This window comes from Micromonospora sp. NPDC003816, from assembly GCF_042874705.1.
Classification (GTDB): domain Bacteria; phylum Actinomycetota; class Actinomycetes; order Mycobacteriales; family Micromonosporaceae; genus Micromonospora.
The window spans coordinates 57,672-285,983 of sequence record NZ_JBIANP010000001.1 but is presented as its reverse complement, the minus strand read 5'-3'; the positions used below and the strand labels follow the sequence as shown (position 1 = coordinate 285,983).

Here is a 228,312-nt window from a genome sequence, read left to right as displayed (position 1 = left end):
AGGAGGGTGCCGGGGCCGACCGCGCCGCCGCTGCCGACACCACCGGTACCACCGCCCAGCCCGTCGAGGCCGACATTGCCGCTGGATCCGCCGCCGCCAAGTCCGGACGGGTCGAATCCACCGGCGGACGGCCCGCCGGTGGACCCCCCACTCGCGCCACCGTCGCCGAACGCTCCGCCCGAACCGCCGCCGGATCCCCCCGCACCGAGGCCGGACGGGTCGAAGGATCCGCTGGAACCGGAACCTCCCGGACCGCCGCCGATGTTCGCGCCGCCGAAGCCCTCACCACCCGGACCACCGCCGAAGTCGGCGCCGCCCGAGCCACCGCCACCGAACTCCGCACCGCCCGAGCCGCCGCCACCGCCCCCGAAATCCGCCCCACCGGAGCCGCCGTCGTTCCCGCCACCGCCGATGTTCGCGCCGCCGAACTCGTCACCGCCAGGACCACCGCCGAAGTCGGAGCCGCCGGAGCCGCCCCCGCCCGGCCCGTTGCCGAACGGGTTGTTCGGACCGTTGCCGAACGGGTTGTCGTCCTGCGGCGAGTAGTAGACGCCCCGGTACAGCGGGAAGACCCCGCGCCGCATCGCCTGGATCGTCAGGTTGAAGCTGGTGATGAGCGCCTGGGTGGCGTTGACCGAGGCGAGGTTCAACGCCTCCAGGTTGCTGACCCAGGTCGACTTCATCGCATCGTTCAGTTGGTTCCAGCCGTCGTTGCTCATCAGGTCGTACGTGCCGAGGCCCTGGTCCGGGAACGAGAACGTCCACGGCTGTTCGGGCCCAGCCGTCCAGGTCCCGCTACTCGTCCGCGCGTCGTGCTCGTCGACCTGGCGCTCCATGGCGCGCAGCACCTCCCACACCAGCCAGTTCGGGTCGTGGTAGCGGTAGGCGACGAACGCGTTCCAGGCGTTCTCCATCGCGGTCTTGAAGGTGCCGATCGCGGTGCTGTTGTCGTTGAGCAGTTGGACCCAGTCGCCCTGTTCGGTGATGTTCTCCTTGAGATAGAGCATGGTCCGGGCCATGTCGGCCATGGCGAAGACGAACGCGTCGGCGGCCGTGCCGTCGAAGCCGGCCCGGTCCTGGTCGATCCGGTCGACCACGGCCCGGACGGCCGGTTGGCCGCCGTTCATCAGCCAGTCCGTCACCTGCCAGTAGAGGTGGGCGGCGTCGGAGAAGGTCTGGGCGTCCAGGAACTGGTTGGCGCGGATGCCGGAGACGATCGGACCGCTGGCGTTCACCGTCCGCTGCGAATGGCTGGCCGGGGAGTCGTCGCCGCCCTCGAAGAAGGTGACCCAGCCCCGGATGAGCTGGAAGTACATCCGGGAGTCCCGGCCGCCGTGCCGGCGTTTGCGATAGAGGGTGATCCGGTTCCAGCCCTCCTGGTCACCGGGCATCCAGTGGTTCCACGGGCTCTGGTTGCCGTTCTCGGTCACCTGCCAGAACGAGGTGTCGAGCTGGATCCAGGTGTTGCGGGCCGCGACCCCCGGGTCCGCCTGTTCCTCGGACCCGAGCACGTCCCGCAACGCCGGCATCCACTCCATGGACCGGCTGCCGGTGAACGCGTCACCAGGCTGGGTCATGTTGCTCCTTCCGTTGGCGCAGGTCGTGCCCGGGCCCGAGGGTGGTCAGAAGGCCGGCAGTCGGCTGCCGAACTCGGCGGCCGACATCTCGTTGAGCGTCTCGGCACCGTCGGTGAGCGCCATGAACGCCCGCAACTGCTGCCCTCGGGTGGCGGACAGCGTGCCGATCTCGTCCAGCCGGGCCTGGATCGCGGAGCCGTTGGTGCGGATCAGGTTGGCGAGGGTCTGCCCGACCACGAAGTTCTCGTGTCCGGGACGGATGACCAGGTTGTTGATCGGGCCCTGGGCAGCACCGGGCGCCTGCGTGGCCAGGGTCATGTTGACGGCGACGAAGTCGTTGAGCATCCCGTCGTCGACGTGGATCGGCATTCTCGTACCCCGTTCAGAGGTTGCCCTGGAACAGGGCCGCGCCCTGTGCGTCCGCGACCTGGTACGTCTCGCGGATCCGGTCGATGGCGGCGGCACCGGAGCCGAGCGAGTTGTTCATCGTCGTCATCCCGCCCTCCCAGACGGTCTGCGCCGCCCGGTACGACTCGGCGGCACCGCCGAGGTTCATCGTGATGAACCGGTTGACGACGGCGTTCAGCTCGTCGAGGGCGTTGTCGATCGACCGGGTGACGCCGCGCAACTCCTCGCCGCTGCCGAGCAGTCCGTCGGGGTTGAGTCCGTAGGTGGCCATCGGGGATTCCTTTCGTCGTGGGGGGCGATCAGTCGCCCTGGTACCAGCGGGAGTGCGAGGAGGTCTCCAGCTCGGCGTTGCTGGTCGCCTGGAGGTACTGGCCCATCGCGGTCCGCAGCATCTCCAGGCCGTTGCGGACCTGGTTGAGGCCGCCACGCCAGTTGGACAGCTCCTGTCCGTAGAGGGTGCGGGCCTCGCCGTGCCACTGCATCGACGAGTTGACCGCGTCGACGCTGGCGTCGGCGGCGTTGCAGTTGGCCATCGCCACCTCGAACGCCGACAGCAGTTGGCGGATGGTCTGTTCGTCTACTTCGTTCTGTGCGGGCATCTCGCTCTCCTTCGTGTCGGGTGTCCGGTCCGTCCGGCCGTCGCGGTCGCGGCGCCGGTCATCTGCGGGCCAGCTCGGGGGCGAGCAGCGGTCCGGTCGGCAGCAGGTCCAACAGGGGTCTGGTCACCGTCGCCGCGCCGTCCGGGCGGTAGCCGAGGACCTCGGCGACGGACGGGTCGGCGAGCGGGTACTTGATCCCGGCATCGGTGACCAGGAAGTAGCCGGTGCCGGGAAGCTGACCGGGGCGACCGAGCCGGACCAGACCGCCGACCCCGGGGGCGATCGACACCGCACCGGCCGTCTGGGCGGTGCGGGTGACCCCGGTGCCGTCGACGGTGCGGGCGGCCGGTGCGGTCAGGGGTGGTCGTGACGTCACCCCGATGCCGCCGCCGTCGGTGTGCTGCACGCACCAGACCCGGCCCGGCCCGGCATCGGCCCGGGTCGGCGGGGTGGGTGGCAGGTCGGCGGGGACGGTCGGCTGGGCGGAGACCGGCAACCGGGCCAGCGCGGCGGGGCTCATCGCGGTCGGTGCCACCGGCGCGGGCCGGTACGCCCGGGCCGTGTCCGGGTCGCTCTCCACCAGGCCGTGGGCCAGTGGGCCGAGTTGGCTGAGCCCGTCGCGGTGCAGCAGGTAGTGACGTTCGGGCAGGCCGGCGACGCGGACCACGAAGAGTTGACCGATGCGGGTGGGACGGCCGTCCACCTCCGGTCCCGGTCGGCCCCGGTCGGGTACGGGCACCGGCGCGAGGTCCGGGCCGACCGGCAGTTGCTCCAGCCAGCCGGGCTCGACCAGGACGGGTACGCCGTCGTAGCCGAAGGCCCGGCTCAGCCAGTCGCGGGTCAACGCGAAGCGGCGCCCCTGCCAGACCAGGAACGTCGGACCGGCCGCGACGCGGGCGACCATCGCCTGGTCCGCGGGGAGCAGGGTGTCGCTCGTCGACCGGTCGACCGCCAGGGTGGTCGTGGTGGCCTGGGTGCCCGCGCCGTCCCGGGTGGCCGGTGCACAGACGTGCCAGGCGGTGCCCTTGAGCGCTCCGGGTGCGGGCAGGGCGTCGGGGGCGCCGACGATGCCGAGCGGGCGGCCTCGTGGCACGTCGGCCAGTGAGCGGCCGGAGACCGAGACGACCTTGGGAGCGGCACCGAAGATCAGCCGGGCTGAGGTGTAGTTGAGCACCGGGCGCAGCGTGCCGTCGACGAGGACGTACCGGCTGCCGGTCTCCTTCTCGACGACGAGTTGTCGTGGTTGTCGCCAACTGTCGGCGCCACCGGGGCGCAGGAATCCGTAGACCGCGAAGCCGGCGACGACCAGGGCGGCGACCAGCAGTCCGGCGAGGCTGCCGACCAGGATGCGACGGTGCGGGTTCTCCGGTGTCTCCGGCTCCCCCGCCACCAGCGCACCGGTGAGTCGACCCAGCACGTACGACTGGGCCTGCACCTGGTCCCGACGTGACTGCACGGCCCTCAGCCGCCCAACGCCCGGGCGAAGGCGTAGACGTCCAGGACGGCGAGCAGGACCGGGAAGACCGCGACCATCGCCAGGGTGTGGGTCAGGTCGCCGATGCGTCCCCAGTACGGCATGAGCCGTCGACCGGGCAGGGTTCGGGCGGTGGTGACCAGCAGTGCCGCGCCGATCGGCACCAGGACGGCCGGCACCAGCAGGCGCGGCCAGCCGGTGCCGGTGGTGCTCACGTGCAGCAGGACCGTGGCCAGTCCCACCACGGCTGGTCCGCACAGTGCGAGCCGGTGCCACGCGCTGGTCATCGGGCGGGCGGCGAGCAGCCGTACGGCGGCGACGAGGACGACCAGGGTCGGTGCCGCCCAGCCGTCGGCGGCGCCGACCAGCGTCAGGGCGCCGAGCGTGACGGCGGCCAGGCCGGTGTGCAGCGCGGTCATGTAGCGGTCGGCGGTGACGGTGCGGGCCAGCAACGGTTCGCTCGGCTCCGGGTCGATGCCGTCCTGCAGGTGCTCGGGCTGCACGGGCAGCGGTTCGAGGTGCAGTCCGGCCAGACGGAACGCGAGAAGCGGGACGGCCGTACCGGCGATGGTGGCGGCGACCGCGACGACGGCGGCGGCCCGGACGGTGTTCATCGGGACGAACGCGGCGAGTGCGGCGCCGGCGGCGGTGAACAGGGCTGCGGTGAGGACAGCGGCGAAGAGTGGACCGGCCCGGCCGAGCAGGATCCGGCCGAGGGCGGCGGTGGTGAACACGGCGGTCGCCGCGACGACGAGCCGGGGGCCGTCCACCGTCAGGGTGGCGTCGGGGCGGCCGACCTCCGGCACCAGCAGTCCGGCGAGGCCGGCGTGTGCGACGGCGGCGACCAGGAACACCGTGCCGGCGGCCCGGTCACCGACGGCGCGGGTGAGCGCGAACGCGGCAGCCAGGCAGCCCAGGGCGAGCCCGGCCGCGCAGAGCAGGCGGGATACGGGTGGGCCGGGTGCCGCCAGCACGGCGACGCCGGTGCCGAGCAGCACCCCGAGTACGCCGAGCGCCGCCCAGCGCACCATCTGCGGTTGCCACAGGCCGGACCGGGCGCGGGCGCCGGTGGCCACGCCGTCGATCAGGTCGTCGAAGTCGACCGGCGGGATCTGTTCGGCGCGCGGGCGCAGGTGCACTGTATCGCCGTCGCGGAGGCCGAGGGAGGCGACGGTGCCGTCCTCGTCGAACGGTGGTGCGCCGAGGCGCTGCAGCACCCAGCCGCCGTGCAGCAGACCGGTGTTTGCCAGGTCCTCGCCGAGGTGGTGCAGCAGCGCCGGCAGCAGGTCGGCGACCAGCACCTGGGCGGGTACGGCCAGCTCGATCTGCCGGTCCGGTCCGCAGACGACCAGTCGGCACATCTGCTCACCAACGGCGATGGTCATGCCCTCTCTACGGGCCGTCTTCGAGGCGGTTCAACGCGGGTGCGGAATTTTTTTCTGACCCGTCGCCCGGATCGGTGCGTAGTAGGAGCGCGCGGACGGTCGGTCGGGCGGTCCGCAGCAGGGACGGGAGGGCGGACCGTGACCACAGTGGTGTTCCGGCGACCGGCGCGGCGTAACGGCCCGGAGATGCCGGCGGGCGAGATCAGTCTCCAGGAGCCGCCCGAACTGCCCGAGACGCAGTCCGGTGGGCTGCGTCAGGTCATGACGATCATGCCGATGATGGTGATGTCCGGCGTCATGATGCTGATGTTCGTCGGTGGCGGCCGGGGCGCGATGACCTGGGTGATGATCGGTCTGATGGTGGTCGCGATGGGCGGGATGCTGATCGGCCTGATGATGAGTTCCGGCGGTGAGCGCAAACGTCGGCTCGGCGGCGACCGCCGCGACTATCTGCGGTACCTGGCCCAGAACCGCCGCCGGGTGCGACGCACCGTGGCGCAGCAGCGCGACGCGGGTGCCTGGCGGCATCCCGACCCGGGTGCGCTGTGGTCGGTGGCGATGACGTCGCGGCGGTGGGAGCGGCGGGCCAGCCATCCGGACTTCCTGGAGGTGCGGTTGGGCACCGGCCGAGCGCGGTTGGCCACCCCGATCGTGCCGTTGCAGACCAAGCCGATCGAGGATCTGGAGCCGTTGTCGGCGAAGTCGCTGCGCCGCTTCATCAAGGCGTACAGCACGCTTGAGGGCCAGCCGGTCGCGGTGTTCCTGCGTGGTTTCGCGCTGATCCGGTTCACCGGTGACGCCGACGGTGTCCGTGCGGTGCTGCGCGCGATGATCACTCAGTTGGTGACACTGCACGCGCCCGAGGAGGTGGTGCTCGCGTTGTGTCTGGGTGGTGAGGGTGCCGCCGACTGGGAGTGGGCGAAGTGGCTGCCGCACGTCCAGCATCCGGTCGAGCAGGACGCGGCCGGGCCCACGCGGCTGGTCGCGGAGAGCATCGAGGGGGTGGAGCGGCTGCTCGGTGAGGGTTTCCTCGCCCGGCCGCGCTACGAGCAGGGTGCCACGCCGAGTCGCGACGAGCCGTACGTGCTGGTCGTGTGTGACGGTGGGCGGATCCCGACCGGGGCCCGGATGGCCTCCGGCGGGTACCGCAACGCGGTGCTGGTCGACATCGGCACCGCGCCGGCCAGTACGCCCCGGCATCTGCTCTGGCTCGACCTGGTCGAGGACCGGCTGGAGATGGTGCGGCACGACGCGGTCGGTCGGGAGAAGCGGTCGCCGTTGGCCCGCGCCGACCGGCTCAGTGTCGCCCGGGCCCGGGCGGTGGCGCGGATCCTGTCGCCGTACCGGCTCGGTGTCGCCGCCGAGCCCGCCGCCGAGGCGCTCGACTCCGACTTCGACCTGGGGGCGCTGCTCGGGGTCGCCGACCTGAGCCGGCTGGACCTGGACGCCGCCTGGGCACCCCGGTCGGCGGCGGACCGGCTGCGGGTGCCGATCGGCGTCGACTCCGACGGCGCGCCGGTGGAGTTGGACCTCAAGGAGTCGGCGCTGGGCGGGATGGGCCCGCACGGCATGTTGATCGGGGCGACCGGCTCGGGCAAGAGCGAGCTGCTGCGTACTCTCGTGCTGGCACTCGCGGCGACGCACTCCAGTGAGACGTTGAACCTGATCCTGGTGGACTTCAAGGGCGGTGCCACGTTCCTGGGGCTGGACCGGTTGCCGCACACCTCGGCGGTGATCACCAACCTGGCCGACGAGGCGGCGCTGGTGAGCCGGATGCGTGACGCCCTGCACGGGGAGCTGGTCCGCCGGCAGGAGCTGCTGCGGCAGGCCGGTGGCTACAGTTCGGCGCTGGACTACGAACGTGCCCGCGCCCAGGGAGCTCCGCTGGATCCGTTGCCCACGTTGTTCGTCGTGGTCGACGAGTTCAGCGAACTGCTCGCCGCACACCGTGACTTCATCGACCTGTTCGTCATGATCGGCCGGTTGGGGCGGTCACTCGCGGTGCATCTGCTGTTGGCCAGTCAGCGCCTCGACGACGGTCGGATCGCGCAGTTGGAGTCGCACCTGTCGTACCGGATCGGACTGCGGACGTTCTCGTCGATGGAGTCGCGGTCGGTGATCGGTGTGCCGGACGCGCACGAGTTGCCCAGTCAGCCCGGCAACGGTTACCTGCGGACCGACGTGTCGACGCTGATCCGGTTCAAGGCCGCGTACGTCTCCGGCGCGCACCGGCCCAGGGCCGTGCGGTCCCGGCAGGACGTGGTGCAGCGGCAGTTGGTGCCGTATCTGTTGGAGCACGTGCCGTACCGCACTCCGGTGGAGGTGCCCTCGGCGGCGGAGGTCACGCCGGACGTGGCGGACGTGGCGGCGCCGAGCGTGTTGTCGGTCGTGGTCTCCCAGCTCACCGATCAGGGGCCGCCGGCACATCAGGTGTGGCTGCCACCGCTCGCCGCCGCCCCGACCCTGGATCAGTTGCTGCCGGCGCTGGCCCCGGATCCGCAGGCCGGGTTGCGGGCCGCGGACTGGCCCGGTGCCGGGCGTCTGGCGGTGCCGGTGGGGTTCGTGGACAAACCGTTCGAGCAGGTCCGTGAGCTGATGGTGGTGGACCTGGCCGGCATCGGTGGGCACGTGGGCATCGCCGGTGGTCCGCAGAGCGGCAAGAGCACGTTGCTGCGTACGGTGATCTGCGCGTTGGCGTTGACCCACAGTCCGGCGCAGGTGCAGTTCTACTGTCTGGACTTCGGTGGGGGCACGCTGTCGACGATCGCCGACCTGCCGCACGTGGGCAGTGTCGCCGGCCGGTTGGAGATCGACCGGGTGAGCCGGATCGTCGCGGAGATCGGCGCCCTGGTCACCGAGCGGGAGCGGCGTTTCGGCAGTCTCGGCGTCGACTCGATGGCGACCTACCGGCGGGCGCGGGCCGAGGGCACGATCACCGACGACCCGTACGGTGACGTGTTCCTGGTGGTCGACGGCTGGTTCACGTTGCGGCAGGAGTTCGAGGCCGCGGACACCGCGATCCGGCAGATCGTCGCGCGGGGGCTCAACTTCGGGGTGCACGTGCTGCTCACCGCCGCCCGCTGGTCCGAGGTGCACCACGGCATGCGGGACCAGCTCGGCACCCGGTTGGAGCTGCGTCTCGGTGATGCCGTCGACTCCGCCATCGACCTGCGGTTGGCGGCCACGGTGCCGCACCTGCCCGGTCGGGGGCTGACCGCGCAGAAGATGCACTTCCTCGGCGGGCTCCCGCGCATCGACGGTTGCGGTGACGCGGACAGCGTGGCCGAGGGGGCCCGCGATCTGACCGCGTCGGTGCGGGACTTCTGGGCCGGGCCGCCCGCGCCGCCGGTGCGTACGCTGCCGGCCCTGCTGCCGGCCACCGAGCTGCCGCCGCCGGACGGCGACCTGCGGGTGGCCCTCGGCATCGACGAGGAGCGGATGCAGCCGGTCTGGCACAACTTCGAGGAGGTGCCGCACCTGACCGCCCTGGGCGACACGGAGAGCGGCAAGACCAGTCTGCTGCGCCTGCTGGTCGACGGGGTGACCCGGCGGTTCACCCCGAAGGAGGCCCGGATCATGGTGGTGGACTACCGTCGTCGGCTGTTCGACTCCGTGCCCGCCCCCTACCGGCTCGGGTACTCGGTGTCGCCGGGAGCCACGAAGGAGACGGTGGCCAGTGCGGTCGAGGGGCTGCGCAGCCGAATGCCGGGCACCGACGTCACGCCGGAGCAACTGCGTCGCCGGGACTGGTGGACCGGGCCTCGACTGTTCGTCCTGGTCGACGACTACGACCTGCTCGCCGGGCACGACAGCCCGCTCGCACCACTGATCCCGTTCCTGCCGCAGGGCACCGACATCGGCTTCCACCTGGTCCTGACCCGAGGTGCGGCCGGGGTGATGCGGATGTCGATGGATCCGCTGATCCGCCGTCTGCAGGAGACGAACAGCCCTGACCTGGCGCTGTCCTGTCCGCCGTCGGAGGGGCCGCTGCTCGGCAACACCAAGCCGCGCATCCTGCCGCCGGGGCGGGCGCTGCTCTGCACCCGCCGGGGGCATCGACTGATCCAGACCGCGTGGACGCCGCCGCCGGAGCTGTCGCCGCCGGCCGGGGCGGTGGCCGCTGCCGCCGGATGATCCGTGGTCAGCGCGGGTCCCACCGGCGGCGTCGGCCGCGCCGCAGGACCGCGACCGAGGCCAGTGCCACGGCGGTCGACAGGAGCAGGGCGACTGTCGCCACGGCGGCGCGACGGACCGCCGGATCGGGCGCCGGGACCGAGGCCAGGACGGCGGGTGGTACCGGTTCGCGGGTCGGGGTGTCGGCCAGTGTCGGGTCGATCGTGGTGACCGCCGCGTACGGGTCGACGGTGCCGGCGCCCAGCCGGGGGTCGCCCGGTGCCGACGGTGGTTCGGCGGTCAGTCGCAGCCGGTCGCGGACCTGCGCCTGGGTCAGCTCCGGCCGGTACGACCGCACCAGCGCGGCGGCCCCGGCGACGTACGCGGCGGCGACGGCGGGTCCGCCCACCCGGTAGTGGCCGGGGCCGGCGGGTGCGACGCTGACCGCGCCGGTGGCGGGTGCCACCAGGTCGACGCTGGCGGACGGCGGGCTGTCCTCGGTCGGTACGCCGTCCGGGTCGATCCCGCCGACGGCCAGGACCTGCGGGAACGCGGCCGGATACCAGGGCGGTGCGGCGGTGGCCGACGGCGGCGCGCTCCGGTCGTCGACGGCGGCGACCACCACGATGTCGCGGGCGACGGCCTCGGCGACCGCCGAGGCGAGCCGGTCGTCGGTGCCGGGCCGGCCGGTGCCGACCAGGATCACGTCGGCGCCGAGGGTGGTCGCGGCCCGGATCCCGTCGGCGAGCCCGGTCGGCGGCACCCGCCCGTCGCGACCGGTGATCCGGATCGGCAGCACCGTCGCCGCCGGGGCGATCCCGACCACTGCGGTGCCGCTGACCGGGCGGGCGGCGACGATGCCGGCCAACGTGGTGCCCCGGCCGAGGCAGTCCCGGTCGGCCCGACCGGCGTCGGTCACGTCCCGGCCGGCCGTCACCGCTCCCCGCAGGGCCGGCGCGGTGGCGCTGACCCCGCTGTCGACCACGGCCACGGTCGCCCCGGCGCCGCGGGTCAGCGGCCAGGCCGCCGACGGACCCAGTCGGGCCACCGCCCACGGCATCCCGGTGGCGGTGACCGGCGACGCACCGACGCAGCCGTCGGTCACCGTCGGCAGGGCCGGCGGCTCGTTCTGGCGGGACTGGGCGGGAGCCGCCGGTACGGCCAGCGCCGTGACCACGACACACGTGCCGAGCGCAGCTCGGGAGACCGTTCGTCCGACGGGCACCGCCGTCTCCTCTCAGCCGGTCCGGTCGGCCGGCGACCTCGGCGGTCGGGCCCTCGGGTCGTCGTCGTGCCGGTGCGGGTCATCGTGGCCGGGCCCGGCACCCGGGGGCGGGTCGGCAGACCGGTTGCGGGCCCGCCGTGACCACCAGGCCAGACCTCCGGCTGCTGCGGCCAGCAGGAGCACCACCAGCGCGGCGACCGCTGCCGGGCCGGGGGTCGCGTCGTCGGCGAGGGTGGCGAGCCCTTCGTGCCGTTCCTCCTCGGGAAGGGTCGCGGTCACGGCGGCGCCGGCGTCGACCATGCCGAAGCCGGTCAGCGGGTCCGGGACGCGCGAGGCGGCCGGGTTCGCGGTGACCCGCAGCCGGTGGGTCACCGCCGCCGCGTCGAGGTTGGGCAGTGCCGCCCGGACCAGCGCCGCGGCCCCGGCCACGAACGCGACCGCGTACTGGGTGCCGCTGCTGGCCCGCGTCCCGTCCCTACCGGCGACCAGGGTGGCGATGTCGATACCGGGGGCGACCAGGTCGACCCCACCGCTGCGGTAGTCGGCGGCCAACTGGCCGTCGGCCCCGACGCCGGCCACCCGCAGCAGCCCGTCCGCGTCGTCGGGGACGGTCGCGGCGCCGGTGTCGGTCGACGCGCCGGCCACGACCACCACGTCGTGCGCGAGCGCGGTACGGATCGCCTCGGCCACCTCCGGGGCGGCCGGGTCGACGTAGCCGCCGAGGGCGATCACGGTGCTGCCGGCGGAGACGGCGACCTCGATGCCGGTGGCGACGTCGGCGGCCCGTGCCTGCGGGGTCGTCGTCACCACCCGCACCGGCAGCACGGCCGAGGCCGGGGCGACGCCGCCGCCGGAGCCGTCTGCGTCGTCGCGGGCCGCGATGATGCCGGCCATCGCGGTGCCCGATCCGAGACAGTCGACGTCGCCACGCTCGTCACCGGCGACGATGTCGACCCCGGTGGTGACCCGCCCGCCGAGCGGGGCACGGCTGCCGTCCACCCCGGAGTCGATCACCGCGACCAGGACACCGCCGCCCTCGGTGAGTTTCCACGCCTGCTCGGCCGCCAACTCCTGCTGTGCCCAGTCCGAGCCGGTCTGGGGGCCGGCGGTGACCGCGCAGCGGCCGGTGCCGGGCGCCGGGGAGCGTGCCGGGCTCGGGGTGGTCGCCGGTCGGCTGCCCGGGGTCGGTGTGGTGGGGGCGCCGACCGAGGAGAGCATGCCGTAGCGGACTCCCTCGCCGTAGGCGTCCCACGGCAGCACGATGATCCAGCCCGCCCGCAGCTTGTCCGGGTCGGTGAGCCGACCGCCGTCGGGTTGTACCCGGCCGGCGTTGAGGTGCAGGACGTCGGTGGTCCGTGCGGTGGTGCCCAGGAACCGCTGTGTGATCACCGACAGTCGTTCCGGTTCGCCCTGGTAGGACGAGGTCACGACGTAGTACTTGGCATAGGTCTCCACCGGGGCGGCGACCGCCCGATGCGGTGCGACCAGCGACGCGACGACAGCCAGCACGAGCAGCCGGCACCACCATCGAGTCCACGAACGCCGCTGTGCCGTCACCGACCGCCTCCTCCACTCGGGTGCGTCCACCTCACGTCGACGCCTGCACTACGCACGCCGGGCCGGGCCGGTTCACCACACGTGTGGTCGGTGATCCACAGGGTTCGTTCGACGGTGCTATAGATGGACGATATGCGGCCCATCGCGCGCGCGGCGTCCGGCGGTCCCCCTCAGATCCGTCGCCTCGACGCGACCCGGCACCGCCGAGTGGAGGGCCTGTTCGACGTCTGGTTGGAGCCGCGACCGGACGGCGCGTTGGCGGCCGTGGGGGCGGACGGTCCGGCGCTGACCGCGAAGGACATCGCCGACCTGGTACGCCGGTCGGGGGCTGCCGGTGACGACGTGCGGATGCTGACCGCCGACGGGGAGCGGCGGGCGAGCCTGTTCCGCGAGGTCGCCGCCATGCTCGGTCAGGACGTGCTGATCACTCCGGCGGGTGCCGACGTCCACCATCGGTGGCTGCCCGACGAGCCGGAGGCGCCCCGGGACGCGGTCGCCGTGGGGCGGGCCAGCGGCGACCCCGTCGACTGGACGGTGCTTCAGCCGCCCGGCCTGGAGTCGTCGCTGCCGGGCTGGTTCGATCTGGTCGACGGGACCGTGCAGGCCCGGACGGGGACCGTCGTGCTGGCGCTGCCCGGGGGGCTGGCGCTGGCGACCCGGGCCGATTTCACCGCCCGGCGGGCGGCGGTGGCCCGGCTCGCCCCGGGTGACCCCGATCTGGTCACCGTGGCCGTCACGGTCCGGTCCGCCGGGTTCCTGGTCGGCGACTACCGGGGCACCCAGGAGATCCTGACCGGCCCGGCGCTGGCGGCGGCCCTGTCCAGCCTGCCGTTGTACGGCGGGGACCTGCGGCTGTGGCTGACCTGGCCGGCTGATCCCGCCGAACGGGTGCGGTTGGCCGCCGAAGTCGCCGCGCTCGCCGAGGCCAGTGGTGCGACGGTGTGGACGCCGCCGGTCGGTGGCACCGCCGAGATCCTTGCCGAGTCCGGTGACCTGCGGGCGCTGGACGCCGGCGGCGCACCGGGGCGTTGGCACGACCATCAGCCGGACGACGGGTCCGGCGGGCCGCCGCGCTACCTGAGCACCGCCGACGGTCGACTGCTGCCCACCACCGAGGTCATCATGGCCGGTCTGGCGGCGGCCCCTCGCACCAGCGTGACGCCGGCCGACGTGCCGACCGACGCAGGACCGGGTCGTCGGCCGGTGCTGGCCGCCGATCCGCAACGCCCCGCCGGGTACGGCGTGAGCTGGTTGACGGACGGGCTGCCGGTGAACACCGCCCCGGTCGAGTTGTACGTGACGACACCGGTGTCGCCTGCCGAGGTGCTGGCCGACGGCGTACCGGCTGCGGAGCTGTTCCTGATCGGTCGTCCCGATCTGGCGCAGGCCGCCGCCGGCCGCCGGGGCGGGTACCTGTTCCGGGCCCGGGTGGCACCCGGCGGGGCGGTCCGGGTCACCTCTCTCGACCTGCACGTGCCCGCCGACCTGCAGCACCTGCTGGCGCAGGCCGACGCGTACCTGCTGCCGGCCGGTCGGCTCGACCGGGTCCGGATGCTCGCCGCGTACTCCCTGGACCGGGCCTCGGTGTCCACGCTGGAGCGGGAGTTCGACGAGCCGGTTCCGGTCCGGTTGCGGTGTGCCGGGGCCCGGCACGGGGTGGTCGGCCTGCCCAACGACGCGGACCGCTGGCCGCGGGCCCGCTTCGGCCGCTGCTACGCGCTGGTGCCCGTCACGGCTCGGGCGCTACCCGGCGGTTGGCTGCCCCTGCACCGCGAGCAGCCCGGTGTCCGGGACGGCCACTGGCTCGTCGAGCTGCGGGTGCCCGCGCGGCGGGCGATCGACGTCGCGGCCACCGCGGATCGGCTGGACAGCCTGCCGCTGGTGCGCTCGCGGGCCCCGCGCCTGCGGGCCGCCGGGATCGCTCTGGTGCTGCCGACCCGGGCCTACCCCCGGGTGACGGTGACCCGCAGGTTCCGGCCGACGGCTCAGGGCTGGATGGTCGTCCCCGGGTCGTCGGGCGCCGTGTCGTTGGCGGCGATGCTGTCGGCCGTGCCGCCGTCCGCCTGAGTCGGGGCGACCGGTTCGGTCGGGGTCGGCACCTCGACCACGATCGACCATCGGGCGCGGAGTACCTCCCCAGTGAGCACCGGCACCACTGCGCCACCGCTGTCCGCCGCCATCCGCCGCGCAGCCCGCAACCGTGCGCCGCGCAGCCCGCCGCTGAACACGACGGCCGCTGTGCTGCCAGGGTCGGGCATGTCCAGGGGGAACTCGTCCAACCATCGGGCGCCGGGCGGCGGGTCGGCACCGAGCGCGTCGCCGACGACCATCACGTCCACGTCCGCCGCCAGCAGTTGCCGGGCCAGTGACGCGGCCCGTTGCCGGCAGGCGACCGGGTCACCCGTCACGGTCAGAACGTCCGGGGTCCGGGCCAGGTCGACCCAGAGGCCCCACCCGTCGCGGTGGCCCAGCCGGACCGGAACCCGGGCACCGGTGAGTTGCTCGTCGTCGGCCAACCAGGCGTACGCGGGCGGGGCGGAGGGGCCGGCCGCACCGACGAGCTGGACCCGCAGTGCGGTGGAGGCGTCGTCGAGGTCGGTGCGCAGTTTGGTGTATCCACTGGTCCCGCTCTCGGGCCGGGGGCGCACGGCGGATTCCGGCGGGCCCGAGGCGAGCCGCTGGTCGCCCCCGTCGCGTGAGCTCGACGCGACGATCGGACCGGGTGCCGTGGAGGCCGGGCCGCCCGACGTGACAGCCGGGCCGCTCGGACGGCCCGGCGCGTCGGTGGTGTCCGGGCCGTCGGTGAGGTCCGGGGCGCTCGTCGAGTCCGGTCCGAGAATGGTGCGCCCGGGGCTCGGCCCGACTTCGGTGGTCAGGCCGACGGAGGCGGGCACCGGTGGCGGGACGGCGGTTCTCCTGTCGGGGGCGGATGCCGAGACGGTGACCGGCGCTGCGGTGTCAGCCGGAACGACGACGGCGGCCGTCGGCGGACCGGATGCCCCGGTGGCCTGCGGTCGGGGCACCGGGCTGCGCTCCGGTCGGACCCGTGGTGCGGGTGGTTCCCCGATCGGAGCGGTGTCGGCCTGGCTCGTTCCCGGCCGCCCGCGTCGCAGCATCCACAGCACGATCGCGAGCAGCATCACCATGACGCCGAACGCCGCCAACCGGAACAGGAAGCCGCCGAGGCCGTCCGGGTCGGGGGCGTTCGGCGGCGGTCCGGCGGCCGGCGCCTCGCCGACGGACCCGGCCGGCTCCGTCACCTCCGGCAGTGGTCCCACCGTCACCCCGGGGCCGTCGGCGTCGGCCGGCAGCTCCAGCAGCCAGCCCTCGCGCAGCACCAGCGGATCGGTGAGCCGCGCACCGTCCGGCTGCAGGCGGTCCCGATTGAGGTCGAAGATCTCCCGGAACCGGTTGCCGTCGCCGAGGGTGCGTGCCGCGATCTGGTACAGGAACTCCGGTGCGCCCTGATCGGTCGCGCCGACGACGTAGTAGCGGGTCGTGGCGGACCCCGTGGTCGCCGGTGTCGGCGTGTCCGCAGGTGCGGCGGCGCGGGCCGGGCCGGCAGTCGCGAGCGCCACCAGGGCGGACACCAGCACCACGGCAGCCAGGCCACCGGTACGGCGTCGACTGACGCGAAGCCCCATCGTCGACCGTCCCTTCCCGACTGGAATCCACTCCGGACCACCGGCCCGCTGCGCCCGGGTTGCCGCACCCACTACGCGCGCCGCCACCGTCTGGTTCACACGGTGGTGGGAGCGCGGTGATCGGTCAACGGCCGCGACGGACCCGGGTATCTTGCAAGACGGCGGGGCAGTCGTGACGGGGCCGGCTGGGGTGACCTGGAGGTGTGATCGTTGGGAGCACCACGACGGTTCGTCGCACCGTTGGTCGCCGCCCTGCTGTGTCTCGGCGCCCCGGTCCCGGCCCGGGCCGAACCGGTGCCGAATCCGGCCGGTTCCCACGTCAAGTACTACGTCGTGCGGGGCACCGGCAGCGGCGCGCCGGAGTCGCTGTGGGACATCTCGACCCGGCTGCTGGGCAGTGGCGACCGCTACCTGTCGATCGTCGCGCTGAACGAGGGACGGATCCAGCCGGACGGTGGCGTGCTCACCGACCCGACGGCGCTCCGGGTCGGCTGGTTGCTCGTCCTGCCCTGGGACGCGTACGGCGACGGGGTCCTGCACGGACTCCTGCCGACCCGCGTACCGACCCCGCCCACGCCACCGCCGCCGAGAGCGGACGGCCGCTCCTCCGGCGACGGTTGCGGTTCGGCGGCCACCACCAGCGACATGGCGGTGCCGTGGGCGCAGCTGCGGCTCGCGCCGAGCGTCGCCTGGCAGCGGAGCACCGGCAACGGGGTGACCGTGGCCGTGGTCGACTCCGGCGTCGACGCCACCGTGCCGGCGCTCGCCGGGCGGGTCCGCCCCGGTGCCGACGTGAACGTCGTCGACGGCCGGGGCGACACCGACTGCCTCGGGCGGGGCACGGCCCTGGCCGGCATCGTCGCGGCACAGGCACGCCCGGGAAGTCACTTCACCGGGATGGCGCCCGGGGCCGTGATCCTCCCGGTCCGGATCCCGTTGCGTGACGGGAAGGCTGCCGGCGACGACGTGGTAGACGCCGTCGGGCTGGCGGTCGACGCAGGTGCCGACGTGGTGATGGTGCCGGCCGAGGTGACTCTGACCGAGGCGCACCGCGCCGCCCTGCTCGGCTTCGCGGCCGACGCCGACGTGGTGCTCGTGGTCGCCGCCCCGCCGGCCGGCTCCGCGCTCGGCGACGGCCCGTACGACGGTCTGCTGCGCGTCGGGGCGGTCGGCACGGACGACGAACCGGCGTACCCGTACCCGAAACGGGCCGTGGACGTGCTCGCGCCCGGCGTCGCGGTGGCCAGTGTCGGGCTGGGCGGCACCGGGGAGGTCGAGGCCAGCGGCACCGATTTCGCCGTGCCGTTCGTGGCCGGCCTGGTCGCGCTGGTCCGCTCCGCCCACCCGGACCTGGACGCCGCCGCCGTGGTCGCCCGCGTCGTCGACGGCGCCGAACTGGGTCAGGAACGGGCGCCGGATCCCCGGTACGGCTGGGGTGTCATCGACCCCGCCGCCACCGTCGGTGCCGCCGCGCAGGCGGAGACCACAGGCGGGCGGACCGGCACGTTCACCGTCGACCGGGGTCCGGGCCTCGCCGTCGTGGTGGTGGTCCTGCTGGGGATGATCGGGTTGCTGGTGGTCGGTGTCCGACAGGGGCGACGGCGACAGTGACCGGTGTGCGGGTCCCGCTGCCTTCCTGAGGAGCCCGGCCTCCACGGTCCAGGCGACAGCGCGGACACCGACGAGACGTCAGGCGATGCGGTCGTCGGCGCGCTTCGAGGCGGCCCGCTTGTCGACTCCCGGCAGCATCTTCGCCGGGTCCCGGGTCACCACCACGTCGACGACGCTCGGGCCGGGCGTGGTCACCGCCTCGGTGAGAGCCGGCGCCAACGCGTCCGGATCCTCGATCCGGACGCCGTGGCAGCCGAGTGCCGACGCCACGGCGCCGTAGTCGATCTCGGACAGGTCGGAGGACTGGTAGCCGCCGTCGAAGAGCACGTGCTGCAGGGCCTTCACGTATCCGGAGGCCGCGTTGTTCACCACCACGATGGTGGCGTTGACGTCCGCTCGACGCAGCGTCTCGAGGTCACCGAGGGACATGTTGAGACCGCCGTCGCCGGAGAGCGCCACCACCGGGCGGTCGGGCACGGCCAGCGCCGCGCCGAGCGCACCGGGTACGCCGTAGCCGATCGAGGCGAGGCCGCGGTCCGCCACGTACCCGCGCCCGGCCTGTTTGGTGTCGTAGAGCAGCCCGGTCCAGTGGGCGGCGAACCCGCCGTCGGCGATCAGCACGGCGTCGGCGGGCAGCATGCCGTTGAGTTCGTGCACCAGGCGGGCGACGTTGATCGGACGCTCGTCAGTGGTCAGTCTGGGCCGGGTCCGCTCCTGCCAGGTCCGGCGCCGCCCGTCGATCTCCTCAAGGTAGCCGGTCCGGGTGGTGGTGGAGGAGGCAGCGGCGAGATCGGTCAGGGTGCTGGCCGCGTCGCCCCACAGCGCGACGGTGGGTCGGGCGGTTCGTCCGAAGTCCTCGCTGAGGACGTCGATGTGGATCATCGGGGTGGCCGGCGGCAGCAGGTCGTACCGCTCGGTGGCTATCTCGCCCAGCTTGCACCCCGCCACCACGACGAGGTCGGCGGTTTTGATCAGGTCGTTGGCGTAGCGCGAGTAGCGCCCGAACAGACCGATCGACAGCGGGTCGAGACAGGACACCGAGCCCTTACCGCTCATCGTGTGCGCCACCGGGACTCCCCAGGCGCGGACGAACGCAGCCAGCGCCTCATGTGCACCGGAGAGATGGATGCCGCCACCGGCCAGCAGGACGGGACGTTCGGCGGTGGCCAGCAGCGCCACCGCGCGGTCCAGCGTGTGCTGGTCGGGCCGGGTGCGTCGGGCCGGTACGCGGTGCGTCTCGGAGTCGGTCCAGAAGGCGTCGTCGGGCATCGTCACCTGGGCGTGGCAGACGTCCTCGGGCACGTCCAGGACCACCGCGCCGGGTCGACCGGAGGTGGCGATCGTGTAGGCCCGTCTGACCAGTTCCGGGATCCGTTCGGGCTGTTCCACCCGCAGCAGTGCCTTGGCCGCCGGGCGCAGGATCTCGACCTGCTGGGTCTCCTGAGTCATGTGCCGGCCGCTGTATCCGCGGTGGGTGTCCCCGGTGACGGCGATCAGCGGTACTCCCGCGTTGGTCGACTCCGCCAGTGCGGTGACGAGGTTGGTCGCGCCCGGGCCGAGGGTGGCGTCACACACGCCCGGACGGCCGGTCATCCGGGCGTAGGCGTCGGCAGCGAACGCGCCCGTGCGTTCGTCGTTGATCAGGTGGTGGCGCATGCCGAGCGTGCGGACGGCGGCATAGAACGGCAGCAGTTGGAAGCCGCCCATGCCGAACATGTCGCCGGACTCGTGCGCGGCGAAGGACCGGGCGAGCGCTTCGCCCCCGGACATCGTGCTGGTCATGACGCCTCTTTCGGGGTGTGGCGGCGAACGCGGGAGACGACCTGTGGAACGGTCATGCCGGGCCGTATCCCGGCGGCTGCGGCGGGTTCGTTGACGACGGTGACGATGCCGTCGGCGTAGGTCGAGCGGGCGTCACCGATGCGGGCGGTGTCGGCGCCGACCGTGACGGCCGGGATGCCGCGGGCGGCGAGCGCCGGTAACCGGGTGGTGCCACGCCCGTCCGGTCCGCCGCCCGCGTCGTTGAAGACGGCGGCGCGGACGTCCACCTTCACGGCGGAGGCCGGTACGCCGCCGAGCAGTGCACCGTGTGACCCGGTCACCACCACCAGGTCGCGGTCGGCGGGGGTGACCAGGGAGACGGAGTCGAGACCCACCACGCCGGGGGCGAGGGTGTGCCGGGCCTCCTCGACGTCGTCGGCGAAGTCCAGGTCGGACGGGGCGGCGAACTCCATGGACACGGCGACGCGGGCGGGCTGTCCGGGCCGGCATCCGTGGGCGGCGGCCGTCTCGTTGACCACGGAGACCACGCCGGTGTCCAGGACCGCCTGTCCGTCCCCGATCGGCGCGCTCAGGTGCGAGACGGCGATCCCGGGTACGGCGTACCGGTCCAGCCAGGCCAGGCCGGACACGCCGGCGCGGTCCCGGCCGAGCCCGGCGTCGTTGAACACGGCTGCGGCCACCCGGTGCCGGGCTGCGGTGACGGCGGCGAACAGTCCGCCGTGCGAGCCGGTCACCGCGATCACCCCGGCGGCGGGCGCTTCGAGGCGGGTCACCGAGTGCACCACGACGACGGTCGTCACATCAGGTCCCGGACGGCGTCGGCGATGCGCTGCGCGGAGGGGACCGCTGCCTGCTCCAACGGTCTGGTGTACGGGATCGGCACCGGCGCCGCGCAGACCCGTCGTGGCGGTGTCCGCAGCGCCGACAGTGCCGCCGGGTTCTCGCAGACCGACGTGACGATCTCGGATGCGATCGAGCACGCGGCGGGTGCCTCGTCCACCACGACGAGTCGACCGGTGCGCCGCACCGAGGCGGTGACCGTCGCGGTGTCCAGCGGCGCGAGGGTACGGGGGTCGATCACCTCGGCGTCGATTCCCGCGGCGGCGAGGTCGGCGGCGGCGGCCAGCGCCTCGTGCACCTGATGGCCGATGGCCACGATGGTCACGTCGTCGCCGGCCCGGGCGGTGCGGGCGACGCCGAACGGGATGGGTTCGCCGAGCGTGTCGGGGACGTCGGCGGCCTGCGGGGACAGCCGGACGCCTTCGAAGAACACCACCGGGTTGTCGTCGAGCAGGGCGGTGCGCATCAAGCCGTACGCGTCCTCGCCGGTGGACGGCGCGACCACCTTGAGGCCCGGCATGGCGGCGAACATGGCGTACGGCGACTGCATGTGCTGTGCGGCCAGGCCGGTGCCGGCGCCGTAGCTGACCCGGATCACCAGGGGGATGCGCACCTGCCCGCCGAGCATGAAGCGCAGCTTCGCCGCCTGGTTGAAGACCGGGTCGAGCGCGCCGAAACCGAAGGTGACGTTGCGCCACAGGAAGATCGGGCGGAGCCCGCACATGGCGGCGCCGACGCACATGCCGGTCAACGACGGCTCGGAGATCGGTGTCTGGCGCACGCGCTGCGGGCCGAAGTGCGCGGCCAGCCCGTCCGGTGGGTCGGTGGCGAGGAAGAAGATCCGAGGGTCGCGTTCCATCTCGTGCCGGACCGCGAGGTCGACGGCCTCGTCGTAGGTGGTGGCCGCACTCATCGGGTGACCTCCGCGAAGACGTCCTCGGTCAGGGTGGACGGGTCGGGGTACGGGCTGGCGTCGGCGAAGGACACCGCCGCTTCGATCCGGTTCCGGACCTCGGACTCGACGGCCGTCAGGTCGTGTCCGTCGGCGCGTAGCCGGTTGCCGAGCAGGACGATCGGGTCTCGGGTCGCCCAGTCGTCCCGCTGCTCCTGAGGGCGGCGGTCGGGCTGGTTGGCGTACCGGAAGCTGTGCCAGGTGGTGCGGAAGGTGACCGCCTCGATGAAGGTCGGTCCGTGGCCGGACCGGGCCCGGTCGACCGCCTCGGCCGCCGTGGCGTGCACGGCTTCCACGTCGTTGCCGTCGACCCGCACCGACGGCATGGTGGCGGGCGGGACGAGTTCATGGATCCGCTCGGTGGGCAGCGCGTCGGCGGCCGGGGTGTGTACGGCGTACTGGTTGTTCTCGCACACCCAGACGGTGGGGAGCTTCCAGGTCGCCGAGAGGTGCAGCGACTCCCACAACGCGCCCTGCCCGGTCGCGCCGTCGCCGAAGAACGCCACCGACACCCGTGGCTCGCCGAGGTAGGTGGCGGCGAAGGCGGACCCGAGGATGAGTGGGACGCCGGCCGCGACGATGCCGTTCGCGCCGAGAATGCCGAGGTCGACGTCGGCGACGTGCATGGATCCGCCGCGACCTCGGCAGTAGCCGCCCACCCGGCCGAACAGTTCGGCCATGGTGCGGTCCGGGTCGCCGCCCTTGGCCAGCAGGTGGCCGTGTCCGCGGTGGGTGGAGGCGATCCGGTCGTCGGTGCCGAGTGCCGCGCACACTCCCGTGGCGACCGCCTCCTGTCCGATGTACGGGTGCACCGTCCCGTGGATGCGGCCCTCGCGGCGCAGCTCCACCGCGCGCTCCTCGAAGACGCGGATGAGCACCATCCGCCGGTAGAGGTCGATGAGGTCAGGGCTGTCCGGCATGGGTGTCTCCTTCCCGGCTGCGGCGCAGGGCCTCGCCCGGGTCGCCACCGACGTAGACCGACATGACGATGTCCTCGGTGAGGTCCGCGCTGGGTGCGTCGAGCACGGCCTGACCGCCGCGCAACAGGACGCAGCGGTCCGCGACGCCGAGGGCCAACTGGACGTTCTGCTCGATCAGCAGGATGGTCACGCCCTCGGCGCGCAGTCGCCGGATCACGTCCGCGACCACCTCGACCTGGGCCGGTGAGAGTCCGAGCAGCGGTTCGTCGAGCAACAGGACCCGGGGTCGGGCCATCAGACCCCGGGCGATCGCCAGCATCTGTTGTTCGCCACCGGAGAGCTGGTGCGCCAGTTGCTTGCCGCGTTCGGCCAGGATCGGGAAGAGCGAGTACGCGTGCTCCTCGGACGCCACGCGGTGTTTGCGCGCCTGCTTGAGGGTGGCGCCGAGGAGCAGGTTCTCGCGTACCGAGAGATAGCCGAAGAGCCGTCGGCGTTCGAGCACGTGGCAGATGCCGAGCGGAACCCGCTGGTGTGCGGGCAGGTGTTGCACCGGTTCGCCGGCGAGCAGGACCTCGCCGCCCCAGGAGCGGTGCACCCCGGACAGCGCGGCCATCATGGTGGATTTTCCGGAGCCGTTCGGGCCGAGAATGGCGGTGATGCCGTGTTCCTCGAGGGTGAGGTCGACACCCCAGAGCACCTGGTAGTCACCGAAACCGGAGGTGATGTCGCGGGCTTCCAGCAGGGGCGTGGTCATGCCTGCCCTCCCAGATATGCCTGGCGGACGCGCTCGTCCGCGATCACGTCGGCGGGTGGGCCGAGGGTGAGTACGCGTCCGAGGTGCAGGGCCAGCACCCGGTGGGCCAGTGACTCCATCACCCGCATGTCGTGCTCGATCAGCACGATGCTCACCCCCTCGGCGTTGAGTCCACGGACCAGGTCGACGAGTTGTTGGCGGGCGCCGGGGTCAACCCCGCCGGTGACCTCGTCGAGCAGCAGCAGCCGGGCGCCGGTGGCCAGGGCGCGCGCCACCTCCAGTCGCTTGCGCTGTCCGGTGGAGAGCCCACGGGCGTGCACGTCGCGGCGGTGTTCCAGGCCGACCCGGTGCAGTGCCGCGTCGGCCGTCTGTCGGGCCCTGGACGTTCGCCGCTCGCCGACCAGCGCACCGATCATCACGTTCTCGAGGCAGGTCAGGTCGGGGAAGGGCCGCAGCTTCTGGAAGGTTCGGACCACGCCCCGGCGGGACACCGCGGACGGGGACAGGCGGTGGATCGGTCGGCCGGCGTGCAGGATCTCGCCGGAGTCCGGGTTGACGAAGCCGGAGACGAGTTCGAACAGGGTGGACTTGCCGGCGCCGTTCGGACCGATCACGCCGAGGATCTCGCCCTCGTCGACGGTGAAGCTGACGTCGCGGGTGGCGTGTACGCCACCGAAGCGTTTGTCCACGTGGCGGAGTTCGAGCAGGGCGGTCACGAGCGCACCTCCTCGGGCGCGGTGGTGGCCGGGGCCGGTGGTGGGGGCATGGCCGGTGGTGTCGGACCGGGTCGGATCCGTCGGTACGCGCGGGTGGCCAGGTCGACCACGCCGCCGGGGGCGTACCGCAGCACGATGACCAGCAGGAGGCCGTACACGGCGAGGTAGAGGGCGCCGAACCGGCCGCCCAGTTCGGCGCGCAGCAGGAACTGCAGCGGGATGATGCCGATCGCGCCGATCAGCGGGCCGGCGGGGCTGCCCATGCCGCCGATCGCGGCGATGAGGGCGACCTGGATGGACAGTTGCAGGGTCATGGTGCCGGTCGGGTCGACGTAGCCGATACGTGCGGCGTTGAGTGCGCCCATGGCGGCGGCGATGGCGGCCGAGACCGCGAAGACGGCGAGTTTGAGCGCGGTGACCCGGACGCCGAGCGAGGCGGCGGCGACCGGGTCGTCGCGGATCGCGCGCAGGAAGAGGCCGGTGCGTGAGGGGGCCATCCAGGCGGTCGCGGCGGCGATCAGGACCGCGCAGAGCAGGAAGATGATGGCGTAGGTCGCGGGTGATTCGAACATGAGGTTGGTGGGCCCGGGTTCGAACGGCAGGAAGATCCCCTCTGCCCCACCGGTGACGTCTTTCCAGTTCAGTGCGGTGATCGAGGCGACCTGGGCGAAGGCGATGGTGGCGATGGAGAAGTACGGTCCGCGCAGGCGCAGCGTCAGCAGTCCGACGATGGCCGCGATGGCCGCGGCCAGGACCACGCCGAGGAGCAGGCCGACGAGCGCGTTGCTGGTCAGTTTGGTGGCGGCCAGCGCGGTCGAGTACGCCCCGATCCCGCTGAACGCGGCGTGACCGAGCGAGACCTGGCCGGTGTATCCGGCGAGCAGGTTCCACGAACCGGCCAGTGCCGCCCAGAATCCGAGCAGTGCCAGCATGTCCAGCCAGTACGGCTCGTTGGTCAGCGCCAGTGGGAGGGCTATCGCGACCAGGGCCGCGGCGAGGTAGGGGATCGCTCGTCGCATCAGGCCACCCGGAACTCTTCGGCGCCACGGGTGCCGAAGAGGCCGGCCGGACGCAGGAGCAGGACGATGATCAGGGCGATGAAGTAGCACGCCTGTTTGACGGCTTCGCCGATGAAGTAGCCGCTGACGGTCTCGATGACACCGATCAGCAGACCGCCGGCGAGCGCGCCGCCGAACGAGCCGAGCCCGCCCAGCACCACCACGACGAATCCGACGAGCACGAGTTGCTCGCCGACCCCCGGATAGATCGGAATGATCGGTACCAAAAGGCTGCCCGCGACGGCGGCGATGGCGGCGCTGACCGCGACGGTGAGCAGGTAGATGCGGTCGACGCTGATGCCGAGCGTGGACGCGGCGGCCGGGTCCTGGGCGGTCGCCCGGATGGCCCGGCCCCACGTCGTGTGGTGCAGGTAGGCCCAGAGCGCCAGCGCGACGACGACCGCCACCCCGAACGCCGCCAGCCGGGTCGTGGACACGACCGTACCGAAGATGCGGACGGTGTTGTCGGTGTAGCTGGTCGTCACTGTGCGATAGGTGCCGCTGACCAGGTAGAGCATGCCGTTGAGCAGCAGGAGTGACAGGCCCAGCGTGGCGAAGACCTGGACGAAGAAGCCCTTGCCCATGATCGGGCGAAGGACGACCACGTACACCAGGGCACCGAGCAGGAATCCGGCCGGAGCGGTGATCAGCACCGACAGGAACGGGTCGATGTTCCACCACTGGTGCAGGAAGTAGGCGGCGAACATCGAGAGCATGACGAGCTCACCGTGCGCGAAGTTCACCACCCGCAGTACTCCGAAGACCAGGTTGAGGCCGACGGCGATCAGCGAGTAGAGGGCGCCGATCAGTACGCCGGAGACGACCAGCTGGGCCAGGGGCATGGCTATCCCGCCGTCCGCGAGGGTGTGGACTCGGACGGGATGGTGATGCCGAGGATGCGGGCCAGGTTGCCGCCGAGGATCGCGGGCATGTCCTCCTCGGCGACACCGGACCATTTGGTGATCTTGTCGAGTTCCTGGCCGTAGGGGAGGTACGGGATGTCCGATCCCCACAGGACCTTGTGCGCGCCGACGATTCGGACCGCTTCGGAGATCCACCACGCCGGGTAGAACTCGGTGGTGTCCAGGTAGAGGTTGTCCAGCCGCTTGCCGAACGCGAACGCCTCGTGGTGGAACCCGTAGAGGCCCATGTGGCCGACGATGAAGTTGATGGTCGGGAAGTCCATCGCCAGGTCGGCCATCAGCGCCGGGGTGGCGGTCCAGACCTCGCCGCAGTGCGCGATGACCGCGAGTTCCCGCTCGGCGATCGTGTCCATCAGTGGCTTGACCAGCCGGGCGTCGTTGATGGGGTAGGCGCCGTCGAGCAGCGGGTGGAACTTCAGTCCTTTGACACCGGCGTCGGCCAGGTCGTTGATCAGGGCTATGTTGTGTTCCACGCCGTAGTTCGGGTTGATCCGGCCGAAGGCGATGATCCGGTCCGGGTGCTGCCGGCCCGCCTCGGCCAGCACCATGCTGGCCTTGGAGTAGTCCGAGATCGGGTTGGACGTCGGGAAGAAGCAGGCCATGTCGACGCCGGCTTCGTCCATGAACTCGATCGCCAGGTCGGGTCCGAACACCCCGGATCGGACGTCGGAGGTCTTGGCGACCAGCTGGCTCTCACCCACGTGGGCGTGCACGTCGACGATGAATGCGTCGGTGCCGTTCGGCAACGTGATCATGGGTTCGCGTCTCCTAAAGTCAGTTGCCCCAGGCAGGCAGTGGCAGGTCGATGGGCTGGGCGGTGGTGAACTCCTTGGGGTAGACCGTCACGAGCTTGCCGTCCTGCCACTGCGTGACAGTGGTCAGCGCCCGGGTGTTCAGGCCGGCGTTCGCCTCGTCGGTCGAGTACTTGATGCCGTAGCCCAGCAGGGTCGAGCCGAGCGGAAGGTCGAGGCTCTGCGCGGCGGCCCGGATGTCGTCGGTGGAGAGTGAGGCAGCCTTCGGCAGGACCTCGTTGAGCAGTACCCAGGTGCCGGAGAAGCCGAGGTCGGAGTTGGTGGAGAGCTTCTCCTCGCCGTACGCCTCGATGTAGCGCTTGCGGTATTCGTCGCGGACGGCCACCGCGTCCGGGGTCAGTGCGGAGTCCGGCAGCGAGGCCGACGCGGGGGTGTCGCCGACCAGGATCCCGTTGGTCTTCTCCTTGAAGGTGTTGAGGAAGGCGGGGTTGGAGACGCCACCGGTGACCAGGACGGCCTTGGGGGCGAAACCGGTCTGTGCGGCCTGCCGGAAGAACAGCACCGTGTCGTCGACCAGCAGGGCGCCGATCATCACGTCGACCCGCTGCTGGTTGAGCTTGAGCACCAGCGACGAGAAGTCCCGGGTCTGTGCCGCGTTGTAGCTCTCGTTGGCCACCACGTTCAGGCCGAGTTCCTCTGCCTTGGCGAGCGCGGCCGCTCCGATCGTCGCGCCGTACGCGCTGTCCTCGGCGACCACCGCGACCCGCAGCGCGCCGGGTGTGGTGTTCAGCGCCGGTGCCAGGAACTCGGCGACCGCGCTGGCCTGCATGGTGCCGATCGCGGTGCCGGTGGCGTTGTACTGGAAGACGTTCTTGAACCCGCGTTTGGTGATCTGGTCGGAGGTGGCGACGGTCTCCCAGTAGATCTTCCCGGCGCGCTCGGCGACCTGAGTGGCGGGCAGGCTCAGCGCGCTCGACTGGGTGCCGATGATGATCGGCACCCGCTGTTGGTTGATCAGGCGGGTCGCCTCGCTGGTGGCGGCGTTCGCGTCGGGCGCATCGGCCTGGGCGAACTCGATCTGGCGGCCGTCGAGACCGCCGCGCTCGTTGAACATCTGTCGGGCGATCTCGGCGCCCTGGAAGGTCTCCGTGCCCAGCACCGCGTTGGGGCCGGTGAGCGGGAACAGCGCGCCCAGCCGGACCGGGCCGCTGTCACCGCCGTCGGCGGAGGAGTCGTTGCCGCACGCGGAGGTCGCGACGAGCCCGAGAATCACGAGGGGAATGAGGAATCTATTGCGGAAAGCCATTGCCGTTCTCCTTGTTCGACGGCGGGAACACCTCGAGGTAGATCGCATCGGCCTGGCCGACACCGCCGCAGATCGAGGCGATGGCCAGGCCACCGCCCCGTCGCCGCATCTCATGAATGAGGTGGACCACGATCCGGGCGCCGGACGCGCCCACCGGATGACCGATCGCCACCGCTCCCCCGTCCACGTTGGTCCGGGCACGCAGCCCGGCCACGTCCATCCCGTAGGTCTCCCCCAACTTGTGGGTGGTGACCAGCGCCGTGGCCGCGAACGCCTCGTTGACCTCCAGGAGGTCGACGTCGGCGAGCGTCGCTCCGGCGTTCTTCAGCACCAGCTCGATCGCATCGGCGGGCAGTGCCGCGGCGTACCGCGGATTGCCGGAGACCGAGGCGAAGCCGAGGATCCGCGCCAGCGGGCGCAGCTCCCGTTCGGCGGCCGTCCGTGGTGTCGCGAGCAGCACGGCCGCGGCGCCGTCGTTGAGGCCGGGCGCGTTGCCCGCGGTGACGGTCGGGCTGCCGTAGACCGTCTTGAGCTTGGCCAGCTGCTCGGGGGTCACGGCGGGGCGCGGCGGCTCGTCCCGGTCGACGACGCTGCCGTCCGGCCGGGTCACCGGCAGCAGTTCCGCGTCGAAGCGGCCGGCCTCGTGGGCGGCGCCCCACCGTCGCTGGCTCGTCAGCGCCCATTCGTCCTGGGCTTCGCGGCCGTATCCGAACTCCAGGCCGACCTCGCCGGTGTAACGGGCCACCGGGGCGCCGAGCACCGGGTTGCGGATGATCAACGGATCCTCGGCCACCACGTCGGCGGGGCGGTTGCCCCAGCGTCGGGGCAACTGGTGGGGCGTCGCGCTCATGTTCTCCATGCCGCCGGCCACGATCAGGTCGGTGAGGCCGGTCCGCAGTTGGGCGTCGGCGACGCCGATGGCGGTCATCGCCGAGCAGCAGGCCCGGTCGACGGTCAGCGACAGTGTCGATTCGGGAAGGCCGGCGAGCATGGCGGCGACCCGGGCGGCGGTCATCGGCGGGCCGGGTAGGCAGGTGCCGAGAACCACCGAGCCCACCTCGTCGGGGGCCACTGCGGCCCGTTCGGCGGCCGCCCCGACCACGAGCGCGCCGAGGTCGACCGTCGGCACGTCGCGGAGGCTGCCGCCGTACCGGCCGACCGGGGTACGGACGGCGGAGACCACCAGGGTCGCGTCCTCGGATGTCATCCCACTACCCCCTGCTCGCGGAGTTCGGCGATGGTGCCGGTGTCGAGGCCGAGCAGCCCGGACAGGACGACGTCGGTGTCCTGTCCGAGCGTCGGTGCGGCCCGGTCGAATCCGGCCGGGGTGGCGGAGAAGGCCATCGGCAGCTCCGGCGCCGCGATCCCGTCGACGGGCCCGGCGAGCGGATGCTCGACCGGCCGCAGCACGCCACGGAAACGCACATGGGCGTCGTCGACGATCTGCAGGACCTCGAGCACCGGTGCGCACGGCACGCCGTGCTCCCGCAGTGTCTCGATCACGGTGTGTTGGGAGCGGGCGGATGTCCACTGCTCGACGAACGCGTCGACCTCCGCCGCCTCGGCCATCCGTTGTTCCTGTGCGGCGAAGAAACCGGAGGTGACCAGGTCGGCGCGGCCCATCGCGGTGAGCAGCGACCGCCAGTGTCCGTCGTTGCCGCAGGTGATGACGAGCCAGCCGTCGGCGGCCCGGTAACTGTTGAACGGGGTGAGGCGGGTGCGTTGGTTACCGGTGCGCACCGGGATCCCGCGTCGGGTGTAGAGGTCGGGCGCTTCGTCGAACACCGATGCCAGGAGTGCGTCCTGCATCGAGATGTCGAGCAGTTGTCCCTCTCCGGTGCGGTCCCGGTGCCGCAGCGCGGCGAGGATCGCGATGGTGGCGGTCAGTCCGGCGATCACGTCGCCGGAGGCGATTCCGGTGCGTAACGGCGGATCATCCGCTCTGCCGGTCAGCGACATCATCCCGGACAGCGCCTGCGCGACCAGGTCCATCGCGGGCAGGGCCGCGTTCGGGCCGGTCTGACCGAATCCGGAGATCGAGCAGACCACCGCGCGGGGGTTGGCCGCCAACAGGGTTGCCGGCGCCAGCCCGAGGGCAGCCATCGTGCCCGGACGGAAGTTCTCCACCACGACGTCGGAGACCGCGAGGAGGTCGAGGAAGGTCTGCCGACCGCGATCCTGCTTGAGGTCGATCGCGAGGCTGCGTTTGCCTCGGCCGCGTTTGAGCATGGACAGTGACATCTGGTCGCCGTCCGGGCGGCCGAAGCTGATCCCGTCGCTGCCGAGGTACGGCGGATTGCCGCGTGCCGGGTCGCCGGCACCGGGACGCTCGATCTTCACCACCTCTGCGCCGAGCCCGGCGAGATACATCGTGGACAGTGGGCCGGACAGGAAGATGGTGAGGTCGAGGACGCGGACCCCGTCCAGTGGGCGGGCCGTCATCGGCCGCCGCCCAGCGCTGCGGCGCAGGCCTGCGCGGTCCGGACGACGGCCTTGGCCAGTGCGGAGGTCTGCGCGGCGCGGATGCGTTCGGCCGGGCCGTAGACCGAGACGCACAAGGGCGGGCGGCCGGGCACCGCGATCGGTGCCGCGATGCCGATCGCGCCGGTCACCCGCTCACCGTGGCTGAACGCGTACCCGTCGGTGCGGGTACGGGCGATGCCGTCGAGCAGTTCGTCCTTGCCGACGATGGTGCGCCCGGTGACGGGCTTGAGGTCGACGTCGTCCAGGTACTGCTCGATCTCGCCGTCGGGGAACAGGGAGAGCAGCGCGCGTCCGGCCGCACCGGCGTAGAGCGGATACAGCTCCCCGATCGAGGTGGCGAACCGGAGGTCGTGCGGCGACTCGTACTGGAAGATCGTCATGCGTTGCCAGCCGACTGCCATGTGCAGGCAGACCGTCTCGCCGACCTCGGACCAGAGGTCGCTGAGCATCGGACGGGATTCGCCGACCAGGTCACTGCGTCGCGGATAGGTGGCGGCGAGTTCGAGGATCCCCTCGCCGATGGAGTAGCGGCCGGACGGCGAGTCGTAGTGCAGGAAACCGACGTGTTCGAGGGAGACCAGCAGCCGGTGCACCGCGCTCTTGCTGAGGGTGAGATCGGCGGCCAGGTCACGGACGCTCTTGCCGCCCTGATGGGCGGCGCAGGCCCGTAGCACTGCGGCGACCCGGTCCACCGAGTCGAGCGTCTCGTCACCACGAACCATGATCGCTCCTGTCCCGCTGAACGGCCATCTGTCCCGTTGGGCGACACCATAGGCATCGGCTTTCGTACAAGTCAAGACACTGACCGTTAAAGATTCTCCGATGAAACAGCAGGTCACAGCGCTGTCGACAAACTCTTGACCCGCCTGTGCAACATGGCGTACGAAAGGCCCATGCCGTTGCTCGAATCCGCAGTGGATCTGCTCGACCTACACCGGGGACTGGACGACGAGGCCGTCGCGATCCGCGACACCACGCGCCGGTTCGTCGACCGCGAGCTGCGCCCGCACCTCGCCGACTGGTACGAAGCCGGGGCGCTACCGGTCCGCGAGATCGCCCGGACTCTCGGAGGTCTCGGACTGCTCGGGATGCACCTGGAGGGCTACGGCTGCGCGGGGGCGACCGCCACCGCATACGGCCTGGCCTGCCTCGAACTCGAGGCCGGCGACTCCGGCCTCCGCAGCCTCGTCTCGGTGCAGGGCTCGCTGGCGATGTACGCGATCCATCGCTACGGCGGCGAGGAGCAGAAGCAACGCTGGCTCCCGGCGATGGCGACCGGCGAGGCGATCGGTTGCTTCGGGCTGACCGAGCCCGACTTCGGCTCCAACCCCGCAGGCATGCGAACCCACGCCCGGCGCGACGGCGGTGACTGGGTCCTCGCCGGCACAAAGATGTGGATCACCAACGGTTCGGTGGCCGACGTAGCCGTGGTCTGGGCCCGCACCGACGACGGCATCCGGGGCTTCCTCGTGCCGGTCGGTACACCCGGCTTCACCGCACCGGAGATCACCCGCAAGCTCTCGCTGCGCGCCTCGGTCACCAGCGAGCTGATCCTGGACGACGTCCGGCTGCCCGCCGACGCGATGCTGCCGGACGCGGCGGGGCTGTCCGCGCCGCTCTCCTGCCTCAACGAGGCCCGGTTCGGCATCGTCTTCGGTGCCGTCGGCGCGGCCCGCGACTGTCTGGACACCGCGATCGCGTACGCCCGGGAGCGGGAGATCTTCGACCGCAAGCTCGCGGCCTTCCAAGCCACGCAGCTCAAGCTCGCCGACATGGGCGTGGAACTGGGCAAGGCGATGCTGCTGGCGCTGCACCTCGCCACGCTCAAGACGCAGGGGTTGCTGCAACCGCACCAGATCAGCGCCGGCAAGCTCAACAACGTCCGCGAGGCGATCCGGATCGCCCGCGAGTCCCGGACGGTGCTCGGCGCGAACGGGATCAGCCTGGAGTATCCGGTGCTGCGGCACGCCAACAACCTGGAGTCGGTGCTCACCTACGAGGGCACGTCGGAGGTGCACCAACTGGTCATCGGTCAGGCGCTCACCGGCACCGCCGCGTTCCGTTGACCAACCCCACCCTCCGGCACGGTCGACACCGGACGCGGCGTCGACCGTGCGGGTAGGGCACGCCCCGTTCGACGGTGGACTCAAGTCCACTTCGCCCGCGCCGGGACGGACGAATAATCAACCCCATGACGACTCATCCGGTGTATTCGTTCGCTGCCCGTCGGCGACTGCTGGGCTGGGCGTGCGTCCTGATCGGACTGGCGTTCGCCGAGGTGCTGGTGCTGGCCTGGGTGCTGACCACCCTGACGCTCGCCGCACTGTGGGTCACTCTGCCGCTGTTCACCGGCGCGGTCCTCGCCGCTCGGGCGATGGCCGACAGCCGGCGCCTCCTCGTGCATCGGGAGCTGGGAATCACCGTCGGGCGGCAGTACCGTCCGCTGCCCTCCGCCGGGTGGTGGGCCCGATTCAGCACGGTGTTACGCGATCCAGCGACCTGGCGCGACACCCGCTGGCTGTTCGTGGACACGACCGCCGGGGTGGCGTTGTTGACGGTGCCGGTCGCGGCCTTCCTCGCCGGGGTGCTCGGTCTGCTCCTACCGCTGGTGTGGAGCACGCTGCCCGCCGGTGCGAGTCTCGACTTTCCGTTCGGCACGACGATCCACGACACTCGCAGTGCCGCCGCCAATGGCATCCCGTGGGGGATCTTCTATCTGTGGTTCTGCTGGCTGATCACCCCGGTGATCATGCGGTGGTACGGCGAACTGACAGCCGTCATGTTGCGCCCCGGCCCACGGGCACTGCTCGCCGAGCGCGTCGACCAGCTCACCACGACCCGCACCCAGACCGTCGACGCCCAGGCGCAGGAACTGCGGCGGATCGAACGCGACCTGCACGACGGCACGCAGGCACACCTGGTCGCACTCGGCATGAGCCTCGGCATGGTGGAGAACCTGATCGGCGACGATCCGACCGTACGGCCGCTGCTGGCCGAGGCCCGGACGCACAACGCGCAGGCGATCGCGGAGCTCCGCGCGCTGATCAAGGGCATCCGCCCGCCGGTGCTCAGCGACCGGGGCCTGGTCGGTGCCGTGGAGTCTTTGGCGATCCGGATGCCCCTGCAGATCGACGTCGACATCGACCATGCGGGCCGGCTCAGCGACTCGGTCGAGGCGGCGGCCTACTTCACGATCTCCGAGGCGCTGGCCAACACGGTGAAGCACAGCGGCGCACGCCGGGCATGGGTGCGTGGCCGCCGGGAGCACGACCGGCTGCTCCTGGAGGTCGGTGACGACGGCCGGGGCGGCGCGGTGTTCGTGCCGGGGGGCGGTCTGGAGGGCGTACGGCAGCGTCTGGCCGCGTTCGACGGCACGCTGGAGATCGGCGGACCGGCCACCGGTGGGACCATGCTGACGATCGCGCTGCCCACCGCCGGCGCGTCCGTCGTCGCGGATCCGCTACCGGGCGGAGCCGATGCCGAGGTCTCGACGCCGCCGGGCCCCGGCAGCCCGGTGGGCGGCGCGGAGCGGTAACTCCGGGTCCGGCCCGCACGTCGACCACCCCGGGCCGGCGCTCCGGGTGGTCCGGGTGCCGCTCCGTCAGCTGTCGAGGTAGGCGAGCACGGCGAGCACCCGTCGGTTGTCGCTGGTCGATAGGTACAACCCCAGTTTGGTGAAGATGCTGCTGACGTGCTTGACCACTGCCTTCTCGGAGACGAACATCCGGGCGGCGATGGCACCGTTGGACCGTCCTTCGGCCATCAGCGCGAGAACGTCCCGCTCCCGTGGGCTCAACGACTCGAGGGACCGTCCCCGTGCCCGGCCGGCGAGTAGCTCGGCGATGACCTCCGGATCCATCACGGTGCCACCTGCGGCCACCCGCCGGACGGACTCGATGAACTGAGCGACGTCGAGTACCCGGTCCTTGAGCAGATAGCCGACCGCGCCCGCGCCGTCGACGAGCAGCTCACGCGCGTAGAGCGGCTCGACGAACTGCGAGAGGACGAGCACCGGCAGCCGAGGCACCACCGCACGGGCCTCGATGGCCGCCCGCAACCCGTCGTCGGTGTGGTGCGGTGGCATCCGGACGTCGACGACGGCGACGTCGGGCCGCTGCTCGATCAGTGCCGTTCTCAGATCGGGCCCGTTGTTCACGGCGGCGACAACGTCGAAGCCGGAGGCCGTCAGCAACCGGTGGAGACCGTCCCGCAGCAGGGCAAGGTCCTCCGCCAGTACGACCCGCACGCCTGCACCCCGTCATCGGTGGAAATCGGTCGGCGCATCTTCGCACACATCGGGTCGCTCGTGGATGTGTCTACAGTGGTAACGCCGGCCCGACTCGTTCCGGGAGTCACGTGACGGCGTACGGGAGCGGGCATGTGGCATCGCATACGTGAACTGTCGCTGCGTGAATGGGCCTTTCTGGTCGGGTACGGGATCGTGCCCGTCCTCGCCGGGATCGTCGTGGCCGGGCTGGCGGTCGATTCCTTCCGCGCGGAACGTGTCGGTGTCCCGGGAGTCGTCGTCGTGGAGGACTGCCACGAGCAGGAGGACGGCGGGGGCCGGGGATGGCGGTGCTCGGGACCGTTCGTCTCCGACGACGGCACGATCCGTCTCGACGCGGTCTCGCTCACCTCGCTGTTCGCGGAGCCACCCGCCTACGGAGACGCGGTGCCGGCTGTGGTCACCGGCCCGTCGGCACGGCGTGCCCATCAGCCGGACACGACCGGCGGGATCTGGGGGGCACTCGTCGCGGTCCTCCTCCTCGGTGGTGGCGGTCGGGTCCTCGTGGTGCAGCTGAGGACGACCGCTGTCACGCCCCAGGGGGTGTCGTCAGCCGATCCCGACACGGTGGCGCGGCTGCGACAGTTCGCCCGGGAGTGGGACCTCCTGCCGGCACCTACCGACGGTACGGCGGTGGCGCCGCCGGTGGCCGCCGAGCGGACGCGGGCCAACGTCGCGATCTGGCGGGTGGTGGCGAGTTGGCTGCTGCTCGCACTGTCCACCGGCGGTGTGCTGTGGCAGCTGGCGGCCTGGAACCGCGATCTGGACGCGGTCATGAGCGCAGTCGCGGTGGGCACGGTCACCGCCGACCGTCTCGGCGCGGACGACCGGATCGAGGTGGCCTACCGCGACGGCGACGGCACCGACCGGCGGGTGCGGTTGACTCCCCTGGACGCTGGACGGCTGCCGGTGGGCAGTCGGGTCCCACTGCGGTACGACCCGTCGCATCCGGAGCAGGTGACACCGGTGCAGCCCGAACTCTTCGCACTCGGGTCCCGCGATCGGAACGTCATGGCCGGCCTGGCCCTGGCACCGGGCTTCCTGCTGATCGGTGCGTGGGCCTGGCGACTCGGCCGGTGGGCCCTCGGCACGGTGCGACGGCCTGCGTCGGGCATCGCGCGCGTCCATGCCGCACACCTGCTCTGGGGCACCGAACCGACCGCCTTCTGGCTCGAACTGCACAGCGGGGGACGGATCTGGTATCAGCGCGTCATCTGGGACCGTCGACTGGTGCGCTGGCTGGACGGCTACCAGTGGGGAGCCGACCATGTCCCGGTGTCGCAGGCCCGCCGACCGTTGCCGGTCCACCTTCGCCGATGCCCCGGCCTACGGCGCATGTACCTGGTCGACGTCGCCGGAGTGGGGCGGCTCTGGCCGGCGAGCACCGCCCGGGGTCGCCCGCCCGGCAACTATCAGCTCGACCCGGTCATGCCGGGTGCCTTCGGCCATCCCGAATCGGCGGCACGGCACCTCGGGGTCGTGGTGGCGCTGGCCGTACTGGCGGGGATCGCCTGGTTCCTGACCGGACCGACCAGCAGTGTGTACGCCCTGACGCTGGTCGGTGCCTCGGCTCTGTGGAGCGGCGGTGCACCGTGGCGCGGCCTCTACGCGGTACGACCGCGAAGCGGTCCCGGCCACCGGTGACCGCCCCGCAGTCGCTGCTGTGCGTCGCCGACCTCCCCGGCGGCCAGATCGAGGCGGTCGACTCAACCGCCGGACCAGGGGTGGCGGGTCACGGGGTCCAGACCACGTGCGGGTTGACGCGTCCGCTCCAGTCGAAGACGGCCATGTTGTCCCAGCCGTTGCCGCTGCCGTTGATGTCCGCCGGGTCCCAGCCGTTGCCCCGGATCGCGTACCAGGTCGGCTCCCAGTAGAAGACGCCGACGCCGCCGGCGTTGCGCACGGTGTTCTGGACCCAGCTGAACTGTTGTGCCTGCCCGGCCCAGGTGGCCGGGATGTTGTCGCACAGCACGGTGCCGGGGATCGCGTTCCCCTGGTGGTCGGCGTTCGCCGTGGTGAACTGGTACGCGGTCTCGGCGAGCACCACCGGCTTGCCGTAGCGGGACTTCACGTCGGCGATCACGTTGTACAGGTTCGCCAGCGAACCGTGCCACATGCAGTAGTAGGACAGTGCGGTGACGTCCCAGGTGACGCCCTGGGACCGGATGCCGTCGTAGAACCAGCGGGCGTTGGCGAGGCTGTCGGCGTTGGCGGTGTGGATCCACACCTGGGTGCCGCCGTTGCACGCCTTGGTGGCGCGGTGGCCCTGCTTGAGCAGGCTGGCCAGCGGGGCGAAGTCGTCGTTGACGACCCGACCGGTCGGCCACAGCATGCCCACGTTGATCTCGTTGCCGATCTGCACCGCGTCCGGGGTGGTGCCCTGTGCCTTCAGGGCGCTGCACACGTCGTGGGTGTAGGTGTAGACGTCGTTCTGCAACTGGCTCAGGGAGTGGGTGGCCCAGGCCGCGGGCGGATACTGCTTGCCCGGGTCGGCCCAGGTGTCCGAGTAGTGAAAGTCGATCAGGAGTTTGAAGCCCTTCGCCTTGATCGTCCTGGCCTGCTGGAGCACCTTCGCCTTGTTGTTGTAGCCGCTGACCGGGTTGTTCCAGACGCGTAGCCGCAGGTAGTTGACGCCTTTGGCGGCGAGGATGTCGTAGGGGTCGGCCTGGGCGCCGGAGGCGTTGTAGTAGCGCGCCCCGAGGTCGAGGCTGCGTTGCAGGGACGAGACGTCGGCGCCGCGCATGGTGAGGGTGGTGGCCGCCTGCGCGGGGGCGGTCAGGGCCAGCGGGGCGGCGAGGACGACCACCGCCAGGGCGGCCCGGAGGGACCGTTTCATGGCGCTCCTTCACGGGGAGGATGCGATGCCCGCCGGGGAGCGGGCACGTCCGGCGGGGCTGCCGGACGGTTCGGGGACCAGGTGAGGTGGTGGGTACGCCGACCGTGGTCAGAGGCGCATCCAGTGTGGCAGCCAGCCCGCCGGGTGTCGACGCACATCGATGAGTTGGTGGTGGGCGGCACGGGTCAGTGCTCGTGCTCCGCGGCGAGGTCCGCATTCGCGGCCGCACCTCGAAGGGTGACGAGGGACCAGATCGCGGCGAGGACCATGATCCCTGCGCCGATCGTGCCGGTGACGGCGATCGCGTCGGTGAACGCGGTCGTCGCGACATCGAGGATCGAGGCTCCGGTGCCGCTGTCGACCTCGTCGGCGACCAGCAGGGCCTCGGCCATCGTCGAGGATGCCCGTTCGGCCAGGGACTCCGGCAGGTGCAGCGTCTCGGTTCCGGCGGTGAAGGCCCTGGTGTACCAGGCGACAAGCATCCCGCCCAGGACGGCGGTGCCCAGCGTCGTGCCGATCTCGTAGGCGGTCTCCGAGGTCGCGGCGGCCTGACCGGCTCGTTCGGGCTTGACGGAGCTCATGATGATGTCGTTGCTCAGGGTCAGGCCGATGCCCGCGCCGAGCGAGACCAGCGCGAGGGCGGTCGCGACCAGGGCCGGGCTCGACGTCGGCGCCAGGAACGTGGTCAACCCGAAGCCGGCGGCGGCGACCAGGAGGCCGGCCGCGATGACGTACGCGGGCAGGACGCGCTTGACCAGGGTCGCCGCGACGAATCCGGCGGTGCCGGCGAGAACCGCCTGAGGTATGAGCCAGACGGAGGCCTGGAGCGGGTTGAGGCCGAGCACGAGTTGGAGGTGCTGGATGAGGGCGACCAGCGCGCCGACCATCGCGAAAATCGACAGCAGGTCTCCGATCACGGCGCCCCGGAAGTGCCGCACCGTGAACAGCCGGACCTCCATGAGCGGCGTCGGCAGGGTGAGTTGCCTGCGGACGAAGTGGGCGACCGCGATCAGGCCGACGACGAGGGCCGTCACCGCGAGACCGGTGTCCTTGCCACCGGCCAGGGTCTTGAGGGCGTAGACCACACCGATCATGCCCACCAGGGAGAGCACGACACTGAGCAGGTCGATCCGGTGCAGCTCGGGGTTGCGGCTCTCGGGCAGCAGCAGCGGACCGACGATCACGAGAAGCAGCATCACGGGGATGTTCATCAGGAACGCGGCCTGCCAGCTGAATGCCTCGATGACCCAGCCACCGAGGATCGGCCCGACCGCCGCGCCCACCGACGCCATCGCGCCCCACACGGCCATCGCGTAGCGGCGCTGCTGCCGGTCGAGGAACATGTTGCGCACCAGGGACAGCGTCGAGGGCATCATGATCGCTCCGCCGACGCCCAGGAGGGCCCGGGCGCCGATCAGCATCCACGGCGAGGTGGCCAGCGCGCCGGCCACGGAGGCGATCGCGAAGACGACTGCGCCGATGAGCAGGTTACGTCGTCGACCGAAGCGGTCGCCCACGGTGCTCATCGCCACGAGCAGGCCGGCGAGAACGAGCGAGTAGATGTCGATCATCCACAGCTGCTCGATGCCGGTGGGGCTCAGCTCGGCGGAGATCGCCGGTAGGCCCAGGATCAGGACGGTGCCGTCGATCGTGATCAGCAGCAGGGGCAGGACGAGGACGGCGAGACCGATCCAGGTTCTGGCGGTGGCCTTGGGAGGGGCGTCATTCATCGAGACTCCTGTCGGCAGTCGGCGGGGCGGTGACGTCGCCAAGCTACCGTCCAGATGGCCGGTTAGACAACACAGGTGGTTTGTTGTGGCGGACGAGCGTGCGGCCACGCTCCTTCGGACGGGCCCTACCAGGACCCCGGCACGCAAAAGGGCCTGCTGTGCCGTTCGGCACCGCAGGCCCCAAAGGCCGCGGGAGAGGTCAGATGGGCGCGGGGAAGGTGCCGTCCGTAGCGAGGTCGAGCAGGAGCCGGCGCGCGGTCGCGATGCTCGCCTCGTCCTCCTCCCCGTGCAGGACCGCGATGGCGACCCCCTCGGCGGCGCGACGCACGAGCTGGACGCGCTCGGCACTCAGCCCGTCGGCGGCGAGCTGCTCGCTCCACCACTCACTGCGCTCCCGCACCACAGCGGCAATCCCGGGGACCGCGTACAGGCCGCTCCAGATCGGCACCGACGCGGCGTCGCGCGCCGCCACGACGTCGGTGCTTCCCGCGCAGAGGGCGCGAACGTAGGCGCGGAGCATCTTGCCGGGGTAGTTCTCCGACAGGTCGAGATGGCTGAGGACCGCCTCCTGGAAGCGTTCGTACGCATCCTCCACCACGGCCATCACGAGCTGCTCCCGGCTGCCGAAGTGGTGGATCAAGCCGCTCTTCGACACCCCGGCGGCGGTGGCGACCTGGGCCAGGGTGATGCCGTCGCCTCTCTCCAGGATCATCGGGGTGGCCGCATCGAGCACGGCACGCCGAGTGCGCTCCGCGTTGCGCGTCTGCCGCCCCTCAGTCACCGGCGCACCCACCCTCGACTCCGCTACGGACCATTTGGTCGACACTACAACGCAAGCGGACAGATGAGGGCGTCGGCGTGAACGTGCTCAGAGCTCCCGGTTCCGCGCATCCCAGGCGCGGATGCCGTCCAAGCGCTGCCCCGGCCGGAGTGCCTGCGGAGGGAACCAGAAGATCACCACATCGGTGTCCGCACTCCAACGAGCCAACCGCGCCGTGACCGTCTGGCCGCCGACCGTGCCGACGATCCCTGCGGCGGGCCCGACGAAGTATCCGAAGGTGGGCACTGGGTCGTCCGGCAGCACCTCACCCGACGGCTCGTACCCGATCTGGTGGAAACCGGGCCGGCGGTCGGCACCCTCGACGTCGTTGACCAGGAAGTCCAAGGTCAATTGCTGGGTGGGGGTACGCCGGCCGGCGGCCAACCCGATCGTCACCCCGGGCGCGCGGGGCACGCTGACCGGGACGACGTAGAACACCCGCTCCTCGTCGCCATACCAGATGCCGGTCCGCACGACGTCGCCGATCACCGGTGGGGGTGTCGCGACGCCGGTGGGTGTCTGCTCAGTCGATGCGGTGGCGGTCGCGGTGGGTGCCGGGTCCGGTGGCGCGGCCGGTTCCGGGGGGCGAGGTCGGTCCCACGCGACCACGACGCCGACGACCAGCACGATCGCGAGCACGATGGTGCCACCCTGGACCGCCCAGCGGCGACGGCGCAGCCGACGGCCGTCGCGCATGATGGTCTCGACGTCGAACCGGCCCCACTCGGCGTGTTCCGTCGCCTGCATCGCCGCACGGAGGCGGTCTGCCTCGGTCATCGATCCCCTCCCCGCGTGTCCGGAAACTCGACAAGGGTCTGACGCAGCTTCTCCAGCGCACGGGAACTCGTGCTCTTCACCGTGCCCACCGAGACCTCCAGCTCACGGGCCACCTGCAGTTCCGGCAGGTCGAAGAAGTAGCGCAACACCACGATCGCCCGTTCACGAGCAGTGAGAGTGCCGAGAGCGTGCTGCAACGTCCGCCTGGCGGCGACCTCGTCCGCGACGTCATCCCGATGCCGGTGCGGCACCTCGTCGGTGGGATGCTCCCGGATCGGACGCCGCCAACCGTCCACGATGTAGTTGGTCATCACCCGTCGGGTGTAGGCGTAGGGGTCGTCGCGTCTGACGCTCGACCAGGAGGCGTACGTCCGGACCAGAGCGGCCTGCGCGGCGTCCTCGGCCTGGTGATGGTCGCCGGTCATCAGGTACGCGGCGTGTGCCAGCCGTCCCGATGCCGCCCGGACGAACTCGACGAACTCCGCGTCACCCCTGGCCATGCTGCCTCACGACGTCTCTGACGGGCAGCACCGCGAAAAGGTTGAGCCGCCAACGGATCAACTTTCCGGAATCGTCGGCCGTCCTTCTCCCACCTGCCACGACCAGCGGCAGGCCCCATGGACGGAGGACCATGAGCTCGTTCGACACCGGGATGCGGACCGCCCGGAATGCGTTTCCGCCGTTGGTCGTACCGCTGATCGCCGTGCTGCTGGCCGGATGTGCCCCGACCGCCGACGCGGACGCGCGGGCCGCCGAACCCCCCGGACCGACGGTGACCGCCGCACCGACGGTGACCGCCGATCCCCTCGCGCAACCGCCTCCGCCGCCGGTCGGCTATCCGGCGACGGGCGACAACACGTGGGACATCGCGCCCGGCGAGCCGGGTTCGGGGCGGCGGGGCGCCGGGCAGTTACTGCGCTACCAGGTCGCGATGGAGCGCGGCATCCGGGGCATTCCGCTTGTTGAGTTCGCCGACCAGGTCACCGAGGCCCTCGCCCACCCGCAGGGCTGGACCGCCGGCGGACAGTGGCAACTGCGCCGGGTCGGCCCCGGCCGCCGGCCCGACTTCACCGTCTACCTGGCCACCCCGGTCACCCGGGACGTGCTGTGCCAGGACACGCCGGACGGCTACACCTCCTGCCGCAACGGCGATCGGGTCGTCCTCAACGTCGCCCGGTGGGTCAAAGGAGCACCCGGCTTCGGCAAGGACATCGACCGCTACCGCCAGTACGTGGTCAACCACGAGGTCGGTCACCGCCTCGGCATGGGCCACGAACTGTGCCCGGGACGCGGCCGACCGGCTCCGGTGATGCAGCAGCAGACACTGGGGTTGCACGGCTGCACCGCCAACGGCCTGCCGTACGTCGACGGCAGGCGTCACTCCGGCCCGCCCGGGGCCTACGACGATCGGATCCCGCCCCGCGACCGGGGCATGCCGAGCGACTGAGGCACACCGCTACCGTCAGACCCATCCGTCCCACCTCGGAACGGACTGCGGCAAGCCTGATCGACCGACCACGGTCGCGGCAGGACCGTCACACCGGTGCAGCCCGTCCGGAGGCTGTTGGTGGGTCGGGATGTGATTCGGCGGCACGTGCTCACGCTGTCGACGGCGTGGACACGTGCCGGCCTCTTCACCGTCGGGCTCGTCAGGGCGGGGTCAGTGTGGTTGTCGGCGGGCGGCCCAGGCCCGGACTTTGGCGCGGTTGCCGCAGGTAGCCATGCTGCACCAGCGGCGTCGGCCCCGGGGGTCGAGGAAGAGCCATCCGCAGTCGTCGGCGGGGCAGGCGCGTACCTCGGTGCGGGCGGGGGTGGTGAGCAGGTCGGCGGCGGCGCGGGCACCGGCCAGGAGCGGGAGTCGCAGGCCGAGGTCGTCGGGGAGTGACCAGTGGGCGAGCCCGGTGCGGTCGGTCTCCAGGGTCGCGGCGGCGGCGGCGCGTCGTGCCTCTTCGGCGACGTGCCGGAACGCGTCGGTGTCGTGCGGGTCGAGCAGGACGTCGTGCAGCGCGGTACGCAGTTGGCGAGTCGCCGCGAGCACCTCGTGGGCGGCGGTGGGGTCGCGGCGGCCCTGCTCGCGGAGTCGGGCGACGCTGGTCGGGGTGAGGAGCCTGACGTGCCCGGTCCATACCGCGAGGCGGTCGAAGTCGCGCAGCCATTCGCGTTCCGGGCTGGGTGGAGCGGCCCAGCCGGCCCAGGTGTTGCAGAGTTCGAGGGCGGGATGCCCGCCGATCGGGATGGGCATCGGATAGCCCTCGACGTTCACCCAGTGCATCCCGACAGTGTGCCTTGACTCCGCCCACCTAACCAGTAGTCTCATCAACACCGGTTAATACTTGAGAACTGGTTAGGTGGATGACATGCACCTGGCAAGGACAGTGCTCGCCGCCCTCACGGCCACGGCCCTGCTGCTCGCTCCCGCCGGCCCGGTGGCCGCTCGGGGCACCGGCACACCGCCGACGGCATCGGATCGTCAGGCCGGACGCGGCCCCCACCCCGAGCCCTGGCGCCCCTACGTCCAGCAGGAATGGACCGGCCCGGCCGGCCGTTACTGCTCGTTCCCGCTCGGCGTCCGCGTCGTCTCGCAGGACATCCGGGTCCGGGTGCTCGCCCGGTATCCCGACGGCACCGTCAAACATGAGGAGTTCGCGGGACCGCTGACCGTGGACTTCGTCAACACCGACACCGGGCAGGCCGTACGCCGGGACGCGGGTGGCTCCGGGCTGCTGGAGTACCGGCCGGACGGCGGCTGGCTGCGTTACACCATCGTCGGGCCGGCCGGGTTCGGGTTCCGGCCGGGCGATCTCCACCCGCGTGGCTACTACATCCTCGACGGCCTGCACGTCATCTCGATCGACGCGACCGGCACCCGTGGACTGGCACTCGCCGTCGGCCGGCAGGAGAACGTCTGCGTCGCCCTCGGCGACGCGGCGAACTGAGCGTGCGACGCGGCCCGGCCGCGCGTCCGACGCAGAGGCGGGTGGCGGAGGTCAGCCGGCGGCCGGGTCACGCGTGTCGGCGGGTACGAACAGCGGCGCAGCACGGTGAGCACGTCGATCTGGTGGGCCACGGACAGACGGCCCGGCTACGCCGTTTGCGCCGCTCGCGACGACCAGCCAGCGCATCATGAAGACCTCGGCACCGGCGGCGACGGCGATCCACCCCGTCGGTGCAGGACGGGGCGACGGTGAGGAGGCGGGGTGCTGGCGGCGGACCGCAGACTGGCTGCGCTGCTGCTGCTCACCTCGGTGTCCCCGACCATCGAGGCCGCCGTCGTGGTCTCACTGGGATTCGTCGCGGCGCAGGGTCTGGCGCCGCAGACGGCGGCGGTGTGGCCGTACGACACCTACCACGACCTGCGATGGCTGTACGTCTACCACGACTCCTGGCCCTCGTTCGCGCTCTGGCTCGGCATGCTGGTGGTGGCTCGGGGCCTGTTCCACACGCTGCTGGTGGTGTTGGCGTGGCCGGGCGAGGTGCCACGACCGCCGGTGCGGTGGCTGCTGCGACGCAATCTCGGGCTCGCCGCGCTGGTGGCGGTCTTCGTCGCGCCGTGGGCGCTGATCTCGGTGGCCGCGTCGGTGGTGGCGCTGTCCTGGGTGTTGCTGGCCTCGGTGGTGCCGATGTTCCTGCTGGCGCCGTTCCTGCAACGGGCTGCGGTGCTGGCGCCGTGGTGGCGGGGGCTGCCGTCGATCTCGCTGGTGGGCTGGTCACTGCTGAACTTCGTGGTGCTGACCATGGCCGGCGCGTTGTGTTGGAGTCTGCCGGGATGGTGGACGGTGCCGGTGGCCACCGTGGCAGGGGTGGTCAACGGGCTGTTGTGGAACCGGATCATCCGTACCGCGCTGATCAATCCGTCAACGCGGTGGGCGTGGATGCCGGCGACACCCGTCGCGGTGGTGCTGGCCCTCGCGGTGCCGTTGCTCATCCCGGTGCTGGTCGACGCCGTACCGGGCAAGGACCTGCGGGCCGAGGCGGTGGTCCTGGACCACCCGCTGCCACCCGACGTGCCGCAGGCGGTCATCGTCCTGGCCGGTTACGGCTCGTCCTACGGGGGCGAGCAACCTCCCGACGAGCGGGTCGAACGCTTCTCCTACCGGGGGCTGAGCTCGCACGGCGCTCCCCTGCCCTACGGATCGCGCGACACCGCGATCTCGGTGGCCGACAGTGTCCGACTGCTCGACGAGCAGGTGCGACGGCTGCACCAGCGCACCGGACGACCGATCGCCCTCATCGGCGAGAGCGAGGGCGCCATGGTCGCCCGCAGCTACCTGCAGCAGGGGGCGCATCCCGCCGTCGACACCCTGGCCATGTTCAGCCCCCTGATCAACGCGGGACGCGCCTACTACCCCCCGCCCCACGAGAACCGGGGCTTCGGCGTGGCCACCGGGTGGCAACTGCGGCTGGCGTTCGGCGCGATGCGTCTGGTCGGTGGCCCGCACACCGGTCCCGACGAACCGTTCATCCGGTCCCTGGTCGACGACGCGCCGTTCTATCGCAACCAACTCATGTGCCCCGTGCCCGGGATCCGGATGGTGGCCTTCATCCCCACCACCACCGCCGCCGAGGCGCCACCGGGCGAGTACAGCCGCATCCCCGTCTTCGAGATGCCGGGCGTGCACGGTGGCCTCCTCAACCGAAGCCTGGTCGCTGACCGGCTGCTCGCCTTCCTCTCCGGCGAACCGATCCGGCACGAACGCGACGAGTACCCCCTGCTGCAGCGCCTCGGTGCGGCCTGGCAGGCGCCTCCGCTGCCGATCGCTGCGAATCCCGCCTGGTCCCGCTTCCAGCAACCCGACCCCGCCTTCACCGGGAAGGTGTGCCAGCCGACCGGCTGATCCGCCCACCTGCCGTCCCGGCTCCGGCACCGCCGGTCGAGCGGCGGTGGCCAGCGCTCGGACGGTGCCGTGGGCGGCGCGTGAATTCCCCGTTGTGGCCGCCGCGCCCCGGCCCGATCGGCACAGTAGGGGCATGAGGGACGGGGGCTCGACACCGGCCGCGCTCCGGCGTCGGTTCCTCGTCCTTCGCACCGAGGGGTCCACCGGCGAGGTGAGCTGGATGGAACTCTTCATCGACCTGTTCTTCGTGTTCGCGTTCCTGCGGGTCACCAACCTGATGGCCAGCCACCTCGAATGGTTGGGGGTCGCCGAGGGCACCATCGTGGTGCTTATGCTGTGGCACTGCTGGAACTCCTGCGCCTGGCTCGGCAACGTCGTGTACCTGGACAAGGGCCTGTTGCCCCTGGTCGTCTTCGGCATCGCCACGACGCTGCTGATCATGGGCGTCGCCATTCCGGGCACCTTCACCGCCGAGTCCGGCGGCGTCTTCGAACCGCTGCTCGTCGCGTCCGGCTACCTGTTGATCATCTATGCCGTGCTGGCGGTGCTCAGTTATCTGCACTGGTCGCAGGGCCCGGCCGGGCGACGTCCGGTGATCGCGTCCTGGCTGACCTACCTGCCGGCCGGGGTGATCCTGGCCTGCGCGATCTGGCTGCCGCCCCGGCTCGACCTGCCGATCGACGACCGGCACCTGCGGACCGTGTTGTTCGCCCTGGTCATCGTGATCAACTTCAGTGCGCTGCGGGTGGTCAGCAGCGGCAACGCGCAGGTGGTGTCCAGCAGACACCTCGCCGAGCGGCATGGCCTGATCATCCTCGTCGCACTCGGCGAGACGGTCATCTCGGTCGGGGTCAGCCAGGGTCTGGGCGGCGACGAGCCCGTCACCTGGCAGCTTCTGGCCGGAGCCGCACTCAGCATCGCCGTGATCTCCGTGCTCTGGTGGACCTACTTCGACGTCGCGAAGGTCGTCGCGGAACACGCGATGCAGGCTCTCCCCCGCGCCGAGCAGTCCCGGATCGCCCGGGACGCCTACAGCGGCCTGCACCTGCCGATGATCTGCGGACTCATCGTGCTCGCGCTCGGCCTGAAGCACGCCGTCTCCTCCGCCACCGGCACCGCCGACCATCCCTGGCACGCCGCGAGCGCCGTTCTGTTGTTCGGGGGCGTCATCGTCTATCTCGGCGGACTGATCGCCTTTCAGCGTCGCGCCCTCGACATGCTCGGGCGCAGCCCGGTGGTGGGCAGCGTAACGTTGCTGGCGCTGTTGCCGCTGGCGGCCCGAACCCCACCTCTGGGTGCGCTCGCGTTGCTCCTGCTCGGGGTCACGGCGATGGTCGTCGCCGACCGCACCGTGTTCCGGCGACGCCACCGGCAACTACACGCGCGGGTCGATCCCGAAGTCGCCAAGATCCCGGGAGCCACACCGAAGGAACTCCTCGTCGACCTCGTCTTCGTGTTCGCGTTCATCCAGGTCACTGTCCTCATGGTGCGGGAGAACTCGGTCTTCGGGGTGGTGCAGGGGCTGATCCTGCTGGCACTGCTGTGGTGGGCGTGGGCGAGCTTCTCCTGGGTGACCAACGCGATCCGGCACGAGACCGTCCCGGTGCGTCTGGCGATGATCGGCGTCATGGCGTTGACGCTGATTCTGGGCATCGCGCTGCCACACACCTTCGAGTCGACTCCCGGTGGACTCCCCGGTGCCAGCGTCGTGGTGGCCGCGTACCTCGCCGGTTGGATCGTCCAGGCCGCGTTGGTCTGGTATGCCGCGCGGGACCAACCGGACCTGCCGGCCGTGGTCCGGCAGTCGGCGTGGCCCAGTGCGGTGGCGCTGGCGCTGCTGACCGGCAGCATCGTGGTGGAGGTGACCTTCGGCGACGCGCCACGGATCGACCTGATCATCACGATGATGTGGCTGGTCGCGGTGGTGACCGAGATCCTCGGGAGCTACCGGAGCGGGCTGCGCAGGTGGCGGATCCGCACCGTGCGGCACTGGACCGACCGCTACGCGTTGATCATGCTGATCGCGTTCGGTGAGACCATCATCGCCCTCGGGTTCTCCGGCGCGCAGGAAGCGACGTCGCTGCTGCTGGTCCTGCTCCTGGTCGCCGCCTCGATCGCCATCTGCACCATCTGGTGGTCCTACTTCCACACCGACGCCGGGCTCGCGCACGACGCCCTGCAGGCCGCCCGGGGCGAGGAGCGGGTCCACCTGGCCCGGGACGCCTACACGTACCTGCATCTGCCGATGGTCGCCGGGTTGATCCTGTTCGCGTTCGGCCTGCGCGAGACCCTGATCCTGCACGGCAGCCCCCTGGGCGCCCACACGCACGCTCTGGGTCACTACGCGCTCTATCTCGGTGCGGTCGCCTACATCGCGGCGAACCAGGCGTTCTGGTGGCGGGTGTGGAGGCGGGTCAGCGGCTCCAGGATCGGCGGTGCGGTGCTGCTCACCGTGCTCGCGCCCCTGACCGCGCCGCTGTCCGTGCTGTGGAACCTGGTGCTGCTGGCCGGCCTCGGGATCGTGTTCGCGGCGATCGAGATGCTCGCCAGCCGACGGGGGCGCACCGGCGTCGATCCACAGCCGGCCTGACGTCGCCGCCGGCCATTCCGTGTCGGGCGGAATGGTGGCGCGGGGACGGCCCCCACTCGGACGGACCGCCGAGGCGTTCCACTACCTCGCCGACGAACACGCGCGCGGCAAGGTGGTCATCACCCTGTGAGGCGTCGCCCGGTGCCCGCCTTCGCGCGTGGTGCTGGTCGGCGGGGTGACTCCGTAGACTCCGGGGGTGGAAAGCAGTCAAGGGCGTGTGCTGGCCGGCCTGTTGGACGCGGCGGAGGACGCCTCACCGGTCGAGGCGGTCACCCGTGAGGTCGGTGCCGCGCTCGGCGCGTCGGACGTCTCGTTCCTGATCGTCGATCTTAGTGGTCGGGCATTGGTGCGGTTGGCGCACGTGCCGTTCGACGATGCGGGTGGCACCCGCCGCCACGGTGACGAGGTCGCCACCGTGCAGCCGTTCGATCAGGGTCCCGCAGAGCAGGCGTTGCGGACCCAGACGGTGCAGGTGACCAAGCAGGCCCACGGCTGGACGGTGTTGGCGCCGGTCACCGACCGTGGTGAGGCGATCGGTCTGCTGGAGATGACGCTACCCACCGAGCCGACCGCGCAGGCGCTGGGGGAGATCTCCCACACGGCGCACGCGTTGGCCTTCGTGGTGATCGCCAACCGGAGACACACCGACCTGTTCGAGTGGGGTCAACGCACCACCCCGTTCACGCTGTCCGCGGAGATCCAACGTCGCCTGCTGCCGGGGTCGTTCACCTGTGAGGCGAGCGCGTTCACGCTCTCCGGCTGGCTGGAGCCGGCTGCCAGCATCGGCGGCGACACCTTCGACTACAGCCTGGGCCGCGACGTCCTGCACTTCAGCGTCACCGACGCGATGGGTCACGGCGTGTCCAGCGCGCTGACGGCCACCCTGGGAGTCGGGAGCCTGCGCAACACCCGCCGCCTCCCCGCCGGCCTGGTCGAGCAGGCCGACGTCGCGAACGCCGCGGTGGCCGAACACGCCGTCGTGCGCGGCAGCTACGTCACCGCGGTCCTGGGTCGCCTCGACCTCCGCAGCGGGGTCTGCGCGCTGCTCAACGCCGGGCACGTGCCGCCGCTACTGGTGCGCGGCGGGAAGACGCAGCCGGTACGGCTGCCGGGGAACCTCCCGCTGGGCATGTTCGCCGAAGCCGAGTACCAGCACGAGGAGGTCACGCTGCAGCCCGGCGATCGCCTGGTCGTGGTCACCGACGGCGTGTTGGAACGCAACGCCGCCGGCCTGGACCTTCCGGCGGTGTTGCCGACGCTCGGTGACCTGCACCCGCGCGAGGCCGTCCGGGCGTTGGCCGACGCCGTGCTCGAGGTGGCCGGACCCACCCTGGCCGACGACGCGACGCTACTGATCCTCGACTGGTACGGAGGGCACCAGCGCGGCCGGCTCGCCAACGCCGGCGCCGATGCGGAACGCGCCAGCGCGGCGCTGCCCGACTGACCGCCTCCTGCCGGTCACACCGCCGAAGGGCGATATGTTGCTTCGGCTCCCGGGACGTCGTCGTAGATGTCGATCACCCGATCCACCGAGGTGATGTTCAGCACGCGGCGCACCGCGGGCTGCACGCCGGCCAGGCTGAGCCGTCCGCCGGCCTCGCGCGACGACTTGAACATCACCACCAGCGCACCCAGTGCGCTGGAGTCCATGAACGCCACCCCGGCCAGGTCCACCACCACCTGTCGGTCACCGGCGTCGACGAGCTTCTGCAGGGTGTCCCGCAACCGCGGGGAGGTGGCCATGTCGAGGTCACCCTGCACCTCCACCACCGCGCACCCCCGGCCGGGCCGGGCCGACACCTGCAGATCCACAACAGCCTCCTCACGCGTTCCGCACACCAGCCTATGCGCCCGGCGGCGAAACCACCGCGAACGGGCACACCGCACGGCGGCAGCGTGGCCGTTTCAGCGGATCAAGCCCGGGTACGGTGGATCACAGTCGGTACGGCACCGGGACACCGACGCGGCCACGATACGGCCGAGAGGGAGCTGCGGGAATGCGCGTGACCATGACACTGTCACTGCCACGACAGCCCTCTTCGGTGACCCGCGCCCGCCACGTCCTGACCACTCTGCTCAGCCTCACCGACGTCGGTGAGGAAGCCCGGGATCACCTCGCGGTGATGATGTCCGAGGCCTGCGCGAACGCGGTGCTGCACGCCGACAGTGGCAGCATCGTCGACGTGACGATCCTCATCGACGGTCACGACTGCCTGATCGAGGTCGGCAATCGCGGCGACACCCCCGACGACGCGAAGCTCACCGCCGAGTTGCCGGATCCGCTGACCGTCGGTGGTCGTGGACTGCCTCTGATCGGCGCCCTCGCCGACACCGCCGCCTTCCTCGACGCGGAACCCGGCCATGTGCTGCTCCGCCTCACCAAATGCCTGAGCACGGTGGCGGCGCCGTCCACCTCCTGAGGATCCGGGCTCGTCGACTGACTCCCCTGCCGATCGCCCGGGCGGTCGGGTCGGCTCGCAGCGTCGCGCACACGCGCAGGGTGCCGACCAGGATCACCGTGGCCTCGTCCGAGTGCGCGTGCGGCCGTACTCGGCCAGTGCGTGGAACGCGGCCTTCGGCGTCCACGAGCCGTCCGGCAACACCCGCACGATCCCTCGCGCGGCCAGGTCGTAGTCGTGCGCCGGGTCACCGGTGGTCGGTAGGTGCCGGTTCGCGAAGGTGTACACGAACGCCGCCTCCACCCCGCCGGCTTCGTAGTCGCGCAGCAGATCCAGCACGTAGCGAGCCTGGCCCTCCTCGTCACGCTCCAACTCCGCGGTCAGTTTCGCCGCACGGCCGTGCTCGTCGTACGTCACGGGTTCCGTTCCTCCCGCGACATCGGCCGCGCCGCGATACGTGCAGCAGCCGAACTCGGTCACGGCGTACGGCTTGCCCTGGCCCACCGCCGCCGCCAGGGTCTGCGGGAACGCTGCGGCATTGGTCGCGTCGCGGTAACCGGCGTCGCTGGCAATGATGTCGAACCAGGCCCAGTCGACGTCCTCGAACGGGATCGAGGCGTAGCCGAGGGCACCGCCGAACCGGTCCCGCACCGCGGGCACCGCCTCGGCGAGGAAGTCGCGCACGGCGGCGCGCGCGGCAGGAATCGCTTCCCGCATCCTCATCGGTTCGGTCAACAGCGCCATGCGTTCGGCAAGGTCACGGCCGGGTAGAAAGCCGTTGGTGACCAACGAGATCTCGGAGCCGGCAAGGTACACCACCGAGGCGCCGCTGCGCCTCAGCCGCTCGGCCCGCTCGGCGCCGTCGAGCACGAACGCCATGAGCTCCTTGCGGTCGAGACCGTTGGTGAACGGGCAGTACCAGACCTCGAGTCCCGCCTCGGCGGCGATGTGCGCGGTCAGGTCCAGCCGCTCCTGGACACCGCCGGTGATGCGAACCGCGTCGCAGTGCAGTTCCTGACGGATGACGCGGAGGTCGCGCCGCACGGTCTCGGGGGCGAACGGTTCGTGGGTGGTGGATCCGGCACTGACGAAGCCGGTGTCGTAGTTCATGCCGAAGACGCGCATCGGGGACCCCTTCACATCTAAGGTACGCCGAGTACCCTATAAGGTACTTCCAGTACCCTGCAAGACATGGGCACCAGGCGCCGGGGCGCGGAGCTGGAACAGGCCATCCTTCACGCGGCGGCGGAGGAACTGCGCGAGTCCGGCTACGCAGGGCTGACCATGGACCGCGTCGCCGCCCGGGCCGGGACCAACAAGAACGCCATCTACCGCCGGTGGCCACATCGGGCAGCACTGGGGATCGCGGCATACCGCTACCTCTCCGACGCCGTGATGCCGAACCCCGACACCGGCAGCCTGCGGGGCGACGCACTCGACATGCTGCGGCGGGCGAACGAGACGTGGTCCTCGCCGCACGGAACGGTCCTCCGCGCCCTGCTGGCGGCGGCGGCGGACGACCCGGCGCTGCTCGACCTCATGCGCGAACGCTCGGGCGCGGACACCATGGACCGCGTCTGGCTGAGCATGCTCGAACGTGCCGTGGCACGCGGCGAGGCACCGCCGAGGGCCGCCCATCCGCGCGTCGCGACAACGCCCATGATGCTGCTACGAGCCGAGTACGCGATGCGCGGCGTCCCCTCGGTCCCCGACGAGGTGCTCCTCGACATCGTCGACGAGGTCTTCCTGCCACTCGTACGTGGCCGCGCCTGAACACCGACGGACCGAGCAGCATCGTCCATGCGCCGGGATTCGGTATCGGCACCCGGGGCATGGCGCCGGCTCGCGTGGCGGGTCCACCTGTCGGGGGACGCGGACGGTCGGACTCACCCGCCTGGCGTACGCGACGGGTCAGGTCGTGGGCCGACGACCCGAGCCCGTTCTCCGCGCAGCATGTAACGCATCGATCGTCGACGGACGCCCTGGGCCGGACATCCGGCCCGGGGCGCGTGGGAGGAGAACCCGATGCGCAAACAGTCATTGCGGCAGAGACTGGCTACGACGACCCTGGTGGTCACCCTGGTCGCCACCGGCCTGGGAACGACGGCCGGGGCCGCCCAGGCCGCTCCCGTCACCGCTGTCACCGCGGCGGTGAGTGCCGCGCCGGTCACGCAGGCCGCGGCGGGCGCCTGGTTGCTCCAGGGTGTCTTCCCCGACCCGATCACCTGCCACATCGCCGGAATCGCCTCCGGGCGGGAGTACGTCTGCGTCTGGTACGTCCTCGCCTGGGCCCTCAACGTCTGGCAGGACTAGCAAACCCGGCGTCGTCGCTCCCCTCGCACACCGTCGAGGAACACCGCACGGATGACAGCGTCGCCCGGTCCGCGATGACGGACCGGGCGACACCTGTCGCTCAGGCGGCGAACTCGCCGACGACGGTGTAGCGGCCGGGGCGATCGCGGCGGTCCACCTGGCGCCTCATGGCGCTGGTCCCCGGCGGACCGGGACTGCTGATCGGCACCGCTCGCGACCGCCGTCATGCCGGCTCGGGTACGCCTCCCGGCTCACCGTCGTCGGGCGACGGCTCGACCGGCGCCTCCGGTAGCTCGCCGGGCGTGTCGGGAAGAAGCTCACCGACGTCGTCCGGCACGGGCTCACGAGGGTCGAGGGGCGGATAGACGTCCGGATCGAGGTCAGGATTTGTCATCGGGCAATTATCCGCCACGACCGGCTCCGCCGCCTCTCACACGGCAGGCCAGGGGGCGGCCGACCCCGGGCCGACCGCCCCACGCGGTCAGGCGGCGCTCACCCGGTCGAGGCCCAGCCGCCGGGCGTACCTGCCGTAGGCCACCGGGCCCAGGCGGGAGAGCACGAACCAGACCGGGCCCGGGATCACCGCTCTGAGGCTCTCGGTGTGCTCGGGCCTGGCGTCGTGCAGCAGCATGCCGAAGATCATCGGCAGCTGGCTCTTCCGCGCCGAGGCCAGCCCGTGTTTCCCGGCTTCGGCCCACTCCTCGTCGGTCAGGTGTTTGTCGATCAGCGTCAGCACGTGGGCCTCCTCGGCGTCCAGGTGTGCCGACATCGGTGGGATCAACGCGTCGAGGGCTGCGGCCAGCGCTTCCCGGTCAGCCTCAGTCGCGGTCCGGCGCCACACGGTCGCCCGCTCCTCCACGTCGGCCAGTGCCGCGTGCAGGCTCTCGTGCTGGCTCTCCATGGTCTGGACCAGCGGCGCGATCTCGTCCGGACCGCGTTGCAGCAGCTTCGGCCAGACATGCGTGTCCTCACCGGTGTGATGCGTGTGCAACGCGCCGGTGAGCAGCAGCACGTGGTCGGCGACACGGGCGGTGGTCGGCGCGTCATCCGCAGCCACTGTCCGGACCAGGGCCGCAGCGGCCGGGAACTCGCGCCTGAAGAGGCTGTGCACGACGTACATGTCACGGCTGTCGGCCATGGTCCTTCTTTCCGCTCGATTCGAGGAAGGGCGGCTCCCACCTGTGTGGACCCACCTTCCGCTGAAACCCGTACGTGACAGGACATCTCGTCCGGCCGCGTACGGGCCCGATGTACCCACCGACGACGCTCACCACGCCGGCCGAGCTCGTTGGTTCTGTCGCCGCGCCGACGACGGTGACCGGTTGTTCGTCGCGCACCAGGCTGAACGGAGGCGCTGACTCCGGCGAACAGGGAAAGCAGCGGCCGGGGTGTGCTCCGGCTCGCCTATCGCACCTTGAGCACGGTGTGTCGCGCGGCGTGGGTCACCGCCCGTTCGACCGCCGCCACCGCGTCGGGTTTGGCGTAGAGCCGGTCGCCGAGGACGAGGACGTCCAGTCTCGACGAGTCGAAGGTGCGGTACGCCTCCGCGCCCGCCCGGGCGGTGGGCTGGCCCTTCACGTTCAGCGACGTGTTCATCAGCACCGGTGTCCCGGTCAGCCGCTCGAACTCGTCCAGGATCCGCCAGAACCGTGGGTTGTCCGTCTGATGGACGGCCTGCACCCGAGCGGTGCCGTCGTCGTGCACGACCGCCGCGATCCGCTGCGCCATCGGTGGTCGTACCGGCACGGCCACCGTCATGTGCCGCATGTTCGTCCCCGGCGGTATGACGAACCAGTCGTCGGCTCGCTCCGCCTTGACCGCCGGGGCGAGCGGGCGGAACTCCTCGCGGAACTTCACCGCGGCGTTGACCCGCTCCCGCGCGCCACGGTCCCTCGGGTCGGCCAGGATGCTGCGGTTGCCCAGTGCTCTCGGGCCGAACTCCAGCCGGCCCTGGGCCCAGCCGACGATCCGGCCCTCCGTCAGCAGCCGTGCGACCGCCGCCTCGGCGACGCCCTCACCCACCGGCACGGACCAGTACGGTTGGTCGGCCGGCGGTCCGTCCTCGGTGACGTCCGGGCCGAGGTAGGTCATCGACGGGTAGTGGGCGCCGGAGACGGCCGGACCGGCCAGGGCGAGTGCGGCGCCGACCGCCGTTCCCTCGTCGCCGGCGGCCGGTTGCACGTACACGGAGTCGACCAGGCCGGAGGCGGCCAGTTTGCCGATCGCGACGCAGTTCAGCGCGACGCCGCCGGCGAACGCCACCCGCCGCAGCCCGGTCCGCCGTACCCAGTACGACAGCAGGTGGGTCAGGGCCTGTTCCACGCGTTCCTGGGCGGCGCTGGCGAGGTCGATGTGCTCCCGGGTGAGTTCCTCGCCGGCGCGTCGTTGCGGGCAGGCCCGCTCGGTGAGCCAGTCCCGCGAGGTCGCGAAGGTCTCCCGGGCCCACGGCTCCCGGTTGAGCCGCAGCAGCGGCACGTCCAGCCGTCCGTCCGGTTGGCAGTGCACCGCGTCGGCCAGCACGTCGCGGTACCGCGCCGGGTCGCCCATCGCGGCGAGTGCCATCACCTTGTACTCGTCGCTGTTGGGCCAGTAACCCAGGTGCATGGTGAGGATCGCGTAGAGGAGGCCGAGGCTGGCGCGGTAGTCCAGTGCGGCCAGGCGGGTCAGCTGCCCGTGCCGCCACGCGTAGACGCTGATGGCGTACAACTCCCCCATGCCGTCGACGACCACGACCAGTGCGTCGTCGTAGCCGGAGGGGACGGCGGCGGTGAGGGCGTGCGCGTGGTGGTGGGACACCGGTGTCACCCGGTGCCGGGCCAGGGCGGGCATGAACCGGTGCAGCAGCTCGGTCTGTCGGGCCGGGTCGAGGATCTCGCGGTAGCGGCGTCGCGCGTACTCCTCGCCCTCGGCGAAGACCCGCATGTGGGAGTGGTCGAAGTTGTGGGCCACCGCGTCGACGTCGGTGGCGTCCAGACCGGCGATCGTCAGGCAGCTCGCCATCGCGTCGGCCGGGAACGCGTGGTCGAACTTGATCCCGGAGTACCGCTCCTGCTGCACCGCGGCGACCAGTTCGCCGTCGACGACGAGGGCGGCGGCGGAGTCCAGTCCCTGGAACAGGCGCGCCTCCCGCTCGTCGAGGCCCGGGAAGCAGGACTGTTTGAGTTCCGCCGATCCGTGCAGCCCGCTGTAGCCGAGCACGACCGCCCGCCGCTGACCCGTCATCTCTTCTCCTCAGGGGTGCAGTTCATGGTCAGCCGTCGGCGCGGTTGCGCCAGCGGAAGGTGCGTACCGCCACCACGAGTCCGATCAGGCACCAGGCGCCGAGCACCAGCGCGATCCGCCCGTGTTCCCAGTCGCCGGCCACCTCGTGCGCGGCGAAGGAGTCGGGCAGGAAGACCGATCTCATCCCTTGTGTCATCCACTTGAGCGGGAAGATCGTGCCGATGCTCTGCATCCAGGTCGGGAGGGAGGCGAAGACGAAGAACACCCCGGAGACGAACTGGAGGACGGTCGCCAGGGGCGACACGATCGCCGGAGCGGTCCGGCCGTTCTTCACGATTCCGGCCACGCCGATGCCGAGCAGGGTGCAGGCGATCGTGCCGAGTGCGGCCACCCAGAGGAAGGTGAGCCAGGGGCCGACGGTGGTGGGCAGGGTCAGGTCGTAGAAGATCACGCCGATCCCGATCAGCAGCACGCTCTGCACCAGCGCGGTGAACGCCACTATCACGATCTTGCCGGCGAAGTAGGCGGACTTCGGCATGGGTGTGCCGGCCAGTCGTTTCAGGCCGCCGATGTCCCGTTCCAGGGGGATGACGATGGCGAGGTTCTGGAAGCTGCATCCGAACAGTCCGGCGGCGATCATGCCGGCGACGAAGTACTGCTCGTAGACGACCCCGGCGGCGATCGGTTGGCCGTGCAGCGCCGAGCCGAAGATGACCAGCAGGGTGAGCGGGAAGGCAAAGGTGAAGACCATCGCCGAGCGTTCGCGGACGAGGGAGAGGAACTCGACGCGGGTGCGGGCGGCCACCACCCGGAGCAGTCTCGGCATGCGGGGGGCCGGTGCACGGTGTCCGCCGGTCGGCGCGGTCATGGCCGGGTGTTCGGGTGTCGGGCGGGCGCCCTCGCTGACGGTGGTCATGCCGGTCCTCCGGTCACCGGTTGGCGGGTGTCCGCGCGCGTCGGCGACTGCCCGATCATCTCCAGGTACACGTCCTCGAGGCTGGGGCGCTGGACGACCAGATCGGGGACGGCGCCGCCGAAGCGCTGGCCGAGTTCCCGCACGACCGCGGTCGGATCACCGGTACGCCGGCTCTGTGTTCCGTCGGGTCCGGTCCACCGCACCGTGGCGGTGGCACTGGCCCGTCCGCCGAGGGTCTGTGGCGTGGCGATCGCGACGATGCGTCCTGCGGCCACCACCGCGACCCGGTCCGCGAGGCGTTCGGCTTCCTCCAGGTAGTGGGTGGTGAGCAGGATCGTGGTGCCGTCGTGGGCGAGCTGGGTCAGCAGTGACCAGAAGCGGACCCGGGCCTCCGGGTCGAATCCGGTGGTGGGTTCGTCCAGGAAGAGCAGTTCGGGTCGGCCGACGATGCCGAGGGCCACGTCGAGCCGGCGACGTTGACCGCCGGAGAGCGCGGAGGCGCGTACCCGCGCTTGGCGGGAGAGCCCGACCAGCTCGATCACCTCGTCCGGGGGGCGGGGCGTCGGGTAGTAGGCGGCGACCGATCGGACCCAGTCGCGTACCGAGAGGACGCTGGAGTAGGTGAGGTCGTCGGCGCGTTGCAGGACGACGCCGATCCGGGCCTTCCACTCCGGTCTGCCGTCGGCGGGGTCGGCGCCGAGTACCCGGACCTCACCGCCGTCGCGGCGGCGGTGCCCGGCCAGGATCTCCACGGTGGTGGTCTTGCCGGCGCCGTTCGGTCCGAGCAGGGCGAAGACCTCGCCTCGACGGACGGTGAAGTCGATCCCGTCGACCGCCGGTCGTCCGTGGTAGGACTTGCGCAGCCCGGACAGCACGATCGCGTCCCCGTCGTGGGAGGTGGTCACTGTGGCGTACCTTCCCGCCCGTCTCCGGTGTGCCGCACCGGCATGCGTCGCCACTGCGACAGGTCGGCCGGATCGTGCGGCGCGCGGGCGCAGACGACGTACCGTCGCGGGGCCATCGCGGTGTCCCGGCCGGGTAGCCGTTCGAGGCAGGCCCGGTGGGCTCGGCCCGGCGTGGTCGCGTCGCCGTTGGCCAGGTACGCCACCAGTTCCGGACGGCCGTGGTCGTCGGGTACGGCGAAGACCCGGGCGCCGGCGGTGGGCAGCGCGTCGTCGAGCAGGTGCTGGGTCTGGGAGAGTTGGATCCAGTTGGAGTCGACGAAGCGCCAGTCGGCATCCCGGGTCAGGGGTGCCACTGCGGTCACCTCGCCGAGCCGGTCCAGGTCGACGTCACCCGCCGCCGCTTCGACGAGCAGCCGTTCGACGGCCGTCAGCAGCAGTGCGCTCTCGGCGTCGGTGATGCGGTGGCGGTCGGCGGTCAGCACGCCGAGGATCATCTGCCCCTCTTTGTCCAGCAGGCGGAAGGCGAGCAGCGCGCGGATCTCCCCCCACGACCGTGGCACCACGGTCGACTCGGTCAGTGCCCGGCGCGCCTCGGTCGGGTCCGTCGCCGTCGCGTCGGTCGCGGCCGGTGTCGGGGGTCCGGACCCCATGGCGGCGCTGGAGTCGTTGAAGGTGCAGCGGCGGGCGACGTGGATGCCGCGCTCGTCGGTGATCCGGGCCAGCCGGTCCATCTCCTGGGGTTGGCCCGCCGGATACCGGTTGGCGCGCAGGACGGCGGTGCCGGCCCGGTGGATGAGTTCGTCGAAGCCGGCGCAGGTGACCTCCACCGACACCAGGCTGTCGGTGGCCAGCGGGCCGATGTAGTCGTGCAGCCGGCGCTCGTAACGGTTGCTGCACAGGGTCGGCATCGCGATCTGGCGGTGGCCGGTGCGGTGGCTCAGGACCGCGCAGACGGCGGCCAGCACCGCCATCGACGTGCTGGCGCCGGTGCGGGCGGCGATGTGCGGCAGGGCCAGGGCGGCGGCGCGTGACCAGAGCCAGGAGGATGAGGATCCGCCCGGCCCGTCGGGTGCCGGTGGCACCGCGTAGAGGTTCTGCGGGATGGTGGTGAAGATCCGTTCCCAGTAGCGGAGCGCCTCCTCGGACCGGCGTCGTCCCCGCTCGGAGCGCTCGGCTGCGGCCTGGTCGAGGGGTTGGTGCCCGTGCGGGCCGACCTGTCGGCGGGTGGGCTCGGCGGCGAGTTCGGTGAACTGTCGGGCCAGCATCACCATGCTGGGCAGGTCGACCACGACATGCGAGTAGACCACGGCCGCGGCGGTGGGTACGCCGTCCACGGCGGTCACCGCGACCCGGATCGGCAGCTCCTGGGACAGGTCGAACTCCTCGCTGCGCAGGATGCGGATCAGTTCGTTCACGAGCACCTGCGTGTCGGCTTCCTCGTCGGCGGTGAACACGTCGACGGCCAGTTCGCCGGAGCGCAGCACCTGCTGGGTCCGCCCGTCGGCGGGGAAGAGGGTGCGCAGTGCCTCGTGCCGGGCCATCAGCACCTCGACGGCGGCCGTGACGTCGACCATCGAGGCACCGGGTGGCAGTTCCAGGGGGCCGGCGGCGAACCGCCCGTACGGCTTCTCCTTGGCGATCCAGCTGAGCATGTTCGCCTGTCCGAGGGTGATCGGTCCTTCGCCGTCCCGCTCACCGGTGAACCGGACGCGCAGCTGGTCCACGTGCGTCAGCCTCACCGCAGGCGGCGCGTCCTCGGGTGGGGGCACCAGGTCGATAGGTCGGATTCCCATCGTTTCTCTCCTTTGGACCGGCCGCCACCCCATTCCCGGCCCGGTCGACGAAATGGCAGGTCACCGCCATAAGCCAATATCCGGATGGCACCTAACGGCCAACGCTAGATCCGCCCGGACCCTGGAGTCACTTCGGGAAATCCCCACCTTCGGCATTGACGTTTATCAGATCATTACAGGGGTTTCCCCAATTCACCGAAGCATCTGGATCTGCCTATCGTCTGCCGTGTGGCCGGGCGGCCGGCGCTGCCGACCGGCGGGCCGGACCCTCCAGCGAGTCGCCTCGGTCCAGGCATCCGCGCCGACATCGCGCGCCAACGGTGCACCGCCTCGTCGACGCCGCCCGGGCGGGCCGCCCCGCGAATCCGGAGGAACGAGTGGCCGACACCTTCTCCCGTACGCACCGGCCGGACCTGGTCCGGTCGGGTCCCGTCACGACACGTGCCGTCGGGGCACCTGGGGTGCCCCCGACCCCGCAGGCGACGGTCCTGCGGGGCGACACCGTCGATCGGGCGCGGGACGAGGGCCGGCGTGGCGCGATCGCACCGCCGTCCGACCTCGTGCGGGCGGCCACCGTCCTGCACCGGGTCGAGGCGTTCACGCCCGCCCGGTCGTGGACGGTCGAGGAGATCGGGGCGGCCTGCGGGCTCAACCGCTACCAGACGAAGGTGCTACGTCGGATCCGAGGCATGGCGGAGGTCCGGGCGGACCCCGACGGTGACCTGTTCGACCTGCTCGTACCGGCAGCCGGCGCGGCGCTGCGCGGGCTGCCCGATCCCACCGTCGTCCGTTACCTGCTCTACGCGCACACCCTGCCCGATCCCGCTCCGTCGCACGTCCTCGCCGCCGACGAGCTCCGGAAACGGCTCGGCCTGTCCGGAACCGACGCGTTCGCGGTGACCCAGCAGTTCTGTGCCAGTGGACTCGCCGCCGTCGACATCGCCGGTGAGCTGCTGCGTGCCGACGGCGATCCGATGGCCAAGGCCCTCGTGGTCACCGGCGAGAAGGCGTTCAACAGTGTGCTGCGGTACGTCCTGCACGTATCGATCACCGGCGAGGCGTCGACGGCCCTGCTGGTCGGCCTGGACACGCCGGACGGGTACCGCTCCGGTGGGCTCGCCGCCGGTCCCGGCCGGTCACCCGACGGCGCGGGCAGCCGGGTGCTCTCCTACGCGGCCCGCACCGAGGGCGAGTTCGCCGACGGGTTCCGGATGTCCGCCGAGCAACTCCGTCGTTTCGGTGACACCTACAACACCCACCTCTGGACCGCGATGTCGGACGCGCTCGCGCAGGCCGGAAAGGAGCTGTCGGACATCGCCATGGTGATCCCGCACAACGTCAACGCCTCGCTCTGGCTGCGACTCTGCGCCCAGGTGGGCCTGGACCGGCGGCGGGTGTTCCTGGACAACATCCCCCGCTACGGCCACTGCAACTGCTCCGACCCCTTCCTGAACCTGGTCTCGATGCGCGAGCGCGGCCTGCTCCGCGAGGGCGAGTCGTACCTGCTCACCTCGGTCGGGATCGGCTCCAGCTACGCCGCCATGGTCATCGAGTACTGAGAGGACGACGTGGACACGGGCTACCTTCGCTCGCTGAAACAGCGCCTGCTCGGCGATCCCGCCGGCCGGCTGGTCCTGATCTGCAACTTCGAGGCCGAGCACCGCTGGGCCCGCCAGCACGTCGGGCTGCCGAACCCGGGATTCGCCACCGGCACGAACGTGGTGCGGCGGATGGAGGAACTGGGCGTCCTGCTCGCCGGCGCCGACGACGTGCTCGTCTGCAAGTACCCGCTGGATCCGCAGTATCGCGCCTACCTCGACCGGACCGGTCTGCCGGTGCCCGAGATCGTCGTGCCGGAGAACGTCTCCGCCGACCGTTCCACCACTGAGGACGTTCTCGACTCGCCGGTGCTGCTGGCCCGGCTCGCTGCGCTCGGTGCCGCCGGCGCGCGGCTGCTTCCGATGGCCACCACGGACCTGGAACAGAAGCTGGCCGAGAGCTGCGGTGTGCCGCTGGCGGTGCCGGACGCGGCGACCTTCGAACGGGTCAACGGCAAGATCTACGGGCGCCGGCTGACCGCCGCCGCCGGGCTGCGCGTCGTGCCGGGCGACGAGTGCGAGACCTGCGACGAGTTGGCCACGGTCCTGGAGCGGTACCGTCCCGCCCTCGCGGCGGGCCGGCGGATCGTCGTGAAGGACTCCTACGGGGTGTCCGGCAAGGGACTGCTGGTCCTGGACTCGCCCCGCAAGGCGGACCGGATCCTGCGGATGGTGCGCCGGCGGGCCGAACGCAGCGGAGACGACCGGCTGCACGTCGTGGTCGAGGAATGGTTGCCGAAACGGTACGACCTCAACTACCAGGTGACCGTGGCCCGGGACGGCGGGATCCGGCTCGACTTCGTCAAGCAGGCGCTCACCGACGGTGGCGTCCACCAGGGACACATCATGCCCGCCGTGCTGACCGACGCCCAGCATGCCGAGATCGACCGCGCCGCCCGGCTGGTCGGTGCCCGGCTCCGCGACGACGGTTACACCGGAGTGGTCGGGGTGGACGCCATCGTCGACCTCGACGGCGTGGTGTACCCGGTGCTGGAGATCAACGCCCGGCTCAACATGTCGACCTACCAGGGCAGCCTGGCCGAGCTGTGCCAGGCACCCGGGCAGGTCGCGCTGGCCCGGCAGTACCCGCTGACGCTCACCGCGCCGGTGTCGTTCGCCGACGTCGACCGGACGCTCGCCACGCTGGTCGACCCGGCCGGTCCCGACCGGGTCGTCGTCACCTGCTTCGGCACCGTCAACGCCGACGCCGACCGGCCGCCACCGTTCCACGGCCGGATGTACGCCCTGCTCGTCGCCACGGACGCCGATCGTCTGAGGGCCCTGGACGATGCCCTGCGCGGGGCACTCGCCACCCGACTCACCGCCACCCGCCCCAGCCAGGAGGTCTCCCCGTGAGCAGCGGAGCAGAACCGGCCGACGCCACCGGCGAGATCGTCACCGATCCCGCCCTGATCGCCGAGTTGGCGCAGCGGTACGGCACACCACTCTACGTCTACGACGGCGATCACCTGCGGCGCCGCTACGAGCGGCTGCGTGCCGACCTGGATCCGCGCATCGACATCTTCTACTCCATGAAGGCCAACCCCAACATCAGCCTGTGTGCCCTGTTGCGGTCGCTCGGCGCGGGGCTGGAGGTCTCCTCCCTGGCCGAGTTGACCACCGCCCGGCGGGCCGGGGTCGGCGCGGACGACCTCATCTTCCTCGGACCGGGCAAGTCCGACGACGAGTTGCGGGCCTGCTGCGCCGAGGGCGGGACACACGCGGTGGTCGTGGAGTCCCTCGCCGAACTGGCCGCGTTGGATGCCCTGCCGGAGGCGGCCGGGACGCGGGTGATCCTGCGGGTCAACCCGGAGTTCGAGACGCACGGCTCGCGGCTGGCGATGGGCGGCAAGCCCCGCCAGTTCGGCATCGACGAGGAGATCCTGCGGGGTGCGAAGGCCGCCGTGACCGCACTGAACCGGGTACGCGTCATCGGGGTACACGCCTATCTGGGAACCCGGATCCTGGACGTGGAGACCGTCGTGCACAACACCCGGGGCGTCCTGGGCGTGGCCGAGTCCCTCGCCGGGGAACTCGGCGTACCGCTGGAGACGGTGGACATCGGCGGCGGCTGGGGCGTTCCGTACTTCGACAACGAGAGCGACCTCGACGCGACCGCCGCCGCCGAGGGGGTGAACCGGGCGGTGGACGAGTTCCTGGCGCGGTACCCGGACACCCGGATCATCACCGAACTCGGGCGTTACCTGGTCGGCTGGTCCGGGACGTACGTGCTGCGGGCCCGCTACGTCAAGCAGTCCCGTGGTGAGTGGTTCGTGGTCGCCGACGGCGGCACCAACCACCACATGGCGGCGGTCGGCATCGGCAGCTTCGTCAAACGGAACTTCCCCGTGCGGTCGTTGACCCGGCAGAACACCTCCGCGAGCGAGGTGTACACCGTCACCGGGCCGCTCTGCACCCCCAACGACGTGATCGCCAAGCGGGTCCGGCTGCCCGAGGTACGCCCCGGTGACCTGCTCGGGGTCAGCCGCTCCGGCGCGTACGGTCCCAGCGCCTCACCGGTGCTGTTCCTCAGTCACGGGCACCCGGCCGAGGTGCTCGTGGTGGACGGGGTCGGTCACCTGGTGCGTAGCCGCGACACCGTCGACGATCTGCTGCGATCGCAGCGTCTGGTGTCCTTCCCCGCCTCCTGATCCGCCCGTTGCCGCCATCCCCGGTCGGCCTACCCGAAAGGACCCGTCATGGACCGCAGCAAGATCGTCTCGCAGATCGAGCAGTCTCTCAGTGACGTGCTGCAACGCCCGATCTCCGGGCTGCCCGAGGAGACGAGGCTCTTCGAGGACCTGCACGTCGACTCGACCTCCGTGCTCGAACTGCTGATGGCGTTGGAGGACGGCGTCGGCATCGACGTCGACCCGGAGCGGCTGGAGATCGCCGACTTCAAGACCATCGGCACGGTGGCCGACTACGTGGTCGCGAACCTGGACGATCACGCCTGAGTGGGAGTGAGCATGCCGCTGTCCCTGACCTCGGCCACCGCGTTGGTGCGCCGCGACCGGCTGCCGCCGGCCACCGACGACGACCGTGACGCCATCCAGCGGGACATCCTGCGCCCGTTCGGGGTACGGCCGGATCCGGGGCGGTTGGCGCAGGCGGCCAACGTCGGGTTCACCGAGTTGGCCGAGGACCTGCTGCGGGAGCTGCCGATCGACAGCCCCGACCTGTTGATCTTCGCCTACGGCATCCCGGATCCGTCGTCGCTCAAGCACGTGACCCCGTACGTGAACCACCTGCTCGGCGATCGCAGCCACAGCTTCGCCATCTCCGAGCAGGGGTTACGTGCCCCGTACACGGCGTTGAAGGTGGCGGACGCGTACGCCCGGTCGGGGCGGTGCGCCAGCCTCGCGCTCTTCGTCTGCGAGCAGAACAGCCTGCCGTACCACGATCCCTTCGTGACGGACCACGAGCTGACCAACTCCGGTGCCCTGCTCGTCTTCGGCGGTGGTGGCGGATGGGAGTTCGTGGGTACCGCGCCGGTGTCGAGCACGTCCGGGCTGGGACGCCTGATCGGGGCGATGACCACCGGGTCGGGCGTGGACTCGACGCTGGTGGTGGCGGGCCCGTGGGTCGACGCGGGCACACTGGCCGCCCTCGGGCTGCCGGTCCACCGGGTCGACGCCGGCAGTTACTGCACCGGCGTCTGGCGGGAGTTGGCCCGGTCGCATCGCGCCTGGGCCGACGAGTACCGCACGCTCGTGCTCTGCGACACCGACCCGCGTACCGGGCGTAGCCAGGCCGGTCTGCTGCGCCGACGAGCGAGCACCGCGCCGGAGTACGCGACCGCCGCACCCGTTTCCGCATCGACCCGAGAGCAGGCACCATGACACCGCCCCGGGCACCCGCCGATGTCGGGTCCATGGTGCCGGACACCACGCTGCCCCCTGCCCCCGCACGGTGGTACGCCGACGCGCTGGACGAGTTGCACCACCGGCTCTCCCCGACCGGCCCGGTGCCCTCCCCCACCGGGCACGTGGTGGCCTCCCCGGCGGCGCTACCCGCCGCTGCGCCCGGTGCACTGGCCCGGTTCGGTGTCGTGGTGTCCCGCGCCGCTTCCGGTGCTGCCACACCGTCGGCGCACCCCACGGTCCCCGACCCCGTCGGCGACGGTCGGTCGACGACGATCGTCCCGGTGCCGCAGGCGGTCGCCGAGGCGTTCGCCACCGGCCTACTCGACCTGCACCGACGGCTGCTGCACGAGGTGCTCCGGCACACCCTGCGTCATCTGGGTGCCCGCACCTCCGCCGGCACCACCCTGCTGGCCAGACAACTCGTGCAGGCCCAACTCGCCGAGGTGGCGATCCGGCTCGCCGAGGTGGACGCGACGCCGCAGGCGCGTCGGGACCAGAACGTGGCGGCCCGGTGGCGTACCCACCGCCGTCTGGTCGGCGTCGGTCGTGACCTGCTTCGGCTGCTCGGCGCCAGTGGCTTCCTGGTCGACGGGCCGGCCGGGGACCTGCATCTGGCCGAGGTCGCCGGCAACGTCTACCTGCACCCGGGAAGGAGACAGGGCGATGGCTGAGGTGAACCGCGGCGGCCCGCTGGTCGGATCGGATCTGCTCGACGACCGGATGCGGGCGCTCGACCGCCACTGCTGGTCGGTGTCGGGCGAGTTCCGCAAGCTCGGCGAACTGCTCGACCAGGATCCGGACGCCATCGACGACCACCTCGATCTGCCCGGTGTCCTGCTCTACCGGTTCTTCTCCATTCCCCGCCGGTACTGGCCCGCACTGGACGTGCCGCCGCAGGTCGCGGCGGTGTGCGGTACGTCGCTGGCGCAGGCCGTCGTCTGGGAACGGTTCTCCTACGCCGACCCGAACGTGCTGCTCGCCGGTCCCGGACCGGCGCTGTCCAGCGACGCCATCCACGCGCTCGCCGACGAGGAACAGACCGACCGCTGGTTCCGTCGGTTCGCCGCACGGCCGGACCACACCTTCTTCGCGGTCACCGAGCCGGCCAAGGGTTCGGCCGCCACGGAGTTGACGACGACGCTGCGGCCGGCGCCGGACGGCGACGGCTGGGTGCTCAACGGGGAGAAGACCTACGTGGGCAACGGCGCACGGGGTCAGGTGGGGCTGGTGTTCTGCCGGCGCGCGCCCGGTCCGTGGGGCATCGAGGCGGTGCTGGTGGAGGCCTCGTCCCCCGGTTTCAGCGCCGAGCTTCTGCCGTCGGTCGGCCTGCGTGGTGCCCGGATCAGTCGGATGCGTTTCGAGGACGTCCGGATTCCCGACCGCAACCTGCTGGGTCAGCATCGGCGGCCCACCCAGCGTGGCCTGCACGGCGCCCGACAGGTGTTCTACCGCGCCCGTCCCGGGATCGCCGCGATGGCGGTGGGCTGCGCCCAGGCGGTCTGCGACCACGTACGCGGGCAGGGGGTACGCGACGGTGGGGCCGGTGGGGACCGGTTGGCGGCCGTCGAGGACCGGATCGCGGCGATCCGTCGACTCATCCACCGGATCGCCGCCGACATCGACGGTGGCCTGATCGATCCCCATCGGATCGCCGCGGCGAAGGCCGGGGCCGCCCGGGCCGCCGAGGACGCCACGGTGCTCGCCGCCGAACTGCTGGGACCGGCGTCGTTGCTCGACGATCCCTGGCTGGAGAAGGTCTATCGGGATGTGCGTGCCTTCGAGTTCATGGAGGGCGCCGGCAACGTACACCTGTTGTCGGTCTTTCAGGGACTGCTGAAGGGGAGCGTCGCCGGTGCCGTCGGGCCGGAGGGTGTGCGCTGATGCGCCTCGGCATCGACCTGTTGCCGCTCGGTGCGCTGGATCGTCTCTGCGAGCGGGCCTGGTTCACCCGGTACGCCTTCGCCGCCACCGAGATCGAGTACGCCACGACGTTGGCTCCCGGGCGGCGGCGCGAGTTCCTCGCGGGTCGGTTCGCGGCCAAGGAAGCGGTGTTCAAGGTGCTCGGGACGGGCCTGTTCGAAGGAGTGGCACCGTCCGAGATCGTGGTGGCCCGGGCGCCCGGTGGCGCACCCCAGGTCACCCTGGCCGGGGCCGCCGCCCGGATGGCGGCGCAGGCGGGTGTCTCCGGCCTGACCGTCTCGATCACGCACTCCGACGACATGGTGGCGGCGGTGGCCGCCGGTTGGTGAGCGGGGCGGCTCAGTCCTCGCCCGTGGGGTGTGGCGGGTCCGGTAGCGCATCGGCGGAGGGCAGGCCGCTCGACGCCATCGCGTCCAGGCGTCGGGCGAGCCGCACCCGGTTGCGGACACCGAGTTTGACGAACACGTGGGACAGGTGCATCTCGACCGTCTTCTCAGTGACCACCAGCACGGCGGCGATCTCCCGGTTCGTCAGGCCCTCGCGGACCAGTTCGGCGACCTGCCGCTCCCGGCGCGTCATACCGGCCAGTGCCGCACGGCCGTTCCGGTGCCGGGTCTCCGACGCACCGCCGCGCCGGCTGCCCTGCCGGTCGGCGGGACGGGCGAGGGTGCGGGCCCGATTCGCCGCCGGGGTCAGGCCGGCGGCGGCCAGTTCGGCAGCGGCGGCAGCGGCCATCTCGGCAGCGGCGGTCGGCTCCTCGGTGACGAGCAGCTGTGCGCGGGCGAGGAGAGCGAGACCGACCGCCCCGTGGGGTCGCGTCGCCGTGGTCGGGCCGCTCAACGGCTCGGCGGGGACGTGCTGGCGGGTGGTTCCCGTGGCCGGGGCGACCTCGTCGACGGCCGCCGCGGTGACTGCGGTGACGTCACCGGCGGCGACCGCCGCCCGCACCACCAGCTCCTGGTGGACCATCCGGGTTCCCGGGTCGACTCCGCGCAGCGAGGTCAGCGCGGGCACGGTCGTCAGCAGGTCCAGGCAGCCCCGGGGATCGCCCCCGGCGAGTCGCAGTTCGGCGAGCATCAGGCGGGTCAGCATGGCCGACCAGCCACCGGAGTCGGCGGCCGACGGGGAGCAGGAGAGGTCCGTGCAGCCGCCGATCGCGTCCCCGGGGCGGCCCGACGTGCCGGCCGCACAGCCCCCGGCACACCATCGGGTCGAGCGACCGGGGGCCGAGTCCGCCGGGCCGGGGCCGCGTGGGCCGGGACGGTTGCCGGCCCGCTCCGCCGCCACCCAGCGGCGCAGGATCGCCGCCCGTTGCCGCAGATGCGGGCTGCCGGAGCGGTAGGCGACGTCGGCGGCCATGGCCGCGGTACCGACGGCCACGGTGTGGCGGCCGGTGATGGCGAGGATCCAGGTACGCGCCAGCAGCGCGTCGCAGAGCGTCACCACATCGGGTGCCGGCCGGGCTGCCCGGGCCGGGCGGTCGGTCGGACTCGCCCTGACCCGCTCCAGGTGCCGCAGCGCGTCGGGGTAGCGCTCCAGCGCGAACTCGCTCCAGCCGATCCAGTAGATCGCGTCGGGGTGGGCGGCCAGTTCTGCGTCGCCCGTGGCGTCCAGCAGGGGCACCACGTCGGTCAGCGTCGCCGCCGCCGACACGAAGGCGCCGGTCAGCCCGTCGGCGGCGGCGAGCACCGCCTTGACGCGGATGTGCTCCGTCGTCCTCGGCCGGTCGTCCTGTGCCAGCCGCAGTGCCGTGATGGCGGCTGCCCGAGCCGCCACGGCCGATCCGTCGGCCAGTTCCAGGAACGCCTGCTCCAGCAGCAGGTTCACCCGGCTGGACCGGCAGGACGGATCCGGCGGGGTGACCTCTTCCGCGAGCAGGTCGCGGGCGGGCGCGGGCTCGCCGAGCGACAGGCACAGCCGTACGCATCGGATGACCAGATCGGCCCGTTCGGCGGGCGGTGTCGCGACCGGCTGCCGTAACGCGGCCAGCAGCATGTCCCGGGCGTGCCGGGGCCGTCCGGCGGCGGCGTAGGCCGTGGCGACCTGGCGCAGGAGGAGGTGCCGGTCGGCCGGTGGGCTGCCGGCGACCGACGTCAGCCGCAGCGCTGCCTGACGCCACCGGGCGGCCGTCTCCGGGGAGTCGCGCTCGACGGCTGCGGCGGCGCGGCGGAGCGTGCCGGGTGCGGTGGCGTCGTCGGGGGTGGCCACCAGTGCCAGGTGCGGCGCCCGGGCGACCTCCTCGTCCGGGGTACCGGCCAGCGCGGCGGCGGCCCGGGCATGGGCGCCGAGCCGCCATCCGGGTTGGCTGCCGTGGTACACCACGTGGCGGACGAGAGGATGGCGGAACCTGAACCGGGTCGTGTCCGGCACGTGCCGGACGATGTCGGCGCCGGCCAACTCGTCGATCGTGCGACGGACGGTCTCCTCGACGAGTTCGGCGACCACCCCGACGGCCGGCAGGTCGAAGACCTCACCGACCACCGCTGCTCCCGCTGCGGCGAGCCGACTCTGGCTGGAGAGTTCGTCCAGCTCGGCGGCGATCGCGGTCTCCGCTGCCGAGTAGGTCCGGCCGGGCTGCGCGGTGGCGGGTTCCGGTGCCGTCCCCGTGACGGGGAAAGCGGTCCCCCGCGCGGGCGTCAGGTCGTGCGTCGAGGCGCGCGCGCCGTCGAGCAGTGCCCACAGGTAGCGGGGATTGCCGCCGCTGCATCGGTACAGTTCGTCACTCTCGGCGTCCGAGACACAGTCGGCGAGCAGGGTGCGTACGGCGGTCGGCGACAGGGGTGTGAGCGGTAGCCGCACCAGCGAGGTGCCCGTTCTGGCCGCCGCGCCGCGCAGTCTCGGTGGTGCCTGACGGGTGCGGTAGCCGAACGCCAGCAGCGTCGCCGCCTGCGGCGGGGACTGCACCAGGTAGCAGAGTGCGTCGATGGTGTCGTCGTCGGCGCGGTGCAGGTCGTCGAGGATCACCACCAGAGGTCCCGTCGATGCCAGGACCTCCAGCATGGACCGGATGGCGCGCAGACGTCGGAAGTGCGGCACCGTCGGCGGCGCGGGTCCGTTCTCGGTGCGATACGGGAAACTCGGGAAGATGTCGGCCAGTACCCGGGCGTCGTGGGTCGGCAGGGCGCCCCAGGCGTCTGCCCGCACCGTACGGAGCCGGTCGTCCAGGGCGTCGATGAGGGCGCCGAACGGGAAGACCGCTCCGCCCGGTGGGACCCGGCCGGTGAGCACCGGAAGGCTGCGACGCTGGCACCGGTGCGTCAGCTCCGCGAGCAGGTGGGACTTGCCGATGCCGGGGTCGCCGCTGATCTCTATCAGTTGGGCCCCGTCGGTGAGGCGCCCGATCGCCTGGTCCAGGCGGTGGAGTTCGCCGTCCCGGCCGACCAGGGGGTCGCTCGCTCGACCTGGTTGCCTCCCGATCGTCGTCCGACCGTGTGACGCGTTGGACACGCCGTCGGCTTCCCCACCCACCACAGAAATAGATTGTAATCGATGATCTACGCTGGGTGAGCGATTCAACGCTCTGAGTACACAACTTCCCGAGGTGCGGTCAGGGGTGTACGGGCACCTGGTCGCCTCCGACGACGGTAACGTCCACCCGACCTTCCGACCGACATCGACATCGAGGTGTGAGATGGCGTACCTGAGCCCGGTCGTCGTGCAGCGTGTCGAGGCCGCTGCCGTGGCGGCCCTCGCCGTCGTGGTGACCGTCGCCGTGGGGTACCCGTGGTGGTCACTGCTCGCGCTCTTCCTCGTCTTCGACCTGTCCATGCTCGGCTACCTGCGCGGCCCGCGTCTCGGCGCCGCCTGCTACAACCTGGCGCACTCCTATCTGGTGCCCGCCGCGCTGGGCGTGGTGGCCGTGGTCGCGGCCGGGTTCGGTGACCGGATCGACTGGATCGGCATCCTGGCCGTGGCGTGGGCGTTCCACATCGCCGTCGACCGCGCCGTCGGCTACGGACTCAAGACGGCAGAGGGCTTCGAACACACCCATCTCGGTCTGATCGGGAAAGCTCGACAGGCCGCGCTGACCCGCCGACAGGAACGGGATAACACAAGATAATGAGACCCGTCGATACGATGGCACCGTCCACGTAGTACGGACACGGGGGTCGGGGTGCGGGTGGGCGAGGACACCAGTCTGGGGCGGCTGTTGCGGCACCATCGGGTGGCGGCCGGGCTGACGATCGAGGAACTCGCCGACCGATCGGGCGTGAGCACCCGGGCGCTGAGCAACCTGGAGCGTGACCTGGTCCGCCGGCCGCAGCGCCGGACCCTGACCGCAGTCCTCGACGTGTTGGCGCCGCCCTCCGCCGACCGCGCCCTGATCGAGCAGACCGCCGACGCCGGCCGCCTGTCGCCCGGACCGTGCCCGATGCCGGCACCGCCCGCAGACTTCACCGGTCGGGCGGAGGCACTCGGCAGGCTCGGTGACCTCGCCGAGTCGGCACAGCCCTCGGCCGTCGTCGCGGTGCTGACCGGCCAGCCCGGCGTGGGCAAGACGGCGCTGGCGCTGCGCGCGGCCCACGACCTCGCCGACCGGTACCCGGACGGGCGGTTCTTCGTCGACCTGCGCGGCACCCATCAGCACCCGGCGACCGCCGGTGAGGTGTTGCAACGGCTGCTGCTGGCGCTCGGCTTGAGCGAGTCGCGGATACCGACCGACGTCGACGACCGGGCCCGGATCTACCGTGGGCTGCTGCGACACCGGCGAGCGCTGCTGGTGCTGGACAATGCGGCCTCCGAGGAGCAGGTACGGCCGTTGTTGCCCGGCGACGGCCCGGCCCTGGTGCTGCTCACCTGTCGGCGGTGGCTCAGCGGGTTGGAGGCGGTGCACTGGCTGCCGCAGGAGCCGCTGTCTCCGGCCGAGTCGACGGTGCTGCTGCGGACCATCGGCCGGGTCGAGGGCGTCGCGCCGGAGCGGATCACCGCACTGGCCGGGCACTGTGGGCACCTGCCGCTCGCGATGCGGATCGCCGGGCAGCGGCTACGCGACGACCCGACGCTCACCGTCTCCGACCTGAACGCTCGGCTCGCACAGGCCCGGGACCGCGTCGCCGTCATCGAGGGTGACGACTCCGGCCTGTCTGCGGCGCTCGCGTTGTCGTACCGCTGGCTCCCGGTGACCGGGCGCGCGACGCTGCGGCGACTGGCGCTGATCCCGGGTCCGGACTTCACGGCGGACGCCGCCGCCGCCGTGTGTGGGGTCGAGTTGGCCGAGGCCGAGGATCGGCTCGACGGGCTGGTCGAGTCCGGGCTGCTCGGGCTCCGACCACCGGACCGTTACGGCCTGCACGACCTGGTCCGTGACTTCGCCGCGACCTGTCTGGAGCGGGACGAACCGTCGGGCGTGCCGGCGCTGCGGGAGAGACTGGTGACCTGGCTGTTGGAGGCGACCGTGCGAGCCGGGCGGCACTTCGAGCCCGGTGGGCCGGCGGCGGATGACGACTCGGACGCGGACCGGGCCCGTGACTGGCTCGACGCCGAGCGGGCGAACTGGCTCCCGGCGCTGCGGATCGCGGCCGAGAGCGGGCAGGACGATCTCGTCGTGGCGGTCTCCGACGCGTTGCACTGGTTCTCCGACCAGCGGATCTATCTGGACATCTGGCCGGAGGTCTTCCGGCTGGCCGCCGAGGCGGCGACCCGCACCGGCGACCTGGCCCGGCAGGCCACGCACCTGAACTATCTCTCCTGGGCGCAGACGCTCTGTCTGAACGACGCCTCCGCCGGCCTGGCCACCGCCCAGGCGGCGCTGCGGTCGGCAAGGCGCGCCGGTGACCGTGCCCAGCAGGGCTGGGCGCTGCTGTACGCCGCCTCGGCGCAACTACGGCTGCGCGACTTCGACGCGGCCCAGCGGCTGCTACGGCGGGGAGGCGGCGTGCTGCGCGCGGCCGGGGACCACGAGGGCACGGCGCAGGCCATGTCGATGCTCGGCATCGCACTGCGGGCGCTCGGCCGCACGCCGGACGCGCTGCGGGTGCACCGGCGGACGCTACGGCTCCTGCGCGACGCGAGTTTTCCGATCGCTGCGGTGCCGCGCGCCTACTCGGACGCGATCACCTGCCGGTGGATCGGGTTGAACCTGGCGGATCTGGGGCGCTGGGGTGAGGCGGTCGGCATCCTCGGCGAGGCGGTGGCGGGCGCGCGCGCCTGCGGGCTACGGACCCAGGAGCTGGGGGCGCTGATCGAGCTGGCCGAGGCGCTGCGCCGGACCGGCCGCAGCGCGGAGGCGGGTGAGCACCTGGCGGTGGCGATCGAGCTGGCCGGGGTCCTCGGTGATGCCGAGAGCGTCGCTCGCGCCCGTGCGGCGCAGGCCGAACTGAACGCCGGTGCGGCGCAGGCCGAACTGAAGGCCGGTGCGGAAAGGGGTTGAGCTACGGCGGCCCGGTGTGGCGCAGGTGTGCAGAGCCGCAGGGTGCGTGCGGACCGGTGGGCCGCAGCCGGGTCAGGCTGCGGTGGACGGCACCGCCGGACGAACGTCCCGGGTGCGGGCGACCGCGAACGCGTGCAGGATCGGATTGACCTCGTGGTGGGGAGCGATCCATCCGCAGCCGGCCAGGTCGGCGAGCGCTGCCGCCGGTGGCGTCGGCGCGGCCAGCGCGCGGACCGCCGCGCGCAGCGACTCCGGCATCTGCCGGTAACCGCGGTCGAGGGCCGCGCCCACCGACAGGTCTCCGGCGGTGAGGGCCTCCAGGTGCCGTCCCGGCCGGGCGAGTTGCGCGGTGAGGCGCGCGATCGACCATCCGTGCCGGGTACGGACCCGGTTCGCCACGATGCGCAGCGCCAGCGGAAGGCCGTGGCAGTGCCGCGCCAGCTCGGCTATGCCGGCGTCCGGGACCGCCGGTCCGATCATCCGGTGCAGCGCCAGTTCGGCGTCCGGCACGGGCAACGGTGTGAGGACCCGCCGGGCGCGCCTCGGTGGCAGGCTCAGCGGCCCGGACGTGGTCACGACCGCCACCGACTCCCCCCGGTGCGGCAGCAGCGGTGCCAGCCGGACCGCGTCGGTCGCATCGTCGAGGATCAGGAGCACGCGCCGCTCGTCGAGCAGCCGCCGCCACGCCACGACCGCACCAGCGTCGTCGTCGGGCAGGTCAGCGCCGAGCGAGCGGGCCAGGTCCCGGGCCAGCGCGGCGGGGTGCGGGGCGGACGAGCCGCGCAGCGCAACGAAGCGCACCCCGTCGGGGAAGTCGCCGCTCAGTCTGGTGGCGGCCTGTGCCGCCAGGGCGCTCTTGCCAATGCCCGGTAGCCCGGCCAGTTCGATCACCCGGTGTCGGGACACGGCGCCGGTCAGCCGGTCGAGGTCGTCGTCGCGCCCGGTGAAGCAGGGTGTCAGCCTGGGTAGGCCGATCACCGCCGGCTCGATTCGAACCGCGGCGCGCAGCCGATCGCCGTCGTCCGGCCCGAGGCGCAGGGCCTCGGCCAGCGCCGTGAGGGTGCCCTCGTGCGGGCGACGGATGCGTCCCCGCTCGATGCCGCCGATGGTGCGCAGGCTGACGCCCGATCGTGCGGCCAGGTCGTCGATGGTCAGTCCGGCGGCGGTACGCAGCGCCCTCAGCGCGGAACCGCCGGCGAGTCGTCCGTCGTCACTCACAGCCCCGTCCCCGGTGTGTGTTCGGCCGTCCCCAGCGACGCTAGTGATTACGCTCCGGTAGGAGCAGCGCTGGCGTTGTGTTACTGGACACATGCTCACGGTGAAGTTGCCGGTCTTTCTGCATGGTTCTGCGTCGTCACTCTCGGTTGACTCTGGGCCATGCAGACCTTCCGAACCGCCCTGCGAGTGGCCGCTGCCACCACGCTCGCGCTGTCCACTGTCGGCCTGACCACGGGCGGTGTCGCCGCCGCCCCGCCGGCCGCGCCATCCGGCGTACCCGCCGCGAATCTGTTCGAGAGACTGTCACCCGCCGTACAGGAGCGGATGGCCGGGCAGGTGGCGCTCGTCGACGCCGCCAGCGTCATCCGATCCGCCGTGGAGGCGGGTGCCCCGCGTGGTTACGCCGGCCTCGGCCTGGTCGACGGCCACGTCACGCTCTGGTGGAAGGGAGCCGTACCGGCCGACATCGCCACCGCCGTCAGAAGCGTCGAGAAGCTCGCCGAGGTACGGGTGGAGCCGGCCCGGTACAGCGGCAGAGAGTTACAGGCCGCGGCGGCGAAGCTGCGCCCGGTCGTGGCGAAGGATCGTGCGGATGCCGCGCACGCCGTGCGGATCAAGACCGACGGCAGCGGGCTGGAGGTCGCCGTCGACACCACCGGCGGTGCGAAGGTCCCGGCGCTGCCCGCCACCGGCGTCAAGACCAGCACCGTCGCGGCGGAGAAGCTGGAGCAGCACGCCACCCGCTTCGACGACGCGGCCCCGTGGAAGGGTGGCGCGCGCATCTGGAACGGCGGCGGCGCCCTCTGCACGTCCGGCTTCGGGGTGCGCGATCTCGCCGACGACACCCCGTACGTGCTGACCGCCGCGCACTGCGGGCCGCTCGGCGGTGAGTGGTTCGACGGCGTCGGCGACCCGATCGGGTTCATCGTCGAGCGCCACGAGCCGCACGACATCGCCCTGCTCAGCGCGGCGTCGGCCGGCAGTGACGTGTACGTCGGCGGCCTGCACGAGTCGACGACGGTGCCGGTGGCGGGCTGGACCCAGGTCTTCCCCGGCCAGATCCTCTGCCAGTCCGGGCAGACCACCGCCGAGATCCACGGCGCCCCGATCTGCAACCTCGAGGTGCAGTTCCACTACACCGACGAGCAGGACCTGGTCGAGGCCACCCAGTTGGACGGCGGGGAGACCGGTTACGGCGGCGACAGCGGCGGCCCGCTCTACCAGGTGAACCCGAACGGCTCCGTGTTGGCCGCCGGCACCCACACCAGCGGCGCCGGCACCGGCATCGGTTTCCAGGACTTCGCCACCGTCCGCGACGACTTCGGCGACATCGTCCCGGTGACCGCCACCGCCGGTCCGGCCACCTGCCAGGTGTCCTACCAGGTCACCACCTGGTCGGGCGGGTACACCGCGAACGTGACCGTCTACAACTCGGCCGCCGCCGTCAACGGCTGGCAGCTGACCTGGAACCTGCCGGCCGGCAGCACCGTCACCACCCCGTGGAACGCCGCAGTCACCCACAACGGCACCGCGGTCACGGCGTCGAACCTGGCCTACAACGCCAGCATCCCGAACGGCGGGGCCGTCACCTTCGGCTTCAACGCCACCGGCACGCCGAACACGCCGGCACCGTTCACCCTCAACGGCAACACCTGCGCCTGACCGATCACGCACCAGGGGCCTGGCAGCGCACGCTGCCGGGCCCCTGTTCGCGCGCCGCCCCTTCCCGGGGACCGCCGTCTCCCCTACTGGCCAGCCCTCTCCTGGGACCGATCACCCAGCCGAACGCTCGCGTCCCCACGCTGCCAGCGGCTCGAGTGCGTCGTTGAGGCGCGCGCCGCTCTCGGTCAGCGAGTACTCGACGCGAGGCGGCACCTCGTCGAAGGAGACACGACGTACGACACCGTCCGCCTCCATCTCCCTCAGGTGTGAGGCCAGGACCTTCTCGGTGATCCCCGGAAGCAGTCGACGCAGTTCGCCGAACCGCCGGCAGGGGTGCTCGTCAAGAGCCCAGAGGATCAGCACCTTCCACTTGCCGCCGATCACCTCCATCGCGGCATCGATCCCGCACACATGTCCGTCCGGTGCGCCCGGCCGGTTCAGCGTCGTCATGCCCCCACCTTCTGACCTGCTCGCGCACCCCGGGGTAACCACCCACTCCGAAGTGCGTACTTGTTCATCATCGGGTCCCTGGCCAGGCTCACCCGTATGGCACCGCACACTGCTGGAACCTCCGTCACGATGCTGGGCCTCGGCGCGATGGGCACCGCTCTGGCCCGTGCCTGGATGGCCGCCGGCCACCCCCTGACCGTCTGGAACCGCACCCCAGCCCGTGCCGCGGCGTTGGATGCCGAGGGCGTACGGGTCACGGACAGCGCGGCCAAGGCGGTCGCCGCGAACACCCTGGTCGTCGTCTGCCTGCTGGACGACGCCGCTGTCGAGGAGGTGCTGGCCGGCACCGACCTTACCGGCAAGGACCTGGTCAACCTCACCACCAGCACCCCGGTGCAGGCCCGTGCCCGCGCCGAGTGGACCCGCGAGCGCGGTGCTCGCTACCTGGACGGCGGCATCATGGCCGTCCCTCCGATGATCGGCGTTCCGGAGGCCGGCGGGTACGCCTTCTACAGCGGCTCACGGCAGCTGTTCGAGCGGCATCAGGAGACCCTGAGCGTTCCGGCGGGCACCACCTATGTCGGCGAGGACGCAGGCTTCGCGGCCCTGCACGACGTGGCCCTGCTCAGCGCGATGTACGGGATGTTCGCGGGAGCCGCGCACGCCTTCGCGCTGATCCGCAGGGAGGACATCGATCCCACGTCGCTGGCCCCGTTGCTCGCCGACTGGCTCGTGGCGATGGCCCCGGCGGTTCACCAGACCGCCGATCAGCTGCGCAGCGGCGACTACACCACGGGTGTCGTCTCGACCCTCGCCATGCAGGTGGCCGGCATGCCGACCTTCCTGCGCACCGCTGAGCAGCAGGGCGTCAGCCCGGAACTGCTCAGCCCCTACTTCGCGCTGATGCGTCGCCGCCTCGCCGAGGGCAGCGGCGAAGAGGACCTGACGGGCACGATCGACCTGCTGCTGCGGTGACCGGCGCACGCATACCAGGCCGACGGCGGATTCTGCGATCTGGCACCTGGGCAGCCACGCCGCGGTCGGTGCCGGTGCGGCTTCACGCCGCAGGTAGGCCAGCACCGCGAGTACCGCCGGTGGCCGTCCGTCGTGGCTGGCAGGTCGAGTTTGCCGAAGATGTTGCCGATGTGCTTGCGAGGAGGCAGCCGACGCCGACCGGCAGGGCACGGTCGCGGGCCACGTCGCCGCTCTGCAAGAAGCCGCTGTTCGGAGCGTTCGGTCCGGCTACTGCGGGTCGGTCGGGAACCAGCCGGCCCGACCGAGGGCGCCGGGTAGCCGGTCCTTGCCGAGCTGGTCGCCGATCCACGCCGCCGTCTCGATGACCTTCGTCGGGTCGAGGCCGGTGGGGTGGCCGGAGCGGTGCAGCGCGTACGTGAGGTCCTCGGTGGCCACGTTGCCGGTGGCGGCCGGGGCGAAGGGGCATCCGCCGATCCCACCGACGCTCGCGTCGAGCACGGTCACGCCGGCCTCGACCGCCGCCAAGGCGTTGGCGATGGCGGTGTTGCGGGTGTCGTGGAAGTGGGCGCGCAGCGGCACGCCCGGCGCCGCCGCCGTCACGGCGGAGACCAGGGCCCGCACCTGGGCGGGTACGCCCACACCGATGGTGTCGGCGAGGGCGATCTCGTCGGGTTCGCCCTCGACCAGGCGGCGCGCCAGTTCACCCACGGTCGCGGCGGAGACGTCGCCTTCGAAGGGGCAGCCGAACGCGGCGGCCACGGTCACGCTGGCCCGGACTCCGGCGGCGTGGGCGGCCTCGGCGATGTCGGTCCAGGCGCCGAGCATGGCGTCGACGGAGGCGCCCTGGTTGCGCTGGCTGAAGGTTTCGGTGGCGACCACGACGCAGTTCACCTCGTCCACTCCTGCCGCCAGCGCACGGTCCAGCCCGCGTCGGTTGAGCACCAGGCCGATGTACGATACGTCGCTGCGTCGTGGCACTGCGGCCATCACCGCTTCGGCGTCGGCCATCTGCGGCACCCGGTCGGCGCGGACAAAGGAGACCGCCTCGACCCGTCGGGCTCCTGCCTCGACACAGCGCCGGATCAACTCGATCTTGCTTGCTGTCGACAGGATCTCGGGCTCGTTCTGCAGACCGTCCCGTGGAGACACCTCCACCACCTGAACCACCATATGTATACAATCTCAGACTGTCAGAGCGGCGGCAAGGGTGCCGACGACATGCGGCTCACACGACGGAGGCACGGGTGACGAATGCCGCGGAGGACGCGTACGAGGCGCTGCGGAGCGCGATCCTGAACGGCTCGATCGGCCCGCGCGCCCGCCTGGGCGAGATGGAGTTGTCCCGGCAGTTCGGCGTCAGCCGGACGCCGATCCGGGAGGCACTGCGCAGGCTCACCGCGGAGGGCCTCGTCGTCTTCCAGCCCAACCGTGGGGCGCGGGTCGCCGAATGGTCGCTCGGCGATCTGCAGGACATCTACGAGATCCGCGCCCGGCTGGAGAGCTACGGCGCGGCCCTGGCCGCCAAGCGCATCGACGCCGAGGTCCTGGACCGGCTGGACGCGCTCTGCGACCAGATGGAGGAGTTGGCCCGGCGGATGGGTCCGCAGGACCTGGACCGGATCGCCACCCTCAACGCCGAGTTGCACAACTCGGTCCTGAAGGCCGCCGCCAGCCCTCGGCTCACCTCGCTGCTGTCCGCGGTCGTGGAGGTGCCGCTGGTCGTGCGGGCGTTCCGCCTCTACACGCCGGACGCCCTGGCCCGCAGCATGGCGCACCACCGGGACCTGGTGGCGGCGCTGCGGGCCAGGGACGCAGAGTGGGCGTCGAGCACGATGCGGGCCCACGTGCTGGCCGCCCGGACGGTGCTGTTGGACGGCATGGTGGACCGCCCCGACCTGTGACCGGTCCGCCGGGCCCGCACCCGCCTCCCGCCGTCGTGGGCGTCAGCTCCCGGGCGCTCCGGGTTTGATGCAGGCCACCTCCCGGTCGGCGCCGATCGGCGTCAGCCGCACCTCGGTCTGTACACATCGGTCCTCACCGACCGGGCAGCGTCCGTGCAGGACACATCCCGGTACGAGCTGGGTCGGACTCAGCGGGTCACCGACCAGCCGGGCCGGGGCCAGTTCCTGGTCGGGATCGACGGGCAGGGCCGCCGCCAGCAGGGCGCGGGTGTACGGGTGCTGTGGATCGGAGAACACCAGCTCGGACGGGCCGGTCTCGACGACCCGCCCCCGGTACATGACGGCGATGCGGTCGCTGACGTACCGGACCGTGTGGATGTCGTGGGAGATGAACAGGTAGCCCATGCCGAGTTCGGCCTGCAGGTCGGCGAGCAGGCGCAGGATCTGGGCGCGGACCGACAGGTCGAGGGAGGACGTGGGTTCGTCCAGCACGACCAGGGACGGCTCGGTCACCACGGCTCGGGCGATGCCGACTCGCTGCTGCTGCCCGCCGCTGAGTTCGCCGGGATACCGTCGTGCCATGTCGGGGGCGAGTCCGACCTGTTCGATCATCTGCGCGACCCGGTCACGGCGCTGTGGTGTGGTCATCGCAGGCCGGTGGATGGCCAGTGGTTCGCCGATGATGTCGGCCACCCGCATCCGGGGGTTCAGCGACTCGAACGGCTCCTGGAAGATGATCTGTATCTTCGCGCGGAGCTTGCGCATCTCGGCGGCGGGCAGCGCGAGCATGTCGGTGCCGTCGAAGCGTACCGAGCCCCGGGTCGGTTCGATCAGGCGCAGTGCCAGCCGCCCCAGCGTCGACTTGCCGGATCCGCTCTCGCCGATGACCGCCACGGTCTCTCCGGCGTCCACCGAGAGCGACACGTCGTCCAGCGCGTAGACCCGCGTGCTGCCGCCGACGTGGAACTCCTTGCTGACGTTGGTCAGCTCCAGCAGACTCACTGCGCTGCCTCCTTCTCCTGGGGCAGGTGACACCAGTACGTCCGGCCGGAGGTCTGGGTCACCGCGGCCGGGACCACCTGGGCGCACGGTTCGAAGGCGTGCGGGCAGCGGTCCCGGAAGGGGCATCCGGACGGGTAGTCGATCAGGTCGGGCAGTCGACCGGTGAGGTGCACCAGCGGCTGACCGGGCCGGGGAATGGCGCGGATGAGCGCCTGGGTGTACGGGTGGCGGGGGTCCTTGAGGACCTCCCGGACGGTGCCGTGTTCGATGACCTTGCCGGCGTACATGACGACGACCCGGTCGCAGTACTGCGCGACGACACCGAGATCGTGGGTGACCAGGAGCATCGAGCGGTCGTGTTCGCGGACCAGGCGGCGGATGAGGTCCAGGATCTGCCGTTGCACGGTCAGGTCCAGGCCGGTGGTCGGTTCGTCGGCGATCACGAAGGTCGGGTTGAGCAGCATGGCCATGGCGATCACCACGCGTTGGGCCATGCCGCCGCTCAACTGGTGGGCGTAGCCGTCGAGGACCCGGTCCGGTCCGGCGATGCCGACGTCGGTGAGGGCGGTGCGGGCCCGGTCCCGGACCTCGCCGTCGGCCTTGACCCCGTGCGCGGCCATGATGGTGGCGAACTGCCGGTGGATGCGCATCACCGGGTTCAGGGCGCTGAACGGGTTCTGGGCGATGAAGCCGATCTCCTTGCCGCGTAGTCGGCGCAGCTCGGTGCGGCGCAGGCCGAGCAGGTCGACCCCGTCGAAGCGGGCGGTGCCCTCGACCACCCGACCGGGGGGCCGGACCAGGCCGAGGATGGACCGGATGGTCACCGACTTGCCGCATCCGCTCTCGCCGACGACGCCGACGATCTCGGCCCGGTCGACGTGGAAGTCGACGCCGTTGACCGCGTGGACCAGGCCGTCGGGTGTGTCGAACCGGGTGGTCAGGCCGTTGACCTCCAGCAGGCGTCCGGCGGAGCCGTCGGACGGCGGCGGGGTGGGTCGACTGTCGGGTCGTCGTCGCGCGTTGAGCAGGCTCATCGTTGCCTCGCCCGGCCGAAGGTGTCCTGCAGTTCGTCGCTGATGGCGTTGAAGCAGAGCACGGTGAGGAAGATGGCGAGTCCGGGGAAGACCGAGACCCACCACTGGCCGGTCGTCATGTTCTGCGCTCCTGTCTGGATCATCGCGCCCCAGCTCGCGTCGGCGGCGTTGATGCCGATGCCGAGGAAGGAGAGGGAGGCGATCACGACGATCGAGTGCGCGACCGCCAGTGACGCCTGGGCCAGGATGATGCCGGTCATGTTCGGCAGGACGTGCCGGAACATCACGCGCGGCCCGGTCGCGCCGATGGCGTGGGCCGCCTCGATGTAGCGGCTCTCCCGGATGGTCAGTCCCTCGCTGCGGACCAGTCGGACGAAGCGGGGGACGTTGATGATGGCGATGGCGACGACGACGTTCTCGATGTTGTTGCCCATCAGCGCGACCAGGGCGATGGCCAGGATCAGCAGCGGGAACGCCTGGAAGACGTCGAGGGCCCGGACGACCCGTTCGCCCCACGGTCCGCGGTGCAGGGCGGCGAGCCCGAGCAGCACGCCGATCACGAGTGAGATCAGCATGCCGGCGAGGGCCAACGGGATGTCCACCCCGGCGGAGGCCACCAGGCGGCTGAACACGTCGAGGCCGAACTTGTCGGTGCCCATCCAGTGCTCGCCGTCGGGGGCGGTGAGGGTGTTGGTGGAGGGTTCCGCCGGGTCGTGCGGCAGTGGAGCGAGATAGGCCGCGGCGAGCATGCTGGTCAGGATGGTGCCGGGCACCCACAGTCGCCACCGTCGGTGGCCCCGGGGTCGTTTCTTGGTCGTCGGGGCGGTGACCGTGGTGGGGTCGGCGGCCAGGGTCTCAGTCATAGCGCACCCTCGGGTCGAGCGCCGCGACCAGGATGTCCAGCGCGGTGAAGGCCAACAGGGTCCCGAGTCCGGCGGCCAGGATGAAGCCCTGCACGGCCGGGATGTCGAGCTGGAGGATCGAGTCGATCGCCCACTCGCCGAAGCCACCCCAGGAGAAGATGGTCTCGATGATGGCCGCGCCGCCGAGCAGCGCGGCGAGGAGGATGCCGCCGTAGGTCAGGATCGGGGTCCGGGCCTGGCGGAAGGCGTACGCGAGGACGGTGCGCTCGCGCAGGCCGCTGGCGCGGGCGAATTCGACCTGTTTGGACTCCAGGGCCGGCACCAGGGAGGCGTACGTGCTGCGGGCGAAGTACGCGGAGTAGTAGATGCCGAGCGTGAGGACGGGCAGCACGGAGTGCGCCACCGCCGATCGGAAGGTGCCCATGTCACCGGCGAGCAGGGAGTCCAGCAGCAGCGCCCCGGTCACGGTCGGCGGTGGTTCGTCCATCAGACCGAGTCGTCCGACCGGTGCCGGCGCCCACCCGGCGAGATAGAAGAGCAGGTAGATCAGGAGCAGCGCCAGGAAGAAGTCGGGGATGGACTGGAAGGTGGTGACGATGAAGCGGGAGGTGCGGTCGGCGACCGTGCCCTTGCGGTAGGCGCCCAGTGTGCCGAGGCCGATGCCGAGGAGTGCGGCGAGGGTCAGCGAGAGGAACACCAGTTCCAGGGTCGCCGGGGCGAACCGCAGGATCTCGTCGAGGATGGGCCGGTCGGTGTAGTAGGACGAGCCGAGGTCGCCTTGGACCAGGTTGCCGAGGTAGGTGACGAAGCGTTCCCACAGGGGCTGGTCCAGGCCGAGTCGGCGTTCGATCTCGGCCAGTTCCGTCGGGGAGGCGGCCGGCCCGGCGATGACGCCGGCCGGGTTGCCGGGCAGCGCGTTGACCAGCAGGAATGCCAGCACGATGACGGAGAGCAGGCCGACCGGGAGGAAGAGGATCCGTCGGCGGGCGTATCTGAGGACCCGCATCACGCACCTCCCGGTTCGAGCAGGGTGGTCGCCTCGTCCAGGGTCAGGACCTGTGCGTACTTGGCGCCGAGGTCGAACAGGGCGGCCTCGTGCGGGCGTGGGTCCCGGTCGAGGCAGGCGTCGGCGACGACGAGTGGCACGTAGCCGTGTTGCAGCGCGTCCACGGCGCTCGCCCGGACGCAGCCGCTGGTCGAGGCGCCCGCGATGAGCAGGGCGTCCACTCCCATGACGCGCAGGGTGCTGGCGAGGCTGGTGCCGAAGAAGGCGCTGGCGTACTGCTTGGTCACGACCGCCTCGCCGGCGGCGGGTGCCAGGGCCGGCGGCGCGGCGGCGAGTTCGCTGCCGCGTTCGAAGACCCGCAGGGCGGGCACCTTGCGGGCGAACAGGCCGCCGTCGATCCCGCCGGGGGCGAGCTCGACCCGGGTGTGGATCACCGGGACGCCGTGGCGTCGGGCGGCGTCGAGCAGGACCGTGCAGGCCCGCAGGGCCGGCGGGTTCTCGTCGCCGGCATAGAGGGGGGAGGCCGGGTCGAGGTAGGCGCGCACCAGGTCGACGATGAGGAGCGCGCGGCGGGTGCCGTGGCCCAGGTCGCCGCCGAAGCCGGCGTCGCGGTAGTCCGCGTGGAGGTCATTCACCGTGTCCGCCTCTAGATGACGCCGCTGGCACGCAGTTCGTTGATCTCGGCCTTGGCCAGGCCGACGATGTCGGTCAGCACCTGGTCGGTGTGTTCGCCGAGGCGGGGGCCGGTCCATTTGACCCGGCCGGGTGTCCTCGACAGTCGCGGCACGACGTTCTGCATCGGGAACTCGCCGAATTCGGGGTGGTCGACTCGGACGATGGCTTCGCGGGCGGCGAAGTGCTCGTCGTCGAGCATCTCCGGGGCGCGGTAGACGCGGCCGACCGGGACGTCGTGTTTGATCATGACGGCCATCAGGTGTTCGGTGTCGTGCCGGCCCGACCACTCGGCGATGATCGCGTCGAGTTCGCCCTGGTGGTGGCCTCGGGCGGCGTGGGTGGCGAAGCGGGGGTCGGTGCTCAGTTCGGGCATGTCCATGGCCGCGGCCAGGCGCCGGAAGACGGTGTCCTGGTTGGCGGCGATGAGCAGCAGGCCGTCGTCGCGGGTGGGATAGACGTTGGAGGGTGCGATGTTCGGCAGGATCGCGCCGGTGCGTTCGCGGACGTGGCCGCCGAGCGTGTACTCGGGCAGCAGCGACTCCATCATCGCCAGGACCGCCTCGTAGATCGCCGAGTCGACGATCTGGCCGCGACCGCTCTGGTCGCGTACCCGCAGGGCCATCACCGCGCCCAGGGCGGCGAAGGTGCCGGCGAGGGAGTCGCCGAGGCTGACGCCCACCCGGCTGGGCGGGGTCTGCGGGTCGCCGACGACGTAGCGCAGGCCGCCCATCGCCTCGCCGACCGAGCCGTAGCCGGGTCGGCTGGAGTACGGTCCGGTCTGGCCGAAGCCGGAGACGCGCACCATGACCAGGCCGGGGTTGTCGGCGGACAGGTCCTCGTAGCCGAGGCCCCAGCGTTCCATCGTCCCGGGTCGGAAGTTCTCGACCACCACGTCGCTCTGCGCGATCAGCTGTCGGGCGACCGCCTGCCCCTCGGGTGTGCGCAGGTCGACGGTGATCGACTTCTTGTTGCGGGCGACGATCGGCCACCACAGTGACTTGCCGTGTGGCTTCTCCTGGCCCCACTCGCGCATCGGGTCGCCCTGGCGCGGCGGCTCGCACTTGATGACGTCGGCGCCGAAGTCGGCCAGCAGTTGGCTGCAGAAGGGGCCCGCGAGCAGGGACCCGAACTCGATCACGCGCACGCCGTGGAGCGGTCCTTCGTGGTGCGTATCGCTAGACATGGACACCTCTCATAGCAGCCACCCGACTGGGTGTTTGTATACAATAGTTCTGCGTCACCCGCTGTCAACAGCGGCTTTTACCGGCCAGAGCCAAAGCTGATTCCCGTGATGAACCTCCGTGCATACAGGACGGTCAGTGCGGTGCCATGCGGGTCACCCGCCGAGCCGGCGGCCGAGCAGTCGCCCGAACGCCAACGCCGGGGTCACCGCCATTCCCCCGCAGAACGCGGCGCCGCTGGTGGCTCCCATGCCGATGGCCTCACCGACGGCGTAGAGACCGGCGACGACCCCGCCGTCGTCGCGCCGTACCCGGAAGGTGGGGTCGACGTCCAGGCCGCCGAAGCTGCAGAGCAGCGCGGCGGCCGACCGCACCGCGTAGAAGGGCGGCCGGGCCACCCGGTGGTCCAGGGCGCGTCGGCCCAGCGGGTCGACGCCCCGGTCGACCGCCAGGTGGTACGCCCGCACGGTGCGCCGCAGGCCGTCCGGATCGATTCCCGCCCGCACGGCCAGGTCGGTGAGGTCGTCGGCGACCCAGGCGACGTCCCCCTGCCGCGCCTGGGCGCGGAGCCCGTCCGGCCCCCACGCGGGCACCAGGGGTGACCCGGCGTCGACGGCCGCGTCGTCGCAGACGATCCAGAACGCGGCGCCCGGCTGGCTCTGCACGGCCCGCTCGTGACGCGTGACGTCGCCGAGATCCTCGGCCACGAACCGGTCGCCGTCGGCGTTGACCCAGATCTCCCGGGGTGCGCGTTCGGCGGGCGCCAGATGCGCCACCTCGGACCAGAAGTCCACCCGGCCCGGCGTCGAGCGACGTTCGAGCAGGCCGAGGCGCGGGGTGTGCAGGTCGGCGAAGCGGACGGTGGCACCCAGCGGCGTCGCCATCTCGACCGCGTCGCCGGTGGAGGTGGGCTCGGCGTTGGTCACCAGGCGGGGTGCGCCCGGGGTCACCGCGGAGAACATCTGCGGGTTGGCCCCGTACCCGCCCGACGCCAGCACCGTGACGCCGGCGCGCAGCTCGCGGTCACCCTCGGGGGTGCGTACGACGGCGCCGGTGACGGCACCGCCCTCGGTGGTCAGTCGCAGGGCGCGCGAGCGCAGCCGCAGGGTGACCCGGCCGGCGTCCACCTGCGCGGCGAGCAGTGGTCGTAGCGTCTCGCGGATCGAGCGGCCCCGGTCGACGCCCCAGTAGGTGCGGGGCCGGGAGTACGGCGAGTGCCCGTGGTAGAGCACCGGCATACCGGGTGCGAACGGGAAGCCGTTCTCGTCGAGCCAGTCGACGACGCCGGGTGCCTCGTCGACGGCCAGGCGGATCAGGGCGGGGTCGCCGTGGCCGTGCCCGATGCGCTGCACGTCGGCGAAGTGCCGGTCCGGGTCGTCGTCGATGCCGGCGGCGCGTTGCCGACGGGTGCCGGCGGCGCTCATGTGCCCGGCGGAGACCCGCAGGGTGCCGCCGATGTCGGTGCCGGTGTCGACCAGGTCGACCCGGAGCCCGGCCCGGGCCGCCTCGATCGCGCAGGGCAGACCTGCGGTGCCGGCACCGATCACCAAAACGTCGGCGTGGCCGGTCACGGTGTCCGCCCGGATCCGGTGACGAAGGAGACCACTGCGGCGGCGAACTCCTCCGGCACCCGCCACGGCAGTTGCCCGGTGGTGTCGGTCAGTTGGATCGACGTCGCGTCCGGACGGATCAGCCGGGCGATGTCGTCGCAGTGGGCGAGCATGTCGCGTGCCGCGGTGAGCAGCAGGACCGGGCAGGGTGCGGTGCGCAGCGGCTCGGTCGGGTCGTAGCGGAAGGCGGCGCGGTAGGCCCAGTTGTACCGGTCGAACACCGAGGCGATGTTGGCCACCGCGAGGTTGACCAGCTCCGGTGGCTGTTCCCAGATGTCCAGGTAGCGCGCCCAGAGGTCGCGAAGATGCTGGCCGGACGGGTCGATCGGCTTGTCCGGCGCCCAGGTGGCACCCAACTGTTCGCGTTCGGCCCGGTCGAGCACGAGGCCGGACAGGATCGCGTGGGTGACCCGGCCGGGCGTGGCCAGGTCGGTGACCGCCAGCGCCAGGGAGGCGCCGGTGTGCTGTCCGGCGACGGCGAACTCGTCGATGCCCAGCGCGTCGACGGCGTCGAGCAGAAGGCGCGCGTAGCCGGGGATGTCCGGGGGCTCGGGCGGCGGGTCGGACTGCCCGTACCCGGGGGTGTCGAAGGCGTACGCGCGCAGTGATCGGCCGAGCGCGGGCATGGCCGGCGCGAAGACGTTGGAGGCCTGCGGCGACTCGTGCAACAGCACGAGGGCCGGTCCCCGGGTGCCGCTGCTGCGGTAGTGGATCTGGGCCCCCTGCGGGCCCACGTATCCGCGCATGTCACTCCCCTCGCTCGATCGGTGGGGTGGGCGGCGGGGGCCGCCGCTTCGGGGCCGTCGACCGCGCGGAGCGTCGTTTCGGGCTCCCGCCGGGTGCGGGCGACGCGGGGCGGTCGCCCTCGACGGTGCTCTCCCCGACCGGGTCCGGCCGGTCCTCCACCCGGGTGGCCTCGGGTTCCGGTCCGGCGTCGTCGGGTCCTTCGGCCGCGCGGGGGTGCCGGCCGGTCGGTGGGGTGTCCCGGACGAGGTGGGCCGGCACGGCGGGACGACCCACGACGGTCGCGGCGATCGTGCCGCCGGTCGCCGCGACCGCCCGTCGGGCGCTGTCCACCGCCGCCGTCACCGAGGCCATGTCGCCGATGAAGGAGACCGTGACGAGACCGTCGCCGATGCGGCTGACGCCGATCACCGTCACCTCGGCTGCCTTGGTCATCACGTCGACGGCGACGATCGAGGCAGCCAGTCCGCGCGTCTCGACCATGCCGAGCGCACCCGCATTCCACAGGTCCACGTCAGTCCTTCACATAGTTGACCCACGCCTCGGTCTCCAACCGGTCGACGATCGCGACGATGGTGGAGTCCACGGGCGCCTGGCTGGATTGCCGTTCCGCCAGTCGTGCGGCACTGCCGCAGGCGACCAGGACGACCTCGCCCCGGCCCGCGCCGACGGTGTCGACGGCGACGTACGGCTCCACGGCGTGTCCCTCACCCAGGGGCGTGACGACGAGCAGCTTGGCGCCGGTCAGCGTGTCGGCCTTGATGGTGCTGACCACCGACCCGATCACCCGGGCGATACGCATACCGGATCACCTCGTTCCTCTATCGCCGGGACCAGGGCGTCTTCTCGAAGGCCTGCCGGACGGCCTGCCGGGCCGACTCGATCTCCGCGTGCAGCCCGGAGACCCACAACCGACCGAACTGGCCGACGCCGCGCACGTCCACGATCTTGACGTCGGCGGACTTCTCCACCTCGTTGCCGACGGCGGAGATGTAGGCGGCCGGCTGGCACTCCACCACCAGCATCGACTCGCCGGCCACCAGCAGGGAGCCCTTCTTCGACCGGTTGACCAACTGCGCCTGATAGGCGTCGATGTTGGAGACGACCTTCGCCGAGACCAGTTCCGCGGGCTGTGCGTCGGCCTCGGTCATCCCGAGCAGGTCGAGGATGGTGCGACCGGCCTGGCGTACGGCGTCCTGCGACATCGAGTGCAGTTCCGTCATGCCGTACTGGCGCTCGACGACCTGGGAGCCGGGCCGGACCCCGGCGCCCTTGACGGCCGCGTCGACCAGGGCGTAGACGTCGCTGCCGGGCGAGATCTCCAGGAAGAGCTGGGACATCCCCTCGACGACCGGGTCACCGGACATCACGCTGCCGAGCAGTGCGGCCATCTGTGGCTGGAGTCGGTCGACGAAGGCGTACGTGCGCAGCTCGACCTCGCTGCCGGCCATGTCAGCGCCGACCCACGAGCAGCGAGAGGGTGCCGCTGCGCCGACGTTCGCCGCTCTGCAGGACGCGACCGGTCGGCGTGCTGACCTCCTCGACGCACTCGCGTTTGCAGGACAGCTCCGAGCAGTCGCCGGTGAATCCGGCGTCCCGGGCGGCCTGGAGGAGGTCCATGTCCCGCATCGGGCCCCAGAACGGCTCGTTGTTGTTCCAGGTGTCCCAGTCGATGAGGAACTGCACCAGCGGGTCGAGTCCGGCGTAGCCGGGGAAGTCCGCGTGGATCATCATGCCGCCGGGGGCGAGTAGCCGGTGGCACTCGCGCAGGATGGCGCGTACCGCGTCCGGCGGCACCTCGTGCAGCACGATGTGCGAGACGATCAGGTCGAAGTGCCCGTCCGGGAACGAGGTCGCCTCGGCGTTCTGCTGCGAGAAGTGCACCTTGCGGCCGAGTGACTCGGCGCGGGCGTGGCCGTAGCGCAGCAGGGCCGCGCCGACGTCGATGCCGTGCACCTCGGCGTTCGGGTAGGCGTCGACGTAGGGCAACGTCGAGTTGCCCACCCCGCAGCCGATCTCCAGGATCCGCTTCGGGCGGAAGTCCCGGTGGGACTGCTTGAGGTAGTTGTTGACCACGGACTGGCCGTAGTCGTCGTTGAGGGCACCCATCTGGCCCATGGCGTAGACGTAGACGCCCCGGTCGTAGAGGGCCCCGGCGGTGAGGTCGTCCGCCACGTACTCACCCCGGTAGCCGCCGGGCATGGCGTGGATGTCGATGCCCCAGAAGTACCAGGGCAGTTCGAAGGCGGGATCCAGGTCGAGGGAGCCGAGCCCCCGTTCCGCCCGCTGCGCGCGGGCGGCCAGGTCGTCCCACTGCCGGGCGATGCTGTCGGCCACCACGTTCCAGAGCAGGTCCTGGCTCGCCCGGCGCACGGAACTCCAGAGCTGGTAGTACGGCTCCGGTTCCATGGCGCGGCGGACCGCCTCCCGGTCCCGGGGTGCGACGCCCATCTCCTGTTGGTAGCGGGGGGCGACGCGGTGGGCGTACAGCTCCCGGACCCCGGGGGTCACCTCGGTGGAGATGTGCGACTTCAGTGCCCGGACGAAGTTCTCGCGTGCGAGTTCGTCGTGGTTCTCGCGGGGCAGGACACCGTGCTCCTGCTGCGTCATTTCCCCTCCCCCACCTGTGCGAAGGCCTGCCGGATGACCTCCCGGTAGGACTCCGGGGTCTCCTCCCGCACGATCTCCTCGCGCCACTCGTAGAAGACCCGCAGCACCCGGGCGACGAACGCCGCCGCCTCGGTGTCGCGGGCCTGCGCGTCGGCGTCGGAGACCGGGTAGGCGTCCACGGCGCCGCGCTCGACCACCCGCCGGTCGGCGAGGATCTGTTCCAGGGTCGTCAACCGTTCCCGCAGCACCCACACCTCGGAGGAGAGGGTGACCACGGTCGAGACGAGGGCCTCCATGCCCGGTTCGGCGAAGAACTGCGGGCGGGCGCCCTTCGCCTTCTTGGGCAGCGACTGCCCGGGCAGCGGTTGTGCCTGGTCGGGGCGGCCCACTCCCGGTCCGCCGAACGCACCCAGCGCCTTGAGCGTCTCGTTGGCCACCGTCGAGGCGTCGGCGTCCGGGTTCGCCGACAGCACGGCGGCGGCGACGGTACGGATGGTCCGTTCCGCCTCTTCCTCGGCGCTGGTGCAGCCGCACGAGCAGTCGTCGGCGTCGCCGCACCCGGCGCCCGTGCCGCCGGAACCGGTCGGTGCCGGTGGCGCGGGCGTCGGCGGTGGCGCGTCCTGTCCTGCTCTGCGGACGTCGATGCCCAGGTTGCGGGCGAGGTCCTCCGCGTGCGGCGAGATCAGGTCACGCGCGCCCAGAAGGATTTCGCGCGGCCCGGTCGACCGGGCGACGTCTTCGATATCGACCGCAGTCCATACCCGACTCATGTATCAACTCCTTCGACGAGCACGCGACGCCCTGTTCAGGCCTTGGTTCCGCCCCGGGTGGCCCCGGTCGGCAGGATCGCCTCGACCTCGCCGTGCGGGCGCGGGATGACGTGCACGGAGACGACCTCACCGAGCCGGGAGGCGCTGGCCGCCCCGGCGTCCGTGGCGGCCTTGACCGCGCCGACGTCACCGCGCACGACCACGGTGACCAGGCCACCGCCGACGTACTCGGTGCCCACCAGCACGACGGTGGCGGCCTTGACCATCGCGTCGGCAGCCTCGATCGCCGCGACCAGGCCGCGGGTCTCGATCATTCCGAGCGCGGACATCTGCAGGTCAGCCATGACAGTTCTCCTCCGGTAGTTCGTCGGCGGACGGGTGTCCGCCGCTGTTCAGGGCCTTGCGGGTGTGGCGGGGGTGCTCGTTCATCGCCCGGTCACCTGCCGGGCGATGCGGTGCACGAGCACCTCCAGCGGGGTGCGGGGGGTCGTCTGCGGACGCGTTCCGGTGGACCGTGCGCCGCCCGGTGCCGCCGACGGCGTGCCGCCGGGCCCGGTGCCGCCGGTGGGCTGCGCGGATGCGCGGCTGGGTGCCGGTTCGCGGGGCGGTTCCAGGCCGGTCTCGGTCCGGCAGCGGGCCCGCAGTTCCTCGACCGTGCCGCCGCGGTGGAAGCGGGGCAGCTCCGCACGGTTCGCGGCGATCTCGGCGCGGAGTCTGCGGGTCTGCTCCTCGTCGACGCGGTCGCCGACCAGGACCACCCCGTAGCGGCGGGCGCCCTCGACGGTGACCAGTCCCCGTTCGACGTCGTGGCGCACCTGGTCCGGGTCGCGTTCCAGCGGGTCGCCCCAGCCGCCGCCACCCCACGTGACGAAGTGCAGCAGGTCGCCGGGGCGTACGCCGACGTGGTCGCACTTGGCCGGCACGGTCTGCTGCGATCCGTCGGCCCGTTCCAGGATCTTCGTGCCGCGCTGGCCCGGCTCACCGCCCAGCACACCCCAGGGTTTGGTGAACCACCGGTCGTCGTGGATGGAGACCTCGCCCGGTTCGAGGAACCGGTAGCCCACCCGGATGCCGTTGCCGCCGCGGTGGCGGCCGGCGCCGCCGGAGTCCGGGATCGACTCGTAGGACTCGATGCGCAGCGGGTAGTACGCCTCCAGGTACTCGTTCGGCACGTTGGTGAACGAGGGCCACATCGAGTGGCCGTCGAAGCCGTCGCCGATCGGTCGGGCGGGTACCCCGCCGAAGCCGATCTGGTAGAGCTGGAACCAGGTGCCGGAGCGGTCCAGGCCGGAGTACATCAGGTGCGGGCTGGACGAGAAGCCGGCCGCGCAGAGGAAGTCCGGCTGGCACTGGCCGAGCAGCCCGGCCAGGACGTCGAAGAGGCGGCCCAGGGCGTGCGTCCGGCAGGACAGTGCCGCCGGTCGTCGGGGCTTGAGCAGGCTGCCCTCGGGGATGCGGACGTCGACCAGTGGATAGAACCCGTCGTTGAACATGATCAACGGGTCGACGGCCATGATGGTGTACACGCCGAAGAACATCCGCAGCACGTTCTCGTTCAACAGGAAGTTGATCGAGCCCTCGGCCTGGTCGCTGGTGCCGGTGAAGTCGAGTACCACCCGGTCGCCGTCGCGCCAGAGGGTGCACCGGATGCGGAACGGCCCGCTGCCGCGCCCGTCGTCGTCGATGTAGTCCTCGAAGGTGACCGGCTGCTCGGGCACGACCTGCCGGAACAGCTTCGCCATGGCCTGCCGGTTGCGTTCCAGCAACAGGTCCAGCGTCGAGAGGTAGGTGTCCAGGCCGAAGCGCTCGCACAGTTCCCGGACCCGGGTCTCGGCGGTCCGGCAGGACGCCAGCACCGCGTTGAGGTCGGCCCGGTTCCAGTTCGGCAGGCGCACCTGGTTCAGGACGGTGTCCAGCAGCTGCTGGTCGAGCGTTCCGCCCCGGACCAGTTTCACCGGCGGGACGATGACGCCCTCTTCGAAGATCGACACCGCGTCGGTCGGGAGGCTTCCCGGCACCTTGCCGCCGACGTCGCTCATGTGGCCGAACATCGCCGCCCAGCCGACCAACGTCCCGTCGGCATAGATCGGCAGCAGCACCAGCCAGTCGTTGGCGTGGCTGATCGCGCCGTCACAGGCGTACGGGTCGGAGGTGAAGAAGACGTCGCCCTCCTCCACCGTGCCGTCGTAGCCGGAGAGGAAGCCGTCGATGAAGGAGCCGAACTGTCCGGCGACCATCCGACCCTTGCGGTCGGCGATCAGCGGGAAGGCGTCGTTCTGTTCGCGGATGCCCGGGGACATCGCGGTGCGCAGGACGACCGCGTCCATCTCGAAACGGGCGTTACGCAGGGCGTTCTCGACGATGTCGAGCACGGCGGTCTCGACCTCGACCGGACGCTGGGGCCGGGTCGTCTCGACGATGACGGCACTCATCGGAGCCCTTTCTCCTCGGCGGGCAGGATGAGCAGGTTGCCCAGCCTGTCGACGCGCGCGACGCAGCCCGGCAGGACCAGGCTGGTGGAATCCATCTCGACCACGATCGCGGGCCCGCGCAGTTCGTCGCCGGCACGCAGGGCGGTGCGGTCGTAGAGGGCCGCGTCCTGCCAGCCGCCGTCGACGTACACGCGTTGGCGGCCGATGACCGCGCGGGAGGCGTCGTGGTCGCCCGACTCGATCTCGACGGGTCTGATCCGTTCGGCGTCGGATACCCCCACCGCGCGGATGTTGACGATCTCGTGCTGCTCGTCGAGGGCGAAGCCGAACAGGCGTCGGTGGGCCTCGTCGAAACCGTCGCGCAGCGTGGGGATCAGCGGCTCCTGGCCGGACGCCGGGACGCCGACGGGGACCTCGAAGCCCTGCCCGTGGTAGCGCACGTCGGCCTCGAAGCGGACCGTCCGGGCCTCGGCGGGCACCTCGGCCCGGTCGAACTCGGTGTCGATCTGGGCGGCCAGGTCGGTGAACTCGCGCCGCAGGTGCGGCTCGTCGAGGTCGTCGAGGGGGCGGACCAGTGACTTGTTCGCCTCGGCGCGCACACCGGTGGAGGCGTCTCCGTAGGCGCAGAGCACCCCTGGGGACTGCGGGATCACCACCGGCCACGAGCCGAGGAGTTTGGCCAGGGCATTGGCGTGCAGGGGGCCCGCACCGCCGAAGCCGAACAGGGCGAAGCGTCTCGGGTCGTAGCCGCGCTGCACCGAGACCAGTCGCAGGGCGCCGAGCATGTTCTCGTTGACGATGTCGATGATCGCGGCGGCGGCGGCCTCCACCGTCACGCCGAGCCTGGTCGCCACGGTGCCGACGGCGGTGCGGGCCTTCTCCACGTCGAGGGGCATCGCGCCGCCGAGCAGCGCGTGCGGCAGGTAGCCCAGCACGACGTTGGCGTCGGTGACCGTGGGCAGGACGCCGCCGCGACCGTAGGTGGCCGGTCCGGGCAGGGCGCCGGCGCTGGCCGGGCCGACCCGGAGCGCGCCGGTCAGTTCCGGCACGTGGGCGATGGAGCCGCCGCCGGCGCCGACGGTCTGCACGTCGATCGAGGGTGATCGGACGGCGAGGTCCGCCACGGTCGTCTCGCGGCGGATGACCGGGGTGCCGTCCTCGATCAGGGCGACGTCGGTGGAGGTGCCGCCCATGTCGAGGGTGAGCAGGTCCCGGAAACCGGCGGCCGGTCCGAGGGCCACCGCTGCGGCGACGCCGCCGGCCGGTCCGCTCATCAACAGGCTGACCGGGATGTCCTCGGCCCGTTCGAAGGTCATCAGTCCGCCGTCGGAGCGCAGCACCCGGCGGTCGCCGACCAGTCCTTCGGCGACCAGTTTGCTGCTGAGGTTGCGCAGGTAGGCGCCGACGCCGGGCCGCACGTAGGCGTTGGCGACGGTGGTCAGGGTCCGCTCGTACTCGCCCAGCTCGGGCAGGACGCCGGCGGAGGTGGAGACGGGTACGTCGGGTGCCTCGGAGGCGGCGATCTCGGCGGCCCGCTGTTCGTGGGCGGGGTTGGCGTAGGAGTTGACGAAGCCGATGGCCAGGGCGTCCACACCCCGGTCGACAAGGTCGCGGACGGCGGCCCGCACGGCCGACTCGTCCAGCGGGTCGATCTCGGTGCCCCGGGCGTCCAGGCGGCCCCGGACCTCGCGGACGTCCTCCAGTGCGACCAGTTCGGCGGGTCGGTCCCAGACGATCCAGCCGCCGAGTCCGCCGGGCACGAACGACCGGGCGATGTGCAGGACCTGCCGGTAGCCGACGGTCACGATCAGGCCGACCCGGGCGCCCCGGCGTTCCAGGACGGCGTTGGTGGCCACGGTCGTGCCGTGCAGGAACTGACGGATGTCGGCCGCGCGGGCGGTGGCGTCGGCGAGGACCCGGGTCACGCCCTCGACGACGCCGACGGACTGGTCCTGCGGCGTGGAGGGCACCTTCGTGCGGCGGGTCCTGCCGGTCGCCTCTTCGATCAGAAGGACGTCCGTGAACGTGCCACCGACGTCGACTCCAAGTCGGTACATCAACGACCTGCTTTCTCGGGAACGTCAGCTGTCTCGGAACGTCGTCGTCGGCCCGACGGGGACCGGGTGTGGGCCCCGCCGGTCGGCGTCCCCGGCGTGTGCACCGGGGACGCCGGCCGGGTCAGGAGACGGAGATGTCGTAGTAGTTGACGTGGCCCTGGGAGTAGCTGACGAAGCCCGTCACACCGTCGCGGAAGGCGTAGAACTTCTGGGAGTCGACCAGCGGGATGGCCGGCATGTCCCCCACCATGAAGTCGTTGACCTGCTTGACCAACGCCTCCCGCTCGGGGCCGGGCTGGGTCTCGAGGATCTGCCGGGACAGCCCGTCGACGGTCGTGGAGCTGTAATTCTGCAGGTTGGTCAGGCCGCCGGTGGAGTAGAAGACCTGCAGGTAGTAGGCGGGGTCGGGCACCAGCGGGGTGCTCGTGGCCAACCAGCTCTGCAGCTTGCCCTCGCGCTTGGCGGCGTCGAAGTCGGCGCCGGAGGCGACGTTGTTCAGTTTGACCTCGATGCCGACCTTGGCCAGTTGCGACCGCAGCAGGACGGCCACCTGTTCGCTGTGTGCGCCGACGTTGGCCGCGTTGTAGGCCAGCTCCATCGGGAAGCCGTTGGGCAGGCCGGCCTCGGCCAGCAGTTGCTTGGCCCGGTCGATGTTGTGGGTGAAGGGCTGCGCCGCCGCCGGGGCGCCGAAGTCGTCGTGGATGAAGTCGCTCGACGCCGTGGAGTACCCCTGGTACGCGGAGTCGACGATCGCCGTGCGGTCGACGGCGTAGGAGATGGCCTCGCGGACCCGCTTGTCGTCGAAGGGCTCGGCCTTGAGGTTCGGCACCAGCACGTCGATGTTGGGGTAGAGCACCCGTTCGAGCCGGACGCCGTCGCTGTTCTCCAGCGAGGAGAGCTGGTCGAAGGTGAGCGCGCTGGCGACGTCGACCTGCCCGCTCTGAGCCAGCTGGAGCCGGTTGGAGGTGTCGGCGACGGCACGCACCACCACGTCGGTCACCGTGGGCGTACCCCGGAAGTAGTTCTTGTTGGCGGTGAGCCGGACTTCCTTGCCCGGGTCGAACGAGCGCACCTCGTACGGGCCGAAGGTGGCGGTGTTCTCGCCCAGCCACTTGTAGGCGTACGGGTCGTCGCCGGTGGCGTGCTTCTTGGCCTCGACCGAGTCGTAGATCGTCATGAAGAAGGTGCTCAGGATGGAGACGCTGACCGCGTTCGGCTGGGCGACGTTGATCGTGACGGTCCGGTCGTCGGTGACGGTGACCGGGTTCTCGATGTCCCATCCGCCGATGCCCATGAGGATCTTGGCGATCGGTACGCCCTCGCTGTTGACCATGCGGTCCACGGACCACTTCACGTCCTCGGCGGTGAGGGCGTTGCCGAACTGGCTCTTGGCGTCGCGGAGGGTGAAGGTCATCTGCTTGCGGTCGTCGCTGAGCTCCCAGGATTCGGCGAGCTCGGGCTCGATCTGGTCCGGAGTCTGGAGGGTCGTCGCGCCGGCCTCGGGCTTGGTGAAGCGCACGAGCGTTCCGGAGATGTTGGGTAGCAGGTCGATCGAGATGAAGCCCTGGTAGCGCTCGGAGTCGAGGCTGGAGACCACGCCGGGCGCGGCGACGGTCAACGCCTGGCTGCTGCCGGCGTCCGTGTCGTCGCCGTCGTTTCCACTACAGCCCGCGACTACCAGGCTCGTCACGGCGAGCGCCGCCACGGCGCGCATCCGAACGGAAGTCGTTCCCATGCCGACACCTCCACATTGTGTGCAAGGTTGCTTTATCAGGCGTACTTGACTTGGTGAAGCGGATCACAGGATGCGATGTTTGTATACAGGTTGCCGGCTGTCAAGGCCTCGTTCAGCCAGATCGGGGCCACCCCGATCAGTCAGGAGCGGGCACCCGACGGTCAGCACGGCAGACGCCCGCACGCACCGGAGCACGTGCACCCCTGCCAGGCTTTGCATACATGGACTTTGCGACACCCTAGCGCCGCACTGAGCCCAGAGCTACTAGCTGCGAAGCCAGCGCGAGTGCCACTCGCGGACCTAGACGCCCTCCCACGGATTACATACAATTCGCCTCAACGTGAAGGAGGTCACCGTGACTCATGCCGGTAAGCGACGGGTCATCATCGATCAGGTGCCGCACCGCGTGTGGCGGGCAGCGGGTCTGCCCTTCGGACTTCTCACCCGCGAGATCAACGCCGACCCGGAGACCGGAGCGCAGACGCTGGTCGTCGACGTCCCGCCCGGCTGGCACATGCCGGCGCACTGGAACGGCGCCGACCTCGAACTGCTGGTCCGCGACGGCGACCTGACCATCGCCGGGCGCCAGTGCCGCCCCGGGCACTACCTCTTCCTGCCCTCGGGCACCGAACTCGGCCCGATCTCGTCGGAGCACGGCGCCACGTTGATCTTCTGGACCGACTCCCCCTTCGAGGTCCGCACGGACGCACCACCGGCACCGTCGACACCGCTGGGCGAGACCGTCGACATCTTCGACCAGGCCAACTGGCAGCCGGTGCGGGAGGCGTTCGCGGGGGTCACCGACACCAGCAGCCACGGCGACCTCGAGGTCCCCACCCAGTGCATCCGGCTGCGCAAGGTCGAGGAGAGCGGCAAGGACACCATCCTGTTCGTCCTGCCCCGGAGGTTCGCCAAGACCGCCCTGGAGTTCCACCACAGCACCGAGGAGATCTTCTTCCTCGGCGGCTGGTGCGCCACCGACCCGGAGCACGTGTACCACGCCGGTGAGTACCTGTGCTGGGCGCCGGGCGTCATCCACGGCGTGGTCACCGGCTGGGAGGCCATCTGCCTCTCCAAGCACCACGGACCACTCACCAGCCCGCAGATCCCTCTCGGCGCCACCAGCGTGGACGCCGAACGGTGACCCGGTTACCCCACGAGGGCCACCGCCGCAGCGCACCGGGGACGCCGCGCCCGCCGTTCGTCGTGCGCCGCGACGAGCTGGAGTACGAACTGATCTCCGCCCTCAACCACAACCCGGACGACGAGGGATTGGTGCACCGTCTCGTCGACCGGGACACCACCGGCGATCCGGAGTGCGAGTTCCTCACCGGCGTCTACCGCATGGAACCCGGGATGGCCCACCCGCTGCACCTGCACGCCGACTCCGCCGAGTTCTACTACGTGCTCTCCGGGACGGCCCGGTTCACGCTGGCCGACGAGGAGTTCGAGGCGGGACCGGGCACCGCGATGTACATCCCCGCCGGCGTCGCCCACGCCATCGAGACCGGCAGTGCCGACGGCATGGAGCTCGTGTACTCCTTCAGCACCCCCGACCTGCGGGGAATCGGCACCAGGTGGCTCTAGCCGGACCCACCGCACATCGACGCAACCGTGGATCGACGAAGGAGACGAGGGTGCGCAGCATCGAACATTGGATCGCTGGGGCGTCCGTCGCCGGCAGCGGGTACGCGACCGTGTACCAGCCCGCGACCGGCGAGCCCCAGGCACAGGTCGCGATCGGCGCCCAGCCCGAGATCGACCAGGCCGTCGCGGCGGCCACCCGGGCCTTCGAGTCGTGGGGCGACGTGTCCCTGTCCCAGCGCGCGAAGGTCCTCTTCCGCTTCCGTGACCTGGTCGAACGGCACGAGGACGAGTTGGCGAGGCTGGTCACCGCCGAACACGGCAAGACCGTCGAGGACGCCCGCGGCGAGGTGATCCGGGGCCGGGAGGTCGTCGAGTTCGCCTGCGGCATCCCGCAGCTGCTCAAGGGCGCCTACTCCGACCAGGTCTCCACCGGTGTCGACTCGTACTCCCTGCGCGCGCCGCTCGGGGTCTGCGCCGGCATCACCCCGTTCAACTTCCCGGTGATGGTGCCGATGTGGATGCATCCCATCGCCATCGCCTGCGGCAACACCTTCGTCCTCAAGCCCAGCGAACGCGACCCGTCCGCGTCGAACCTCGTCGCGCAGCTCTACGCCGACGCGGGCCTGCCCGACGGCGTGTTCAACGTGGTGCACGGCGGCAAGGAGGCGGTCGACGCGCTGCTCGACCACCCGGACGTCGCGGCGGTGTCGTTCGTCGGCTCCACCCCGGTCGCCCGGCACGTGCACCAACGCGCCGCCGCCTCCGGCAAACGGGTGCAGGCGCTGGGCGGAGCGAAGAACCACGCCGTGGTGCTGCCCGACGCCGACCTGGCCGAGGCGGCACGGCAGATCACCTCGGCGGCGTACGGGTCGGCCGGGCAACGGTGCATGGCGATCTCGGCCGTGGTCGCGGTCGGCGCCGCCGGTGACGAACTGGTCGACCTGCTCAGGCGGGAGGCCACGGACATCGTGGTGGGCCCCGGCGACCAGGTGTCGTCCCAGATGGGTCCGGTGGTCACCGACGAGGCGCGCGACCGCGTCATCACCTCCGTCGACGGTGCGCAGAAGGCCGGGGCCACAGTGGTCGTCGACGGCCGGGCCCTGCGGGTGGACGGCCACGACAACGGATACTTCGTCGGCCCGTGCCTGCTGGACCGGGTGACCCCCGACATGGAGGCGTACCAGCAGGAGATCTTCGGACCGGTGCTGGTGGTGTTGCGGGCCGAGAGCCTGGACGAGGCGATCAGGATCATCAACGCCAACCCGTACGGCAACGGCACCGCCCTGTTCACCTCCGCCGGAGCGGCGGCCCGCCGTTTCGTGCGTACCGTCTCGGTCGGCATGGTCGGGGTGAACGTGCCGCTGCCGGTGCCGATGGCCTACCACTCCTTCGGCGGCTGGAAGGCGTCACTCTTCGGCGACACCCACATCCACGGCCAGGAGGGCGTGGCGTTCTACACCCGTGGCAAGGTCGTCACCTCCAGGTGGCCGGGCACCACCCCGACGGCCCGCCCGGACTTCCACTTCCCCACCGCCACCTGACCGGTCGGCGCTGACCGGCGCGGACCTCTCTACGCCGGTCAGCGCATCCGGCCCCTCGCGGCTATGGCGCGGATGTCCCGGACGGGGCAGTGGCGCGGTTGATGGCGGCCTCGACCGCAGTCCCGATGCGGCTCAAGGCCGCCAGGTCGCAGGGTTCGAGCTGGTCGATCAGGTACTCGCGGACCGCCGTGACATGTCCCGGCGCCGCGGCCACGACAACCTGGTGGCCGGCCTCGGTGAGGGTCGCGTTGGTGGCTCTGCCCGCGCCGGGGATCCGTGAGCGCGTTATCAGTCCGCGTTTCTCCAGCCGACCGACGACGTGCGACAGGCGGGACAGCGATGCCGCTGCCCGCGCTGCCAGACGACTCATCCGCATCGTGCGCTCCGGCTCCTCGGACAGCACCGAGAGCACGATGTACTCGAAGAACGTCAGCTCAGACTCGCGTTGCATCCGCGCGTCCAGGGCAGCCGGCAGGCTGATCATGATCGCCGAGTTGGCCAGCCATGCCGCCCGCTCGTCGTCACTCAGCCACCGGGTTCCGGTGGACCTCGCCGCTGCCCCTTCCCTGGTCATGAGGGCACCCTACGCGTCAGTTGTTGACGCTTCAAGTTCAGGCAGGTAGAACTTGAAGCGTCAAGTCAGCCGGGTGGCGCCGGTGGATCGACCGGGAAGGACCACGGAATGCACACCACCTCACTGGGCGGACTCGACGTCTCGCGCATCGGCCTCGGGGCCATGGGAATGTCGGCCTACTACACCGGAGCCGGCCGCGACGAAGCCGAGTCGATCCGTACGATCCGGCGTGCTCTGGACCTCGGCGCCACCCACCTGGACACCGCCGAGGTGTACGGGCCGTACACCAACGAGGAACTGGTGGGTCGCGCGATCAGGGGCCGCCGCGACGAGGTCGTCCTGGCCACCAAGTTCGGCCTCGTCTCGCACACCGGCAGACCGGGAACGGACAGCACTCCCGCCAACATCCGCATGGCCGTGGAGGGCTCCCTACGACGACTCGGCACCGATCACATCGACCTCTATTACCAGCACCGGGTCGACCGCGGCACCCCCATCGAAGACACGGTAGGAGCGTTGCGCGAACTGGTGGTCGCGGGCAAGGTGCGCCACATCGGCCTGTCCGAGGTGTCGGCGACGACGATCCGCCGGGCCCACACGGTGCATCCGGTGGCCGCCGTCCAGACGGAGTACTCGCTGTGGACCCGCGACCCCGACGGCGCCGTACTGAGCACGCTGCGGGAACTCGGCATCGGCCTCGTGCCCTACTCGCCGCTCGGACACGGCTTCCTGACCGGCGACATCCGCTCCCTCGACGGCCTGGACGCCACCGACTGGCGGCGCACCAACCCCCGGTTCACCGGCGACAACCTCACCCGCAACCTGCGTATCGTCGAGGAGGTCCGCGACGTCGCCGGCGAGGTGGGTGCCACGCCCGCGCAGATCGCGCTGGCCTGGCTACTCGCGCAGGGTGAGGGCATCGCGCCCATTCCGGGCACCAGGCGCGTCGACCGACTTGAGGAGAACTGCGCCGCCGACGGCATCCGCCTCACCGCCGGCCAGATCGCCCGCCTGAACAACCTGACCCCGGCCTCCGGCGATCGACACGCCGCGGCCGACATGGCCGGCATCGAAGGGTGAGGACAGTGGACGCACGCAGCGGCTGCACAACGGATCGCCGGGCGGTCTGTCCGAGGTCAGCAGCGTCGTCACGTCCGCCGTCAGCAGATGGTCAGATCGTGGAGCCGCCCGGCACGCCGCCGATCCGGTGCCCGCCCGACCCCGCCTGGACGGCACGTCGTCTGCCCCGACCAGACAGACATCGACCCGATCTGGAGACCTTCATTTCGGCCATCGGCTCCCGAGCGACGAGCCTCGCCGTCGGCGACGCCGTCTTCGGCCGCACCAACAAGGCACGCCTCGGTGCACTGGCAGAGAAGGTCGCCATCGAAGCAGACCTGGTCGCACCGATGCCGCGCACACTCGACTTCACCGCCGCTGCGGCCGTCCCGCTGGCCGGCACCACCGCCCTCCAGGCCATCCGCGACGCCCTCGTGGTCCAGGCCGACGACAGGCTGCTCATCACCGGTGGCTCCACCATGGTGGGCATGTTCGCGACCACCCTCGCCGCCCGGACCGGCGCCCACGTGGTGACCACCGCCTCCGCCGCGTCCGAGCCGCTCCTGCGTAACCTCGGCGCCGCCGAGGTCATCGACTACCGATCCCGACGCGTCGGCGCCGCCCATGCGCGGTTCAGCAGGATCTTCGACCTCGTCGGCGGTCCTCAGGTGACCGCATTGCTGGAGTTGGTGTCCCCTGGCGGCCGGTTCGTGACGATCACCCCGATCCCGACGCCCGGATCGATCCGGTACGACTACCCGATGCCCGCCTGGCGTGCCGCAGCCCTCGAGACGGCCCTGTGGCTCGCCACACTCGGGCCCCGGCGGCGCGCACGCGCCGGAGACTTCACCTACCGGTTCCTGTCCATGCGTCCCAGCGGACAGGACCTGCGTGATCTGGACAGGCTCGTCGACAGCGGCACCCTACCGGTGAAGATCGACAGCACCTACCGAGCCAGGGGTACGGCGCCGGCCGCCCCTGCGGCCGGTCCGTGGATGCGGTCCGGCCTACAGGAAGCGCTCGGGATCGAAGCTTTCGAGGTCGATGATGCGCACCCGCGGAAGCACGTTCGTGAAGCAGCCCGCGTCCTCTTCGATGTCGAATATCTGCAGGCCCGGCAGGTCGGCGAAGCCGGCGTTGAGGAACTCCTTGAATCCGACGATCGCGACCTGATGATCACGTTGCAGGAGTTCGCCGACCTGCGGTAGGAAGTCGCCGTCATGGCTTGCCAGCATGACATTGCCCGAGCGCCGGGCGATGGCCTCCAACGTCCGCTGGATGCCGATATCCACCACCTTCTGATCCGGCGACCCCGCGAGCGGGATGGGCCGGTACTCCATGCTCAGGAGAGCCCGGACGAAGGGCATCGGCAGACCGCCACCCGAGGCGTTGAGGAAGAACAGTCCCTTCACCGGCCGCTGCCACGTGTCCCGCGCGAACTCCCGCAGACGCTCCCACCGGGGTCGCTCGGCGGGGGCCGGCCGGCGTTCCAGAACACTGTTGCCGAGCGTGGCATCGATGTTCTCCCCGTCCACGATGAGATATGTGACGGGTTCCGGTGTTTCGGGCATAGACGTGCCTCTCAAGTCGAACAGCGAGCGCGGACCGGTCGAGCCCGCGCGGTGACGCGCCGGAGAACACTGTGCTCATGGTCAGGGTATTGCCTACCAGCCCGGGCGGTCCGGCCGAGGCCGGACCGCCCGGGGATCGGTCAGGCGCGGGTGCGCTGCCGCAACCTGGTCGACACGACCGCGCCGATCGCCATGAGGACCGCGACGACCAGGGACGGCAGGGCGTCCGGCCGGTACAGGAGTTCCCCCGACGGCCCGGCGTTGCCCAGTTGGTGGAGCGTGCCCAGCAGGAGGGTGGGAGCGGCGGCGATCAACAGGCGCTGGTCGGCCGTCGCCACCCACAGGAAGGCGGCCGCACCGGCTATCACCATGCCGGCGGCAACGATCTGTGCGCTCGTGTCGACCCTGCGCAAGCCTCCGGCGGAGATCAGGTGCAGGGCGAGGATCCCGGCGGTGACCAGAACGGCGTTGACCCGGGGTGCTGGCGGCACGTCCGCCGGACGCCGCAGGCCCACCACGATCAGAGGCGTGGCGAGAACCGGCGCCCACCACTGTGGCAGGGAGTTGAGGAACAGGTACTGGGAGATCGCGGTCGGCACCACCGCCGCAGCCACCACCAGGACGGCAGCGGTGCGGGTACGTCCCGCGACGAGCGCCACCAGGGCCGCGCCCACCATGATCGTGTGGATGCCCTGATTCCGCAGGACGGCCAGAGGGTCCGAGAGTCCGCCGAACTGGAACGCCTCGACGATGTCGTCCAGGCCGATGAGCACACCCAGCGCCAGCAGCGCCATCGCGGCCAGATGGATGCCCTGCCAGAGCAGGACGGCGGTGGGTCGCGCCGCGGTGCTGCCGCCGTGTACCCGGAGGGCGCCCCGGATCAGCGAGGCCGCCTCCCGGACGCTGGGCCAGCGGCGGGTGGTCGGTTCGTCACCGATCAACGTGTCGATCAGCTCGTCGGCACGTTCGCGGCGGTAGCTGGCCGGGTACGCCCGCAGCAGCACGCGGTAGCGCTTCTCCAGAACATCAGAACTCATGCTGGTCTGATCCTCCCGATAGAAGGTCGGGCGCTCCCCTGGGGGGAACCCCCTTGCGGCAGGCGGTCCATGACCACCTGGGCGGCGCGGGCGAGCCGGTCGGCTTCCTCGGCGAGTACGTGGTAACCCTCGTCGGTGAGCCGGTAGTAGCGACGGGCACGCCCGTTGACGATCTCTTCACCATCGGCGGTGATGAGTCCCTCGCCGAGCAGCCGGTCGATCACCGAATACAGCGAGCCGGCAGCGAGTGTCACCCGCTCGTCGGACAGCTCGGTCACCCGCTTGATCACGGCATAACCGTGGAGCGGGCCACCGAGCAGGGCAGCAAGGACGAAATACGACGGTTCTCGGAGCGCGGGACGCGAAGTAGATCGCATGACGCTCAATATACAAGCTAGATGAGTATCCAGCTAGGGTGACCATACCGTCCACTGGAGCTGGATCGAGCTGTGCGTCGCCACGCCCGCCGGTCGAGCGTCACCGTCGGACAATCACGGGATGACGATGTCGACCGCCACCACACCCCATCGCCACCAGCTGACCCGATGACCTCACCGTCGGCCGCACGGACGGCAGGTCCGCAGCTATGCTGATTCTTGCCATGCGTCTGCAACGAATCGGCTTGGTCGCAGCAGCCAGCTTCCTGGCGGCGACAGCCGGGTGCGCCGGATCCGAAGCCAACGATCTTGGACAGCCGGCGGGGCCAAACCCGGCCCAAACCCGGGAACTCCTGACGACGCCCTCCACGGCTTCTGGTGACACACCGCGAGATCTGCTGAGCCGGGACGCCGAACGCACCTATCTCACCAACTCGTACTCAGGAATGAGCGCCGATGGAGCGGCGCTGGTGATCCACCGCGTGCCAGTGCCACGAGTGGACGAACTCGACACCGGTCTGCGCCTTCGACACCCGGAAATCCAGTTGGCCTTCGCCGACGCGCAGCATCCACGCACCGTGCTCAACGAGGTGTCGGACAGCATCAAGAAGGACATCCCGTACTGGCAAACCGAAGGAGTGGCCGTCGCGTCCGTGGCACCCCGCGCCGACGGATCCGGCGTCATGGTCATGGTCGACCAACCGACCGCGGACCTGGCCGCCGCCATGCGGGAACGATACGAGTTCCCGAACCTCAAGCTGACCCAAGGCGAGGTCGCCCCCGCCTGACGCCCCTTCCTCCTCATGCAGATCAACCTGGCACCAATCCGTACCGGCAGCAGATCAACGTCCAGCCGAGCCGCTGCCGCCACACCCATCGGCCAGACTGCGCGCCATGCCCGATCTCGGCATCGCCATTGCCTACAGGACTCGCCAGCGTGCGGCTGCTGCTGCTGCCAGAATCCCGGTGCACACCGCGGTCATCGTGGTTGCGCCATTGCCGTCTCCGGGCGGCGTCAGGCAGGCTGTCGATTCATCGCCGCCAGTCAACGCACGGTCCGGCTGGGCTATCGGGACGCGCCGACCCGCAGCCTGACCGGCATGCGGAGCCAGGGGCTGTTTCGCAGGCGGTGACCCGGTTACGGCATGTCGTGGCGCAGTGCCACTGCCGGGACCGCCGGAGCAGTCCGCCGCCGCGACCGTGTTGTACAGGACGAGGGGCACCGACACTGCCGGCAGCGCTTCGTCACGGTCGCTACACGTCAGGTCGAGCAGCCATTGAGGGTTGTTCTGGTGCGCCACCGTGGTGGGGTGACCGGCTTGGCGCCGGTCACCCGTCCTCGCTCACCCGGTGGGCCGCCGCGACGGCATCACCCAGGGGGCCGGGCCAGCGGTGTCACGGACTGCGTAGTTTCGCCAGCGCGTCCAGGGCGATTCCCCGGGCCGTCTTCGCCTCGGTCGCCGCGATCAGGTTCTGACCGTCGATGTTGCTGTAGTCCGGATGCGAGGAGGCGCATCGGCAGTTCTGGTCGAGGTAGACGTGGATCTGCCACCAGGCGTATCCCCACCAGCTGACACCGGCGTAGGGGATCTGGAAAAAGCCGGCGGAAGTGCATGTATAAACGGTCGAGATGTAGATCGGGTAGGTCGGCCACTGTTCGTCGCTGTAGTTGAAGCCTTCTGGCACGATCCCGCAGCTCACGGGGAAGGTGGCGGCCACCCGTTGGAACGCCTGCACGAGGAGGTCGGTCAGGCCGGCGGTGCCGAAGCCTGCCCGCGTCCGGGCGATGAGGGCGATCGGTCCGACCACACCCAACGCGGCACCGAGGTCGTTCCATGCGGCGTAGCTGTTGGCCGGCAGGGAGGTGTAGAGGGTGGAGATGCGGGTGACGCATGAGGTGGCGTCCTGCGCCCACTGCTGCAGGATCTGGTCGTTGAACCTCTCGATGTCGGCGAACTCGATGACGTGATGGACGGCGCAGGCCCGCACGTCTGCCGTCGCGATAGAGGTCATGTGGGAGACGATCTCGTTGCGGGACGTCTGGATCTCGCTGATGATCGCCTGGGTCGCCTGCTCCAGCGACAGGCCACTGCTGCCGCCGCTGTTGAGGAATCCTTGCAGGGACTTCCAGTACCCGTACGCCTTCTGCACGTACCCGTAGACCTTGATGATGGTCGCCAAGTCGACGGCAGCGCTGGCTGGTTTCGCCGGTACCGCTACCACGCCACCGGCGAGCGCCAGCGCGGTGAACACACTCAGCAGCTTGCGTCGCATCGTCACTCCGTACCGGTCGGCGAGTGGGTGGAGGTCACGGTCACGCTCCTTCTGCTCGGGGTTCGGTCATGCACAGGTTGCTGACCGTTTCCGTCCCGGGCAACGCCCTTCCTGTCATCCATGCAGATCGATTGAGAAGGGACTTGTTGGTCTTGTTGCCCCCCGGGCGACGGCCCAGAGGTCGCGCTGGACTGATCGAATGCGACCGCAGAGGATCGTCGTTGTCGCGGCAGCGCGTCAGTGAGGGTCGCCCGTGCTCGGGCGGGTTCCGGATGCCTGTCGCACTGCTTCCCCGACGCGTGTGCTCGGCTGTCCGTTACCGATCAATCTCGGCCGGTAGACCGTTGCGTTCGAGGAGCAACAACAGCACCCACAGGTTCGGCACCCGGCGGACCTGGACCGAAACTGGCTTCTCGGCGCCGCGGATCCAGATCTTGAGCCGAACCCGACGCAGTCGTACCACGGCGATGTCGGAGAAGGACGCATACCCGCCGGCCGAGGCGATCCCGTCCGGGGTCACCGTGAGCGGCCCGAACGCCACACGTCCAGCCGACTCCAGTTCGGCGAGCACCTGCGGGAGGCGGGCCGAGGCCGAACGCCGCTCCACCTGCTCGCCAAGGTCCTCACCGTCGACCAGCGGCGGCTTCTCCAGGTTGATCCTGGTGCCGTCGGCGAGCCGCAACCGACAGCGGTGCATCGTCGTCGCGCCGCTCTCGCTGTACATGCGAAGGTGGTAACGCCAGACCTCGGCGATGTCGGTCCAGGCGATCACGTGGGTGAGTCGGGTGTGGTCCTCGGCGGCCAGCAGGCCGCCGTCGCACAGGTAGAACCGGCGCCTGATCAGCCGCCGGGTGTCCACCGCGCCCCACCCGGCGAGCAGCACGGCCGCACCGGTCAGACCACCCATGACCACGATCCCGACCGTGGCGGTGACTGCGGTCGTGGCGAAGCCGAAGATCACTGCGAACCCGAGGAAGATCAAGGTGGAGGTGACGCTGAGCGAGTAGGTCGGCCGGAAGGCCCGCTCCACCCGACCGAATCCGTTCTCCCGCGCGGCGTCCTCTATCGAGTCTGGTAAGCCGGACATGCTTTCAGGCTAGAGCGCCCAGGCCACGTCGAGGTTCTGGAGACGCCGAAGCCGCCTGGCAGGTCGTTGGAGAGGCCGAGGAGTACCGGTCCCGGAGACTGACCAACAGCGACGCTGGCCGGAGAGACTCCGGCGGTGGACAGACCGCTTTCGCTGACATCGCGCCCTGCCACGGCAGGAACGGGCACGGCCGGGAGGTAATCACAGTGGAGTCTGCGGGTTCGAGGGCCATCGTGGGGGTGGATCCCCCGCCGTGCTCCCGTCACGGCAGGTCCAGGGTGTCAGGACTGACCGAGCCGCTCGGCCAGGGAAACGATGATCCCTTCCGGCCCTCGGACGTAGGCCATCCGCCACGCTTCCTCGTACTCACCGATGCCGCCGACCAGTCCGTAACCCTCATTCGCCGCCCACTCGACAACGGCCTGCACGTCATCGACCTCGAAGGCCACGTTGCGCAGTCCCAGCTCGTTGGCCATGGCGGTCGGCGAGCCCGTTACAGGCTCGGGCCGCACGAACCTTGAGAGCTCCACGCGGGCGCCGCCGTCGGGCGACGTCAGCATGACGATCTCGGTACGGGAGTCGGGAATGCCGCAGACCGTGTCCAAGAATTCGCCCTCCACGAACGTCCTACCCTCGACCTGCAGGCCGAGCGCCACGAAGAAGGCGCACGCCACATCGAGATCCGCGACGGTGATGCCGACGTGGTCGAAGCGCCGCACAAATGACATGAGCTGATCTCCAATCGCCCTGCCGACCGCGCCTCTGCCCCGGTCGGCGTTCTCGGCACCCGAGCCGATTCACCGGGCCTGTCGCCACCTTATGCATCCATGACTCGGGGAGGCCGAAGTCCAGGACCGTGTCGGTCTTCGGATCACGGCATTGCATTCCGGGAGCAGCCCGCACCGTTTCGTTCGCTCTGACCGCCCGACGCCGAGCCGGGGGCTGGCAGGCTAGGTTGCTCGGATGAGTCTCCTCGATGACGTCGCGAGGCGTGACAACTGGCGATGCTGGGTCTGCGACGAGGTGGTCGACGCCCACATGTCGGTGAACGACCCGCGCGGTCCCAGCGTCGACAGCCGTACCGCCGACAAGAAGGCCAAGGTCACCGAGCGGCTCGCGCATCGTGCCTGTAACACCCGCAAGGGCGCGGTCAAGGTGGTCATCGCCTGGCCGGACCGTCTGCACGTGGTGGAGCCCGCACCGCTCATCGCCGTCGCCGAGCGACTCGAACGCAAGGGGGGCCGCGAGTTGGTCGCCCGCTGTCCGAGCCGGAAAGATGCCCAGGAGGCGGCGGACTGGCTGGTCGACCGGTTCTCCCGGCTGGTGCCCGGGTTGCCGGTGACCGCGAGTGTCGACGCGGGCGGCGGGCAATACCTCGTCGCCTTGGCCACCGGTCGCCGCTGACCGGCTGCCGGGTCGATCAGGTCGTCGCCGACCCGGGCAGCCCGCAGGATGATCAGCGACGACGGTCCGCACATCCTTCATGCGACCTGAAGCAGCGGATCTGCTGCGAAAGCGCTAGGGCCTGTGTCGAAGTCCCTGGCCGGCCTGCGGCGGTCCCAGGCGACGACCGGCCGCGTTGGGAATTGGTCCGGATACAACACCGGTATCCGGACCAATTCCCGCCTTGCCGGACCGCAGCCTGGACTCCGCCTCGGCTCGACCGAGGACTTCGACACAGGCCCTAGGCGGGATCCCGCTGGTCCAGCCACGCGAGGATCACCTGGTTTGTCTCGTCCGGCCTCTCCTGTTGGATCCAGTGACCGCAATCGAGGCTGACCACGTCGGCGTTCGGCACGAAATCTGTCAGTCTCTGCGACCTCGCGACCGTGTCGCGGTCGCCGTAGACCATGAGGGTGGGTTGTCGGATGATCGGGTCCACGTCCGCCAGCAGATGCCAGTTGCGGTCCAGGTTTCGATACCAGTTGACGCTGCCGGTGAATCCGGTTGCTTCGAAGGCGGAGACGAAGACGGCCAGTTCGCTGTCGCTCATGATGGGCTCGCCGGGTGGAGTTTTCCTCCTGGCGAGGTTGATCATCGCGTTGCCCGGCTGCGGCGCCGTGAGGGGCACGTCCCTGCGGTACAGGTTCCGCAGGAACTGGAACGTGTTCTCCTCGAAGACGGCGTCCGCGACGCCCGGCTGCCGGTTGAAGTGGACGAAGTAGAAGTCGCCTCCGAGCATCTCCTCCATGGCCTCGATCCAGGGCCTGTCCCCTCGCTCGAGGTACGGCAGGCTCAGGTTGATCACCGTGTTGACCCGCTTCGGATGCAACAGGGTCAGGCCCCAGACGACGGCGGCACCCCAGTCGTGGCCGACGAAGGTGGCGTCGGCGTATCCGTAGTGATCGAGCAGTGCGACGAGGTCACCCGACAGGTGGGTGATGTCGTAGTCGGTGACGTCGGTCGGGCGGGACGAGTTTCCGTAGCCTCGTTGGTTCGGGACGATGACGTGGTAGCCCGCTGCCGCCAGGGCGGGCATCTGATGGCGCCAGGAGAAGGCGTGCTCCGGCCAGCCGTGACAGAGCACGACGGGGTTCCCCGCGTGCTGCCGGCCGACTTCGAAGACTTCGAGTTCCACCCCGTTGACGGCGATGCGGGTGGGCTCGGGAAAACCGTTTGTCATGCCGGCATCCTGCCGACCGATACCGGTCACCTCCTGACCGGTTTTCGTGAAAGTGTCGGCGGGGTGCGAGCCGACCGGTTGATGGCCATCCTCCTGCTGCTGCAACGGCGCGAGCAGGTGACAGCAGCGGAGGTAGCCCGGGAGTTGGAGGTATCCGAGCGCACTGCCCGCCGCGACCTCGACGCCCTGGGTGTGGCCGGGGTTCCGGTGTACTCCGTGCAGGGCCGGGGCGGCGGCTGGCGCCTCGTGGGCGGTGCCCGCACCGACCTGTCCGGGTTGACCGCGGGTGAGGCCCGCGCCCTCTTCCTGGTCGCCGGCCCGGCTTCGTCCGCGACGCCGGCCGTGAAGGCGGCGCTGCGCAAACTCGTCCGAGCTCTGCCGGAACCCTTCCGGGTGCAGGCCGAGGCGGCAGCGTCGTCGCTCGTCACGGACCCGCAGCGATGGGGGTGGAGCCGGGTCGAGCCCCGACCGCCTCGCTTCCTCGACGCGCTCCAGGACGCGGTGATCCGTGGCGTCCAGGTCCGGCTCGGCTACGTCGACCGCGACGGCACTGCAACCGAGCGCACCGTGCACCCGCTGGGCATCGTGGCCAAAGGCCCCTCCTGGTATCTCGTCGCCAACACCGACGCCGGTCGGCGGACCTTCCGCATCGACCGTGTGTCCACCGCCGTTGCGACCAGCGACCCGGTGCACCGGCCCGACGACTTCGACCTCGCCGAGAGTTGGCGCGCGATCGCCGACGAGGTCGATCGCAGGCGGACACCTCTCGAAGTGCAGGCAGTGTGTACGCCGCAAGGGATAGGCGTGCTCCGGATCGGATTCGGCAGTCGGCTCGAGGTGGGAGGTTCCAGGCCCGACGGCCGCATCGAGGTCGTGATCCGCGGCAACGACGAACACACCCTCGCTGGCGAGTTGGCCGGGCTGGTCGAATGGATCGAGGTGACCGGCCCTCCGGGCGTACGAGGCCACCTGGCCTCGATCGGCAACGCGCTCGTCGGACGATACGGGTAGGCGTGGCGTGCCCTGGCTGGCGCCCGCGCGTACTCGGTCTCAGATGTGATCCGGACACGGCGCCGACGCGAGTGTCGGCGCCGTGTCCGGTGGGGCTGCCTCTGCCGGGTGGTGATCAGTGGGAGCGTGAGAGCAATCGGTCGGCGGCGCGTTGGATGCTCTGGCTGAAGTAGGCGACGTCGGTGTAGTTGGGGGTCGGCTCTTCTCCGTTGTCCCAGTCACAGTCCGAACCGGCGCTCACGATGCCGACCTGCTCCCAGGTGCCGTTGGGGAGACGGTGCAGGGCGGGCCCACCGGAGTCACCGGCGCAGTGACTCTTCTGTTTCACCGACTTCGCGCAGATCGTCGACCTCGGGTACTCGGGGTGCTCATCCCACCAGGGATCGTCGAAGCACTGCTCGTCCGGCAGGAACGGCAGCTTCACCTTGTGGAGAAAACGTTCCTGAGGGTCGCCTGACTTCTTCGTGCCCCAGCCTGCCACGGTCAGCGTCCGCACCTGTCGGGGCTCGGTGGCCAGCCGCAGGACGGGCAGGTCCAGTGGCCGCTCCAGCTTGACCACCGCCCAGTCCGGTCCATTCCACCACTCGGTTCCGCCGATGTGGGCGGTGGATCGGGTCACCGTCCGGCGCGGGTGCTTGAGGTCAACGGCGCCCGAGACGACGGTGAAACTGTCGCCGGGCTGTTCATCGACGCAGTGCTGGGCGGTGAGCACCAGTTGCGGGTGGATGAGGGTTCCGCCGCAACCCACCGGCAGGAGCCGGACCATCCACGGGAACTCACCGGGCGCGGCCCGTTCACCGCCGCTGATGGCGGCGGCCGGGGCGGCCGACACCAGCACGGCGGCCACCGCCACCACGGCGACCAGGAGTCGTTTCACACGCATCTGACACCCTTCGAAGATCTACCGGTACGGAGGTAGAACGGAACTCGACGGCATCTTCGTTGCATTCCGGAGGCAATCGGCGCGCCGGATCGGACAGCGCACTGCGCAACGCCCGAGCGGCACGTCCACTGAGCTGGCATTCCACATCGCGCCACGGCTGTCGGGGTGGAGCCATCCTGGTGACCTCGGCGCACCGGTGGGCACCCGACACAAGAGGTACGGAAAGTGTCGGGTGATCGGGGCCGGCGCCGTCGCACGATGGGGGTATGGATGACACGACCCTGGTATCCCGTTTTCTTCGGGACGGCTTCGTCAAGCTGGAGGGCGCCGTCGCGCCGCGCGTCGCGGCGGATTGCGCGCGGCTGCTCTGGCGGGAGACGGGTTGCGACCCGGACGATTCAGCGACGTGGACGCAGCCCGTGCACTGGGTGCCCGGCTTGGCGCAGGGGCCGTTCGCCGCCGCTCCGAACTCCCCGTTCCTCCATCACGCGTACGACCTGCTCGTCGGTGCGGGACGCTGGGAGCCGCGTTACTCGCTGGGCGCGTTCCCGCTGCGCTTCCCGCACGAGGAGGAGCCGGACGACGCGGGCTGGCACATCGAGGGCAGTTATCTGCCGGAGGGCGAGAGCTGGTACTTCACCAATCTGCGCTCCCAAGGGCGGGCACTGCTGATGCTGTTCCTGTTCAGTGAGGTCGGTGAGGCGGACGCCCCGACCCGGATCCGGGTCGGCTCCCACCTCGACGTGCCGAAGGTGCTGGAGAAGTACGGGGAGGACGGAGCGAGCGGACTGGCTCTTGCGCCTGACCTGGTGGCGGCGTCCGAGCACCGGCCACTCGCCCTCGCGACCGGATCTCCAGGCGATGTCTTCCTGTGCCACCCGTTCCTGGTGCACGCGGCGCAGCCGCACCACGGAACACGGCCCCGCTTCATGGCGCAACCGCCGCTGATGCCAGCCGCGCCGTACGAGCTGGAGCGGGCCGATGGCGCATACTCACCCGTAGAGATCGCGATCCGTCGGGGTCTCGGACAGGATGCCCTCGGTCCGAACGGGGACGGCACCGACCGCAGCGCCGTGGCGACTCGCTCCGTGCGTTCCTGAGCGTCTGGCCGAAGGTCTTGTCGGCAACCCCGGGAAGCCGGGGGCCGGCGACGGGTGGCAGGCAGGGCATGGGCGAGTACGGAGACGGGGTTGGCAGTGGTTCTGCGAGTGAGTGGCCGCAACGCGCGGTTCCAGCAGTGGGAAGCTCTCCTCGGTAATCGGACCAAGCGGCAGCGGCGTGGCGAGTTCCTCGTGCAGGGCGTACGCCCGATCACCATGGCCGTCGAACACGGCTGGCAGATCCGGGAGCTGCTCTACGACAGCAGTGCTCAGCTGTCCGGCTGGGCCCGCGAGACCCTGGACGCGGTCCGGGCCGAGACGTTCGCCGTCTCCCCGGACCTGATGCACGAGCTGGGAGGCAAGGCAGACACGGTTCCCGAGCTGCTGGCCGTGGTCGCGTTGCCGGAGGACGCCCTGCGTCGTGTCCCGGTCGGTCCGACCATGCTCACCGTCGTGTTCGACCGGCCCACCAGCCCCGGCAACATCGGGACCCTCGTGCGGTCGGCGGATGCCTTCGGCGCCGGTGGTGTCATCGTCACCGGCCACGCCGCCGACGTGTACGACCCGAAGGCGGTCCGGGCGAGCACCGGCTCGCTGTTCGCCGTGCCCGTGGTCCGGGTGCCCTCCCACCAGGCCGTTCTCTCCTGGGTAGCGGACCTCCGCGCCCAAGGCATCGGCATGAGCATCGTCGGCACCGATGAGCGCGGCAGTCTGGACGCCGCCGAGTACGACTTCACGCAACCCACCCTGGCGTTGATCGGCAACGAGACCACCGGCCTCAGTTCCGGCTGGCGCGAGGCATGCGACCAACTCGTCCGGATCCCCATGGTCGGATCCGCCAGCTCCCTGAACGCGGCGACCGCCGCGACTGTCGTGCTGTACGAATCGGCACGTCAGCGGGCCGCCGTGGCCCGGCGGTAGGGTCCTCCGGCCTCAACGTCTGGCCACGATGGCATCGGGGTCGATCCGACCGGAACCACAGCGGCGAACGACGCGGTTACCAAAAGGTGCCCTGGGCTCGGCAAAGTGCTCTCTTCCGGGCCTGGCTCCTTGCCCATACGGTCGGTTCATGGCTGTTCACTTGATCGATCCACCCGGGTTGCCCGAGATCCCGATCTACAAGCAGGTGTCGGTGGCGACGGGTTCGAAACTTGTCCACGTCGCCGGTCAGGTCGCGTGGGGAGGCGGCGATCTGGCCACGCAGGTCGAAGAGAGCTACCTCAATGTGGGCACGGCGCTGGCCGGCGTCGGGGCTACGTTCGCTGACGTGGTCAAGCTGACGATGCACGTGAGAGACCACTTGTTGGCGATGTCCGAGAAGATCTCCCGCGCCAGCGAATCGGCCCGAGCCAGGTCGGCCTCGGGCGGCAACGCGCCGACCTCCTGTCTGTTCCCCATCCGGCCCACCCTAGTTCACCACTGAGAAAGGGCGCCCGGATCTGACTCCTGGGCGCCCATGTCGACCTGTCGGCCGCCACGACTGGTTCCACCGCCGCAGGTGCTCCAGGGCTGCCCAGAACCGCATGAACGCGCACTCGTGGTGGAAGTCCTGGCGATGCTGTCCAGCCATGGCGACGGTACGTGCATGTGCCTCAGTAGCCGAGCAGGGCGATGATCAGGGAGGAGACGGCGGCCGTGAGGAGCACACCGCCGGTGCCGAGCCCGGTGACCGCGCTGACCGGCAGGGCACGGTTGCGGGCCACCGGCACGGCTGCGAGCGAGACCAGCGTGATCAACGCCGCCACCACGTGGATCAGCGGGTAGCCGATCAGGGCGGCGACAGGGAACAGGTGCACGCCGACGACGAACGCGATCCAGGCCGGGATGATGTCGCGGCGGCGTACGGCGGCAAGGATGCCGGCACCGAGCGCGGCGAGCCCGAATTCGATGCCGACCACGATGCCGAAGGTGCGGCTGGTCTCCGCGGTGAACGACGTGCCATCCGACCAGTGCCGCCAGGCCACGAGTGCTCCGAGTACCAGCACGAGCACGGCCGCGATCGAGGCGGCGACGAGTGGCTTGCGCCAGCGCGGTGGAGGTGCTTCCTGTGCCCAGCCGAACCAACTCATGGCGAAGAATCCGAAGACGACAGCGGTGGCTGCCGCATCGCGGACGTGTTCGGCGATCATCGATCTCCCACGGTGGCGGCGGCTCTGCGGTAGGAAGCTACCAGGTGGGCGGTCGCCGACCGAGCGGCCCACCTGGGCAGTTGTTCACGTACCGACTCGTAGCTGCCGTGTCCGGAGCTTTCTGATCCGTGCCGCTCTCCGCGTGCGGATCGGTGACCTCGTGGGGAGGCGCACCGTGAAGCGGGCGCCTCGGGCCGGATGGCCCTCGGCCTCGATGGTGCCGTGGTGGCTCGTGACGACTTCCTGGAGCAGCGCCAGTCCGAGGCCGAATCGGCGGTCTCCGGAGCCTGGGCCGCGGTGGAATCGGTCGAAGATCCGTCTGGCGTCCGCCTGGTCGAACCCTTTTCCGGTGTCGGCGATGACGAGTTCGGCGCAGTTGTCGACGGTCCGCAGCGTGACGGTGATCCGGCCTCCTGCGGGGGTGTGGGTCAGCGCGTTCGCCAGAAGTTCGCCGACGACGCGGCGCAGGGCCGACTCGACACCGGGCACCGGCAGCGGGTCGGCGGGGATGTCCAGGGCGAGGGTGATCTGACGTTCGGCGGCGCGTTCGGTCTCGGCGGCGACCGTCGTCGCGATCAGTGCGGTGAGGTCGACCGGCGGGTCTGGTGGCCGGTCGGCGGGGGCGGCGGCGAGGCGCGCGGAGAGCAGCAGGTCGTCGACGACTTCGCCGAGTCGGCGGGTGGTGCCGATCAGCCGCTCCAGGTCGTCGAGGTTCGTGGGGGTGCCGTCGTTGCGGGCTCGTCGGGCCATCAGTTGGGCTCGGGTGTGCACCTGGGCGATCGGGGTGCGCAGTTCGTGGCTGGCGTCGGCGACGAAACGGCGTTGTCGGGTCAGGGCTTCGGCGAGTGGTGCGACGGCGCGGCGGCCGACGATGACACCGGTCAGCATGGCGGCGAGTACGCCGACCGCTGCGGCGAGGCTGAGGGCGAGCAGAAGGTGCCGGCGGTCGGACAGTTGGAAGCGGGCGTCGAACACCGCTTGGATCACGCGGTCGCCGCGGGCTTCGGTGCGGATGTGGTAGGTGGTGCCGTTGCGCGTGAGCGTGGTGGTCTCGGTGGTCCGGGTGGTCGCCACGGCGTCCAGTGCGCCGGTCAGCGGGAAGCCCGGTGGCGGTGGGTTGAGGCCGGTGTGCACGGTGGTGCCGTCGTAGTGGAAGATCCAGCTGCAGGCGGGTGGGCCGGCGATCGAGCCGTGTGCGGTGCCCCACGCCAACTCGCGTTGGATCTGCGCTTCCTGGCTGTGGACCAGGATCGCGTAGGAGATGCCGCCGGCCAGGAGTAGTAGGGCGCCGATGGTCAGGCCGACGAACAGGCCGATGCGGAGTCGGGTCCGTCGGAGGATCGCGTGGTCGGTCGCCTGCATCAGAGGGTGCCGAGCCGGTAGCCGAGGCCGTGCACGGTGCGTATGACCGTGCGGCCGAGTTTGCGGCGGAGGTAGTAGACGTAGGTGTCGACGATGGATGCGGCGGCGGCCTCCTCGAAGACCCTGCGGCGCAGGGTGGTTCGTGGGTGGACGGTGGTGGGTTGGGCTGCCAGGACCCGCAGGAGTTCGAATTCGCGGGTGGACAGCGCTATTCGGGTGCCGTCGGGGAGGACCGCGTCGCGGGGTGCGAGGTCGAGGAGTCCGGCGCCGATACGGAGTACGTGGGTCGGCTCGGTGGTGCGTCGGCACAGGGCCCGGACGCGGGCGCTGAGTTCGTCGAGGTCGAAGGGTTTGATCAGGTAGTCGTCGGCGCCTGCGTCGAGTCCGGCGATCCGGTCGCCGACGGTGCCCAGCGCGGTGAGCATGAGGGTCCGGGCGGGGATCGCGCGGGCGCGTAGCCGGGTGACGAGGTCGAGGCCGTCGAGGGCGGGCAGCTTTCGGTCGATGACCATGACGTCGTAGGGTCGGGTGAGCCCGAGATGCAGTCCGCGTTGGCCGTCGGAGGCGCGGTCGACGAGGTAGCCGTCGTGGCTGAGCGTCTCGGTGAGTAACTCGGTCAGGTCGTCGTCGTCCTCGACCAGCAGTAGCCGGTTCGATCTTTCCCCCCGCATGTGTCCACGATCCCATAGATCCATGCCGATGCAATAACCAATAGTTGTCTCTTCAACTATGTGAAACCGCCATCGCGGGTGGGTGTGTGGTGTCGGAGTGTCGGGCTTCCCGACGCGCGATCCAGCTCAGCATCGGCGTGGTCATCAGGGTGGTGACCAGCGCGACCAGGACCAGCACGGTGAACAGGGCGGGGTTCACGATGCCCGCCTCCAACCCGACGTTGAGCGCGATGAGCTGCATGAGGCCGCGGGCGTTCATCAGTGCGCCGACGCGCAACGCGACACCCGACGGCTCCCCTCGAAGCCTGGCCGCAGCCCAGCAGGCGCCGAACTTGCCGACGATCGCCGCGGTCACGCAGGCCAGGGCGAAGAGCAGCACCGGCGGTGAGCCGAGCAGTCCGAATTCCGTGCGCAGACCCGAGTAGGTGAAGAACAACGGCAGGAAGAGCGTCGCCGCGACGGGCGTGAGGGTGTCCACCACCCGGTCGGTGTTGTCGGTGCGCGGCATCACCACGCCGACGGCGAACGCGCCGAAGACCGCGTACAGCCCGATCTCGTCGGTGTACCAGGCGACCAGGAAGAGCAGCGCGACGGTGCCGAGCAGCCGGGCGCGGTCGTTGAGAGCGCGGTGGGTCATCAGCGCGGTGGTGATCGGACGTCCGCCGAACCAGAGCAGAAGTCCGAACAGGAGCGTGCCGCCGGCGGTGACGATCGCGGGACCGGCGCGGCCGGAGGCGACAGCGAGGACGGCGGCGAGCATGATCCAGGCGGCCAGGTCGTCGATCGCGCCGCTGGCCAGGGAGAGTGTGCCGTGCCGGGTGCCGGCGTGGCCGCGTTCGGTGATGATGCGGGCCAGCATCGGGAACGCGGTGATGGCCAGGGCGACGCCGACGAACGCGGCGGAGACCCCGAGTGAGGTGCCGTCGGCTCTGACCGGGACGGCGTCGGCGGTCACCAGGACCAGCAGCACTCCCAGCAGGAGCGGCGCGAGGACCCCGGCCAGGGAGACCACTCCGGCGGTGCCGGCGAGGCCGGCGACCCGGTGGGCGCTGAACGCGTACCCGGCCTGGAACATGAACAGCACCAGACCGACCTGGCCCACGACGTAGAGGATCGGCAGCAGGGGTGCGGGGAACAAGGCGTTCTGCACGTCGGGCAGGAAGAGTCCGAGCAGCGACGGACCGAGCAGTACGCCGGCGAGCATCTCGCTGACCACGGCGGGCTGGCCGGCTTTGCCGAGGAGCCAGGCGACTCCTTTGCAGAAGATCAGGATCACCGTGACGGCGATGAAGAACCGTGGTGCCAGCTCTGTGGGGGTCATCGGACCGCCTTCTCGAAGTAGGTGGTGCACAACCGTTTCCGGCGGGCGTCGACGACCATGAAGGTGCCGAAGACCAGTTGTCGGACGCTGCGGCCCACATCGGCCCACCGGTCCCGCAGCCGCATGGCGGCCAGCCGCAGCCGTCCCGGGCCGGGGTGCCCGGGCGGGGTCAGGTAGGCGGGGCCTCGGCTCGGCAGCGACCGGGTGTGGGAGGCCGAGGAGGTCAGGGCGTACCGGCGCAGGACCTCGCGGGTCGCCGCGCGCAGCATGATCGGCGCGGTGCCGCGGGCCGGGCAGGCCCGGTTGGCGGGTACGCCGAACGGGATGAAGTGTGCGTCGCCGCGCGCGAGCGTGCGCCAGCGGTCCGGGGCGAACCGGCCATCGGCGGCGGCTCCCCCTCGGTGGAAGGCCGGGTAGTTGAACAGCAGCACCGACCCGGTGGGCAGGGACAGCCCCGTGGGCAGCGTGATCGGTGCCGAGGTGATCCGGTGGGCGACGCCGAAGAGCGGGTACACCCGCAGTGTCTCGTCGATGACCCGGTCGAGCGCGTCGTCGTCGGCATCGTGTTGGAGCTCGGGATGTGTGGCCAGCGCCAGCAGCACGTGCGCCATCGCCTCGGACATCTGCACGATCGCGGTGTTGAAGAAGGCGCCCTGTAGGTACCAGGCGGTGTCCTGGGTGGAGAACGGGGGTGGCAGTGTCACCGGACACGTGCCTGCCTCGATCCGGTCGCGCAGGTGTCGGGTCAACCGGTCGCGTCGGTGCATGTGGCGCGGCCCGAGGCACTTGAGCGCGGTGACGACGTCGTCGGCGTTGGCGACGATGAGGGCCCGGGCGGCGGGTGTGGCCACCTCGTCGAAGACCAACTCGTGGTAGACCTCGGCCCAGACCGGCATCATCAGGTCACGCAGCCGCACGTGGCTGGTTCGGTCAGCGGGTAGTTCGTCGAGCACCCGGCGGGTGGCGGCGGTGGCGAGGGCGTCGGCGCGTTCCCGGCGGATGGCCAGGACCCGTCTGGTGGTGGCGGCGACCGTCCGGTAGCGCTCGCCCGGCTCCAGGTGTTCCTGGTGCATCTGCGGCCCGGGTGCCAGCCAGTACCAGAACAGGTCCGACAGTCCGGCTCCCCGGCTGCGGCCGTCGGCGGCCGGGTCCGCGTACACCCGCTCGAAGTGGTCCATGCCGACGGTGGGGCCCGGGACCGGAATGCCCTCACTGCCGTTAACTCTGGCGAAGACCCATTCCCGGAGCCGGACGACGGCCGGTGGCAGCCAGTACGGGACGGTCCAGGCGGCGCCGCACAGAATCAGGACGGTCAGGACGGTCGTGGTGCTCATCCGGGTGCCGCCGTGGTGACCAGGTCGCCGGTCAGGTCGCCGGGTACGGCGGCGCCGGCCAGCGCCATCGCCCGGTCGAGGTCGGCGTGCAGCAGGTCGAGGACGTGCCGCACGCCGTCGGTGCCGCCCACGGCGAGGCCCCAGAGCACCGGGCGTCCGATCAGCACTGCGGTCGCGCCGAGTGCGAGCGCCACCAGGATGTCGGTTCCCCGGCGGATGCCGCCGTCGAGCAGCACCGGTAGTCGACCCTCGACGGCGGCGACGATGCCGGGCAACGCGTCGAGGGTGGCGACCGCTGCGTCGAGTTGTCGGCCGCCGTGGTTGGAGACCAGCACACCGTCGATGCCGTGTGCGACGGCCAGCCGGGCGTCGGCGGGGTGCAGGATCCCCTTGAGCAGGATCGGCAGCGTCGTCAGTTCCCGCAGCCGGCCGACGCGTCCCCAGTCGAGCCCGGCGTCCATCTCGATGTCGCGGATCCGGCCGCTCGGGTCGCGCATGTTCTCGCAGACCAGGCCGGGTGGCAGGTCGACGAAGCGGTGCCGCAGGTCGCGTTCGCGTCGGCCGAACACGGGCGAGTCGACCGTGACGACCAGGGCGCGGCAACCGGCGGCCTCGGCGCGCCGGACCAGGGCGGCGGTGAACGCGAGATCCGACTGTGGATAGAGCTGGAACCACAGCGGCCCGCCGACGGCGGCGATCTCCTCGACCGGCCGGGTCGCGGCCATGCTGACCACCATGATCGTGTCGACGTCGGCGGCGGCGCGCGCGGTGGCCACCTCTCCCTCGGGGTGGGCCAGCCGGTGGAAGGCGGTCGGTGCGATCAGCACCGGCATCGAGACTCGACTGCCCAGAAGTGAGATCCGCAGGTCGCGGTCGCGCGTGCCGCGCAGGATCCGGGGCAGGATCCAGCGTCGGGTGAAGGCGTCCTCGTTGGCGCGCAGCGTGCGTTCGTCGCCGGCCCCGCCGGCGAAGAAGTCCCAGTGCACGGGGTCCAGGCGACGCCGTGCACCGTCGGCCACGTCGGCCAGGTTGAGCTGCGTTCCGTCCAGGGTGAGCATGTCAGCCCTGTGCGCTGCTCAGGCAGCGGTCGAGGAACGCGGTCAGCGGCGCGACGTGGACATCGGGTCGGTCCCACTGGTTCTCCAGGTTCTCCGCCAGGTGGTGGGTGTCCACGACCTGCCCGTCCCGGTGGTAGCGGACGACGGGGTGCAGGTAGGCGGCGGCGTGGGCCTGGCCGACGACGTTCTGGGCGACCCGGCCGACCGTGATGTCGAACGGATCCACCTGGTCGTGCTCGGGGCCGTACTCCAGGGTCACGACGAAGGCGTGCCGGTGGTCGTGGTCGGCGGTGCGCAGGCCGGTCTCGGTGAAGTAGTCGACGGGTACCTCGTCGTGGTAGCGCGCGTGTGGTCCGGCGACGGTGACCACGTCGGCGAGGAAGCCGAACTGCTGCCACAGGGCGGAGGTGCGGTTGACGCGGGCGATGATGGCATCGGTGATCGACTCCGCGGTGGCGTCCAGCGCCGCCGACGGCCAGGGCGTGTCGTCGTACCGTCGTTCGAGGATCTTGTGCAGGGCCCGCACGGCGTACCGGAAGCCGTGGATGAAGCCGCTGGTGGAGCGTTTGAAGTCGCGTTGCTGGCTGAGGGTGCCGGCGAAGTAGAGGTCGGGGACGTTCACCGACTCCCAGGCGGGGGTCTGGGCCGGGAAGCGGTCCTTGATCGTCAGTTCCGGGCGGCAGGTGTCGTCGAAGATCGACGGGTCGAAGGCGAATCCGGTGCAGGCGAGCACCCGGTCGTACCAGAGTTCCTTGGTCACCTCGTCGGCGCGGGAGAACGCGAACGTGACCCGGAAGCCGGTGCCGTCGCGCTCGATGCGTCGGACGTCGCCGTCCAGGATCGCGTTCGCGGACTTCAGCTGGTAGGTGTCGAGGAAGTTGTTGTTGACCGCGCGCAGGTGCCCCACGTAGTGGGTCCGCCAGGCCATCCGGACCGAACTCGGCCCGGCGAGATGGATCAGGGTGGTGGTCTCCATCAGGTTGTCCGCGGTCTCGAAGGCGGAGTTTCCCTTACCGATGATCAGGACCTTCTGGTCGAGGTAGTCGCGCGGGTCGACGGACATGTCCGCGTACTGTTCGGCGAGTTCCAGGCCCGGGATCTGCGGGAGGTACGGCCGGGAGACACCGGTGGCGACGATGAGGCGCCGCGCCCGGTAGGTCTGTCCGGCCTGGACCTCGAAGATCCCGTCGACCTTGCCGACCGACGTCACCCGGGAGTCGTAGCGGACCTTCGCGCCCGTCTTCGCGGCGAAGTCCGCCAGGTAGCGCAGCATCACGTCGGCGTGCGGGAAGTACCGCTCGGTGTAGCCGGTGAACCGCAGTGCGGGATCGTCGCTGAGCAGCGAGTTCCAGTCCAGCCGCAGATTCGCCTCGGGATCGTCGGAGCCGGTGTGCGGCTTGTTGATGGAGATCAGTTGCCGGTGGCGGGGATAGCGGGCGAAGAACGCCCCCGGGATGTCCGCGCCCTCCAGCACCAGATAGTCGTGCTTACCGTCGGCCTCCAGCAGAGCGGCGAGCTGCAGGCCGGCCGGCCCGGCCCCGATGATCAGATAGTCGAGCGTCACAGCAGCCACCTCAGGTCAGAGAGTTCGGAGAATCGTCGACAGTCGCGATGACGTCGGCGGCGCGCCGTACGTCACCGTCCAACGGCCGGTCCGGGTCGATCGGCGGTACGACCGCGACCAGCGCGGCCAGCACCTCGGCGCAGCCGGGCGCGGTGGGTGTGCGCGCACCGACGTACGCGGCCTGGCGCAGCCCCACCGCGAGCGACCCGACGATCAGGTGCAGCAGCCGGGCCTGGTCCAGCGCCCGCAGCGCGGCCTGGGTGCCCAGCGGGATGACGTCCTGGTTGTGCAGGTTGGTCGGCAGGCTCTGCATGCTCGCCGGTACGGCGTCGCGGCGGATCTCGGCGACCAGCGCGGTCGCGGCCAGTTGCACGCCCTGTAGGCCGTGCTGCTGTCCCGGTCCAGCGGCCAGCATCGGTGGCAGACCGCCGTTACGGTGCGGGTCGACGAGCAGGTCGAGTTGACGTTCGGCGAGGTTGCCGACCTGCGCCACGACCATCGACAGCAGGTCGGCGGCGAACGCGGCCGGTTGGCCGAAGAAGTTGCCGCCGTGCACGACGAGGTCCTCGTCGGGAAAGAACAACGGGTTGTCGCTGACGCCGTCGAGGTCGGCGGTGACGACGGAGTCGACGTAGCGCAGGGCGTCCTGCGCCGCGCCGAGCAGTTGTGGTGTGCAGCGGATGCTGTAGGGCTCCTGCAGTGGGCGTGTGCCGGACGGCACGAGCCCGGCGGCGACCCGGCGCATGTACGCGCCCACGTCGGTGGCACCCGGGTGGCCGTAGGCGCGCAGGAGCCGGGCGTCGAGGAACTGCGGGTCGCTACCGAGCAGGTCGGCGAGCAGGCAGGTGAGCATCTGGACCGCCCGGTGCGAGGCGCGCACCGAGTCCAGGGCGAGGGCCGCCGCCGCGGTGGTCAGCGACGTGCCGTTGACCAGGGCCAGGGCGTCGCGGCCGTCCAGTGGCAGGGGTGTCAGACCCGCCTTCTCCAGCGCCTCGGCGGCGGGCAGTCGTACGCCGTCGAGGTAGGCGTACCCGCGTCCTCGCAGGGCCTGGGCGGCCGCGCCGAGTGGGATCAGGTCGCCGCTGGCGCCGACCGATCCCAGTCGGGGCACCGCAGGGACGAAGGTGGTCGCGAGCATCGCGGTGAGGGCCTCGATGACGTGCGGGGAGACTCCCGATGCGCCTCGGGCCAGTGACCGGGCCCGGATCAGCAGGGTCGCGCGGACGACCTCCGGTCCGAGGTCCGGGCCCTGCCCCGCACCGAGGTGCGCGAGTGTGTTGTCGGCCTGGTCGCGCAGCTCGGCCCGGCCCGCGTACCCCACCAGGGCACCGAAGCCGGTGGTGGCGCCGTACACCGCGCGGTCGTCGTCGAGCACGTCGGACAGGAACGCGCGGGCGGTCGCGACCCGGTGCCGGACCTGCGGCCCGACCACGACCGTCACCGGGTCGCGAGCGGCGCTCAGGTCGGCGATCCGCAGCGGGGCCGCGAGATCTACCTTTCTCGTCATGCGACCGGACCCTAGAGGCGGAATCTCAGAACGCTCTGAGATCAGCTCGTTACGTTGCGCTGCATGCCGCTCGATTACCTGATCATCGGAGCCGGACCGGCTGGACTCCAGCTCGCCGCACTGTTGCAGCGCGACGGTCGTGACTATCTGGTGCTGGAAGCCGGTCCCACACCGGGCACCTTCTTCACCACCTATCCCCGGCACCGGCAACTCATCTCGATCAACAAGATCTGGACCGGTTCCGAGGATCCGGAGTTCAACCTGCGGGCGGACTGGAACTCGCTGCTCACCGACGATCCGGCGCTGCTGTTCAAGAACTACAGCCGGCGCTACTTCCCCCACGCGGACGACCTGCTGCGGTACCTCGCCGACTTCGCCCACGGCCTACAGGTCAGATACGACACCCGGGTCACCCGGGTCGCACGGGACGGCGACGTGTTCACCGTCTGCACCGGCGAGGACACCCTGACCGCCCACCGTGTCGTGGTCGCCACCGGGGTCTCCCAGCTCTACGTCCCGCCGATAGAGGGCGTCGCACTCGCCGAGCGGTACGACACCGTCAGCGTCGACCCGGACGACTTCACCAACCAGCGGGTGCTCATCATCGGCAAGGGCAACTCGGCCTTCGAGACCGCCGACGCGCTCGTCGAGACCGCCGCGGTCATCCACGTCGCCGGCCCGCACTCGATCACACTGGCGTGGCAGTCCCACTACGTCGGGCACCTGCGCGCGGTGAACAACAACTTCCTCGACACCTACCAGCTCAAGTCACAGAACGCCGTCCTCGACGGCACCGTCGAACGGATCACCCGACGCGACGACGGCGGCTACCGCATCGACTTCCGCTACGCGCGCACCGTCGAGTCGACCCGGCACCTCGACTACGACCGGATCATCCTCTGCACCGGGTTCCGATTCGACGCGAGCATCTTCGACCCCTCCGCCCGACCGCGACTCGTACACAACGATCGCTTCCCCGAGCAGAACTCTGCCTACGAGTCGGTGAACGTCCCGGGCCTGCACTTCGCCGGCACCCTCACCCAACAACGCGACTTCAAACGCTCCACCAGCGGATTCATCCACGGCTTCCGGTACGGCGTGCGCGCCCTGCACCGCATCCTGACCGCCCGCCACCACGACTCACCCTGGCCGTCCACACCACTGGAGAACACTCCGGAGGCGATCGCCGACGCCCTCATCGCCCGCCTCAACCGCACCTCGGCACTGTGGCAGCAGTTCGCCGTCCTCGGCGACGTCGTCACCGTCTCCGGTGACACCGCGCGCTACCACGAGGAGGTACCGGTCGACTACCTGCACGACGGCGGCCTGGGACCCGCACCGCTCGCCGTCGTGGCCACGTTGGAGTACGGACCGGACCACGACCAGGTCGACCCCTTCGACATCACGATCCCCCGGATCTCCGAGAACGACGCCGAACACGCCCACGACGCCAGCTACCTGCATCCGGTCATCCGGGTGCACCGCGGCGGGCGGCTCGTCGCCGAGCACCACCTCGCCGAGAACCTTGAGAACCACTGGGACCTTCCCGCCGTGCACCACCAGCCACTCGTGCTCTTCCTCAAAGGCGTGCTGTCCGATGCCGACTGAGATCTGGCCACAGCCCGTGCTGGACCTGCTCGCCACCGGCGGCGACCGACCGGTCTTCCGCGACGGCGACCGGACGGTCACCGCCGCGCAGATGTCCGGACTGGTCCGCCGGATCGCCGCCGGACTACGCGCCGCCGGAGCCGGGCCCGGTGTCGGAGTGGCCCTGCAACTCGGGGTCACCGCCGAGGCGTTCGCGACGATCATCGCGGCCTTCGCCGTCGGCGCCCGGGTCTCCGGCATCCGTCCCGACCTGCCCTCGGCGCAGCTCACCCACCAACTCGACGACAACCCCCTGCACGTCACCGACGCGCACGTCACCGACCTGGCGGCCACCCCCGACCCCGGGACCACGCTGGTCGCGGCCGGACGCCTGGGCGACATCGCCCGGATCACCTGGACCAGCGGCAGCACCGGCACCCCGAAGGGCTGCGCCCAGACCTACGCGGCGATGAGTGCGGCCTGGGCCCCGTACCCGGACCGCTGGCCCCCGGCGGTCGCCGACCTCGCCCCCCGCCTCCAGCGCTACCTCGTCTTCGGCTCGCTGAGCAGCCAGGTGATGCTGGAGTACGCCGTCCTCGCCCTGACCGCAGGTGGCACCCTGATCGCCGACCGGTCCCCCGGCTTCCCGGGGATGATCAGCCGGAACCGGGCGACCGCCAGCGTGATCACCGTCGGTAAACTGCACCAACTCGTCCAGGACCACCGCACCGCACCCACCGACCTGAGCAGCCTGCAGGCACTGCTGGTCTCCGGCTCCCCCCTCGCGCCGGCTCGGCTCGCCGAAGCACTCGACGTCCTCGGCCCCGTGATCTTCCACGGTTACGGCCAGACCGAGACCGGCATGATCACCATGGTGACGCCGGCCGAGATGCTGGTCTCCCCGAGGGTGCTCGCCTCGGTCGGCCGAGCACCCTCGGTGACCGAGCTGTCCATCCGTGACGCCGACGGCCGCCCCGCCACCGAGGGTGAACTCTTCGTGCGGACACCGGCGCAGGCCACCGCCTACCAGGGCGACCCCGTCGAGACCGCCGAGGTCTTCGTCGACGGTTGGGTCCGCACCCGTGACCTCGCCCGCCTGGACAGCGACGGCTACCTGCACCTGCTCGGCCGGATCCGGGACGTCATCATCGTGCACGCCACCCTCGTGTACGCCGGGCCGATCGAGCGGGTCCTCGTCGCCGACCCCACCGTGGCCGAGGCCTACGTCGTCGGCCGACCCGACGACCTCACCGGGGAGGCGGTGCACGCCTACGTGGTGCCGGCCGACGGCCACACACCCGACGCGGCACGACTGCGTGCCCTGGTGGCGGAGACCCTCGGAGGGGCGTCGGCGCCGCAGACGATCCAGTCGATCGAGCGGGTGCCGGTGGGGCCGAGCGGTAAGCCGGACAAGCACACCCTGGCACGCATGAGCTACTAGCAGCACTACGATGCCCCGCATGTGGTGGGATCGCGGCAGTGGCGGGGCCGGCCGGCCGTGTCCCGGTCGAGACGGGCTGGCCTGATGAGCCCCGGTGGCACCGACGTGAGCCTGCTGGAGCTGGTGGCGGGTTTCCTCGTCGCGATCACGCTCATCACGGTGATCACGATCGTCCTGCGCCGCCGCAGTGGCCGCCAGGACCTGCTGGGCACCCAGGTACGCGAGATGCAGACGCGGGCGGCGGCGTCCCCGGACGCGGACACCCGCCTGCGGGACGCGACCACCCGGATCGCCGACGCCCGCATGCGCGAGGCGGCCTCCCGTGATCCCGTCCCCGCTGAAGCCCCTTCTGACGCGTCGACGTCCGACGTGTCCGACGCGGATGCGGCGGCACCCGGCGTCAGTTACCCGGATGCCACGGCGCAAGACCGATCAGCTCAGGACGCCACTGCTCCGCCGGCCGGGTGGCCGTCGGCGCCCGGCGGGAAGAACGACGCGATGGCCGACACGTTCGCCTGGCTCCGGATCGCGGCACTGGTGGAGGCCGGGCAGCGCGAACAGGCGATCGAGCTGCTCAGCACCACGATGGCCATCTCGACAGACGAGGCGGAGATCCTCGTCGACGGCCTGAACGACACGGGCCGCGAGCAGCGCCCCGACTGACCGCCGGTGGCGCAGACATAGGCTGGCTCGGCGTCGGCACCACCCGGACGGAGGAAGCAATGTCCCGCACACCGCTGTCCCTGCCGCAGCCACCCGCGCGGGCACCCGAGTTCGGTCGGGACGCGCTCATCGTCTGCGAGAACCTGGTGCGGATCTACCAGACCGGTGCGATCGAGGTGCAGGCACTGCAGGGACTGGACCTGACCGTGGACAGCGGGGAACTGGTCGCCGTCGTCGGTGCCTCCGGGTCGGGCAAGTCGACGCTGCTGTCCATTCTGGCCGGCATCGACGCCCCGACCGCCGGACGGGTCCGGGTCGACCGGTGGAACCTGCTGGGGATGTCCCGCACCGACCGGGTGCACTACCGGCGGCACACCGTCGGGTTCGTCCGGCAGCAGACCGCCAGCAACCTGATCCCGTACCTGACCGCACGGGAGATGGTGGACCTGCCGATGACGGCGGCCCGCACCGCGAAGGCCGAGCGCCGGGACCGCGCGGCCGAGCTGCTGGACAGCCTCGGTGTCGCCGACTGCGCCGATCGGCGCCCCGGTCAACTCTCCGGCGGGCAGCAGATGCGGGTCGCGATCGCGGTGGCGCTGGCCAACCGACCACGGGTGCTGCTCGCCGACGAGCCGACCGGCGAACTGGACGCCGCCACGTCGGCGGAGGTCTTCGGCGTACTGCGGGACGTCAACCGGCGCTACGGCGTCACCGTTGTCGTGGTGACACACGACCCGCAGGTCAGCGGTCAGGTCGAACGGACCGTCGCGATCCGGGACGGGCGCACCAGCAGCGAGGTGCTGCGCCGCACCACCACCGACGCGGTGGGCGACACGCACATGGTCGCCGAGGAGTACGCCGTGATGGACCGCGCCGGGCGGGTGCAGGTGCCCCGCGACTTCCGCCAGGCGCTGGCGCTGACCCGACGGGTCCGGCTGGCCCTGGAACCCGACCACATCACGATCCGGCCCTCGGGAGACGGCGAATGAACAGTGAGCCGCTGTTGCGCGTGCGCGACGTGCACCGACGCTTCCGCACCGGGCCGAGCGTCGTGCACGCCCTGCGTGGTGTGTCGTTCGACGTGGCTCCCGGTGCCATGGTGGCACTCGTCGGCCGGTCCGGGTCGGGCAAGACCACCCTGCTCAACACCATCGGCGGCCTGGATCGCCCGGACTCCGGCACCGTGCACGTCGACGGCACCGACGTCACCGCGCTCGACGAGGACGGTCTGTCCCGGCTGCGGCGCGAGAAGGTGTCGTACATCTTCCAGAGTTTCGGATTGATCCCGGTGCTCTCGGCCGCGGAGAACGTCGCCGCCCCGCTGCGGCTGGCCCGCATGGCCCCGACCGAGCGCGAGCGGCGGGTCGCGTTGCTGCTGGATCTGGTCGGTCTGGCCGACCACGCCCGGCAGCGACCGGCCGAGCTGTCCGGCGGCCAGCAGCAGCGGGTGGCGATCGCCCGTGCGCTGGCCGCCTCGCCCCGGCTCCTGGTCGCCGACGAACCCACCGGGCAACTGGACGCGGAGACCGGCCTGTCGGTGATGGCCCTGCTGCGTGGGGTGGTCGAGTCCGAGGGCGTCACCGCCCTGGTGTCCACCCACGATCCGGTGATGATGGCGTTGGCCGACCGGGTGCTCCGGATCCACGACGGGCAGCTTCACGACGAGGCGGCCGGACGGACGGACGAGCCCGTGCCAGGCGCGGAGTGACGTGCCGATGCTGAGGCTGGTCAGCCGGCGTGCCCGCGCGCAGTGGCCGTTGCTGGCGGCTCTGATCGGGGTGGTCACGGTCGGCGCGACCCTGCTGGGCACCTGCACCCTGCTGAACACCCGCACCGCCGAGCGGGCGCTGGAGGTCGCCATGGGTCGCGCCGCTCCCGCCGACGTCGACGTGACCGTCTACACCGGCAGCGTCGAGGGTCCGGACGCGCGGTCCGTCGCCGCCGACACCCGCACCGTGCTGGCCGCCGCGCTCGCCCCGTTCCCGGTGACCACCACCGCGCGGGCCTCGACCGTGCTGCGGGCGCTGCCGCCCGGGCTCGCTGCGGGCACCACCGTGCCGGCCCAGGCGTACCTGTCGGGGCTCGACGACCTGCCGACCCGAGCCGAGCTGATCGCCGGGGGCTGGCCGCGCGGGCGTGGTGACGCGGTGGTGCTGGAGTCCACCGCCCGGTTGCTCGGCCTCACCCCCGGCGACCGGGTACGCCTCGGCGCCGAGCTGGCCCACGATCCCGTCCCGGCCGTCGACGTGACCGTCGTCGGTGTGGTGCGCCCGATGCCGGGTCGCGGCTGGGACCGCGACCCGTTGGCCGCGGCAGGCGTCGCCACCGGCCACCAGGACGGCCGTTTCCGGCAGCCGGTCAACGCCTACGGACCGTTCCTCGTCGACCTCACCGACCTGCTCACCACCGGCGCCACCGTCGACCGGATGGAGGTCACGGCCCATCCGGACCTGTCCCAGGTCACCCGCCGCGACCTGGAGACGGTGGCCGGGGCCGTCCGTAACGCCGACAGTCTGTTGGCCGGGACCCTCGGCGAGCGCGTCCGGCTCGCTCGGGTCGCCTCCGACCTGCCGCTGACCCTGCGTACCGCCGACGAGCAACGGCACGCCACCGCCACCCTCGTGCTCGCCATCGCCGTCCTCGGCGGTGTCCTGACCGCGACGGCACTCGTCCTCGCCGGCCGGCTGACCGCCGGCATACGCGCCGACGAGACCGCCCTGCGGACCGCCCTCGGCACCAGCCGCCGTCAACTCGCCGCCACCGCGACACTCGACGCCGGGTTCGTCGCCGCCGTCGCCGCCGCGCTCGCGATCCCGGCGTCGTCGGCCCTGCACGCCGGCCTGACCCACCTGTCTCCCCTGGCCGACGCCGGCCTGGGCGCCCGGCCGGGCATCACCGGTGCGCAGGTCCTCGCCGTCGCCGGCGGTGCGCTGGCGCTCGCCGCTGTCCTGACCGTCCTGGCGATCCGGCCGGGCCCGGCACCCGGCGACCGACGCACCCGCCGCGAACTGCTGGCCCGCTCCGGCGCCGACCTGATGCTCGCGGCTCTCGCCACGACCGCGTGGTGGCAGCTGTACGCGCAGCCCACCATCGCCAGCCCGCGCGCCGACACGGTCCGGGTGCTCGCACCGGCGCTGCTGCTCGCCACCGGTGCCGCCCTGGCGCTGCGGGTGGTACTGCCCGCCCTGCGTGGCGCCGACCGGCTGGCGTACCGCGCGCGTGGGCTGGCCGTGGTGCTGGCGGTCGCCGAAGCCGCCCGCCGGCCCCAGGCGGTCGCCGCCGGTCTCCTCGTCGGGCTGGCCTGCGCGGCGGCGACCTTCGGCCTCGCCTTCGACACCACGTGGCACCAGTCGCAGCGCGACCAGGCGGCGCTCTCCGTCGGCACCGACCTGGCGTTGTCCCTCAGCGCGACGCCGTCGTCCGGAGACGGCGTAGACGTCGCCGCGGCGACCTCGGGGGCGGTGAGTCCCGTTCTCCGCCGGGGTACCGCCGTCGGTCAGTGGCTCGGCACCGCCGGCGACGCGCCGCGCCTGGTCGCCGTCGACACCACCCGCGCCGACACGCTGCTCCGCGGACGACTCGACCACGACCGCACCTGGACCGATGTCGGTGCGCGACTCGCCCCACCGACCCGCGCCACCGGCCTCCCGCTCGCCGCCGGTGCGCCTCTGCTGCTCAGCGGCACCGCGACCGGCGACACTCCACTCGCCGTGACCCCCCAGCTGCTGCTGCAGGACGCCGCCGGTCTACGCCTGCCCTGCACCGGTCCCCCCGTGCCGCTCGACGGCCGGGAGCACCGGCTGCCCGCGTGCGCGACCGCCGACGGACTGCACCTGGTCGCGGTGTCCCTGCCGATCACGGCCGATCCCGATGCCGCCGTCGGCAGCCGCGTCGCCGTCGCCGTCACCCTCACCGTGCCGCCCAGCGGATCGGCTGCCGCAGCGGGGTGGACCGCCACGTCCGCGCCGCCGATCCCGACCAGGCTGCGCGACCCCACCGTCGTACTCGCCGCCACGCCGACGCAGACCGCGCTGCGGATGGCGGCAACCGTCGACCTGGGTGGCGCGGACGGCGCCCGCACCCTCGTCGCCACCGCCTTCCCCGACCCCGGCCCGGTGCCCGTCGCCGTCTCCGCCCGCTTCGCCGACGCGGTCGGCGGCATCGGCACCACGCTCAGCGTCACGGTCGGCACCACGCCCGTCCCGATCGTCGTCACCGAGGTCGTGCCGACCGTACCGTCGGCCCCCGGTGCCGTCGCCGTCCTGGCCGACCTGGACATGCTGTCGCGCGCCCGCGCCGTCACCGGCGACCTGACGTTCCCGGTCGACGCCTGGTGGGTCGGCCACCCCACCGGGCCCGACGTCGCCGAGCGGGCCACCGCTCTGCACCTGGGCACCGTCACGACCCTCGAGGCGGAGACCGCCCGTCTCACCGGCGGCCCGTTGCACGCCGCGCTGCCCGCCGTACAGCGGCTTCTCGTCGCGGCCTCGGCCCTGCTGCTGCTCGCCGGCGTCGTCCTGCACGTGACCTGCGATCTGCAGGCCCGCGCCGTGGAGGTGGCGCGGCTGCGCGGCCTGGGGATGACCCGGCGCGGTATCCGGGCCGTGCTCCTCGGTCAGCACACCGTCATCCTGCTGCCCCTGCTCGCGGCGGGCGCGGCCGTCGGCGCGCTCGCCACCGGCCTCGTCGCTCCCCTGCTGGTCCGCTCCGACACCGGCGCCGCGCCCATCCCGGCCGTCCAGCCGCACTGGCCGTGGCCGGCCGAGGCCGCGCTGCTCGCCGTCCTGCTGGCCGCCTGCCTGCTCGCAGTCGCCGCGGTGGTCACCGTCCAGGTCCGCCGGGCCGACGCCGCGCATCTGCGGGTGGCTCCGTGACGCGGCGGCCGGCCCTGCGGCGGCCGGCGCCGCACTGGCCCAGCGTCCGCGGCCGGGGCCGGGCCGACGCCGGGGCGTTGCTGCTCACCGCCGCCGTCATCACGGCCGTCGCGCTGCTCGCCGGGGCCGTACCGGCGCTGCTCCGTGCCGCCGCCGACGACGCCGTCCAGGACACGGTCCGCCGCGCGGGCACCGACGCGAACGTTCTCGTGCACGCCGACTGGGAACGCGACGACGGGCCGACCGGCGGCCGGTTCCGGATGTCCCGCCTCGCCGAGGACGTCGAGGACTTCCGCGAACGGGCGGCCTTCGCGCTCGGACCCGACCTGGACGCCGCGTTGTTGCCGCCGACCGCCGTGGTCAACACCCCGGTCCTCACCATCACCGGCGGCAACCTGCCGCGTACCTTCCAGCTCACCTACCTGGCCGATGACCTCGGCGGCCCGGACGTGACCTGGATCGCCGGCAGCGCACCCGGCCCCACGGTCCCCGAGCGGTCCGTCGAGGTCCCCTATAACGGACCGCCCTGGCCGGTGCAGGTCGGCCTCTCCGAGGCCGACGCCGCCGCCCTCCGCCTGGGCCCCGGCGATCGCCTCGCGGTCCAGGACGGCCAGGGCAACGGCAAGGACGTCCGGATCAGCGGGATCTATCGTCCCGCCGACAGCGCCGACCCTGCCTGGCGACTCGCCCCGGCGCTGCTGCGTCCCGTGCCCGGTGCCGACGGGGTGGGCACCACCCGGTTCGCCGGTCTGCTGTCACGCGAGTCGCTGCCGGACGCCCGGCTCGCCTTCGACCAGGACCAACTGCGGCGCACCGTCCACTTCGCCCCTGAACCCGGCGCGTTGACCTGGGGTGCCACCGCGACGCTCGCCGGCCAGGTGGTCAAGCTCAAGGCAGCCTCCGGCTCGTCGGCGGTCCGCGACGACTCCCTGAAGTGGGAATCGTCGCTCGACAGCGTCCTACGCGACTCCCGTACCCAGATCAGCGCCGCGTCCGTGCAGGCCGCCGTCCTGCTCGCCGGAGTGCTGACCGCCACGGTACTGGTCCTGCTGCTCGCCGCCGACCTGCTGGTCCGTCGCCGTACTCCGGCACTGGCCGCTGCCCGGCAGCGCGGTGCGGCGCTCCCCGACCTCGGTGCGGAACTGCTCGTCGAGTCCACGATGGTGGCGCTGTCGGCCGCCGCGGTCGGGCTCGTACTCGCCCGCGCGGCCGCACCGGGCGTCTCCTGGACCTGGGCCGTCCCCGTGGTCCTGGCCGGTGCCGTGGCCGGGCCGACGTTCGGGATCCTCGCTGCGGCCCGCGCCAGCCGCGACCGGCGCCAACCGGCCAATCCGGCCGCGCGGCGGTGGATCCTGGCCACCGGCCGGCTGCGTCGTGCCGCGGTGGAGGCGACTCTGCTGATCGCGGCGCTCGCCGCCGTCGTGACGCTGCACCAGCGCGGGCTCCTGCCCGTCGCCTCCGACGACGATGCCGGCGAGCTGACCGGCGACCTGGTCCTCCCGATCAGTGCCGTCGCGCTGGGCGCGCTCGCCGGCGCGCTCGTCGTGCTGCGGCTGCTGCCCGTCGGAGCGCGGTTCGCGCTGCGCCAGTCCCTGCGCTCGCGCCGTCCGCTGGCCGTGTTCGGCGCCGCGCGGGCAGCCACCACGGCCGCACGGGCGCTGCCGCTGCTGGTGCTGATCAGTGCCACGGCGCTCGCGTCGTTCGCGCTCGTCGTCGGCGCCACCATCACCCGGGGTCTGACCGATGGCGCGTGGAGCACCGTCGGTGCCGACGCCCGTCTCGACGTCGGTGCCGACGCCGCGAGCGCGACGCCCGCGCTCGCCGAGCGCATCGCTGCCGCACCCGGGGTCGAGCAGGTCGTCGTCGCGCAGGTGACCGACTCGGCGCGCGTCTTCACCGAGTCGACGCCGCTCACCCCACGCCTGGTCGTCGTGGACGCCGCCGCGTTCGCGCGCCTGTTGGCCACCACCCCGCTGCCCGACGCGCCCGCGCTGGCGCGGCTCGCGACGCCCGGCCCCGGCTCCGCGGACGTCCCCGCGCTGGTCCGATCGGGCGCCGGCGACGTGCCGACGGGCACCCGGCTGCAGCTGTCACGGGACGGCGGCCCGGCGATCCGTCTCATCTCGGTCGGTACCGCTCCCTCCGTCGGCGGCGCCGGCGACGTCGTCATCGTGGACGCCACGGCCCTCGCCGAGGCGGGGCTGCCCGCCGTTCCGAACACCGTCTGGGTGACCGGCTCCGGTGCGGCGCAGGCCGTGTCGGCAACCGGCGTCGCCGCCGATGTCGTCCTGCGCACGGACGTGCAGCGGGTGCAACGAGCGGCTCCGCTGACCGCAGGGACACTCCGACTGGCGTGGACGGCCGCGATCGTGGTGTTGGCGCTGGGACTGCTCGGCCTCACCCTCGCCGCCGCCGCGGGTGCCTCGGAACGGTGGCAGACCCTGAGTCGGCTGCGGACCCTCGGCCTGCGGCCCCGCGACGCCCGCTGGGTCGCCGCCGGAGAGCTGCTGCCGCCGGTCGTGGTCGCCGCGGTGTGCGGCCCGCTGCTCGGGGCCCTGCTCGCGCACCTGACGCTCGGCCCGCTCGAACTGCGGCTGCTCACCGGTCAGGCCGCCGATCCGGCGACGGTTCTGCCGTGGTGGCTGCTCGGCCTGTTCGGTGCGACGTTGGTGGCGACGGCCGCCGCAGTCGTACCTGTCGAGGCGGCGCTGCGGCGACGCGACCGGCTGAGCGAGGTCCTCCGCGCCGGCGAGTGACCGGCATCCTGGTCGACCGCGGTGCCGTGGTTCATTGTCGAGTGGTGGAACACGAACCCACCCCATTGAACGATAGACTTCGATATTTACCGCAAGTAACATCACCTTCACCCACGGTGTGGCCACGGGTGCGACACCGGCCTCGCGGCACACCACAGCCGGATGCGGAGGTCGGAGATGCAGGACGAACAGCACCGTCGTCGGTCGGTGAGTCGCCGGGACGTGATGCGGGGCGCGGCCGTGCTCGGCGGTGCCGCCGCAACGGTCGGGTTGGCCGCACCGGGCAGCGCGACGGCGGCTCCCGGCCCCGCAGCGGTGCAGCCGGCACGGGCCAGCCTGGCCGGGCTCGACGACTGGCTGGGCTCCCTGGTGCAGGTGGCGAGCGTGGCGGCGAACGTCCTGCCGATGCTCGTGCTGGCGCAGCGGGGGCAGACCTCCGACCCGTACCAGACCGGGGGCGTGCAGTTCGAGGTGATCAACATCGATGGTGAACCGAACCTGTACGCGCACAACGTCTCCGGTGACGACGTGGGACTCTCCTACACGTTGACCCAGTCGGAGCCGGCGACGAACACCAGCGTGTACCAGCCGCTGCCCAAGGGTGGCGCGTACAAGTGCGAGTCCGACCTGCACGCATTCACCGACGGCCAGGTCTTCGTGGCCCCCAACCCGGCCTCCACCGGGTTCACCGGTGGGCTGGCCCGCACGCTGAGTTTCGCGGTGCGCGGCCTGACGATCGGGGCCGTGGTGCAGGTCGTCGGTGGCGTCAAGCTCTCGGTGACCAAGGATCCCGCGACCGGATCGTTCACCGCGGTCATCGAGGCCACCGGCACCCCGAAGACGCTGCGGGCCCAGGTCGAGGCGACCGGCCCGGACGGCAACGTGGTCCGCGCGGTGTGGGACGCCGCCAGCTCACCGAACCGGCCGAACAACGACACCATCAACCTTCCGCTCCCGGCCGGGGTCAACCTCGACCCGGTGGTGCAACTGCTCCAGCTCTACGTGGACCTCGACGCGCCCGGACTCGACGCGGTCACCGCCGACCGCCGCAGTCGGGTGGTCTACCTCTGATCGATTCGCTGCGCCGACCTCGTCCCGCCAGGCGGGCTCGGTCGCTCAGGAACGGGCAGACGGTACGGCGCCGGCGCCTCAACAACTCGCGAGCGTCTCGGTCAGCACCTCCAACAGTTGCCCATGTGCCGGCGCCGGACCGTCGATCCACCCAGGAATACCGATCACCGAGACCAGGTCACGCAACTCGTCCATCCGGGGAATCCAGTACATCCGGTGTTCCGGGTTCGCCTCGCAGCAGGCCACATCCTCCAACGCCTTCCCCCAGGCACCCACGGGCCTCGGCTTGGCGGCCTGCTCCACGGCCTGTTCCACGGTCATTCCCAGCGCCGTGGTCACCCCACCGAACACGGTCGCGTTCCACCTGCCGTCATCGACTCGCCCCCGCTGCTCACCGAGCACCCCCGCAGCGAGAAGCCCTGCCCGATCACGAGCTCGCGGGTCCAGATACATCAGCCGCAGCAACCGGTCATCCCAGGGCTTGCGGTGCGCCGGATCGGGCTTCGGCTCCAGATAATCAAGGGCGAAGGTCACCGACAACGGCCCCCGCACCCCGTCGAACGGCTCCACCACGGACGGTCCTGGAGCGCGATACCGGGAGTCAGCCGGATCGACCGCGCGACCGTTCTCCCCCACCAGGTCAAGAATGGTCGTGAAGACCGGCAGCAACCGGTTGGCCGGATCCTGTTCACTCAACTGCACCAACTCCTGCCGGACCCGCGGATGCAGCAGATCGCCGGTGTTCTCCCGGAGGAAACTCTCCGCCGCCGGCCAGTCGGGCTGCGCCAACCACTGCGTCAGCACCTCGGAATCGGCACGCTGCACCGCATTCGGCGACACCTCACCGGCGACTGCGAACGAGGCCATGCTGAACGCCCGGGCCGACCAGTGCACCACACCATCCGGACCGACAACCTGCCACCTCGCATCGGGACCCGCACCATCCGGACCGATCACCGGCAACCCGTAACGACCGGCCACCGTCGTCACCTCGGAGACCAGCCCCGTCGCCACCACCAGCGGCTGCTGTCGACGGCGGCCGAACTGCAACAACACCATGCCGAGGGCAGACAGCACCGCACTGCGTGGCCCCAGGCCCTCGCCCGCATCGACCACCACCACCGGACGAACCGTCGACCGCGCCGCCGCCACCACCGCCGAAGCCTGCGACCACTCCCGCCACCGAGCCATCTCACCCACCACCACCACACCCCGGTCGTCGGCTACCCCACGGCGGCCGTAGACGACCGACGGCACGGCGACAGCGGCACTCTCGTGAATGGCTGCCGCCGACTGAGCGCTCACGGGCGGGCCGAGCGAGACTGGCTCCTCACGAGGATCTACTCGGCCGCCATCGTGCTCAGGCCAGTCGTCGGAGACCATCAGGTAGTTGGGATCACGCCACCCATCCACCACCACGGGGCCTACGGCAGCCGGGGTAAGAGCCGGATAGGGGTACGCGACCATGGCCTTTCGACCATCACGCCACCGCACCCACACCGTCGTCGCGTCGAACCGGTAGGCCACCACAGCCCGTGGCGACTTTCCACCGATCCGCTGCCCGAAATACACTATGAGCTTGTCGACTGACATCTGACCTGCGGCACTGATCGTGCCGAGCCGGGCCGTCGTCGCCTGCTCACTCGGCTCCTGCGGCCAGCCCTCCACGACCACCGGCTTCCGTTCCGTCGGATCGAAGACCGGGTACGGGAACGTGACCGTGGCCTTTCGACCATCGGGCCACCGCACCCACACCGTCGTCGCGTCCACCGTGTAGTCGACCGTGGCATCGGGATAGCGCTCCCCGATACGCACGAACCGGTTGTTCGCCTTCAGAGTCTTCTGCTTCAGGGCGGCGCGGACGAACCGCGCCGACGGATCCGGTTGGCGTGACCAGCCGTCCTCCACCACTGGACCGGCAGCAGCCGGATCGAAGAGCGGGAACGAATAGGAAACAGTGACCTCTGTGCCACCACCAGGTGAACGCGCCCACACCGTCGTCGCGTCGTACCGGTACTCGACCTCACCCCCGGCCGCGAAGTGTGCGCCCAGCGACACGTGGCGGCCGTCGAGACGCAGCTGGCCATCGCTGTCCGGCCTGCCGGACCGAGTTGCCGCCGCCAGGTCACCCGGCTGCTGCGGCCAGCCCTGCACCCAGGGTCGGCACGGCACCACCCGTGCCGAAAGTCGCGGTCGGGTAAACGACCATGGCCTCGTCGCCATCCGGCAGCCGTACCCATACCGTCTTGTCGTCAGTCCAGTACTCGACGGTGCCGCTGCCGTGCCTCGGCCCCAACTGCACGACGCGACCCTGGATGGTCAATTTTCCGTTGCGGAGATCGCCGGTGGACGCTGTCTCCTCCGGAGGCGGCCAGCTCACCCAATTTACCGCCGGCCGGACGGTCGCGTTCAGCGGCTCGTCCAGATCCATCAGAACGGGCAGCGATGTCGCCGGACCATCGTCCTCTTCGGGCGAGAGGTCCGAGTCCATCAGATAGTTGGGATCACGCCAACCATCCACCAGCACCGGGCCCGCAGCAGCGGGATCGAGCACCGGGTGCGGGAACGTGACCATGGCCCTCCGACCATCACGCCACCGCACCCACACCGTCGTCGCATCGAATCGCAAGCCGACCAGGCCCTCGGTCGACGTCCCATCGATTGTCTCTCCCAGCGCAATCGTGCGCCCGTCCACAGACAGATGACCGCCGTGCGTCACGGTGACGCGCCGGGCCGTCGCTGCCCCTGGGCCCGGTTCCCGCGGCCAGCCCTGCACCACCACCGGCTCCGCACCGAATGGATAGAAGGCCGGGTACGGAAAGGTGGCCATCGCCTGTCTGCCATCCGGCAGAGTCAGCCACACCGTCGTCGCGTCGAACGCGTACAGGACCTGCGCATCGGGGTACTTCTCATCCCCGAACTTGACCCGCCGGTCGTTGACCCACAGTTCTCCTCGTGACAGCTCACGGTCTTGGGCTGCTCGACCTGCCAAGGTTGGGGACCGTTTCACACGTGCCGCTGATGTGGCAGACCGAACAGTGGCTTCAGGCGGACGGCTCCTGCCAGGGATCGACGACGCCGATCCCCGTGCCGGTGAAGTCCTTGGTGTTACGGGTGGCGAGGGTGGCAGCTTGGGCGCGGCAGATGGCGGCGATCTGGGCGTCGAACCCGTCGATCGGGTGGCCGAGCCTGTCCCGCCCGGCGACGACGTCGGCATAGGCGCTGGCTGCGCCGAGGTCGAAGGGCAGCACTTGGCGGGGAAAGGCGGCAAAGATCTCGTTGGTGGCCTGGTGCAGTGACTCCCGGCGCTGCCCTGCCGGCAGCCGCGCAATGCCGTAGCGGATCTCAGCGACAGTGATCGCCGTGGTGTACAGGCCGGCACGCGAGTTCCGCTGGATCCACGCGAGAACCACCGGTGCGGGCTCGGCCCGCATGAGTTCGGAAACGACGTTGGTGTCCAGAACGATCATCATTCGGGCAGGCTCGCTGCGCGGGGTGATGTCGACCGAGACGGCAGCTCCAGTTCGACGCCCCCGAGTCTGGCGAATCGATCAGTGAGTGCGCCGAATAGGTCATTCACCGGCGCATCCTCGGCGACTGCCCTGGTGAGGATGTCGCGGATCTCGGCCTCCATCGATCGGCCATGCTGCGCAGCGCGACGGCGCAACTTCTCCCGCACCGCGTCGTCGAGATCTCTGATGCTGAGCGCTGCCATCACCATGTCCTCACCTGAGACAATGAGAGCAATGCTAGCACGCAGGTCAGGCGGCCGCCTCGATGCACTCAGAGGGCACGTGGTGTATCGCTGACCGGTATCGCTGCCGCGCCCTGCCGGTCAGTCGGTGACTCTGCTGCGGGACTGGTACACCAGGTCCTGGTACTCGGGGTGCCGGGCGATCCACCCCGCGATGAACGGGCAGGTCGGCAACACCAACAGACCAGCGGCGCGGGCCTCGTCCAGGCCGGCACGTGCCAGGGCCGCCCCCACCCCCCTGCCCTCGTACTGACGCGACACCTCCGTGTGCACGAACGCGACCAACTCCGCGGTACGGATGTACTGCGCGAAACCCGCAACAGCGGACTCACCCTCCACCCGAGCCTCGTACCGGTTAGCTTCGGGGACATCCTTCACGTTCACTGCCATACGTCCTCCAGTACTCGGTGCGGGCCGGCTACGAACAGTGACACCACGTCACCAGCGTTCGTGACACCGCGTCACTGACGCCTCGGACGTGTCCGCGCTGTCATGGGTGACGCGCCCGACGCGGTCGAGCGCGAGCGGACCGATCCGCCGGGAGAAGCAGCGGTCCGGCCTGAAAAGGGTCACGGATCGAGTGTGCCGCAGTGTGGCCGACGCGGATCGGTCGGTCGATCGGTCGTCCGCGATGGGGCAGACCGGGCTATAGCCTTGAAAACGGCGGTGCCATCACGACCAGGCGCGACATTCTGGGGTGGGACATGGAGCTGTTCGGACGGCGCGCCGAGACCGCGGTGCTGGACCGGCTGCTGGATCGGGCGGCGGATCGCGCGGGTTCCGGGCTCGTGCTGTGGGGTGAGCCGGGCATCGGCAAGACCGCTCTGCTGGAGTACGCCGTCGAGGCGGCGTCCGACGCGACGGTGTTGCGGTGTCGGGGCACCCGGATGGAGGCAGGGCTCGCGTTCGCGGCGCTGCACGAACTGCTGTGGCCGGTGTTGGATCGGCTGGAGACGCTCGCGGTCCCGCAGGCTGCGGCGTTGCGGGGTGCGTTGGGCATGAGCCGGGACCCGGCCAACCGTTTCCTCATCGGCGCCGCCGTGCTGTCGTTGCTGTCCGGTCTTGCACGGGAGCGACCGGTGCTGGTCGTGGTGGACGACGCGCAGTGGGTCGACGAGGCGAGCGCGCACTGCCTGGGGTTCGTCGCTCGTCGAGTGGCGACGGAGCCGGTCGCGGTGCTGCTGACCGGACACGAGGACCCTGCCTCGGGGCCGTGGGAGGGGCTGCCGACGTTGGAGATCAGCGGTCTGGCCGACGAGGACGCCCGCCGGCTCGTGAGCGCCGTCGTGCCGGGGGCCGACGCGACGCTCGTCGATCGGATCGTGCAGGCGGCGGGAGGCAACCCGTTGGCGCTGCACGAGCTGCCCGCCCTCGATCACGAGACCGACGGCGAGGCGACGCTGTCGCCGTCCGGGAACGCGGTGTCGGTGGGGCCACGGTTGCGGCGGGCATTCCGCGCACGGTTCGAGGCCCTGAAGCCGTCGACCCGGGCGTTGCTGCTGCTGGCTGCCGCCCAGGGTCGGGGCGACCGGCACGTGGTGCACCGGGCGGGAGCCGGTTGGGGCATCGACACCGCCACCTGGGACGCGGCCCTGCGCTCGGGTCTGCTCCGTGCCTCGGGCGCCCGCCTGGAGTTCCGGCATCCGCTGATCCCGGCAGCCGTCTACGACGGTTCCCCCTTCTCGGAACGGCAGGCGGCGCATCGGGCGCTGGCCGAGGCTCTGCCGCGGGACGCCACCATGGAGCGGGCCTGGCACCTGGCGGCCGCTGCGGACGGGCCGGACGAGGACGTCGCCACGCTGCTGCAACACGCGGCCGAGGAATGTCTGCGACGCAGTGCGGGTTCGATGGCGGCGCGGACTCTGTGTCGGGCCGCCGAGCTGTCGCCGGAGCCGGGGGACGCCGCACGCCGGCTGGCGGCGGCCGCCCGCGCCGCGTGGCATGCCGGCCAGGCCGACACGGCGCGGCAGGTGCTCGAAGAGGCCGAACGCCTGGGCGGTGTGCAGCCCGTCGTCCGGCTGAGCGGGGGGTTGCGCGGGATCCTGGAGTTCGCGTACGGCATGCCTGAGCGTGCCCACCACTACCTGGCGGGCGACATGGCCGTGGTCACCGAGGCCCGACGCGCGGTGGAGCTGGGTACGGTTGCGGTCCGCGCCGCCTGGACTGCTGGTCGCTCCGACCTGCAGCAGGAGTCGCTGCACCGGCTGCGGGCCGTGGACACCGACGGTGACGCGACGGTGTCGGGGCTGATGCCCGCGCTGCGGAACTGGTGGTCCTGCTACGACCTGAGCGGCGAGTTTCCCCCGCCGTCCCCGGACCTGGCCAGCGATGCCGTCGGTCGGCTCGGTACGGTCGCGTGGGAGTTGCTTCCGCCCGTGCCGTTGGCCCAGGTCTGGGGCGTCGAGGCGCGACTCCTCGACGTGCTGCGGGTGCAGGCCGCACAGCTGCGACGTCGACACGAGCTCACCGCGTTGGCGCTGGTGTTGGCGCAGATCGCGGTCCTCGACACGGCGGCGGGCCGGTGGGGTGCTGCCGAGGTGGCGGCGGCCGAGGGCCTGCGGTTGGCCGAGGAGGTCGGGGCGGCGCACCTCGCCACGCAGAGCCGCAGTTGCCTGGGCATACTGGCTGCGGCCCGGGGCGACCATCGCGCCGTCGACGAGCACACCAGGGGGATCCTGCGGGTCTCGGTGCCGCGTGGGGTGCGGGCGCTCACCGCGTCGGCGTACTGGCTTCGCGGCCGGGCGGCGCTGTTCGACGGTCGTCCGCAGGAGGCGCTGAGCGACCTGCTGTGCCTCGTCGAGTCGGGCCACGAGGCGTCCCATGCCACCTTCGCGTTGCTCGCCGCCGTGGACACGGTCGAAGCGGCGGTGCAGGTCGGTGACGGCGACGTCGCCGAGTCTCAGGTCGCCATGGTGCAGGGGTGGGCGCAGCGGTCGGGGGCGACCTGGGCACGCGCGGCCGGTCATCGTCTCCGGGCCCTCGTCCAGGGCGGCTCGGCGGCCGAGGTCTCGTTCCGAGCCGCCCTGGACGTCGCGGGAGCGGGGGCGCAGCCGTTCGAGTACGCCCGCACTCGGCTGCTGTACGGCGAGTGGCTGCGGCGCGCACGTCGCCGGGCCGACGCCCGTACTCAGCTGGTCGCCGCAGCCGAGACCTTCGACCGCTTGGACGCGGGCCCCCTGCGGGGGCGGGCGCTACGCGAGCTGGCGCTGACCGACCGGCGCGGGGCCGATCCTTCGACCGCTGCGGGGTTGACCGTGCAGGAGTTGCGGGTGGCGCAGTTGGCTGCGGACCGTCTGACCAACCGGGAGATCGCGGCGCAGCTGTTGATCAGTCCCCGTACGGTCGGCCACCACCTGGCCAACGTCTATCCCAAGTTGGGCATCACCTCGCGTGCCGAACTGGCCAGGATCGACTTCGACGGGGACCTGCGGCTCAGCTAGACCGCCGTGCGGGCGGTGCCGTGGACCGTTCGAGCCGCCGGTGGGTGCCGACACCGGTGGCGGCCGTCAGGGTGCGTCGGTGCGCTGCCAGCGCAGTGGGTCGTCCTCCAACGCGGCGCGGTCCCAGTGGCCGAGGTTCGCGGCAGCCTCGTAGCTGGTGCGCAGGAACTCGGCGACCGCACGGTCAGGATCCGGTGCGGCACGCGCCACCTCATACGGCAGCAGGAACTGCTGGAACTCGGTGCTGAAGAACGCGCCATCGGGGCCGACCGGCTGCTCGGCGAAGCCGTCCGGTGTGGGATAGGCATACGAGTAGAAGGCGCCTTCGGCACCACCGCCGGGCCAGAACCCGCAACTCGACAGCTCGCGGGAGTAGCCCTCGACCATGACCCAGTCCCCACAGTTGGGCATCCCACCCGGATGCGGCGGAGCCGACCGGCCGGAGAAGCGGGTGCAGGCCAGATCCATCCCGCCCCAGAAGAAATGCACCGGACTGACCTTGCCCACGAAATGCGACCGGAACTCACCCACCACCCGGTTCGCCTGCACCAACTGCCGCCAGAACAGCGCCGCCGCCGCACCGTCGTAGGAGGCGTGCTCATGATCCTCGGCGAACGGGATCGCCGGGTCGACCTCGTTGGGGCGCGGTCGGATCGGTGCGGCGATCCCGAGTTCGTCGAGCATCGCCATCACCCGCGAGTAGAACTCGGCGACCGCCATCGGCCGCAGCGGAAGGCTCCGCACCCCACCGTCGCTGCTACGCACGTCGAGCCGGTGGCCGATGAAGTCGAACTCGATCTCGAAAGCTCCCGTCCCGTACGGGATGGCGGACGTCGTCAACCCGCGTGGGCTCACGTACAACGTCACCTGCCACCAGTGATTGACCATCGGGGCGTGCGCCATACGGATCTTGCCCACGATCTGGGTCCACATGTGCAGGGTGTCGCGGGTGTCGGTCCAGTCCGACACGCGCAGGCTCGGCCAACTCATCGATACCGGATCTGTCATGATTACTCACATCCTTGGCGCTGTCACCATCAGGTGACGGTCGTCGGGGTCGGGTCCTCGGGTTCGGCCGGCCGCACCCGTCGAGCGCCTTCCGAGCGTAGGCGCGTCCGGTGGGTTCCACGTGGCGAACGCTGCGGCCTGCTTGCGGATGCACGGTCGACCAGGGGGCACGACGGGTCAGCGTGGCAGGTCGAGCAGGACGACCGCGTCGATCTCGACGACCTGGCCCGGGAGCGCCAGTTCCACGGCCCCGAAGGTGGTGCTCGTCGGTCCTCATCCTGTTCGTGGTGTGGCGGTGGCGAGAGCCCGGTCCTGTCCGGGGTTCGGCCGTGGCGTCAGCGGTATTCGGGATTGGCGGCGTCCGGATGCACTCCCGCGTCCCAGGCGGTGCGCTGGTTGCCGTATGCCGGAAACCCACCGGCCTGGCGGATCATCGACGCCAGGTGCAGCAGGTTGTACGTCATGAACGCCGTGTTGCGGTTCGTGAAGTCGTTCTCCGGCCCACCAGAACCCTCGTCGAGGTAGGACGGCCCGGGGCCGACCTCGCCGAGCCACCCCGCATCGGCCTGCGGCGGCACCGTGAAACCGATGTGCTGCAAGCTGTACAGGATGCTCATCGCACAGTGCTTCAGGCCGTCCTCGTTGCCGGTGAGCAGACAGCCACCGACCCGCCCGTAATACGCGTACTGGCCCTGCTCGTTGAGGACACCCGAATAGCCGTACAGCCGCTCGATCACCCGACGCGTCACCGAACTGTTGTCACCCAGCCAGATCGGACCCGCGATGACCAGGATGTCGGCCGCCAACACCCGCCCCAGCAACGCCGGCCACTCGTCGCCGTCCCACCCGTGCTCGGTCATGTCGGGTCGTACGCCGGTGGCGATGTCGTGGTCGACCGCGCGGATCTGGTCCGCGCTGACCCCGCTCGCCTCCATGATCGCCACACTGCGGTCGACCACCCCCTGGGTGTGGCTACGGCCGGGAGACCGGTTGAGGGTGCAGTTGATGTACATCGCACGCAGCCCGGTGAAGTCGGGCTTCTCGATCGCCGTCGCGGTCATGGGGTCCTTCCGTGTGGTCGGTCGTACCGGCGGACCGTCGCTCGGGTAGGCCCACGTCACGAGTGTCGGAGGCGGCGGGTCGCGCCGGATCGGCCGGTCAATCGGTCGGTCCTGCGCGCGACTCGCCTCATGTGCGTCGCCGGACCGGAGTTCCCCGGGTGGGGCGATGTCCGGAGTTAGACTCGCCGGTCATGGGACTGCTCACCTTCGGCCTCAACCTCACCGTGGACGGCTGCGTCGATCACCAGGAGGGGATCGCCGACGACGAGACGCACGCCTTCTTCACTCGTCTCATGGACGAGGCCGGGGCCATGCTGTGGGGCCGCGTCACCTACGAGATGATGGAGAGCGCCTGGCCGGCCGTCGCTCGCGGCGACGAACAGGCGCCGCCGGCCCTGCGTGAGTGGGCGGTCAAGCTGGAGGCCAAACCCAAGTACGTGGTGTCGTCGACGCGCCACCACTTCCCGTGGGCCAACAGCCACCACATCGACGGTGACCTGCGTGAGGGTGTGCAAAAGCTCAAGGACGAGACACCGGCCGGGGTCCTGCTCGGAAGCGGCACGCTGGCGACCGAGCTCGACCGGCTGGACCTGATCGACGAGTACGAGTTGCTCATCCACCCCAGGATCGCCGGCCACGGTCCGACGCTGCACCAGGGCGGGCTGCCCGGCACGCGCCGGCTCGAACTGGTCTCGGCGGAGCCGTTCCGCAACGGTGTGGTGGCCGTGCACTACCGTCGCGCGCGTTGAGTCACCGCGGTCCGTCGCCCCGTTCGCGGCCGTCGACGCGGTCGAGTAGTTCCTGGATCCGTCCGGCCTCGGCGCCCGTTGCGAGGGCGAGCGCGAGCAGGATCCGGCACTTGCCGGGGTTGAGGCCCTGACCGGCGACGATGCCGGCTCGGCGCAGTCGGGGGCTGGGTCGCACCCGGCCCGCAGCGCTGCGGTACGACTGGCACACCACCACCCCAGCCGCTACCGCGCGGACCAGGGCGGCGTGTTCGGCGGGAGTGGGGAATCCGGCACCGGTGCCGGCGCTGACCAGACCGGCCGCGCCGGCGGCGACCGCCGCGTCGATCAGCACCCCGTCGGCGCCGGGATAGGAGACGACCAGATCCACCCGTGGCACGGCGGCGCCCATGACGTCCAGCACCGGCGGGGTGTGCTGCTCCCGGTGATGGAAGATCACGGTGCCATCGGGGTCGACGAAGCCGAGCGGTCCCAGTTCAGCGCTGCGGAAGGCGTCGGATCCGGCGGTGTTGGCCTTGGTCACCCGACGGGGTGCCCAGATCGCCCCGTTCATCGCCACCACCGGTCCCCGCCCCGCCGCCTGCGGGCTGGCTGCCACCCGTACCGCGTCGACGAGGTTGAGCGGGCCGTCCCCGCTCAGCGCCGAGAGCGGGCGCATCGCGGCGGTGAGGACCACCGGCTTGCCGGGTGCGAGCACCAACTCCAGCAGGAATGCCAGTTCCTCAAGAGTGTTGGTGCCGTGGGTGATCACGACCCCTGTCACCTCGTCGTCGGCCAGGGCGGTGCGCACGTGTCGGGCGATGCCGAGCATGTCCGGCAGGTCGAGGGCGTGGCTCGGGGCTGCGGGGAGGCTGATCTGCCGTATCTCGGCGATGTCGGCGACCTCCGGCACCGCGGCCACCACCTCGGCCAGCGACAGCCGCTGCGACTCCGTTTCCGCGTAACCGGTCAGGTCCAGACTGCTCGGCGACCAGCCCGTGATCGTGCCACCGGTGCCGACCAGGGCGACGACCTTCGCTGCGTTCACGTCCGCGCCGGTCGTCTGCGCGCCGACGCGGTGGCTCTCCCGAGCATCGTCGGGGCCACCTCTCCTGGTGATCGGAACTCCGAGCCTGACATTACCCGTATCGTACGTCGTACGATACGGGTAATCAAGAACGGTTGGCGGCGGACCGAGGCGCGGGGCGGAAGGTGTTTCCGCTGGTCAGTTCGCCTGAATCCGACGCAGGAGCCCGTCGAGCAGGCAGTCCAATCCGAACTGGAACTGCTCGTCGCTCGGCAGCGTCGTCACGTCGCCGGCGAGCGACACCAGATTCGGGAACTCCGCCAGGGGCAACGCGGAGTAGAAATGGGTCCGCTGGCGGCACAACTCCTCGACGTCGGGCAGGTCGGGCTTGCCCCACGGTCGGGGTGCCTGGTAGCTGGCGAAGCCGAGGGTGTAGTGGACGATCAGACCGTACGCCTGGACCGCCTCACGGCCCTCGAACCCGACCTCGCGCAGCCTGCCCACCACCGCCTCCATCGCCCCACGCAGCGAATCCGGGCTGGTGGTCACGCGGGTGGTGAAGAGCCGCACGATGCTGGGATGCTCCCGCATCATCCGGAGGAACGCCGAGGCCAGGCTCTGCACCACCGCCCGCGGTTCCGTCTCCTCCGCCGGCGGCAGGGTGAAGCCACCGAGCACGTGGTCGGCGATGGCGTCGAGGATCTCTTCCTTGTTGCGGAAGTAGCTGTAGAGCGTCATCGCACCGCTGCCGACGTCGGCGGCGAGCCGGCGGATGGTGAGGGCCTCGATGCTCTCCTCGTCCGCGATCCGCGTCGCCGCCTCGATGATGTGCTCGCGGGTGACCGTGCTGCGGGGCAGCGACGTTCTGCTCGTGCGGGAAGCCGGCATCGTCGATCCTCCAAGTGGCCGTGAAGCACTCACCACCGATCCTCGTTGGTGCACCATACCGTACAGCGTTCCTGCGATCGGCCGCGAGGCTGAGGGCGCCTCATCCGATCGTCGTCGGCGTCACCGTCGCAAGAAGCACCGCACGCAGCCGGGCCGCCGACGGCAGCTCGTCCAGGCCGGCACACAGCCCGATCAACTCCGTCGCGGGGCCCGGCATCGCCGCTCCCACGTTCCGGTGGTACTTCTCGACGATCTCCCGCTCGTCGTCCAGGCTGGGCGCATCGCCCACGTACGCCCGGACGGGCGCCGCGTCGGGCAGACACACCTCCACCCGAGCGCTCCAGCGCGCCGGCAGATCCGCCGTCAGGTCCTCGGCGGGCACCAGCTCGACCGGGGGCGCCGCCGGAGACAGCGCCGCGCGGATGAAGGTGACGTCGCGGGTGCGGCCGGCCACATGGGCCGCGACCGCGACCGTGGCGCTCGCTGCCGCCTCGGCCGGTCCCTGCGGCGACCGGGTGTCGGTGACGAAGCGGCACAACGGGGCCGGCAGGTGCACCTCCACCCGCCGCGCCCTCGCCACCGGCGTGCCTTCGGCCGACAGTCGGTCCAGCGCGGCGAGCGCGGCATGCAACGGCCGGGCGAAGGGGTAGCGCTTGACGGCACAGCCGAGCAGGTGCGGCATGCTGCTCCCGGTCGGCGGCGTCGGTGGCACCGCCGCTCCCGGCAGCCCCCCGTCCAGCAACGCGACGTCCCCGCGCAGACCGGCCGCCGCCTGGTAGCCGGCCTCCACGCCGCAGGCCGCCGCCCGACCGCCCGCCAGGTAGTGCCCCTCCCCCAGCGCCCCGCCGCCGATCGGGCCACCGCTGGCGTGTGCGGCCAGTGCCACCGCCTGCCGCCGGCCCGCCTCGTCCAGACCCAGCAACCGGGCGGTGGCCCAGGCCGCCCCGAGCGCGCCGAGCGCGGCGGTGGGCCACCAGCGGTACGCGTACAGTCCCGGGCCGCCGAGCCGCAGCCCCGCCTCGACGACCACCTCGTAGCCGCCGAGCAGCGCATCGGCGAGGTCCCGGCCGGAGCTGCCGACCCGGGCGGCGACGGCCAGCGCCGCCGGTACGACGACCGCCGGTGGCACCACGGCACCGGCGGAGTGGATCGCGTCGAACTCGTCCAGGTGCAGGTAGGTCGACTCCAGCAGGACCGCCGTCCGCAGCGAACGGGGCGAGGCGTCGCCCAGCACGGGCACCGGCCCCGCCTCGTCGACGAGGTCGGCGAAGCGGCGCAGCGGGGCGACGCTGGGATGCGTCACGCCCGCGACCAGACAGCCCAGCGCGTCCAGCAGGTGCAGGCCGACGCGCGTGCGCACGCTCGGGTCGACGGCGTCGACCACCGCGTCGGCGCGGGCGACGAGTGCGGGGACGAGCGAGCCGCTCATGCCGACCGTTCTCTGGCGGACAGGTTGTCCGCGAAGGACTCCATCAGCTCGTACGGCAGGTCGTAGGAGCCGACGTGCTGGAGGAAGACGTTCGTCGCTCCCGCCGCCGCGACCTCGTCGATCCGGGCGGCGATCTGTGCGGTGGTGCCGAAGAGGCAGAACGCCCGGGCGAAACGCACCGCCATCTCGTCGGTGATCCACTGACCGCAGACCCGGACCGCCTCGGCCCAGTCCTCGGCGTGCACGGTGTCCGGGTAGAGCCCCGGCACGACCGGCGGCACCTGCACGTCGATCCCGGCCAGGGCCAGCGCGGCGGCGCCGCCCTTCTGCGCGATCCCCGCGCAGATCGGCTTGAGCATCCGGGCGTCGGCCTCGACGTCGTCGGTGACGTGGCAGTACGCCGACACCACGATCTCCAGGTCCGCCAGGGACCTGCCGCTGGCCTCTGCGCCCTCCCGGACCCGGCCGAGACCTGCGGTGAGGGTCGCCGGGGAGACCCCGGAGAGCAGGATCACCCCGTCGGCGATCTCACCGGCCAGCCGCAGGTTCTTCGGTCCGCTCGCCGCGACGAAGACCGGCAGCTCGGCGTCCGGGTCGCGCAGCCGCGAGCGCACCGGGCCGAAGTCGACCTCCGCGCCGCCGAGCAGGTCGCGGACCTGCCCCAGCCGCTCCCGCAGGTTGGCCTGGGTGGTGGAGCGCAGCCCGACCGGCTCCACCGCGCTGTTGCCCACTCCGACGCCGAGCACGAAGCGGCCCGGCGCCGCCTCGGCCACGGTCCGTGCCCCTGAGGCGACCACCGACGGATGCCGGGTCTCCACGTTGGTCACCGCCGTGCCGAGGCGCAGCCGCTCGGTGCGCAGCGCCATCGCGGTCAGGGTGGCGAAGACGTCTCGCCAGAGCAGTTGGGAGTCCGGCACCCAGACCTCGTCGAAGCCGAGTTCCTCGGCGCGCTGTGCCGCCCGGGCGAGTTGGTCGACCGGGCGGCAGGCCGGCAGCCGGATGCCGATCCGGACGCTCACGCCGCTCTCGAAAGGTGCGCGATGTTCAGCTCGTCGAAGCGTTCGCTGTGCTCGTGCTGCGGCCAGTGGCCGCACTTCGGGAAGATCTCCAGTGTGGAGCCGGGGATGCTCCTGTGCATGCGGTTGGCCTCGGGGATCTCACCGAACGGGTTCTCCGCGCCCCAGACGATCAGGGTGGGCGCCTGGATCCGGCCCATCTGCTCCTCGGTGAGCAGGTCCGGCTGGCGGTTCTCGATCTCCTGCAACGCCAGCAGGTTGTCGATCGCCGCGACGAACTCGGGACGGTGGTAGATCGCGTGGCGGATCTCCACCAGTTCCTCGCTGACGTCCTTGGCGGGCTCGTGCATCAGCAGGTGCAGGCGCTTCCTGGTCAGGTCGATGTCGTCGCTGGTGACCGCGGCGCGGGTGCTGGTCTTGATCCGCTCCATCACGGTCGGGTTGGCGACGGTGCCGCCGGGGGCGACCAGCGTCAGGTGACGAACCCGGTCGGGGTGGTCGGCCGCGAGCCGTCCGCCGACCCAGCCGCCCAGCGACTCGCCGACGATGTGGAAGCGGTCCAGACCCTCGGCATCCGCGTAGTCCAGCACGTGCCGGACGTACCGCTCGATGCGGTAGGGCTCCGCCACGGTGTCGGTGTAGCCGTGGCCCAGCATGTCGATCGCGTGGCAGGCGAAGCGTGCGGCGTGCGCCGGCAGGTTGCGGACGAACGCTTCAAGGTGCCCGCTGGTGCCGTGCAGGAAGATCACGGGGTCGCCCGAACCCGCCTGTAGCGTCCGGGTGCGGACCCCGTTCGCGTCGACGAAGCGGAGCTGGAACTCCAGCTCGGTCAGGTCGGTCCAGATGCTCATGGATACCTCGATTCGGGAGTCTGTCTACGGTCAGGAGGCGGGACGCAGCGAGGCGACGGCCATGCCGGTCAGCCACTGCGCGATCGGCGCGTACGCGTGGGTGGTGCTCTGGGCCGGGCCGACCGCGGCGGCCATGGCCACCCACGAACGGATCTCCTGGGCGCCGTTGCCGGCCTCCTCGTCGACCTGCTCGGCGGAGAGCCCGACGAACTCGCTGAGGTCGCCGGTTTCCAACGCCGCCAGGAACCGCCTGTCGAATTCGGGGTTGATGTCCGCCTCGGCGGCCCGGATGATCTGGCGCCGGCGGACCTCGTACTCCTGCCAGGAGTTGCGGCCCTCCAGCCACGCCTCGACCAGGAAGCGGTCGTCGTCGGAGAGCGTCTCGTACCACTTGGGCCAGGGCAGCCGGTGGGACAGGCCACCCGAGGCGATGACCGCCACCCGTTTGTCCCGCCCGTCCGCGCGGATCGCCCGCCCGATCGCCGCGCCGAGCGCATGGCAGCGGCGCAACGACGGCAGCGGCGGGGCGAACATGTTCACCACCACCGGCACGATGGGTACGTCCAACGACGGCACCAGGTGCTGGTAGCTGTGGGTGATCCCGTGGTCGACCTGCATGCGCAGCGAGAAGGCGGGATCGAAGTCCTCGCTCAGGGTGTCGACCAGGTGCCGGGCCAGCTCGGGGTCGGCGGGCAGCCGCCCCTCGGGGGTCTTCGCCTCTCCGGCGCCGAGCACCTCCCCCACCCCGACCGTGATCGCCGGCATCAGGTCCAGGAACATGCCCCGGAAGTGGTTCGAGCCGATGATGACCACGGTGTCCGGGCGGGCCTGTGCGAGTTCGTCGCGGGCTGCCGCGAGGCCCGCCCGGAAGTCGATCGCGCCGGGTTCGTCCGCGACCTCGTCCCAGTGGGTGTTCATCAGGGTGCTGTGCGAGGCGCCGACACCGAGGACGATCGAGCTCATGGCAGCTTCTCCAGCTCTGCGCGGTCGCGGGTGCAGGTGGTCACGATCGCGTGGATCAGGGTGCGGGTGAGTCGCTCCATCTCCCGTACGTCCACGACGTTCATGCCCATCGGGAAGTCGACCGGCAGCGGGGCGCCCGCGCCGGCCCGGTTCATGCCGATCCGCGCGGTCGGTAGCCCCCGGGCGCGCAGGATGTTCGCGTCGGTCGCGCCGCTGCTGGCCAGGATCGGCTCGTGCGGCCGGCCCTCGCTCTCCGCCCAAGCGGCCTTTGCCGCCCGGACGATCCAGTTCTCCTCGGGGGTCGCCGTGGCCGGGATCGACAACGTCATCTCCGAGCTGGCGTCGAGTCCGGGGTTGGCCGCGACGATCCCGGCGAGCGCCGCCTCGAACTCCCGCTTGACGGACATCGGGTCCTGGTCCGGGCCGAGCCGCAGGTCGACCCGGAGTCGACACTGGGCGGGCGAGATGGCGGCGGTGCGTGGCCAGCCGCCCTCGATGGAGCCGATGTGGCCCTGCGGCGCGACCAGACCCCGGGTGTGCGACTCGGCGTACGCCACGAAGAAGCGCTCCAGGCCCTGGGCCACGATGCCGGCGTCGACGATGGCGTTGCGGTACGGCACCCGGTGCCGGCTACCGACATAGCCGTACGTGCCGCGCACCGTGACCTCGAACCAGCAGAGCCCGACCTCCTCCCAGTGCACGGCCCAGCCGGGCTTGGCGATCAGGGCGTAGTCCGCCCAGACGCCCTGCTCCAGCAGGAACGAGCAGCCGTTGCCCTGACCGGCGTTGTAGCGCGTCGCCCCGGGGCGACGGTTGGTGGGCATGCCGCCCGCGCCGAGGCCGACGATCGCGTCACCGCGCAGCGGCACCCCGGCCCTGCGGACGGCGTCGACCGCGGCGATCAGGCACGCGCCGTGTCCCTTGGGGTTGCTCGCGCCCAGGCCGAGCACGTAGTCGCCCTCGATCGACGCCTCGGCCCGCATGTCGCGCCGCAGCTCGTCGCCGATCCAGGGAAGGTCCTCCTGCTCGGTGCCGACGGTGAGGGTGTCGATCGGGGCGTACAGCAGCAGGTCGGCGCCGGTCCCGTCGCCGCGCAGGCGGCCTACGGCGTTGCCCTGCTCCTCGTCGATCGGCTGGTATCGGCCGTCCAGACCGCGGGTGGTCAACTCCTGGGCGAGCCACCGTGCCAGCGGTGCCTCCTGCCCGGTGGGGCTCGGGATGCTCGTCATCCCGGCGATCAGGTCGCGCAGCTCGGCCCGGTCGATCTGGTCCCGGGCGGCGGTGATCCACTCCCGCTCCTGGGGGGTCGTGCTCACGTCGGTGCTCCTCGCGGTCGCGGACACCTCACACCCTCCGGTTCGTCCGGACGGTCGTGCCCGTGGTGCGGATCAGCACGGTGTCCAGCCACCGGCGTACCGGCGGGATGGTCAGGGCCGCGACGGCCAGCACCGGAACGGACAGCAACACTTTGCGCATGGGTCCTCCTCCACTGGGTGTACTGCGGGATGTCCGCTGGTTCGCCGGTCGGCGACGCGGGTCAGTCGGCGAGGCGGGTCAGTCGGCGTCCAGGAAGGCGCGGGCCACGGCCGTGTAGGCCGCCGGCCGCTCCTGCTGCGGGTGGTGTCGGCTGCGACCGAGCACGTGGACATCGGCGCGGGGCAGCGCCGACGCGAGGCGCAGCGCGTACGCCGGGTCGGCGAAGGGGTCGTGCGAGCCCCAGAGCAGCAGCACCGGCGCCGCCACCTGTGGGAGGTGTCGGGTGAGGTCCTCGGGGGCGCCGCGTCGGCTGGCGTCGGTGGCGATGGCCCGGCACTCCGGCCGGATGCTCGCCGCGTACCGGTCGCGCACGGTCTGCGCCGGCGCTCCCGCGCGGTCGAACCACTCGTACCTGCCGATCAGGTCCGCCATCTTCGCCAACGACGGTCCGTCGCCGCCGAAGTAGGTGTCCCGGATCGCCGGTCCGGAGACACCGGTGCCGGTCGGGTTCGGGATCGGCACGCTGCCGGTGAGTACGATCCGCCCCACCCGCTCGGGTGCCAGGGCGGCCAGCCGCAACGCGACCGAGCCGCCGAAGGACTGGCAGACCAGATCCACGGTGGGCAGTTCGAGCGCGTCGAGGGCCGCGAGCAGATGCCGGGCGTGCCAACTGAAGACCGGATCGGTCACCACGGGCACGTCAGAGGCCCCGAACTGCGGCAGGTCGAGCATGATCAGTCGGCGCCCGGCGGCGAGCCGATCCGCGACCGGGCCGAAGTCGTTCCACGCCGAGCATCCGGGACCGCCGCCGTGCAGCACCACGGTGGGTCGGCCGGTGCCCAGTTCGCGGTAGTGCAACGCCACTCCGGCGGCGTCGACCCGCAGTGCCTCAGCAGCCATTCGGCGGTGCCTTGTGCGGCTGCGGCGTGGGCGCCGCCTTCTCGATCATTCGCCGCCAGCCGGTGATGGACAGGTCGGGCCGGTAGAGCTTCTCCGGCGGGGCGTCCATGACGTCGACCATCCACGCGTCCTGCGCGGTGAACTGCCCGTGGAACAGCCATCGGATCGCGGCCAGGTACTTCGCCTTGAAGAGCAGGCCCTTGGGTCCGTCCTCGAACCGCACCATGATCTGCACGTAGCGGACCCGGTCGGCGTCCACCGGCACGTACCACTCGTAGTGGATGAAGTCCGGGTACGCCACCCGCAGCAGCCCGGGCAGCCGGATCGAGACGAAGCCGGGGAGGTTCAGGCCGGCGATCACGGGGTTGACGTTCTTGCCCTTGCCCGGGGCGTCGGGCAGCGGCATCCGCTTCCACCAGCGCTTGTTGGTGAAGGTGCCCAGGCCCGGGAAGTGCGCGTCCCAGTGCACCTCGTCCTGCACCCGGATCAGCCAGGGGCCGTGCTCCTCCACCCGGGTCTTGTTCCAGGCCGGCATCACCTTGAACAGCCGCCAGAGCGCGGTGTTGTGCAGGTACTTCGCGTGCCCCTCGTCGAAGCCATTCTCGGCGGCGAAGCGCCAGTTGCCCTCGCGGATGTCGTACTTGCCGCCCAGCACGTGGTCGTTGTCGAGCAGCTCCGCCGGGATGTCCTGCTCGATCGGGTGCGGCTCGTCGTCGCCGACGAAGACCCAGACCAGTCCGAGGCGTTGTGCCGTCGGGTAGGTCTTGACCGACACCCGGCCGCAGATCGGCGACTCCGGGCCGTCGGTGAGGACGGCGGCGAGCTTGCCGTTGGTGACGTCGAAGGTCCAGCCGTGGTAGGGGCAGCTGACCGTGCCGGGGAACTGACGCCGGCCGAGGGAGAGCGGCACGCCGCGGTGCGGGCACCGGTCGTGCAGGGCGTGCACGACGTCGCCCTTGCGGACCAGCACGATCTTCTCGCCCAGCAGCGTCACCGCGTGCGGCTTGTCGCCGATCTCGCGCTCCCACACCACGGGGTACCAGTAGTTGCGGAAGCCCAGCGTGGCCGCGTCGTAGGTGGGCCACTGCGACCAGTCCTGGCCGGGCTGGGGTCGGTTCGCGCGACCGGCGGTGGGGCGGGACGGCGCGCTCTCGTCCTTGGGCTGAACAGTCATGACCCGTCCTCTCGGCTGGCGTTTCGCCGGACTACGCATGTCCGGTACATAGTACGGTCTAGTGCACGGGAGTCAAGAGATCCCCAGGTCACGCGTCCACGACCAGACGTTCACCGGAAGCCCGGGAGACGCAGAGCATGATGGTGCGGCCCGCCACCCGCTCCTCGTCGGTGAGCAGAGAGTCGCGGTGGTCCGGGACGCCGTCGAGGACCTTCACCTCGCAGGTGCCGCAGATGCCCTCCCGGCACGCGCTGGGAATGGAGACCTGCACCGCGTCCAGCGCATCCACCGCGCTCTCGTCGGCCCCCACCGTCACGGTGACGCCGGAGGCCGCGCAGACCAGCTCGAAGGGGCGGTCCTCCCCCTCGACGACGACCTCCCGGGCCCGGAACCGCTCCAGGTGCAGCGTCCCGCCGGGCCATCCGGCGCAACGCTCCTCGACGGCGTCGAGCAACCTCTCGGGCCCGCAGCAGTAGACGACGGTGCCCGGCCGGAGGTCGCCGAGCAGCTCGGCGAGGTTCAACAGGCCCGCCTCGTCCTCGGGCACCACATGGACGCGGTCGCCGTGGTGGTCCAGTTCGTCGAGGAAGGCCAGGGTGCGTCGCGACCGGCCGCCGTAGACGAGCCGCCAGTCGGCGCCGTCGGCCTGCGCCTGCGCCACCATCGGCAGCAGCGGCGTCACGCCGATGCCGCCCGCGATGAAGAGGTACCGCTGCGCCGGTTCCAGCGCGAACCGGTTGCGGGGGCCACGCACCCGGACCAGGTCGCCGGGGCGCAGCGACTCGTGGACATACCGCGAGCCGCCCCGACTGGCCGGCTCGTTCAGCACGGCCACCCGGTAGCGGCGCCGGTCCGCCGGGTCGCCACAGAGGGAGTACTGCCGCGTCGCGGCGGGCAGCAGCAGGTCGATGTGGGCGCCCGGCGCCCAGGCCGGCAGCTCGCCGCCGTCGGAGTCCTCGAGGACCACCGAGATCACGCAGTCGGACTCCCACCGCATGGTCCGGACCAACAGCTCCCACTCCGGTTCCGACACCGTCATGGCTGCTCTCCCTCCGCATCGCCGGTGCCGGAGGCGGCGGTCGACGCCGCTGCCAGGTCCAGCGCGACGTCCACGATCATGTCTTCCTGCCCGCCGACCAGCCCTCGTCGGCCGACCTCGACGAGGATGGACCGGGTGTCCAGCCCGTAGCGCTCGGCCGCCGCCTCCGCGTGCCGCAGGAAGCTGGAGTACACCCCGGCGTAGCCGAGCGTCAGGGTCTCGCGGTCCACCCGCACCGGTCGCTCCTGCGTGGGCCGGACCAGGTCGTCCGCCGCGTCCATCAGCGGGAAGAGCTGACAGTCGTGCTGCCAGCCGAGCAGATCGGCGACGGCGATGAACGCCTCCAGCGGGCAGTTGCCGGCGCCGGCGCCCTGGCCGGCCAACGAGGCGTCCACCCGCGACGCGCCGTTCTCCACCGCGACGACCGAGTTCGCCACCCCCAGCCCGAGGTTGTGGTGCGCGTGGATGCCGATCTCCGTCTCGGGGCGCAGCGCGTCGCGGTAGGCCCGGACCCGGTCGCGGACGCCGTCCATGGTCAGCCGGCCGCCGGAGTCGGTCACGTAGACGCAGTGCGCTCCGTACGACTCCATCAGCGTGGCCTGTCGGGCCAGTTCCGCCGGCTCGGCCAGATGCGACATCATCAGGAAGCCGGAGACGTCCATCCCCAGTTCACGGGCGTGCGTGATGTGCTGTGCGGAGATGTCGGCCTCGGTGCAGTGGGTGGCGACTCGCACGGAGGTCACGCCGAGGTCGTGGGCGCGGCGCAGATCGTGCAGCGTGCCGATGCCCGGCAGCAGCAACGCGGTGAGCTTCGCGTCGCGCACCACCGTGGCGGCCTGGCTGATCCACTCCCAGTCGGTGTGGGCGCCGAGTCCGTAGGTGAGGCTGCTGCCCGCCAGCCCGTCGCCGTGGGTGACCTCGATGGCGGCGACGCCGGCCGCGTCGAGGGCGGCCGCGATCGAGGTCACCTGGGCGATCGAGTAACGGTGCCGAACGGCGTGCATGCCGTCGCGCAGCGTCACGTCCTGGACGTAGACCCGGGGCCCGCTCATGCCTGTGCCTCCCGTCGCGCCATCCGCTCGGCGACGCGCAGCGCGGCGGACGTCATGATGTCCAGGTTCCCGGCGTACGCGGGCAGATAGTGGGCGGCCCCCTCCACCTCGAGGAAGACCTGCACCACCCAGCAGTCGTGCCCGCCGGGGGCGTCGGTGAGCGCGTCGACCGGTTCCCCCTGCGCCACCCGCCGGAACTGGACCTGCTGTTTGAGCCGGTATCCCGGCACGTACTCCTGGACCCGGGCGACCATCTCGGCGATCGAGGCGGCCACCTCGGCCTGGTCGCAGTCGTCGACCAGGCACAGCACGGTGTCGCGCATGATCAGCGGCGGCTCGGCCGGGTTCAGGACGATGATCGCCTTGCCCCGGGTGGCCCCACCGACCACCTCCAGGCCCCGGGCGGTCGTCTCGGTGAACTCGTCGATGTTGGCCCGGGTGCCCGGCCCCGCCGACCGGGAGGCGATCGAGGCCACGATCTCGGCGTAGCGGACCGGTGTCACCGCGGAGATCGCGGCGACGATGGGAATGGTCGCCTGGCCACCGCAGGTCACCATGTTCACGTTCGGCGACTGCAGATGCTCGTCGAGGTTGACCGTCGGCACCACGTAGGGCCCGATCGCCGCCGGCGTCAGGTCGACGACCTGCTTGCCGTGGCGGCGAAGTACCGCGTCGTGGTGGGCGTGCGCGCCCGCCGAGGTCGCGTCGAAGACGATCTCGATGTCGGCGAAGCCCGGCATCGCGACGAGCCCCTCGACGCCCTGCGCGGTGGTCGGCACGCCGAGCCGCCCGGCGCGGGCCAACCCGTCGGAGGCGGGGTCGATGCCGACCATGGCGCCCATCTCCAGCGTCTCGGAGAGCCGGAGCACCTTGATCATCAGGTCGGTGCCGATGTTTCCGGAGCCGATCACGGCCACCTTCGTCGTGCTGCTCACTGGCCCTCCTCGCCGAACGTCGCGCGCACCGTGCCGAGGCCGCCGATCGTGGCCGCGTACCGCGCCCCCGGGGTCACCGGGACCATCGGGCCGAGCGCCCCGCTGAGCACCAGCTCGCCGCCGCGCAGCGGATCACCCAGGCGCTGGGCGGTGTTGGCGAGCCAGACCACCGCGTTGACCGGATCGCCCAGACAGGCCGCGCCGGCGCCGGCGGAGACCTCCACGCCGTCGCGGTCGAGCCGCATCGGCGCCGCCGGCAGGTCGATCGCGCCCGGCGACACCGGCCTGGTGCCGAGCACGAACAGGCCGCTGGAGGCGTTGTCGGCGACGGTGTCCACGATGGTGATGTCCCAGGCCGCCACCCGGCTGTCCACCACCTCCAGGGCCGGGAGTACGAATTCCGTGGCCCGCAGCACGTCCAGCGCGGTGACGGGACGGTCCGGCAGGTCCACCGCGAGGACGAACGCCACCTCGGCCTCGATCTTCGGCTGGAGCAGCCGCGTCGCCGCGATCGGCTCGTCCTGACCCACCGCCATGCTGTCGAACAACGTGCCGACGTCGGGCTGGTCGACGCCGAGCTGCCGCTGCACCGCGACCGAGGTCAGGCCGATCTTTCGGCCGACCCGTCGCGCGCCGGCGGCCTGGGCACGTGCGACGTTGAGCCGCTGCACCGCGTAGGCGCCGTCGACGTCACCCGGGGCGAACAGATCCCGCACGGGCGCGCACGGCCGGCCGGTGCGCACCGCCTCGTGCAGGCGCTCAGCGGCCTCCGTGAGCTGCTGCTCGGTCACGTCATGCTCCTGCCGATCGGGGGGCGTTGGCCTGTGTCGACCATGTCAAAGCTTTGTACCGTACATAGTACGACGGGTCAAGGGTTCACCGTTCGGCACCGTCGAGGAACGCGAGCACCTCTCGGGCGAAAGCCTCGGGACGCTGCTCGGGCAGGGCGACCCCGCCATCGGCCAGCACCACGCTGCGGCAGGCGAGCAGCCGGGACAGGATCGGCACGTCCGGCAGCGAGTAGTGGTCGTCCGCACCGCAGAGCACGAGCGTGCGCGCGCGGACGAGCGGCAGCCGGTCCTCCATCCGGTACTCGTTCACCCGCACGTGCCCCTCCTCGACCCGGTCGGCGACCTCCAACGCGTCGGCCACGAACCGGGTCAGGAAGCGCTCCTCGCCGGGTGAGTAGAAGCCCCGGCGGCGGGACCACAGCTCGGTCAGGTGGGTGCCGTCGGCACGCGGCTCGACGTGGTCGATCGGCGGCTGGGCCTGGACCCGGCGGCGACGTGCCTCGTCGACGTAGGGCATGCCGCAGAGCACCAGCGCGGAAACCCGCTCGGCGGCCCGCGCGGCGACCTCGACCGCCACCACCGCGCCGGTGTGGTTGCCGACGAGGGCCACGGACGGCAGGTCGAGTGCGTCGAGGAGGGCCTCGACCCCGTCGGCGAAGAGCCCGATCGACCACGGGTCGGTCACCCGCGCCGACTGGCCGAACCCGATGGTGTCCATCGCCATCGCGCGGGTGCGTTGACCCACCAGGGGCAGCACCCCGGCGTACTCGTGCCAGGATCGCGGGGTCTGGTGCAGGAAGAGGACCGGCGGGCCCGCGCCACACTCGACCAGGTGCACCTGCCCGAGAGCGGTGTCGACATACCGACGGCGGGCGCTCAATCGAACTCACCCGCCAACAGCGCGCCGTATCCCTGTGGCCGCTCGGCCACGCCGCAGATCCGTAGGCAGTGCCAGAGCAGTGCCTGGTTGCTGGCGACCACCGGTCGGCCGAAGTCCTCCTCGATCGCGGCCAGCACCGGCGCCAGCCGGATTCCGGCGCAGCTGATCAACAGCCCGTCCGCGGCACTGCCGCCCAGACCGGCGGCGAGGTCCCGCCAGACCTGCGGGTCGTGCGTGGCCTGCTCCACCGGGGTCGCACAGGGCAGGCTCGCGACGGAGACGACCTCGAGACCGCGGGCGGTGAGCAGCTCGACCTCGGCCGAGGTCACCTCCTCGACGTACGGGGTGAGCAACGCGATCCGGCCGATCCCGGCGCGTTCGAGCGCGTCCAGCACCGCCTCGATGGTCGTGGTCGAGGGCAGACCGGTGCTCGCGTGGATGCGGGCGTTCACCGACTCCGGGCCGGCGAGCAGCGTGGCCGCGGTGCAGTTCATCGCGATGAGGTCGACCTCGGCGTCGGCCAGCAGCCGGCTGTGCGCCTCCAGGTCGGCCAGGAGCGCATGATCGTCGGCCAGGCTCGAACGACGGAACGGCATCCGCGTGGTCACCAGTTGCACCCCGTCGGGGGCCATCAACTGCAACTCGTAGTCGCAGAGGCCACCGGACGGATAGAGATGTCCGATCCGCGCCGCCGTGCCGAATCCCAGACTCATCCCACCACCTCCGTGTCTCGCCGAAGGCCGTCACCGAACCGGTGTCGACTCGTACAACGTACGGTAGGCTGTCCGGAACAACCAGGGATTGCCGCCCGCAGTTACTTCGCGTGAGCACCTTCATCTTCAGAAAAGGGTGCACGCCCGGCGAAAGGCCAACGAGAGGACGACCCGACCTCTCGATCGAGCTGGTGGGAGACCCTGGAAGTCACGATCACGTATCCACCCCTTGACCGGGTGACATCGAACGGTACATAGTACGGCAAGCGTGTGGCCCGCACGGAGCGTGATGTCCTCAGTGATGCAGGCCGCCGAAGTTCCCCGTAGTTGCCGAACCCCGTATCACCGATCCGTCCCGCGGTGTCTCGACCATTTGGGAGTGCCAGATGAAGTGGAAAACCTCTGCCGTGACGGCGACGGTGGCAGTTCTTCTCCTACCTTCCGTGGCGGCCTGCGGGAGCGATGACTCCGCCGCCGCGAACGGCTCCTACCGGGTGGGCCTGTCGGACCCGGTGTCGTCACAACCGCTCGACCGCGCCTGGGGGCAGGCCACGATCGCGGCGGGCAAGCACGCCGGCATCGACGTGACCGTGCTCGACGCCGCCCTCGACGCCAACAAGCAGGTCTCCGACATCGACCAGTTCGTCGCCCAGCAGATGGACGGCGTGATCGTCTTCCCGCTCGCCCCGAACGCGGTCGACCCCGCCCTCGAACGTGCCCGCACCGCCGGGATCAAGGTGCTGGGCGCCTCCGCGATCATCTCCGAGAACGAGCCGACCGAACCGGTCGCGCCCTACGACGCCGCCTTCAACCAGAACTCCGACGTCGGCGGCGCCCGGCTGCTCGCCGATCATGTGGCCGAGCGGCTCGACGGCAAGGGCCGCGTGCTCGGTATCGGCATCGGCGCTCCCGTTCCCTCGATCAAGTTCATGGTCGAGAACTACGAGAAGTACGTGACCGAGGACCGGCCGGGCATCGAGTGGCTCGGCACCGTCGACAATGCCACCGACGACCAGGCCGGCGGGGAGCGGGCCGCCACCGAGGCGATCGCCCGGTTCCGGGGCGAGATCGACGCGGTGATGGCCTACAACACGGCGAGCGCGATCGGCGCCGCGGTGGCGCTCAAGCGGGCCGGCATCAACGGTGTCGTGATCGTCGGGCAGAACGGCGACCCGGAAGGTGCCCGCGCGGTGCAGCAGGGGCAGATCGACGCGATCGTCGACCTCGTTCCCTGGCGTCAGGGCCTCGTCGGGGTCGAGATCATGCGGCGGCTCCTCGCGGGCGAGACGGTCAAGCCGGTCACCTACCTGCAGCCGGAGCTCTACACCCAGGAGACCATCGGCGAGCGCCTGGACTGGGACGAGGCGATCAGGCAGATCGAAAGTGGCGAGCTGACCTGCGCCAACGGGGGATGCCCGGACCACCTGCGCTGACCGGCCGGCACCGAGCAGGGAGAGCGATGACTACTACCGAGGAGTTGACCTGGCTGGACGCCCACAGCCAGGCGGCCCTGGTCCACGCGGGCCGGCTCACGCCCGGTGACCTGGTGCGGGCGGCGGTCGCGCGGATCGAACGGATGGATCCGACGGTCAACGCCGTGATCCACCGCCGCTTCGCCGCCGCGGTCGCCGAGGCCGACGCCCTGGCCGGGCGCTCGGACCTGCCCTTCCCCGGAGTGCCCATGCTGCTCAAGGACCTCGGCTGCGCGATGGCCGGCGAGCCGGACCAGCAGGGTTCGGTGGTCCTGCGCGACGCCGACCACCGGGCCGCCCGGGACGCCCACGCCACCCGCCGGTTGCGGGCCGCCGGTTTCGTCGTACTCGGCCGGACCGCCGTCCCCGAGTTCGGCCTGGCGGGCAGCACGGAGAGTGCCGCGCACGGCGCGACCCGCAACCCGTGGGCCCTCGACCGGGTCGCCGGGGGCTCCTCCGGTGGCGCCGCCGCGGCGGTGGCGGCGGGCATGGTCCCCCTCGCCCAGGGCAGCGACGGCGGCGGGTCGATCCGCAACCCGGCGGCCTACTGCGGGCTGGTCGGGCTCAAGCCCAGCCGGGGCCGGGTCAGTTCCGGCCCGGACACCCCGGACGCCCTGGTCGGTCACGCGACGTTCGGGGTGCTCACCCGGTCGGTGCGCGACACGGCCGCGCTGCTCGACCTGCTCCAGGGCTACGAGCCGGGCGATCCGGCGGTCGCGCCTGCACCGTCGAGCAGCTACACCGAGGCGATCACCCGTCCCGCCGCCGGGCTCACCATCGGGCTCCTCGACGCCGACCGGCTGCCGCCGGAGTTCGTCGAGCCCGCCAACCGCGACGCCGTACGGGAGTGCGGCGAGTTGCTCGGCCAGCTCGGGCACACCGTGCGGACCTCACACCCCGAGGCGCTGTTCGACCCGGACTACCACGAACGGTTCGTGGACGCGTTGAGCCCTGCGGTCAGCCTCCTCGCCGAGCTGATCCCGACGATGGTCGGTCGCCCGGTCGACGAGAGCGAGCACGGCCTGATCTCGCGTTTCTGGATCGAGCGGGGGCGGGCCCTCGACGCCACCAGTCACCGGCGGGTGATGGCCTGGATGGACCGGTACCGCGAGCGGATGCTGGCCTGGTGGCGGGAACACGACGTGCTGGTCACGCCGGTGTCGCCGTGGCCGCCACCGCCGCTGGGCTGGTTCGACGGGCCGGCCGGGGTCCGGCGGTCCATCGAGTTCCTCCGGTTCGTTCCCCAGTTCAACAGCACCGGCCAGCCCGCCGTGGCGGTGCCGCTGTTCGAACGCGACGGCCTGCCACTCGGCGTGCAACTCGTCGCCGACTACGGCCGCGAGGACCTGCTGCTCCAGCTCGCCGCGCAGCTGGAGGACGCCCGCCCGTGGGCCGGTCGGCATCCGGTCGGGCTGGCTAGCACGGCGGCCCGGCCCGGAGCGGGGGTACGGGAATGAGCGCTCCGCTGCTGCAACTGACCGGAATCCACAAGAGGTTCGGCCCGGTGGCCGCGCTCTCCGGGGTGGATTTCGAGGTGCGCCCGGGTGAGGTGCACGGGCTGGTCGGGGAGAACGGCTCGGGCAAGTCGACCCTGATGAAGATCGCCTACGGTGAGCTGCAACCCTCCGCCGGGGAGATCCGCGTCGACGGTGAGACGGTCACCCTGCGTACCCCGCAGGACGCCGCCCGGCACGGCGTCGTGGCGGTCGCGCAGGAGGTTCCGCTGGTCGACAGCCTCAGCGTCGGCGAGAACATCGTCCTCGGACGGTGGCCCCGGGCCGGCACGGTCGTCAGCCGGCGACGGATGCGGGAACAGGCCGCACAGGTCCTCGACCAGCTCCAGTCGACCCTCGATCCCGAGACACCGGTGTCGGCGCTGGCCCCCAACGACCGTCAGGTGGTGGCCATCGCCCGCGCGTTGGCCACCCAGGCCAGGGTGATCGTGCTGGACGAACCGACCAGCTCGCTGACCGAGGACCGGGCCCAGGCCCTGTTCGACATCGTGCGACGCCTGCGGGACCAGGGCCTGGGGCTGATCTTCATCTCGCAGCGGCTCCCCGACCTGAGTCAGGTCGCGGACCGGATCACCGCGCTGCGCGACGGACAGGTGGTCGGCACGCTGCCCGTGGCGGAGGCGACCGAGGACCGGATCACCCGACTGATCGTCGGGCGTTCCCTGGACGACTACTTCCACCGTTCCCGTCGGCGCAGTCCGGGGGAACCGGTCCTGGAGGTCTCCGGGCTCGCGGCGGGTGGCCGGGCCGAGATCGTGTCCTTCACCGTCCGGGCCGGCGAGGTGCTCGGGCTGGCCGGGCTGGTGGGTTCCGGGCGTACGGAGGTGTTGCGCGCGGTGTTCGGTGCCGACCGGCCCACCGAGGGCCGGATCCAGGTCAACGGCCGGCAACTGCGCGCCGGTTCGCCCAGAGCGGCGATCCGTTCCGGCGTCGCCTTCGTCACCGGCGACCGCAAGGGCGAGGGCCTGGTGTTGAGCCGCAGCGTGGCGCAGAACATCACCCTCGCCCGGGGGCGGCTCTCGCTGCGGCCGATCTCCGGGCGCGGCGAGGCCGCCACGGTCACGAAGCTGATCGAGCGGATGCGGATCCGGCCACCGGACCCCGACCGGTTGGCCGGCGAGCTCTCCGGCGGCAACCAGCAGAAGGTGGTGTTCGCCAAGTGGATCGCGCTGGGCCCCCGGCTTCTGCTGCTGGACGAGCCCACGCGGGGCATCGACGTGGGTGCCAAGTCGGAAATCTACGGCCTGATCGACGAATTGGCCGCCGCCGGGGTGGCGGTGGTGCTCAGCAGTTCTGAGAACTCCGAACTGATCGGTGTCTGCGACCGGGTGCTGGTGCTTTTCGACGGGCGCGTCGTGGCCGAGCGCGAGTGCGACGGACTGGAAGAGGTGGAGGTGGCCCACTATGCGGCCGGTGGACATGAGCAGTGACACTGCGATCGCGGCACAACCGGCCGGCCGGGCCGTCGTGGGCCACGTCTACCAGAGCGTCAAGGGGTACGGGGGCGCCCTCGGTGGCCTGCTGATCCTGCTCGTCTATCTGATCAGCACCCAACCGTTCTTCCTGACGAAGGCGAACATCCTCAACGTCCTGGCGACCAACAGTCCCTTGATGCTGGTGGCGGTCGGGCTCACCTTCGTCATCCTCAGCGCGGGCTTCGATCTGTCGGTCGGCTCGGTGATGGCCGCGACCGGGGTCACGGTCTACTTCGTGTTGGATGCCGGGGCACCGGCGCCGGTGGCGCTCGTCGCCGGGCTCGCGACCGGGGCGCTGCTCGGCGCCGGGCTCAACGGCCTGCTCATCGGGGGTTTCCGCCTCAACTTCTTCGTGGTGACCCTCGGCACGATGACGTTGATCAGCGGGCTCGTCCAGGTCTCCACCAACGGCAGTACGTACTCGATCGACTCCCCCGGCATCTTCTACGCCATCGGCAACGGAAGTGTCCTCGGCGTACCGGCGCCGATCTGGATCGCCCTGGGCGCGGTGCTGCTGGCCGGCGCCGTGCTGCGCTTCACCCCGTTCGGCCGGGCCGTCTACGCCGTCGGCGGTAACCGCGAGGCCGCCAGACTCGCCGGCATCAACGTCACGGCGGTGCTGATCTCCGTCTACACCATCGCGTCACTGACCGCGGCGCTGGCCGGCCTGGTGATGGCGAGCCGCCTCTCGGCTGCCTCACCTACCGCGGGTTCCACCATCGCCCTGACCGCCGGCGCGGCCGTCCTGCTCGGCGGAACGAGCTTCTTCGGCGGTATCGGCGGTATCAGCGGCACGGTGGTCGGGGTGCTGCTGATCGCGGTCCTGCAGAACGGACTCGGTCTCATGGGAGTCTCCTCGTTCTGGCAGGGCGTGGTGACCGGCACGGTCCTCATCGCAGCCGTGGCACTCGACCGGCTGCAGAGCCGGGGGCGAGCCTGACACCGCCGCACGCCCTGGCACCGTAGCCCGCACCACCGGTTCTCCACACCAGCGGCGCTGGCGGGTGACTTCCCACCCGCCAGCCCAGCACCAGAAGAGCTGTCCGCCCGTGCGCGTCATCGGGTCGGCGCACGGGCGCGGGATGCGTCGGAGGCCGTGCGGTGCGTACAGTTCCTGGTCGGACGTGGGGGTGGGCCGGATAGCTCCGGCGCAGGGAACGGGACGAGACAGCGAGAGCATGACAGCGGACAAAAATACGGAGAACGGTCATTACCGCATTGACCCGACCCGGCTGGAGACCTGTCTCAGCGTCTTCGAGGCGTTGGAGGACCTGCCTCCCGACCACCCCGACGTGGTGCGGGTGCAGCGGGCCACCGCGAAGCTCTACAAAACGATCAAGCAGCGGCGACGCGAGGAACGGCGGGATGCCATCGCGGCGGCCGACCGCGCGGTGACGGCGGCCACCGCCACCGGTGCCCCGGGCCGGATCGACGACGAGACCCAGGGCAACCTGCTCGCCTCCCCCACCGTGGGCGCCACGGCCGGCGTCCTGCACAAGCCGCGCGGCTGCTACATCTGCAAGCAGCGCTACCGCGACGTGGACGCCTTCTACCATCAGCTCTGCCCGCCCTGCGCCACCCTGAACCGGGAGCGCCGGGACGCCCGCGCCGACCTGACCGGCCGGCGTGCGCTGCTCACCGGCGGCCGGGCGAAGATCGGCATGTACATTGCGCTGCGGCTGCTGCGCGACGGCGCGCACACCACGGTGACCACACGGTTTCCCCACGACGCGGTCCGCCGATTCGCCGTGATGCCCGACAGCGCGGAGTGGCTTCACCGCCTGCGGATCGTCGGGATCGATCTGCGCGACCCCGCCCAGGTGATCGCCCTCGCCGACTCGGTCAGCGATCAGGGACCACTCGACATTCTGATCAACAATGCGGCGCAGACCGTCCGCCGCACGCCTGCCGCGTACGCGCACCTGGTCGCCGCAGAGGCGGCGGCCCTGCCGGACGGCCCGCTACCGGAAATGATCACGTTCGCCAAGCCGGCCGGCCGAGGCGACCCGGCGGGCAGCCTGGTCGCCGCACCGCACTCGCCCACCATCACCCCGCACGCGCTCACCGCGCTGGCGCTGACCAGCGGTTCCGCCTCGCCGGACCGGATCGCGACAGCCAGCGCCATCGACGCCGGCGGTCTGGTGCCGGACCTCGACCCGGTCAACAGTTGGGTGCAGCGGGTGCACGAGGTGAACCCGGTCGAGTTGCTCGAAGTGCAGCTGTGCAACGTGACCGCACCGTTCGTGCTGGTCAGCCGTCTGCGACCGGCGATGGCCGCAGCGGCCGCCCGCCGCAAGTACGTGGTGAACGTGTCGGCGATGGAGGGCCAGTTCGGCCGTGGCTACAAGGGGCCGGGGCACCCGCACACCAACATGGCCAAGGCTGCGCTGAACATGCTGACCCGCACCAGCGCCCAGGAGATGCTGACCGACGGCATCCTCATGACCAGCGTCGACACCGGCTGGATCACCGACGAGCGGCCGCACCCGACGAAGATGCGGCTGGCGGAGGACGGCTTCCACGCCCCGCTGGACCTGGTCGACGGCGCGGCCCGGGTCTACGACCCGATCGTCCGCGGCGAACAGGGCGAAGACCTGTACGGCTGCTTCCTCAAGGACTACGCACCCTGCGCCTGGTGATCGGCTGCCACCGGAGGTCGGCTCACGGGCCCTGTCACCCGCCGCCGGCAGCGGTGTTCCACGGTGTCGGTCAGCGGGTCTTCTTCGTTGCGCGTTTGCGGGGTGGGGTCAACAGGTCGGCGACCGCAGCGATGGCGGACGGCACCAGGCGGTAGTACGCCCAGACGCCGCGCTTGTCCCGTTCGAGCAGGCCGGCCTCGGTGAGGATCCGCAGGTGGTGGCTGACGGTCGGCTGGGAGAGCCCGAGAGGCTCGGTGAGGTCACTGACCGACGCCTCTCCCTCCGGAGCCGACTGGATCAGGCTGAGCAGTCGCAGCCGGGCCGGGTCGGCGAACGCCTTCAGCACCCCCGCGAGCCGTTCGGCATCGGCACGCTCGATCGGCTCGCCGGCGAGGGGCGAGATGGCAGGCGTCGTAGTCTTCACAGTTCCCACGTCTTGCATCGTTGCAGCAAAACCCATCAATCCGCTGGTGAACGAGGGCAGGATCACCCGGAGATCGGGCGAGCCCACGCCCGGAGCCGTCGGATCGGGCAGGCGGCGCGGGCCGCGCCGGACAGGTGCCCGACGCGGCCCGGAGATCGATGTCGACCACTGCCGGTCGACGCCGGGGGTCAGCAGGCCAGGGTGGAGATCGGAACGCCCGTCAGGCCGTCACCGCGGACGAAGCCGGTGACGCCGGTGCTGTTGTTCCTGACGTAGTACCAGCCCCACCCGTCGTCGCCCACCGCGCCGCAGCGCAGGGTCGCGCTCTGGCCCGCGTAGCCCAGGCCCAGCACGGTGCAGGTCGTCGACGGACCGGTCCGCAGGCGGATACCGGCACCCGAGAAGCCGACGCTGTACGGTTCGTTGGCGCCGGGCAGCCAACCACAACGTGGCGCCATCGCCGTGGTCGATTCGGTCGAGGTCTGCGGGGCGGTTTGCGCGATCGCCGGGCCGGCGGCCACGACCGGCAGGCCGAGGGCCACGGCGCACGCGGTCAGGCGTGCGACGGTGGTGAGTTTCATCTGCCACTCCCTGTCTCGTAGTCGTCCCCGCCCATGCGGCATTGCCCGGAGCAGCGAGAACGGTGGCAAAATATCGAGCTACTTCACTCTAGAACGCGCATCGAAGTCGATCACAGTCATTTGTTGGCGGCGGCCTCAGCCCGTACTCGGAGTTCTCGGTCACCAGCGGCGGACATGGCACGATGGCCGTGTCCTGCGCCGCCGGTGGCCGGGCATGACGCTGATGGAGTCGGGATGTCAGAACTGACCGGCACGCCGGTGCCAGGATTGACGAAACTGTGGACGCACGATCCGGTCACCGCCGGCGGGTACCGGCTGGTCGGCCGGCTGGGCGCGGGTGGGCAGGGGGTCGTCTTTCTCGGTGAGGACCACGACGGCGACCGGGTCGCGGTCAAGATGATCAACGCCGATCTGAGTGATCCACGGGCCCGCTCGCAGTTTGTGAAGGAGATCGCCGCCGCCCGCCGGGTCGCTCCGTTCTGCACCGCGCAGGTGCTCTTCGCCGAGGTGGACGGCGAGCAGCCCTATGTGGTCAGCGAGTTCATCGAGGGTCCGACCCTGCACCGACAGGTCCGCGAGCACGGCCCGGTGACCGGCAACGCCCTCCACCGGCTCGCGGTCGGCACTGTCACCGCGCTCGCCGCGATCCATGGCGCCGGCGTGGTGCACTGCGATCTGAAGCCGGACAATGTCGTACTCGGCAAGGACGGCCCTCGGGTGATCGACTTCGGCATCGCACGCGCGTTGGGAGTCACCGAGACGGCGTCCAGCCGGGTCATGGGGACCACCGCCTACATGGCGCCGGAGCGGTTCCGCAACGACGCGGTCGGTCCGCCCTGCGACGTCTTCGCCTGGGCGGCCACGATCGCCTTCGCTGCCGGCGGTCAGCCGCCTTTCGGCAATGACTCGCTCTTCGCCGTGATGCACCGGGTGCTGCACGATCCGCCCGAGCTGCCCGCGTTGCCTGCCGCACTGGACGAGCTGATCCGGGAGTGCCTGGCCAAGGATCCGGCGGATCGCCCGGGTGCCGAAGGTGTACTGGTACGGCTGCTCCGACAGGACGCCACGCTCACCACGCCGCTACGTCGGGAGAATCTGCTCGAAGTCGGCAACGAGACAGCGGGTGCGCCGACACCGAACCACCCGCTCCCCCAGATCACGCCGACGGCACCGCAGCCGCACCCGATGCTGCCGCAGACTCCGGCCCAGCCGACGGTGCCGACCCAGGCCCGGCCGACCAGGGTGGAACACGTGCCCGTGACGGAGCCCGCCGTCGATGCCGGTCATGACGGCGCGCTGCGGCGACTGCGTCGAGAGTCCGTGGACGCCTGGGGCATCTCGACCGCACTCTTCCTCGGTTTCGCAGGCGCCGCCGCCGGCTACATCGCGTCGAGCGCGATCGGCCCGGCCGCCGCCGTCGGAGCGGTCACCTTCGTCGTGGTCTACCTGGTTCGGCTACTCGTCGCGACGGCGTTCGGAGGAGGGTCCGACCACGGATGACTCGGTACGGTGGAGGGCTGAGGCGCCGGCTGGCGCCGGATCGATAGGTTGACTGCCACCAGCCGCCCGCCGAGGAGGACCTCCCGATGACCCCATCCGCTCCGCGTACCCGGCAGTGGTTGCCCTACACCGCCGCCGTCACCGCCGGGCTGGTGGTCATCGTCGGGGCGTTCGCCTTCGTCCAACAGCGCGAAGCGGGCAGCGAGGGGCCCCGCACCGACTGCGCCATCGCCCTCCAGGTCAACTCCTCCACGGAGAAGGCGGAGCTGCTGGTCGAACTGGCCGAGCGCTACAACCGCAGCACCCGGTCGATCGACGGCGGCGGCTGCGCCCAGGTGCACGTCAGCGCGTTGAACTCCGGCAAGGCCACCGAGGCGCTGGCCACCGGATGGACTGACACCGGCCTGCCGCGACCACAGGTCTGGCTACCGACGTCGAGCCTGTGGACGGGTCAGCTACGGCTGCTCGACATGGCCGCTGGGCGGGCGCCGCAGACGCCGGACCGGTACTCGTCGATCGCCAACAGCCCGCTGGTGATCGCGATGCCGCAGCCGAAGGCCGAGCTGGTACGCCAGCGCGGGCCGCTGGGTTGGGGGGAGATCCTGGGCCTGTCCGGGCGGGATGGGTGGGCGGGCTTCGGCAAGCCGGAATGGGGCCGGTTCACGTTCGGCAAGGACAATCCGAACCTGTCCACCTCCGGGCTGGCGGCGACCATCGCCACCTACTACGCGGCGGTGCAACGGGCCAGTGACCTGACCCGGTCCGACCTGGCCAAACCTGCGGTCACCCAGTTCGTGCGCCGGATCGAGGCCAACGTGGCGCACTACAGCGACGACTCGGTGGACCTGCTGCGCAGCCTCGCCGAGGCGGACCTGGCGGGCCGTACGGACGACATGAGTGCCATCGTCCTGCAGGAGGAACTGGTGGACCTCTACAACACGGGTGCGTTGAGCCCCCGGCAGGAGGGGCAGGAGCGGGGCCGCCGGCCGAACGTCCCCCTGGTCGCCGTCCACCCCAAGGAGGGCACGTTCAACCTGGACCACCCGTTCGTGGTGCTGCCCTCCGCCGATGAGCGGCAGCGCGCGGCAGCGGCCGACTTCCAGGCATTCCTGACCGAGGACGCCCAGCAGGAGAGCTTCACCCGCCTGGGTTTCCGGGACCACGAACGCCGCGCGTCGGCGGAGCTGCTGGCCAGCGTCGGTGACGAGCCCGCCGGCGGGCTGACCTACTTCGAGCCCCCGGACCCGCAGGTGGTCGCTGCGATGTTGGACGGTTGGCGCACCCTCCGTAAGAAGGCCAACATCCTGATCGCCCTGGACACGTCAGGGTCGATGCAGGCGATGATCGGCACCCGTACCCGTTTCCAGGTCGCCTCGACGGCGGCGGGCAAGGGCCTCGCGTTGCTCAACTCCGAGGACCGGGTGGGGCTCTGGTCCTTCTCCTCGGAGACCTCGAAGCGACCGAAGAGTCCCTACCGTGAGGAGGTTCCTCTCGACGCGTTCGACCAGAAGCGGATCACTCGCAAGATCGAGGGCCTGCACGTCGAGGGTGGCACCGCGCTCTACGCGACGGTCCGGGCCGCACATCGGGAGCTACTCGACCGGTACGACCCGCAGCGGATCAACGCGATCGTCGTGCTGACCGACGGCAAGAACGAGTACACCAAGGACAACGACCTGGCCCGCCTGCTGGACGAGGTCGCCCTGGACCCGCAGCGTCCGGTGAAGGTGTTCTGCATCGCCTTCGACCGGGAGTCGGACTTCGCCACCCTGGACAAGATCGCCAAAGCGTCGTCGGGTAAGGCCTACGACGCCACCGATCCCGCCATGATCGACGAGGCGTTCGTGAAGCTGGTCAGCAGCTTCTGACGTACTCCCCTGGCCGGCATGGGCCGGAACCGCTGTTACGAGATGCGAGGGGGAAGCGCAACGGTTTCGCCCGCCACATCGATCGTGACCTTGCCGCGGAGCGCGTACGACCGCCTGTTCTCCAGTAGTTCATGAGCCTCGCCCATGCGAGCGAGCGGAAGAGTCGCGCCGATGACCGGCTTGACGAGACTGCGTTCGACCAGCGTGGTGAGCGCGTCCAGCTTGCCTCGGTTCTGTTGTGCGAAGACGAAGTGATAGGCGGCGTTCTTGCCCCACGCCTCGATGAGGTTCTGCGGCTGCGCGATGTCGACGATGCTGACGACGCGCCCGAAGTCGGCAAGCGTCAGCGGGCTTCGTGTGAGCGTGTCGCCGCCGATCGTGTCGAAGACGACGTTGACGCCCTCGCCTCGCGTCAACTCGGCTACGGCGTCGACGTAGTCCGTCGACGTGTAGTCGATCGCCGCATCGGCTCCGAGAGAGCGGACGAACTCGTGGTCGCTGTCTTTCGCGGTGGTGATCACTCGTGCGCCGATCGCCTTCGCGACCTGGATCGCGATCGTGCCGACGCCACCCGCACCCGCATGGATGAGGATAGTCTCTCCCACGGTGAGCTGAGCTCGCGTCACCAGGGCCTCCCAGACCGTGCCGCCGACGAGGGTCAGACTCGCCGCCTCCAGGTGTGTGAGGTTTTCCGGCTTCCGGCCGACGAGGTCGACGTCGGTGACGTGCTGCTCGGCGTAGGAGCCGGGGCCGCCGAAGATCTGGGGGGTGTAGTACACCGCATCGCCGACGCGGAACTCGGTCACGTGGGACCCGACCTCCTCGACCACGCCGGAGATGTCGTGCCCGATGATCGCCGGCAACGGCACGTGATCCGCGTAGTCGCCACGACGGATCTGATAGTCGAGTGGGTTGACGGCGGTCGCATGGACGCGTACCCGCACCTGGCGGGATTCGACTCGCGGCATGGAGACGTCGCGCAATTCGAAAGCATCGGCCCCTCCGAAACGGGCGAGCACGACGGCCTTCATCAGGTCGGTCATATCGACGCTCCTCCTGGTGGTTCTGGGCGTGCGATGCGCCGGGACGGGCGGTTCTTCCTCAGTGTCGCGCGCACGATCCGCACGCTCCAGTGGCGATAGGGCAAGCATCCGCGAGGGCGGTGACAGGCCTGTCGCACGGCGCACGGGCAAGCTCCTTTCGCGGGCAAGTCGATCGCCGCCCGCGAACCGATCGTCGCGTTCCGGCTCACCGCATCAGGTCGAAGAGGGTGCCGGTGGCGCGGGTGCGTCGGATCTGCGGCAGCCGGCCAGGAGGCGGGCGACCATCTGCTTGGCGTCACCCCTGTCGTAGTCCGGCCCGAGGATGCACAGGTTGCCGATGCCTCGCAGCAGCGTGTACGCGGTGATCTGCCGGTCGATCTCCCCGGCCTCCTGGCTCGCCGCCAGCAGCGTCTCGCACGCGGGCACAAGCTCGTCGAGCACCAGCGCGTGGAGCTTGGCCAGGCTCGGGTCGTTCGAGCCCAGGGCAACGCTGAGACCATGCTTGGTCACCAGAAAATCGACGAAGGCCGTGATCCACCGATCCAGAGCGTCCACGGCCGGGATCGGCTGCTGCCGCAGGTGCGCGGCCAGGGCGGTGCAGTCGTCGACCTGGTGGCGATAGACGGCACTCACCAGATCCGCCCTCGTCGGAAAGTGCCGGTACACCGTTCCCACTCCCACACCTGCGCGACCGGCGATGTCGCGGACGGGGGCCTGCACACCCTGCTCGACGAACGCTGCGGCCGCCGCCGTCAGCACCGCCTCGCGGCTGCGACGTGCACCTGCCTGGCGCACACCGATTGTGTCGGACACCGCACCCCCCTTGTTGGCGGAACAATGTTCCGCTAACTTTGCGGAACGACGTTCCGTCAAACCTAGCAAACCCACGACCCGCACTGGAGGCACTCATGCCTGCTATGCCGCTTAACCGCCAGATCGTCTCGGTCAAGCCACTCACCGTGCCCACCACCGGCCGCAGCATCCCGCTTCAGGTCAAGGTCACCGCGCCCATCGAGGGCGACACGTTGCCCGTCATCGTCTTCTCCCACGGCAATGCCTGGTCGATGGACGGGTACGAGCCACTCATCGAACGGTGGTCGGCCGCCGGGTTCATCGTCGTGCAGCCCACCCACCTGGACTCCCGCCGCAACCGCATCGGCTTCGACGACCCCCGCTTCGCCGGCATCTGGCGCGTGCGAATCGCGGACCTGCACGCCATCCTGAACCACCTCGGCGACATCTTCGACCAGGTTGGCGGCCTGCCCGCCCGAGCGGACCACACGCGCATCGCGATCGTCGGGCACTCCTGGGGCGCACAGACCACCGGAGCGCTGCTAGGTGCCCGCGTCCTGGACGCCGCCGGCACGCCGGGTGAGGACTACTCCCACCCTGCGGTCAAGGCCGGCGCGCTCATCGCCGCGACCGGCACCGGCGACAGCCTGACCCCGTTCGCCGTGGAGCACCTACCGTTCATGCGCCCCGGCTACGCCACGATGACGACCCCAGCCCTTGTGGTCGCCGGGGGCAAGGACCAGTCCGCCATGTCCACCCGCGGCCCCGACTGGTTCGCCGACGCCTACCACCTGAGCCCGGCACCGAAGCGGCTGCTCAGTATCTCCGACGGCGAGCACACCCTGGGCGGGGTCGCCGGAGAGGCCGTCAAGGAGACCACCGACGAAGACCCCGCCCGTGTCGCACTCGTCGCGGACGCCGTCTCCGCCTACCTACTCGACGTCCTCGGTCTGGACTCGACGCCCTGGGAGGCATGGGAGAAGCAGGCCGCTGACAGTTCCGGCACGTTCACCATCGACACCAAGTAGGTACGCCCTCATGTGAACGAACGCTCGCGGCCTCGAGGATCCGCCACAACACCGCCCCGTGGCGTGCAGTGCCGACGCCCTGCCGCCGCCTCTCAGGGCGACAGCGGTGGACGGAGGCCGTCGAAAGTCACCGCCAGTACGCGGCTCTCTACTGCGGAATCCTGGCTGACGTACCCGATCGCGTGGGCGGCACCGGCTATCAGCGCGATGAGCGTTCGCACGTCGACGTCGACGCGGACCCTGGCAGCCTGCTGGGCACGACCGAGCAGTTCACCGATCGACCGCTGGAGGTCTCGGGTGGCCTCGGCCACGGCGCCCTCGTCGGCGTGCAGGTCCACGCCTGCGTCCGCCAGGGCGTCAGCGAACGTGTGTTTGATGGTCGACTGGCGTACCGCCTCGGTGAGGAACGCGAAGAACGCCGCACCGGGGTCGTCCGCCCCGGCCAACGACCGGGCCTGCTCGGCGAGCGCATCCAGGCGGCCGACGAACACCGCCTCGACCAGAGCCTCCTTGGTCGGAAAGTGCCGGAAGACCGTGCCGATCGCCACCTCGGCCCGCTGGGCGATCTCCTCGGTCGACGCGGTCGGTCCCTTCACGGCGAAGACCGCGTCGGCGGCGTCGAGGATCCGGGTCCGGTTGCGCCGCGCGTCGGCGCGTAACGGCCGGCCGCCCTGCGTGTCTCTGCCGCTGGCCGCAGGGGCAGCTGGGCTCACGACGGTCGCTCCTTCCCGCATCCGGCTTGCTGTGTCGGCCTCAGGATACTGCCGCCGACGGACGACTCCGTTGACAAGGTGAGTGGCGACTCATAATATCCGAAACGGAGTCAGGGCTCACTTTATTTGCCTCGTCTCGCAAGCTCCCCGCCCGTCCGACCACCCGACTGGAGCAGCACCATGAAGATCATTCTGATGACCGGAGGCACGTCCGGCCTCGGTGCGTACGCCCTGGGGCAGCTGACGAAGTCCACCGGCACCAGGCTGTTGCTCGGCGCGCGGGGCGCCGGGCCGGCGGGCGTCGAGACGTACCCGCTGGACCTGGCCCGGCTCGACAGCGTCCGCTCCTTCGTCGCCGCGGTGCGGGACCGGCTCGGGTCGACGGAAGTCGACGCGCTCGTGCTCAACGCGGGTGTCAGCCTGACCTCCGGCGACGAGCGCACGGTAGACGGCTTCGAGACGACCTTCGCCGTCAACCACCTCGCCCACTACCTCCTGCTACGGCTACTGCTGCCCCAGCTCGCATCTGGTGCCGTTGTCGCGCTGACCACCAGCGGCACGCACGACCCGGCTGTCAGGACCATGCTGAGCAGCACCCCGCCCCACCACGCCGACGCACGGCTGCTGGCCAACCCGGAACGGGATCCACAACGCGACGAGCAGGCCCGCGCGGCGGGCGGCCGGGCCTACGCCTCGTCCAAGCTCTGCAACATCCTCACCGTCCGGGGCCTCGCCGCCCAGCCGGAGGCGTCACGGCTGCGGATCGTCGCGTTCGACCCGGGCCCGACGCCGGGTACGGGCCTCCTGCGCAACACCCCGCCCCCGGTCCGCCTCATCTGGCGCTTCGGCACCCCGTTGCGGGCCCTGATGCCCCGATTCAACACCGTCGCGGCGGCCGGCGGCGCGCTGGCCGACATCGCCTCGGGCCGCACGGTGCCGCCCGTCGGCGCCTACTATGCACGGCTCGTGCGAGGGCAGCTCACCTGGACCTCCCCATCCGAGCTGGCCCGCCGCGACGACGTACGGGATCGCCTGTGGCGAGACAGCGCCGAACTGGTCGGGCTGCCGGTCACCTTGTAGAGCAGGCCAACCGGCCCCCTCGTCACCGCCGAATGCGAGACAGAGCCGTGGGCGAGACAAGCCCGCCCGACATAATGGCCGGGTGCAGCATGTGCACCTGCGGGTCGAGGTCGCCGCCCGCAGGTGAACTGGCGGGCCGCGTCCTGTCGACGGGCGTGCGCGGGCGAGTGACGTTCGCCGCGATGCCGACTGACCGTTGGTGCGCGGGGTGCCGAGTGGATAGCTTCGAGCCCTCAGGGTGGGCGACGGGCGGAGGCTGGATGACGCATGGCAACGCTGAGTATCGCTACGCGAACACGGCGATACTGTCGGTTACGGCTTTGGAGGCGCCGGTCATCGTCACCTCTGATCAGTTCGACGAGCAGCTGAGCGAGACCTTCCGGCGGCTGAGACTGCGCCCAGGGATGCTTCAGCGGATCGCCGGAGTTCAGGAACGACGGTGGTGGCCGGAGGGCTTCGGATTCGCCGAGGCGGCGGCGACGGCCGGCGCCAAGGCACTGTCGGAAGCCGGTGTCGACGCGCGTGACGTCGGCCTGTTGATCAACACGTCGGTGTCCCGCGCGCATCTGGAGCCCTCGACCGCGGTCGCGATCCACCACGCTCTGGACCTGCCGCCGTCGGCCTTGAACTTCGACATCGCCAACGCCTGCCTCGGATTCGTCAACGGGATCCAGGTCGCGGCCAACATGATCGACGCCGGGCAGATCCGGTACGCGCTGATCGTGGCGGGCGAAAGCTCCCGCGAGGCCCAGCAGGTGACCATCGAGCGGTTACGTCGATCCGACTCCACCCGCGACGACGTCCGGGAGCAGTTCGCCACGTTGACCCTCGGCTCCGGCGCGGCCGCGATGGTGTTGGGCGCCGCCGGCAGCCATCACCAGGAGCATCGGCTGATCGGCGGTGTGAGCAGGGCGGCCACCCAGCATCACGAGCTGTGCGTCGGGGACAACACGCGGATGCGTACCGATGCGAAGGGTCTCCTCGACGCGGGTGTGGAGCTCGCGGAGGCAACCTGGGCGGATGCGCGGTCGTGGGGTTGGCAGGACATGGACCTCTACGTCATGCATCAGGTCTCGGCGGCCCACACGCGTGGCGTCGTCAGGCGGCTCGGCCTCGACCCTCGGCGGGTCCCGGCGACGTTCCCGCTGTGGGGCAACGTCGGCCCGGCATCGCTACCGATGACCTTGGCCCACCACGCGGGATCACTCCACTCCGGTGACCGGGTGCTGTGCATGGGGGTCGGCTCGGGCCTGAACACGTGCGCCCTGGAGATCGTGTGGTGAGCAACCGGCAGGAAGGGCCGCCGCTCGGTTTGCCCGGTCTGGACAGTGCCTGGTCCCGGTGGGTCACGGCAACGGACAGTCAGGGCGTGCAGCGCACCTGGCATGTCCTGGACACCGCCGCTGCCGACTCGGACAGCGCGATCCAACCCGTGGGAACGCTGCTGTGCGTGCACGGCAATCCCACCTGGTCGTACCTGTGGCGGCACCTGCTGGCCCGGTTCCAACGGGCTGACGCTCCGCGCTGGCGGGTGGTCGCCGTGGACCACCTGGACATGGGGTTCTCGGAGCGGACTGGCACCGTACGCGGGCTGGCGCAGCGGATCGACGACCTCACCACGGTCACCGACGCGCTCGGTATCACCGGGCCGGTCGTCACCGTCGGGCACGACTGGGGTGGGTCCATCTCGTTGGGTTGGGCGCTGCGTCACCGGGATCAGCTACGTGGTGTCGTGCTGACCAACACCGCGGTGCACCAGCCGAGTGGGTCGCCGGCGCCCGCCCTGATCCGCCTGGCCCGCCTGCCCGGCGTGTTGCCGGCGGTGACCGTGCGGACGCAGACGTTCCTGCAGGCCACCCTCGCATTGGCGAACCCGTGGCTGCCGGAGCCTGTCCGAGCGGGCTATCTCGCTCCGTACCGCGGTGTGGAGCGACGGGCGGCGATCGGCGGCTTCGTCGCGGACATCCCGCTCGGGCCTGAACATCCGAGCTGGCGGGCGCTGCAAGAGGTCGCGCAGCGTCTGGACACGCTGGCGGGGATACCGGCACTGCTGCTGTGGGGGCCGCGCGACCCGGTCTTCGGCGAGGTGCACCTGCGTGACCTGCGAAGCCGGCTGCCGCATGCCCAGTTGCACCGGTTCGAAGGCGCGGGTCACCTGCTCGCCGAGGACGCTGACGTCGCCGGTGCGGTCGCCCAGTGGCTGGTCGACCTGGACCACCGGCCCGCCGAGCCGAACGCGTCGCCGGAACCGGCGGTGCCGTGGCGTCCACTGTGGGCGGCGTTGGCGGAGCGTGCCGAGGACCGGTCGGTCGCTCTGGTGGAGCTGGCGAAGAACGGTCGGCAGATCAGCTGGTCGTTGTTGTGGCGACGCATTCGGGAGATCGGGGCCGGGTTGTCGGCCTCCGGCGTGCGTCGCGGCGATCGGGTGGCACTGCTCGTACCGCCCGGCGCCGATCTGACCGCCGCCGTCTACGCGTGCCTTCGCATCGGTGCGGTGATCGTGGTAGCCGATCCCGGGCTGGGACTGGGCGGCATGAGCCGGGCGCTGCGCAGCGCCGACCCCGCGCACCTCGTCGCCGTCGGCCCCGGGCTCGCCCTCGCCCGCGCCCTGCGGTGGCCCGGAAGGCCTCTCGGGGCCGGACCTGGCGCCGCCGTGATGGGCGCGCTCACCCTGGGCAAGCTCGCCCGTCTCGGTGCCGACGTCCGGGACCTTCCGGCCGCGCCAGAGCCGGACGACGACGCGGCCGTGCTGTTCACGTCCGGTTCGACCGGGCCGGCGAAGGGTGTGGTCTACACCCATCGCCAACTCGCCGCGATGCGTGACGCGCTGTTCGGCCTCGGAGTGACCGCCGACGACGGAATCGTGGCGGCCTTCGCGCCGTTCGCACTCTTCGGACCGGCTCTCGGCACCCCGTCGGCGATCCCGGACATGAAGGTCACCGCCCCACGGACGTTGACCGCCGCCGCTCTCGCCGAGGCGGTGGCCGCAGTCGACGCCTCGGCGGTGTTCGCGTCACCGGCCGCGCTGCGCAACGTGGTCGACACCGGCGACGGGGTGGACGATCGCCAGCGCACCGCGTTGGAGAACGTGACGTTGCTGCTGAGCGCGGGCGCGCCGGTGCCCGCCGCGCTGCTGACCCAGACGCGGGCCTTGATGCCCAAGGCGCAGCCGCACACCCCCTACGGGATGACCGAGGTCCTCCCGGTCACCGACATCACCCTCGACGAGATCGTCGAGGCCGAGCCGGGTGACGGTGTGTGCGTCGGCCGGCCGCTGCCGGGCGTCGAGGTGGCGATCGCTGCGCTGGACTCGACCGGTACGCCGTCCGAGCACCCTGGTGGTGCTCCTGGGCTGACGGGCGAGATCCTGGTCAGGGCCGGGCATGTGAAGGATCGGTACGACGGGCTCTGGCTGACCGAACGGGACAGTTCCCGCAATCCCGGGTGGCACCGCACCGGCGACGTGGGCTACCTGGATCCCGAAGGCCGGCTGTGGGTGCAGGGTCGGCTGGCCCACATCCTGCTCACCTCCGACGGCGTGCTCGCCCCGGTCGGGATCGAGCAGCAGGTCGAATCGGTGCCGCAGATCGCGCGCGCCGCAGTGGTCGGTGTGGGGCCGCCCGGAGTGGCGAAGGTCGTGGTCGTCGCCGAGACTTTGCCCGCAACCCGCCATGCGCGGCTGGCGAGCCGGGAACTGACCGACGCGGTACGCGCCGCGGCCGTGCCGCCGGTCGCGGCCGTGTTGGTGGTCCCGTCCCTGCCCACCGACATCCGCCACAACTCGAAGATCGACCGCACGCGGCTACGGGACTGGGCGGAACGAGTGCTCGCCGGCGGGAGGGTGAGCGGACTGTGAGAGTCCTGGTCACCGGTGCCAGTGGCATGCTCGGCGGCGCCACTGCCACCGCGTTGCGGATGCGGGGCGACGAGGTCCGCGTCCTGCAACGTCGACCCAGCGGCCTGGTCGGGGTCGACGAGCGCCACGGCGACATCACCGATCCGGAAGCCGTACGGGCGGCTGCGGAGGGGGTCGACGCCGTCGTCCACCTGGCCGCGAAGGTGTCGATGACCGGCCCGTGGCGACAGTTCGAGCACATCAACATCGGCGGTACGGCCACCGTGCTCGCCGCCGCCCGGGCAGCCGGGGTGACCCGATTCGTGCACGTGTCCTCGCCGTCGGTCGCTCACCATGGCACCGGTCTGGTCGGCGTCGACGCCGGCGCCGCCGACCCCGAGCGGGCCCGGGGACACTACGCCCGCAGCAAGGCCTCGGCGGAGTTGCTCGCGCTGGCCGCCGACTCGCCCGACTTCGCCGTGGTGGCGATCCGCCCCCACCTGGTCTGGGGACCGGGTGACACCCAGTTGGTGGGGCGCATCGTCGCGCGGGCCCAGGCCGGCCGGTTGGCACTGGTCGGCCAGGGAACCGCGATGATCGACACCACGTACGTGGACAACGCCGTCGACGCCCTCGTCGCCGCGCTCGACCGGGTGCCCGAGGCGGACGTACACGGGAAGGCCTTTGTCGTCACCAACGGCGAGCCACGGACGGTGTGCGAACTCGTCGAGCGGATCTGCGTCGCCGCCGGGGCGGCGCCACCGAGACTCCGGGTGCCGGTGGCGGCAGCGAAGGCCGGCGGCTCCGCAGTGGAGTGGCTGTGGTCGACGCTGGGGCGCACCGACGAGCCGCCCATGACCCGGTTCCTGGCCGAGCAGTTGTCCACCGCGCACTGGTTCGACCAGAGCCGGACCCGAGAGGCGCTGCGCTGGTCACCACAGGTGACGCTGGATGAGGGCTTCGTTCGGCTGGCTGCGGCGTACCGGTAGGTTCCCGCGCTCGTGGCCACCGACGGGCCCTGGGTGCATCACTGTGGCCGGGTCGACAACGGCGGCTGACGACGAGGCAGTTCCCTACCGGTGGACTGTGCGCGCCGGTGGATGTCCATGCCCTGCCTCCCTGGGCCGTAGCGGGCGTGTCCCGCGCCGCCGGAGCGACACGGGACACGCCACCGGGAGCAGGTGGTATCGCAGCCGGGGTCAGGGAGTGACCGACTCGATTCGGATCGGCACGGAGTCCACCCCGACCAGACCGGAGGAGTCGAACACCTCCAGCCACACCACCCAGGTGGTGACCGTGGTCCCGCTGTCCAACAGGCCCAGCGGGGCGGTGAGACCGGAGCAGCTCTTCGGCAGCACCACGTCGTCGACCGGGCCGCCGGTGGGCACGGCGCTGCCCTGGCAGAGCACCTTCTTGACTCCCCCGTCGCCGTACGCGGTCCACCGCAGACGCATCCCGCTGATCGCCCCGTCCTCGGCGTCGGTGCCGGTACCGGCGAAGGCGACCGTCCGGGGAGTGCCGTCGTCAGTGGTCAGCGTCAGGGCCTGTGCCGGGGCGGTGATCGTGGCCGTCGGCGTGGTCTTCCCGGCCGGTGCCGCCACGACTGCGAAGGCGCGGTGGGCGCTGACGCCGTCCGCCGTGAAGGTCGCCGTGTACGAGCCCGGTGTGACCGTGGCCGCCGGCAGGAGTGCCTGGTGGCCGTTCTTCTGGAACACCACGGTGTTGCCGCGCCGCACCGTCCACGACACCTGCGAGTCGGGTACCGACCCGGGCTCGTCGGGGTCGTGAGAGGTGCCGACCAGACCGACCGACTGCCCGGCGGGCAGGGTCGATCCCACCGGCGGCGAGATGACCGCCACCGTCGTCGGGCTGTCCACCACCGTGACGGTCACCGCGGCGGAGCCGGTGCGGCCCAGGCTGTCGGTGGCGGTGGCGGTGACGACGTGGGTACCGGTCGACAGCGTCGCGAAGGTCTGCGACCCCTGGGCCAGCAGGCCGTCGATGCTGCTGGTCCAGGTCAGCGGGATCTCCTTGCCGAGGAAGTCGGTTGCCGAGCCCCACAGGTCCACCGTCTGCCCCACCCCGAACTGCTGACCCGTCTTCGGGGTGCTGATGGTCACCGTCGGCTTGCCGACCTTCACTCCCAGCGCTTCGGCGACCGCGCCCAGAGCGTCGATCCGGCGTTGGCTGCCGGTCACCTTGGCGCCCAGTCCACCGACGTGCGCGGTGTCGTTGAGAATGTCCCGGACCTCGGTGGCGGTGAGGGTGGGATCGGCGGCCAGCACCAGGGCGGCGACCCCACCCACGAACGGTGCGGCGACGCTGGTGCCACAGGCGTTCGCGCGGGTCGTGTTGTCCCCCGGCATCCCGGGGTCGGCGAGACCCCTGACGCACATCGGACCGTAGATCTCGACCGAGCGGGTGTGGTCGCTGGTGCCGTAGTTCGACCCGCCCGCCACCGCTGCGGTGTCCCGCATACCGCCCACACACATCACGTGGGTGCTCTCGCAGGGTACGTAGAGGGTGTCGCCGTCGACGTCCACACCGTTGTTCCCGGCGGCGGCGACGATCAACGCGCCGGTGTCCCGCACGTTCTTCATCCGCCGGTCGGTCCAGGTACGCGCGTGGGACTTGCCGAGGTCGACGTCGCGGGTGAAGCTGAGATTGACCACGTCCGGGTGGGTCGCCTCGGCGACCTTCTCCAGCCGGCGCAGCACCGTCCAGTAGTCGATGCCGTTGCGAACCGCGACGAGTTCCTTGACCACGGGTCCGGCCGGTCCGGCGGTGCCGTAGTCGTTGTCGACCCGGCCCATGCCGGCGAGGACGACGTCGGTGCCGTGCCACGGGCAGGGCGTACCGCCGGTGCAGTCGTTGGTGTTGGCCTTGCCCCACTCCACCGTGTGCAGCGACACCTTGTCCGGGAAGTCGGGGTTGTGGGTGAACCCACCGTCGAGCACCAGGTACTTCACCTGCTTGGTCAGCCGACCTTTGGACTGGAGGAGCTGCCAGGCGGGCGCGACGCCGGTGTCCATCGCACCCCCGGCCCGCATGAACGACCAGTCGAAGACGTTGTGCGCGAAGTCGGGCGCCTCGAAGACCTCGCCGTCGGTGATGCCGGTCGGCTCCACCAGCCAGTCGAGGACGAGTTCGGTGCCGACTCGCCACTCGGCTGCGGCCAGGGCGAGCAGCCGCAGTGCCCGCTCGTCACCGACCCGGTACTCGCCGGACTGTCGGGGCTCGGCGGCGAGCAGGTCACCGACCAGCCCGGCCGGGTCGGCCCGGTCGGCGTCCACCCGGACCAGGTGGTCCTGCCCCTGGTCGTCCGGGGCGAACGAGTCGAGGACCTGTCCGCCCCAGCGCGTCAGGAAGGCGTCCAACTCGGCCTGGTCGGCGACCCGCACCATCACCTCGTCGAGGACCAGCCCGGCGGGGGACCCGCTCGGCCCCGCCACCACCCCGAGCTCCCGGTCGGCTCCGAGCCGACCCACCGGGTCGATCGGTAGGCGGGGTGCGGACAGTGCCGGGTCGACCCGGAAGGCCAGCGGCGGCGCCACGGTGGGGCCGGAGGCCGTGGCCGGGCCGCCGGGGGTGGGCGCGGCGACGGCGTCCAGCGGGGTGGACGTGACGAGCCCACCGGCGAGTGTGGCCACCACGGCGGCGGTCAGCAGGCGGCGGACGGGTGCCCGCCGGTGGACGGAACGTGTCGGTGTCATCGGTGTCTCCTCGATGTCGGTGATGCGGTGACACCGGTGGGAGCAGCCGAGGGTCGGGATGCCAACAGAAAAGTCCAGAAGTTTTTCCGCTTCGCTCTAATGGAACCGTCGACGGGGGGCGGGAGCAGGGATGGATACGGCGGCTCAGGACGACAGGAGCCTGGTCGAGGCGGTACGCCGGGGTGACCCGGCCGGGCTGGAGGGCGTGTACCGGCGCTACGCCGACCGGCTGCACACGTACGCCCGGGCGATGGTGCACGAGCCGGAGGCCGCCGCCGACGCCCTTCATGACGCGTTCCTCGTCGCCGGCCGGCGCATGGATCAACTGCGCGATCCTGACCGGCTCCGCCCCTGGCTGTACGCGATCGTGCGTAACGAGTGCCTGCGGTACCTTCGCGAGGGGGCCCGTTCCAGGCCGTGGGGAGAGACCGACGACCCGGTCGCTGACCTGCCGGACCCGGGGGTGGGTGTCAATGCCGACCAGGTGCGCGCTCTCGTCCACGCCGCTGCGGCGTCCCTCAGCCCCGGTGACCGCGAGGTGGTCCACCTGGCGATCCGCCACGATCTGTCGTCCGCCGACATCGGCGCGGCCCTCGGTTTGCCCGCCAACCACGCCCACGCCCGTCTGTCTCGGGCCCGCTCTCAGTTGGAGCGGGCGCTCGGCGCTCTGCTCGTGGCGCGCGGCGGTGCCCGGGACTGTCCGGCGCTGGCGGACCTGGTGGCGGGTTGGCAGGGCCGATTCACCCCGACCCTGCGGAAACGGGTCGCCCGGCATGTCGACGACTGTGGGCGGTGCGGACTGCTCCGGCGGGACCAGCTGAGTCCGGCGGCATTGCTGTCGGCCTACACGGCACCGGCGTTCCTCGTCGCCGCTGACGCGTCGTGGCCGGACCCGACCACCTCCGAGACGGCCGAGACCGCCACCGATGCGGTCTCGGCCGGGGACACGGTGCAGGACGTCTCGCCGGGCGATCCGGTGAGCGCCGGTTCGTCCGGCAAGCCGTCGGAGAGTGTCTCCCCGGAGGGTCCGTCGGGGGACGGCTCCGGTGACGCGGCGGAGGGCTCCTCGTCGGGGAAGGTGGCGGTGCGGACCGGGGAATCTGCCGGTGGGGCGGGGCAGGGCGTGGAGGCGGGCGACGACACCGCTGCCGAGGCGGACCAGCCGACGGCCCGTCGCGGCGGGCCGACCCGAGGCGGGGGTGCGCGTACCGCAGGGTCTTCCGGTCGTCAAACGTCCGCGAGGTCGCGTCGGCGACGTCGGGTGGCCGCGACCGCCCTCCTGGGGGCGCTCCTGGTCGGCACCGGTGTCTGGGCGCTCACGCCCGGGCCGCTCATCGGCGACCGGGTGACTGTCGCCGGCGTACCGGCCGACGGGCCGACGGGGCCTGCCGGGGCGGCGGACCCGGCGGGCCGGCGAGGGGACGACACCGACGGCGTCTCCGGTGGGGCACCTGCGCCCCGGCAGGACGGTGGGACCGCCGGTGCGGAACCACCGCCCACACCGACCACGGCAGGCCCGACGGCGCTCCGGCCGACCACAGTACGGCCGACCACGGCGCGGCCGAGTCCGGTCCGGCCGAGCACCCCACGCCCGGCGGCGCCCCGACCCTCGGCCACGGCGCGGTTGGTCGCGCCGTTCACTGTCTCGGCCGACGCGCATGTGCGTTGCGGCGCGGACAGCTACAGCCTGGTCGTCCAGGCCACCGGCAGCACCACAGTCGAGGCGGCGCAGGTGTACTGGAGACCGGCGGGTGGCCGTACGGCGAGTCGGGCCATGACCGGACAGGGAAGCTCGGCGCGGGCCACAGTGCAGCGGCTCCGGACCGCGACGGTGACGTGGTGGGTACAAGCAACCGGTGTGGACGGCCAGGCCGCGCAGACCTCGGCCACCACGGTCGCCGATCCCTGTGTCCGGCCGGGCTGACCGGACGCGCCCGGCACCGGTCGCCCGAAGGGTGGCCTCCGGCCGCTCCCCTACCGATCCTGGGGGCACCCACCTGGCGGCGGGTGCCCCTAATTACCAGCGACCTATGATCGCGGTGAGGACGAAGCGCCAGGCCGAGATTCCGGCACCGGCGTGAGAGAGGTGTCAGGATGTTCGGTTGGAAGAACAAGCTCAACGACCTGGTGGCGCAGCTCAGGCCCGACCTGAGTCGGGAATCGCTCGGCGTCGGACCCGACTTCCCGGGCGTCGTGCCGAACCCGCTCCTCAGCAGAGATGCACAGAAGCGCAATGCGGAACTGCGTACGGGGACGCTTGCGCTCGGCGTTCTCGTCGATTGGCGAGAGGTAAGCAACGATGGCAGTCCACGCGTGGTCCTGATGTTCGACGTGGAGACCGCCGACGGCACCTCGTTTCGCGGCATCGCAGACGAAGACCTCACGATCACCGAGCTCACCCGACTCTCCCCAGGACAGACGTTGCCCGTGCGCTACCGGCCGGCCGTCATGGACCACTACGTCGCCCTTGCCAGGGACGCGGACCCCGCCCGCGTGCAGCAGCTCGCTGACGAGATCGCGAGCCGCAAGCGGACCTGACCCGACGCCTTTGTCCGGGTGCGGCTAGTAGTGCTGTGACCAGGGTGGTTCACCATGGTCGGAAGGCGGCCAGGGACAAGCGCACGTGAAACGGCCGGTATTACTGGGGCATGCAGGAAGAGAGTGCCCGCTCCCCGATCGACACGTTCATCTTCGCGTTCAATTCCTCGGACGTCAGCTATGTGGCGGCTGCCCGCCTCTCGCAGTCGCTGACCTCAAGCGTGGGCCGTATTACCCTGGCGCGCACCATAGTGGGGTGCTACTTGAAGCCGCGGAAGATGCCGTCGCCGTCGACGTTCTCGGCGAAATCCTCCCAGTCCATGTTCGCGATCGTGAGATTGTTCTGCACCGACCACATCTCTGACGGCACGACTCGGAACGTGGCAGAGTACTGAGGCCCCTGGCCCTGTTCGTCGTCGTCCTCGTCGTCTTCGTCCTCGTCGTCTTCGTCCTCGTCGTCTTCGTCCTCGTCGTCTTCGTCATCTTCGTCGTCGAGGTTCACCACCAGGATCGGGCGGTCCGGGTGGGTGAGCGTCTCTTCGTCGACGAGGAAAGCGACGGCGTGATCGCTGTCTGCGGGCACCATCTCCACCAGTTGCGGCGGCGTGATGTTCTCGAAGGCGCGGTCATCGACGAATGCAACGAACGCCGTGAACCCTTCCTTCGTCTGCGGTTCAGCGATCGCTACCTGAATCTCTTCCCATTCCTGCGAACGGGAGAAGTCGGTACGGATAACCAGGGAAGCGTCGGAGTCCTGGTCCCAGATGCCATCATCCACGCGGGCGAGGATAGCCCAACCCGACGACATCCGACGCACCCGCATCGGGAGGATCCGTGCCCGGCAGGGACGGGATCTTCTCCCGCGAACGCGAGGGAGGCCGTCGCGATCTGCGCGGCGCGGACCACCAGCGTGGTTCCGGCTTCGAGGGTGGTGAAGGCTCCCGGTCAGGGCAGCAGCGGCAGGGGGAAGGTGGCCGACAGCGCGTAGCTGATCGCTCCATGCAGCACCGCCTGGTCGCCGAGGGTGGCTCGGCGTACCTGGGTGGGAGCCGGAGTCCCGGCGCAGACGAGGCTCTGTATCTGGGCGAGGCGCGCGTCGTCAAGCTCGGCGGCGGCGCCGCTGAGCAGCACCAGTCCCGGATCGACCACACAGGCGCAGGAGAGGATGAGCCTGGCCCAGGCGTCGAGGACCTCGTCGAGATAGTCGCGGGCCGGTGCGGACGCGGCGGCCAGCTGGATCAGTTCCCGTACCGGCGACTCGGGTCGGCGTCCCGGATGCAGGGCGACCACCCGTTCCGCGATGGCGTTCGCCGACCACCGGGCCTCGAACTCGCCGACACCGCGGTTGCTGCGTCTCGGTGCGCTGTCCAGGGGTAGGAAGCCGACCTCGCCCGCCGCGCCGCTGGCGCCCCGGCGGACCTTGCCGTCGAGGACGAGTCCCGCGCCGATGCCGTCGGCCACGTGGATCAGGAGCAGGTCCGTGACGTCCGCCCCGGCGCCGGCGACGCACTCGCCGGCAGCCATGAGGTTGACGTCGTTGTCGACGACGACGGGTACGCCGAGCCGCCGCTGCACCGACTCGCCGATCGGCCACGCATCGACCAGTCCCACCGACGGTGCGAGTCGTACCGCACCGTTCGTGGAGACCCCGGGCACGGCGATCGCGACCCCACGCAGCGCCGGCAGGTTGCTGCCGACCAGTTCGAGGACGAACGTGCAGATGGTGTCGACCACGTCGTCACCGAGCCGCGCGGTGCGGTGCGCGATGAGGACGCCTTCGCTGTCGGCGATCTCGCAGCTGATCCGCGGAGGCTCGAGTGAGACCGCGGCGACGAGTTCGGCGCGTGGGTTGAACTCGAGCATCTCCCGGGGTCGCCCGGTGGTGGCAGCACCCGGTCCCCGTTCGATGAGGTAGCCCTCGGCGATGAGTTCCCGCACGAGTGCGGTCACGGTGGCTGCGGGGAGGCCGGTCGTCTCGGTCAGGTCCACTCGGGACAGCAGCCGCGCCTGCCGGGCGGCCACGATCACCGAGAGGCGTTTGATCTCCCGGGAGCGTTCGCGACTGACCGGACTGGTCGGCGCTTGCTTGGACACGCTTCCTTCCTACTGAGAAGAAAAGACGGCGTCAAGTAACGGAATTATCTCGACGCACGTCAGTCCGGCCGGCGCATCGGACATCGACCCCAGCTACCAAAAGGCTCCAAGCCGGGCAAACCTTTCTTATCGATTCGGGTGGCGGGACCGCCGCAGGTGCCGTCCTCAGCGCAATCGTTTCTTCAGAGAAGGAAGAAAGTCGTCGGAAACTCTTGACTATGTATCTGACGCATCCCTAGCGTTACCGCCCGAAGGCCTTCCGGTTGATCACCTCTACGTTGACCAGCCGCTATCCCCCATCGCGCGTACCGCCCAGTCTGCGACGGCACGCGCACCACCACCGTCTAGCAACCACGACGCACGGAGACCGTTCCCGGTCTCCAGCGGACACCTGTCCGCGATCGATGCCCGGCGCGAGTCACGCGTCTGTCGACCTTCGGCCCGCCGGTAGCCGCCCTAGACGCAGCACTCGTCCCCACGAGAGGTATGCCCATGAGATGGCGCACCACAGCGACGATCGCCATGTGCGGTCTGCTGTCGCTGGGCCTGGCCAGTCCGGTTCAGGCCCACCCCGAGGGCTCATCGCCCAAGTCCACTTCGAAGAGCCCGTCCAAGAAGTCCGACAAGCCGGTCGACCTGGACATCATGTTCATCGGCGCGCACCCCGACGACGAGGCCAGCCAACTCGGCATGCTCGGGTACTGGAACGAGTACCAGGGAATGAAGGCCGGCGTCATCACCACCACCCGCGGTGAGGGCGGCGGGAATGCCGTCGGCCTCGAGGAAGGCCCTGCACTCGGCATCCTCCGGGAGGCCGAGGAGCGGCGGGCGGTGGCCTGGTCCGGTATCGACCACATCTACAACCTGGACGCGCTCGACTTCTGGTACACCGCCAGCGCTCCCCTGACCGAGGAGGTCTGGGGCTACGAGGAGACCCTGTCCCGGATCGTGCGGGTCCTGCGCACCACCAAGCCCGAGGTCATCCTCACGATGAACCCCTCCGCGACCCAGGGCAACCACGGCAACCACCAGAAGGCCGCCATGCTGGCCGTGGAGGCCTTCTACGCCGCGGCCGACCCGAAGGCCTTCCCGGAACAGATCACCAAGGAAGGGCTCAAGCCCTGGCGGGTCTCCCGGATCTTCCAGACCGGCGGCAGCGGCTCCGGCAGCAGCGGCCCCGCGTGCGAGACCACCTTCACGCCGACCGAGTCCAGTGACGTCATCTTCGGCACCTGGCAGGGCTACGAGTCGGCGCGTCACGACGGCCAGCGGTGGAACACGGTCCAGACCTTCGCCCGCCGGGAGTACGTGTCGCAGGGCTGGGGCAACAGCGCCTTCCCGACGACCGACCCGGCCAGCATCGGCTGCAACCGGCTGAACCTGATCGACAGCCGCACCCCGTATCCGGACCCCAACGTGGGCGCCGGCACCGGGGCGCTCCAGGGCGCCACCCTGCGCGCTCCCGGTGGACTGCCGCTCGGCACCGAGATCCACGTACGACCGCAGAACTGGGAGGTCCTCGCCGGACAGCCCATCCGCGTGGACACGGTCCTGTACGCCGAGCGGGCCGTCCCGGGTGCCAAGGTCGCCCTGAAGGTTCCGGCCGGCTGGAAGGTGAGCGGCAAGGGCGACGTCGGTACGCTCACCCCGCGCAAGCAGGTCGTGAAGAGCTTCACGGTCACCCCGCCCGCGCAGCTCGAGGTGGGTACGCGGTTCCGCATCGAGGCCACGATGACCAGCCGCAAGGACGGCAGTGGCACCAGCAGTGCGCGGGTGCAGGCGACCGCTCCGGTCCGGGGCACCCTTGAGCCGCTGCCGGAGATCGCCGATTTCCGTGAGTGGACTTTGCGCAACAAGAACCAGCAGCTCAACGCGCTCATCGAGTCCCTGCTGAGCATCCCCAGTGGTGCCACCCGCAGCGTCCGGGTCGACCTGACCAACCACAGCACCCAGGTCCAGTCCGGAACCGTCAAGCTGCACGTGCCGGCCGGATTCTCGGTGGCGGAGCAGCAACTGCCGTACACCGGGCTGCAGCCGGGTGCCCGCGGTTCGGTGACCTTCACGGTCACCAACACCGACGCCTCACTGCCGACCGCCAACCGGGCGCCGGACAACGGCGCGTACCGGGTGCGGATCGAGACCAGCTACCACGGTGGCAGCGCCACCGAGCCGGGGGCGTTCAACCTGGTGCCGGTCACCACGATCCCGAGGGCCACCACCGCGCCGTCCGTCGACGGCACGGCCGCACCGGGTGAGTACACCGGCGAGGTCATCGACATCTCCACCCGCTGGGAGGGCACCGACGCACCGCCGCAGGACATCTCCGGCACCGCGCAGCTCACCTACACCGCCGATGCCCTGTACGCCATCTTCACCATCACCGACGACGTACTCGGCACCGTCCTGCCTCCCGAGGACTGCAAGCGTCCGCGCCGCAACGACAACATCGAGTTCGGTATCGACCCGCGAGGCAACTCGGCGAACACCTCCACGGTGTTCAACGTGGCGCTCTTCCCGACGACCGACGACCCGGCCAACGGCAACCCGCCGTGCTTCGCCCGGGAGCGGGACAACCACCAGGGTGGCCCGGAGACCGCACCGGGTCTCGAGATCGCCTCTGTCGTCACCAGCAACCCGTACACCGGTTACCGGATCGAGGTCAAGGTGCCGTTCGACGTGCTGCCGGACGCCGTCGACCCGGCACGGATGGGCCTGAACATCCTGGTGAACGACTCGGACACGCAGGACCTGACCGCGCAGACCCGGGTCGGCTGGTCGACCTGGAGCGGTGTGCGGGCCGACCCGTGGCGGTGGGGCATCACGACCCTGCCGGGTCTGCCGGCGCTGCCGTCGGCGCCGAAGGCGCCGGTCATGCCCGACACCGCGGCGCTGAGCGTCGAATCACCGCAGACGATCCTGCAGTCCGTCTCGGACGGAGTGGCGCCGGGTGGTTACGCGGCACTACCGGGCAACACGGTCAAGATCAAGAAGGTCGTCCGGACCTCCTCGAAGGTCTCGGTGGACCTCCAGGTGAAGCAGCGCGGCACCGCCCGGGTCTTCATCTGGGACGGGGAGCGGGTGCTGGCACAGACCACGGCCACGCTGAGCAAGAGCCACACCCTTGTCCTGCCGCTGAGCGGGCGCCTGCCGGCCGGTACGTCGCTGCTCGTCTCGTACGAGCACGGCGCCGCCACCACCGGTCTCGCTCACCGGCTGAGCTGACCGGACAGGTCAGCGCGTCGATCTGACGCGCGGCCCCGATGGGCCGGGCCTTGCGGCCCGGCCCATCGGCGTCCCCGCCCGGAACTGACAGCCGCCTACCGCATAGTTCGGAATCGGCCTGGACGGAGTCTGGATCACCTGCCTGTCGTGCGTAGCGGCTCCCGCTGGGCGCGGGCGATGCCCTCGTGTGCATGTTCCTGTTCGTCGTGGTCGCCGGTCGCGGTGGCGATCGACAGCGCGGCGGCGTGCCGGGCCACGGCCTCGGTGGTACGGCCCACGGCCGTCAGTACTTCACCGAGGATGTTGAGTGCGCTCGCCTCCCCGTAGCGATGCCCGATCGAACGCAGGATGCGGATCGCCACGGTCAGGTCGCCGACGGCCCGCGCGTGGTCGCCGCGAATGCCGTGCACCCGGCCCAGGTTCGTGAGCGCGACGGCTTCGCCGTAGGCGTGTCCGGCCGCGCGGAAGATGTCGCGTGCCGCCGACAGATGCCCGGCCGCCTCGTCGTGCCGCCCGAGGCTGATGCACACGTCGCCGAGGTTCGTCAGGGCGCTGGCCGCTCCGACCGCGGCACCGGCCTCGCGGAACAGGGCAGTGGCGCGAAGCAGTTGGTCGTACGCCTCGCCGAGATGGCCCGGGCGGGTATTGGCGTTGCCGAGGTTTACCAGCGTAGATGCTTCGCCGTACCGGTCGCCGGCCTGACGGTAGGCGGCGAGCGCGGCCCGTTGGTGCGCGGCGGCGTCGTCGCGTCCGAGACGTTCGTAGACGATGCCGAGGTTGGACAGGGCCCGGGCGGCGCCGAGTTGGTCGCCGCACCGGTTCAGGATCGCGACGGCCTCGGACAGGTGCGTCTCGGCGAGTTCGTAGCGGCCGAGCAGCCGGTGTACGGCACCGATGTTGGTCAGCGCCACGCCGTGTCGGGCCGGGTCGCCGCTGTACTGTGCCGCTTCGAGCGCGTAGCCGTGCAACGCCTCGGCGTGGGTGTAGCCGCCGCCCTCGAGGTGACGGTAGAGCGTGGCGGCGAGGTCGGTCGTGAACTGGGGCCGGTCGTGTTCTAGCCCGGCGGCGTGCCGAGTTGTAGACAGGACACGTCACCTGGATCGGATCGGCGGACATGCCGCTGCGGGTGTCGGGTACCGTCTTGGTCGTCGCCTTACCTGCGGTTCCTTCGATGACAGTGGCCGTCTTGATCTCCGTCTTGCCAGCGGTCACCTTCGTCGGCTCCGACGCCGGCGCTGGTGCGGCGACGCCCGGCGAGGCGAAGCCCACCGCCACGGTGACCATGGTCGCCAGCAGCACGGTCGTGCGCCGGGACAGATGCTGGACATCGACGATCAGCCCCCTGCACCGGTGGACGCGGCCGTTCACCAGGGTCGTCGTCGCCGCGACGACGGTCGGGTTGGATCTGACGAGCCCCCGGGGGCACGGGTTGCGGGAGCCGCCGATCCGACTGTGGGATCACCCATAGTCGTCGGACCTTCACAGCCGGTCTCGACTCCCCGATCCTTCATGCGTGACAATCGATCGCACCACGCTCGCCGCGGTCCTGACCGTCGCGATGCTCGTACCGCCGTGGGTGGCAACCCCGGCTTCCGCCGCCGGGGCCCGCCCCCCGGCCCGGACGTTGCCCTCGGCCGCGATGGCCGACCCACCCGGCCAGCCGGATCTGGGGGTGGCCAACCGGTTCGTCGCCGGGGAGGGGCTGCCCGACTGGTCCCGAGCCGGATACCTGGGCGGCCAGGTCCCGTCCGCCGGATACGTCACCGGGGCGGCCCCCTGCCGCATCGAACCGTCCCGACTGGCCAGCCAGTTCGGGGTGGTCCCCGACGACGGGGTGGACGACAGCGCCGGCCTGCAACAGGCCATCGACACGATCCGCTCGGACTGCTCCCCCACCGCCAGCCACTACCGGCTCTCTCTGATCGAGCTACCCGCCGGCCGGCTCGACGTCTCCCGGCAGATCTCCGTTGACGCGAGCTTCCTGCTGCTGAAGGGGCAGGGCTCCGGCACCGGAGGCACCCGGGTGGTGTTCCGCCCGGACACCAACACCCGGTACGACACCCTCAGCTCCGACGGCAGCCGCTGGGAACCGACCACCATGACCTGGGGCAGCGGCAACGACACCGGTCGGGGCGGCTGGATCTGGCCGGGCCGGGCCCTGTTCAAGGTGCAGAACCGGGAGGTGGCCACCCGGTACGCCGACGAGTGGCAGTCCGCCCCGGCCAACCGCAAGGACCTCTTCGAGGGTTCGGTCAACCAGCACTGGGTCTCCGGGATCCGGGTCGCCGCCCGCTCCGCCGACCCCGGGTTCTCCGCCCGGGCCGGGCAGAGCGTGATCCAGTTGGTGAGCAACGCCGACATGGGCAAGTTCAGCCTGGGCGGGCACGTCTGGGTGGGAGCGGCCAACAGCATCAAGTTCTACGAGGAGCAGGGGCTCAGCTACGCCGAGCACGGCAGCATGTTCGAGAACCTGCACATGCGCCAGCAGATGTTCCGGGTCGTCGGTGTCTCCGGCAGTGCGAAGACCATCACCCTGGACCGGCCCCTGGAGTTCGACCTGCCGGTGGACTCGGTCTCCGACGGCTCCGCCCCGCTGCTGACCGAGACCCCCTTCCAGAGCAAGGTGACCCCTCTGAAGGTGGTCGAGGGGGTCGGGTTCGAGGATTTCGCCTTCACCCAGGACATGACCGGGCTGCCCAAGGTCGGCGGCGGCAGCTACGCCCTCTCCCCCGCCGACGCGGTGCACAACTACGGCAACCTGGCACCGGAGTACGCCATGCACGGCGTCCTGTTCAAGTGGGCGGCCAACAGTTGGGCCCGGGGCCTCAACGGCACCATGACCGGCTCCCACCCCCTGGTCACCGAGGTCGCCCGGAACCTGCACATCGAGGGGAACACCTTCGACGGGGCCTGGAACAAGGGCAAGGGCGGCAACGGGTACCTGCGCGGCAGCCGGGTCTGGGACTCCCTGTACGCGTACAACACCAGCCGCAACCTGCGGCACTTCACCTTCCAGTGGTCGGCCAGCCGGAACGTCGCCTTCCGCAACGACCTGGACTCCGACCTCAACCTGCACGGCGGCTGGGAACGGTACAACCTCTTCGAGGGCAACACCGTGCGGGTGCCCTACGAACACCGCTCCGGCAGTTGCACCGCCAACTGCGGCGGGGAAGGGGGTGAACTCGACGACGGCACCTGGTACCCGATCTGGTGGGGGGCCGGACCGAAGGCGATCAAGTGGTCGGGCTCCACCGGGCCGCAGAACGTCTTCCACGGCAACATCCTGACCAAGCAGGCCACCCCCGGGGGTCCCTTCGCGCCCTACACCCCCTACTCGGCGGCGAGCCCCGGGGTGCCCGCCGACGCGGTGCACCAGTTCGGCTCGGACCCGGCCCACCCCGCCCGGTTCCGGCACCTGACCCAGTCCGGCGCGGTCATCCCCGACTGGTCCGGCCGGGAGACCCTGGACTACTCCGGCGGCCAGGGGGTGGTCCAGCTGGCCGACCGACGCCGCCCCTCCCTGTTCCTGCACGACGCCGGGCAGCTCGACCCTCGGCAGGACGAGGCCCACAAGGCAGCCACCTGGAACATGCAGGGCGCGGGGTCGCGCGCCGACGGCTCCTATGACAACAAGTACACCAGCGGACTGCTGCGGTTGTTGCGCGACGCGGAGGTGGTGGCGTTGCAGGAGGCCGGCAGCCCTCCGGGGGGCGCCCACCACCTCGCCGACCACCCGCAACTCGACTTCGTGCGCCAGGACCCGCAACACGGCCTCTTCACCCCCGACGTCGAGGAGTACCGGTACGGCGGCACGAACAGTCGCCCCGGGGGATACCTCTACTGGCTGTGGACCGACACCAACCCAGAACCCGCGGGCCGGGTGAACCTGGCGATCGCCACCCGGGAGCGGGTCGACCCGGCCGGGATCGTCGTGGTGGCCAGCCCGTTGGGAGGTCGCCCCGCCCTGGGGGTCACCGTCGGCGGGACGGTCTTCTTCAGCCTGCACGGCTGGTCCCCCGGGGGCAACGACCTGCCGGGGTTGCTGGAGGCAATCCGGGTCCGGATGCTCACCGCCGGGCCGAACAACACCCCCCGGGACTGGGTGGCGATGGGGGACTTCAACCGACACCCGGACAACCTCGCCGCCGTGCTGGACGCCGCCCACTTCGCGGTGCACACCCCCGCAGCCGCGACCCACCCCTCCACGAACCCGACCGCACTGCTGGACTACGCGGTGGTACCCCGTGGGGTGGCGGCGCCCCGGGTCACGGGCAGCACGGTGCGCACCGACGTCGTTCTCTCCGACCACCTGCCGGTGCAGTTCGACCTGGTGCTGCAGGCCGCCGCCGAGCCCCGGCCCCCGGTGGCCGAGCCACCCTCAGGGCAGGGGATCCTGCTGCGCAGCGCGGACACCACCAACGTCGTCGACATCGTCCACAACGGCACCAGCCACTTCCTGGTGGACTCCCCGTACCACAGCGGCTTCCAGCAGAAGTGGTCCCTGATCCGCAGCGGAGAGCACCCCGGGTATTACCAGATCATGAACCTGCTGACCGGCAGCCTGATGGGGCAGGCAGAGGGAGCCCGGGACGGCTGGGTGGTCCAGTGGCACCAGGAGGCCCTGGACCAACTATGGTGGCCCGATCCGCAGGAGGACGGCACCTGGACCCTGCGTAACCGGGTCACCGACCAACTGCTGACCGTCGTGCCGGAGCTGGGGCTGCTCGCCGGCCGGGATCCCGACGGGTCGGCCCGGCAACGCTTCTTCCTCCAGTCTGAGGCCGAGATGACCGACCTGCAGGAGATCACCCACTACCCGCTGGAGGGCACCCACGACCTGGTCGCCGACGTCTCCGGGGAGAGCACCAGCGTCAACACCCCGATCATTCTGTATCAGGAGACCGACGGCACCAACCAGCGGTTCATCCGAATCCCCGCCGGGTCCACCGGGGACACCCCTTGTTACTACCTGGTCAACGGGGGCCGGTACCTCAGCTCCTCGGCGACCGGGAACGCCACCTTCGGGGCGGGGGTGACCCTGCAGGACTTCCGCCCGGACACCGACGAGTACCTGTGGTGCGTGCGGCAGGAGGGGGCCTCCTTCACCCTGGCCAACCGGACCGAGGTCAACGGGGTGCCGACCGACCTGTACCTCACCGAGCACGGGTACGGTCAGCAGCTCACCGTCGACCCCTCCGGCCCGGGGCCGATCCAGACCTGGGTCTGGGAGGCGGCCACCAGCTGATCCCATCCCGGCCGGGGCCCCCACGACAGGGACCCGGCCGGGGTGGGCTCGTCCGGCCCGCACTCCACGGTGCGCAGCCGGCCGTAGGTTCCGGTCAGCGGGATGTTCCACAGCCGGGTACCCCCGCAGGGCGGCCACGGAAAGCCGGTAGAGCGTGGCTGCGGGTCATCGGCTGGTTGGCGTGGCTATGCGGGCTGGGCGTGTGTGAGTGTGGCGTAGACGATGATGTTGTCGCGGTAGCTGTCGCGTGCGGTGTCGAATGGGCCGCCGCAGGTGATCAGCCGCAGTGCGGCGTGGTCCACGGGGCCGTAGACGGCGTCGGTGGGGAAAGTGTCCTTGGGGTGCCGTTCGGTTTTGGTGACGGTGAACGTGGCCCGGCTGCCGTCTTCGCGGTCGACGGTAAGGGTGGCGCCCGGCGCGAGTGCGGCGAGGTCGTGGAAGCTGCCGTCGTGGCCCTTCCAGTTGACGTGGCCGGCGAGGACGGCGGGCCCGAGGGCGCCGGGTGTGGGTGCCTTGGTGTACCAGCCGACGTCGGTGGCGGTGTCGGGCACCTGCATGGTGCCGTCGGGTTGCAGTCCGAGCGGCACGGTCGGGGCGCTGATCTTCAGCGACGGGATGGATACCCGGGTTGGCGGTGAGCTGGGCATCAGTGGACCGGTGGTGAGTTCGTCGCGTTGGCCGCCGGATGAGGCGGCGGCGTCGGCCTTCGGCGGCGGCGGGGCGCCGGTGGGTACGTCGCCGGACGAGCAAGCCCCGGCGCCGATGGTGGCTATCGCGGTGAGGATGGCGGTGACCGCCGGGAGCGTACGCCTCCGGCGGTCACCGCCACGCGTGGCGAGCCGGGTGATGGTCATCGTGCGTTCCGGTCAGTTCTGCCGCGCCAGGCGGCGACGCGTCACGGCCAGGCCGGCCACACCGAGCAGCGCCAGACCGCCGATCGCATACAGGCTGAGGGCTCCGGAGCTGATGCCGGTGCTGCCGTCGCCGGTGGCGACACCTCCGGCGGGGACGGAACCGGCGGCGGCGCCGCTGACCATGCCGCAGGTGGCCGGGTCGGTGGCTTCGGCCGGGATGCCGTTGACTCCGACCGATTTGGCGAAGGTCGATTCGCCGAGGGCTTCCACGTCGTACTTGCCGTTGCCGTTGGCGTCGATGCCGTGCTGCACGATGTGCAGGTCCTTGAGGTGCTCGATGGTGCCGGCGGGCAGTTCCGCCGCCGGGATGGTGCGTTCGTAGGTCAGGTTGCCGTCGGCGTCGGCGGTGGGCATGCGGTCCACGGCCAGGCCGCTGGCCTTGGTCGTGTCTCCGGTGGTGGTGAGGGAGATGAAGATGTCGCCGTACATCTTCAGGCCCTCCTCGGTGCTGACGTATCCGTTGCCGTCGGCGTCGGCGGACTTGTCGGGGCAGTGGAAGTCCATGCCGTTGGCCGCGCCGTGGATGTGCTGCGCGTGCGGCGAGTTCGGTGTCATGCCCTGCGATCTGATCTGCACCTTCAGGTCGCCGCCGCTGGTGGCGGTCAGCGTGGCGGTGCCGGTGGCGCCGGTCTCGTTGAGGTCCAGCAGCTTGACCTGGACGCTCTCGTCGGCATACGCCGTCCCGGGGAAGGCGAGGACCAGCGCCACTGCGGGCAGGGCGAGCAGGCTACGGGTCAGTCTCACGAAAGGTCTCTCCTATCAGGTGGACCCGGCTGCGGCGCCCGGGTGTCGTCGTCGGGTGTTCGGTGCGGCGGACGAGCCGGATGGGTCCGGCACGCACAGATCGCTCACGCGCTGCGACGGAAGCTGCCGGACAGGACGCGGTAGACGGATTCGCTGTCGGTCCAGGTGGCGTCTGGGGTCACCCAGGTCAGTGCGTACGCCATCCCTGGGCTGGTGCCGTTGACCAGCAGTCGACGGGCGTGCCGCCGTTCGCCGTCCGGCCCGTCCCAGGCGTACTCCCACTCGGCGGCGCCGCCGGGCCGGATCAGCGGGCCGATGCTGATCCTCGTGTAGCCGGGCAGCGCGCCGGCCTCGGTAAGGCGGTCGGCCTCAGCGCTCCAGTGGTCGCTCGGGATCGTCCGTCTCTGCACCGTGAGATCCACGGCCAGCAGTCGATCCTGGTGTGGATCCTGGAGGCAGACGACGTCACCATCGGTGAAGCGGAGCCACCCCGGGGGTACCGCGATGCCGAAGCCCTCATCGTCGGCGTGCCACGACCAGTCCGGCGGCACGGCACGGTCGCCGCGTGCGGACGCATCCTCGGACACCATGCGAGGTGGTTCCTGAGCTGGGGCCAGACACGGTGCCGCGGGTATCGTGCTCGCCGTGGCGCCGACCGGGGCCTGCCCGCCGTCGTCGGCGGGTGTGCCGCCGCCGGTTCCGGTGACGGCACTGTGAAGGCCGTCGAGGGTGCGCTGCGCGCCGACCACGGCCAGGCCGCCACCCGCTGCCAGGGCGGCGACCGCGACCACGAGGGTCAGCGCGCTGCGCAGGCCCGTCCGGCCGTCGGCCGTGGCGAGTGCCCGCAGCCGCGCCGTCGGTGTGTTCCGGTCGGCCGGAGTGCCGCTGTCGGGTAGCACCTGCGTCGTGTCGCCGGACCTGGTGGCGGGAAGCACCCGGGTGCGGGCGTCCGGCCACGTGGTGGGCAGTGCGCGGGTCGTGTCGTGGGCGGCGTCCGGCAGTCCCGGCTGAGGGCTGGGGTCATCGGCGGGTGCGACGCGTCGCTCGTGCAGGTACGACGACGCCAGCACCGGCCCGGTGATCTTCCGCAACCTGCGGGTCACCTCGGCGGCACCCATCCGCTGGCGTACGTCCCGTTCGAGCAGTCCCTCGATGATCCGTGCGAGCGGGCCGGCGCGCTGCATCCGGTCCGGCGGGTCGGTGGCCAGCGCCATCAACGTCTGCACCAGCCCGGGTCGGCTGTAGGGCGGACGGCCCTCCACGGCGGCGTACAGGGTCGCACCGAGCGCCCACAGGTCCGCCCCCGGCGAGGAGACGCCGTCGCGGACCCGCTCCGGGGCCACGTACTGCGGTGAGGTGGTGATGCCCCACGACTGGCTGACCGCCGCCACGCCCTCGATCACCGCGGACCCGAAGCCTCCCAGCAGGGCCCGCCCGTCGGTGGCGATGAGCACGGTGCGGGGGGTGACGTCGCGGTGCAGCACCCCCGCTCGATGCGCGGCGCCCAGCGCCCCCACCAACTCGATCCCGATCCGCGCCACCGCGTCGACCGGCAGTGGCCCGTCGTCGGTGAGCACCCGATGCAGGGATCGCGAGGGAACGTGCTGCATCACGATCCACGGCTGGTCCTCGACCGTGATGACGTCGTAGACCCACACCACGTTCGGGTGCACCAACTGGGCCGCCGCCTGCGCCTCCCGCAGGGTCCGCTCCCGCAGCTCCGCACCCTCCCCCTCGGTCAGACCGACACGGAACAGCACCTGTTTGACCGCGACGTCGCGGTCCAACAACTCGTCCCGTGCCAGCCACAACCGGCCCGCGACACCTTGGCTGATGCATCGGATCAGCCGATACCGCCCGATAAGCTGCGCATCCTCCATCACGAGAGGTCTTCGTAGCCGACGGCTGGCCGGATGGGTGTCGAGGTCACGTCGACTCCATCAGGAAAGATGTGGCGGATAGTGACCCTGCCGCGACCGGCGGTGCGGCAGGTGGTGGCGACCCATCCGACCGGGCATCCCGCGTCGAACCGAACGGGAGCGGTATGCGTGCACGGAGAGGGGACAGAAGATGGCGGAATCCGACCAAGGGCGGGCTCGTCGATGGCGACCGCTGCACGTGACTCCGCCACCACCACCGAGCGTGGAGGAGCTGTTGCAGCGGGTGGGTCGTGGCGACGAGGAGGCATTCGCCGGCTTGTTCGACGCCGTCACCGGCAAGGTTCTCGGCCTGGCCCGGCGGGTGTTGCGTGACCCGCAGCTCGCCGAGGAGGTCGCGCAGGAGGTCATGGTGCAGGTGTGGCGTACCGCGGCCCGTTTCGACGCCGATCGTGGTTCCGGTCTCGCCTGGGTGCTGACGCTGGCGCACCGGCGTGCGGTGGACCGGGTCCGTTCGGAGCAGGCGCTGGCCGACCGGACGCAACGTGTCGCGGCGACGGACGTGGAGGTGCCGCACGACCAGGTGGCCGAGGCGGTCAGCGCCCGGCTGGATCGGGAGCAGGTCCGCCGCTGCCTGGGGCGGTTGACCGACCTGCAGCGCGAGGCGGTGACGCTGGCCTACTACGGCGGCTACACCTACCGGGAGGTCGCCGAACGGCTGGACACGCCACTACCCACGGTGAAGACACGCATGCGGGACGGACTGATCCGGATGCGCGACTGCCTCGGCGTCACGATGGGAGAGCGGGCATGAACAGCGACATCCACACCCTCGCCGGCGCGTACGCCCTCGATGCCGTCGACGAGGTGGAACGAGCCGGGTTCGAGCGGCACCTCACCGCATGCGACACCTGCCGCCTGGAAGTGGCCGAACTACGGGAGACCGCCGCCCGCCTCGCCGACGACACACCCGACGACACGGCACTGCCCGCAGGACTCCGAGAGCGGACCCTGGCGCAGGCGGCCCGAACTCCCCAGGAACGCCTCACCACCGCCGAGAGCCGCCGCACCGCCTCGACGCCGCGATGGCGGCAGTGGGTCGCCGCCGCCTCGATCGCCGCCGTCGCAGCAACCGGCGCGAGCGTCGTCACGTGGGCGGTCGTCGACGACCGCGATCGGCAGGAGCAGCCGGTCGACGATCGCATCCGCCAGATCGCCGAAGTGGTCGCTGCCGGCGACGCGCGTGTCCACCAGGAGGCCGTCGACGGCGGCGGCAGCGCCACCGTGGTGTCGTCCGCGCAGCGAGACCAGGCAGTCGCCGTGCTGCGGGAACTACCCGATCCAGGTGTCGGCCGGGCCTATCAACTGTGGCTGATCCCGTCGGCCGGAGCACCGCGTGCGGTCGGCCTGCTCCCCGCCGGAAACACGGCCACGACCACCCTCGTCGGCCCGCTGACCGACGTCGCGGCGTTCGGCGTGTCCAACGAGCCCGCGTCCGGTTCGCCGGCACCGACTGACGTCGTCGTCCTGGTGGCACTGCGGTGATCGGGGCGGCACTGGTCTGAGACACCGTGAACGGGTCGGCACGAAGAAATTCGCGTTCGGCGGCCATCCGCCCGGCCTCAGGCTCCGAAACACCGGTGAACGCACCACCAACCCCGGATGCAAGGAGCTCACATGTCTCGGCGTACGTTCGTCGCCGCCGGCGCGATCGCCGTTCTTGCCCTGTCCGCTTGCGGTAACGGCGACAGCAGTACCGACACCGCTGACACCGGCACCGCCCCGAGCATGTCGGCCAGTGCCCCCATGGCGTCGCCATCGGCGGCGGCCCAGTTCGGTCCCGGCTGCGCCGCCGTGCCCACCGACACGGCGGACCCGGGCAGCTTCGAGGCCATGGCCAAGGTGCCGGTCGCGACCGCCGCCTCGGGCAACCCTCTGCTGTCGACGCTGGTGACCGCCGTGGACAAGGCCAACCTGGTCGACTCGCTCAACAGCGCGCAGGGCATCACGGTGTTCGCACCGACCAACGACGCGTTCGGCAAGATCCCCAAGGCGGACCTGGACAAGGTCCTCGCCGACGACGCCACCCTGAAGGACGTGCTGACGTACCACGTGGTGGACGGCCAACTGTCCCCGGACACCATCGCCGGCACACACGAGACCCTGCAGGGTGACGAGCTCACGGTGACCGGCAGCGGCACCTCGTTCACCGTCAACGACACCTCGATGGTGGTCTGCGGCAACGTCTCCACCGCCAACGCCACCGTGTACATCGTCGACACCGTCCTGATGCCCACGAGCTGACGATGTCCACACCGACCGCGCCCCGGCCGGCAGACCGCCGGTCGGGGCCACACCCCAGACCCCACCGGTGGCGTCCACGCGCCGTCCTGGTCGGCGTGCTGAGCGCCGCCATCGCACTGGGCGTCGCCCGGCTGGTCGCCGCGTTCCTCGGCCCGGCCTCCGATCCGGTGCTGGCCGTCGGCGCCACCGCCATCGACGCCGCCCCCCAACCCGTGAAGGCGTGGGCGATCCGCACCTTCGGCACTGCCGACAAGCTCGTCCTTCTGACCGGTGTCTACGCCGTGCTGACCGCCGCGGCGGCGGCGATCGGGGTGGCGGCGTTCCAGAGGCGCCGCTACGGCCTACTCGGACTGGCCGCGTTCACCGGCATCGGCGTCGCCGCGACCCTCACCCGCCCCACCGCCACCGCACTGGACACCCTGCCGACACTCGGCGGCGCGGCCGTCGGCGCCGCCGCGATGCTGTTGCTGCTCCGCACCGCCACGACCAACTCTCCCGGCACCGCTGGAAGACGGCCCCGACTACTCAACCGCCGTCAGTTCCTCGTCACCGCCGCCGGCACCACCGCGACCGCGGCCGGTGCGGCCACCGCCGGGACGGCGCTCGCCGCCCGCAACGCCGCAGGCAGCCGCTCCCGCGCCACCGTCGTCCTTCCCGCCCCGATCCAACCCGCGGCGACGCTGCCCGCCGACACGTCCGCCGGAGTGGACGGCGTGGCACCGTTCATCACGGCGAACCGGGACTTCTACCGCGTCGACACGGCCCTCACCGTCCCGCAGGTCGACGTCGACCGCTGGCGGTTGACCCTGGAGGGCGCCGTCGACCGACCCCGAACGTGGCGTTTCGACGAGCTACTGGCCCGGGGCCTGATGGAACGCGACCTGACCCTCAACTGCGTGTCCAACGAAGTCGGTGGCCCCTACATCGGCACCGCCCGCTGGAGCGGGGTGCCACTGGCTCCCCTGCTCCGGGAGGCCGGCATCCGACCCGGCCAGAACCAACTCGTCAGCCGGGCCGTCGACGGTATGACCATCGGTACCCCACTCGCGGCGATCCTCGACGGCCGCGACGCCATGCTCGCCGTCGCCATGAACGGCGAACCTCTCCCCCTGGACAACGGATTCCCGGTACGCATGCTCGTCCCCGGCCTCTACGGCTACGTCGGCGCCTGCAAATGGCTCACCGCGATGACCGTCACCACGTTCGACGCCTTCGACACCTACTGGGTCGAACGCGGCTGGGCACCCGACGCACCGGTCAAGACCGCATCCCGCATCGACACCCCCAAACCCTTCACCCGACGCCCCGCCGGACCAGTCATGATCGCCGGGGTCGCCTGGGCCCAACGTCGCGGTATCACCGCCGTGCAGGTGCAGATCGACGACGGACCGTGGCAGACCGCACGCCTCGCCGCGGGACCGTCACCAGATCTGTGGCGGCAGTGGGCGCACCGCTGGAACGCCACACCCGGCAGCCACACCATCCGCGTCCGCGCATCCGACAGCACCGGCACCACCCAGCCGGAACAACGCAGGACGCCATACCCCGACGGCGCCACAGGCTGGCACAGCATCACCCTCACCATTACCTGAACAGCAGGGCTTGGCGACCCGGCCGCCCGGCTGTGGTCTGGGCCAGGTCGTCGGATCGCCGAATCGTCACGAGATCGGGCGTCCGGATGCTGTCGTCGATTTTCACGTGCGGTGCGACCCCCGACTTCGAAACTACCCTGCTGGTGATCGCCACAACACGGTGTGTCGACCTGTTCGCTCAGGTCACCTTCCTGCCTTCGTGGAACCGATCATCGGTCACTCGGCCGCCGGGCGTCCGCCCGGTAGCCGGTGGGGGACGCGCCCACCTGGCGGCGGAAAGCCTTGGCGAAGTGCGACTGGTCGGCGAACCCGCATCGGTGCGCGACCGCCGCGACGGTGAGCGAGGTGGTGCGCAGCAGTCGCCGGGCGAGATCGAGGCGAAGGCGCTGGTGGAGCCGGGCCGGGGTCTCGCCGGTCTGCTGCCGGAACAGTCGCAGCAGGTGGAATCGGCTGAGGCCGGCTTCGGCGGCCAGTTCGGCCAGGGTCACCGGGCGGTCGAGCCGGTCATGCAGCAGATCGACGGCGCGGGCGACCCGGGCGTCGTCGCGCGCCGGCCGGGGCGGGGCGGGTGCGGTGCCGTGGTTGGTCAGCAGGTGGACCGCGATGAATTCGGCGGCCGTGGCCGCGTACAGTTCGGAAACCCCGGCCCGGGCGGCCCGGTGCAGGCGGGTCAGCAGGGCGCGCAGCACGTCGTCGTCGAACGCCAGCCCGTCCGGCGGGCGGAACCGGCTGGCGCTGCCGCCGAACGCCTCGCTTGCGACCCGGGTCATGGTCGGCGCGGGGATCAGCAGCCGGATCTGGGTGACGTGGTCGTCGCCGGTCGGTGAACTCCAGCGCAGGCTGCTGGTCGCGCCGGGCGCCGTCGTGGACAGCGATCCGGGACCCAGCAGGCCCGTCGCCCAGCCGCTCCTGCGGCGGCTGGAGACCAGCCGGGTTCCGTGGATCTGCAGGTCGATCAGCTGGGCGTCGATCGCCGGCAGCTCGACCCGCTCGGCCTCGGCGTCGACCGACAGGAGTTCGAGGTCCAGCGATCGCCAGCCCGCCCGGCGACTATCGAAGTGCACGCGGGTCAGCCGCCGGAATTCCTCTCCCAGTTCGATGACACACCTCAACATCTGCCGCAGATGACCGCAACTTTAGACCGGACGGTCGGCGGCTTCCCGCCTAGCTTCGATCATGACTCGCAGCACCCCGTCCCCGAGGAGGCCCCGATGCCGGAGACCATCGAGAAACTGACCGTGTTCGACCTGGCTCGCCCGGCAACCAACCAACTGGCCCAGGGTTTCTTCCAGTGGTGTGTGGTCGCACCCGACCTGCATGCCAAGTGCGCCGAGTTGGAGAAGGTCTACGGCCCCGCCGGGTTCTGGATTCTCGAGAACGCGCCGCTGCTGGCGACGACGCTGCGCGGTGAGCCAATCGACCTGCGTGTCGACATGGCTCTGGGCTACATCGGCGACGTCAACATCGAAGTCATCAGCCCCCGCCCCGAGGGGGATCCCAACCTCTACACCGAGTTCCTCGACGAACGACCGGCCGGTGGCTTCCACCACCTCGGTTTCCAGGTGTACGACTTCGACGCCGCAGCCGCCGATCTGGCCGCCGTTTTCGGCCCGGTCGAACAGGCTGGCGACTTCTCGACCGGCGGCAGCCGCTTCGCCTACTTCGACTCCCGCCCGCTGACCGGCATCTACACCGAGATCCTCTGGTTCGACAACGGGACGATCGCGAACATGGCGAGCCTCCGCGCCGGAAACCCTCCTTCAGTCCAGGGCGACCGGCCGTAGGTGTCGACCGCGTCGACGACGGCAGGGACCTGCAGGTCAACCTCTCCGCCGATGTGCTGTTCGCGGTGGACAAGGCCACCCTCACCTCCGTAGCCAGGTCGGTCATGGCCCGTACGGCGAAGCTCATCGACGCCTCCCCCGCCGCAGTGGTGACGGTGGCAGGCCACGCCGACTCCTCCGGCACCGACGCCATCGACAATCCACTGTCGATGCGCCGCGCCCAGGCAGTTGGGGGTCTCCGACATCACCGAGCACCCGGGAAACTCAGCCTCTGAGCTAGGGCCTGTGGATCTAAAGGTGTTTCCGGCCTGACCTGCCGGGCGTTGTGCCTGGTGAGGAGGGTGCCGTGATGACCGCGACACTGAACGACCAGACCGGACGTAAGAAGCGGCCCGAGCCGTCGGCGGAGGCGAAAGCCGCTGCTGAGCTGGTCCGGGCCGCGAAGGAACAAGGGCTGTCGTTGACCGGCCCGGACGGGCTGCTCAAGCAGTTGACCAAGACGGTCCTGGAGACCGCGCTCAACGAGGAGATGACCGATCACCTCGAAGGTACTGCGGGCGAGCGGTTGGGGAGCCTTCATCAGCCTCAGCACGGGCTACCGTGACGCGCACCCCGACGGTCGGCCGCTGCTCGGGATCACCGCCGCCCGTTCGGCCTCCGTGCACTTCGACGCCGCGAAGACGGACGGAGTCGGCACGGACATCAAGGGTTGCTCCCTCGGCTCGCTCGACTGGACCGCGAAAGCCTGCGGTCAGTAGCGGGAGGACCTCCGTGAGCCCGTCCGGGACCAGCTGCGCTCGGCCGGGCTCGTCCGCACTCACGACGGCGCCGTGCCGGCGATCCTGACCCGGGATTGTCGACACGGCGCCGTGGTGAGTGCGTGCGTTGGCTCCGGCAGTTCTGGGTAGCAGGCGGCCTTCGCCGCGTCCCCGGCATTCGGCCGTAGTGAGTTTCCTCACCGTGGAGATTATGTGAGGTTTCGGGCGTATTTGTGGTGCGCACGTGACGGACGGGACACAGGGCATTCACGGCCGTCGGTTTGCCGGACATAAGCGAAATATCCACCGTGGCTGGCCGTTGAAGAGCCGTGACGACCACGGGCCCGGACGACGCGGTCCTCCGCCCACCGACAGACGGCTGACCTGCCGGAAGGGACCTGTTGCGATGTCCACGTTCGCCCCTGACCGTCACCCCATGCCCTCGTACGACCGGTATCCCTCGCTGTCCGTGGTGATCCCGGCCCGCAACGAGGCCCGGAACCTGCCGCACGTCTTCGCGCGTCTGCCCCACGGCGTCGCCGAGGTGATCCTGGTCGACGGCGGCTCGGTCGACGGCACCGCCGACGTGGCCCGCGAGCTCTGGCCCACCGTGCGGGTGATCGAGCAGACCCGTACCGGCAAGGGCAACGCGCTCGCCTGCGGCTTCGCTGCGGCCACCGGCGACATCGTGGTCATGATCGACGCGGATGGTTCGACCGACCCGCAGGAGATCCCCAGCTTCGTCGAGGCCCTGGTGTCCGGCGCCGATTTCGCCAAGGGAACCCGCTTCCGGTACGGCGGCGGAAGCGACGACATCACCCCGCTGCGCCGCTGGGGAAACCGTGCGCTGAACGGCATCGTCAACGCCCTCTTCGGCACCCGCTTCACCGACCTCTGCTACGGCTACAACGCCTTCTGGCGGGATCTGGTCCCGGCCATGGAGCTGCCCCACCCGGCGTCGACGCCACCGCCCAAAGGCAAGCTCTGGGGCGACGGGTTCGAGATCGAGACCCTGATCAACATCCGGATGGCCGCCGCCGGCTACCAGGTACGTGAGGTGCCGAGCATCGAGTACCTGCGGATCCATGGCGAGAGTAACCTCCACACGTTCCGCGACGGCTCCCGCGTGCTCCGCACGATCCTCAGCGAGTTCCGCCGCGCCCGGCGCGGACGCCACCAGGACTCCGGCCTCGCCAACCATGCCGCGCACGCCGCCTCAGGTCCCGCCGCACCCGCCACGGGACAAGTCCGCGTGTCCCTCCCCCGGCCCGCCCCGACGCCCGTGGCAGCGACCCTGCACCACGCCGGTACCGCCCCCCTCGGCCAGCGCGACCACGGCGGCCAGGACACCTGGACCGAGGAGGTGCGCTGAGATGCCCCGCGCGCAGTCCCCGGTCAGCGTGGTCATCCCCACCCACAGCGAACACCGCCTTCCCCGGCTGGTCCGGGTGGTGCAGGCCGTCCGGGAGCAGAGCCCGCCGCCTGCGGAGATCATCGTGGTGGTCGACCACAACCCGCACCTGCACCGACTGGTCCGTCGGGAGTTGCCCGACGTGACGGTGCTGGAGAACCGCCTGCCGCGCGGTGTCTCCGGTAACCGGAACACCGGGGCCCGTCATGCCGTCACCCCCGTGGTGGTCTTCCTCGACGACGACGTGATCGCGCAGCCCGGCTGGCTGGCCGGACTGTGCGAGCCGCTCGCCGACCCGGCCGTGGTCGGCACCGGCGGGGGCATCGCGCCGGACTGGGAGACCCTCCGGCCGACCTGGTTGCCCGACGAGTTCCTCTGGACGGTCGGCGTCTCCCGTACCGGTCCCTCGACCGGCACGGTGCGGGTGCGCAATGTCTGGTCCGCCAGCATGGCCGTGCGCCGCGACGCCTTCGAGGCCGTCCAGGGTTTCCGTACCGACTTCGGCAAGGTGGGAGACCGTGCCCGGCCGGAGGACACGGAGCTCTGCCTGCGACTGACCCGGCACGCGGGCGGCCACTGGGTGCACGTGTCGGACGCCGTCGTCGTCCACCCGGTGCCGGCCGAGCGGGCCACGCTGCGTGCCTTCCTGCACCGCTGCGTGGCCGAGGGCCGGGGCAAGGTCGCGATGGCTCGGTTGCTCGACGGCGGTGCCTTCGGTGGCCGCGACCACTCCGGACCCAGCCTCGATGCCGAGCGCGGCTATCTGCTCCGGACACTGCCCCGGGCGGTACTGCGGGGTCTCGCCGGGTCGCTGGGCGGACGGGGTGCCCAGCCCGCTCTCCGGGCCGGGGCGGTCCTGCTCGGTGCGACCGCCGCCGGCGTCGGCGCCCTGGTGGAACTGGCCTCGCCGGCCGGTGCCCCGCCGGTGCCGCCGGCACCGGTGGATCCAGACCGGATTGGAGCTGACCGATGAACACGCCAGTCTCGACGCCGGTCGCCGACACGGGCCGGCTGCCGGCCCTGGTACGCGATGTCGAGCTGACCGAGCCGCTGCCGGCGATCCCGGCGTACGGCCCGGACGGTCGGCGTGTCGAACGGGCCTGGCTGCTGGTCCGACGGCACACCGAGCCGATCGGCTCGCTCCTGCTCGCGGTACCCGAGGCCGGGCTGACCGGGGCCGACCTCGGGCGCGAGATCGGCGCCCGGTGGGGTGGGCCGGTGCCCACCGACGGCTCCGCGTACCTGGCCGAACGCGCCGAGGTGCTGCGGGACGCACCGCACATCACCGTGGTCGTCTGCACCCGGGAACGTCCGCGCGGGTTGGCCCGCTGCCTGGACAGCCTCCTCCGCCAGGACTATCCCCGGTTCCAGGTCCTCGTGGTGGACAACGCCCCGAGCAGCACGGCCACCCGGGATGTGGTCGCCGAGACCGCCCGTCGTGGGCCGGTGCGGTACGTCGTCGAACCGCGACCGGGACTGTCGCACGCCCGCAACCGCGCGGTCGCCGTCGCGCCCGGCGAGATCCTCGCCTGGATCGACGACGACGAGACGGCCGACCCGTACTGGCTCGCCGAGCTGGGCCGGGCGCTGCTCGCACACCCCGAGGCGGACGTCGTCTCCGGTGCCATCGTCCCGGCCGAGCTGGAGACCGACGCCCAGCTGTGGTTCGAGGAGTTCGGCGGGCACAGCAAGGGGCGGGGGTTCACACCCCAGGTCTTCTCCCCGGCCACCGCGCACCTCCAGAGCCCGCTCTATCCGCTGCCACCGTTCGGCACCGGCGGGAACATGACCTTCCGGCCCGGTGCCGTGGAACGGATCGGCGGGTTCGACCCCGCTCTCGGCGCGGGCACGGTGGCGATGGGGTCGGAGGACACCCTGGCGCTGACCCAGGTGCTCCTGACCGGCGGCACGGTCGTGTACCACCCGGCTGCCCTGGTCCGGCACTACCACCGGCGTGACCTGGCCGGGTTGCGCCAGCAGATGGTCGGCTATGGCACCGGGCTGACCGCCGCGTACACCAGCCTCGTGCTCGCCCGGCCGGGGACGCTGCTGCCGCTGGCGCGGCTGGCGCCGACCGCCCTGCGTGACCTGCGTCGCGCGGACGGCCCGCGACTGGCCGGGATCGGTGCCGGGTTCCCGCGCGAACTGCTCGGTGCCAACCGGCGGGGCATGATCCGCGGCCCGCTGGCCTACCTGCGCGCCCGGTGGCGCGATCGCCGCTGGCGCCCGACCTCCTCGACGGCACCGGAAGGTCCTCCCCGATGAACGTTCTCCCGCCGACCACCGGCACCGGGCCGCCCGCGTGCCCGCCGGAGGTCGCCGAGCCGTCGGGTGGTGCCGGGGTCGCCCGTGGCGGCGCCGTCCCTGGGGTGGTGCCGTCCGGGCGGCGGCCGTTGCTGGTCCGCACGGCGGTCGCGCTGATGTCCTCCACGGTGGCCAGCGCGGCGCTGGGCTTCCTGTTCTGGGTGGTGGCGGCGCGCTGGTTCCCCACCGAGGCGGTGGGCCGGGCCTCCGGCGTGGTCGCCTCGATGTCGCTGCTCGCCGGTCTCGCCCAGCTCAACCTGACCAGCCTCTACGCCCGCTTCCTGCCGGGCGCCGGCGCCCGCACCCGACGCCTGGTCCTGGTCGGGTACGGCGCGTCGGCGGCGATGTCCCTCGCGCTCGCGGTCGGTTTCCTGGCGCTCGGCCTGGGCAGCGGTCTGATCGGCGACCGGCCGGTCCACCGGCTGGTCTTCGTGGTAGCGGTGCTCGCCTCGGCGATCTTCTTCATCCAGGACGGGGTGCTGGCCGCGCTACGCCGTCCCGGCCTGGTGCCGGCCAAGAACATCGTCGCCTCCGGCGCGAAACTGGCGCTGCTGCCCCTGCTGGCCGGGGTGGTCGCCGGTGACGGGGTGCTGCTGGCCTGGGTGCTGCCGATGCTCGTCACCATGCTGGTGACGAACTGGTGGATCCTGGCCCGGTTGACCCCCCGGGTGGGGACGGTTCCGCTGCCGGGCCGGGCCCGCCACGGGATGACCAGCTTCGCCTCGGCGGAGTACGTCACCGGTCTGGTCAACAACGCTGTGGCGTTCCTGCCGCCGGTGCTGGTCGCCCACGCGCTCGGCGCCACCGCCAGTGCCTACTTCTACGTGCCGTGGACGATCGGGGTGGCCGGGACCACCCTGCTGTGGAACGTGGTCATCTCGTTCGTGGTGGCCGCGTCGAGCGACGGCGCCGAGGCCCGGGTCCACGTCCGGCGGGCGCTCGTCCTGGTCGGACTGGTCGTCGGCGCGGGAGCCGTGACGCTCGGCGGTGCCGCCGGAGCGCTCCTCGCGCCGCTGGGTGGGCAGTACGCGGCGCACGGGGCGGACGCCCTGCGGCTGATCGGTCTCTCGCTGCCGTTCACCGGGGTGATCCTGCTCTACGCCGCCTTCGCGATCATGGAGAAGCGGATGTGGCGCATGGTGCTCGTCCAGTCCACCGCCGCCCTGCTCTTCCTCGGCGGCGGCTGGTACGGCCTGCCCCGGCTCGGCATCGTCGCACCCGCGGTGGCGCTGCTGCTGGCCCAGGCGGCGACCGCCCTGGTGCTGTTGCCGGGTCTGCGGCGACGCCTGCGAGCGGTGGTGGCACCGCAGCACCGTCCGGCCTGGGCCGTACGGCCGGAGACGGTCGCCGCACCCCTGGGAGGTTCCCCATGAGCCGCCTCGCCACCCCGAGCCCGCCGATCCTGCGCCGGGCGGCGTCGGCCGCACCACGCACGGATGCCGGTCCGCTCCGCCACCAGCGGGCGCTGTCCTGGACGGGACTTCTGGTCGCGCTCGCCGTACCGGTGGGGATGGTGGCCGGTCAGCCGCTGCGCGCGCTGGCCGCGCTCGGCCTCGCCTGCCTCGGGCCGGGGGCCGCGCTCGTCGGTCTGCGCCGGGTCCGCCAGCCGCTGGCCGGCTGGGCGCTGGCGCTGCTGGTGAGCGTCTGCGGCTGGACGGCGACCGCGACCCTGGCCGCCTGGACCGGTCGGTGGTACCCGTCGGCGCTGGCCCTGGCGGGGGCCGCCGTGGTGGGGATCGTCTCGCTGGTCGGGCTCGTCCGGGCCGGGCGACGCCCCGCCCGGCCCCGGCGCGCCGGCTTCCGGCTGGCCACCGCCCCGGGCGTCCGGGCCGCGACGCACCCCGCCGTGCTCGCCGCCGCTGTCGCCCTCTGGCTGGTGGCGCTCGCCGGTACGGACGTGACGCGGGTCGGGCAGTACGGTCTTCTGGCGACGGTCCATCCGGCCTTCTTCGGCGCGCTGGCGCTCTGCGTCGCCGGGTTCGCCGTCGGGCTCCTCGGTCCCGGGCGGCGTGTGCCCTCCCGTTCCCTCCCCGGGTACCTGGTGCTGCTCGTGCTGCTGTTACACGGCACCACGCCGCTCCTGCTCGACCAGCCCCAGTACGCCTGGACGTTCAAGCACCTCGGCGTTGTCGAGTTCATCCAGACCAGCGGGGGTGTCGGCGCGTCGGGCGACATCTACCAGCAGTGGCCTGCCCTCTTCGCGGCCACCGCCCAGCTCGCCGACGTCTCCGGGGTCGGCGTGGCCGCGCTGGCCGACTGGTCGGCGGTCTTCTTCAACCTCGCGGGCGCGTTGGTGCTTCTCGCCGTCGCCGGCACGCTCCACGACGACCGGCGGGTGGGCTACCTGACCGTCTTCGGGTTCCTCTGCATCAACTGGATCGAGGAGGACTACCTCTCCCCTCAGGCGTTGGCGTTCCTGCTCAGCCTCGGTGCCCTGCTGGTGGTGCTCCGCTGGCTGCGCCGCCCGGCCCCCGACCGGCCGGCAGCGGCCCCCGGAGAGCGTCCCGGCACGGCGACCGCCGGTGGGCGGGTCCGGGTGACGGCGATCGCCGGCCTCCTCGGCGTCTTCGCCGTGCTCACCGCCGGGCACCAACTCTCGCCGTACCTGCTGCTGGCGCAGATCACCGCGCTGGTGCTGCTCCGCCAGGTCCGGCCGGGGTGGCTGCCGCTGCCGCTGGCCGCGATGCTGCTGGCCTACCTCGCACCGAGGTACGGCATGGTCAGCGGCTCCTTCTCCATCTTCGACGGCCTCAACCTCTTCGCCAACGCCTCCGGCAACGCCGACGGCTGGGGCTCGGACGGGCAGGCGTTCTCGGCGATCGTGGTGCGGGTGCTCGCTCTCGCCGTCTGGACGGGGGCCGCGCTGGCAGCATGGTACGGATGGCGCCGATCCCACCCGGTGACCGTGCCAGCGGTGCTGGCCGCAGCCCCGTTCCTGCTGCTCGCCGCACAGAACTACGGCGGTGAGGCGATCTACCGGGTCTTCCTCTTCTCCGCGCCGTGGTGCGCGTACCTGATCGCCGCCGCGCTGCTGGCACCGCGCGACCACGCGGGCCGACCCGGGTCGGCCCGTACAGGCCGGGTACCGGTCGCTGCGGCGGCGGTCCTGGCCGCCGTGCTCGGGGTCGCCGCGCTCGCCACCATGCAGGGCCGGCACGGTCAGCTCATGGTCGACCGGCAGAGCACGGCCGAGGTGCGTGCCGCGCGTCATCTCTACGCCACCGCCGCCCCCGGTTCGACGATCGCCACCGTCTCCTCGAACTTTCCGGGTCGGCTCAGCGCCGACTACGGTGAGTTCAACCGGAGCGTCGCCGTCGGCGAACCGGATCTCGTCGAGGGAGCCGGCCTGCGGCACGCCCTGCTCGGCCCGGAACATGTCCCGCAGATCGAGGAGTACCTGCGCGGCTTCGCCGGGACCGAGACCTACCTGGTGGTCAGCGACGGGATGCGCCGACAGGTCGCCTATTTCGGGCACCTGCCCGACGGCGCGGTGGATCGGCTCGCCCAGGCGCTCGACGCCGCGCCCGGGTGGTCGGTCGCCCACCGGGATGACGGGGTGGTGGTCTACCGGCTCACCGGATGACCGCTGAACAGCGGCGTCCCGGTCAGGTCGGCGCGTAGATGGTCACCCAGTCGATCGTCAGGTCGACCCGGGCCGGTGTGGTCGCGTCCGGGCACGCCTCCCAGGTGTGCCCGCAGTACCACGCCTGACTCTGCAGCGCGAGCGCCATCGGCTCGCGGGGAACGCCGTCGCCGGTGATGGTGGTCCAGGGCACACCGTCGAGGGTGAAGACGAGCCGCCCGGGGGTCCACTCCAGACCGGCGGTGTGCCACTGGGTGAAGTCACCGGCGACGCTGCGCTCGACCGGCCGCCCCTGCGGCGGGTGCAGGACGCCGTACATCCGGCGGCGGTCGCGCCCGTTGTCCTCGGCGATGTCGATCTCCGGCGGGTACTGGTTGTCGGCCGGCCAGAGCAACAGGGCGTAGGCGATACCGGTGCCCTGGTCCATCCGGAAGCGGATGTCGTACCGGCCGTAGCTGCGGCTGACAGCGTGCCGGTTCGACACGCCTCCGGTCACGTACAGGTCACCCCGGGCGGGCTCGCGCCAGCCGCCGATGGTCAGCAGGCCGTCGGCGACCATGACGTGGGACGGATCGAACCACCCGCCCGGGTCGCCGTCCGGCTGCCCCTCGTACGCGAACCAGTCGCTGCTGAGTGCCGTGCCGGAGAAGTCATCAGCGAAGATCTGCCGCCAGCCCGGAAGATCGCCCCGGGGCATCGGCACACCCGAGGAGCCGACCTGGCCCGGTAGCTGTCCCCTGCCGGGGCCGGGGGTGCCACCGGGCACCGGGTGCGACGGATGTGGCGTGCTCTTCCGGCCGGACCGGTGGTTGCTCAACGGATCGATCACCACGACGAACCCGACCGTAGCCACCGTGGCGAGCACCGCCAGCCCGGTCCACCAGGGTCCGAAACCTGGCCGGGCGAGCCGGGACTGCGCCGGAACCGGGTCGTCGGGCCGGCGTACGAGGCGACGCCACCACGACCGGGCCCGGCCCATCGCCGCTCTCCTCAGGTCAGCCGCCAGCCAGCACGGGCGGCGAGCCGCCGGGTCAGCCGCCATGCGGGTTGCGCCAGACGTCGCACCTCGGGACCGATCGTCGGGCCGTGACCTCGGACCAGCGTCAGCAGGTCCGCCCCGGTCAGATCGGGGGTGGGCTGCAGCCGGGGTATGGCCATGCGACTGTCGCCGGCCCCGGTGGCGGCGGAACGCGTGTTGGCCATCGGACGGTAGCGCCGCCGGCCGACCTCGCAGGCGTTGTCGTGCCCGTAGGCCCGGACCAGTTCCTGTACCTGCGGGTTGTGGTAGCCGTGCGGGTAACAGAACGAGCGGATCGGACGGGAGAGCTCCTGCTCCAGTCGGTCCCGACTGTCCCGGATCTCCTGTTCGAGCCGGCCCCGAGGCAGTACGTCGAGCGGGTGGTGGATCAGGCCGTGGTTGCCGATCTCCACGCCGGCCTCTGCGACATCCCGCAACTGTTCCCAGGTCAGCAGCGGACCGAACGCGTCCGCCTGCCGCCCGAGCCAGTCCGCGTTGCCCCCGAGGCTGCCGACGGCGGGGTAGAGGGTGGCCGACGCGCCGGCCGCCGTCAGAGCGGGGAGACCGGCCGTGAGGAAGTTGGCGTACCCGTCGTCGAAGGTCAGCGCCACCTGTGGGGTGTCCGATTGGCCCGCCGCGAGGGAGTCCAGGGCCGCACTCAGGCCGACCAGACGGTAACCGGCGTCCGACAGCGTCGCCAGGTGGTCGGTAAGCCGTCGCGGTTCGACAGCGAGCGACCGGAGTCGGCCGCCGTCGAGCCGGGAGATCGAGTGGTACATCAGTACGGACATCGGAGTGGGGTTGCCGAGCCGCTCCTCCGTCATGCCCTCGCCAGCCCGCACCGCCATACGCTCACCATAGCGGGCATATCGCCTTGTTTTGGCTGCTTGGCGCGCTCACCGGCCGCGCTGTCGTGGCCGACGTGAGGACGGCGCATCGCCACGGTCGAGAGCGTCACCCCCTCCGCTGCCCCTCGAACGACCCGCCCTGTCGGGTAGCAGACCCCGGGTGTCACGCTGGCTCGCGCGACCACCATCGTGGATTTTTGGCTGGAGGGGGGCGAGATGACACCTGCGCCGAACGACAAGCAGGTCGCACGAGGCACCTGGGGCGGGCGGCAGGCACGCCGGCGGCGGGCGCCCGACCACACGTCGTACGACTTCTCGCCGGTCGACAAACGTCCGCCGGGTTCGGCGGCGAGCGATGCCGTCGACGCCCAGCTCCAGTTCGAGGCAGACCGGCGCAGCGGGCTGCACCCCGCCCTGGTCATGGCAAAGCAGGCCGCCCGTCTGGTCGAGGGGCGGCGACGGGAACGGGCTCGGCAGCAGCAGACTCCGCAGTGGAGCGTGGATCCGGTGCGGGAGTCCGCCCGACGATTCTTGAACGAGGTGGCCCGCTACTGCTTCGACCAGGGCCGGTGGGGCTCGGACACCGAGGTGGAGCTGATCGCCGTGAGCGAGGACTTCACCGATCCGATACGCCGGATGGGGCAGACGCGGGACCGCATGGGCCAACTCGGTTCCCGGGTCCGCCAGTCCACGGCCGTGGAGGTCGGCAGCGAGGTCCAGCACGCCGCCCAGACGATCGCGAACCTGGTGAAGACCCATTTCCGGGCCGTGCCGCCGCAGGCGGACCTGCCTGTCGTCGAGCTTCGGCTCACCAACCAGCAGCGGCGGGCGGCTCTCATCGCCATCGGCAAGGAAAGCGATCGTCATCTGGAGTCGTGGTACGCCTTCGTCTGCTCCTCTCCCCCGCCGGGCGACACCGGAACCCGGCTACGACACATCGTGGAGTTGCTGCCCGTGATGGCGGAGGTCGAGCGGTGGCGCGCGGGCCGGGAGCGTTGCGGCACGCTGGTCGCCACCGATGACACCACGCGGGCGACTGTGGTGCCGGCGACCCAGGAGCTCAAAGCCGCGATCACCGCGTTCGAGGAGGCGGTGTACCGGGCCTGCGTCCGGTCTGGGCCGGCGGATTGACCACGCAGGCCTAACCGGCCGCAGTGGCGCGACGCCTGGCAGCGATACCGCAACCGCCACCGGCTACCCGCGCAGATCCTGGTCGGCGACGACGACGTCCAGCTGCGCCTCAACCTGGACGATGACGCGCACCCGGCGGTGCTGCGGCACCATCGTCGTCAGATCATCGAGATCGTTTCAAGCGGGCTCTGGCCACGAATCGGGCAATCAACACTCCGAGCGAGGCAGAGTGTCTTCGGTCATTGCTCTGTGCAGAAGGTGCGAAAGTCGGAGGAAAGTATGATATCCGACAAGACCTGGGGATTCACCGCTCATAGGCTTTGACCAGGGAATTCATCCCCGCACCGCCGCCGCTAGGGCGCCGGATTCCGCCGAGGAGTCCGTCGGTGCCTCTGATCAAGGAAGTGCCTCTCATGCACCGTACGCTTTTCCGTGGGCTGCTTTGCGCCGCCACGATGGTGGTCACCACCGTCGGGGTCACCTCGACACCGGTCAGCGCCGCCCCAACGAGCCACAGCACCGCAGAAGGCATCCCGTCTCACGGCCTACCGTCGTTGCGTACCGGCACCTGCACGCTGCTGTGGGACCTACTGAACGCGGGCGGGCGCAACGGGCTCGTCGCCGTCGGCCTCACCGCCGATCAGCAGCTGATCAAATTCGCCGTCAATACCCCTGCCCTGGCCTGCACCATCGGCTCGGTCGACCTACCCGGTAGCGAAGTACTCATCGGCATCGACTTCCGCGTTCAGGACGGCAACCTCTACGGCGTCGGCAACACCGGCGGCGTCTACGCACTGAGCACCCGCACCGCCGTAGCTACGAAGGTCAGTCAACTGACCGTCGCACTGAACGGCACGTCGTTCGGCGTCGATTTCAACCCCGCCGCCGACCGACTCCGAGTCATCAGCGACACCGGCCAGAACCTGCGCCACAACATCAACCCTGGCGGTACGACCGTCGTTGACGGCCCCCTCACCTACCCGCCCGCCACCGCCGCCATCGGTGTCACCGGGGCCGCCTACACCAACAATGACCTCAACCCCGCCACTGCCACGACCCTGTTCGACATCGACACCACCCTGGACCAGGTCGCGCTGCAATCCCCCGCGAACTCCGGGCAACTGGCCGCCACCGGCTCACTCGGAGTCAACGCGGCACTACAAGCAGGCTTCGACATCCACAGCGCTCTGCGTGGCGATCGCGCCGTGGCCAACGACGCCTACGCCGTGCTCAACGGCGCCGCCGGCAGCCGGGTGTACCGAGTCGACCTACTGACCGGCGAAGCTCACACGACGGGCAGCTTCAGCGGTCGTGTGGTTCTTGATCTCGCCTTGCTCCTGCGGCAGTGACCGCCTCTGCTCGTTCGGCACCGTCGAAGGTCGGCAACCTTCCGAGCGAAACCTTCCACAAAGGGCAGACCCGCAGGGGTGTTGTGACACTCGCGGAGTTTCCGCAGGCCAGGGCACCAGAACCGCTCCCGGTGGAACGGCCACCGGCCCTACAACATGACCCGACCCCAATGGGGACGTCGCGCCTCCACCACCGATGACCTGAACGGGCGATGAGCAGGATCCGACGGCTGGCCAACACGATCCTCGCCGACGCTCTGATACCGATCGACCACGTGTACGACCAGAAGCCCTCCTACTGCAGAAAACACCGACGACACGGCATTGATGTGCAATTCATCGCCGACTTGGCCGACGCGAACGTGATGACCTTCGCCGACACGGCGCACCAAGGCGCCGACGGTTCAGTCCACACCTTTCTTCCCAAACGCCATCGCTATCGCCCGCTTCACTGCAGGGCAGTTAGACTGATAGACGAATGGCGATGAGACGCCGGCCGCAGGAGGAACTACGTGCCACAAGTCGACGTAGGCGAGACCGACGATCGGGACCCCGTCCCCGCACATGCGGTCCTGGCCGGCTGGCACATCCTGGTGATTGCCGCCTACATCGTCCTGCTCAGTCAGCAGTCTCACGAACGAGTACGCTATGACTACTCACCACGGGAAGAGATGTTGCTCTTCGCATTTCCCGCTGGGGCGATGCTACTTCTCGTCACACTGCTCGCCGGCTTGATCCTGCTCCAGAGCCTTCCGAAAAGGGGTCGGATCAACTGGCCCGTCATTCGCGGGACTGTCGCCGCCACACCGGTGCTGCTGTTGGTGGCGGCAATCATCCACGCCGTGCCGCGCTGAGGGACAAGGCACACCGGGATGCGGGAGCTGCGCGCCCAGGACAGCCGGTGGTCAAGCTAGCTCAGTCCGAGCGCCAGGGCGGTGAACAGGGCGGCGAGCCAGCCCCATCCGGGGATGATGATGGCGCGTTGGACGAGGCCGAGGCGCGGTGACACCTCGTCCCACGCCCTGCCGAACCGGCTGAATCCGAAGAACAGGGCGAGGGCGAAACAGGCCGAGGTGATTCTCCAGGATGCCCCGGGCAGCGTGAACGCGCCGACAGCCGCGGAGAGGGGTAGGGACAGGAAGACAACGGCACCGGCGAGATCGTGGAGTCGGTGCTGGGCGCTGTGCCCCTCGGGTATCCCTGCTGGAGCGTCCGGCGGATATCCGAGCATCGGATCCATCCGGAACACCCCGGATGCGACGATGCCGAGCCCAAAGACCGTCAGGACCACACCGACCGGGACGCTCGGACCCTCGACGACCACCCCGAGTGCCCCTACCGTGATCGCGGAGCCAGAGACGAGGAAGTTCGCCGTTTGGATCCAGCCTCGCCCGCCGAGCGCCAAGGCGCTGACCGGGTGGCGTACTGGTGCGTAGTGCGGCCGGCTCCAACCGTCGATGAGGAACACCAACACGAACAGCACCGCACCGGCGCCGCCCACCCAGAAGATCACGTGACTCTTCTTCCTACCAGCGCGTCGGACTCTCCGAAGTCTCAGTACATCGCGCGGCTGCCGGCCACCACAGTGCCGATGGTCACGGAGCCCGCAGCAGACAAGACCAGTACTCTGCGCGCTGCCGAACGCGCGCCCTGGTGTTCGGGGTTGCTCGCTGCACTTGATCTGCGTACCGACCGCGATCCTCCAAGTGCCAGGGTCGAGGACCTGCGCGACAAGCTGCCCCGCTGCCCCTGTGAGTCGGCCTGCACCCGCGCAGCCCCCATGCATTCGGTGGCAGCCAGCCCGGTGTCCCGTTGAGGCCCATGCGCACGGAGGCCACCGCTCCTCGGAACGGAGGTGCTCGCCGGAGCCGTTTCGGACGGCGACGTGATCGCGGTGGAACCGTCACCGGTCCTGCGGGCGGTGCTCCTGTCCCGCATCGCCAGGCACCCCGACCTGCGACAGCGGGTCACGGTGCTGGCCGAGGACGCACTCAGTTTCGAACTGCCCCGCCGCCTCGGTGGCGTACTCGCGATGAACATGATCGGCCACCTCAAGCCCGACGGTCGCCGCACCTTCCTGCGGCGGGTGGCCGAGCGACTCGCGCCGGGCGCACCGCTGGTGCTGAATCTGCAACCACCCGCAGAACCCACGCCCGTGCCCTTCACGGTCTTCGGCGAGGTCCAGGTCGGTCGCCACACCTACGAACGAGGCGGGTCGGCCGAGCCATCCGGCCCGACGGCGGTGACCTGGCGGATGCGCTACCGGGTACGGGACGCCGATGGCACTGTGCTGCGGGAGGACCGCGCAAACTACCACTGGCACGTAGTCACACCTGAGATCCTGCTCGCTGAGATGGCCGATGCCGGCCTGGCCGGCAAGGTCGGAGCACTCGACGTCGTCCGAGCCACGCGACGGCCTCCGGCCAACTCCCACTCCGGCTGAGGATGATCATCGCCAACACCCGCCCGTCACGCCGCGGCCCCAGCTCACGTGCCCCCTGATAGATAGAAGTGAACGACGACAGAACCGGCACGCAGTACACGCCGCGTCCGCTGGCCCACCCGTTGGGCCCTTCGACAGGCTGCGGGGCAGCCGCGTGCGGCCGACGGACGTTCGTAGCCGATCACGGCTCACGCCGGGACGCGATGGCCACCCCGAGTGGGAGGTCCGGGCACTTGCGCCAAGCCTTCGGACGCCGGCCCCGCACACGAACCTCGACAGCCTCGCCCATCAACGGATCAGGTGCACCGGTAAGGGCAGCGAGCGCCACATGGTCATGGTGCCGGTTGGCCCGGTGGGGAAACCGCTTGTTACGCCGGATGCTGCGACGCGAGCCCTTGTTGCTCTCGCCGTAGTTGTACCGGCAGTCCCGCGCATAGCTCAGCGCCTTCTTCTCCTGCGGCGACCGTCGCCTCACCGACCACCCCTCTGGTCCGATCCATCAGCTGAGGCACGATATTCAACGGCGACGGCGACTGTCACCGCGATTTGGCAAGCAACCGAGTTCGACGCCGGGCTCTGATAACCCCGCCACTCGGCGGTGGCTCACGGCATCGCCGGTCGGCCCAGCGCCGCCTCGACGATCCGGATCGCCTCGGTACGGTCGATGCCGACGCTGGAGATCACCGCCGCGTATTCGCGGGCGGCCTGGTGCGCCTGCACCAGGGCCTGCTCGCCGGCGGCGGAGACGAACGAGCCGGCCCGTCCACGGGTCTCGATCAGCCCGGCCTCCTCCAGTTCCCGGTAGGCCCGACCGACGGTGTTCACGGCGAGGCCGAGGTCGGCCGCAAGCCGACGGATCGTCGGCAGTCTCGTACCGACAGCGAGCGAGCGTTCCTGGATCTGCCGCGCGAGCTGGGCCCGGAGCTGCTCGTACGGCGGCGTCGGCGAGCCCGCGTCGATGACGATCATCGAGCGGCCAGGGCCTGCCGTGCTGCCGTCCCGACACCTGCGGTCCGCATCTGGATCATGCCGAACGCGATCACTCCCGCCACGACGAGCGCCAGGGCGGCGGCGTTCCACCAGCCGAGCGACTCCCCGTACAGGAAGATGGGCGGCAGTGACCACACCAGGCTGGGTGTGGCGAGGGCACGGGCGTCCTCGACGCGCATGATGACGTCGGCCGTGAGTGACGCCTCGTCCTCTGCCACGGCCGGGCTGACCAGCACCTGGCGCAGTTGCAGGACGGTCCCGGCGCCGGCCCCGGCGAGGCCGATCAGGACGACGATCGCCCCGTACCGCAGGCCGAGGTCCGACATCGGCAGTACGCTCACCGCCAGCAGCAGTGCGGCGGTGAAGGTGGCGGCGGTGTAGATGGCGTGTGACCGGCCCAGCACCGCCGGCCAGCCGAGCTCGACCGGGTGGGCCACCCGCTGGGGAAGCTGGGCGCCCGCCCGCCGGTCGACCCGCCGTACCCACCAGCCGATCAGCCACTGCCCCACCAGCAGCCCGACGGCCAACGCCATCAGTGCCAGCAACGGTGGCCAGGAGAACGCCGGGTCGGCGAGCCGCCCCGCAGCGTGCGTGACCGCCGCACCGATGAGGAACCCGGCCAACAGGACGCTGTCGGCCAGTTTGGCGTGCCGGCGGGCCTCCAGCCGTGTCGCGATCAGTGGGGTCGGCTCGACGTCGGTCAGGCCGTGCCGGGCCAGCCACCGCCTCGCCTCCGGGACATCTGCCTGGCGCATGCCACCACCTCCGAATGTCGCAAGTCTTGTCTCAGCAGGATGAGGCATAGAATGCGACAAAGTCAAGGACGGAGGACGCTCCCGGCGCCGCTGGCGGGGTCCCGGGCCCCCCGCCAGCATCGGGCCCGCGCCCGCTGACACCACCACCGATCCAGATTGATCAAGTAACGAAGTGCGGCTGGAGCAGCACTCCCGCCGCACCTCCCCCGTCGTCAACCTCTCGCAGATGGCGACCACACCACCTCTCCGGTTCCGAAACAAGCGCCACTGCCGTCGACGGAGATCTGCGGGCTCGAGGACCTGGACGACTGTCTGGAGATCATTCCCTGTGCCGTCGGCGACGATGGTGAGGGCGAGTTCGGTGACGAGGAGGAACGCGTGGGCGCGTTGCGCGTCGTCGGTGTACGCGTCGGCGTGGGCGCCGTCGAGGTCGCCGCGGTGGCGGGCCGCGATGATCCCGACGGCGTGTTGCATGCCGGCCAGCAGGTCGGCCGGATAGGAGGTCATGCGGTGGCGGTGAGGTCGCGTAGCCGCGCCAGCAGGTCGGTGGGGTCGCCGGTGGCTTTGCCCTGGGCGAGCGCGGCGTTGCCGCCGCCTCTTCCGGCGAGTAGCAGCTTGATCAGGCCGGCGGCGGAGAGTCCGCGTTTGAGGCCGGTGGGGGTGACGGTGACGACGATGCCTGCCCCGGCGACGACGCCGACGACGCCGGGGCGGCGGCCGAGTCGGTCGCGGACCTTGTCGGCGAGGCGTCGGCCGTCGTCGGTGGTGGTGACGCCGACGTAGGCGACGCCGTCGAGGTCGACGGCGTGGGCGGCGTATCCGTCGGCGTCGAGGTCCATGATTCGGTCGCGGAGGTTGTTGGCTTCGCGTTCGATCTGCTTCATGCGTGCGAGGAGGGTGGCGATCCGGTCGGGTAGTTCCTCGGGGCGGGCTTTGAGTTGGGCGGCGAGTTGGCCGACGAGGTCGCGTTCGCGGGCCAGGTACCGGAACGCTTCGATGCCGGTGACTGCTTCGATGCGGCGTTGTCCGGCGCCGACCGACGATTCGCCGGTGAGGGCGAGGGAGCCGATCTGCGCGGAGTGGTCGACGTGGGTGCCGCCGCACAGTTCGCGGGACCACTCGCCGCCGATCTCGACGACCCGGACGGTGTCGTCGTAGGTTTCGCCGAACAGGGCTAGGGCGCCTTCGGCACGGGCCTGTTCCAGAGGTAGGTAGCGGACGTTGACGGGCAGGTCGCGGCGGATCGCGAGGTTCGCGACCTCCTCGATCTCGCTGCGGGTGGCCTCGGACAGGCCGCCGCGCCAGGCGAAGTCCAGGCGCAGATAGCCGGGCCGGTTGTACGAGCCGGATTGCAGCGCGTTCGGTCCGAGGACGTGGCGCAGCGCGGCGTGGACGACGTGGGTGCCGGAGTGGGCCTGCCGGGCGCCGAGGCGCCACTGCGGGTCGACGGCGGCGTGCACGGGGTCGCCGACGGTGAGGCTGCCGTCGAGGATCCGGACGGTGTGCGCGATCAGATCCTTGATCGGCCGTTGCACGTCGATGATCTCGGCGCGCAGGTGCGGGCCGGTGAGCATGCCGGCGTCGGAGTCCTGTCCGCCGCTCTCGGCGTAGAACGGGGTACGGTCCAGCGCGACGGTGACGATGTCGCCCGCGTGGGCGGTGTCGACGGTCGCGCCCCGGGACCAGAGGGCGAGCACCTGGGACTCGGTGACGAGGGTCCTGTAGGCCAGCCAGTCGGTCGGCCCGTGGGCGTCCAGGACTGTCCGGTAGGCCGTCAGGTCGGCGTGGCCGGTCTTGCGGGCCTTCGCGTCGGCCTTCGCGCGGGCGCGCTGCTCGGTCATCAGGGCCCGGAACCCGTCGGCGTCCACCGTCAGGCCCTGCTCGTTGGCGATCTCCAGGGTGAGGTCGATCGGGAAGCCGTACGTGTCGTGCAGTTGGAACGCCTTGTCGCCGGGCAGTGAGGATCGTCCGGCTTTCTTGGTCTCGGCGATCGCGGTGTCGAGGATGGTGGTGCCGGCACGCAGCGTGCCGAGGAAGGTGTCCTCCTCCGCGTAGGCGGCCGAGGAGATGCGGTCGAAGTCGGCGGCGAGTTCGGGGTACGACGGGGACATGCAGTCGCGCGCAACGGGCAGCAGTTCGGGTAGGGCTTTGTCCTGCCAGCCGAGCAGTCGCATGGCGCGGATGGCGCGGCGCATGATCCGGCGCAGCACGTAGCCGCGGCCCTCGTTGGACGGGGTGACTCCGTCGCCGATGAGCATGAGCGCGGTGCGGACGTGGTCGGCGATGACCCGTAGGCGTACGTCGTCGGGGTGGGACTGGGCGGCGGCGGGCCCGGAGTGCACGCCGTACCGCTTGCCGGTCAGCTCGGCGGCCCGGGCCAGGATGGGACGCACCTCGTCGATCTCGTAGAGGTTGTCCACGCCCTGCAGGATCGAGGCGATCCGTTCCAGGCCCATGCCGGTGTCGATGTTCTTGTGGGGTAGGTCACCGACGATCCGGAAGTCGGTCTTCGACGCCACGTCGGCGATCTCGTACTGCATGAACACGAGGTTCCAGAACTCCAGGTACCGGTCCTCGTCGACCTCGGGGCCGCCCTCGGCGCCGTAGGCGGGGCCCCGGTCGTAGTACAACTCGGAGCACGGGCCGGCCGGGCCGGGGATGCCCATCGACCAGTAGTTGTCCGCCTTGCCGCGACGCACGATCCGCTCGAGGGGCATGCCGGTGGCCAGCCACAGGTCGTACGCCTCGTCGTCGTCCAGATAGACCGTCGCCCAGATCCGCTCCGGGTCCAACCCGAAACCGCCCTGCTCCACCGGGGTGGTCGACAGGTCCCAGGCGAGGCGGATCGCGTCGGCCTTGAAGTAGTCGCCGAAGGAGAAGTTGCCGTTCATCTGGAAGAACGTGCCGTGCCGGCTGGTCTTGCCGACCTCGTCGATGTCCGGCGTCCGGATGCACTTCTGCACCGACACCGCCGTCCGGTACGGCGCAGCCCGCTGACCGAGGAAGTACGGGACGAACTGCACCATGCCGGCGTTGATGAACAGCAGGTTCGGATCCGAGATCGCGGGCAACGGCGCCGAGGGCACCACCGTGTGCCCGTTGGCCTCGAAATGCGCCAGGAAGCGCCGTTTGATCTCCGCCGTCCGCACCAACGCCCCCTTATTGCCACAGTTATGCAACTACATGCTAGTGGCAGCAGAGCGAGCCTGTTTCTGATACCCCACGGCCGACCACCCCGCCCAGGTACTGCCGGCCCGGCGCGCACGATGCGGCGCGGCAGTCGGCAGGGTGGTCGCCTCCGATCGGTTGTCGCCGGCACACCTGGTGCCGGCGACACCGACCGGAGGAACACCGCGGTCAACTGTCG

Annotated in this window: 197 protein-coding genes and 2 pseudogenes (2 of these 199 running past the window's edge); 81 read left to right on the top strand and 118 right to left on the bottom strand. The window is 71.1% G+C overall.

From position 1 onward, the window contains the following. The 6 genes in view from ACFYTT_RS01250 to eccD are tightly spaced (at most 58 nt apart) and all read right to left on the bottom strand, a layout consistent with a single transcriptional unit that may run on beyond the window. On the bottom strand, positions 1-1,577 hold the 5' portion of the coding sequence (locus ACFYTT_RS01250; RefSeq protein WP_387256965.1) for a hypothetical protein. The gene continues 784 nt to the left of window position 1, outside the view; 1,577 of the gene's 2,361 nt are visible here — the first part of the coding sequence; its start codon is at positions 1,575-1,577; its stop codon lies beyond the left edge, outside the window. Positions 1,578-1,622: 45 nt separating this feature from the next. Further along, positions 1,623-1,946 (bottom strand): hypothetical protein, encoded by a 324-nt coding sequence (locus tag ACFYTT_RS01245; protein ID WP_131053792.1) that lies wholly within the window; start codon positions 1,944-1,946, stop codon positions 1,623-1,625. Positions 1,947-1,959: 13 nt separating this feature from the next. Beyond that, positions 1,960-2,256 carry a WXG100 family type VII secretion target gene (locus ACFYTT_RS01240; protein WP_387256962.1) on the bottom strand — a complete coding sequence of 99 codons (297 nt, stop codon included), beginning with the start codon at positions 2,254-2,256 and terminating at the stop codon, positions 1,960-1,962. Positions 2,257-2,284: 28 nt separating this feature from the next. Beyond that, positions 2,285-2,584 (bottom strand): hypothetical protein, encoded by a 300-nt coding sequence (locus ACFYTT_RS01235; protein WP_131053794.1) that lies wholly within the window; start codon positions 2,582-2,584, stop codon positions 2,285-2,287. Between the two features lie 58 nt (positions 2,585-2,642). Beyond that, entirely contained in the window at positions 2,643-4,040 is a 1,398-nt protein-coding gene (gene eccB / locus ACFYTT_RS01230) for a type VII secretion protein EccB (RefSeq protein ID WP_387256959.1), read from the bottom strand. A 5-nt stretch (positions 4,041-4,045) separates the two neighbouring features. After that, entirely contained in the window at positions 4,046-5,443 is a 1,398-nt protein-coding gene (gene eccD, locus ACFYTT_RS01225) for a type VII secretion integral membrane protein EccD (protein WP_387256957.1), read from the bottom strand. Between the two features lie 186 nt (positions 5,444-5,629). Here eccD and eccCa point away from each other — a divergent pair, with 186 nt between their 5' ends. Further along, entirely contained in the window at positions 5,630-9,577 is a 3,948-nt protein-coding gene (gene eccCa, locus ACFYTT_RS01220; protein WP_387257952.1) for a type VII secretion protein EccCa, read from the top strand. A gap of 7 nt (positions 9,578-9,584) precedes the next feature. On the opposite strand, the gene ACFYTT_RS01215 is transcribed toward eccCa, so the two are convergent. Next, positions 9,585-10,781 (bottom strand): S8 family serine peptidase, encoded by a 1,197-nt coding sequence (locus tag ACFYTT_RS01215; RefSeq protein WP_387256955.1) that lies wholly within the window; start codon positions 10,779-10,781, stop codon positions 9,585-9,587. A gap of 12 nt (positions 10,782-10,793) precedes the next feature. Further along, on the bottom strand, positions 10,794-12,338 hold the full coding sequence (locus ACFYTT_RS01210) for a S8 family serine peptidase (RefSeq protein WP_387256952.1): 1,545 nt from the start codon (positions 12,336-12,338) through the stop codon (positions 10,794-10,796). Positions 12,339-12,470: 132 nt separating this feature from the next. Here ACFYTT_RS01210 and ACFYTT_RS01205 point away from each other — a divergent pair, with 132 nt between their 5' ends. Beyond that, positions 12,471-14,405 carry a hypothetical protein gene (locus ACFYTT_RS01205; protein WP_387256950.1) on the top strand — a complete coding sequence of 645 codons (1,935 nt, stop codon included), beginning with the start codon at positions 12,471-12,473 and terminating at the stop codon, positions 14,403-14,405. Here the strand turns inward: ACFYTT_RS01205 and ACFYTT_RS01200 are convergent. Then, positions 14,324-15,982 carry a hypothetical protein gene (locus ACFYTT_RS01200; RefSeq protein ID WP_387256948.1) on the bottom strand — a complete coding sequence of 553 codons (1,659 nt, stop codon included), beginning with the start codon at positions 15,980-15,982 and terminating at the stop codon, positions 14,324-14,326. The two genes, ACFYTT_RS01205 and ACFYTT_RS01200, sit on opposite strands and share 82 nt — an antisense overlap. Before the next feature lie 210 nt (positions 15,983-16,192). On the opposite strand from ACFYTT_RS01200, the gene ACFYTT_RS01195 reads away from it, so the two are divergent. Beyond that, positions 16,193-17,593: a S8 family serine peptidase gene (locus tag ACFYTT_RS01195; RefSeq protein WP_176093507.1), complete on the top strand. Its 1,401-nt coding sequence runs from the start codon at positions 16,193-16,195 to the stop codon at positions 17,591-17,593. 78 nt (positions 17,594-17,671) lie between these two features. Here ACFYTT_RS01195 and ACFYTT_RS01190 read toward each other — a convergent pair whose 3' ends face one another. From ACFYTT_RS01190 to ACFYTT_RS01130, 13 genes are read right to left on the bottom strand one after another with little or no spacing between them, the layout of a single operon-like run. Next, positions 17,672-19,375: a thiamine pyrophosphate-binding protein gene (locus ACFYTT_RS01190; RefSeq protein ID WP_387256945.1), complete on the bottom strand. Its 1,704-nt coding sequence runs from the start codon at positions 19,373-19,375 to the stop codon at positions 17,672-17,674. Next, on the bottom strand, positions 19,372-20,175 hold the full coding sequence (locus ACFYTT_RS01185) for a hypothetical protein (protein WP_131051190.1): 804 nt from the start codon (positions 20,173-20,175) through the stop codon (positions 19,372-19,374). The genes ACFYTT_RS01190 and ACFYTT_RS01185 overlap by 4 nt, the downstream gene beginning before the upstream one ends. Further along, a complete protein-coding gene (locus ACFYTT_RS01180; RefSeq protein WP_387256943.1) occupies positions 20,172-21,128 on the bottom strand; it encodes an alpha-ketoacid dehydrogenase subunit beta in 957 nt (318 codons plus the stop codon). The genes ACFYTT_RS01185 and ACFYTT_RS01180 overlap by 4 nt, the downstream gene beginning before the upstream one ends. Continuing rightward, complete coding sequence (locus ACFYTT_RS01175) at positions 21,125-22,087, bottom strand: thiamine pyrophosphate-dependent dehydrogenase E1 component subunit alpha (protein ID WP_387256941.1); 963 nt, start codon at positions 22,085-22,087, stop codon at positions 21,125-21,127. The genes ACFYTT_RS01180 and ACFYTT_RS01175 overlap by 4 nt, the downstream gene beginning before the upstream one ends. Then, a complete protein-coding gene (locus tag ACFYTT_RS01170) occupies positions 22,071-22,841 on the bottom strand; it encodes an ABC transporter ATP-binding protein (protein WP_217705983.1) in 771 nt (256 codons plus the stop codon). Before ACFYTT_RS01170 ends, ACFYTT_RS01175 begins: the two co-directional genes overlap by 17 nt. Further along, positions 22,838-23,557 carry an ABC transporter ATP-binding protein gene (locus tag ACFYTT_RS01165; protein ID WP_131051187.1) on the bottom strand — a complete coding sequence of 240 codons (720 nt, stop codon included), beginning with the start codon at positions 23,555-23,557 and terminating at the stop codon, positions 22,838-22,840. Before ACFYTT_RS01165 ends, ACFYTT_RS01170 begins: the two co-directional genes overlap by 4 nt. After that, positions 23,554-24,576, bottom strand: coding sequence for a branched-chain amino acid ABC transporter permease (locus ACFYTT_RS01160; RefSeq protein ID WP_387256937.1), 1,023 nt, complete (start codon positions 24,574-24,576; stop codon positions 23,554-23,556). The genes ACFYTT_RS01165 and ACFYTT_RS01160 overlap by 4 nt, the downstream gene beginning before the upstream one ends. Then, on the bottom strand, positions 24,576-25,457 hold the full coding sequence (locus ACFYTT_RS01155; RefSeq protein ID WP_161594881.1) for a branched-chain amino acid ABC transporter permease: 882 nt from the start codon (positions 25,455-25,457) through the stop codon (positions 24,576-24,578). The genes ACFYTT_RS01160 and ACFYTT_RS01155 overlap by 1 nt, the downstream gene beginning before the upstream one ends. Positions 25,458-25,459: 2 nt before the next feature. After that, positions 25,460-26,293 (bottom strand): amidohydrolase family protein, encoded by an 834-nt coding sequence (locus ACFYTT_RS01150; protein ID WP_131051184.1) that lies wholly within the window; start codon positions 26,291-26,293, stop codon positions 25,460-25,462. 19 nt (positions 26,294-26,312) lie between these two features. Further along, positions 26,313-27,596 carry an ABC transporter substrate-binding protein gene (locus ACFYTT_RS01145; RefSeq protein ID WP_387256932.1) on the bottom strand — a complete coding sequence of 428 codons (1,284 nt, stop codon included), beginning with the start codon at positions 27,594-27,596 and terminating at the stop codon, positions 26,313-26,315. Continuing rightward, the gene (locus tag ACFYTT_RS01140) at positions 27,580-28,803 is read right to left on the bottom strand and encodes a thiolase family protein (RefSeq protein ID WP_387256930.1); all 1,224 of its coding nucleotides are present in this window, start codon (positions 28,801-28,803) and stop codon (positions 27,580-27,582) included. Before ACFYTT_RS01140 ends, ACFYTT_RS01145 begins: the two co-directional genes overlap by 17 nt. After that, on the bottom strand, positions 28,800-30,038 hold the full coding sequence (locus ACFYTT_RS01135) for a CaiB/BaiF CoA-transferase family protein (RefSeq protein WP_131051181.1): 1,239 nt from the start codon (positions 30,036-30,038) through the stop codon (positions 28,800-28,802). Before ACFYTT_RS01135 ends, ACFYTT_RS01140 begins: the two co-directional genes overlap by 4 nt. Continuing rightward, complete coding sequence (locus tag ACFYTT_RS01130) at positions 30,035-30,802, bottom strand: IclR family transcriptional regulator (protein WP_387256928.1); 768 nt, start codon at positions 30,800-30,802, stop codon at positions 30,035-30,037. The genes ACFYTT_RS01135 and ACFYTT_RS01130 overlap by 4 nt, the downstream gene beginning before the upstream one ends. A 171-nt stretch (positions 30,803-30,973) precedes the next feature. Between ACFYTT_RS01130 and ACFYTT_RS01125 the strand changes: the two genes are divergently transcribed. Continuing rightward, entirely contained in the window at positions 30,974-32,146 is a 1,173-nt protein-coding gene (locus ACFYTT_RS01125) for an acyl-CoA dehydrogenase family protein (protein ID WP_387256927.1), read from the top strand. 125 nt (positions 32,147-32,271) lie between these two features. Next, positions 32,272-33,615 (top strand): sensor domain-containing protein, encoded by a 1,344-nt coding sequence (locus ACFYTT_RS01120; RefSeq protein ID WP_387256926.1) that lies wholly within the window; start codon positions 32,272-32,274, stop codon positions 33,613-33,615. Between the two features lie 66 nt (positions 33,616-33,681). Here ACFYTT_RS01120 and ACFYTT_RS01115 read toward each other — a convergent pair whose 3' ends face one another. Next, complete coding sequence (locus ACFYTT_RS01115) at positions 33,682-34,326, bottom strand: response regulator transcription factor (RefSeq protein ID WP_131051177.1); 645 nt, start codon at positions 34,324-34,326, stop codon at positions 33,682-33,684. Between the two features lie 132 nt (positions 34,327-34,458). On the opposite strand from ACFYTT_RS01115, the gene ACFYTT_RS01110 reads away from it, so the two are divergent. After that, positions 34,459-36,009: a DUF3592 domain-containing protein gene (locus ACFYTT_RS01110; RefSeq protein ID WP_387256923.1), complete on the top strand. Its 1,551-nt coding sequence runs from the start codon at positions 34,459-34,461 to the stop codon at positions 36,007-36,009. 88 nt (positions 36,010-36,097) lie between these two features. On the opposite strand, the gene ACFYTT_RS01105 is transcribed toward ACFYTT_RS01110, so the two are convergent. The 5 genes from ACFYTT_RS01105 to ACFYTT_RS01085 all read right to left on the bottom strand — a co-directional run bounded on the left by ACFYTT_RS01105 (position 36,098) and on the right by ACFYTT_RS01085 (position 41,028). Beyond that, the gene (locus tag ACFYTT_RS01105; RefSeq protein ID WP_131051176.1) at positions 36,098-37,201 is read right to left on the bottom strand and encodes a glycosyl hydrolase 53 family protein; all 1,104 of its coding nucleotides are present in this window, start codon (positions 37,199-37,201) and stop codon (positions 36,098-36,100) included. 185 nt (positions 37,202-37,386) lie between these two features. Then, a complete protein-coding gene (locus tag ACFYTT_RS01100; RefSeq protein ID WP_387256921.1) occupies positions 37,387-38,931 on the bottom strand; it encodes an MFS transporter in 1,545 nt (514 codons plus the stop codon). Positions 38,932-39,130: 199 nt separating this feature from the next. Then, a complete protein-coding gene (locus ACFYTT_RS01095) occupies positions 39,131-39,712 on the bottom strand; it encodes a TetR/AcrR family transcriptional regulator (RefSeq protein ID WP_387256919.1) in 582 nt (193 codons plus the stop codon). Positions 39,713-39,799: 87 nt separating this feature from the next. Further along, positions 39,800-40,528 (bottom strand): hypothetical protein, encoded by a 729-nt coding sequence (locus ACFYTT_RS01090; protein WP_387256917.1) that lies wholly within the window; start codon positions 40,526-40,528, stop codon positions 39,800-39,802. Continuing rightward, positions 40,525-41,028, bottom strand: a complete 504-nt coding sequence (locus ACFYTT_RS01085) for a SigE family RNA polymerase sigma factor (protein WP_387256915.1) — start codon at positions 41,026-41,028, stop codon at positions 40,525-40,527. Before ACFYTT_RS01085 ends, ACFYTT_RS01090 begins: the two co-directional genes overlap by 4 nt. A gap of 131 nt (positions 41,029-41,159) precedes the next feature. On the opposite strand from ACFYTT_RS01085, the gene ACFYTT_RS01080 reads away from it, so the two are divergent. Further along, on the top strand, positions 41,160-41,975 hold the full coding sequence (locus tag ACFYTT_RS01080) for a DUF3152 domain-containing protein (RefSeq protein WP_387256914.1): 816 nt from the start codon (positions 41,160-41,162) through the stop codon (positions 41,973-41,975). 213 nt (positions 41,976-42,188) lie between these two features. On the opposite strand, the gene ACFYTT_RS01075 is transcribed toward ACFYTT_RS01080, so the two are convergent. Then, complete coding sequence (locus tag ACFYTT_RS01075; RefSeq protein WP_387256912.1) at positions 42,189-42,800, bottom strand: CGNR zinc finger domain-containing protein; 612 nt, start codon at positions 42,798-42,800, stop codon at positions 42,189-42,191. A gap of 85 nt (positions 42,801-42,885) precedes the next feature. Here ACFYTT_RS01075 and ACFYTT_RS01070 point away from each other — a divergent pair, with 85 nt between their 5' ends. From ACFYTT_RS01070 to ACFYTT_RS01055, 4 genes are all read left to right on the top strand, one after another. Beyond that, positions 42,886-43,464, top strand: coding sequence for a hypothetical protein (locus ACFYTT_RS01070; RefSeq protein WP_387256910.1), 579 nt, complete (start codon positions 42,886-42,888; stop codon positions 43,462-43,464). A gap of 261 nt (positions 43,465-43,725) precedes the next feature. After that, positions 43,726-45,363: an esterase/lipase family protein gene (locus tag ACFYTT_RS01065; RefSeq protein WP_387256908.1), complete on the top strand. Its 1,638-nt coding sequence runs from the start codon at positions 43,726-43,728 to the stop codon at positions 45,361-45,363. Positions 45,364-45,496: 133 nt separating this feature from the next. Continuing rightward, positions 45,497-47,953 carry a low temperature requirement protein A gene (locus tag ACFYTT_RS01060; RefSeq protein WP_387256905.1) on the top strand — a complete coding sequence of 819 codons (2,457 nt, stop codon included), beginning with the start codon at positions 45,497-45,499 and terminating at the stop codon, positions 47,951-47,953. 196 nt (positions 47,954-48,149) lie between these two features. After that, positions 48,150-49,397: a PP2C family protein-serine/threonine phosphatase gene (locus tag ACFYTT_RS01055; protein WP_387256902.1), complete on the top strand. Its 1,248-nt coding sequence runs from the start codon at positions 48,150-48,152 to the stop codon at positions 49,395-49,397. Between the two features lie 14 nt (positions 49,398-49,411). Here ACFYTT_RS01055 and ACFYTT_RS01050 read toward each other — a convergent pair whose 3' ends face one another. Beyond that, positions 49,412-49,765 carry an STAS domain-containing protein gene (locus ACFYTT_RS01050; RefSeq protein WP_387256900.1) on the bottom strand — a complete coding sequence of 118 codons (354 nt, stop codon included), beginning with the start codon at positions 49,763-49,765 and terminating at the stop codon, positions 49,412-49,414. 197 nt (positions 49,766-49,962) lie between these two features. On the opposite strand from ACFYTT_RS01050, the gene ACFYTT_RS01045 reads away from it, so the two are divergent. Then, positions 49,963-50,373 (top strand): ATP-binding protein, encoded by a 411-nt coding sequence (locus tag ACFYTT_RS01045; protein ID WP_387257951.1) that lies wholly within the window; start codon positions 49,963-49,965, stop codon positions 50,371-50,373. A gap of 93 nt (positions 50,374-50,466) precedes the next feature. Here the strand turns inward: ACFYTT_RS01045 and ACFYTT_RS01040 are convergent, their stop codons facing one another. Next, the gene (locus ACFYTT_RS01040) at positions 50,467-51,477 is read right to left on the bottom strand and encodes a hypothetical protein (protein WP_387256898.1); all 1,011 of its coding nucleotides are present in this window, start codon (positions 51,475-51,477) and stop codon (positions 50,467-50,469) included. A 66-nt stretch (positions 51,478-51,543) separates the two neighbouring features. Here ACFYTT_RS01040 and ACFYTT_RS01035 point away from each other — a divergent pair, with 66 nt between their 5' ends. Then, entirely contained in the window at positions 51,544-52,125 is a 582-nt protein-coding gene (locus ACFYTT_RS01035; protein WP_131051160.1) for a TetR/AcrR family transcriptional regulator, read from the top strand. A 252-nt stretch (positions 52,126-52,377) separates the two neighbouring features. Further along, positions 52,378-52,665 carry a hypothetical protein gene (locus ACFYTT_RS01030; RefSeq protein WP_176093480.1) on the top strand — a complete coding sequence of 96 codons (288 nt, stop codon included), beginning with the start codon at positions 52,378-52,380 and terminating at the stop codon, positions 52,663-52,665. Positions 52,666-52,888: 223 nt separating this feature from the next. Here ACFYTT_RS01030 and ACFYTT_RS01025 read toward each other — a convergent pair whose 3' ends face one another. The 6 genes from ACFYTT_RS01025 to ACFYTT_RS01000 all read right to left on the bottom strand — a co-directional run bounded on the left by ACFYTT_RS01025 (position 52,889) and on the right by ACFYTT_RS01000 (position 59,501). Beyond that, positions 52,889-53,059, bottom strand: coding sequence for a hypothetical protein (locus ACFYTT_RS01025; RefSeq protein WP_162854322.1), 171 nt, complete (start codon positions 53,057-53,059; stop codon positions 52,889-52,891). A gap of 87 nt (positions 53,060-53,146) precedes the next feature. Then, positions 53,147-53,803, bottom strand: coding sequence for a hemerythrin domain-containing protein (locus tag ACFYTT_RS01020; protein ID WP_387256895.1), 657 nt, complete (start codon positions 53,801-53,803; stop codon positions 53,147-53,149). A 266-nt stretch (positions 53,804-54,069) separates the two neighbouring features. Next, the gene (locus ACFYTT_RS01015; protein ID WP_387256893.1) at positions 54,070-55,887 is read right to left on the bottom strand and encodes a carbamoyltransferase; all 1,818 of its coding nucleotides are present in this window, start codon (positions 55,885-55,887) and stop codon (positions 54,070-54,072) included. A 28-nt stretch (positions 55,888-55,915) separates the two neighbouring features. After that, on the bottom strand, positions 55,916-56,803 hold the full coding sequence (locus tag ACFYTT_RS01010; protein ID WP_254876800.1) for an ABC transporter permease: 888 nt from the start codon (positions 56,801-56,803) through the stop codon (positions 55,916-55,918). Next, on the bottom strand, positions 56,800-57,708 hold the full coding sequence (locus ACFYTT_RS01005) for an ABC transporter ATP-binding protein (protein ID WP_387256891.1): 909 nt from the start codon (positions 57,706-57,708) through the stop codon (positions 56,800-56,802). The genes ACFYTT_RS01010 and ACFYTT_RS01005 overlap by 4 nt, the downstream gene beginning before the upstream one ends. Then, complete coding sequence (locus ACFYTT_RS01000; RefSeq protein WP_387256889.1) at positions 57,705-59,501, bottom strand: condensation domain-containing protein; 1,797 nt, start codon at positions 59,499-59,501, stop codon at positions 57,705-57,707. Before ACFYTT_RS01000 ends, ACFYTT_RS01005 begins: the two co-directional genes overlap by 4 nt. Before the next feature lie 377 nt (positions 59,502-59,878). On the opposite strand from ACFYTT_RS01000, the gene ACFYTT_RS00995 reads away from it, so the two are divergent. The 8 genes from ACFYTT_RS00995 to ACFYTT_RS00960 are packed head-to-tail and all read left to right on the top strand — an operon-like array spanning position 59,879 to position 67,214. Beyond that, entirely contained in the window at positions 59,879-61,060 is a 1,182-nt protein-coding gene (locus ACFYTT_RS00995; protein WP_357216004.1) for a 3-oxoacyl-[acyl-carrier-protein] synthase III C-terminal domain-containing protein, read from the top strand. Between the two features lie 9 nt (positions 61,061-61,069). Further along, a complete protein-coding gene (locus ACFYTT_RS00990) occupies positions 61,070-62,455 on the top strand; it encodes a hypothetical protein (RefSeq protein ID WP_387256887.1) in 1,386 nt (461 codons plus the stop codon). Further along, entirely contained in the window at positions 62,452-63,750 is a 1,299-nt protein-coding gene (locus ACFYTT_RS00985) for a diaminopimelate decarboxylase (protein ID WP_387256886.1), read from the top strand. Before ACFYTT_RS00990 ends, ACFYTT_RS00985 begins: the two co-directional genes overlap by 4 nt. A gap of 48 nt (positions 63,751-63,798) precedes the next feature. Continuing rightward, positions 63,799-64,056 (top strand): acyl carrier protein, encoded by a 258-nt coding sequence (locus ACFYTT_RS00980; protein ID WP_387256884.1) that lies wholly within the window; start codon positions 63,799-63,801, stop codon positions 64,054-64,056. 12 nt (positions 64,057-64,068) lie between these two features. Beyond that, positions 64,069-64,941: a hypothetical protein gene (locus ACFYTT_RS00975; RefSeq protein WP_357215997.1), complete on the top strand. Its 873-nt coding sequence runs from the start codon at positions 64,069-64,071 to the stop codon at positions 64,939-64,941. Beyond that, the gene (locus tag ACFYTT_RS00970; RefSeq protein WP_387256881.1) at positions 64,938-65,636 is read left to right on the top strand and encodes a hypothetical protein; all 699 of its coding nucleotides are present in this window, start codon (positions 64,938-64,940) and stop codon (positions 65,634-65,636) included. Before ACFYTT_RS00975 ends, ACFYTT_RS00970 begins: the two co-directional genes overlap by 4 nt. Further along, entirely contained in the window at positions 65,629-66,846 is a 1,218-nt protein-coding gene (locus ACFYTT_RS00965) for an acyl-CoA dehydrogenase family protein (protein WP_387256879.1), read from the top strand. The genes ACFYTT_RS00970 and ACFYTT_RS00965 overlap by 8 nt, the downstream gene beginning before the upstream one ends. Further along, positions 66,846-67,214 carry a holo-ACP synthase gene (locus ACFYTT_RS00960; RefSeq protein WP_387256878.1) on the top strand — a complete coding sequence of 123 codons (369 nt, stop codon included), beginning with the start codon at positions 66,846-66,848 and terminating at the stop codon, positions 67,212-67,214. The genes ACFYTT_RS00965 and ACFYTT_RS00960 overlap by 1 nt, the downstream gene beginning before the upstream one ends. A gap of 10 nt (positions 67,215-67,224) precedes the next feature. Here ACFYTT_RS00960 and ACFYTT_RS00955 read toward each other — a convergent pair whose 3' ends face one another. Further along, positions 67,225-70,356 (bottom strand): AAA family ATPase, encoded by a 3,132-nt coding sequence (locus ACFYTT_RS00955; protein ID WP_387256877.1) that lies wholly within the window; start codon positions 70,354-70,356, stop codon positions 67,225-67,227. A gap of 160 nt (positions 70,357-70,516) precedes the next feature. On the opposite strand from ACFYTT_RS00955, the gene ACFYTT_RS00950 reads away from it, so the two are divergent. Both ACFYTT_RS00950 and ACFYTT_RS00945 read left to right on the top strand, forming a co-directional pair. Then, the gene (locus ACFYTT_RS00950) at positions 70,517-70,945 is read left to right on the top strand and encodes a DUF4260 family protein (RefSeq protein ID WP_387256875.1); all 429 of its coding nucleotides are present in this window, start codon (positions 70,517-70,519) and stop codon (positions 70,943-70,945) included. A gap of 60 nt (positions 70,946-71,005) precedes the next feature. Beyond that, positions 71,006-73,255 (top strand): ATP-binding protein, encoded by a 2,250-nt coding sequence (locus tag ACFYTT_RS00945; protein WP_387256872.1) that lies wholly within the window; start codon positions 71,006-71,008, stop codon positions 73,253-73,255. A gap of 72 nt (positions 73,256-73,327) precedes the next feature. Here the strand turns inward: ACFYTT_RS00945 and ACFYTT_RS00940 are convergent, their stop codons facing one another. Beyond that, on the bottom strand, positions 73,328-74,473 hold the full coding sequence (locus ACFYTT_RS00940; RefSeq protein ID WP_176093469.1) for a helix-turn-helix domain-containing protein: 1,146 nt from the start codon (positions 74,471-74,473) through the stop codon (positions 73,328-73,330). Positions 74,474-74,632: 159 nt separating this feature from the next. Between ACFYTT_RS00940 and ACFYTT_RS00935 the strand changes: the two genes are divergently transcribed. Continuing rightward, positions 74,633-76,135, top strand: coding sequence for a cellulose binding domain-containing protein (locus ACFYTT_RS00935; protein WP_387256871.1), 1,503 nt, complete (start codon positions 74,633-74,635; stop codon positions 76,133-76,135). Positions 76,136-76,246: 111 nt separating this feature from the next. Here the strand turns inward: ACFYTT_RS00935 and ACFYTT_RS00930 are convergent, their stop codons facing one another. Beyond that, positions 76,247-76,585: a helix-turn-helix domain-containing protein gene (locus ACFYTT_RS00930; RefSeq protein WP_357215979.1), complete on the bottom strand. Its 339-nt coding sequence runs from the start codon at positions 76,583-76,585 to the stop codon at positions 76,247-76,249. 129 nt (positions 76,586-76,714) lie between these two features. Between ACFYTT_RS00930 and ACFYTT_RS00925 the strand changes: the two genes are divergently transcribed. Further along, positions 76,715-77,560, top strand: a complete 846-nt coding sequence (locus ACFYTT_RS00925) for an NAD(P)-dependent oxidoreductase (RefSeq protein WP_387256870.1) — start codon at positions 76,715-76,717, stop codon at positions 77,558-77,560. Between the two features lie 267 nt (positions 77,561-77,827). Here the strand turns inward: ACFYTT_RS00925 and ACFYTT_RS00920 are convergent, their stop codons facing one another. Beyond that, complete coding sequence (locus ACFYTT_RS00920; RefSeq protein WP_387256868.1) at positions 77,828-78,718, bottom strand: hydroxymethylglutaryl-CoA lyase; 891 nt, start codon at positions 78,716-78,718, stop codon at positions 77,828-77,830. 86 nt (positions 78,719-78,804) lie between these two features. On the opposite strand from ACFYTT_RS00920, the gene ACFYTT_RS00915 reads away from it, so the two are divergent. Beyond that, positions 78,805-79,461: a GntR family transcriptional regulator gene (locus ACFYTT_RS00915; RefSeq protein WP_131052462.1), complete on the top strand. Its 657-nt coding sequence runs from the start codon at positions 78,805-78,807 to the stop codon at positions 79,459-79,461. 42 nt (positions 79,462-79,503) lie between these two features. On the opposite strand, the gene ACFYTT_RS00910 is transcribed toward ACFYTT_RS00915, so the two are convergent. The 17 genes from ACFYTT_RS00910 to ACFYTT_RS00830 all read right to left on the bottom strand — a co-directional run bounded on the left by ACFYTT_RS00910 (position 79,504) and on the right by ACFYTT_RS00830 (position 97,180). Continuing rightward, complete coding sequence (locus ACFYTT_RS00910; protein WP_176092177.1) at positions 79,504-80,463, bottom strand: ABC transporter ATP-binding protein; 960 nt, start codon at positions 80,461-80,463, stop codon at positions 79,504-79,506. Next, positions 80,460-81,497 carry an ABC transporter ATP-binding protein gene (locus ACFYTT_RS00905; RefSeq protein ID WP_131052464.1) on the bottom strand — a complete coding sequence of 346 codons (1,038 nt, stop codon included), beginning with the start codon at positions 81,495-81,497 and terminating at the stop codon, positions 80,460-80,462. Before ACFYTT_RS00905 ends, ACFYTT_RS00910 begins: the two co-directional genes overlap by 4 nt. Next, positions 81,494-82,360 carry an ABC transporter permease gene (locus ACFYTT_RS00900; protein WP_131052465.1) on the bottom strand — a complete coding sequence of 289 codons (867 nt, stop codon included), beginning with the start codon at positions 82,358-82,360 and terminating at the stop codon, positions 81,494-81,496. The genes ACFYTT_RS00905 and ACFYTT_RS00900 overlap by 4 nt, the downstream gene beginning before the upstream one ends. Beyond that, complete coding sequence (locus tag ACFYTT_RS00895) at positions 82,353-83,366, bottom strand: ABC transporter permease (RefSeq protein WP_176093467.1); 1,014 nt, start codon at positions 83,364-83,366, stop codon at positions 82,353-82,355. The genes ACFYTT_RS00900 and ACFYTT_RS00895 overlap by 8 nt, the downstream gene beginning before the upstream one ends. Then, positions 83,366-84,001 carry an isochorismatase family protein gene (locus ACFYTT_RS00890; RefSeq protein WP_201272333.1) on the bottom strand — a complete coding sequence of 212 codons (636 nt, stop codon included), beginning with the start codon at positions 83,999-84,001 and terminating at the stop codon, positions 83,366-83,368. The genes ACFYTT_RS00895 and ACFYTT_RS00890 overlap by 1 nt, the downstream gene beginning before the upstream one ends. A gap of 11 nt (positions 84,002-84,012) precedes the next feature. Continuing rightward, positions 84,013-85,185, bottom strand: coding sequence for a CoA transferase (locus tag ACFYTT_RS00885; protein WP_357215959.1), 1,173 nt, complete (start codon positions 85,183-85,185; stop codon positions 84,013-84,015). 192 nt (positions 85,186-85,377) lie between these two features. Then, on the bottom strand, positions 85,378-86,793 hold the full coding sequence (locus ACFYTT_RS00880; RefSeq protein WP_387256863.1) for an FAD-dependent oxidoreductase: 1,416 nt from the start codon (positions 86,791-86,793) through the stop codon (positions 85,378-85,380). After that, positions 86,790-87,578: an alpha/beta fold hydrolase gene (locus ACFYTT_RS00875; protein WP_176093463.1), complete on the bottom strand. Its 789-nt coding sequence runs from the start codon at positions 87,576-87,578 to the stop codon at positions 86,790-86,792. Before ACFYTT_RS00875 ends, ACFYTT_RS00880 begins: the two co-directional genes overlap by 4 nt. 1 nt (position 87,579) lies before the next feature. Further along, positions 87,580-88,089: a BMC domain-containing protein gene (locus ACFYTT_RS00870; RefSeq protein ID WP_254876795.1), complete on the bottom strand. Its 510-nt coding sequence runs from the start codon at positions 88,087-88,089 to the stop codon at positions 87,580-87,582. Between the two features lies 1 nt (position 88,090). After that, entirely contained in the window at positions 88,091-88,378 is a 288-nt protein-coding gene (locus ACFYTT_RS00865) for a EutN/CcmL family microcompartment protein (protein ID WP_131052471.1), read from the bottom strand. A 19-nt stretch (positions 88,379-88,397) separates the two neighbouring features. Further along, positions 88,398-89,027, bottom strand: a complete 630-nt coding sequence (locus ACFYTT_RS00860; RefSeq protein WP_131052472.1) for a hypothetical protein — start codon at positions 89,025-89,027, stop codon at positions 88,398-88,400. Position 89,028: 1 nt separating this feature from the next. Then, the gene (locus ACFYTT_RS00855) at positions 89,029-90,186 is read right to left on the bottom strand and encodes a class I SAM-dependent methyltransferase (protein ID WP_131052473.1); all 1,158 of its coding nucleotides are present in this window, start codon (positions 90,184-90,186) and stop codon (positions 89,029-89,031) included. Next, a complete protein-coding gene (locus ACFYTT_RS00850; RefSeq protein ID WP_387256861.1) occupies positions 90,183-90,956 on the bottom strand; it encodes a hypothetical protein in 774 nt (257 codons plus the stop codon). The genes ACFYTT_RS00855 and ACFYTT_RS00850 overlap by 4 nt, the downstream gene beginning before the upstream one ends. Before the next feature lie 35 nt (positions 90,957-90,991). After that, a complete protein-coding gene (eutM, locus tag ACFYTT_RS00845; RefSeq protein WP_117230296.1) occupies positions 90,992-91,291 on the bottom strand; it encodes an ethanolamine utilization microcompartment protein EutM in 300 nt (99 codons plus the stop codon). Between the two features lie 90 nt (positions 91,292-91,381). Then, positions 91,382-93,388 carry a hydantoinase B/oxoprolinase family protein gene (locus ACFYTT_RS00840; RefSeq protein WP_357215949.1) on the bottom strand — a complete coding sequence of 669 codons (2,007 nt, stop codon included), beginning with the start codon at positions 93,386-93,388 and terminating at the stop codon, positions 91,382-91,384. Further along, positions 93,385-95,445, bottom strand: a complete 2,061-nt coding sequence (locus tag ACFYTT_RS00835) for a hydantoinase/oxoprolinase family protein (protein WP_387256859.1) — start codon at positions 95,443-95,445, stop codon at positions 93,385-93,387. Before ACFYTT_RS00835 ends, ACFYTT_RS00840 begins: the two co-directional genes overlap by 4 nt. Positions 95,446-95,566: 121 nt before the next feature. Beyond that, a complete protein-coding gene (locus ACFYTT_RS00830; RefSeq protein WP_131051476.1) occupies positions 95,567-97,180 on the bottom strand; it encodes an ABC transporter substrate-binding protein in 1,614 nt (537 codons plus the stop codon). A gap of 355 nt (positions 97,181-97,535) precedes the next feature. Between ACFYTT_RS00830 and ACFYTT_RS00825 the strand changes: the two genes are divergently transcribed. The 3 genes from ACFYTT_RS00825 to ACFYTT_RS00815 are packed head-to-tail and all read left to right on the top strand — an operon-like array spanning position 97,536 to position 100,308. After that, complete coding sequence (locus tag ACFYTT_RS00825; protein ID WP_131051477.1) at positions 97,536-98,324, top strand: cupin domain-containing protein; 789 nt, start codon at positions 97,536-97,538, stop codon at positions 98,322-98,324. Further along, the gene (locus ACFYTT_RS00820; RefSeq protein ID WP_131051478.1) at positions 98,321-98,767 is read left to right on the top strand and encodes a dimethylsulfonioproprionate lyase family protein; all 447 of its coding nucleotides are present in this window, start codon (positions 98,321-98,323) and stop codon (positions 98,765-98,767) included. The genes ACFYTT_RS00825 and ACFYTT_RS00820 overlap by 4 nt, the downstream gene beginning before the upstream one ends. 50 nt (positions 98,768-98,817) lie before the next feature. Continuing rightward, positions 98,818-100,308 carry a CoA-acylating methylmalonate-semialdehyde dehydrogenase gene (locus tag ACFYTT_RS00815; RefSeq protein ID WP_387256855.1) on the top strand — a complete coding sequence of 497 codons (1,491 nt, stop codon included), beginning with the start codon at positions 98,818-98,820 and terminating at the stop codon, positions 100,306-100,308. Positions 100,309-100,369: 61 nt separating this feature from the next. Here the strand turns inward: ACFYTT_RS00815 and ACFYTT_RS00810 are convergent, their stop codons facing one another. Continuing rightward, positions 100,370-100,882 (bottom strand): MarR family winged helix-turn-helix transcriptional regulator, encoded by a 513-nt coding sequence (locus tag ACFYTT_RS00810; RefSeq protein WP_387256854.1) that lies wholly within the window; start codon positions 100,880-100,882, stop codon positions 100,370-100,372. 108 nt (positions 100,883-100,990) lie between these two features. Here ACFYTT_RS00810 and ACFYTT_RS00805 point away from each other — a divergent pair, with 108 nt between their 5' ends. Both ACFYTT_RS00805 and ACFYTT_RS00800 read left to right on the top strand, forming a co-directional pair. Then, a complete protein-coding gene (locus ACFYTT_RS00805) occupies positions 100,991-101,962 on the top strand; it encodes an aldo/keto reductase (protein WP_387256852.1) in 972 nt (323 codons plus the stop codon). Positions 101,963-102,291: 329 nt separating this feature from the next. Next, positions 102,292-102,897, top strand: a pseudogene (locus tag ACFYTT_RS00800) (zinc-binding dehydrogenase); the annotation flags it as partial. A gap of 51 nt (positions 102,898-102,948) precedes the next feature. Here ACFYTT_RS00800 and ACFYTT_RS00795 read toward each other — a convergent pair. From ACFYTT_RS00795 to ACFYTT_RS00785, 3 genes are all read right to left on the bottom strand, one after another. Beyond that, positions 102,949-103,476 carry a nuclease gene (locus tag ACFYTT_RS00795; protein WP_236145570.1) on the bottom strand — a complete coding sequence of 176 codons (528 nt, stop codon included), beginning with the start codon at positions 103,474-103,476 and terminating at the stop codon, positions 102,949-102,951. Between the two features lie 176 nt (positions 103,477-103,652). Then, the gene (locus tag ACFYTT_RS00790) at positions 103,653-104,549 is read right to left on the bottom strand and encodes a hypothetical protein (protein WP_176093456.1); all 897 of its coding nucleotides are present in this window, start codon (positions 104,547-104,549) and stop codon (positions 103,653-103,655) included. Continuing rightward, positions 104,546-104,926, bottom strand: coding sequence for a PadR family transcriptional regulator (locus tag ACFYTT_RS00785; RefSeq protein ID WP_387256851.1), 381 nt, complete (start codon positions 104,924-104,926; stop codon positions 104,546-104,548). The genes ACFYTT_RS00790 and ACFYTT_RS00785 overlap by 4 nt, the downstream gene beginning before the upstream one ends. 209 nt (positions 104,927-105,135) lie before the next feature. Here ACFYTT_RS00785 and ACFYTT_RS00780 point away from each other — a divergent pair, with 209 nt between their 5' ends. Further along, complete coding sequence (locus tag ACFYTT_RS00780; protein WP_254876794.1) at positions 105,136-105,714, top strand: hypothetical protein; 579 nt, start codon at positions 105,136-105,138, stop codon at positions 105,712-105,714. A gap of 607 nt (positions 105,715-106,321) precedes the next feature. Here ACFYTT_RS00780 and ACFYTT_RS00775 read toward each other — a convergent pair. The 3 genes from ACFYTT_RS00775 to ACFYTT_RS00765 form a co-directional block, all read right to left on the bottom strand. Further along, positions 106,322-107,179 (bottom strand): hypothetical protein, encoded by an 858-nt coding sequence (locus ACFYTT_RS00775; protein ID WP_357215933.1) that lies wholly within the window; start codon positions 107,177-107,179, stop codon positions 106,322-106,324. Between the two features lie 337 nt (positions 107,180-107,516). Then, a complete protein-coding gene (locus ACFYTT_RS00770) occupies positions 107,517-108,287 on the bottom strand; it encodes a DUF6585 family protein (RefSeq protein ID WP_387256849.1) in 771 nt (256 codons plus the stop codon). A 281-nt stretch (positions 108,288-108,568) separates the two neighbouring features. Beyond that, the gene (locus tag ACFYTT_RS00765; RefSeq protein ID WP_387256847.1) at positions 108,569-109,015 is read right to left on the bottom strand and encodes a VOC family protein; all 447 of its coding nucleotides are present in this window, start codon (positions 109,013-109,015) and stop codon (positions 108,569-108,571) included. Positions 109,016-109,250: 235 nt separating this feature from the next. Between ACFYTT_RS00765 and ACFYTT_RS00760 the strand changes: the two genes are divergently transcribed. After that, positions 109,251-109,691, top strand: coding sequence for a hypothetical protein (locus tag ACFYTT_RS00760; protein WP_131051489.1), 441 nt, complete (start codon positions 109,251-109,253; stop codon positions 109,689-109,691). Positions 109,692-109,971: 280 nt separating this feature from the next. Here ACFYTT_RS00760 and ACFYTT_RS00755 read toward each other — a convergent pair whose 3' ends face one another. Continuing rightward, positions 109,972-110,814, bottom strand: coding sequence for an alpha/beta fold hydrolase (locus tag ACFYTT_RS00755; RefSeq protein WP_387256845.1), 843 nt, complete (start codon positions 110,812-110,814; stop codon positions 109,972-109,974). 15 nt (positions 110,815-110,829) lie between these two features. Here ACFYTT_RS00755 and ACFYTT_RS00750 point away from each other — a divergent pair, with 15 nt between their 5' ends. Beyond that, entirely contained in the window at positions 110,830-111,921 is a 1,092-nt protein-coding gene (locus tag ACFYTT_RS00750) for a YafY family protein (RefSeq protein ID WP_236145573.1), read from the top strand. Positions 111,922-112,036: 115 nt separating this feature from the next. Here the strand turns inward: ACFYTT_RS00750 and ACFYTT_RS00745 are convergent, their stop codons facing one another. Continuing rightward, positions 112,037-112,804 carry a S1 family peptidase gene (locus ACFYTT_RS00745; protein WP_387256843.1) on the bottom strand — a complete coding sequence of 256 codons (768 nt, stop codon included), beginning with the start codon at positions 112,802-112,804 and terminating at the stop codon, positions 112,037-112,039. A gap of 266 nt (positions 112,805-113,070) precedes the next feature. Between ACFYTT_RS00745 and ACFYTT_RS00740 the strand changes: the two genes are divergently transcribed. The 3 genes from ACFYTT_RS00740 (at position 113,071) to ACFYTT_RS00730 (ending at position 115,327) form a co-directional block, all read left to right on the top strand. Continuing rightward, on the top strand, positions 113,071-113,904 hold the full coding sequence (locus tag ACFYTT_RS00740; RefSeq protein ID WP_387256842.1) for a phytanoyl-CoA dioxygenase family protein: 834 nt from the start codon (positions 113,071-113,073) through the stop codon (positions 113,902-113,904). A 90-nt stretch (positions 113,905-113,994) separates the two neighbouring features. After that, positions 113,995-114,825: an RNA methyltransferase gene (locus ACFYTT_RS00735; protein WP_387256840.1), complete on the top strand. Its 831-nt coding sequence runs from the start codon at positions 113,995-113,997 to the stop codon at positions 114,823-114,825. Positions 114,826-114,973: 148 nt separating this feature from the next. Beyond that, positions 114,974-115,327, top strand: coding sequence for a RidA family protein (locus ACFYTT_RS00730; protein WP_387256838.1), 354 nt, complete (start codon positions 114,974-114,976; stop codon positions 115,325-115,327). Positions 115,328-115,496: 169 nt separating this feature from the next. Here the strand turns inward: ACFYTT_RS00730 and ACFYTT_RS00725 are convergent, their stop codons facing one another. From ACFYTT_RS00725 to ACFYTT_RS00690, 8 genes are all read right to left on the bottom strand, one after another. After that, on the bottom strand, positions 115,497-116,033 hold the full coding sequence (locus ACFYTT_RS00725; RefSeq protein WP_131051499.1) for a hypothetical protein: 537 nt from the start codon (positions 116,031-116,033) through the stop codon (positions 115,497-115,499). 84 nt (positions 116,034-116,117) lie between these two features. Beyond that, on the bottom strand, positions 116,118-117,395 hold the full coding sequence (locus ACFYTT_RS00720) for a sensor histidine kinase (RefSeq protein ID WP_387256835.1): 1,278 nt from the start codon (positions 117,393-117,395) through the stop codon (positions 116,118-116,120). Further along, positions 117,395-118,066 (bottom strand): response regulator transcription factor, encoded by a 672-nt coding sequence (locus ACFYTT_RS00715; RefSeq protein WP_131051501.1) that lies wholly within the window; start codon positions 118,064-118,066, stop codon positions 117,395-117,397. Before ACFYTT_RS00715 ends, ACFYTT_RS00720 begins: the two co-directional genes overlap by 1 nt. A gap of 52 nt (positions 118,067-118,118) precedes the next feature. Then, positions 118,119-119,387: a cation:proton antiporter gene (locus ACFYTT_RS00710; RefSeq protein ID WP_131051502.1), complete on the bottom strand. Its 1,269-nt coding sequence runs from the start codon at positions 119,385-119,387 to the stop codon at positions 118,119-118,121. Further along, complete coding sequence (locus ACFYTT_RS00705) at positions 119,384-120,721, bottom strand: cytochrome P450 (protein WP_387256833.1); 1,338 nt, start codon at positions 120,719-120,721, stop codon at positions 119,384-119,386. Before ACFYTT_RS00705 ends, ACFYTT_RS00710 begins: the two co-directional genes overlap by 4 nt. Beyond that, entirely contained in the window at positions 120,718-121,779 is a 1,062-nt protein-coding gene (locus ACFYTT_RS00700; protein WP_131051503.1) for an alpha-hydroxy acid oxidase, read from the bottom strand. Before ACFYTT_RS00700 ends, ACFYTT_RS00705 begins: the two co-directional genes overlap by 4 nt. 1 nt (position 121,780) lies before the next feature. Further along, entirely contained in the window at positions 121,781-123,343 is a 1,563-nt protein-coding gene (locus ACFYTT_RS00695) for an NAD(P)-binding domain-containing protein (protein WP_131051504.1), read from the bottom strand. 10 nt (positions 123,344-123,353) lie between these two features. Beyond that, positions 123,354-124,850 (bottom strand): aromatic amino acid ammonia-lyase, encoded by a 1,497-nt coding sequence (locus ACFYTT_RS00690; protein ID WP_387256831.1) that lies wholly within the window; start codon positions 124,848-124,850, stop codon positions 123,354-123,356. Between the two features lie 63 nt (positions 124,851-124,913). On the opposite strand from ACFYTT_RS00690, the gene ACFYTT_RS00685 reads away from it, so the two are divergent. The 8 genes from ACFYTT_RS00685 (at position 124,914) to ACFYTT_RS00650 (ending at position 137,242) form a co-directional block, all read left to right on the top strand. Next, the gene (locus tag ACFYTT_RS00685) at positions 124,914-126,458 is read left to right on the top strand and encodes an NAD(P)-binding domain-containing protein (RefSeq protein ID WP_387256829.1); all 1,545 of its coding nucleotides are present in this window, start codon (positions 124,914-124,916) and stop codon (positions 126,456-126,458) included. Further along, entirely contained in the window at positions 126,448-127,878 is a 1,431-nt protein-coding gene (locus tag ACFYTT_RS00680; protein ID WP_387256828.1) for a class I adenylate-forming enzyme family protein, read from the top strand. The genes ACFYTT_RS00685 and ACFYTT_RS00680 overlap by 11 nt, the downstream gene beginning before the upstream one ends. An 84-nt stretch (positions 127,879-127,962) precedes the next feature. Further along, positions 127,963-128,541, top strand: coding sequence for a hypothetical protein (locus tag ACFYTT_RS00675; RefSeq protein ID WP_387256827.1), 579 nt, complete (start codon positions 127,963-127,965; stop codon positions 128,539-128,541). Between the two features lie 59 nt (positions 128,542-128,600). Further along, positions 128,601-129,530 carry an ABC transporter ATP-binding protein gene (locus tag ACFYTT_RS00670; RefSeq protein WP_131051509.1) on the top strand — a complete coding sequence of 310 codons (930 nt, stop codon included), beginning with the start codon at positions 128,601-128,603 and terminating at the stop codon, positions 129,528-129,530. Further along, the gene (locus ACFYTT_RS00665; protein ID WP_387256825.1) at positions 129,527-130,249 is read left to right on the top strand and encodes an ABC transporter ATP-binding protein; all 723 of its coding nucleotides are present in this window, start codon (positions 129,527-129,529) and stop codon (positions 130,247-130,249) included. Before ACFYTT_RS00670 ends, ACFYTT_RS00665 begins: the two co-directional genes overlap by 4 nt. A 7-nt stretch (positions 130,250-130,256) precedes the next feature. Further along, positions 130,257-133,415, top strand: coding sequence for an FtsX-like permease family protein (locus ACFYTT_RS00660; protein WP_387257950.1), 3,159 nt, complete (start codon positions 130,257-130,259; stop codon positions 133,413-133,415). Further along, positions 133,412-136,171 carry an FtsX-like permease family protein gene (locus ACFYTT_RS00655; RefSeq protein WP_387256823.1) on the top strand — a complete coding sequence of 920 codons (2,760 nt, stop codon included), beginning with the start codon at positions 133,412-133,414 and terminating at the stop codon, positions 136,169-136,171. Before ACFYTT_RS00660 ends, ACFYTT_RS00655 begins: the two co-directional genes overlap by 4 nt. 177 nt (positions 136,172-136,348) lie before the next feature. Continuing rightward, entirely contained in the window at positions 136,349-137,242 is an 894-nt protein-coding gene (locus ACFYTT_RS00650) for a hypothetical protein (RefSeq protein WP_387256822.1), read from the top strand. Positions 137,243-137,320: 78 nt separating this feature from the next. On the opposite strand, the gene ACFYTT_RS00645 is transcribed toward ACFYTT_RS00650, so the two are convergent. The 5 genes from ACFYTT_RS00645 to ACFYTT_RS00625 form a co-directional block, all read right to left on the bottom strand. Continuing rightward, a complete protein-coding gene (locus ACFYTT_RS00645) occupies positions 137,321-139,396 on the bottom strand; it encodes a hypothetical protein (protein ID WP_387256820.1) in 2,076 nt (691 codons plus the stop codon). Further along, entirely contained in the window at positions 139,368-140,234 is an 867-nt protein-coding gene (locus tag ACFYTT_RS00640; protein ID WP_387256818.1) for a hypothetical protein, read from the bottom strand. The genes ACFYTT_RS00645 and ACFYTT_RS00640 overlap by 29 nt, the downstream gene beginning before the upstream one ends. A gap of 52 nt (positions 140,235-140,286) precedes the next feature. Next, the gene (locus ACFYTT_RS00635; RefSeq protein ID WP_387256816.1) at positions 140,287-140,715 is read right to left on the bottom strand and encodes a type II toxin-antitoxin system VapC family toxin; all 429 of its coding nucleotides are present in this window, start codon (positions 140,713-140,715) and stop codon (positions 140,287-140,289) included. Then, positions 140,712-140,963, bottom strand: a complete 252-nt coding sequence (locus tag ACFYTT_RS00630) for an Arc family DNA-binding protein (RefSeq protein WP_387256814.1) — start codon at positions 140,961-140,963, stop codon at positions 140,712-140,714. The genes ACFYTT_RS00635 and ACFYTT_RS00630 overlap by 4 nt, the downstream gene beginning before the upstream one ends. Before the next feature lie 114 nt (positions 140,964-141,077). After that, positions 141,078-141,386 (bottom strand): GNAT family N-acetyltransferase, encoded by a 309-nt coding sequence (locus ACFYTT_RS00625; protein WP_387256812.1) that lies wholly within the window; start codon positions 141,384-141,386, stop codon positions 141,078-141,080. A 314-nt stretch (positions 141,387-141,700) separates the two neighbouring features. Here ACFYTT_RS00625 and ACFYTT_RS00620 point away from each other — a divergent pair, with 314 nt between their 5' ends. Continuing rightward, a complete protein-coding gene (locus ACFYTT_RS00620) occupies positions 141,701-144,436 on the top strand; it encodes an AAA family ATPase (protein WP_387256810.1) in 2,736 nt (911 codons plus the stop codon). Between the two features lie 66 nt (positions 144,437-144,502). On the opposite strand, the gene ACFYTT_RS00615 is transcribed toward ACFYTT_RS00620, so the two are convergent. Both ACFYTT_RS00615 and ACFYTT_RS00610 read right to left on the bottom strand, forming a co-directional pair. Continuing rightward, a complete protein-coding gene (locus ACFYTT_RS00615; protein WP_131055301.1) occupies positions 144,503-145,444 on the bottom strand; it encodes a DUF5996 family protein in 942 nt (313 codons plus the stop codon). 335 nt (positions 145,445-145,779) lie between these two features. Then, positions 145,780-146,505: a flavodoxin family protein gene (locus tag ACFYTT_RS00610; protein ID WP_387256809.1), complete on the bottom strand. Its 726-nt coding sequence runs from the start codon at positions 146,503-146,505 to the stop codon at positions 145,780-145,782. A gap of 191 nt (positions 146,506-146,696) precedes the next feature. Here ACFYTT_RS00610 and ACFYTT_RS00605 point away from each other — a divergent pair, with 191 nt between their 5' ends. Continuing rightward, a complete protein-coding gene (locus ACFYTT_RS00605; RefSeq protein ID WP_131055305.1) occupies positions 146,697-147,254 on the top strand; it encodes a dihydrofolate reductase family protein in 558 nt (185 codons plus the stop codon). A gap of 1 nt (position 147,255) precedes the next feature. Here ACFYTT_RS00605 and ACFYTT_RS00600 read toward each other — a convergent pair whose 3' ends face one another. The 16 genes from ACFYTT_RS00600 to ACFYTT_RS00525 all read right to left on the bottom strand — a co-directional run bounded on the left by ACFYTT_RS00600 (position 147,256) and on the right by ACFYTT_RS00525 (position 162,364). After that, positions 147,256-148,278, bottom strand: a complete 1,023-nt coding sequence (locus ACFYTT_RS00600) for an asparaginase domain-containing protein (RefSeq protein ID WP_387256806.1) — start codon at positions 148,276-148,278, stop codon at positions 147,256-147,258. 177 nt (positions 148,279-148,455) lie between these two features. Then, a complete protein-coding gene (locus tag ACFYTT_RS00595; RefSeq protein ID WP_131055310.1) occupies positions 148,456-149,145 on the bottom strand; it encodes a TetR/AcrR family transcriptional regulator in 690 nt (229 codons plus the stop codon). A 100-nt stretch (positions 149,146-149,245) separates the two neighbouring features. Then, complete coding sequence (locus ACFYTT_RS00590) at positions 149,246-150,574, bottom strand: MmgE/PrpD family protein (RefSeq protein ID WP_387256804.1); 1,329 nt, start codon at positions 150,572-150,574, stop codon at positions 149,246-149,248. After that, positions 150,571-151,593 (bottom strand): LLM class flavin-dependent oxidoreductase, encoded by a 1,023-nt coding sequence (locus tag ACFYTT_RS00585; protein WP_387256802.1) that lies wholly within the window; start codon positions 151,591-151,593, stop codon positions 150,571-150,573. Before ACFYTT_RS00585 ends, ACFYTT_RS00590 begins: the two co-directional genes overlap by 4 nt. After that, entirely contained in the window at positions 151,590-152,441 is an 852-nt protein-coding gene (locus ACFYTT_RS00580) for an alpha/beta fold hydrolase (RefSeq protein WP_387256801.1), read from the bottom strand. Before ACFYTT_RS00580 ends, ACFYTT_RS00585 begins: the two co-directional genes overlap by 4 nt. A 30-nt stretch (positions 152,442-152,471) precedes the next feature. Then, positions 152,472-153,404, bottom strand: coding sequence for an MEMO1 family protein (locus ACFYTT_RS00575; RefSeq protein WP_176093432.1), 933 nt, complete (start codon positions 153,402-153,404; stop codon positions 152,472-152,474). Further along, complete coding sequence (locus ACFYTT_RS00570) at positions 153,401-154,720, bottom strand: M20 family metallopeptidase (protein ID WP_201272292.1); 1,320 nt, start codon at positions 154,718-154,720, stop codon at positions 153,401-153,403. The genes ACFYTT_RS00575 and ACFYTT_RS00570 overlap by 4 nt, the downstream gene beginning before the upstream one ends. Before the next feature lie 28 nt (positions 154,721-154,748). Next, on the bottom strand, positions 154,749-154,880 hold the full coding sequence (locus tag ACFYTT_RS00565) for a hypothetical protein (RefSeq protein WP_255446597.1): 132 nt from the start codon (positions 154,878-154,880) through the stop codon (positions 154,749-154,751). A gap of 78 nt (positions 154,881-154,958) precedes the next feature. Next, positions 154,959-155,780 (bottom strand): alpha/beta fold hydrolase, encoded by an 822-nt coding sequence (locus tag ACFYTT_RS00560; RefSeq protein WP_131051815.1) that lies wholly within the window; start codon positions 155,778-155,780, stop codon positions 154,959-154,961. Then, positions 155,770-156,954: an aromatic ring-hydroxylating dioxygenase subunit alpha gene (locus tag ACFYTT_RS00555; RefSeq protein ID WP_131051816.1), complete on the bottom strand. Its 1,185-nt coding sequence runs from the start codon at positions 156,952-156,954 to the stop codon at positions 155,770-155,772. Before ACFYTT_RS00555 ends, ACFYTT_RS00560 begins: the two co-directional genes overlap by 11 nt. An 88-nt stretch (positions 156,955-157,042) precedes the next feature. Further along, positions 157,043-157,993 (bottom strand): PDR/VanB family oxidoreductase, encoded by a 951-nt coding sequence (locus tag ACFYTT_RS00550; RefSeq protein ID WP_387256796.1) that lies wholly within the window; start codon positions 157,991-157,993, stop codon positions 157,043-157,045. Continuing rightward, positions 157,990-159,045 carry a 4-hydroxy-2-oxovalerate aldolase gene (dmpG, locus tag ACFYTT_RS00545; protein ID WP_176093429.1) on the bottom strand — a complete coding sequence of 352 codons (1,056 nt, stop codon included), beginning with the start codon at positions 159,043-159,045 and terminating at the stop codon, positions 157,990-157,992. Before dmpG ends, ACFYTT_RS00550 begins: the two co-directional genes overlap by 4 nt. After that, a complete protein-coding gene (locus ACFYTT_RS00540) occupies positions 159,042-159,980 on the bottom strand; it encodes an acetaldehyde dehydrogenase (acetylating) (protein ID WP_387256794.1) in 939 nt (312 codons plus the stop codon). The genes dmpG and ACFYTT_RS00540 overlap by 4 nt, the downstream gene beginning before the upstream one ends. Then, positions 159,977-160,771 carry a 2-keto-4-pentenoate hydratase gene (locus ACFYTT_RS00535; protein ID WP_387256792.1) on the bottom strand — a complete coding sequence of 265 codons (795 nt, stop codon included), beginning with the start codon at positions 160,769-160,771 and terminating at the stop codon, positions 159,977-159,979. Before ACFYTT_RS00535 ends, ACFYTT_RS00540 begins: the two co-directional genes overlap by 4 nt. 85 nt (positions 160,772-160,856) lie before the next feature. Continuing rightward, positions 160,857-161,651, bottom strand: coding sequence for an alpha/beta fold hydrolase (locus ACFYTT_RS00530; protein WP_387256790.1), 795 nt, complete (start codon positions 161,649-161,651; stop codon positions 160,857-160,859). Further along, complete coding sequence (locus ACFYTT_RS00525) at positions 161,648-162,364, bottom strand: aspartate/glutamate racemase family protein (protein WP_387256788.1); 717 nt, start codon at positions 162,362-162,364, stop codon at positions 161,648-161,650. Before ACFYTT_RS00525 ends, ACFYTT_RS00530 begins: the two co-directional genes overlap by 4 nt. A gap of 386 nt (positions 162,365-162,750) precedes the next feature. Here ACFYTT_RS00525 and ACFYTT_RS00520 point away from each other — a divergent pair, with 386 nt between their 5' ends. The 5 genes from ACFYTT_RS00520 to ACFYTT_RS00500 all read left to right on the top strand — a co-directional run bounded on the left by ACFYTT_RS00520 (position 162,751) and on the right by ACFYTT_RS00500 (position 169,464). Continuing rightward, positions 162,751-163,797 (top strand): sugar ABC transporter substrate-binding protein, encoded by a 1,047-nt coding sequence (locus ACFYTT_RS00520; protein WP_131051823.1) that lies wholly within the window; start codon positions 162,751-162,753, stop codon positions 163,795-163,797. 26 nt (positions 163,798-163,823) lie between these two features. Beyond that, positions 163,824-165,293, top strand: a complete 1,470-nt coding sequence (locus tag ACFYTT_RS00515; RefSeq protein WP_387256787.1) for an amidase — start codon at positions 163,824-163,826, stop codon at positions 165,291-165,293. Beyond that, positions 165,290-166,780: a sugar ABC transporter ATP-binding protein gene (locus tag ACFYTT_RS00510; RefSeq protein ID WP_387256785.1), complete on the top strand. Its 1,491-nt coding sequence runs from the start codon at positions 165,290-165,292 to the stop codon at positions 166,778-166,780. The genes ACFYTT_RS00515 and ACFYTT_RS00510 overlap by 4 nt, the downstream gene beginning before the upstream one ends. Beyond that, positions 166,770-167,765 carry an ABC transporter permease gene (locus ACFYTT_RS00505; RefSeq protein ID WP_161594909.1) on the top strand — a complete coding sequence of 332 codons (996 nt, stop codon included), beginning with the start codon at positions 166,770-166,772 and terminating at the stop codon, positions 167,763-167,765. The genes ACFYTT_RS00510 and ACFYTT_RS00505 overlap by 11 nt, the downstream gene beginning before the upstream one ends. A 238-nt stretch (positions 167,766-168,003) precedes the next feature. Further along, positions 168,004-169,464, top strand: a complete 1,461-nt coding sequence (locus ACFYTT_RS00500) for an SDR family NAD(P)-dependent oxidoreductase (protein ID WP_387256783.1) — start codon at positions 168,004-168,006, stop codon at positions 169,462-169,464. 70 nt (positions 169,465-169,534) lie between these two features. Here the strand turns inward: ACFYTT_RS00500 and ACFYTT_RS00495 are convergent, their stop codons facing one another. Next, positions 169,535-169,906: a helix-turn-helix transcriptional regulator gene (locus ACFYTT_RS00495; protein ID WP_131051837.1), complete on the bottom strand. Its 372-nt coding sequence runs from the start codon at positions 169,904-169,906 to the stop codon at positions 169,535-169,537. A gap of 170 nt (positions 169,907-170,076) precedes the next feature. Next, on the bottom strand, positions 170,077-170,469 hold the full coding sequence (locus ACFYTT_RS00490) for an SH3 domain-containing protein (protein WP_131051828.1): 393 nt from the start codon (positions 170,467-170,469) through the stop codon (positions 170,077-170,079). Between the two features lie 234 nt (positions 170,470-170,703). Between ACFYTT_RS00490 and ACFYTT_RS00485 the strand changes: the two genes are divergently transcribed. Together ACFYTT_RS00485 and ACFYTT_RS00480 are read left to right on the top strand one after the other, a co-directional pair. Then, on the top strand, positions 170,704-171,969 hold the full coding sequence (locus ACFYTT_RS00485; protein ID WP_387256782.1) for a serine/threonine-protein kinase: 1,266 nt from the start codon (positions 170,704-170,706) through the stop codon (positions 171,967-171,969). 86 nt (positions 171,970-172,055) lie between these two features. Beyond that, the gene (locus tag ACFYTT_RS00480; RefSeq protein WP_131051830.1) at positions 172,056-173,837 is read left to right on the top strand and encodes a substrate-binding and VWA domain-containing protein; all 1,782 of its coding nucleotides are present in this window, start codon (positions 172,056-172,058) and stop codon (positions 173,835-173,837) included. A 35-nt stretch (positions 173,838-173,872) separates the two neighbouring features. On the opposite strand, the gene ACFYTT_RS00475 is transcribed toward ACFYTT_RS00480, so the two are convergent. Together ACFYTT_RS00475 and ACFYTT_RS00470 are read right to left on the bottom strand one after the other, a co-directional pair. After that, entirely contained in the window at positions 173,873-174,880 is a 1,008-nt protein-coding gene (locus ACFYTT_RS00475; protein WP_387256780.1) for a zinc-dependent alcohol dehydrogenase family protein, read from the bottom strand. Positions 174,881-175,093: 213 nt separating this feature from the next. Next, positions 175,094-175,693, bottom strand: coding sequence for a TetR/AcrR family transcriptional regulator (locus ACFYTT_RS00470; RefSeq protein WP_176093417.1), 600 nt, complete (start codon positions 175,691-175,693; stop codon positions 175,094-175,096). 104 nt (positions 175,694-175,797) lie between these two features. On the opposite strand from ACFYTT_RS00470, the gene ACFYTT_RS00465 reads away from it, so the two are divergent. After that, positions 175,798-176,700 (top strand): alpha/beta hydrolase family protein, encoded by a 903-nt coding sequence (locus ACFYTT_RS00465; protein ID WP_387256778.1) that lies wholly within the window; start codon positions 175,798-175,800, stop codon positions 176,698-176,700. 92 nt (positions 176,701-176,792) lie between these two features. Here the strand turns inward: ACFYTT_RS00465 and ACFYTT_RS00460 are convergent, their stop codons facing one another. Further along, complete coding sequence (locus ACFYTT_RS00460; protein WP_387256776.1) at positions 176,793-177,413, bottom strand: TetR/AcrR family transcriptional regulator; 621 nt, start codon at positions 177,411-177,413, stop codon at positions 176,793-176,795. A gap of 180 nt (positions 177,414-177,593) precedes the next feature. Here ACFYTT_RS00460 and ACFYTT_RS00455 point away from each other — a divergent pair, with 180 nt between their 5' ends. From ACFYTT_RS00455 to ACFYTT_RS00440, 4 genes are all read left to right on the top strand, one after another. Beyond that, positions 177,594-178,493 carry an SDR family NAD(P)-dependent oxidoreductase gene (locus ACFYTT_RS00455; protein ID WP_387256775.1) on the top strand — a complete coding sequence of 300 codons (900 nt, stop codon included), beginning with the start codon at positions 177,594-177,596 and terminating at the stop codon, positions 178,491-178,493. A 260-nt stretch (positions 178,494-178,753) separates the two neighbouring features. Then, on the top strand, positions 178,754-179,776 hold the full coding sequence (locus tag ACFYTT_RS00450) for a 3-oxoacyl-ACP synthase III (RefSeq protein ID WP_131051834.1): 1,023 nt from the start codon (positions 178,754-178,756) through the stop codon (positions 179,774-179,776). Between the two features lie 86 nt (positions 179,777-179,862). Beyond that, entirely contained in the window at positions 179,863-182,349 is a 2,487-nt protein-coding gene (locus ACFYTT_RS00445; RefSeq protein WP_387256773.1) for an alpha/beta fold hydrolase, read from the top strand. Then, positions 182,346-183,317, top strand: coding sequence for an NAD-dependent epimerase/dehydratase family protein (locus ACFYTT_RS00440; protein WP_387256772.1), 972 nt, complete (start codon positions 182,346-182,348; stop codon positions 183,315-183,317). The genes ACFYTT_RS00445 and ACFYTT_RS00440 overlap by 4 nt, the downstream gene beginning before the upstream one ends. Positions 183,318-183,527: 210 nt before the next feature. On the opposite strand, the gene ACFYTT_RS00435 is transcribed toward ACFYTT_RS00440, so the two are convergent. Beyond that, on the bottom strand, positions 183,528-186,041 hold the full coding sequence (locus ACFYTT_RS00435; RefSeq protein WP_387256770.1) for a S8 family serine peptidase: 2,514 nt from the start codon (positions 186,039-186,041) through the stop codon (positions 183,528-183,530). A gap of 130 nt (positions 186,042-186,171) precedes the next feature. Here ACFYTT_RS00435 and ACFYTT_RS00430 point away from each other — a divergent pair, with 130 nt between their 5' ends. Both ACFYTT_RS00430 and ACFYTT_RS00425 read left to right on the top strand, forming a co-directional pair. Continuing rightward, complete coding sequence (locus ACFYTT_RS00430; RefSeq protein ID WP_387256768.1) at positions 186,172-187,965, top strand: RNA polymerase sigma factor; 1,794 nt, start codon at positions 186,172-186,174, stop codon at positions 187,963-187,965. Between the two features lie 170 nt (positions 187,966-188,135). After that, on the top strand, positions 188,136-188,579 hold the full coding sequence (locus tag ACFYTT_RS00425) for a hypothetical protein (protein ID WP_387256766.1): 444 nt from the start codon (positions 188,136-188,138) through the stop codon (positions 188,577-188,579). Positions 188,580-188,838: 259 nt separating this feature from the next. On the opposite strand, the gene ACFYTT_RS00420 is transcribed toward ACFYTT_RS00425, so the two are convergent. Next, the gene (locus ACFYTT_RS00420) at positions 188,839-189,357 is read right to left on the bottom strand and encodes a DUF6924 domain-containing protein (RefSeq protein WP_387256765.1); all 519 of its coding nucleotides are present in this window, start codon (positions 189,355-189,357) and stop codon (positions 188,839-188,841) included. A 167-nt stretch (positions 189,358-189,524) separates the two neighbouring features. Continuing rightward, positions 189,525-190,673, bottom strand: a complete 1,149-nt coding sequence (locus ACFYTT_RS00415) for an ROK family protein (RefSeq protein WP_131052951.1) — start codon at positions 190,671-190,673, stop codon at positions 189,525-189,527. 492 nt (positions 190,674-191,165) lie between these two features. Between ACFYTT_RS00415 and ACFYTT_RS00410 the strand changes: the two genes are divergently transcribed. Further along, complete coding sequence (locus ACFYTT_RS00410; RefSeq protein WP_387256763.1) at positions 191,166-193,895, top strand: PIG-L family deacetylase; 2,730 nt, start codon at positions 191,166-191,168, stop codon at positions 193,893-193,895. A 134-nt stretch (positions 193,896-194,029) separates the two neighbouring features. Here the strand turns inward: ACFYTT_RS00410 and ACFYTT_RS00405 are convergent, their stop codons facing one another. Further along, entirely contained in the window at positions 194,030-194,863 is an 834-nt protein-coding gene (locus tag ACFYTT_RS00405; protein ID WP_387256761.1) for a tetratricopeptide repeat protein, read from the bottom strand. Between the two features lie 218 nt (positions 194,864-195,081). Between ACFYTT_RS00405 and ACFYTT_RS00400 the strand changes: the two genes are divergently transcribed. Continuing rightward, complete coding sequence (locus ACFYTT_RS00400; protein ID WP_387256759.1) at positions 195,082-195,363, top strand: hypothetical protein; 282 nt, start codon at positions 195,082-195,084, stop codon at positions 195,361-195,363. Positions 195,364-195,408: 45 nt separating this feature from the next. Beyond that, positions 195,409-199,140 (top strand): endonuclease/exonuclease/phosphatase family protein, encoded by a 3,732-nt coding sequence (locus ACFYTT_RS00395; RefSeq protein ID WP_387256757.1) that lies wholly within the window; start codon positions 195,409-195,411, stop codon positions 199,138-199,140. Between the two features lie 185 nt (positions 199,141-199,325). Here ACFYTT_RS00395 and ACFYTT_RS00390 read toward each other — a convergent pair whose 3' ends face one another. The 3 genes from ACFYTT_RS00390 to ACFYTT_RS00380 all read right to left on the bottom strand — a co-directional run bounded on the left by ACFYTT_RS00390 (position 199,326) and on the right by ACFYTT_RS00380 (position 202,678). Next, positions 199,326-199,994 (bottom strand): class F sortase, encoded by a 669-nt coding sequence (locus tag ACFYTT_RS00390; RefSeq protein WP_387256755.1) that lies wholly within the window; start codon positions 199,992-199,994, stop codon positions 199,326-199,328. A 12-nt stretch (positions 199,995-200,006) separates the two neighbouring features. Beyond that, on the bottom strand, positions 200,007-200,798 hold the full coding sequence (locus tag ACFYTT_RS00385; protein WP_387256753.1) for a hypothetical protein: 792 nt from the start codon (positions 200,796-200,798) through the stop codon (positions 200,007-200,009). Between the two features lie 104 nt (positions 200,799-200,902). Continuing rightward, positions 200,903-202,678 (bottom strand): serine/threonine-protein kinase, encoded by a 1,776-nt coding sequence (locus ACFYTT_RS00380; RefSeq protein WP_387256751.1) that lies wholly within the window; start codon positions 202,676-202,678, stop codon positions 200,903-200,905. A gap of 190 nt (positions 202,679-202,868) precedes the next feature. Here ACFYTT_RS00380 and sigK point away from each other — a divergent pair, with 190 nt between their 5' ends. The 4 genes from sigK to ACFYTT_RS00360 all read left to right on the top strand — a co-directional run bounded on the left by sigK (position 202,869) and on the right by ACFYTT_RS00360 (position 206,571). After that, the gene (sigK, locus tag ACFYTT_RS00375) at positions 202,869-203,489 is read left to right on the top strand and encodes an ECF RNA polymerase sigma factor SigK (protein WP_357217917.1); all 621 of its coding nucleotides are present in this window, start codon (positions 202,869-202,871) and stop codon (positions 203,487-203,489) included. After that, complete coding sequence (locus tag ACFYTT_RS00370; protein ID WP_387256749.1) at positions 203,486-204,220, top strand: anti-sigma factor domain-containing protein; 735 nt, start codon at positions 203,486-203,488, stop codon at positions 204,218-204,220. The genes sigK and ACFYTT_RS00370 overlap by 4 nt, the downstream gene beginning before the upstream one ends. A gap of 132 nt (positions 204,221-204,352) precedes the next feature. Beyond that, positions 204,353-204,979: a fasciclin domain-containing protein gene (locus tag ACFYTT_RS00365; protein ID WP_387256747.1), complete on the top strand. Its 627-nt coding sequence runs from the start codon at positions 204,353-204,355 to the stop codon at positions 204,977-204,979. Between the two features lie 95 nt (positions 204,980-205,074). Next, entirely contained in the window at positions 205,075-206,571 is a 1,497-nt protein-coding gene (locus ACFYTT_RS00360; RefSeq protein ID WP_387256745.1) for a molybdopterin-dependent oxidoreductase, read from the top strand. Positions 206,572-206,780: 209 nt separating this feature from the next. Here the strand turns inward: ACFYTT_RS00360 and ACFYTT_RS00355 are convergent, their stop codons facing one another. Beyond that, on the bottom strand, positions 206,781-207,635 hold the full coding sequence (locus ACFYTT_RS00355) for a helix-turn-helix domain-containing protein (RefSeq protein ID WP_387256743.1): 855 nt from the start codon (positions 207,633-207,635) through the stop codon (positions 206,781-206,783). A 147-nt stretch (positions 207,636-207,782) separates the two neighbouring features. Here ACFYTT_RS00355 and ACFYTT_RS00350 point away from each other — a divergent pair, with 147 nt between their 5' ends. The 8 genes and pseudogenes from ACFYTT_RS00350 to ACFYTT_RS00315 all read left to right on the top strand — a co-directional run bounded on the left by ACFYTT_RS00350 (position 207,783) and on the right by ACFYTT_RS00315 (position 216,411). Next, positions 207,783-208,355, top strand: coding sequence for a VOC family protein (locus ACFYTT_RS00350; RefSeq protein WP_387256741.1), 573 nt, complete (start codon positions 207,783-207,785; stop codon positions 208,353-208,355). A gap of 53 nt (positions 208,356-208,408) precedes the next feature. Continuing rightward, the gene (locus ACFYTT_RS00345) at positions 208,409-208,630 is read left to right on the top strand and encodes an OmpA family protein (protein ID WP_176093397.1); all 222 of its coding nucleotides are present in this window, start codon (positions 208,409-208,411) and stop codon (positions 208,628-208,630) included. Positions 208,631-208,704: 74 nt separating this feature from the next. Continuing rightward, positions 208,705-208,899, top strand: a pseudogene (locus tag ACFYTT_RS00340) (IS256 family transposase); the annotation flags it as partial. A gap of 650 nt (positions 208,900-209,549) precedes the next feature. Then, the gene (locus ACFYTT_RS00335) at positions 209,550-210,485 is read left to right on the top strand and encodes a glycosyltransferase family 2 protein (RefSeq protein ID WP_387256739.1); all 936 of its coding nucleotides are present in this window, start codon (positions 209,550-209,552) and stop codon (positions 210,483-210,485) included. Position 210,486: 1 nt separating this feature from the next. After that, on the top strand, positions 210,487-211,497 hold the full coding sequence (locus ACFYTT_RS00330) for a glycosyltransferase family 2 protein (protein ID WP_387256738.1): 1,011 nt from the start codon (positions 210,487-210,489) through the stop codon (positions 211,495-211,497). After that, a complete protein-coding gene (locus tag ACFYTT_RS00325; protein WP_387256736.1) occupies positions 211,494-212,789 on the top strand; it encodes a glycosyltransferase in 1,296 nt (431 codons plus the stop codon). Before ACFYTT_RS00330 ends, ACFYTT_RS00325 begins: the two co-directional genes overlap by 4 nt. Next, positions 212,786-214,201, top strand: a complete 1,416-nt coding sequence (locus ACFYTT_RS00320; protein WP_387256734.1) for a lipopolysaccharide biosynthesis protein — start codon at positions 212,786-212,788, stop codon at positions 214,199-214,201. The genes ACFYTT_RS00325 and ACFYTT_RS00320 overlap by 4 nt, the downstream gene beginning before the upstream one ends. After that, positions 214,198-216,411 (top strand): hypothetical protein, encoded by a 2,214-nt coding sequence (locus tag ACFYTT_RS00315; RefSeq protein WP_387256732.1) that lies wholly within the window; start codon positions 214,198-214,200, stop codon positions 216,409-216,411. Before ACFYTT_RS00320 ends, ACFYTT_RS00315 begins: the two co-directional genes overlap by 4 nt. A gap of 22 nt (positions 216,412-216,433) precedes the next feature. Here ACFYTT_RS00315 and ACFYTT_RS00310 read toward each other — a convergent pair whose 3' ends face one another. Together ACFYTT_RS00310 and ACFYTT_RS00305 are read right to left on the bottom strand one after the other, a co-directional pair. Then, positions 216,434-217,390: a family 16 glycosylhydrolase gene (locus tag ACFYTT_RS00310; RefSeq protein ID WP_387256731.1), complete on the bottom strand. Its 957-nt coding sequence runs from the start codon at positions 217,388-217,390 to the stop codon at positions 216,434-216,436. Between the two features lie 11 nt (positions 217,391-217,401). After that, complete coding sequence (locus ACFYTT_RS00305; RefSeq protein ID WP_131052190.1) at positions 217,402-218,277, bottom strand: polysaccharide deacetylase family protein; 876 nt, start codon at positions 218,275-218,277, stop codon at positions 217,402-217,404. A 216-nt stretch (positions 218,278-218,493) separates the two neighbouring features. Here ACFYTT_RS00305 and ACFYTT_RS00300 point away from each other — a divergent pair, with 216 nt between their 5' ends. The 3 genes from ACFYTT_RS00300 (at position 218,494) to ACFYTT_RS00290 (ending at position 221,611) form a co-directional block, all read left to right on the top strand. After that, positions 218,494-219,408 carry a hypothetical protein gene (locus tag ACFYTT_RS00300; RefSeq protein WP_387256730.1) on the top strand — a complete coding sequence of 305 codons (915 nt, stop codon included), beginning with the start codon at positions 218,494-218,496 and terminating at the stop codon, positions 219,406-219,408. A gap of 386 nt (positions 219,409-219,794) precedes the next feature. Continuing rightward, the gene (locus ACFYTT_RS00295) at positions 219,795-220,757 is read left to right on the top strand and encodes a DUF4394 domain-containing protein (RefSeq protein WP_387256728.1); all 963 of its coding nucleotides are present in this window, start codon (positions 219,795-219,797) and stop codon (positions 220,755-220,757) included. A 512-nt stretch (positions 220,758-221,269) separates the two neighbouring features. After that, complete coding sequence (locus ACFYTT_RS00290; protein ID WP_387256726.1) at positions 221,270-221,611, top strand: hypothetical protein; 342 nt, start codon at positions 221,270-221,272, stop codon at positions 221,609-221,611. Between the two features lie 56 nt (positions 221,612-221,667). Here the strand turns inward: ACFYTT_RS00290 and ACFYTT_RS00285 are convergent, their stop codons facing one another. After that, positions 221,668-222,270 (bottom strand): DUF998 domain-containing protein, encoded by a 603-nt coding sequence (locus ACFYTT_RS00285; protein WP_387256724.1) that lies wholly within the window; start codon positions 222,268-222,270, stop codon positions 221,668-221,670. Between the two features lie 381 nt (positions 222,271-222,651). Between ACFYTT_RS00285 and ACFYTT_RS00280 the strand changes: the two genes are divergently transcribed. Next, a complete protein-coding gene (locus tag ACFYTT_RS00280) occupies positions 222,652-223,200 on the top strand; it encodes a class I SAM-dependent methyltransferase (RefSeq protein ID WP_387256722.1) in 549 nt (182 codons plus the stop codon). A 603-nt stretch (positions 223,201-223,803) separates the two neighbouring features. On the opposite strand, the gene ACFYTT_RS00275 is transcribed toward ACFYTT_RS00280, so the two are convergent. The 4 genes from ACFYTT_RS00275 to ACFYTT_RS00260 all read right to left on the bottom strand — a co-directional run. Beyond that, a complete protein-coding gene (locus ACFYTT_RS00275; RefSeq protein ID WP_387256720.1) occupies positions 223,804-224,169 on the bottom strand; it encodes a GntR family transcriptional regulator in 366 nt (121 codons plus the stop codon). After that, positions 224,166-224,945, bottom strand: coding sequence for a hypothetical protein (locus ACFYTT_RS00270; RefSeq protein WP_387256718.1), 780 nt, complete (start codon positions 224,943-224,945; stop codon positions 224,166-224,168). The genes ACFYTT_RS00275 and ACFYTT_RS00270 overlap by 4 nt, the downstream gene beginning before the upstream one ends. 503 nt (positions 224,946-225,448) lie before the next feature. Next, entirely contained in the window at positions 225,449-228,094 is a 2,646-nt protein-coding gene (gene alaS / locus ACFYTT_RS00265) for an alanine--tRNA ligase (protein ID WP_387256716.1), read from the bottom strand. 208 nt (positions 228,095-228,302) lie between these two features. Beyond that, on the bottom strand, positions 228,303-228,312 hold the final stretch of the coding sequence (locus ACFYTT_RS00260) for a superoxide dismutase (RefSeq protein WP_387256715.1). Its footprint extends 251 nt past the window's final position; only the last 10 of its 261 coding nucleotides appear in the window; its start codon lies beyond the right edge, outside the window — the gene reads right to left on this strand; it ends in the stop codon at positions 228,303-228,305.

What these genes read in the sequence shown, in the direction of transcription:
- ACFYTT_RS00590 (WP_387256804.1), bottom strand. Translation starts at nt 150,574, where the DNA reads ATGAGCGGCTCGCTCGTCCCCGCACTCGTCGCCCGCGCCGACGCGGTG.
- ACFYTT_RS01235 (WP_131053794.1), bottom strand. Translation starts at nt 2,584, where the DNA reads ATGCCCGCACAGAACGAAGTAGACGAACAGACCATCCGCCAACTGCTG.
- ACFYTT_RS00335 (WP_387256739.1), top strand. Translation starts at nt 209,550, where the DNA reads ATGCCCTCGTACGACCGGTATCCCTCGCTGTCCGTGGTGATCCCGGCC.
- ACFYTT_RS00710 (WP_131051502.1), bottom strand. Translation starts at nt 119,387, where the DNA reads ATGACCCCCACAGAGCTGGCACCACGGTTCTTCATCGCCGTCACGGTG.
- ACFYTT_RS00740 (WP_387256842.1), top strand. Translation starts at nt 113,071, where the DNA reads ATGGATGACACGACCCTGGTATCCCGTTTTCTTCGGGACGGCTTCGTC.
- ACFYTT_RS01110 (WP_387256923.1), top strand. Translation starts at nt 34,459, where the DNA reads ATGTGGCATCGCATACGTGAACTGTCGCTGCGTGAATGGGCCTTTCTG.
- ACFYTT_RS00970 (WP_387256881.1), top strand. Translation starts at nt 64,938, where the DNA reads ATGACACCGCCCCGGGCACCCGCCGATGTCGGGTCCATGGTGCCGGAC.
- ACFYTT_RS01120 (WP_387256926.1), top strand. Translation starts at nt 32,272, where the DNA reads ATGACGACTCATCCGGTGTATTCGTTCGCTGCCCGTCGGCGACTGCTG.
- ACFYTT_RS00565 (WP_255446597.1), bottom strand. Translation starts at nt 154,880, where the DNA reads ATGCGCAAAGTGTTGCTGTCCGTTCCGGTGCTGGCCGTCGCGGCCCTG.
- ACFYTT_RS00900 (WP_131052465.1), bottom strand. Translation starts at nt 82,360, where the DNA reads ATGACTGAGACCCTGGCCGCCGACCCCACCACGGTCACCGCCCCGACG.
- ACFYTT_RS00705 (WP_387256833.1), bottom strand. Translation starts at nt 120,721, where the DNA reads ATGAGCACCACGACCGTCCTGACCGTCCTGATTCTGTGCGGCGCCGCC.
- eccCa (WP_387257952.1), top strand. Translation starts at nt 5,630, where the DNA reads ATGCCGGCGGGCGAGATCAGTCTCCAGGAGCCGCCCGAACTGCCCGAG.
- ACFYTT_RS00595 (WP_131055310.1), bottom strand. Translation starts at nt 149,145, where the DNA reads ATGCCGGCTTCCCGCACGAGCAGAACGTCGCTGCCCCGCAGCACGGTC.
- ACFYTT_RS00785 (WP_387256851.1), bottom strand. Translation starts at nt 104,926, where the DNA reads ATGCGATCTACTTCGCGTCCCGCGCTCCGAGAACCGTCGTATTTCGTC.
- ACFYTT_RS00500 (WP_387256783.1), top strand. Translation starts at nt 168,004, where the DNA reads ATGACAGCGGACAAAAATACGGAGAACGGTCATTACCGCATTGACCCG.
- ACFYTT_RS00665 (WP_387256825.1), top strand. Translation starts at nt 129,527, where the DNA reads ATGAACAGTGAGCCGCTGTTGCGCGTGCGCGACGTGCACCGACGCTTC.
- ACFYTT_RS00935 (WP_387256871.1), top strand. Translation starts at nt 74,633, where the DNA reads ATGCAGACCTTCCGAACCGCCCTGCGAGTGGCCGCTGCCACCACGCTC.
- ACFYTT_RS00865 (WP_131052471.1), bottom strand. Translation starts at nt 88,378, where the DNA reads ATGCGTATCGCCCGGGTGATCGGGTCGGTGGTCAGCACCATCAAGGCC.
- ACFYTT_RS00425 (WP_387256766.1), top strand. Translation starts at nt 188,136, where the DNA reads ATGTTCGGTTGGAAGAACAAGCTCAACGACCTGGTGGCGCAGCTCAGG.
- ACFYTT_RS00790 (WP_176093456.1), bottom strand. Translation starts at nt 104,549, where the DNA reads ATGAGTTCTGATGTTCTGGAGAAGCGCTACCGCGTGCTGCTGCGGGCG.
- ACFYTT_RS00505 (WP_161594909.1), top strand. Translation starts at nt 166,770, where the DNA reads ATGAGCAGTGACACTGCGATCGCGGCACAACCGGCCGGCCGGGCCGTC.
- ACFYTT_RS00635 (WP_387256816.1), bottom strand. Translation starts at nt 140,715, where the DNA reads ATGATGATCGTTCTGGACACCAACGTCGTTTCCGAACTCATGCGGGCC.
- ACFYTT_RS00615 (WP_131055301.1), bottom strand. Translation starts at nt 145,444, where the DNA reads ATGACAGATCCGGTATCGATGAGTTGGCCGAGCCTGCGCGTGTCGGAC.
- ACFYTT_RS01190 (WP_387256945.1), bottom strand. Translation starts at nt 19,375, where the DNA reads ATGACCAGCACGATGTCCGGGGGCGAAGCGCTCGCCCGGTCCTTCGCC.
- ACFYTT_RS01025 (WP_162854322.1), bottom strand. Translation starts at nt 53,059, where the DNA reads ATGACAAATCCTGACCTCGATCCGGACGTCTATCCGCCCCTCGACCCT.
- ACFYTT_RS00675 (WP_387256827.1), top strand. Translation starts at nt 127,963, where the DNA reads ATGAGCCCCGGTGGCACCGACGTGAGCCTGCTGGAGCTGGTGGCGGGT.
- ACFYTT_RS01205 (WP_387256950.1), top strand. Translation starts at nt 12,471, where the DNA reads ATGCGGCCCATCGCGCGCGCGGCGTCCGGCGGTCCCCCTCAGATCCGT.
- ACFYTT_RS01060 (WP_387256905.1), top strand. Translation starts at nt 45,497, where the DNA reads ATGAGGGACGGGGGCTCGACACCGGCCGCGCTCCGGCGTCGGTTCCTC.
- ACFYTT_RS01155 (WP_161594881.1), bottom strand. Translation starts at nt 25,457, where the DNA reads ATGCCCCTGGCCCAGCTGGTCGTCTCCGGCGTACTGATCGGCGCCCTC.
- ACFYTT_RS01100 (WP_387256921.1), bottom strand. Translation starts at nt 38,931, where the DNA reads ATGAATGACGCCCCTCCCAAGGCCACCGCCAGAACCTGGATCGGTCTC.
- ACFYTT_RS00850 (WP_387256861.1), bottom strand. Translation starts at nt 90,956, where the DNA reads ATGAGTCGGGTATGGACTGCGGTCGATATCGAAGACGTCGCCCGGTCG.
- ACFYTT_RS00575 (WP_176093432.1), bottom strand. Translation starts at nt 153,404, where the DNA reads ATGAGCTCGATCGTCCTCGGTGTCGGCGCCTCGCACAGCACCCTGATG.
- ACFYTT_RS00780 (WP_254876794.1), top strand. Translation starts at nt 105,136, where the DNA reads ATGCTGATTCTTGCCATGCGTCTGCAACGAATCGGCTTGGTCGCAGCA.
- ACFYTT_RS00330 (WP_387256738.1), top strand. Translation starts at nt 210,487, where the DNA reads ATGCCCCGCGCGCAGTCCCCGGTCAGCGTGGTCATCCCCACCCACAGC.
- ACFYTT_RS00765 (WP_387256847.1), bottom strand. Translation starts at nt 109,015, where the DNA reads ATGTCATTTGTGCGGCGCTTCGACCACGTCGGCATCACCGTCGCGGAT.
- ACFYTT_RS00620 (WP_387256810.1), top strand. Translation starts at nt 141,701, where the DNA reads ATGGAGCTGTTCGGACGGCGCGCCGAGACCGCGGTGCTGGACCGGCTG.
- ACFYTT_RS01040 (WP_387256898.1), bottom strand. Translation starts at nt 51,477, where the DNA reads ATGCGCGTCTTCGGCATGAACTACGACACCGGCTTCGTCAGTGCCGGA.
- ACFYTT_RS00760 (WP_131051489.1), top strand. Translation starts at nt 109,251, where the DNA reads ATGAGTCTCCTCGATGACGTCGCGAGGCGTGACAACTGGCGATGCTGG.
- ACFYTT_RS00700 (WP_131051503.1), bottom strand. Translation starts at nt 121,779, where the DNA reads ATGCTCACCCTGGACGGAACGCAGCTCAACCTGGCCGACGTGGCCGAC.
- ACFYTT_RS01130 (WP_387256928.1), bottom strand. Translation starts at nt 30,802, where the DNA reads ATGGTTCGTGGTGACGAGACGCTCGACTCGGTGGACCGGGTCGCCGCA.
- ACFYTT_RS00930 (WP_357215979.1), bottom strand. Translation starts at nt 76,585, where the DNA reads ATGACGACGCTGAACCGGCCGGGCGCACCGGACGGACATGTGTGCGGG.
- ACFYTT_RS00975 (WP_357215997.1), top strand. Translation starts at nt 64,069, where the DNA reads ATGCCGCTGTCCCTGACCTCGGCCACCGCGTTGGTGCGCCGCGACCGG.
- ACFYTT_RS01075 (WP_387256912.1), bottom strand. Translation starts at nt 42,800, where the DNA reads ATGCACTGGGTGAACGTCGAGGGCTATCCGATGCCCATCCCGATCGGC.
- ACFYTT_RS01085 (WP_387256915.1), bottom strand. Translation starts at nt 41,028, where the DNA reads ATGGCCAGGGGTGACGCGGAGTTCGTCGAGTTCGTCCGGGCGGCATCG.
- ACFYTT_RS00525 (WP_387256788.1), bottom strand. Translation starts at nt 162,364, where the DNA reads ATGAGTCTGGGATTCGGCACGGCGGCGCGGATCGGACATCTCTATCCG.
- ACFYTT_RS00465 (WP_387256778.1), top strand. Translation starts at nt 175,798, where the DNA reads ATGCCGCTTAACCGCCAGATCGTCTCGGTCAAGCCACTCACCGTGCCC.
- ACFYTT_RS01160 (WP_387256937.1), bottom strand. Translation starts at nt 24,576, where the DNA reads ATGCGACGAGCGATCCCCTACCTCGCCGCGGCCCTGGTCGCGATAGCC.
- ACFYTT_RS00380 (WP_387256751.1), bottom strand. Translation starts at nt 202,678, where the DNA reads ATGGAGGATGCGCAGCTTATCGGGCGGTATCGGCTGATCCGATGCATC.
- ACFYTT_RS01105 (WP_131051176.1), bottom strand. Translation starts at nt 37,201, where the DNA reads ATGAAACGGTCCCTCCGGGCCGCCCTGGCGGTGGTCGTCCTCGCCGCC.
- ACFYTT_RS00715 (WP_131051501.1), bottom strand. Translation starts at nt 118,066, where the DNA reads ATGCGGGGGGAAAGATCGAACCGGCTACTGCTGGTCGAGGACGACGAC.
- ACFYTT_RS00450 (WP_131051834.1), top strand. Translation starts at nt 178,754, where the DNA reads ATGACGCATGGCAACGCTGAGTATCGCTACGCGAACACGGCGATACTG.
- ACFYTT_RS00685 (WP_387256829.1), top strand. Translation starts at nt 124,914, where the DNA reads ATGCCGCTCGATTACCTGATCATCGGAGCCGGACCGGCTGGACTCCAG.
- ACFYTT_RS01020 (WP_387256895.1), bottom strand. Translation starts at nt 53,803, where the DNA reads ATGGCCGACAGCCGTGACATGTACGTCGTGCACAGCCTCTTCAGGCGC.
- ACFYTT_RS01200 (WP_387256948.1), bottom strand. Translation starts at nt 15,982, where the DNA reads ATGGGGCTTCGCGTCAGTCGACGCCGTACCGGTGGCCTGGCTGCCGTG.
- ACFYTT_RS00830 (WP_131051476.1), bottom strand. Translation starts at nt 97,180, where the DNA reads ATGGGAACGACTTCCGTTCGGATGCGCGCCGTGGCGGCGCTCGCCGTG.
- ACFYTT_RS01090 (WP_387256917.1), bottom strand. Translation starts at nt 40,528, where the DNA reads ATGACCGAGGCAGACCGCCTCCGTGCGGCGATGCAGGCGACGGAACAC.
- ACFYTT_RS01175 (WP_387256941.1), bottom strand. Translation starts at nt 22,087, where the DNA reads ATGCCGGACAGCCCTGACCTCATCGACCTCTACCGGCGGATGGTGCTC.
- ACFYTT_RS00270 (WP_387256718.1), bottom strand. Translation starts at nt 224,945, where the DNA reads ATGCGCCAGGCAGATGTCCCGGAGGCGAGGCGGTGGCTGGCCCGGCAC.
- ACFYTT_RS01145 (WP_387256932.1), bottom strand. Translation starts at nt 27,596, where the DNA reads ATGGCTTTCCGCAATAGATTCCTCATTCCCCTCGTGATTCTCGGGCTC.
- ACFYTT_RS00805 (WP_387256852.1), top strand. Translation starts at nt 100,991, where the DNA reads ATGCACACCACCTCACTGGGCGGACTCGACGTCTCGCGCATCGGCCTC.
- ACFYTT_RS00680 (WP_387256828.1), top strand. Translation starts at nt 126,448, where the DNA reads ATGCCGACTGAGATCTGGCCACAGCCCGTGCTGGACCTGCTCGCCACC.
- ACFYTT_RS00325 (WP_387256736.1), top strand. Translation starts at nt 211,494, where the DNA reads ATGAACACGCCAGTCTCGACGCCGGTCGCCGACACGGGCCGGCTGCCG.
- ACFYTT_RS00725 (WP_131051499.1), bottom strand. Translation starts at nt 116,033, where the DNA reads ATGATCGCCGAACACGTCCGCGATGCGGCAGCCACCGCTGTCGTCTTC.
- ACFYTT_RS00950 (WP_387256875.1), top strand. Translation starts at nt 70,517, where the DNA reads ATGGCGTACCTGAGCCCGGTCGTCGTGCAGCGTGTCGAGGCCGCTGCC.
- ACFYTT_RS00960 (WP_387256878.1), top strand. Translation starts at nt 66,846, where the DNA reads ATGCGCCTCGGCATCGACCTGTTGCCGCTCGGTGCGCTGGATCGTCTC.
- sigK (WP_357217917.1), top strand. Translation starts at nt 202,869, where the DNA reads ATGGCGGAATCCGACCAAGGGCGGGCTCGTCGATGGCGACCGCTGCAC.
- ACFYTT_RS01070 (WP_387256910.1), top strand. Translation starts at nt 42,886, where the DNA reads ATGCACCTGGCAAGGACAGTGCTCGCCGCCCTCACGGCCACGGCCCTG.
- ACFYTT_RS00430 (WP_387256768.1), top strand. Translation starts at nt 186,172, where the DNA reads ATGGATACGGCGGCTCAGGACGACAGGAGCCTGGTCGAGGCGGTACGC.
- ACFYTT_RS01180 (WP_387256943.1), bottom strand. Translation starts at nt 21,128, where the DNA reads ATGAGTGCGGCCACCACCTACGACGAGGCCGTCGACCTCGCGGTCCGG.
- ACFYTT_RS00660 (WP_387257950.1), top strand. Translation starts at nt 130,257, where the DNA reads ATGCTGAGGCTGGTCAGCCGGCGTGCCCGCGCGCAGTGGCCGTTGCTG.
- ACFYTT_RS00455 (WP_387256775.1), top strand. Translation starts at nt 177,594, where the DNA reads ATGAAGATCATTCTGATGACCGGAGGCACGTCCGGCCTCGGTGCGTAC.
- ACFYTT_RS00410 (WP_387256763.1), top strand. Translation starts at nt 191,166, where the DNA reads ATGAGATGGCGCACCACAGCGACGATCGCCATGTGCGGTCTGCTGTCG.
- ACFYTT_RS00895 (WP_176093467.1), bottom strand. Translation starts at nt 83,366, where the DNA reads ATGCGGGTCCTCAGATACGCCCGCCGACGGATCCTCTTCCTCCCGGTC.
- ACFYTT_RS00650 (WP_387256822.1), top strand. Translation starts at nt 136,349, where the DNA reads ATGCAGGACGAACAGCACCGTCGTCGGTCGGTGAGTCGCCGGGACGTG.
- ACFYTT_RS01015 (WP_387256893.1), bottom strand. Translation starts at nt 55,887, where the DNA reads ATGACGGGTCAGCGGCGGGCGGTCGTGCTCGGCTACAGCGGGCTGCAC.
- ACFYTT_RS00730 (WP_387256838.1), top strand. Translation starts at nt 114,974, where the DNA reads ATGGCTGTTCACTTGATCGATCCACCCGGGTTGCCCGAGATCCCGATC.
- ACFYTT_RS00495 (WP_131051837.1), bottom strand. Translation starts at nt 169,906, where the DNA reads ATGCAAGACGTGGGAACTGTGAAGACTACGACGCCTGCCATCTCGCCC.
- ACFYTT_RS00980 (WP_387256884.1), top strand. Translation starts at nt 63,799, where the DNA reads ATGGACCGCAGCAAGATCGTCTCGCAGATCGAGCAGTCTCTCAGTGAC.
- ACFYTT_RS01030 (WP_176093480.1), top strand. Translation starts at nt 52,378, where the DNA reads ATGCGCAAACAGTCATTGCGGCAGAGACTGGCTACGACGACCCTGGTG.
- ACFYTT_RS00875 (WP_176093463.1), bottom strand. Translation starts at nt 87,578, where the DNA reads ATGCGCGGATACGTGGGCCCGCAGGGGGCCCAGATCCACTACCGCAGC.
- ACFYTT_RS01150 (WP_131051184.1), bottom strand. Translation starts at nt 26,293, where the DNA reads ATGATCACGTTGCCGAACGGCACCGACGCATTCATCGTCGACGTGCAC.
- ACFYTT_RS00745 (WP_387256843.1), bottom strand. Translation starts at nt 112,804, where the DNA reads ATGCGTGTGAAACGACTCCTGGTCGCCGTGGTGGCGGTGGCCGCCGTG.
- ACFYTT_RS01170 (WP_217705983.1), bottom strand. Translation starts at nt 22,841, where the DNA reads ATGACCACGCCCCTGCTGGAAGCCCGCGACATCACCTCCGGTTTCGGT.
- ACFYTT_RS00490 (WP_131051828.1), bottom strand. Translation starts at nt 170,469, where the DNA reads ATGAAACTCACCACCGTCGCACGCCTGACCGCGTGCGCCGTGGCCCTC.
- ACFYTT_RS00625 (WP_387256812.1), bottom strand. Translation starts at nt 141,386, where the DNA reads ATGGCAGTGAACGTGAAGGATGTCCCCGAAGCTAACCGGTACGAGGCT.
- ACFYTT_RS00720 (WP_387256835.1), bottom strand. Translation starts at nt 117,395, where the DNA reads ATGCAGGCGACCGACCACGCGATCCTCCGACGGACCCGACTCCGCATC.
- ACFYTT_RS01240 (WP_387256962.1), bottom strand. Translation starts at nt 2,256, where the DNA reads ATGGCCACCTACGGACTCAACCCCGACGGACTGCTCGGCAGCGGCGAG.
- ACFYTT_RS01080 (WP_387256914.1), top strand. Translation starts at nt 41,160, where the DNA reads ATGAGCTCGTTCGACACCGGGATGCGGACCGCCCGGAATGCGTTTCCG.
- ACFYTT_RS00905 (WP_131052464.1), bottom strand. Translation starts at nt 81,497, where the DNA reads ATGAGCCTGCTCAACGCGCGACGACGACCCGACAGTCGACCCACCCCG.
- ACFYTT_RS00580 (WP_387256801.1), bottom strand. Translation starts at nt 152,441, where the DNA reads ATGAGCATCTGGACCGACCTGACCGAGCTGGAGTTCCAGCTCCGCTTC.
- ACFYTT_RS00515 (WP_387256787.1), top strand. Translation starts at nt 163,824, where the DNA reads ATGACTACTACCGAGGAGTTGACCTGGCTGGACGCCCACAGCCAGGCG.
- ACFYTT_RS00835 (WP_387256859.1), bottom strand. Translation starts at nt 95,445, where the DNA reads ATGTACCGACTTGGAGTCGACGTCGGTGGCACGTTCACGGACGTCCTT.
- ACFYTT_RS01045 (WP_387257951.1), top strand. Translation starts at nt 49,963, where the DNA reads ATGACACTGTCACTGCCACGACAGCCCTCTTCGGTGACCCGCGCCCGC.
- ACFYTT_RS00965 (WP_387256879.1), top strand. Translation starts at nt 65,629, where the DNA reads ATGGCTGAGGTGAACCGCGGCGGCCCGCTGGTCGGATCGGATCTGCTC.
- ACFYTT_RS00510 (WP_387256785.1), top strand. Translation starts at nt 165,290, where the DNA reads ATGAGCGCTCCGCTGCTGCAACTGACCGGAATCCACAAGAGGTTCGGC.
- ACFYTT_RS00350 (WP_387256741.1), top strand. Translation starts at nt 207,783, where the DNA reads ATGCCGGAGACCATCGAGAAACTGACCGTGTTCGACCTGGCTCGCCCG.
- ACFYTT_RS00630 (WP_387256814.1), bottom strand. Translation starts at nt 140,963, where the DNA reads ATGGTGATGGCAGCGCTCAGCATCAGAGATCTCGACGACGCGGTGCGG.
- ACFYTT_RS00550 (WP_387256796.1), bottom strand. Translation starts at nt 157,993, where the DNA reads ATGACGGTGTCGGAACCGGAGTGGGAGCTGTTGGTCCGGACCATGCGG.
- ACFYTT_RS00810 (WP_387256854.1), bottom strand. Translation starts at nt 100,882, where the DNA reads ATGACCAGGGAAGGGGCAGCGGCGAGGTCCACCGGAACCCGGTGGCTG.
- ACFYTT_RS01140 (WP_387256930.1), bottom strand. Translation starts at nt 28,803, where the DNA reads ATGACATCCGAGGACGCGACCCTGGTGGTCTCCGCCGTCCGTACCCCG.
- ACFYTT_RS00275 (WP_387256720.1), bottom strand. Translation starts at nt 224,169, where the DNA reads ATGATCGTCATCGACGCGGGCTCGCCGACGCCGCCGTACGAGCAGCTC.
- dmpG (WP_176093429.1), bottom strand. Translation starts at nt 159,045, where the DNA reads ATGAGCGGGCCCCGGGTCTACGTCCAGGACGTGACGCTGCGCGACGGC.
- ACFYTT_RS00840 (WP_357215949.1), bottom strand. Translation starts at nt 93,388, where the DNA reads ATGAGTGCCGTCATCGTCGAGACGACCCGGCCCCAGCGTCCGGTCGAG.
- ACFYTT_RS00690 (WP_387256831.1), bottom strand. Translation starts at nt 124,850, where the DNA reads ATGACGAGAAAGGTAGATCTCGCGGCCCCGCTGCGGATCGCCGACCTG.
- ACFYTT_RS00320 (WP_387256734.1), top strand. Translation starts at nt 212,786, where the DNA reads ATGAACGTTCTCCCGCCGACCACCGGCACCGGGCCGCCCGCGTGCCCG.
- ACFYTT_RS00605 (WP_131055305.1), top strand. Translation starts at nt 146,697, where the DNA reads ATGGGACTGCTCACCTTCGGCCTCAACCTCACCGTGGACGGCTGCGTC.
- ACFYTT_RS00435 (WP_387256770.1), bottom strand. Translation starts at nt 186,041, where the DNA reads ATGACACCGACACGTTCCGTCCACCGGCGGGCACCCGTCCGCCGCCTG.
- ACFYTT_RS00860 (WP_131052472.1), bottom strand. Translation starts at nt 89,027, where the DNA reads ATGGCCGGCAGCGAGGTCGAGCTGCGCACGTACGCCTTCGTCGACCGA.
- ACFYTT_RS00770 (WP_387256849.1), bottom strand. Translation starts at nt 108,287, where the DNA reads ATGTCCGGCTTACCAGACTCGATAGAGGACGCCGCGCGGGAGAACGGA.
- ACFYTT_RS01245 (WP_131053792.1), bottom strand. Translation starts at nt 1,946, where the DNA reads ATGCCGATCCACGTCGACGACGGGATGCTCAACGACTTCGTCGCCGTC.
- ACFYTT_RS00370 (WP_387256749.1), top strand. Translation starts at nt 203,486, where the DNA reads ATGAACAGCGACATCCACACCCTCGCCGGCGCGTACGCCCTCGATGCC.
- ACFYTT_RS00670 (WP_131051509.1), top strand. Translation starts at nt 128,601, where the DNA reads ATGTCCCGCACACCGCTGTCCCTGCCGCAGCCACCCGCGCGGGCACCC.
- ACFYTT_RS00610 (WP_387256809.1), bottom strand. Translation starts at nt 146,505, where the DNA reads ATGACCGCGACGGCGATCGAGAAGCCCGACTTCACCGGGCTGCGTGCG.
- ACFYTT_RS00855 (WP_131052473.1), bottom strand. Translation starts at nt 90,186, where the DNA reads ATGACGCAGCAGGAGCACGGTGTCCTGCCCCGCGAGAACCACGACGAA.
- ACFYTT_RS01000 (WP_387256889.1), bottom strand. Translation starts at nt 59,501, where the DNA reads ATGGGAATCCGACCTATCGACCTGGTGCCCCCACCCGAGGACGCGCCG.
- ACFYTT_RS00300 (WP_387256730.1), top strand. Translation starts at nt 218,494, where the DNA reads ATGACACCTGCGCCGAACGACAAGCAGGTCGCACGAGGCACCTGGGGC.
- ACFYTT_RS00310 (WP_387256731.1), bottom strand. Translation starts at nt 217,390, where the DNA reads ATGGGCCGGGCCCGGTCGTGGTGGCGTCGCCTCGTACGCCGGCCCGAC.
- ACFYTT_RS01135 (WP_131051181.1), bottom strand. Translation starts at nt 30,038, where the DNA reads ATGACGGCCCGCCCACTGGACGGGGTCCGCGTCCTCGACCTCACCATC.
- ACFYTT_RS00315 (WP_387256732.1), top strand. Translation starts at nt 214,198, where the DNA reads ATGAGCCGCCTCGCCACCCCGAGCCCGCCGATCCTGCGCCGGGCGGCG.
- ACFYTT_RS00305 (WP_131052190.1), bottom strand. Translation starts at nt 218,277, where the DNA reads ATGGCGGTGCGGGCTGGCGAGGGCATGACGGAGGAGCGGCTCGGCAAC.
- ACFYTT_RS01125 (WP_387256927.1), top strand. Translation starts at nt 30,974, where the DNA reads ATGCCGTTGCTCGAATCCGCAGTGGATCTGCTCGACCTACACCGGGGA.
- ACFYTT_RS00555 (WP_131051816.1), bottom strand. Translation starts at nt 156,954, where the DNA reads ATGACTGTTCAGCCCAAGGACGAGAGCGCGCCGTCCCGCCCCACCGCC.
- ACFYTT_RS00365 (WP_387256747.1), top strand. Translation starts at nt 204,353, where the DNA reads ATGTCTCGGCGTACGTTCGTCGCCGCCGGCGCGATCGCCGTTCTTGCC.
- eccD (WP_387256957.1), bottom strand. Translation starts at nt 5,443, where the DNA reads ATGACCATCGCCGTTGGTGAGCAGATGTGCCGACTGGTCGTCTGCGGA.
- ACFYTT_RS00520 (WP_131051823.1), top strand. Translation starts at nt 162,751, where the DNA reads ATGAAGTGGAAAACCTCTGCCGTGACGGCGACGGTGGCAGTTCTTCTC.
- ACFYTT_RS00925 (WP_387256870.1), top strand. Translation starts at nt 76,715, where the DNA reads ATGCTGGGCCTCGGCGCGATGGGCACCGCTCTGGCCCGTGCCTGGATG.
- ACFYTT_RS00480 (WP_131051830.1), top strand. Translation starts at nt 172,056, where the DNA reads ATGACCCCATCCGCTCCGCGTACCCGGCAGTGGTTGCCCTACACCGCC.
- ACFYTT_RS01010 (WP_254876800.1), bottom strand. Translation starts at nt 56,803, where the DNA reads ATGACCACCGTCAGCGAGGGCGCCCGCCCGACACCCGAACACCCGGCC.
- ACFYTT_RS00475 (WP_387256780.1), bottom strand. Translation starts at nt 174,880, where the DNA reads ATGACCGACCTGATGAAGGCCGTCGTGCTCGCCCGTTTCGGAGGGGCC.
- ACFYTT_RS01035 (WP_131051160.1), top strand. Translation starts at nt 51,544, where the DNA reads ATGGGCACCAGGCGCCGGGGCGCGGAGCTGGAACAGGCCATCCTTCAC.
- ACFYTT_RS00485 (WP_387256782.1), top strand. Translation starts at nt 170,704, where the DNA reads ATGTCAGAACTGACCGGCACGCCGGTGCCAGGATTGACGAAACTGTGG.
- ACFYTT_RS00390 (WP_387256755.1), bottom strand. Translation starts at nt 199,994, where the DNA reads ATGACCATCACCCGGCTCGCCACGCGTGGCGGTGACCGCCGGAGGCGT.
- ACFYTT_RS00560 (WP_131051815.1), bottom strand. Translation starts at nt 155,780, where the DNA reads ATGGCTGCTGAGGCACTGCGGGTCGACGCCGCCGGAGTGGCGTTGCAC.